The sequence below is a fragment of the Xanthomonas sp. DAR 80977 genome, assembly GCF_041240605.1.
Classification (GTDB): domain Bacteria; phylum Pseudomonadota; class Gammaproteobacteria; order Xanthomonadales; family Xanthomonadaceae; genus Xanthomonas_A; species Xanthomonas_A bundabergensis.
The window spans coordinates 3,191,422-3,417,217 of the sequence record NZ_CP162487.1 but is presented as its reverse complement, the minus strand read 5'-3'; the positions used below and the strand labels follow the sequence as shown (position 1 = coordinate 3,417,217).

193 protein-coding genes, 5 tRNA genes and 1 pseudogene (2 of these 199 running past the window's edge) are annotated in these 225,796 nt (G+C 69.7%); 108 read left to right on the top strand and 91 right to left on the bottom strand.

Translation table 11 applies throughout. From position 1 onward, the window contains the following. Positions 1-782, bottom strand: partial view of an Ldh family oxidoreductase gene (locus AB3X10_RS14455; protein WP_369981837.1) — the 5' portion only. The gene continues 244 nt to the left of window position 1, outside the view; 782 of the gene's 1,026 nt are visible here — the first part of the coding sequence; its start codon is at positions 780-782; its stop codon lies beyond the left edge, outside the window. A 454-nt stretch (positions 783-1,236) separates the two neighbouring features. On the opposite strand from AB3X10_RS14455, the gene AB3X10_RS14450 reads away from it, so the two are divergent. From AB3X10_RS14450 to AB3X10_RS14440, 3 genes are read left to right on the top strand one after another with little or no spacing between them, the layout of a single operon-like run. Next, positions 1,237-6,465 (top strand): RHS repeat protein, encoded by a 5,229-nt coding sequence (locus AB3X10_RS14450; protein ID WP_369975828.1) that lies wholly within the window; start codon positions 1,237-1,239, stop codon positions 6,463-6,465. Then, positions 6,462-7,415, top strand: coding sequence for an RHS repeat-associated core domain-containing protein (locus AB3X10_RS14445; protein ID WP_369975826.1), 954 nt, complete (start codon positions 6,462-6,464; stop codon positions 7,413-7,415). Before AB3X10_RS14450 ends, AB3X10_RS14445 begins: the two co-directional genes overlap by 4 nt. After that, positions 7,412-7,846 (top strand): hypothetical protein, encoded by a 435-nt coding sequence (locus AB3X10_RS14440; protein WP_369975825.1) that lies wholly within the window; start codon positions 7,412-7,414, stop codon positions 7,844-7,846. Before AB3X10_RS14445 ends, AB3X10_RS14440 begins: the two co-directional genes overlap by 4 nt. A 538-nt stretch (positions 7,847-8,384) precedes the next feature. Here the strand turns inward: AB3X10_RS14440 and AB3X10_RS14435 are convergent. Continuing rightward, a pseudogene (locus AB3X10_RS14435) lies at positions 8,385-8,657 on the bottom strand (molecular chaperone HtpG); the annotation flags it as partial. Between the two features lie 139 nt (positions 8,658-8,796). Here AB3X10_RS14435 and AB3X10_RS14430 point away from each other — a divergent pair. The 4 genes from AB3X10_RS14430 to AB3X10_RS14415 all read left to right on the top strand — a co-directional run bounded on the left by AB3X10_RS14430 (position 8,797) and on the right by AB3X10_RS14415 (position 11,460). Next, positions 8,797-9,078, top strand: coding sequence for a hypothetical protein (locus AB3X10_RS14430; protein ID WP_369975823.1), 282 nt, complete (start codon positions 8,797-8,799; stop codon positions 9,076-9,078). Positions 9,079-9,091: 13 nt separating this feature from the next. After that, a complete protein-coding gene (locus AB3X10_RS14425) occupies positions 9,092-9,877 on the top strand; it encodes an RHS repeat domain-containing protein (protein ID WP_369975822.1) in 786 nt (261 codons plus the stop codon). A 155-nt stretch (positions 9,878-10,032) separates the two neighbouring features. After that, a complete protein-coding gene (locus tag AB3X10_RS14420; RefSeq protein ID WP_369975820.1) occupies positions 10,033-10,527 on the top strand; it encodes a hypothetical protein in 495 nt (164 codons plus the stop codon). A 429-nt stretch (positions 10,528-10,956) separates the two neighbouring features. After that, positions 10,957-11,460 carry a hypothetical protein gene (locus AB3X10_RS14415; protein WP_369975819.1) on the top strand — a complete coding sequence of 168 codons (504 nt, stop codon included), beginning with the start codon at positions 10,957-10,959 and terminating at the stop codon, positions 11,458-11,460. Between the two features lie 68 nt (positions 11,461-11,528). On the opposite strand, the gene htpG is transcribed toward AB3X10_RS14415, so the two are convergent. Continuing rightward, complete coding sequence (gene htpG / locus AB3X10_RS14410; protein ID WP_369975817.1) at positions 11,529-13,433, bottom strand: molecular chaperone HtpG; 1,905 nt, start codon at positions 13,431-13,433, stop codon at positions 11,529-11,531. A gap of 213 nt (positions 13,434-13,646) precedes the next feature. Between htpG and rsmD the strand changes: the two genes are divergently transcribed. The 3 genes from rsmD to AB3X10_RS14395 are packed head-to-tail and all read left to right on the top strand — an operon-like array spanning position 13,647 to position 15,286. Continuing rightward, positions 13,647-14,252: a 16S rRNA (guanine(966)-N(2))-methyltransferase RsmD gene (gene rsmD, locus AB3X10_RS14405; protein ID WP_369975816.1), complete on the top strand. Its 606-nt coding sequence runs from the start codon at positions 13,647-13,649 to the stop codon at positions 14,250-14,252. Further along, positions 14,249-14,755: a pantetheine-phosphate adenylyltransferase gene (gene coaD, locus AB3X10_RS14400; protein WP_263109809.1), complete on the top strand. Its 507-nt coding sequence runs from the start codon at positions 14,249-14,251 to the stop codon at positions 14,753-14,755. Before rsmD ends, coaD begins: the two co-directional genes overlap by 4 nt. Positions 14,756-14,791: 36 nt before the next feature. Then, on the top strand, positions 14,792-15,286 hold the full coding sequence (locus AB3X10_RS14395) for a hypothetical protein (protein ID WP_369975814.1): 495 nt from the start codon (positions 14,792-14,794) through the stop codon (positions 15,284-15,286). A gap of 119 nt (positions 15,287-15,405) precedes the next feature. Here the strand turns inward: AB3X10_RS14395 and AB3X10_RS14390 are convergent, their stop codons facing one another. Next, positions 15,406-16,377, bottom strand: a complete 972-nt coding sequence (locus tag AB3X10_RS14390) for an SDR family oxidoreductase (RefSeq protein ID WP_369981835.1) — start codon at positions 16,375-16,377, stop codon at positions 15,406-15,408. Between the two features lie 313 nt (positions 16,378-16,690). Between AB3X10_RS14390 and AB3X10_RS14385 the strand changes: the two genes are divergently transcribed. The 4 genes from AB3X10_RS14385 to AB3X10_RS14370 all read left to right on the top strand — a co-directional run bounded on the left by AB3X10_RS14385 (position 16,691) and on the right by AB3X10_RS14370 (position 21,495). Further along, positions 16,691-16,975: a YfhL family 4Fe-4S dicluster ferredoxin gene (locus tag AB3X10_RS14385; protein WP_369975813.1), complete on the top strand. Its 285-nt coding sequence runs from the start codon at positions 16,691-16,693 to the stop codon at positions 16,973-16,975. Beyond that, positions 16,972-18,717, top strand: coding sequence for a gamma-glutamyltransferase (ggt, locus tag AB3X10_RS14380; RefSeq protein WP_369975812.1), 1,746 nt, complete (start codon positions 16,972-16,974; stop codon positions 18,715-18,717). Before AB3X10_RS14385 ends, ggt begins: the two co-directional genes overlap by 4 nt. Before the next feature lie 53 nt (positions 18,718-18,770). Beyond that, on the top strand, positions 18,771-19,661 hold the full coding sequence (locus tag AB3X10_RS14375) for an MBL fold metallo-hydrolase (RefSeq protein ID WP_369975810.1): 891 nt from the start codon (positions 18,771-18,773) through the stop codon (positions 19,659-19,661). Between the two features lie 103 nt (positions 19,662-19,764). After that, the gene (locus AB3X10_RS14370) at positions 19,765-21,495 is read left to right on the top strand and encodes a glycoside hydrolase family 9 protein (protein ID WP_369975809.1); all 1,731 of its coding nucleotides are present in this window, start codon (positions 19,765-19,767) and stop codon (positions 21,493-21,495) included. 152 nt (positions 21,496-21,647) lie between these two features. Here AB3X10_RS14370 and AB3X10_RS14365 read toward each other — a convergent pair whose 3' ends face one another. Next, positions 21,648-22,103 (bottom strand): hypothetical protein, encoded by a 456-nt coding sequence (locus AB3X10_RS14365; RefSeq protein ID WP_369975807.1) that lies wholly within the window; start codon positions 22,101-22,103, stop codon positions 21,648-21,650. Between the two features lie 164 nt (positions 22,104-22,267). On the opposite strand from AB3X10_RS14365, the gene AB3X10_RS14360 reads away from it, so the two are divergent. Beyond that, complete coding sequence (locus AB3X10_RS14360; protein WP_369975806.1) at positions 22,268-23,353, top strand: hypothetical protein; 1,086 nt, start codon at positions 22,268-22,270, stop codon at positions 23,351-23,353. 180 nt (positions 23,354-23,533) lie between these two features. Here AB3X10_RS14360 and AB3X10_RS14355 read toward each other — a convergent pair whose 3' ends face one another. Both AB3X10_RS14355 and upp read right to left on the bottom strand, forming a co-directional pair. After that, positions 23,534-23,944 (bottom strand): LuxR C-terminal-related transcriptional regulator, encoded by a 411-nt coding sequence (locus AB3X10_RS14355; RefSeq protein WP_369975804.1) that lies wholly within the window; start codon positions 23,942-23,944, stop codon positions 23,534-23,536. 329 nt (positions 23,945-24,273) lie between these two features. Continuing rightward, a complete protein-coding gene (gene upp, locus AB3X10_RS14350) occupies positions 24,274-24,906 on the bottom strand; it encodes a uracil phosphoribosyltransferase (RefSeq protein ID WP_369975802.1) in 633 nt (210 codons plus the stop codon). A gap of 158 nt (positions 24,907-25,064) precedes the next feature. Here upp and AB3X10_RS14345 point away from each other — a divergent pair, with 158 nt between their 5' ends. Together AB3X10_RS14345 and AB3X10_RS14340 are read left to right on the top strand one after the other, a co-directional pair. Then, a complete protein-coding gene (locus AB3X10_RS14345; RefSeq protein WP_369975801.1) occupies positions 25,065-27,587 on the top strand; it encodes a TonB-dependent receptor in 2,523 nt (840 codons plus the stop codon). Then, a complete protein-coding gene (locus AB3X10_RS14340; protein WP_369975799.1) occupies positions 27,587-28,747 on the top strand; it encodes a phytase in 1,161 nt (386 codons plus the stop codon). The genes AB3X10_RS14345 and AB3X10_RS14340 overlap by 1 nt, the downstream gene beginning before the upstream one ends. A 98-nt stretch (positions 28,748-28,845) precedes the next feature. Here AB3X10_RS14340 and AB3X10_RS14335 read toward each other — a convergent pair whose 3' ends face one another. The 3 genes from AB3X10_RS14335 to AB3X10_RS14325 all read right to left on the bottom strand — a co-directional run bounded on the left by AB3X10_RS14335 (position 28,846) and on the right by AB3X10_RS14325 (position 32,915). Then, positions 28,846-30,327 carry a PepSY domain-containing protein gene (locus AB3X10_RS14335; RefSeq protein ID WP_369975798.1) on the bottom strand — a complete coding sequence of 494 codons (1,482 nt, stop codon included), beginning with the start codon at positions 30,325-30,327 and terminating at the stop codon, positions 28,846-28,848. Continuing rightward, positions 30,314-32,488 carry a TonB-dependent receptor gene (locus AB3X10_RS14330; RefSeq protein WP_369975797.1) on the bottom strand — a complete coding sequence of 725 codons (2,175 nt, stop codon included), beginning with the start codon at positions 32,486-32,488 and terminating at the stop codon, positions 30,314-30,316. Before AB3X10_RS14330 ends, AB3X10_RS14335 begins: the two co-directional genes overlap by 14 nt. A gap of 73 nt (positions 32,489-32,561) precedes the next feature. Then, positions 32,562-32,915 carry a DUF3088 family protein gene (locus AB3X10_RS14325; protein WP_369975796.1) on the bottom strand — a complete coding sequence of 118 codons (354 nt, stop codon included), beginning with the start codon at positions 32,913-32,915 and terminating at the stop codon, positions 32,562-32,564. A 99-nt stretch (positions 32,916-33,014) separates the two neighbouring features. Between AB3X10_RS14325 and ftrA the strand changes: the two genes are divergently transcribed. After that, complete coding sequence (gene ftrA / locus AB3X10_RS14320; protein WP_369981833.1) at positions 33,015-34,001, top strand: transcriptional regulator FtrA; 987 nt, start codon at positions 33,015-33,017, stop codon at positions 33,999-34,001. A 190-nt stretch (positions 34,002-34,191) separates the two neighbouring features. Here ftrA and dmeF read toward each other — a convergent pair whose 3' ends face one another. Then, on the bottom strand, positions 34,192-35,178 hold the full coding sequence (dmeF, locus tag AB3X10_RS14315; RefSeq protein ID WP_369975794.1) for a CDF family Co(II)/Ni(II) efflux transporter DmeF: 987 nt from the start codon (positions 35,176-35,178) through the stop codon (positions 34,192-34,194). Between the two features lie 63 nt (positions 35,179-35,241). Here dmeF and AB3X10_RS14310 point away from each other — a divergent pair, with 63 nt between their 5' ends. Further along, entirely contained in the window at positions 35,242-35,520 is a 279-nt protein-coding gene (locus AB3X10_RS14310; protein ID WP_369975792.1) for a metal/formaldehyde-sensitive transcriptional repressor, read from the top strand. 154 nt (positions 35,521-35,674) lie between these two features. Here the strand turns inward: AB3X10_RS14310 and AB3X10_RS14305 are convergent, their stop codons facing one another. Together AB3X10_RS14305 and AB3X10_RS14300 are read right to left on the bottom strand one after the other, a co-directional pair. Then, positions 35,675-35,974, bottom strand: coding sequence for a hypothetical protein (locus AB3X10_RS14305; RefSeq protein ID WP_369975791.1), 300 nt, complete (start codon positions 35,972-35,974; stop codon positions 35,675-35,677). Between the two features lie 13 nt (positions 35,975-35,987). Further along, complete coding sequence (locus AB3X10_RS14300; protein WP_369975790.1) at positions 35,988-37,484, bottom strand: aminotransferase class III-fold pyridoxal phosphate-dependent enzyme; 1,497 nt, start codon at positions 37,482-37,484, stop codon at positions 35,988-35,990. A gap of 128 nt (positions 37,485-37,612) precedes the next feature. On the opposite strand from AB3X10_RS14300, the gene AB3X10_RS14295 reads away from it, so the two are divergent. The 6 genes from AB3X10_RS14295 to secF all read left to right on the top strand — a co-directional run bounded on the left by AB3X10_RS14295 (position 37,613) and on the right by secF (position 44,070). Next, a complete protein-coding gene (locus AB3X10_RS14295; protein WP_369975789.1) occupies positions 37,613-38,044 on the top strand; it encodes an Lrp/AsnC family transcriptional regulator in 432 nt (143 codons plus the stop codon). Between the two features lie 140 nt (positions 38,045-38,184). Then, entirely contained in the window at positions 38,185-39,237 is a 1,053-nt protein-coding gene (queA, locus tag AB3X10_RS14290) for a tRNA preQ1(34) S-adenosylmethionine ribosyltransferase-isomerase QueA (RefSeq protein WP_369975788.1), read from the top strand. 76 nt (positions 39,238-39,313) lie between these two features. Next, a complete protein-coding gene (gene tgt / locus AB3X10_RS14285) occupies positions 39,314-40,459 on the top strand; it encodes a tRNA guanosine(34) transglycosylase Tgt (RefSeq protein WP_369975787.1) in 1,146 nt (381 codons plus the stop codon). Positions 40,460-40,746: 287 nt separating this feature from the next. Then, positions 40,747-41,091 carry a preprotein translocase subunit YajC gene (gene yajC / locus AB3X10_RS14280; RefSeq protein WP_145700623.1) on the top strand — a complete coding sequence of 115 codons (345 nt, stop codon included), beginning with the start codon at positions 40,747-40,749 and terminating at the stop codon, positions 41,089-41,091. 56 nt (positions 41,092-41,147) lie between these two features. Then, entirely contained in the window at positions 41,148-42,992 is a 1,845-nt protein-coding gene (gene secD / locus AB3X10_RS14275; RefSeq protein ID WP_369975786.1) for a protein translocase subunit SecD, read from the top strand. A gap of 112 nt (positions 42,993-43,104) precedes the next feature. Beyond that, on the top strand, positions 43,105-44,070 hold the full coding sequence (secF, locus tag AB3X10_RS14270) for a protein translocase subunit SecF (protein WP_369975785.1): 966 nt from the start codon (positions 43,105-43,107) through the stop codon (positions 44,068-44,070). Between the two features lie 170 nt (positions 44,071-44,240). On the opposite strand, the gene AB3X10_RS14265 is transcribed toward secF, so the two are convergent. Continuing rightward, positions 44,241-45,068 (bottom strand): inositol monophosphatase family protein, encoded by an 828-nt coding sequence (locus tag AB3X10_RS14265; RefSeq protein WP_145700618.1) that lies wholly within the window; start codon positions 45,066-45,068, stop codon positions 44,241-44,243. Between the two features lie 116 nt (positions 45,069-45,184). Between AB3X10_RS14265 and AB3X10_RS14260 the strand changes: the two genes are divergently transcribed. From AB3X10_RS14260 to AB3X10_RS14250, 3 genes are all read left to right on the top strand, one after another. After that, the gene (locus AB3X10_RS14260; protein WP_369975783.1) at positions 45,185-45,943 is read left to right on the top strand and encodes an RNA methyltransferase; all 759 of its coding nucleotides are present in this window, start codon (positions 45,185-45,187) and stop codon (positions 45,941-45,943) included. A 233-nt stretch (positions 45,944-46,176) separates the two neighbouring features. Next, complete coding sequence (locus AB3X10_RS14255; RefSeq protein ID WP_369975782.1) at positions 46,177-47,067, top strand: phosphate/phosphite/phosphonate ABC transporter substrate-binding protein; 891 nt, start codon at positions 46,177-46,179, stop codon at positions 47,065-47,067. After that, positions 47,064-49,202: a putative bifunctional diguanylate cyclase/phosphodiesterase gene (locus AB3X10_RS14250; protein WP_369975781.1), complete on the top strand. Its 2,139-nt coding sequence runs from the start codon at positions 47,064-47,066 to the stop codon at positions 49,200-49,202. Before AB3X10_RS14255 ends, AB3X10_RS14250 begins: the two co-directional genes overlap by 4 nt. 168 nt (positions 49,203-49,370) lie before the next feature. Here the strand turns inward: AB3X10_RS14250 and AB3X10_RS14245 are convergent, their stop codons facing one another. Continuing rightward, the gene (locus tag AB3X10_RS14245; protein WP_369975780.1) at positions 49,371-50,399 is read right to left on the bottom strand and encodes a glycoside hydrolase family 43 protein; all 1,029 of its coding nucleotides are present in this window, start codon (positions 50,397-50,399) and stop codon (positions 49,371-49,373) included. Between the two features lie 221 nt (positions 50,400-50,620). After that, positions 50,621-51,652 (bottom strand): EF-P beta-lysylation protein EpmB, encoded by a 1,032-nt coding sequence (gene epmB / locus AB3X10_RS14240; RefSeq protein ID WP_369975779.1) that lies wholly within the window; start codon positions 51,650-51,652, stop codon positions 50,621-50,623. A 101-nt stretch (positions 51,653-51,753) separates the two neighbouring features. On the opposite strand from epmB, the gene efp reads away from it, so the two are divergent. The 6 genes from efp (at position 51,754) to AB3X10_RS14210 (ending at position 56,715) form a co-directional block, all read left to right on the top strand. Further along, positions 51,754-52,320 carry an elongation factor P gene (efp, locus tag AB3X10_RS14235; protein WP_179563921.1) on the top strand — a complete coding sequence of 189 codons (567 nt, stop codon included), beginning with the start codon at positions 51,754-51,756 and terminating at the stop codon, positions 52,318-52,320. Between the two features lie 123 nt (positions 52,321-52,443). Next, positions 52,444-53,097 (top strand): TMEM175 family protein, encoded by a 654-nt coding sequence (locus AB3X10_RS14230; protein ID WP_369975778.1) that lies wholly within the window; start codon positions 52,444-52,446, stop codon positions 53,095-53,097. Positions 53,098-53,122: 25 nt separating this feature from the next. Further along, positions 53,123-54,457 (top strand): TRZ/ATZ family hydrolase, encoded by a 1,335-nt coding sequence (locus tag AB3X10_RS14225; protein WP_369975777.1) that lies wholly within the window; start codon positions 53,123-53,125, stop codon positions 54,455-54,457. Between the two features lie 52 nt (positions 54,458-54,509). Then, positions 54,510-55,229: a bifunctional 2-polyprenyl-6-hydroxyphenol methylase/3-demethylubiquinol 3-O-methyltransferase UbiG gene (gene ubiG, locus AB3X10_RS14220; RefSeq protein WP_369975775.1), complete on the top strand. Its 720-nt coding sequence runs from the start codon at positions 54,510-54,512 to the stop codon at positions 55,227-55,229. Positions 55,230-55,278: 49 nt separating this feature from the next. Then, positions 55,279-55,992 (top strand): phosphoglycolate phosphatase, encoded by a 714-nt coding sequence (locus AB3X10_RS14215; RefSeq protein ID WP_369975774.1) that lies wholly within the window; start codon positions 55,279-55,281, stop codon positions 55,990-55,992. A gap of 21 nt (positions 55,993-56,013) precedes the next feature. Next, the gene (locus tag AB3X10_RS14210; RefSeq protein ID WP_369975772.1) at positions 56,014-56,715 is read left to right on the top strand and encodes a squalene/phytoene synthase family protein; all 702 of its coding nucleotides are present in this window, start codon (positions 56,014-56,016) and stop codon (positions 56,713-56,715) included. Between the two features lie 145 nt (positions 56,716-56,860). On the opposite strand, the gene AB3X10_RS14205 is transcribed toward AB3X10_RS14210, so the two are convergent. The 4 genes from AB3X10_RS14205 to eat form a co-directional block, all read right to left on the bottom strand. After that, positions 56,861-58,042, bottom strand: a complete 1,182-nt coding sequence (locus tag AB3X10_RS14205) for a putative acyl-CoA thioester hydrolase (protein ID WP_369975771.1) — start codon at positions 58,040-58,042, stop codon at positions 56,861-56,863. Between the two features lie 527 nt (positions 58,043-58,569). After that, the gene (gene eutC / locus AB3X10_RS14200; RefSeq protein ID WP_369975770.1) at positions 58,570-59,397 is read right to left on the bottom strand and encodes an ethanolamine ammonia-lyase subunit EutC; all 828 of its coding nucleotides are present in this window, start codon (positions 59,395-59,397) and stop codon (positions 58,570-58,572) included. An 11-nt stretch (positions 59,398-59,408) separates the two neighbouring features. After that, complete coding sequence (locus tag AB3X10_RS14195) at positions 59,409-60,803, bottom strand: ethanolamine ammonia-lyase subunit EutB (RefSeq protein ID WP_369975769.1); 1,395 nt, start codon at positions 60,801-60,803, stop codon at positions 59,409-59,411. 49 nt (positions 60,804-60,852) lie between these two features. Then, entirely contained in the window at positions 60,853-62,229 is a 1,377-nt protein-coding gene (gene eat / locus AB3X10_RS14190; protein ID WP_369975768.1) for an ethanolamine permease, read from the bottom strand. A gap of 491 nt (positions 62,230-62,720) precedes the next feature. Between eat and AB3X10_RS14185 the strand changes: the two genes are divergently transcribed. Beyond that, entirely contained in the window at positions 62,721-64,409 is a 1,689-nt protein-coding gene (locus AB3X10_RS14185) for a diguanylate cyclase (RefSeq protein ID WP_369975766.1), read from the top strand. Further along, positions 64,406-65,362 (top strand): hypothetical protein, encoded by a 957-nt coding sequence (locus tag AB3X10_RS14180; protein WP_369975765.1) that lies wholly within the window; start codon positions 64,406-64,408, stop codon positions 65,360-65,362. Before AB3X10_RS14185 ends, AB3X10_RS14180 begins: the two co-directional genes overlap by 4 nt. Before the next feature lie 457 nt (positions 65,363-65,819). Here AB3X10_RS14180 and AB3X10_RS14175 read toward each other — a convergent pair whose 3' ends face one another. The 4 genes from AB3X10_RS14175 to yidD all read right to left on the bottom strand — a co-directional run bounded on the left by AB3X10_RS14175 (position 65,820) and on the right by yidD (position 69,521). Beyond that, entirely contained in the window at positions 65,820-66,749 is a 930-nt protein-coding gene (locus AB3X10_RS14175; protein ID WP_369975763.1) for an IS110 family transposase, read from the bottom strand. Between the two features lie 292 nt (positions 66,750-67,041). Next, positions 67,042-67,902, bottom strand: coding sequence for a M23 family metallopeptidase (locus AB3X10_RS14170; RefSeq protein WP_369975761.1), 861 nt, complete (start codon positions 67,900-67,902; stop codon positions 67,042-67,044). Then, positions 67,902-69,242: a dihydroorotase gene (locus AB3X10_RS14165; protein WP_369975760.1), complete on the bottom strand. Its 1,341-nt coding sequence runs from the start codon at positions 69,240-69,242 to the stop codon at positions 67,902-67,904. The genes AB3X10_RS14170 and AB3X10_RS14165 overlap by 1 nt, the downstream gene beginning before the upstream one ends. Further along, positions 69,243-69,521 (bottom strand): membrane protein insertion efficiency factor YidD, encoded by a 279-nt coding sequence (yidD, locus tag AB3X10_RS14160; RefSeq protein ID WP_186451390.1) that lies wholly within the window; start codon positions 69,519-69,521, stop codon positions 69,243-69,245. Positions 69,522-69,630: 109 nt separating this feature from the next. Here yidD and dksA point away from each other — a divergent pair, with 109 nt between their 5' ends. Then, positions 69,631-70,689, top strand: a complete 1,059-nt coding sequence (gene dksA, locus AB3X10_RS14155) for an RNA polymerase-binding protein DksA (RefSeq protein WP_369975759.1) — start codon at positions 69,631-69,633, stop codon at positions 70,687-70,689. Positions 70,690-70,897: 208 nt separating this feature from the next. On the opposite strand, the gene AB3X10_RS14150 is transcribed toward dksA, so the two are convergent. The 10 genes from AB3X10_RS14150 to AB3X10_RS14105 form a co-directional block, all read right to left on the bottom strand. Then, on the bottom strand, positions 70,898-71,554 hold the full coding sequence (locus AB3X10_RS14150) for a secreted signal peptide protein (RefSeq protein ID WP_369975758.1): 657 nt from the start codon (positions 71,552-71,554) through the stop codon (positions 70,898-70,900). Positions 71,555-71,624: 70 nt separating this feature from the next. Beyond that, positions 71,625-72,446 (bottom strand): hypothetical protein, encoded by an 822-nt coding sequence (locus AB3X10_RS14145; RefSeq protein WP_369975756.1) that lies wholly within the window; start codon positions 72,444-72,446, stop codon positions 71,625-71,627. A 26-nt stretch (positions 72,447-72,472) separates the two neighbouring features. Next, positions 72,473-72,784 carry a hypothetical protein gene (locus AB3X10_RS14140; RefSeq protein ID WP_369975754.1) on the bottom strand — a complete coding sequence of 104 codons (312 nt, stop codon included), beginning with the start codon at positions 72,782-72,784 and terminating at the stop codon, positions 72,473-72,475. A gap of 52 nt (positions 72,785-72,836) precedes the next feature. Beyond that, positions 72,837-73,223, bottom strand: a complete 387-nt coding sequence (locus AB3X10_RS14135) for a hypothetical protein (RefSeq protein ID WP_369975753.1) — start codon at positions 73,221-73,223, stop codon at positions 72,837-72,839. A gap of 72 nt (positions 73,224-73,295) precedes the next feature. Continuing rightward, entirely contained in the window at positions 73,296-74,132 is an 837-nt protein-coding gene (locus AB3X10_RS14130; protein ID WP_369975751.1) for a hypothetical protein, read from the bottom strand. 108 nt (positions 74,133-74,240) lie between these two features. Further along, positions 74,241-75,920: a PQQ-binding-like beta-propeller repeat protein gene (locus AB3X10_RS14125; protein WP_369975749.1), complete on the bottom strand. Its 1,680-nt coding sequence runs from the start codon at positions 75,918-75,920 to the stop codon at positions 74,241-74,243. 31 nt (positions 75,921-75,951) lie between these two features. After that, positions 75,952-76,851, bottom strand: a complete 900-nt coding sequence (locus AB3X10_RS14120; protein ID WP_369975747.1) for an alpha/beta hydrolase family protein — start codon at positions 76,849-76,851, stop codon at positions 75,952-75,954. A 24-nt stretch (positions 76,852-76,875) separates the two neighbouring features. Further along, positions 76,876-77,427: a hypothetical protein gene (locus AB3X10_RS14115; protein WP_369975745.1), complete on the bottom strand. Its 552-nt coding sequence runs from the start codon at positions 77,425-77,427 to the stop codon at positions 76,876-76,878. Between the two features lie 91 nt (positions 77,428-77,518). After that, the gene (locus AB3X10_RS14110; protein ID WP_369975744.1) at positions 77,519-79,714 is read right to left on the bottom strand and encodes a peptidase domain-containing ABC transporter; all 2,196 of its coding nucleotides are present in this window, start codon (positions 79,712-79,714) and stop codon (positions 77,519-77,521) included. Continuing rightward, the gene (locus tag AB3X10_RS14105; protein ID WP_369975743.1) at positions 79,711-80,985 is read right to left on the bottom strand and encodes an HlyD family efflux transporter periplasmic adaptor subunit; all 1,275 of its coding nucleotides are present in this window, start codon (positions 80,983-80,985) and stop codon (positions 79,711-79,713) included. The genes AB3X10_RS14110 and AB3X10_RS14105 overlap by 4 nt, the downstream gene beginning before the upstream one ends. Positions 80,986-81,603: 618 nt before the next feature. Between AB3X10_RS14105 and AB3X10_RS14100 the strand changes: the two genes are divergently transcribed. Further along, a complete protein-coding gene (locus tag AB3X10_RS14100) occupies positions 81,604-82,725 on the top strand; it encodes an alpha/beta hydrolase (RefSeq protein ID WP_369975742.1) in 1,122 nt (373 codons plus the stop codon). 20 nt (positions 82,726-82,745) lie between these two features. On the opposite strand, the gene AB3X10_RS14095 is transcribed toward AB3X10_RS14100, so the two are convergent. The 3 genes from AB3X10_RS14095 to cysS all read right to left on the bottom strand — a co-directional run bounded on the left by AB3X10_RS14095 (position 82,746) and on the right by cysS (position 86,014). Continuing rightward, a complete protein-coding gene (locus AB3X10_RS14095) occupies positions 82,746-83,993 on the bottom strand; it encodes an MFS transporter (RefSeq protein ID WP_369975740.1) in 1,248 nt (415 codons plus the stop codon). Then, positions 83,990-84,427 carry a SufE family protein gene (locus AB3X10_RS14090; RefSeq protein WP_369975738.1) on the bottom strand — a complete coding sequence of 146 codons (438 nt, stop codon included), beginning with the start codon at positions 84,425-84,427 and terminating at the stop codon, positions 83,990-83,992. Before AB3X10_RS14090 ends, AB3X10_RS14095 begins: the two co-directional genes overlap by 4 nt. A gap of 177 nt (positions 84,428-84,604) precedes the next feature. Then, positions 84,605-86,014, bottom strand: a complete 1,410-nt coding sequence (gene cysS / locus AB3X10_RS14085) for a cysteine--tRNA ligase (RefSeq protein WP_369975737.1) — start codon at positions 86,012-86,014, stop codon at positions 84,605-84,607. A 124-nt stretch (positions 86,015-86,138) separates the two neighbouring features. On the opposite strand from cysS, the gene AB3X10_RS14080 reads away from it, so the two are divergent. The 14 genes from AB3X10_RS14080 (at position 86,139) to AB3X10_RS14015 (ending at position 99,456) form a co-directional block, all read left to right on the top strand. After that, positions 86,139-86,675 (top strand): hypothetical protein, encoded by a 537-nt coding sequence (locus AB3X10_RS14080; protein ID WP_369981831.1) that lies wholly within the window; start codon positions 86,139-86,141, stop codon positions 86,673-86,675. Positions 86,676-86,987: 312 nt separating this feature from the next. Beyond that, positions 86,988-88,007: an N-acetylornithine carbamoyltransferase gene (locus tag AB3X10_RS14075; RefSeq protein ID WP_369975736.1), complete on the top strand. Its 1,020-nt coding sequence runs from the start codon at positions 86,988-86,990 to the stop codon at positions 88,005-88,007. A 73-nt stretch (positions 88,008-88,080) separates the two neighbouring features. Then, complete coding sequence (locus tag AB3X10_RS14070) at positions 88,081-89,322, top strand: argininosuccinate synthase (protein ID WP_369975734.1); 1,242 nt, start codon at positions 88,081-88,083, stop codon at positions 89,320-89,322. A 271-nt stretch (positions 89,323-89,593) separates the two neighbouring features. Then, complete coding sequence (locus AB3X10_RS14065; RefSeq protein ID WP_369975732.1) at positions 89,594-90,046, top strand: GNAT family N-acetyltransferase; 453 nt, start codon at positions 89,594-89,596, stop codon at positions 90,044-90,046. Positions 90,047-90,052: 6 nt separating this feature from the next. Beyond that, complete coding sequence (locus AB3X10_RS14060) at positions 90,053-91,150, top strand: acetylornithine deacetylase (protein WP_369975731.1); 1,098 nt, start codon at positions 90,053-90,055, stop codon at positions 91,148-91,150. 59 nt (positions 91,151-91,209) lie between these two features. Further along, on the top strand, positions 91,210-92,526 hold the full coding sequence (locus tag AB3X10_RS14055) for an acetylglutamate kinase (RefSeq protein ID WP_369975730.1): 1,317 nt from the start codon (positions 91,210-91,212) through the stop codon (positions 92,524-92,526). A gap of 5 nt (positions 92,527-92,531) precedes the next feature. Continuing rightward, a complete protein-coding gene (locus AB3X10_RS14050; protein ID WP_369975729.1) occupies positions 92,532-93,143 on the top strand; it encodes a GNAT family N-acetyltransferase in 612 nt (203 codons plus the stop codon). After that, positions 93,140-94,123 carry an N-acetyl-gamma-glutamyl-phosphate reductase gene (argC, locus tag AB3X10_RS14045; RefSeq protein ID WP_369975728.1) on the top strand — a complete coding sequence of 328 codons (984 nt, stop codon included), beginning with the start codon at positions 93,140-93,142 and terminating at the stop codon, positions 94,121-94,123. The genes AB3X10_RS14050 and argC overlap by 4 nt, the downstream gene beginning before the upstream one ends. Before the next feature lie 87 nt (positions 94,124-94,210). Continuing rightward, positions 94,211-95,506: an argininosuccinate lyase gene (gene argH, locus AB3X10_RS14040; RefSeq protein WP_369975726.1), complete on the top strand. Its 1,296-nt coding sequence runs from the start codon at positions 94,211-94,213 to the stop codon at positions 95,504-95,506. 1 nt (position 95,507) lies between these two features. Further along, positions 95,508-95,885, top strand: coding sequence for a cupin domain-containing protein (locus AB3X10_RS14035; RefSeq protein ID WP_369975724.1), 378 nt, complete (start codon positions 95,508-95,510; stop codon positions 95,883-95,885). Further along, a complete protein-coding gene (locus AB3X10_RS14030; RefSeq protein WP_369975722.1) occupies positions 95,882-96,142 on the top strand; it encodes a YciI family protein in 261 nt (86 codons plus the stop codon). Before AB3X10_RS14035 ends, AB3X10_RS14030 begins: the two co-directional genes overlap by 4 nt. A 9-nt stretch (positions 96,143-96,151) precedes the next feature. After that, complete coding sequence (proB, locus tag AB3X10_RS14025; protein ID WP_369975721.1) at positions 96,152-97,312, top strand: glutamate 5-kinase; 1,161 nt, start codon at positions 96,152-96,154, stop codon at positions 97,310-97,312. A gap of 112 nt (positions 97,313-97,424) precedes the next feature. After that, positions 97,425-98,669: a glutamate-5-semialdehyde dehydrogenase gene (locus AB3X10_RS14020; RefSeq protein WP_369975719.1), complete on the top strand. Its 1,245-nt coding sequence runs from the start codon at positions 97,425-97,427 to the stop codon at positions 98,667-98,669. Between the two features lies 1 nt (position 98,670). Next, on the top strand, positions 98,671-99,456 hold the full coding sequence (locus AB3X10_RS14015; RefSeq protein WP_369975717.1) for a hypothetical protein: 786 nt from the start codon (positions 98,671-98,673) through the stop codon (positions 99,454-99,456). A 37-nt stretch (positions 99,457-99,493) separates the two neighbouring features. Here the strand turns inward: AB3X10_RS14015 and AB3X10_RS14010 are convergent, their stop codons facing one another. Then, entirely contained in the window at positions 99,494-101,902 is a 2,409-nt protein-coding gene (locus AB3X10_RS14010) for a glycosyl hydrolase family 95 catalytic domain-containing protein (protein WP_369975715.1), read from the bottom strand. A 319-nt stretch (positions 101,903-102,221) separates the two neighbouring features. On the opposite strand from AB3X10_RS14010, the gene AB3X10_RS14005 reads away from it, so the two are divergent. Continuing rightward, positions 102,222-104,138 (top strand): CocE/NonD family hydrolase, encoded by a 1,917-nt coding sequence (locus tag AB3X10_RS14005; RefSeq protein ID WP_369975714.1) that lies wholly within the window; start codon positions 102,222-102,224, stop codon positions 104,136-104,138. 76 nt (positions 104,139-104,214) lie between these two features. On the opposite strand, the gene AB3X10_RS14000 is transcribed toward AB3X10_RS14005, so the two are convergent. The 5 genes from AB3X10_RS14000 to AB3X10_RS13980 form a co-directional block, all read right to left on the bottom strand. Next, positions 104,215-104,565 carry a hypothetical protein gene (locus AB3X10_RS14000; protein WP_369975712.1) on the bottom strand — a complete coding sequence of 117 codons (351 nt, stop codon included), beginning with the start codon at positions 104,563-104,565 and terminating at the stop codon, positions 104,215-104,217. Positions 104,566-104,858: 293 nt separating this feature from the next. Next, positions 104,859-104,935 (bottom strand) — tRNA-Pro (locus AB3X10_RS13995). Positions 104,936-104,995: 60 nt separating this feature from the next. Then, on the bottom strand, positions 104,996-105,103 hold the full coding sequence (gene cydX, locus AB3X10_RS13990; RefSeq protein WP_369975711.1) for a cytochrome bd-I oxidase subunit CydX: 108 nt from the start codon (positions 105,101-105,103) through the stop codon (positions 104,996-104,998). A gap of 34 nt (positions 105,104-105,137) precedes the next feature. Beyond that, on the bottom strand, positions 105,138-106,289 hold the full coding sequence (gene cydB / locus AB3X10_RS13985) for a cytochrome d ubiquinol oxidase subunit II (RefSeq protein WP_369975709.1): 1,152 nt from the start codon (positions 106,287-106,289) through the stop codon (positions 105,138-105,140). 19 nt (positions 106,290-106,308) lie between these two features. Beyond that, entirely contained in the window at positions 106,309-107,898 is a 1,590-nt protein-coding gene (locus AB3X10_RS13980) for a cytochrome ubiquinol oxidase subunit I (RefSeq protein WP_369975707.1), read from the bottom strand. A 201-nt stretch (positions 107,899-108,099) separates the two neighbouring features. Here AB3X10_RS13980 and cydD point away from each other — a divergent pair, with 201 nt between their 5' ends. Together cydD and cydC are read left to right on the top strand one after the other, a co-directional pair. Beyond that, positions 108,100-110,013 (top strand): thiol reductant ABC exporter subunit CydD, encoded by a 1,914-nt coding sequence (gene cydD, locus AB3X10_RS13975; RefSeq protein ID WP_369975705.1) that lies wholly within the window; start codon positions 108,100-108,102, stop codon positions 110,011-110,013. Beyond that, positions 110,010-111,686 carry a thiol reductant ABC exporter subunit CydC gene (cydC, locus tag AB3X10_RS13970; protein WP_369975704.1) on the top strand — a complete coding sequence of 559 codons (1,677 nt, stop codon included), beginning with the start codon at positions 110,010-110,012 and terminating at the stop codon, positions 111,684-111,686. The genes cydD and cydC overlap by 4 nt, the downstream gene beginning before the upstream one ends. Before the next feature lie 528 nt (positions 111,687-112,214). On the opposite strand, the gene metX is transcribed toward cydC, so the two are convergent. From metX to ccmA, 10 genes are all read right to left on the bottom strand, one after another. Then, on the bottom strand, positions 112,215-113,327 hold the full coding sequence (gene metX, locus AB3X10_RS13965) for a homoserine O-acetyltransferase MetX (protein WP_369975703.1): 1,113 nt from the start codon (positions 113,325-113,327) through the stop codon (positions 112,215-112,217). A gap of 200 nt (positions 113,328-113,527) precedes the next feature. Beyond that, a complete protein-coding gene (locus AB3X10_RS13960; protein WP_420018510.1) occupies positions 113,528-114,607 on the bottom strand; it encodes a tetratricopeptide repeat protein in 1,080 nt (359 codons plus the stop codon). Positions 114,608-114,611: 4 nt separating this feature from the next. Next, a complete protein-coding gene (locus AB3X10_RS13955) occupies positions 114,612-115,061 on the bottom strand; it encodes a cytochrome c-type biogenesis protein (protein WP_369975700.1) in 450 nt (149 codons plus the stop codon). Beyond that, positions 115,058-115,660 carry a DsbE family thiol:disulfide interchange protein gene (locus AB3X10_RS13950; RefSeq protein ID WP_369975698.1) on the bottom strand — a complete coding sequence of 201 codons (603 nt, stop codon included), beginning with the start codon at positions 115,658-115,660 and terminating at the stop codon, positions 115,058-115,060. The genes AB3X10_RS13955 and AB3X10_RS13950 overlap by 4 nt, the downstream gene beginning before the upstream one ends. Further along, on the bottom strand, positions 115,660-117,594 hold the full coding sequence (locus AB3X10_RS13945) for a heme lyase CcmF/NrfE family subunit (RefSeq protein ID WP_369975696.1): 1,935 nt from the start codon (positions 117,592-117,594) through the stop codon (positions 115,660-115,662). Before AB3X10_RS13945 ends, AB3X10_RS13950 begins: the two co-directional genes overlap by 1 nt. 123 nt (positions 117,595-117,717) lie before the next feature. Next, positions 117,718-118,170, bottom strand: coding sequence for a cytochrome c maturation protein CcmE (gene ccmE / locus AB3X10_RS13940; RefSeq protein WP_369975694.1), 453 nt, complete (start codon positions 118,168-118,170; stop codon positions 117,718-117,720). Beyond that, on the bottom strand, positions 118,167-118,340 hold the full coding sequence (locus tag AB3X10_RS13935; protein WP_145700508.1) for a heme exporter protein CcmD: 174 nt from the start codon (positions 118,338-118,340) through the stop codon (positions 118,167-118,169). Before AB3X10_RS13935 ends, ccmE begins: the two co-directional genes overlap by 4 nt. Further along, positions 118,337-119,086, bottom strand: a complete 750-nt coding sequence (gene ccmC, locus AB3X10_RS13930; RefSeq protein ID WP_145700504.1) for a heme ABC transporter permease CcmC — start codon at positions 119,084-119,086, stop codon at positions 118,337-118,339. Before ccmC ends, AB3X10_RS13935 begins: the two co-directional genes overlap by 4 nt. A gap of 105 nt (positions 119,087-119,191) precedes the next feature. Continuing rightward, a complete protein-coding gene (gene ccmB / locus AB3X10_RS13925) occupies positions 119,192-119,887 on the bottom strand; it encodes a heme exporter protein CcmB (RefSeq protein ID WP_206228506.1) in 696 nt (231 codons plus the stop codon). After that, positions 119,884-120,531 (bottom strand): heme ABC exporter ATP-binding protein CcmA, encoded by a 648-nt coding sequence (gene ccmA, locus AB3X10_RS13920; protein ID WP_047324868.1) that lies wholly within the window; start codon positions 120,529-120,531, stop codon positions 119,884-119,886. The genes ccmB and ccmA overlap by 4 nt, the downstream gene beginning before the upstream one ends. A gap of 222 nt (positions 120,532-120,753) precedes the next feature. Between ccmA and AB3X10_RS13915 the strand changes: the two genes are divergently transcribed. The 3 genes from AB3X10_RS13915 (at position 120,754) to AB3X10_RS13905 (ending at position 123,406) form a co-directional block, all read left to right on the top strand. Then, positions 120,754-121,902, top strand: coding sequence for a pyridoxal phosphate-dependent aminotransferase (locus AB3X10_RS13915; protein ID WP_369975692.1), 1,149 nt, complete (start codon positions 120,754-120,756; stop codon positions 121,900-121,902). A 145-nt stretch (positions 121,903-122,047) separates the two neighbouring features. Continuing rightward, entirely contained in the window at positions 122,048-122,878 is an 831-nt protein-coding gene (locus AB3X10_RS13910) for an amidohydrolase (RefSeq protein WP_369975690.1), read from the top strand. Between the two features lie 90 nt (positions 122,879-122,968). Beyond that, positions 122,969-123,406, top strand: coding sequence for a hypothetical protein (locus AB3X10_RS13905; protein WP_179563979.1), 438 nt, complete (start codon positions 122,969-122,971; stop codon positions 123,404-123,406). Between the two features lie 82 nt (positions 123,407-123,488). Here the strand turns inward: AB3X10_RS13905 and AB3X10_RS13900 are convergent, their stop codons facing one another. After that, complete coding sequence (locus AB3X10_RS13900; protein WP_369975689.1) at positions 123,489-124,181, bottom strand: hypothetical protein; 693 nt, start codon at positions 124,179-124,181, stop codon at positions 123,489-123,491. Positions 124,182-124,371: 190 nt separating this feature from the next. On the opposite strand from AB3X10_RS13900, the gene AB3X10_RS13895 reads away from it, so the two are divergent. Next, on the top strand, positions 124,372-124,998 hold the full coding sequence (locus tag AB3X10_RS13895) for a hypothetical protein (protein WP_369981829.1): 627 nt from the start codon (positions 124,372-124,374) through the stop codon (positions 124,996-124,998). A 369-nt stretch (positions 124,999-125,367) separates the two neighbouring features. On the opposite strand, the gene AB3X10_RS13890 is transcribed toward AB3X10_RS13895, so the two are convergent. From AB3X10_RS13890 to AB3X10_RS13880, 3 genes are read right to left on the bottom strand one after another with little or no spacing between them, the layout of a single operon-like run. Then, positions 125,368-126,927: a pseudouridine synthase gene (locus AB3X10_RS13890; RefSeq protein WP_369975688.1), complete on the bottom strand. Its 1,560-nt coding sequence runs from the start codon at positions 126,925-126,927 to the stop codon at positions 125,368-125,370. Beyond that, positions 126,920-127,936 carry an SMC-Scp complex subunit ScpB gene (gene scpB / locus AB3X10_RS13885; protein WP_369975686.1) on the bottom strand — a complete coding sequence of 339 codons (1,017 nt, stop codon included), beginning with the start codon at positions 127,934-127,936 and terminating at the stop codon, positions 126,920-126,922. The genes AB3X10_RS13890 and scpB overlap by 8 nt, the downstream gene beginning before the upstream one ends. A gap of 22 nt (positions 127,937-127,958) precedes the next feature. Next, a complete protein-coding gene (locus tag AB3X10_RS13880) occupies positions 127,959-128,897 on the bottom strand; it encodes a segregation and condensation protein A (RefSeq protein WP_369975684.1) in 939 nt (312 codons plus the stop codon). A 362-nt stretch (positions 128,898-129,259) separates the two neighbouring features. Between AB3X10_RS13880 and AB3X10_RS13875 the strand changes: the two genes are divergently transcribed. From AB3X10_RS13875 to AB3X10_RS13825, 11 genes are all read left to right on the top strand, one after another. Next, entirely contained in the window at positions 129,260-129,559 is a 300-nt protein-coding gene (locus AB3X10_RS13875) for a YciI family protein (protein ID WP_369975682.1), read from the top strand. Continuing rightward, entirely contained in the window at positions 129,556-129,855 is a 300-nt protein-coding gene (locus AB3X10_RS13870) for a BolA family protein (protein WP_369975680.1), read from the top strand. Before AB3X10_RS13875 ends, AB3X10_RS13870 begins: the two co-directional genes overlap by 4 nt. A gap of 248 nt (positions 129,856-130,103) precedes the next feature. Next, a complete protein-coding gene (locus AB3X10_RS13865) occupies positions 130,104-131,120 on the top strand; it encodes a LacI family DNA-binding transcriptional regulator (protein ID WP_369975679.1) in 1,017 nt (338 codons plus the stop codon). Between the two features lie 117 nt (positions 131,121-131,237). Continuing rightward, positions 131,238-134,201, top strand: a complete 2,964-nt coding sequence (locus AB3X10_RS13860; RefSeq protein ID WP_369975677.1) for a TonB-dependent receptor — start codon at positions 131,238-131,240, stop codon at positions 134,199-134,201. 95 nt (positions 134,202-134,296) lie between these two features. After that, a complete protein-coding gene (locus AB3X10_RS13855; protein WP_369975675.1) occupies positions 134,297-134,515 on the top strand; it encodes a hypothetical protein in 219 nt (72 codons plus the stop codon). 20 nt (positions 134,516-134,535) lie between these two features. Further along, the gene (locus AB3X10_RS13850) at positions 134,536-137,511 is read left to right on the top strand and encodes a TonB-dependent receptor (protein ID WP_369975673.1); all 2,976 of its coding nucleotides are present in this window, start codon (positions 134,536-134,538) and stop codon (positions 137,509-137,511) included. Positions 137,512-137,616: 105 nt separating this feature from the next. Further along, on the top strand, positions 137,617-139,239 hold the full coding sequence (locus AB3X10_RS13845; RefSeq protein WP_369975671.1) for a glucoamylase family protein: 1,623 nt from the start codon (positions 137,617-137,619) through the stop codon (positions 139,237-139,239). Further along, complete coding sequence (locus AB3X10_RS13840) at positions 139,236-140,543, top strand: sugar ABC transporter substrate-binding protein (RefSeq protein WP_369975669.1); 1,308 nt, start codon at positions 139,236-139,238, stop codon at positions 140,541-140,543. Before AB3X10_RS13845 ends, AB3X10_RS13840 begins: the two co-directional genes overlap by 4 nt. Further along, positions 140,540-141,421, top strand: coding sequence for a carbohydrate ABC transporter permease (locus AB3X10_RS13835; protein WP_369975668.1), 882 nt, complete (start codon positions 140,540-140,542; stop codon positions 141,419-141,421). Before AB3X10_RS13840 ends, AB3X10_RS13835 begins: the two co-directional genes overlap by 4 nt. Further along, the gene (locus AB3X10_RS13830; protein ID WP_145700468.1) at positions 141,418-142,254 is read left to right on the top strand and encodes a carbohydrate ABC transporter permease; all 837 of its coding nucleotides are present in this window, start codon (positions 141,418-141,420) and stop codon (positions 142,252-142,254) included. The genes AB3X10_RS13835 and AB3X10_RS13830 overlap by 4 nt, the downstream gene beginning before the upstream one ends. A gap of 446 nt (positions 142,255-142,700) precedes the next feature. After that, on the top strand, positions 142,701-145,826 hold the full coding sequence (locus tag AB3X10_RS13825) for a discoidin domain-containing protein (RefSeq protein WP_369975666.1): 3,126 nt from the start codon (positions 142,701-142,703) through the stop codon (positions 145,824-145,826). A 138-nt stretch (positions 145,827-145,964) separates the two neighbouring features. Here AB3X10_RS13825 and AB3X10_RS13820 read toward each other — a convergent pair whose 3' ends face one another. The 5 genes from AB3X10_RS13820 to zwf all read right to left on the bottom strand — a co-directional run bounded on the left by AB3X10_RS13820 (position 145,965) and on the right by zwf (position 151,952). Beyond that, positions 145,965-146,621 (bottom strand): bifunctional 4-hydroxy-2-oxoglutarate aldolase/2-dehydro-3-deoxy-phosphogluconate aldolase, encoded by a 657-nt coding sequence (locus AB3X10_RS13820; protein ID WP_369975665.1) that lies wholly within the window; start codon positions 146,619-146,621, stop codon positions 145,965-145,967. A gap of 100 nt (positions 146,622-146,721) precedes the next feature. Beyond that, positions 146,722-148,638: a phosphogluconate dehydratase gene (gene edd / locus AB3X10_RS13815; protein WP_369975664.1), complete on the bottom strand. Its 1,917-nt coding sequence runs from the start codon at positions 148,636-148,638 to the stop codon at positions 146,722-146,724. 130 nt (positions 148,639-148,768) lie between these two features. Further along, positions 148,769-149,488: a 6-phosphogluconolactonase gene (locus AB3X10_RS13810; RefSeq protein ID WP_369975662.1), complete on the bottom strand. Its 720-nt coding sequence runs from the start codon at positions 149,486-149,488 to the stop codon at positions 148,769-148,771. Beyond that, a complete protein-coding gene (gene glk / locus AB3X10_RS13805) occupies positions 149,485-150,492 on the bottom strand; it encodes a glucokinase (RefSeq protein ID WP_369975661.1) in 1,008 nt (335 codons plus the stop codon). Before glk ends, AB3X10_RS13810 begins: the two co-directional genes overlap by 4 nt. Beyond that, complete coding sequence (gene zwf, locus AB3X10_RS13800) at positions 150,489-151,952, bottom strand: glucose-6-phosphate dehydrogenase (protein ID WP_369975659.1); 1,464 nt, start codon at positions 151,950-151,952, stop codon at positions 150,489-150,491. Before zwf ends, glk begins: the two co-directional genes overlap by 4 nt. Before the next feature lie 411 nt (positions 151,953-152,363). Between zwf and AB3X10_RS13795 the strand changes: the two genes are divergently transcribed. Next, complete coding sequence (locus AB3X10_RS13795; RefSeq protein WP_369975658.1) at positions 152,364-153,452, top strand: ABC transporter ATP-binding protein; 1,089 nt, start codon at positions 152,364-152,366, stop codon at positions 153,450-153,452. Positions 153,453-153,552: 100 nt separating this feature from the next. Here the strand turns inward: AB3X10_RS13795 and AB3X10_RS13790 are convergent, their stop codons facing one another. Next, positions 153,553-154,425 carry a YgfZ/GcvT domain-containing protein gene (locus AB3X10_RS13790; RefSeq protein WP_369975657.1) on the bottom strand — a complete coding sequence of 291 codons (873 nt, stop codon included), beginning with the start codon at positions 154,423-154,425 and terminating at the stop codon, positions 153,553-153,555. A 38-nt stretch (positions 154,426-154,463) separates the two neighbouring features. On the opposite strand from AB3X10_RS13790, the gene AB3X10_RS13785 reads away from it, so the two are divergent. The 9 genes from AB3X10_RS13785 to lolD all read left to right on the top strand — a co-directional run bounded on the left by AB3X10_RS13785 (position 154,464) and on the right by lolD (position 160,986). Beyond that, positions 154,464-154,634, top strand: a complete 171-nt coding sequence (locus tag AB3X10_RS13785) for a DUF1674 domain-containing protein (RefSeq protein WP_369975656.1) — start codon at positions 154,464-154,466, stop codon at positions 154,632-154,634. A 60-nt stretch (positions 154,635-154,694) separates the two neighbouring features. Beyond that, entirely contained in the window at positions 154,695-155,087 is a 393-nt protein-coding gene (gene sdhC / locus AB3X10_RS13780; RefSeq protein WP_369975655.1) for a succinate dehydrogenase, cytochrome b556 subunit, read from the top strand. Next, a complete protein-coding gene (gene sdhD, locus AB3X10_RS13775; RefSeq protein ID WP_369975653.1) occupies positions 155,084-155,470 on the top strand; it encodes a succinate dehydrogenase, hydrophobic membrane anchor protein in 387 nt (128 codons plus the stop codon). The genes sdhC and sdhD overlap by 4 nt, the downstream gene beginning before the upstream one ends. A 29-nt stretch (positions 155,471-155,499) precedes the next feature. Beyond that, positions 155,500-157,290 (top strand): succinate dehydrogenase flavoprotein subunit, encoded by a 1,791-nt coding sequence (gene sdhA, locus AB3X10_RS13770; RefSeq protein WP_369975652.1) that lies wholly within the window; start codon positions 155,500-155,502, stop codon positions 157,288-157,290. A gap of 111 nt (positions 157,291-157,401) precedes the next feature. Then, entirely contained in the window at positions 157,402-158,184 is a 783-nt protein-coding gene (locus tag AB3X10_RS13765) for a succinate dehydrogenase iron-sulfur subunit (RefSeq protein WP_369975650.1), read from the top strand. 131 nt (positions 158,185-158,315) lie between these two features. Next, complete coding sequence (locus AB3X10_RS13760) at positions 158,316-158,564, top strand: succinate dehydrogenase assembly factor 2 (protein WP_191824597.1); 249 nt, start codon at positions 158,316-158,318, stop codon at positions 158,562-158,564. Next, positions 158,515-158,970 (top strand): hypothetical protein, encoded by a 456-nt coding sequence (locus tag AB3X10_RS13755; RefSeq protein WP_369975649.1) that lies wholly within the window; start codon positions 158,515-158,517, stop codon positions 158,968-158,970. Before AB3X10_RS13760 ends, AB3X10_RS13755 begins: the two co-directional genes overlap by 50 nt. A gap of 23 nt (positions 158,971-158,993) precedes the next feature. Further along, on the top strand, positions 158,994-160,238 hold the full coding sequence (locus AB3X10_RS13750) for a lipoprotein-releasing ABC transporter permease subunit (RefSeq protein ID WP_369975647.1): 1,245 nt from the start codon (positions 158,994-158,996) through the stop codon (positions 160,236-160,238). A gap of 37 nt (positions 160,239-160,275) precedes the next feature. Further along, positions 160,276-160,986 carry a lipoprotein-releasing ABC transporter ATP-binding protein LolD gene (gene lolD / locus AB3X10_RS13745; RefSeq protein WP_369975646.1) on the top strand — a complete coding sequence of 237 codons (711 nt, stop codon included), beginning with the start codon at positions 160,276-160,278 and terminating at the stop codon, positions 160,984-160,986. Between the two features lie 559 nt (positions 160,987-161,545). Here lolD and AB3X10_RS13740 read toward each other — a convergent pair. Together AB3X10_RS13740 and AB3X10_RS13735 are read right to left on the bottom strand one after the other, a co-directional pair. After that, a complete protein-coding gene (locus tag AB3X10_RS13740; protein ID WP_369975644.1) occupies positions 161,546-162,610 on the bottom strand; it encodes an SDR family oxidoreductase in 1,065 nt (354 codons plus the stop codon). 136 nt (positions 162,611-162,746) lie between these two features. Then, complete coding sequence (locus AB3X10_RS13735) at positions 162,747-163,355, bottom strand: TetR/AcrR family transcriptional regulator (protein WP_369975642.1); 609 nt, start codon at positions 163,353-163,355, stop codon at positions 162,747-162,749. Between the two features lie 214 nt (positions 163,356-163,569). On the opposite strand from AB3X10_RS13735, the gene AB3X10_RS13730 reads away from it, so the two are divergent. The 8 genes from AB3X10_RS13730 to lpxK all read left to right on the top strand — a co-directional run bounded on the left by AB3X10_RS13730 (position 163,570) and on the right by lpxK (position 175,068). Next, entirely contained in the window at positions 163,570-165,246 is a 1,677-nt protein-coding gene (locus tag AB3X10_RS13730; RefSeq protein ID WP_369975640.1) for an FUSC family protein, read from the top strand. Continuing rightward, a complete protein-coding gene (locus tag AB3X10_RS13725) occupies positions 165,236-166,708 on the top strand; it encodes an aldehyde dehydrogenase family protein (protein WP_369975639.1) in 1,473 nt (490 codons plus the stop codon). Before AB3X10_RS13730 ends, AB3X10_RS13725 begins: the two co-directional genes overlap by 11 nt. Before the next feature lie 63 nt (positions 166,709-166,771). Further along, the gene (locus tag AB3X10_RS13720) at positions 166,772-168,238 is read left to right on the top strand and encodes a carotenoid oxygenase family protein (protein WP_369975637.1); all 1,467 of its coding nucleotides are present in this window, start codon (positions 166,772-166,774) and stop codon (positions 168,236-168,238) included. 618 nt (positions 168,239-168,856) lie between these two features. Further along, positions 168,857-171,292 carry a DNA internalization-related competence protein ComEC/Rec2 gene (locus AB3X10_RS13715; RefSeq protein ID WP_369981827.1) on the top strand — a complete coding sequence of 812 codons (2,436 nt, stop codon included), beginning with the start codon at positions 168,857-168,859 and terminating at the stop codon, positions 171,290-171,292. Then, on the top strand, positions 171,186-171,863 hold the full coding sequence (locus tag AB3X10_RS13710; protein WP_369981825.1) for a MotA/TolQ/ExbB proton channel family protein: 678 nt from the start codon (positions 171,186-171,188) through the stop codon (positions 171,861-171,863). Before AB3X10_RS13715 ends, AB3X10_RS13710 begins: the two co-directional genes overlap by 107 nt. Positions 171,864-171,866: 3 nt before the next feature. Continuing rightward, positions 171,867-172,289 (top strand): ExbD/TolR family protein, encoded by a 423-nt coding sequence (locus tag AB3X10_RS13705; RefSeq protein ID WP_369975636.1) that lies wholly within the window; start codon positions 171,867-171,869, stop codon positions 172,287-172,289. Beyond that, positions 172,286-174,034, top strand: a complete 1,749-nt coding sequence (gene msbA, locus AB3X10_RS13700) for a lipid A export permease/ATP-binding protein MsbA (protein WP_369975635.1) — start codon at positions 172,286-172,288, stop codon at positions 174,032-174,034. Before AB3X10_RS13705 ends, msbA begins: the two co-directional genes overlap by 4 nt. Then, positions 174,034-175,068 carry a tetraacyldisaccharide 4'-kinase gene (lpxK, locus tag AB3X10_RS13695; RefSeq protein ID WP_369975633.1) on the top strand — a complete coding sequence of 345 codons (1,035 nt, stop codon included), beginning with the start codon at positions 174,034-174,036 and terminating at the stop codon, positions 175,066-175,068. The genes msbA and lpxK overlap by 1 nt, the downstream gene beginning before the upstream one ends. Before the next feature lie 477 nt (positions 175,069-175,545). Here the strand turns inward: lpxK and AB3X10_RS13690 are convergent, their stop codons facing one another. Then, positions 175,546-177,750, bottom strand: coding sequence for a TonB-dependent siderophore receptor (locus AB3X10_RS13690; RefSeq protein ID WP_369975631.1), 2,205 nt, complete (start codon positions 177,748-177,750; stop codon positions 175,546-175,548). 194 nt (positions 177,751-177,944) lie between these two features. On the opposite strand from AB3X10_RS13690, the gene kdsB reads away from it, so the two are divergent. From kdsB to AB3X10_RS13660, 6 genes are all read left to right on the top strand, one after another. Beyond that, positions 177,945-178,718, top strand: a complete 774-nt coding sequence (gene kdsB, locus AB3X10_RS13685) for a 3-deoxy-manno-octulosonate cytidylyltransferase (protein ID WP_369975629.1) — start codon at positions 177,945-177,947, stop codon at positions 178,716-178,718. Beyond that, positions 178,715-179,203, top strand: a complete 489-nt coding sequence (locus AB3X10_RS13680; protein ID WP_369975627.1) for a low molecular weight protein-tyrosine-phosphatase — start codon at positions 178,715-178,717, stop codon at positions 179,201-179,203. Before kdsB ends, AB3X10_RS13680 begins: the two co-directional genes overlap by 4 nt. Beyond that, a complete protein-coding gene (locus AB3X10_RS13675; protein WP_369975626.1) occupies positions 179,200-180,621 on the top strand; it encodes a hypothetical protein in 1,422 nt (473 codons plus the stop codon). Before AB3X10_RS13680 ends, AB3X10_RS13675 begins: the two co-directional genes overlap by 4 nt. Continuing rightward, on the top strand, positions 180,618-182,477 hold the full coding sequence (gene uvrC / locus AB3X10_RS13670) for an excinuclease ABC subunit UvrC (protein WP_369975625.1): 1,860 nt from the start codon (positions 180,618-180,620) through the stop codon (positions 182,475-182,477). The genes AB3X10_RS13675 and uvrC overlap by 4 nt, the downstream gene beginning before the upstream one ends. Before the next feature lie 9 nt (positions 182,478-182,486). Beyond that, a complete protein-coding gene (gene pgsA / locus AB3X10_RS13665; RefSeq protein ID WP_003472804.1) occupies positions 182,487-183,122 on the top strand; it encodes a CDP-diacylglycerol--glycerol-3-phosphate 3-phosphatidyltransferase in 636 nt (211 codons plus the stop codon). A 36-nt stretch (positions 183,123-183,158) separates the two neighbouring features. Beyond that, a tRNA-Gly gene (locus AB3X10_RS13660) sits at positions 183,159-183,234 on the top strand. Positions 183,235-183,700: 466 nt separating this feature from the next. Here AB3X10_RS13660 and AB3X10_RS13655 read toward each other — a convergent pair. The 3 genes from AB3X10_RS13655 to AB3X10_RS13645 form a co-directional block, all read right to left on the bottom strand. Then, on the bottom strand, positions 183,701-186,766 hold the full coding sequence (locus AB3X10_RS13655) for an efflux RND transporter permease subunit (protein WP_369975623.1): 3,066 nt from the start codon (positions 186,764-186,766) through the stop codon (positions 183,701-183,703). Continuing rightward, entirely contained in the window at positions 186,763-187,869 is a 1,107-nt protein-coding gene (locus tag AB3X10_RS13650; RefSeq protein ID WP_369975622.1) for an efflux RND transporter periplasmic adaptor subunit, read from the bottom strand. The genes AB3X10_RS13655 and AB3X10_RS13650 overlap by 4 nt, the downstream gene beginning before the upstream one ends. A 74-nt stretch (positions 187,870-187,943) precedes the next feature. Further along, positions 187,944-188,561: a TetR/AcrR family transcriptional regulator gene (locus AB3X10_RS13645; RefSeq protein WP_228319551.1), complete on the bottom strand. Its 618-nt coding sequence runs from the start codon at positions 188,559-188,561 to the stop codon at positions 187,944-187,946. An 86-nt stretch (positions 188,562-188,647) separates the two neighbouring features. Here AB3X10_RS13645 and AB3X10_RS13640 point away from each other — a divergent pair, with 86 nt between their 5' ends. From AB3X10_RS13640 to AB3X10_RS13630, 3 genes are all read left to right on the top strand, one after another. Next, positions 188,648-190,111, top strand: coding sequence for an efflux transporter outer membrane subunit (locus AB3X10_RS13640; RefSeq protein ID WP_369981823.1), 1,464 nt, complete (start codon positions 188,648-188,650; stop codon positions 190,109-190,111). A 5-nt stretch (positions 190,112-190,116) separates the two neighbouring features. Then, positions 190,117-190,719, top strand: coding sequence for an STY0301 family protein (locus tag AB3X10_RS13635; protein WP_369975621.1), 603 nt, complete (start codon positions 190,117-190,119; stop codon positions 190,717-190,719). A 222-nt stretch (positions 190,720-190,941) separates the two neighbouring features. After that, complete coding sequence (locus tag AB3X10_RS13630) at positions 190,942-192,000, top strand: AraC family transcriptional regulator ligand-binding domain-containing protein (protein ID WP_369975620.1); 1,059 nt, start codon at positions 190,942-190,944, stop codon at positions 191,998-192,000. 63 nt (positions 192,001-192,063) lie between these two features. Here the strand turns inward: AB3X10_RS13630 and AB3X10_RS13625 are convergent, their stop codons facing one another. Together AB3X10_RS13625 and AB3X10_RS13620 are read right to left on the bottom strand one after the other, a co-directional pair. After that, the gene (locus tag AB3X10_RS13625; protein WP_369975619.1) at positions 192,064-192,954 is read right to left on the bottom strand and encodes an SDR family NAD(P)-dependent oxidoreductase; all 891 of its coding nucleotides are present in this window, start codon (positions 192,952-192,954) and stop codon (positions 192,064-192,066) included. After that, positions 192,947-194,368, bottom strand: coding sequence for a flavin-containing monooxygenase (locus AB3X10_RS13620; RefSeq protein ID WP_369975617.1), 1,422 nt, complete (start codon positions 194,366-194,368; stop codon positions 192,947-192,949). The genes AB3X10_RS13625 and AB3X10_RS13620 overlap by 8 nt, the downstream gene beginning before the upstream one ends. 187 nt (positions 194,369-194,555) lie before the next feature. Between AB3X10_RS13620 and AB3X10_RS13615 the strand changes: the two genes are divergently transcribed. From AB3X10_RS13615 to AB3X10_RS13605, 3 genes are all read left to right on the top strand, one after another. Continuing rightward, positions 194,556-195,119, top strand: a complete 564-nt coding sequence (locus AB3X10_RS13615; RefSeq protein ID WP_369975616.1) for a hypothetical protein — start codon at positions 194,556-194,558, stop codon at positions 195,117-195,119. Beyond that, positions 195,116-195,940, top strand: a complete 825-nt coding sequence (locus AB3X10_RS13610) for a glycosyl hydrolase family 18 protein (protein ID WP_369975615.1) — start codon at positions 195,116-195,118, stop codon at positions 195,938-195,940. The genes AB3X10_RS13615 and AB3X10_RS13610 overlap by 4 nt, the downstream gene beginning before the upstream one ends. A gap of 423 nt (positions 195,941-196,363) precedes the next feature. After that, positions 196,364-197,791, top strand: a complete 1,428-nt coding sequence (locus AB3X10_RS13605; RefSeq protein ID WP_369975614.1) for a hypothetical protein — start codon at positions 196,364-196,366, stop codon at positions 197,789-197,791. A 191-nt stretch (positions 197,792-197,982) separates the two neighbouring features. Here AB3X10_RS13605 and AB3X10_RS13600 read toward each other — a convergent pair whose 3' ends face one another. The 5 genes from AB3X10_RS13600 to AB3X10_RS13580 form a co-directional block, all read right to left on the bottom strand. Next, on the bottom strand, positions 197,983-199,218 hold the full coding sequence (locus tag AB3X10_RS13600) for a hypothetical protein (RefSeq protein WP_369975612.1): 1,236 nt from the start codon (positions 199,216-199,218) through the stop codon (positions 197,983-197,985). 252 nt (positions 199,219-199,470) lie between these two features. Beyond that, positions 199,471-199,544: transfer RNA gene (locus tag AB3X10_RS13595), tRNA-Cys, on the bottom strand. 80 nt (positions 199,545-199,624) lie between these two features. Next, a tRNA-Gly gene (locus AB3X10_RS13590) sits at positions 199,625-199,700 on the bottom strand. Positions 199,701-199,993: 293 nt separating this feature from the next. Continuing rightward, positions 199,994-201,031, bottom strand: a complete 1,038-nt coding sequence (locus tag AB3X10_RS13585; protein WP_369975610.1) for a 4Fe-4S dicluster domain-containing protein — start codon at positions 201,029-201,031, stop codon at positions 199,994-199,996. Between the two features lie 104 nt (positions 201,032-201,135). Next, positions 201,136-201,453, bottom strand: coding sequence for a hypothetical protein (locus AB3X10_RS13580; RefSeq protein ID WP_369975609.1), 318 nt, complete (start codon positions 201,451-201,453; stop codon positions 201,136-201,138). A gap of 226 nt (positions 201,454-201,679) precedes the next feature. On the opposite strand from AB3X10_RS13580, the gene AB3X10_RS13575 reads away from it, so the two are divergent. The 3 genes from AB3X10_RS13575 to AB3X10_RS13565 all read left to right on the top strand — a co-directional run bounded on the left by AB3X10_RS13575 (position 201,680) and on the right by AB3X10_RS13565 (position 203,816). Further along, on the top strand, positions 201,680-202,114 hold the full coding sequence (locus AB3X10_RS13575; RefSeq protein WP_369975607.1) for a group III truncated hemoglobin: 435 nt from the start codon (positions 201,680-201,682) through the stop codon (positions 202,112-202,114). Positions 202,115-202,159: 45 nt separating this feature from the next. Next, positions 202,160-203,566 carry an oxygen-independent coproporphyrinogen III oxidase gene (gene hemN, locus AB3X10_RS13570; RefSeq protein ID WP_369975606.1) on the top strand — a complete coding sequence of 469 codons (1,407 nt, stop codon included), beginning with the start codon at positions 202,160-202,162 and terminating at the stop codon, positions 203,564-203,566. 163 nt (positions 203,567-203,729) lie between these two features. Continuing rightward, positions 203,730-203,816: transfer RNA gene (locus tag AB3X10_RS13565), tRNA-Leu, on the top strand. Between the two features lie 167 nt (positions 203,817-203,983). On the opposite strand, the gene AB3X10_RS13560 is transcribed toward AB3X10_RS13565, so the two are convergent. The 4 genes from AB3X10_RS13560 to AB3X10_RS13545 form a co-directional block, all read right to left on the bottom strand. After that, the gene (locus AB3X10_RS13560; RefSeq protein ID WP_369975605.1) at positions 203,984-206,029 is read right to left on the bottom strand and encodes an alpha/beta fold hydrolase; all 2,046 of its coding nucleotides are present in this window, start codon (positions 206,027-206,029) and stop codon (positions 203,984-203,986) included. A gap of 196 nt (positions 206,030-206,225) precedes the next feature. Further along, on the bottom strand, positions 206,226-208,406 hold the full coding sequence (locus tag AB3X10_RS13555) for a TonB-dependent siderophore receptor (RefSeq protein WP_369975603.1): 2,181 nt from the start codon (positions 208,404-208,406) through the stop codon (positions 206,226-206,228). A 305-nt stretch (positions 208,407-208,711) separates the two neighbouring features. Next, positions 208,712-209,689, bottom strand: coding sequence for a LysR family transcriptional regulator (locus AB3X10_RS13550; protein WP_369975602.1), 978 nt, complete (start codon positions 209,687-209,689; stop codon positions 208,712-208,714). A 202-nt stretch (positions 209,690-209,891) separates the two neighbouring features. Further along, positions 209,892-210,926: a zinc-dependent alcohol dehydrogenase family protein gene (locus AB3X10_RS13545; RefSeq protein ID WP_369975601.1), complete on the bottom strand. Its 1,035-nt coding sequence runs from the start codon at positions 210,924-210,926 to the stop codon at positions 209,892-209,894. Between the two features lie 119 nt (positions 210,927-211,045). On the opposite strand from AB3X10_RS13545, the gene AB3X10_RS13540 reads away from it, so the two are divergent. From AB3X10_RS13540 to AB3X10_RS13530, 3 genes are all read left to right on the top strand, one after another. Next, positions 211,046-211,978, top strand: coding sequence for a LysR family transcriptional regulator (locus AB3X10_RS13540; protein WP_369975600.1), 933 nt, complete (start codon positions 211,046-211,048; stop codon positions 211,976-211,978). 299 nt (positions 211,979-212,277) lie between these two features. Next, entirely contained in the window at positions 212,278-212,970 is a 693-nt protein-coding gene (locus tag AB3X10_RS13535) for an MtnX-like HAD-IB family phosphatase (protein WP_369975599.1), read from the top strand. Positions 212,971-213,119: 149 nt separating this feature from the next. Beyond that, complete coding sequence (locus tag AB3X10_RS13530) at positions 213,120-214,475, top strand: aspartate aminotransferase family protein (protein ID WP_369981821.1); 1,356 nt, start codon at positions 213,120-213,122, stop codon at positions 214,473-214,475. A 61-nt stretch (positions 214,476-214,536) separates the two neighbouring features. Here the strand turns inward: AB3X10_RS13530 and AB3X10_RS13525 are convergent, their stop codons facing one another. Both AB3X10_RS13525 and AB3X10_RS13520 read right to left on the bottom strand, forming a co-directional pair. Beyond that, a complete protein-coding gene (locus tag AB3X10_RS13525; protein WP_369975598.1) occupies positions 214,537-215,772 on the bottom strand; it encodes a beta-ketoacyl-[acyl-carrier-protein] synthase family protein in 1,236 nt (411 codons plus the stop codon). Positions 215,773-215,778: 6 nt separating this feature from the next. Next, complete coding sequence (locus AB3X10_RS13520) at positions 215,779-216,054, bottom strand: acyl carrier protein (protein ID WP_369975597.1); 276 nt, start codon at positions 216,052-216,054, stop codon at positions 215,779-215,781. Positions 216,055-216,167: 113 nt separating this feature from the next. Between AB3X10_RS13520 and AB3X10_RS13515 the strand changes: the two genes are divergently transcribed. Both AB3X10_RS13515 and AB3X10_RS13510 read left to right on the top strand, forming a co-directional pair. Next, positions 216,168-217,238 (top strand): GNAT family N-acetyltransferase, encoded by a 1,071-nt coding sequence (locus tag AB3X10_RS13515; protein ID WP_369975596.1) that lies wholly within the window; start codon positions 216,168-216,170, stop codon positions 217,236-217,238. A gap of 1 nt (position 217,239) precedes the next feature. Next, entirely contained in the window at positions 217,240-218,121 is an 882-nt protein-coding gene (locus AB3X10_RS13510; protein ID WP_369975594.1) for a hypothetical protein, read from the top strand. Between the two features lie 113 nt (positions 218,122-218,234). Here AB3X10_RS13510 and AB3X10_RS13505 read toward each other — a convergent pair whose 3' ends face one another. The 9 genes from AB3X10_RS13505 to AB3X10_RS13465 form a co-directional block, all read right to left on the bottom strand. Further along, on the bottom strand, positions 218,235-219,440 hold the full coding sequence (locus tag AB3X10_RS13505) for a DegT/DnrJ/EryC1/StrS family aminotransferase (RefSeq protein ID WP_369975593.1): 1,206 nt from the start codon (positions 219,438-219,440) through the stop codon (positions 218,235-218,237). Beyond that, positions 219,430-219,828: a DMT family transporter gene (locus AB3X10_RS13500; protein ID WP_369975591.1), complete on the bottom strand. Its 399-nt coding sequence runs from the start codon at positions 219,826-219,828 to the stop codon at positions 219,430-219,432. Before AB3X10_RS13500 ends, AB3X10_RS13505 begins: the two co-directional genes overlap by 11 nt. Further along, entirely contained in the window at positions 219,825-220,187 is a 363-nt protein-coding gene (locus tag AB3X10_RS13495; RefSeq protein ID WP_369975589.1) for an EamA family transporter, read from the bottom strand. The genes AB3X10_RS13500 and AB3X10_RS13495 overlap by 4 nt, the downstream gene beginning before the upstream one ends. Then, complete coding sequence (locus AB3X10_RS13490) at positions 220,187-221,014, bottom strand: alpha/beta hydrolase (RefSeq protein ID WP_369975588.1); 828 nt, start codon at positions 221,012-221,014, stop codon at positions 220,187-220,189. The genes AB3X10_RS13495 and AB3X10_RS13490 overlap by 1 nt, the downstream gene beginning before the upstream one ends. Before the next feature lie 67 nt (positions 221,015-221,081). After that, complete coding sequence (locus AB3X10_RS13485; RefSeq protein ID WP_369975587.1) at positions 221,082-221,981, bottom strand: HlyD family efflux transporter periplasmic adaptor subunit; 900 nt, start codon at positions 221,979-221,981, stop codon at positions 221,082-221,084. Continuing rightward, positions 221,978-222,745: an ABC transporter ATP-binding protein gene (locus AB3X10_RS13480; RefSeq protein WP_369975586.1), complete on the bottom strand. Its 768-nt coding sequence runs from the start codon at positions 222,743-222,745 to the stop codon at positions 221,978-221,980. The genes AB3X10_RS13485 and AB3X10_RS13480 overlap by 4 nt, the downstream gene beginning before the upstream one ends. Further along, positions 222,742-223,875 carry an ABC transporter permease gene (locus tag AB3X10_RS13475; protein ID WP_369975585.1) on the bottom strand — a complete coding sequence of 378 codons (1,134 nt, stop codon included), beginning with the start codon at positions 223,873-223,875 and terminating at the stop codon, positions 222,742-222,744. Before AB3X10_RS13475 ends, AB3X10_RS13480 begins: the two co-directional genes overlap by 4 nt. Next, positions 223,875-225,311, bottom strand: coding sequence for a TolC family protein (locus AB3X10_RS13470; RefSeq protein ID WP_369975584.1), 1,437 nt, complete (start codon positions 225,309-225,311; stop codon positions 223,875-223,877). Before AB3X10_RS13470 ends, AB3X10_RS13475 begins: the two co-directional genes overlap by 1 nt. Continuing rightward, positions 225,308-225,796: the 3' end of a sensor histidine kinase gene (locus tag AB3X10_RS13465; RefSeq protein ID WP_369975583.1), read on the bottom strand. It continues 924 nt past the right edge of the window; 489 of the gene's 1,413 nt are visible here — the last part of the coding sequence; the start codon falls outside the window, past its right edge — the gene reads right to left on this strand; it ends in the stop codon at positions 225,308-225,310. The genes AB3X10_RS13470 and AB3X10_RS13465 overlap by 4 nt, the downstream gene beginning before the upstream one ends.

Below are 225,796 nucleotides of genomic sequence, written 5' to 3'. Positions count from 1 at the left end.
TGCGCCAGCGATTCGGCGCTGGTGAGATCGCCGATCAGCGGCCCGGCGATCAGTTCGATCATCGCCGACAGTGCCGATCCCTTGTGTCCGCCGAAGGTCAGCATCGCGCCACCGCCGCCGGCGACCACGTTCGGATCGGTGGTCGGCCTGCCTTCGGCGTCCACCCCCCAGCCTTCGGGAATCGGCAGGCCGGCGCGGCGGTGCAATTCGATCTCGCCGCGCGCCACCGCGCTCGTGGCGAAATCGAACACGAAGGGAAGCGCGTCCACGCGCGGCCAGCCGAACGCGAGCGGGTTGGTTCCCAGCAAGGGCGTATGGCCGCCGGCCGGCGTGACCCAGGCATGGCTGGGATTGCAGATCAGCGCGACCAGCCCGGCCTCGGTGATGCGCTCGACTTCCGGCCACAGCGCGGAGAAATGCACGCAATGGTTGATCGCCAGCGCCGCCAGCCCATTGCCGCGCGCTTTCTCGATCAGCGACGGCAGGCCCCGCTCGAACGCCAGCAGCGAGAAGCCGCCGCGTGCATCGACGCGGACGATGCCGGGCGCCTGATCGTGCACGACCGGCTCGGCATCGCCCACGACCTTGCCGTTGCGCAGCGTCGCCACACAGCCCAGGGTCCGGTACAGCCCATGCGACGCGCAGCCGTCGCGTTCGCCCGCGACGATCGTGGCGGTGAGGGTTCGCACATGCGCCTGGCCGAAGCCGGCATGGCGCAGGATGCGTTCGACCAGCACGGTGGCCTGGTCCAGGGACAGTGCGACGGTATCGCTGGCGTTCATCGAAAAAGCGCGGGCGGGGGTGAACCGGATTCTCGCCCGCGCCACGCTTCGTGAAAACCCTCGGATTGCCAACCGGCAGCGAGCGGCTTGACCTGCGTTCCAGTCAGGCGTCGCGCCACGCAACGCCTGCACACTCGGGTGACGTCGTAATGAATCGGCTGTGCGCGAATTGCGTAACGGCCAAACTGGTGGTGTCGAATTTTCAGGAGACGGCACCGCTCGTCGGGCACCGGAGAATTTCCTTGACAGCTATCCCTGAATTAGCTCGATAATTCGACGAGGCCGGGATCCGGCCGGCAGGGGGATTTTCCGTTCAACTCATTGCCTCGTGCCTTGGCGCGATGGGTTCTTGTTGCGCTTTTTTGCGATTTTCGTTGTCGCGATACTCGCCGTCGGCAGCCTCGCGATCGTTCAGGGAATTCGGCCCGCAACGGGCTGAAAGGGAAGAGGCGAGATGTTCAGAGTGCGGCCGGTGATCGGCATGGTGCTGGTGTGCCTGGGTGCGCGTGCGCACGCGGCGGACGACTTGGCGCCTTACGAGGAATACGAGAAGAAGATCAAGGCCGCGCAGGTCGTCGGCCCGCTGAAGGGCGACATCTTCGGCGAGAACATCAGCCTGTACGATCGCAGCGTCAGCTTCCGCGCCACCGATGTGGACGTGCCAGGCAACAACGCGCTGCCGGTGGCGGTCGGACGCGAGTTCAAGGTCATGAACAGGCGCCAGGAGTATGTCGCCAAGGGATTCGGCGACTGGGAAATCGACACGCCGCGCGTGTACGGCGAGTTCCTGGCGGAGAAGGGGTGGGTGACGACCAGCGCTTCGCCTGCTGCGCGGTGCTCGGTTCCGGCCAGACCCGATGCTGCGATGACGGTCAATGGGATCACCTATCCCGGCATTGCCGACGACGTCTGGCACGGCTACTACCTGCATGTTCCCGGTGCCGGCGAGCAGGAGCTGCTGGTCGACAACCAGACCAAGACCCCGCGCCCCACCGACGGCGTCACCCGTCCCTGGATCACCAAGGAAGGCTGGCGCCTGGGCTGTCTGGCCAGCGTCAGCAACTATGCAGGCGAGGGATTTCTCGCCATCTCGCCGTCGGGCGTGAAGTACTACTTCGACTATGCCGTCGCCATCACTATCAAACCCTACAGAGTGTCTATTCAAGGGACAGGTAACCTGGCGGCGCGCACGCGCATCGCACTGATGGCCAGCCGTGTCGAGGACCGTTTCGGCAATTGGGTCACCTATAGCTACACGGGCGACAAGCTGTCCTCGATCCAATCCAGCGACGGACGCGCGATCACGCTGACCTACAACGGCGATCTGATCAGCAGCATCCAGGCCAACGGCCAGACCTGGAGCTATGGCTACGAACTCAGCACCGCCTACCCGACGCCACAGGGCGGCTATCGCCTGAAGACCGTCACCCAGCCCGACGGCTCGCAATGGACCTACAGCATCGCCAGCGGCAGCATGTTGCCGACGCGCGAACCGCCGGCCGGCGGCGGTGCCAGCAATTGCGTTTCCGAACCGGATGCGATGAACGGCGCTGTGTCGCTGCAGGTCACCCATCCCTCGGGTGCCACCGGCCTGTTCGCGTTTGGCTACCAACGCCAATATCGCAACCATACCCCGATCCATCCCTGCGACTATGCCGGGCAGACGCCGACACCCTACGTCCCGAGTTATTTCGACAACTACGTGCTTGCCTCGAAGACCGTCACCGGCCCTGGCCTGGCGCAACAAGTCTGGAGCTATGCGGCCGATACCCCCGCGACCAAGTTCTACACCTCGGGCCAAGCCACCGATCCATGCCCGACGTGCGTTCCGAGCAAGACGGTGAAGGTGACCAATCCCGACGGCACCGCAACGGCCTACGAATTCGGCTTCATGTACGGCCTCAACGACGGCCGCCTGCTGAGTACCGCCGCGCTGGACGCCAACGGCAACACGGTGTCCAAGACCAGCAATACCTACTTCGCCGATGGCGACGTCGCCGCGCAGCCGTTCCCGGCGGAAATGGGCCAATCCCTGCTCGGCATTCCCAATCCGCTGACCAATGTGCTGCGCCCGCTGCGCAGCAAGACCGTGGTGCAGGACAGCGTCTCCTATACCTGGACCGCGAATGGCTTCGATGCCTTTGCACGTACGCTCAGCGTCACCCGCGCCAGCCCCTGGCACTCGCGCACGGATGCGGCCGAGTACTACGACGACCTGGGCAAGTGGATCGTCGGCCAGAGCGCCAAGAGCACCAATACCAATACCGGCCTGGTGGAGTCGCAGACCAGCTACGACGCCAACGCGATGCCGTCGCAGCGCTGGTCGTTCGGCAAGCTGCGCCTGACCCTGGGCTACAACAGCGACGGCACGCTGGCAACGGTGAAGGACGGCAACAACAACACGACCACCGTCTCCAACTGGAAGCGTGGCGTGCCGCAGTCGATCCGCTACGCCGACGGCAGCACCGAGTCGGCCACGGTCAACGACAGCGGCTGGATCACCGCGACCACCGACGAGAACGGCTACACCACCAGCTATGGCTACGACGCCATGGGCCGGCTGGCGAGCATCGCCTATCCGGCCAGCGACAACGTGGCCTGGAACACCACCACGCAGGCGTTCGAGCAGGTCAACGGCAGCGAGTACGGGCTGGATGCCGGCCATTGGCGGCAGACCGTGGCCACCGGCAACGGACGCAAGCTGACCTACTTCGATGCGCTGTGGCGCCCGGTGCTCACGCGCGAGTTCGATACCGGCAACGAGGCCGGTACCCAGCGTTTCCAGAAATTCGCCTACGATTACGACGGCCGCACCACCTTCAGTTCCTACCCGGGAACCAGCGATACGCTCAGCACCGGCACCTGGAGCGAGTACGACGCGCTGGGCCGTGCGACCTCGGTGTCGCAGGACAGCGAGCTGGGCCTGCTGACCACGCGCACCGAGTACTTGAGCGGCGTCCGCACCCTTGTGACCAACCCGCGTGGCCAACAGACCACGACGGGCTTCCAGGTGTTCGATCAGCCGGACTACAGCAAGCCGGTGTCGATCATGCATCCGGAAGGCGCCGTTACCGAGATTCCGCATGACGTGTTCGGTAAGGCATTGGCGATCCATCGCCGCAACAGCGATAGCTCGCTGGCGGTGACCCGCAGCTACGTCTATGACGGCTACCAGCAGTTGTGCAAGACCGTGGAGCCGGAGACCGGCGCCACGGTGATGGACTACGACGCGGCCGGCAACCTGGCCTGGTCGGCCAGCGGGCAGAGCTACACCTCGACCTCGGCCTGCAACACCGCCGACGTCGCCGCCGGCGCCAAGGTCGGCAGGAGCTATGACGCGCGCAACCGCCTGGCCACGCTGGCGTTCCCCGATGGTGTCGGCAACCAGTCCTTCGTCTACACCGCCGATGGCCTGCCGGCCCAGGTCACCACCAACAACAGCAACGGCGGCGATGCCGTCGTCAATGCGTATACCTACAACAAGCGCCGCCTGTTGCAGGGCGAGAGCATGACCCAGCCGGGATCCAGCGCGCTGAGCATCGGCTACGCCTACACCGCCAATGGCCATCCGGCCGGCGTCACCTATCCCTCGGGGCTGGCGCTGAACTACGCGCCCAACGCGCTGGGCCAGGCCACCCAGGCCAATGGCTATGCGCTGGGCGTGAGCTACTACCCGAACGGGGCGATCAAGCAATTCACCTACGGCAACGGCATCGTGCACACGATGGCGCAGAACGCGCGCCAGCTGCCGGCGCGCAGCTCCGACAGCGGCGCCAGCAATCCGCTGGACCTGGGCTACACCTACGACGCCAACGGCAACGTCGGCGGCATCACCGACTACGCCCGCGGCCGGCAGACCCGCAGCATGAGCTACGACGGGCTGGACCGCCTGTCCACCACGCAATCGGCGATGTTCGGCGGCGACAACCTGGCGCGTTACAGCTACAACGTGCTCGACGACCTGACCGCGGTCAAGGTCGGCGGCAGCCGCGACTACAGCTATTTCTACAATTCCAACCGGCAGTTGCTGAGCGTGAACAACAGCTCCGACAGCTCGGCGGTGATCGGGTTGAGCTACGACGCCCAGGGCAACCTGTCCAACAAGAACGGCGTCCACTACCTGTTCGACAAGGGCAACCGCCTGCGCGAGGTCACCGGCGTGGAGACCTACCGCTACGACGCGCAGGGCCGCCGGGTACTGGCCAACAGCCCGAGCCTGGGCAACATCGTCTCGCTGTACGGGCAGGACGGCGTGCTGCGCTACCAGCGCGACGAGCGCGTCGGCAAGATCTCCGAGTACGTGTACCTGGGCGGCAGCCTGCTGGCCAAGGTCAGCAACCTGCCGACGCTGGCCTCGCCCAGCGTGACCGTCCCCGACTACAGCAGTTCCGGCAGCTACACCGTGCAGTGGTCCACGGTGGCCTCGGCCAACCGCTACGAACTGCAGGAGCAGGCCAACGGCGGCAGCTGGACTGCACTGTACTCCGGCACCGCGACCAGCCAGGCGGTCTCCGGCAAGGCGGCGGGCAGCTACGCCTATCGCGCCCGCGCCTGCCTGGGCAGCTACTGCGGCGCATGGAGCGCCACCGGCACGGCCGTGGTGCAGTTCGCGCCCAGCGATGCGCCCAGCATCAGCGTGCCCGGCACCGGCGTGGTCGGCAACTACACCATCAGCTGGGGCACGGTCACCGGCGCGGCCACCTACTCGCTGGAAGAGAGCGCCAACGGCGGCAGCTGGAGCGTGTCCTACAGCGGCGGCGCGCAGAGCAATGCCTACAGTGGCAAGGCAGCGGGCAGCTACGCCTACCGCGTGCGCGGCTGCAATCCGGCTGGGTGCGGACCGTACTCAGGCACCGGGACGGTGCAGGCGGTGTATGCCCCGGGTTCGGCGCCGTCGTTGAGTGCGCCGGCGACCAACACCAGCGGCAGCTACACGCTCAGCTGGAGCACGGTGGCCACCTCCAGCAGCTACACCCTCGAAGAAAGCAGCAACGGCGGCAGCAGCTGGAGCGGGATCGCCTCGGTGGGCGGAACCAGTGCAGGCGTCAGCGGCCGAGGTGCTGGCACCTATCTGTACCGGGTCAAGGCGTGCAATGCGGCCGGATGCGGTAGCTACTCCAGCAACGCCTCCACGCAAGTGATCTTCGCCCCGAGCGGCGCGCCCAGCCTGAGCGCTCCGGCCAGCGCCGGCGTCAACGGCTACACGGTGAGCTGGAGCGGCGTGGCCACCGCCAGCAGCTACACGCTGGAAGAGAGCGCCAATGGCGGCGGCTGGACGGCGACCCAAAACGCCAGTGCCACCAGCCAGGCCTTCTCCGGCAAGGGCAACGGCAGCTATGCCTACCGGGCCAAGGCCTGCAACGTCGCCGGCTGCGGGCCGTATTCCAACACCCAGACCACGGTGGTGGATACCTCGCCCCCGGCGACGCCAGCGTTCAACGCACCCAGCTATCGCTACGTCAGCGGTGGCACCGGGAGGTACTACCTCGACTGGACCGCCAGGGCACGCGCGACACGTTACGAGGTGACCGGCGCGGTCAGCTACTCCGGCCCCAACACCATCGTCACGTTGAACAAGACCGGCAGTGGCAACAGCGTCCAGGTCCGCGCCTGCAACGAGAACGGCTGCTCGGCCTGGTCCGCCGCCTTCACCCCGCCGCTCGAGGGAGGGCCGAACCAATGAGCATCGGACACGAAATGAAAGGAAGCGCCAAGCTCTTGACCAAACTGTTGTGGCTGCTGGCCCTCGCGCTGCCGCTTCACGCTGCTGCCGAAACGGTGGAGTATTTCCACACCGACGCCCTGGGCACCCCGATCGCGGTAACTGACGCCACCGGCAACCTGATCGAGACCAGCGAGTACGAGCCATACGGCAAGCTGCTCAACCGCCCGGTGACCGATGGACCTGGGTTCACTGGCCACGTGCAGGATGCGGCGACCGGGCTGACGTACATGCAGCAGCGGTACTATGATCCGCTGGTCGGGCGGTTCTTGTCTGCAGATCCAGTGTCAGCGAGCCCTAAAGCAGGGAGTAACATGAATCGCTATTGGTACTCTAATAACAATCCATATCGATTCAATGATCCGGATGGGCGATATGTTTGTTCGGGAAGCGATTCGGATTGTCAGGCAGTCAAGTCGGCACTGAGGGACGCGCGTTCTATGACGCAGAGCGCGATAAAAGTTGGCGAGAACAAAGCTGCACTTAATTCTGTTTTGAAATTTCTCGGAAAAGATGGTGTTAATAATGGAGTGACAATAAAATTTGTTAGTGGATATGGGATGGGAAATACTTTGTCGCAGGGTGGAAAAACAACAATAGCCATTGACAGGGAGGGGATAAATAGTCGGGCTGATAGACGTGGAATCTCTCAGAGTGCTGCTTTGACGGCAACGCTATTCCATGAAGGTCAACACGGGATCGACTGGAAGCGTGAAGGTATGCCTAAGACAAGCCACCAGGAAAATGCAGGAGAACTTCGTGCGGCGAGAACCGAGGCTAATGCGTGGGAATTAATGAAAACTGATTCTTGGTGGGGTACTTGGACAAATCTCGGCGGTTATAACGAAGGTGCGATAAAGAATGAGGCTGATGCGGCTACCAATCTTTGGTGTGGAGGTGTATGCAAATGAAAAAAATGATTAGATACACCATTGGTTTTGGATGCATTTCTGCTTTCATGGTTACAGCAGGATTGGCTCTTGCCGAAGAGGTGGGTGCGAAAGATGTAACAATTTGTTCAATAATTTATTCCAAGGATGAGGTTAATCATAAGCGCGTTCGTGTTGATGCATATGCTTTGACAGACATGCACATGACTATGCTTTACGATAGTAACTCTGGGGGAAGGGGGGTTTCGCTCTTTGTGCCAGAAAAGATGAGAAAAGATCCAGAAGTTGTTGAGCTTGTCGATAGTAGTTTTGGGCCTGAGGCTTTTGATGGAAATTATCAGGTATGGGCAACATTTACAGGGGAGGTAACTGTTAACAAGGGGGCAAGGCCGGAGATTGTGTTCATTCTGGAGGATATTTCGGACGTGAAAAAAAAACCCAAAGAGCACTGATGCGTAGTTCTAATGCATAGTTGCCAAGCAGGCTTTATAAGATATAGTGCAATGATAACTATGCCTATTAGGTGGGTGCTCGCAACATTGCCGGTTGTGGGCCGTACTCCAACACGCAGCGACAGTGGTTGGGGGGCACTCCCTCGTTCATTGGTATCGCTATATCAAACCTCGTCGTCCGTACTAGACCTGGACGAGCAGCAAATGCGCGCGTAATGCTATATGAGATCGCTGACGCGGTGAGCCGCTCCGAGCTTCAAATCACTTTGGGTAACACCAACGGAGTCAATACAGTGCAGGTAAGCTGCTGCGAGGAGAACGGCTGCTCGGTCTGGCCGAGACTTCAGTCTGTATCTGTAGTGGATCGCCGCCACATCTGATCCAGTAATGCCTCTGTTGGCCACTATGGTTAGGCGCGCTACGGTGAAGTACTGAGTATTGGCATCTGCTCTTGTCGCCGCGGCCTTCTTTCACAGGCGGCCCCCACCCACGGAAAAGGGCCCGCAGGCCCTTTTTGTTTGGCAGCGGAATAGGATGCTTACGCCGACAACTCCAACAACAGCTTGTTGAGCCGACGCACGTACGCCGCCGGATCCTTCAGACTGTCGCCCGCAGCCAGCGCGGCCTGGTCGAACAGCACCCGCGCCAGGTCGCCGAAGCGGTCGCCGTCGGCTTCCGCGTCCAGTTTCTCGATCAGCGGGTGCGCGGGGTTGAACTCGAACACCGGCTTGCTCTCCGGCAACTTCTGTCCGCTGGCTTCCAGGATCTGTCGCATCTGCAGGCCCAGGTCGCCCTGGCCGAAGCAGGCCAACGGTAGCAGCTGGGCCGCGCTGTACTCGGGCACCGCGACCAGCTAGGCCTTCTCCGGCAAGGGCAACGGCAGCTATGCCTACCGAGCAAAGGCCTGCAATGTGGCCGGATGCGGGCCGTACTCCAACACCCAGACCACGGTGGTGGATACCTCGCCACCGGCGACGCCAGCGTTCAACGCACCCAGCTATCGCTATGTCAGCGGTGGCACCGGGAGGTACTACCTCGACTGGACCGCCAGGGCACGCGCGACACGTTATGAGGTGACCGGCGCGGTCAGCTACTCCGGCCCCAACACCATCGTCACGTTGAACAAGACCGGCAGTGGCAACAGCGTCCAGGTCCGCGCCTGCAACGAGAACGGCTGCTCGGCCTGGTCCGCCGCCTTCACCCCGCCGCTCGAGGGAGGGCCGAACCAATGAGCATGGATACGAAATGAAAGGAAGCGCCAAGCTCTTGACCAAACTGTTGTGGCTGTTGGCCCTCGCGGTGCCGCTCCACGCGGCGGCCGAAACGGTGGAGTATTTCCACACCGATGCCCTGGGCACCCAGATCGCGGTAACTGACGCCACCGGCAACCTGATCGAGACCAGCGAGTACGAGCCATACGGCAAGCTGCTCAACCGCCCGGTGACCGATGGACCTGGGTTCACCGGCCATGTGCAGGATGCGGCCACCGGGCTGACGTACATGCAGCAGCGGTACTATGATCCAGTGATCGGGCGATTTTTGAGTGTTGATCCTGTTGCGGCGAATGCGAACACTGTCGCGAACTTTAATCGATACAAATATGCCACTAACAACCCATACAAGTTTATGGATCCAGATGGAAGGTCGGATGTAAATTATTTCTATGGGGGGAACTTTATGGGGGTTGGGGAGGATCCGCTTTACTCCGCAGCCGAAAGATTCGATATCCCTGGCTTCACTACAGTTATGGGGCATTCTTGGGATAGGGGCTATAGAGATGACGGGGTTGCGATAAAGGGGCCGGAAGTAAGCTATAATTCTCTAAGAAATGACATGGCTCAAAATTATAAAAAGGGTGAGTATATATTCTTGGCGGTTGTCATTTGGGATTTGGATCTGTGCCTAGAGCTTTGGCTCGAGATTTTAATACAAAGGTGCTTGCGGGTAATGGTTATGTCAGGAGGGGTGAGAATAAGGGGGGGATATAACTTACACTGTGAATTCCAAGAAGGATGGCACGGGTTACAGTAGATATTTCGAAGTTTTTAATAAAGATGGAAGTTCAGGGGGCGAATTAGTTCAGTCACCCAAAAAAGTGACGGAACAGTTTCATTTGCTGCAATGGACGCGCCTACTGGATCTCATATTAGACCAATATCAGAGATAAAGCCTAGGGATAATAATCCATGAACAAAACTATGAATTTTATAGCTGGGACTTTTCTCGCGACTCAGTTGATTGCTTGTAATCAGTTTAATTCAAGTGGGGTGACTGAGTCCGACGTTAAGAAGTATGTGAAAATAGAGCAAAAAATTGACAATCGAGATATGAAGGATAGGTATTCTGATCTTGATAGGAAGTCGGTTGTTGATGTTGATAGCTTCGCTGTGCAAAAAGCTTTGGCCGGAGATGGGTCGATAGCTAGAATGATTGGTCAAGAATTTTCTGAATTAAATAGGGCTGATGAATCAAGGTATTGGTATCAAATTGCCGCAGAGAATGGTGACGCTATCGCTATGCAAAATCTTTCGATAGCTTTAAGGGCGTCGGACTGTGTCAGAGCAAATTTCTGGTTAAGAAAGGCGCTGGCGGATACAAAGGTTAAAAAAATTTACCGAGAGGCCTGGGGAAGAGACCTGGAGCACGAGACGAACGTGTGCGCGCGACGTGCTTCCTCTTGATGTAATCCCCCTGTTTGTCGAGGCGAGGACGCATTTATAGGTGGCGATGTCCGGTGTTGGCTACGTCAAGTTTCAGTGATGGGTCTCTTTCGACGTCACAGGGTTTTTTTAGTGACGGGTCGATAGAAAAAAAAGGGCCCGTAGGCCCTTTTGGCTTTGTCGCAATGCTGCCTCACGCTGTGCTGTTTATCGCGGTGGGCGGCTTTGTCAACTGTTACGCCGACAACTCCAACAGCAACTTGTTGAGCCGACGCACATACGCAGCCTATGCCCCGGGTTCGGCGCCGTCGCTCAGCACCCCGGCGACCAACACCAGCGGCAGGGCAATCCGCGTCAACCTGTAAATCCACAGAATGTTAGAAATTTTGGAAATATACCTAAGGGTGAGCAGGGAACCGGTAGCTATATTTTCTATAGAGAGAAAAAATAATGGATTCCGCAATTGGAGGGAAGGCTGAATTAAGCCTGAAAATGGCTGGTGATTCTTTAAGTAAAATGCTGGTTGGCTCTTATTTTGATTGTTTTAGCGTGAGCAGCATTCCGGTCTCTTTAAAGTTCATCAATGACAATGTATTTCCAGGAAAATCTTTATATGTTGATGTTGATTTTTCATGCGATGCTGTGATGGGTTGTGATAGTTGTAAGGCAATAGATGATTCGGTGGAAGGGTTTTTTACAAGAAGGGCGAAATTCTTGGCTGATTTATATTCATGTATAGGCAGGGAGGTGGCGGATATCCATTTGGAGGTTGATGGCTCCTTGGCTATCTCCATCGGTGGTTCAGTTATTACTATGCAATTAGCGCAAGAGGAGAAGGGTCAAGAAGATTCGGTTTGGAAGGTGGAAATGGAGATGCCCGTTGGCCATCTTATGTCGACAGTGAATTCTGTTATGTGCGTGCCAAAAGCTGATGGAGTTAGTTTTCTATCCTAGAGACGGTCACCATAAAAAAGCCGGCAGGGCGCCGGCTTCGTTCTTGCACATGCTCGGCCTGACAAGGCTTACGCAGACAACTCCAACAACAGCTTGTTGAGCCGCCGCACATAGGCGGCCGGATCCTTCAGGCTGTCGCCCGCGGCCAATGCAGCCTGGTCGAACAGCACCCGCGCCAGGTCGCCGAAGCGGTCGCCGTCGGCTTCCGCGTCCAGCTTCTCGATCAGCGGGTGCGCCGGGTTGAACTCGAACACCGGCTTGCTCTCCGGCAGCTTCTGTCCGCTGGCTTCCAGGATCTGCCGCATCTGCAGGCCCAGGTCGCCCTGGCCGATGGCCAGGATCGCCGGCGAGTCGGTCAGGCGGTGCGACACGCGCACTTCCGACACGTCCTCGCCCAGCGCCTGCTGGATGCGCTCGACCAGGCCCTGCTTGGCCTTGGCCGCTTCTTCCATGGCCTGCTTCTCTTCGTCGCTGTCGAGCTTGCCCAGGTCCAGGTCGCCGCGCGCCACGTCGACGAAGGACTTGCCGTCGAACTCGGTGAGGTAGCTCATCAGCCACTCGTCGATGCGGTCGGTGAGCAGCAGCACCTCGATGCCCTTCTTGCGGAACACTTCCAGGTGCGGGCTGTCCTTGATCTGCGCGTAGCTCTCGCCGGTCAGGTAGTACAGCTTGTCCTGGCCTTCCTTCATCCGCGCCACGTAGTCGGCCAGCGCCACGCTCTGCTCGGCGTCGCCGCTGTGGGTGGAGGCGAAGCGCAGCAGGCCGGCGATCTTCTCGCGGTTGGCGAAATCCTCGGCCGGGCCTTCCTTCAGCACCTGGCCGAAGTGCTTCCACACGTCCTTGTAGCGCTCGGGGTCGTCCTTGGCCAGCTTCTCCAGCATGTCCAGCGCACGCTTGGTCAGCGCCGACTTCATCGAGTCGATCACCGGGCCGGATTGCAGGATCTCGCGCGACACGTTCAGCGGCAGGTCGCTGGAATCGACGATGCCCTTGACGAAGCGCAGGTACAGCGGCAGGAACTGCTCGGCCTGGTCCATGATGAAGACGCGCTGCACGTACAGCTTGAGCCCGCGCGAGGCGTCGCGCTGGTACAGGTCGAACGGCGCGCGCCCGGGCACGTACAGCAGCGAGGTGTACTCGAGCTTGCCCTCGACCTTGTTGTGGCTCCACGCCACCGGGTTCTCGTGGTCGTGCGCGATGTGCTTGTACAGCTCCTGGTATTCGGCGTCCTTGATCTCGGTGCGCGGCCGCGTCCACAGCGCGCTGGCGCGGTTGACGGTTTCCCATTCGGGGGTTTCCGGCTTGTCCTTGTCCTCGCCGTGGTGTTCCTTGGGCAGCTCGATCGGCAGGGCGATGTGGTCGGAATACTTGCGCACGATGCCGCGCAGCTTCCAGCCGTCGGCGAAGCCGTCTTCGCCTTCCTTCAGCTGCAGCACGATGCGGGTGCCGCGCTCGGGCTTGTCGATGGTGGCGACCTCGAACTCGCCTTCGCCGCGCGAGGACCAGTGCACGCCCTCGCTGGCCGGCAGCCCGGCGCGGCGGCTGTACACGTCGACCTGGTCGGCGACGATGAAGGCGCTGTAGAAGCCCACGCCGAACTGGCCGATCAGGTGCGAATCCTTCTTCTGGTCGCCGGACAGGTGCTTGAGGAAGTCGGAGGTGCCGGACTTGGCGATGGTGCCCAGGTGCGAGACGATCTCCTCGCGGCTCATGCCGATGCCGTTGTCGTCGATGGTGACGGTGCCGGCGTCCTTGTCGAAGCCGATGCGGATGCGCAGCTGCGCATCGCCGTCCAGCAGCTCCGGCTTGACCAGCGCCTCGAAGCGCAGTTTGTCGGCCGCGTCGGAGGCATTGGAGATCAGTTCGCGCAGGAAGATTTCTTTATTGGAATACAGCGAGTGGATCATCAGCTGCAGCAGCTGCTTGACCTCGGTCTGAAAGCCCAGGGTTTCTTTTTGGGTTTCCACGCTCATCGGTGCTTGCTCCATGGGTGATGGCTGGCCGCGCGGAGGAGGGCGCGACTCTGCCAGCGGACATGGTGGCGGGCAGGCCCGGCTTCAAGCGCGGGCGGCGCAGGCGGCGGCCCCGGCGCTGGTCTATCATCCTGGCCCCCGTTCCGTACCGCCGCCGTCGATGCCGAGCCCGCACCCGTTTCCTGCCGATGCCTTGCCCTGGCGGGGCCGCCGATGAGCCGCGCCGGCGCGGGCCAGGTGCGCATCATCGGCGGGCGCTGGCGCAACACGCGGCTGCCGGTGCCGGACCTGCCGGGCCTGCGCCCGACCTCCGACCGGGTCCGCGAGACACTGTTCAACTGGCTGCTGCCGGCGCTGCCCGGCGCGCGCGTGCTGGACCTGTTCGCCGGCAGCGGCGCGCTCGGCCTGGAGGCGGTGTCGCGCGGCGCGGCCTCGGCCTGCCTGGTCGAGCGCGACCCGGCGCTGGCCGCCGCGCTGCGCGCCAGCGTCGCCAGGCTGCAGGCGCAGGCGCAGATCCAGGTGGTGCAGGACGACGCGCTGCGCTGGCTGCAGGCGCCGGGCAGCGACGCCCCGGCCGACATCGCCTTCGTCGATCCGCCGTTCGCCGACGGGCTGTGGGATGCGGTGCTGCAGCGGCTGCCGGCGCGGCTGGCCGCCGACGCCTGGCTGTACGTGGAGTCGCCGGCCGGGCAGGCGCCGGCGCTGCCGGCGCCGTGGGCGCTGTACCGCGAGGGCGGCACGCGCGAGGTCCGCGCTGCCCTGTACCGGCGCACCGCTGCTACACTTCCCGGCGACCTTCACGCGGTATCCAACGCATGACCGTGGCCCACAGCCGCATCGCCGTCTACCCCGGGACCTTCGATCCGATCACCAACGGTCACATCGACCTGGTCAACCGGGCCGCGCCGCTGTTCGAACAGGTGGTGGTGGGCGTGGCGCAGAGCCCGTCCAAGGGGCCGACGCTGCCGCTGGAGCTGCGCGTGAACCTGGCCCGCGAGGCGCTGGCCGGGCACCGCAACGTGGACGTGATCGGCTTCGATACGCTGCTGGCGCATTTCGTGCGCTCGGTCGGCGGCGGGGTGCTGCTGCGCGGCCTGCGCGCGGTGTCGGATTTCGAATACGAGTTCCAGATGGCGAGCATGAACCGGCATCTGATCCCGGAGGTGGAGACGCTGTTCCTCACCCCGGCCGAGCAACACAGTTTCATTTCGTCGTCGCTGGTGCGCGAGATCGCGCGGCTGGGCGGGGACGTGTCCGGCTTCGTGCCGCCGTCGGTGGTGCAGGCGCTGGTCCAGGCCCGCCAGGCCGCGGCGCAGCGCTGAGCCGTCCGCCATTCACAGACAACAAGGGAGCCATCCATGAAGAACACCGTACGCGTGCTGCTGATCGCCTCGCTGGCACTGGGCTTCACCGCCTGCAAGAAGGAAGAGGCCGCCGCGCCGGCCGCCGATGCGCAGGTGGCGCTGACCGCGCCGTCCAAGGACGACGATGCCGGCTGGAAGAAGTACCTGCAGGAAGTGGCGATCCAGAACATGGGCAACATCACCAACAGCCCGTTCCTGTACTACCTGCCGCCGGAGTCGGATGCGGACTTCCAGGCCAAGTACGAGCGCCAGGTCGAGAGCGCCACCACCGCCATCGGCCGCGGCATCCAGCCGGGCAACATGCTGGCGTTCGGCTCCTCGGCCTCGGCCAAGATGGCCGACCTGATCGCCGCCGCCTTCGCCAAGGTCGAGCCGAACACGATGAAGGGCGTGCGCGTGGTCTACATCGGCGCCGCCGCCGACAATGCCCGCGTGCAGACCGTGGTGCAGCCTACCGGCGCCGAGTACATCTTCGTCGAAGCGAAGTGATGCAGCGCCGGCGCGCCCGCCCGGGCGCGCCGGCCACGCGGCCCGCCAGGCGTTCGGCGCGGCGGGCCGCCCAGGGCGGCGGCCATCTGCGGCCGCCACCCGCTGCGGCTGAGGCAAGCTCAGTCGCCTGCGCTAGCGCCGAACGCCTGGCGATGCCTGCCGACCCACTCTCCGATCGTCGCAGGACGAAATCCCTGCAGTGCCGGCTGTGCCTGGAACGGCGCGGCCAGGATCGCATCGGCCTGGCCCGGGTGCGTGGCGAAGAAGCGGAACTTGGACGCTACCTGCCGGCCGCTTCCCGCGCCCAGCGCCGCATCGACCTCGCGCTCGAACGCCTCCAGCGGCTGCGCGCGGTACACGATGCGCCGCCCGAGCGCGGCCGACAGCCGCGCGGCGAATTCCTCGCCGACCACGCTCTCCGGCCCGGCGATGCGGTGCCTGCCGCCGTCGACGCCGCGCTCGAGCAGGGTCAGCGCCGCCTCGGCGCAGTCCTCGGCCGAGGTCCAGGCGATCGCCTGTGTCGCGGCGATCGGCGGCGCGAACACGCCATGGTCGACGATGTCCGCGCGCGCCGACGGCTTCAGCAGATTGTCCAGGTACAGCGTCGGCCAGACGCTGGCGAACGGCAGCCCTGTGCGCTGCGCCAAGTCCTCGAGCTGCGCATTGGCGACGAAGCTCGGCTCGGTGCACGGGGCGGGCAGACGCGCGCTCGCCAGTTTCAGGACGAACGAGCGCAGCCGGCACGCGGTGATCGCCGCCAGCGCATGTCCGGCCTGGGCCAGCATCGCCGGTTCCGGTCCGGTGGGAATCTGCAGCACGGCATGGGCGATGCCCGCGCTGGCGGCGCGCAGCGAGGCCGGATCGCGCAGGTCGCCCTCGGCAAGCTCGACGCCGAGGGCGGCCAGCGCCTGCGCGCGGCGGCGGTCGCGGACCAGCGCCCTGACCTGGAAGCCGCGGCGCAGCGCGGCATGGACGACGGCAGCGCCTTGCACGCCGTTGCCGAGATAGACGAGCAGCGAGCGGGAGGGATGCAGGGATGACATGGAACGGCTCCTGGGATGGCGGATCCGCCGGAGCTGCAGGGTCGGCATGCTCACGGACAGACCCCGGGCATGGACGAAACGCGGGGACTGTCGGGGGATCTCGCGCGGCGCGCGGACCAGAGCTTCCCCAGACAGACAGGGAAGGGCTTGGGCCTACCGAGACCAAGCCAGCCATTTTCGACGGCGCGACTGTAGGCGCCGCGAGGCGCAGGTGTCAACGCCGCAGGCATGCGTCGCGAGGCCAGCGCCGACCGCCGCCGCGCGCCAGGGCGACGCTGCGTTCCGCGCGCTCGCCGCGCCCTTCGCGGGGGCGCGCGGCCCGATCCGGTAAGATGCGCGGGTTAGTGCCGAATCCAGCGAAATGTCCCTCAAGATCAACGAGCTCTGCGTCAACTGCGACGTCTGCGAGCCGGCCTGCCCGAACCAGGCCATCGCGATGGGCGAGACGATCTACGTGATCGACCCGGCCCGCTGCACCGAATGCGTCGGCCATTTCGACGAGCCGCAGTGCGTGGTGGTGTGCCCGGTCGAATGCATCGACCCGGATCCGGCGATCCCGGAAAGCCACGACCAGTTGCTGGCCAAGCTGCTGCGACTGCAGCGCGATCATCCCGAGTTGTACCCACAGGAGCCTCCCGCCGCATGAGAACCCTCGTCCGCCGTGTCCTGCTGCTCGCCCTGGTCCTGACGCCGCCGGCGTGGGCCGAGGCGCCGACCGCGACCGCTGCCGCGCATCCGCCCGGCGCCGCCGTCGCCAGCGGCCATCGCCTGGCCACCGAGGCCGGCCTGCAGATCCTGCGCGAGGGCGGCAACGCGTTCGATGCGGCGGTGGCGGTGTCCTCGACGCTGTCGGTGGTCGAGCCGATCAGCTCCGGCCTGGGCGGCGGCGGGTTCTTCCTGCTGCACGACGCCAGGACCGGCAAGGACGTGATGCTGGACGCGCGCGAAGTCGCGCCGGAAGCGGCCAGCGCCGACAAGTTCCTGGACGCCAAGGGGGCGCTGGACCGCGACCGCTCGGTCAACGGCCCGTGGTCGGCCGGCATTCCCGGCCTGCCGGCGGCGCTGGTGGAACTGGCGACCAAGCACGGCCGGCTGCCGCTGCAGCAGTCGCTGGCGCCGGCGATCCGCATCGCCCGCGACGGCTTCCCGGTGTACCGGCGCATGGCCGAGGGCTACCAGTCGCGGCGCAAGGTGATGGAGCGCTATCCCGGCACCCGCGAGGTATATCTGCGCAACGGCAAGCCGATCGCCGAAGGCGACCTGTTCAAGCAGCCGGAACTGGCCAACACCCTGCAGCTGCTGGCGGCGAAAGGTTTCGACGGCTTCTACCGCGGCGCCACCGCCAAGAAGCTGCTGGCCGGGGTCAAGCAGGCCGGCGGCCACTGGACCGCCGAGGAACTGGCCGGCTACACGGTCAAGCAGCGCACGCCGATCCAGTTCGAGTACAAGGGCTGGACCGTCACCACCGCGCCGCCGCCGTCCTCCGGCGGCATCGCCCTGGCCAGCATGCTGCAGATCCTGGAAGGCTACGACCTGAAGACGATGGACCCGGTGCACCGTACCCACCTGGTGGTGGAGGCGATGCGCCGCGCCTACCGCGACCGCACCTTCTTCCTGGGCGATCCGGACTTCACCGCGGTGCCGCAGCGGGTGCTGCTGAGCAAGGACTACGCGCTCGGCCTGCGTTCGACCATCAACCCGGAGAAGGCCACCCCCAGCGACCTGCTGTCGGGCCAGCCGACGCCGCTGGAAGACGACGAGACCACCCATTTCTCGATCATCGACGGCGAGGGCAACCGGGTCGGCGCGACCCAGACCGTGAACCTGCTGTTCGGCTCCGGGCTGATCCCCAAGGGCACCGGCGTGCTGCTCAACGACGAGATGGACGACTTCGCGCTCAAGCCGGGCACGCCCAACGCGTTCGGGGTGATGGGCTACGCGGCGAACGCGCCCAAGCCGGGCAAGCGCCCGCTCAGCTCGATGTCGCCGACCTTCATGGAGAACGCCGACAAGGCGATCGTGCTCGGCACCCCGGGCGGCAGCCGCATCATCACCATGGTGCTGCTCGGCATCCTCGGCTACGACGACGGCCTCAGCGCGCAGCAGGTCGCGGCGCTGCCGCGCTACCACCACCAGTGGCTGCCGGACGTGATCGAGGCCGAGACCGGCACCTTCGACGCGGCCACGGTGCAGGGCCTGCAGGCGATGGGCCACGTGCTCGAGTTGCCGGGCGACAGCGCCGAAGGCGGGCGCGGTTCCAGCCACGTGTGGGGCAACCTGCAGACGGTGGAGTGGGACAAGCGCAACAACGTGCTCAGCGGCGGCAGCGACCCGCGCAACGAGGTCGGCAGCGCCGAGGTCCTGCAACTGGCCGCACCGGCGCGCTGAGCCGCACGCGCCCGCTGTTGCGAATCCCGAATCCCCAATCCCGAATCCCGGCAATGAAGCTCTGGTCCATCCAAGGCAATTCGCAGAAGCTCGACGGCGGCGCGATGTTCGGCAACGCGCCCAAGGCGATGTGGCAGCAGTGGGCCGCGCCCGACGACGGCAACCGCATCGCGCTGGCCTGCCGCGCGCTGCTGGCGCGCCCGCTGGCCGGCAAGACGGTGCTGTTCGAGACCGGCATCGGCGCGTTCTTCGCGCCGGCGCTGCGCGAGCGCTACGGGGTGCAGGAACAGCGCCACGTGCTGCTGGATTCGCTGCAGGCGGCCGGCGTCGCGCATACCGACATCGACGTGGTGGTGCTGAGCCACCTGCACTTCGACCACGCCGGCGGGCTGCTGGCGCCGTGGCGCGAGGGCGCCGCGCCGGAGCTGCTGTTCCCGAACGCGCGCTTCCTGGTCGGCGCCGCGCACTGGCAGCGCGCGCTGCAGCCGCATTCGCGCGACCGCGCCAGCTTCATTCCCGAGTTGCCCGGCCTGCTCGAGGCCAGCGGCCGCCTGGAGCTGGTCGAGGGCGACCATTCGCGCACGCTGGGCGAGGCGGTGCGCTTCCGTTTCAGCGAGGGGCATACGCCGGGGCTGATGCTGGCCGAGATCGTCGGCGCGCGGCAGGCCGATGGCCAGGCGCACGGCGGCGTCGCCTTCTGCGCCGACCTGATCCCCGGGCGCTCCTGGGTGCATGTGCCGATCACGATGGGCTACGACCGCAACGCCGAGCTGCTGATCGACGAGAAGCGCGCGTTCCTGGAGGACGCGCTGGCGCGCAACGTGCACCTGTTCTTCACCCACGATCCGGACTGCGCGCTGGCGCAGCTGGCGCGCGATGGCAAGGGCCGTTTCGTCACCACCCACGAGCTGCCGGCATTGCAGGCGCGGTCGCTGGCGGGCTAGGGTCCATGCCGACAGGCGCCACGCGCCGCGGCATCCCGGCTGGCGGCTGAAAGCCCGCCGCGCGGCGCTTGCAGCCGTCATCGCGGCCGGCCAGTATCGGCGCATGAACCTGCCCATCGCCTTGCGTTGCCTGCTTCTCGCCTGCCTGGTCGTCGGTGGCTGCGCCTCGCGTTCCGAGGATGCCGCCATGTCGCCGATCCGGCTCAACCAGGTCGGCTACCTGCCGGCCGCCAGCAAGCTCGCGGTGGTGCCCGATGGCCATGGCGAGGCGTTCGCGGTCGAGCATGCCGACTCCGGCAAGGTGGTGCTGCGCGGCACGCTGGGCCCGGCCAAGACCTGGGCGCCGGCGCAGCAGACGGTGCGCATCGCCGACTTTTCCGCATTGCGCGAACCGGGCCGCTATCGCCTGCGCGTGGACGGGCTGCCGCCGTCGGACAGCTTCGCCATCGCCGCCGATGCCTACGACGCAGTGGCGCGCGCAGCGCTGAAGGCCTACTACTTCAACCGCGCCAGCACCGCGTTGCCAGGCGAATACGCCGGCCGCCACGCGCGCGCGGAAGGGCATCCGGATACGCATGTGCTGGTGCACGCCTCGGCGGCCTCGCCCGGGCGCCCGACCGGCACGGCGATCTCCGCACCGAAGGGCTGGTACGACGCCGGCGACTACAACAAGTACGTGGTCAATTCCGGCATCACCGTGTACACGCTGCTGGCCGCCTACGAGCAGTTCCCTGCCTATTTCGCCGCGCACAAGGAAGGCATCCCGGACAGCGGCGGCGGCGTGCCGGACATCCTGCGCGAGGTCGACTGGAACCTGCAGTGGCTGCTGGCGATGCAGGACCCGGGCGACGGCGGCGTGTACCACAAGCTGACCAACCTGGAATTCGGCGGCATGCAGATGCCCGACCAGGCGCGCGCGCCGCGCTACGTGGTGCAGAAGAGCACCGCGGCCACGCTCGACTTCGCCGCGGTGATGGCCCAGGCCAGCCGCATCTACGCCCCGTTCGACGACCGCTTCGGCGGCGTGTCCAAGCGCATGCTGCAGGCCTCGCGCCGCGCCTGGGCCTGGGCGCAGGCGCATCCCGACGTGGTCTACCGGCAGCCGGCGGACGTGCATACCGGCGGCTACGACGACGACAAGCTCGACGACGAGTTCGCCTGGGCGGCGACCGAGCTGTACCTGGCCAGCGGCGACGACGCGTTCTACGACGCGGCGATGGCGCGCAACGTGCCGGCGAGCGTGCCGAACTGGGGCTCGGTCGGCGGGCTGGCGTGGATGTCGCTGGCGCAGCACCGCGCGCGGCTGACCGCGCACGCCGACCAGGCGCGCATCGCGCGCGAGATCGACGGCGTGGCCACGCACCTGCTGCACGCCTGGCAGGGGTCGGCGTGGAAGGTGGCGATGGCCCCGGCCGACTTCCACTGGGGCAGCAACAGCACCGCGCTGAACCAGGCGATGCTGCTGCTGCAGGCCTATCAGCTGGAGCGCAAGCCCGAGTACCTGCAGGCCGCGCAGTCGCAACTGGACTACGTGCTCGGGCGCAATCCGCTGGGCATGTCGTTCGTGACCGGCATCGGCGCGCGCTCGCCGCTGCACATCCACCATCGCATCTCCATCGCCGACGGCGTCGCCCTGCCGGTGCCGGGCCTGCTGGTCGGCGGCCCGCAGCCGGGCCAGCAGGACGCCCGGGAGTGCAAGCACGCCTACGCCTCGTCGCTGCCGGCGCTGTCCTACCTGGACCAGGAGTGCAGCTACGCCAGCAACGAGGTGGCGATCAACTGGAACGCGCCGCTGGTGTACGTGAGCGCAGCGCTGCAGAACCTGCAGCGCTGAGCCGCGGCACGGCGCGCGGAGGCCGCCGCGTCGCGCCGTCGATTGCGGCGCCGCGCTGCGCGACGGACCGCACGCCTGATCGCGACGCGGCATCCGCGTCCAGGCCGTCCAGGTCGTCCAGAAGCCGCATGCATTGACTCCTGGCGTGCCGCTCAGTACTCGGTGAGGACCGGCCGGCCCAGGTTGTCGACGCCCACGCCCGGGGTCAGGTCGGCGAGCGCGTAGACCTCGCTGGGCTGCAATTGCTGCAGCAGCAGTTGATAGGCCGCCGGCAGCGAGTTCGTCCAGTACGCCGTCTGCCCGAAAACGATGCACGGCGCGCCCGGCTGCTGGTCCTTGCCGGTCAGTCGCATCACCTCCGCGACGTCGTCGGCCGCGAACGGCGTGCCGTCGGCGCCGAACAACGACAGGTGCACGCCGATCAGGATGCCGTTGTTGTTGACCGCCACCCCGATGCACGAAGTGAAGGGGGTGAACTGCAGCAGCGTGCCGGTGGTGGGGCCGGCCTCCAGCGAAACCGAGGCGAACTGGCGCTCGGCGATCTGTTGCGGGCTGCTCGCCTGCTCGAACTGGTAGGGCATGTCGTGCTCCTGTGCAATGGCGGCCATTCGCCGTCTCGGCAAGCTTGGCTGCGCCGGCGTGCGCGATAAATTCTTCCGAATGCGTAGCGCGTCGGCAACGGCGCAGCGCTACGCATTCGGTGCAATTCAAACCGCTTGCCGCCGATGCCAGCGTGGCCGCGATGCAATCCGCATCGCGCAGGGACATCGCCATGACACAGTGGAATTCGCAGTTCACGCAGATGGTGCGCAGGAGCCATCCCGGCTACTGGGGCAACTGGGGCCTGAGTCCGGACATCGCGCCCGGCGCCGTCGGCATCGTCGATCCGCAGAACGGCAGCTTCCGCCGCATCGCCGCGGCCTTGCCCGGCCTGGGCGAGGCGCAGTTGCGTCGGCAGCCGCTCGGCAGTGACTGGAGCATGATGAGCAGCGACGTGCGGCAGACGCGCGTGGCCGCGCAACTGGACGGTTCGGTCACCGATCCGGAGACCGGGCTCAAGGTCACCGCGGGCACCAAGGTCACCTGGAGCTTCGGGCGGCAGGGCTCGATGGTGTCGCAGTGCGCGCTGGAGGAAACGGTCGGGCTCAACGATCCGACCGCGCTGCTGACCCATCACCTGGAGTGGCTGCTGGCGCGCGCGCACGAGGCAGGCATGCAGCAGGGCCGCGGCATCGCCCAGGGATTCGGGGTGATCACCGACGTGCTGTACGCGCGCAGCGGGGTCAACGTGGCGTCGCAGTCGGCCGACAACAGCTTCTCCATCACCGGCAACGCCGGCGCGGTGGAGAAGATGCTGGGCCAGGTGCGCGGCCGCGGCTCGTTCGTCTCCACCAGCGCGCAGCGCAGCGTGGACCTGCACCTGTGGCCCAGCGAGGCCGGCACGCTGGCCGAGACGCCGGCGCCGCTCGCCTTCGCGTTCGCCTCGTTCGGCGAGCGCTTGCCGATGCCGAACTGGATCACCCATCTGGGCGCTTTCACCCTGATCCTGCGCAACAACCATGGCGGCACCTACATCGTCGATGCGCATCTGCAGTTCGACACGCCGCGCGGTGCGCAGCAGCGGCGGGTGACGGTCAGCGGCGGGCTGACCTCCACCATCGGCGACATCCCGCTGGATGCGAGCAACCTGCGCCTGGAGCTGGGGTTCCGCGGCATCCGCTCCACCGACCGCCGCCACTTCCATTGGCAGCGGCCGCTCGGCCAGTGGCTCAACGGCGTGCGCACCATCGATCTGTTCGGCGTGTGGCCCGGGCAGACGCGTGCGGTGGACGTGGAGGGCAGGGTCGAGGCGCGTTGATCGGCGACGGACGCGCCGGCTTCGGCGCGTCCGTTTCCTGCGCCTGCGCCTGTGCGCGGTGCCGGTCGTGCATGTCCGCGCATCCGCGTCCTGGCGCGGATCGCGTCCCGGCACGGTCGCATGCGCGACGCGCACGGCCCCGTGCATGCCCGATGCCATCGGCGCTGCCGCCAGTGCCGCTCATGCCTTGCCGTCGTTGTCTTCGGCCAGGCGCATCAGCGCCGCCATGTCGTGCACGTAGAGCGTGCGCATCGCGTTCTGGCGATGCTTTTCCACCGTGCGATGGCTGATCTGCAGCCGCCGCGCGATCTGCTTGCTGGTCTGGCCGCGGCAGAGTTCGCGCACGATCTCGCATTCGCGCGGCCGCAGCGTCTCCCACGCGCCGTCGCTCGCGTCGGCCGCCGCCGCCGGGCGCATGCGCAGCGCATGCGCGACCAGCTGCGCGGTGTGGTGGAAGCCGAGCTTGCTGCAGATATTGGCGCGGTGCTTGCGCACGGTCGATTCGCCGATCGCCAGCACGCGCGCGATCTGCCGGCAGCGCAGGCGCCGGCCGATCAGGTTCAGGACCTGGGTTTCCCTGCAGGTGAGCATCGCGCGCCTCCATCCCGGTGGCGCCCCTGCGATGGGGCGCTAAAGGGATGAACGCGCGCGTTGTCGCGCTGTGAGCTTGCGGTCTGTCGAGACGATTGGCGGCGGACACGACACTCCGCGGAGTGCGCGTGGATGCATCCGGGATGGCGCCATCGCTCGGGCGTTGCTGGACGCCGTCTTGCTTGCCTTTTTGGCCCCGCACACATTCAAGTGCGGCCGCGCTTATCCGATCGCGCGTGATCTGACCTGGCCACCAGTCGGCGCCGCGCCGCGGCAGTCGATGCCTGCCGGCGTCCGACGCGGCCTACTGCAGGATCGACGCCATGCCCTCAACCCACCCGGGTGCCGAAGATGCGGTCGCCGGCGTCGCCGAGGCCGGGCAGGATGTAGCCCTTGTCGTTGAGATGGTCGTCGATCGCGGCGGTGTAGACCTCCACGTCCGGATGCGCCGCTTCCAGCGCGCGCAGGCCTTCCGGCGCGGCGACCAGGAAGATGCCCTTGATCCGCTGCGCGCCGGCGCGCTTGAGCATGTCCACGGTGGCGATCAGGGTGCCGCCGGTGGCCAGCATCGGGTCCAGGATCAGCGCGTCGCGTTCCTCCAGGCGGCCGGTGAGGCGCTCGAAGTAGGGCACCGGCTGCAGCGTCTCCTCGTCGCGCTGCAGGCCGACCACGCTGACCCGCGCCGCCGGGATCAGCGCCAGCACGCCGGGCAGCATGCCCAGTCCCGCGCGCAGGATCGGCACCAGGGTGATCTTGGCCCCGGCGATGCGCTGCACCTGGGTGGGGCCGGCCCAGCCGTCCATCGTATGCGTCTCCGTCTCCAGGTCGGCGGTGGCCTCGTAGCCGAGCAGGGTGCCCAGCTCGGTGACCAGTTCGCGGAAGCCCTTGGTGCTCAGCGCGGCATCGCGCAGCAGGCCGATCTTGTGCTGTACCAGGGGATGGCGGACTTCGACGATCTTCATGGGCGCACTCGCGACGGGGGTGCGCACAGTGTGCCGCAGCCGGCTCGGCGGCCGCCAGCGCCCGAATCGGCGCCGCCGTGTCACTAGCACGCAACGTGTCGGAAATATGTTGTTTCCCAATTCTTAACGTTGAATGGGGATACGCGTCAGTGCATACCGTGCCTACCAAGACTCCGCTGTTCGTGGCGATCGCCTTCGGCCTGGGCGCCGCCTGGGCCGCCTGCGGCGCGCAGGCGGCCGACGCCGCCGACGCGGCGACCGACCTGGACCGCATCGAGGTCCGCCCGCAGCTCGAGGCGCAGGCCCGGGCGGTGGACCTCAAGCGCAGCGCCGATGCGATCCTGGACGCGGTCTCGGCCGACGAGGTCGGCGACTATCCGGACCAGAACGTGGCCGAGTCGCTGCAGCGCCTGCCCGGGGTCAGCGTCACCCGCGACCAGGGCGAGGGCCGCTTCGTGGTGGTGCGCGGGCTGGACGCCGCGCTCAACAGCGTCAGCATCGACGGCATCGCCATCGGCACCCCGGAGAGCGACAACCGCGCCGCGCCGATGGACGTGATTCCGTCCGAATCCACCGAGCGGCTGAAGGTGGTCAAGTCGCCGACCCCGGACATGCCCGGCGATGCGATCGGCGGCGCGATCCTGGTGGAGTCGGCCTCGGCGTTCGACCGCGACGGCCGCAGCATCCGCGCCAAGCTCGAGGCCAACCACCAGCAGCTCAGCGACAAGACCAGCCCCAAGGCCTCGTTCAACTACAGCGACCTGTTCGCCGACGATACGTTCGGCGTCGCGCTGGGCCTGAACTACCAGGACCGCGAGTTCGAGTCCGACAACACCGAAGGCGAGTACGACGCGATCGACAACGGCGACCTGGTCATGGTCGAGCAGCAGCGCCGCAAGTACCACATCGACCGCAAGCGCATCGGCGCCAATCTCAACCTGGACTGGCATCCGGACCAGGACAACCGCTATTACCTGCGCACGCTGTTCAGCAGCTTCAAGGATGCGGAGACCCGGCAGAACACGGTGATCTCCTTCGACGCCGACGACATCCAGGCCAACGGCGACGGCACCTACTCGGCGCCGGTGGACAAGCTGTCCAAGCGGGTGCGCTACCGCACCAAGCAGCAGGACACGCTGGCGGCGAGCTTCGGTGGCGAGAACAACCTGGGCGGCGCGGTGCTGGACTACCAGGCCGGCTATACCAAGACCCGCGAGCGGGTGAACGACGAGAAGGAGGCGCGCTTCAAGTACGACGGCGACGATCTCGACGCGACCATCGACCAGAACGGGCGCCTGCCCACCATCGGCCTGTCCGGCGACGACTGGGTCTCCAACGGCAACTACGCGTTCGACAAGTTCGTGCTCTCGCCCGGCCGCACCGACGACGACGAATACAGCGCCAGGATCAACGTGCGCTTCGACGCCGACGACGCCAGCTACAAGTTCGGCCTGCTCGGGCGCTGGCGCGACCGCGACGTCGACAAGAACGAGCGCGAACTGTCCGAGGGGCCCGGCATCGACCTGGCCGACTGGACCGTGGCGCCGCCGGAGCACCGCCACAACAGCCTGGGCGAGGCGCTGAGTTCGGCGGCGCTGCGCCGCTACTGGGCGCGCAACGGCAGCCAGTACAGCGCCGACGACGGCGATGCCGGCAGCAACGCGGTCGGCGCGCTGTCGGAGGACTATGTCGCCAGGGAGGACGTGCTGGCCGCCTATGCAATGGGCAGCTGGGACATCGGCGCGTTGCGCGTGATCGCCGGCGTGCGGGTGGAGAACACCCAGTTCAAGGCCAGCGGCTACCAGGTCGACGTCGGCGACGACGGCGAGTCGTTCGCGGCCAGCGCGCTGCAGGCCAGCAGCAGCTACACCAACGTGTTGCCGGGCCTGCACCTGCGCTGGAACGGCGGCGACGACTGGTCGCTGCGCGCGGCGCTGAACAAGACCGTGTCGCGGCCCGGCTTCGGCCAGGTCGCGCCGCACGCCACGGTCAACAACGACGACGAGGAAGTGGAACTGGGCAATCCGAACCTGGATCCCTACGAGTCGACCAACCTCGACCTGTCCTTCGAGCGCTACCTGGGCAAGACCGGCATCGTCTCGCTGGGCCTGTTCCACAAGTCGATCGACGGCTACATCGTCGATACGGTGATCGACAACGACCCGGCCTACGCCGGCTACGACGTCGGCATGGCGATCAACGGCAAGCGCGCCAAGGTCTACGGCGCCGAGTTCAACTGGCAGCAGCAGTTCGCGTTCCTGCCCGAAGGCTGGAACGGCCTGCTCGGCGGGGTCAGCGGCACCTGGCTGCACAGCGAGTTCGACCCGGGCCTGGAGGATCGCCAGGGCGAGGACTTCACCCTGCCGCGCGCCTCGAAGAACGTCTACACCGCCTTCCTCGGCTACGAAAAGGACGGTTTCTCCACCCGGCTCTCGGCGGTGTACCGCAGCGCCTACCTCGACGAACTGGGCAAGGCCCGCGACTACGATATCTTCGTGGCGCCCAACACCCAGCTCGACTTCAGCCTCGACTACCAGGTCACCGACACCGTGCAGCTGTACTTCGATGCCTCCAACCTGCTCGACAAGCCGCTGGAACGCTACCAGGGCACGCGTGCGCATACCCAGCAATACGAGGAATACGGCCGTACCTTCGCCGTCGGCGTGCGGGTGAAGCTGTGATGCGCGCGCATTCGGCGCTGCGCTTGGGGGCGCTGGCGCTGGCCTGCGGGCTGGCCGTCGCCTGTTCCAATGTGCCGTCGGCGCCCACAGCGACCGTCGCCAAGCCGGCGACCGCCGACCGCGAACCGGACGAAGGCGCGCACCACGAGCCGCTGCTGAGCGATGCCAAGCTGGCGCACGTCGTGGTCGCCGAAGCCTTCCTCACCGCGTCCACCCCGGCCGACAATCTCGATTCGCCGGCCAGCTGGACCACGCCGCAGGGCCAGCGCTGGGTCATCACCACCGCCAAGAAGCGCGGCGCGCTGGTGGTGTTCGATGGCGACAGCGGGCAGCGCCTGCGCAGCGTCGGCGGCCAGGGCACCGCACTCGGGCAGATGGACCGGCCCAACGGCATCGCCGTGGTCGGCGACCTGGCGCTGGTGGTCGAACGCGACAACCATCGCGTGCAGGCCTTCGCGCTGCCGGATTTCGCCCCGGTCGCGGTGTTCGGCGCGAACGAGCTGAAGAAACCCTACGGACTGTGGGCGCAGCCGAAGGACGGCGGCATCGAGGTCATCGTCAGCGACAACTACATGCTCGGCGCCGACGAGGAAACCGTGCCGCCGCTGGCCGAGCTGGGACAGCGGTTCCGCCGCTACCAGCTGCGCCGCGACGGCAAGGCCTGGAGCGCGACGCTGACCCAGACCTTCGGCGACACCAGCGCGGCCGGTGCGATCCGCATCGCCGAATCGGTGTACGCCGATCCGGCGCACGACCGCCTGCTGCTGGCCGAGGAAGACGTGGCCAGCGGCACCCGCCTGCGCGAATACGGCCTGGCCGACGGCAAGTACCGCGACCGCGACGTCGGCGCGGACCTGTACAAGGCGCAGGCCGAGGGCATCGCCTTGCTGAGCTGCGCCGACGGCAGCGGCTACTGGATCGGTACCGACCAGTTCAAGGACCGCAGCCTGTTCCATGTGTTCGACCGGCAGACCCTGGCGCACGTCGGCGCCTTCGCCGGCAAGGTCACCGCCAACACCGACGGCGTATGGCTGGACCAGCGCGGCGACGCGCGCTTCCCGCAGGGCGTGTTCTACGCCCTGCACGACGACCAGGCGGTGGCCGCGTTCGACTGGCGCGACATCGCGCGCAGCCTGCGCCTGAAGACCTGCGCGCAGTGAGTCGCACCGCGAGCGGCGGCGCGCGGTGTCCGCCGCTCGCCACGCGCGGGCGGTTGCGCGTCGCCGCGTCGCCGCGTCGCGGAGATGCATACGGCAGGCTAGGGCACGGCGCTGCGCGGCCAACTGGTTCGCAGGCGCCTGAAACCGAGCACGATGCCGGTCATCGAAAATGCCAGCCCGAGCAGCAGCGGCAGCACCTGCAGGACGCGTCGCAGGGTGGGGTGCTCGACCAGCCCGGGGAACCGGGTGGTGTGCAGCGCGAAGTACACCCAGTCGTAAGCCCTGCGGCTGGTGTCCAGTTGCAGCAGCGGGCGACCGCTTGCCGCGTCGATGTACAGATCGGCGCCGGTCGGCGCCGAAAGCCCGTAGCGCAATGCATCCGCTGGAATCGCGTCCGCGGCGCGGTACAGCGCGTCGTTGCGTGCCGCGGGCGATCGCCGTGCGGCCTGCGGCCAGGCGCGCTGCACGGCTGCATCGATCAACCCGGGCGGCAGCGCGCTGCGCAGGCCATTGCCGGCAGAGCCGTCCAGCACCTCCACGCGCGAAGCCGAGCCCGTCCTCGCCACCGCCACTGGATGGCCGCCGACGACGTTGAACGCAAGCTCGGTCGACCCCTGCAGCGTTCGCAATGCCGTGGCCGGTACCGGCTGCAACGCGCGCTGCAGCGACGTTCCTGCGTAACGCTCGACGGCCGCCGGGTCGGGGATGCCGCGCGAGAACAGCCGGCCGTGGTCCATCGACAGCCACCCGCTGAAAATCCAGGTCAACACGAACAGCGCGGCGGCCAGCCCGAGGCCGTGGTGCCAGCGCCACCAGCCCTTGAACGGCGACCAGCCGGGGCGCCGCATCGCCACGCGCTGGTAGCTCCGGTAGAGGCCGAGGTAGGTGCCCGCGCTGGCCCCGGCCAGTGCGCCGAGGGCCAGGCACCAGACCGTCCAGTCCCAGGCGGCGAAACGCTGCCGCAGCACGGTGAAATACAGCCAGTGCGGGACCGAACCGACCCAGTTCCAGGCCCGTTCCCAGGCCAGCGTGCGCTGCACGATTTCGCCGGTGCGCACCGAGACGTACAACTGCGTACGCGGGGCATCGGCGATGGCGACGCGATAGAACGGTCGCCATGCATCGAACTTCTGGTGCACCACCCATTGGTCGTAGTCGAACGCTGCGCTCACCCGGTCCGCCGCCGTACCGGCGAAGCGCGCAGCCACCGCCCCGGCGGTCGGCGCGTCGAGCGGGCCGGCCAGCTTGCCGCTGGTCGCATCGACCGCCACCTGGGTGCGCCCGCGCCCCACCACATAGCGCGCATGACCGGCCACCGCGATCAGCCGCAGCTCGGTGCCGCCGCCTGCCGCCTGCAGGGCGGCGGCCGGATCGACCCGCACCTGCGCCAGCCGCGGAACCTCGCTGCGCGCCAGGCGGGCCTGCTCCGGCAACGACGGAAACGGCACGAACACCATGACCAGGCCGCTGCCGAACCAGACCGCGAATGCCAGGCAGAACGCCACGCCGGTCCAGCGATGGAACCAGGACAGCCAGCGCAGCATGGCGCGCCAGCGATCGGAGGCGCTAGAAGCGGGCATGCAGGCTGAGCTCGTAGCTGCGCGGCTCGCCCAGGATCACCTGGCCCGGATAGTAGATGTCGGCCCACTGCACGTAGTCCTTGTCGGACAGGTTCTCGACATGCAGGCTGAGCGAGACCGACGCGCTGAGATCGTAGGTCAGGTAGGCGTTGCCGAGCACATACGGGTCCAGCCTGAGCGTGTTGGCGGTGTTTCCGTAGCGCTTGCCGACGCGGCGCACCCCGAGCCCGGCCTCCAGCGGCAGCCCGGCGATGCCACGCACGCTGGTCCAGGCATTGAACACGCTCTGCGGCACGTTCGTCGGGCGATTGCCCGAGGCATCCAGTCCGGTGTTGCTGTCGATGAAATCCCGGTACTTCGCATCGGTGTAGGCGTAGTTGGCGTTGAGGCTCCACTGCGAGGTCAGCTGTGCGTCGCCGCTCAACTCGATGCCGCGCGAGGTCTGCGCGCCGACGTTGCTCAGCACGTCCTGTTGGGTCAGCGCCAGGATGTTCTCGCGCCGGATGGCGTAGGCGGCCAGGGTGCCGCTGAACCGGTGGTCAGCGGTCGCCGCCTTGACCCCGGCCTCGATCTGGCGCGAGCGGCTGAGGCCGAAATTCTCGCCGGCGTTGACGATGAAGATGTTCGATCCGACCGGATCGGTGCCGGTGCTGAAGGAAAGATAGGGGGTGATGCCGGGCGTCGCCTCGTAGACCAGGCCGATACGCGCGTTGGTCGGCCGGTAGGTGCGCGAGAAGCTGGTCGCCGCGATGTAGCTGCCGTCCGCCGCGTAGTTCTTGCGATCCAGGTCCAGCTGCTCGTGGCGCCCGCCGGTGACCAGCTTGAACCGGTCGCTCAGGTCCAGCGCGTCTTCGAAGAACACCGCGACGTTGCGCCATTGCGTCGGGCTGCGGCGGCGCACGATGTCGCCGAAACTCCCGCTCGGTCCGTGCGAATAGGGATCGACGCTGTCGCCGTCGGGGAAGCCGCGGTCGCGCACGAAATCCAGGTCGCTGTAGTCGACGCCGACCACGAAGCGGTTGCCGAACCGGCCGAGCGGGCGGTCGACGGTGAGGCTGGTCTGGTTGCCCCAGAGCCGTTGCTCGTGGAACACGAAGAAGCGGTCGCGGTCGATGCGCGAGGTGGCGGTGTCGTAGGTGTAGCTCTCGGCGTTGATCCAGCGCCGCGACGCGCGGAAGTAGTAGCTCAGGTTCTGCAGCGTGATTCCCTCGCCCAGCGTCCATTTCAGCAAGGCCTGCGGCCACACCTGGTGCGCGGCGATGTCGGCGTCGGCCACGTTGTAGTTGTTGCCGCGCATCGCGCGGTCCACGACGTAGCCGTTGGGCGCGGCGAGCAGTCCGCGGATCGGATCCTTGGCGCTGGCGGCCGGCACCAGCGGGGTGCCGAAGTAGGTGGTCGGGTTGTCGTTGGCGTAGTCGATGGACAGCTGCGCGCTGAAGTCGTCGCGTGGGCGCCATAGCAGCGAGAACGTGGCATTCAGCGCGCTCGAGTTCGCGCCATGCACGTAGCCGTCGGAGGACAGCCGGCTGATGTCGAACCGGTACGCCAGCGTGTCGCTGAGTCCGCCGCCCGCGCCGACGCCTGCCTCCCTGCCGCCGAACCGCGAGATGCCGGCCATCAGTTCGTACTGGGTCGGGCCGAAGGTGGGGGCCTTGTTGGTGACATTGACCGCGCCTCCCACCGCGCCCTGGCCGTAGATCACCGATGCCGGACCCTTGAGCACCTCCACGCTCTGCAGGTTGAAGGTGTTCTGCGGCCGGTTGGTCATGTTCGACGGCCCCAGATACAGGCCGTTGTGAAGGATGGTGATCTGCCCGTCGGTGAAGCCGCGCATCGAGAACGTGGCCGGGTTGCCGGGCGAACCGCCGGTGTTGACTCCCGGCAGGCTTTCGGCGGCCTTCTCGACGGTCTGCAGGCCGTGCGCTTCCATGGCCGCGGCGTTGACCGAGTCCAGCGATGCCGGCGTCTGCCGCGCCGACAGGTTCAGGCGGCTGCCGGTCGGGGTGAACTGTTCCAGCGACCGCACCCTGCCGCTGACCACCAGCGCGTCGAGCGTCTTGGCCTCCTGTTCCGCGGGCGCGGTGGTGGTGGAATCCTGGGCGGCCGCCGTCGACGGGACGCCGGCGGCGATGGCCAGGGCGATGAGGGTCGGTCTGCTCATGATGCGCTCCAGGAAGGATGCGGAGGGGACGTGCGCACGCGAGCGTGCGACGACGCGCGCAGGGTCTGCATGGCTAGCGCTGGCTGGGCAGCCCGCCGCGTGCCGACAGGTAGCGGCGAATGGCGTCGGGCTGGTCGTTGAAGCGCAGGCGCCCGTGCAGCGCGAAGGCCACCCCATGCGTGTCGGAGTCGCCAGCCAGCACCAGCACCGGTAGCGACTGGTGCGCCTCGCCGAGCAAGGCCACCACCGCCGAGCGTGGGCGCTCGAAGGCGATGCGCTGCACGTCGAGCCACGCCAGCACCTGGGGATAAAGCGCCAGCACTCCCTCGATCGCGATCCCGTCGCCGCAGTAGAACGGCCCCTGGCCGTCGACGTGGAAGCCGGGAGCGGCGAGGAACAGCGTGTCGCGGGTCGGGCAGATGTTCATTGCGGTCCTGAGCCGGTGGTGAGGCAAGCGCGTGAAGATGATGTTGCGATGCAAAAACCTGCCTTGAAAGTGGCGTGAATGCCATATATCGTCAAGATCATGCCAAAGCCTGCATCGCGCCGTCCGGTCCCGCATGCGCCGCTCGTCGTGGTGCTGGCCTACGACCAACTGGGGTTGTTCGAATTCGGCATCGCGACCGAGATCTTCGGCTTGCCGCGCCCGGAGGTGGGACCCAACTGGTACCGCTTCGCCGTCGCGGCGGCGGAGCCCGGCGATCTGCGTGCGCTCGGCGTGCGCTCGCTGCGCGTCGATGGCGGGCTGGAGCTGCTGCAGCAGGCGCATACGATCATCGTGCCCAGCTGGCGCGGGCCCGATGCCGCCGCCGCGCCGGCCCTGCTCCGCGCACTGCAGCAAGCCAAGCGCCGCGGCGCGCGCATGGTGTCGATCTGCGCCGGCGCCTTCGTCCTGGCCCAGGCGGGGCTGCTGGCCGGGCGCAGGGCGACGACGCACTGGCGCCACGCGGCGGCGCTGGCGGCGCAGTATCCGCAGGTGTCGGTGGACCCCGCGGTGTTGTACACGGACGACGGCGACATCCTCACCTCTGCCGGCAGCGCGGCCGGCATCGATTTGTGCCTGCACATCGTGCGCCGCGATTTCGGACCGGCCATCGCCAACCAGGTCGCGCGCCGCCTGGTGATGCCGGCGCACCGCGACGGTGGCCAGGCGCAGTTCATCGAGCGGCCGGTGCCGGTGCCCAGGGAAAGTTCGCGCCTGGGGACGCTGCTGGAAGGCGTGACCCGCAACCTCGCCGGCGCGCATACGGTCGCCTCGATGGCCGCCGACGCCGGCATGAGCGTGCGGACCTTCCTGCGCCGGTTCCAGGCCACCACCGGCCAATCGCCCGGCGAGTGGCTGGCGGGCGCACGCGTGGCGCGTGCCAAGGAGATGCTGGAGCGCTCGGCCATCCCGGTGGAGGAGATCGCCACCCTGTGCGGATTCGGTTCTTCGGAGACGCTGCGGCATCACTTCCGCAGGCGGCTCTCGCTGACCCCGACGCGCTACCGCAAGCTGTTCGGAGCCGTGTGACGCGGCGCGCCGGGCGCAGGGCGGCGCTGCGCCCGGCCTGCGCGTGCGGCGGATGCCCGGGGCCGGCGCTCGCCGTTTTCGCGGCAGGCCGGCGCTGGCTTGGCGCAGCCAGGGGCGTCCGCGGACCGGCGCCAGTGCGCACAGCGTCGCAGCGGCGAGCGTGCGCCGCGATGCGGCCTGCGCAGTGCCGTCAGGCCGTCGGCGCAGCGCCGGCGACGTGAATTTCCACCGTGATGTGCGCCAGTTCCTCGTGCACGCCGAGCGCGCTGCGGACATCGTCGGCCGCCACGTCCGCCGCGGTCACCAGGCTGATGACGCAGGCGTACTTGTCGCCCCCGACCCGCCACACGTGGAGATCGCTGATCGCTGCCTCGAACGGCAGCGCGTCGATGACGTCGCGGATTTCCGCCACCACAGGCGCGTCCATCTCCGCGTCCAGCAGCACCTTGCCGGTGCTGCGCAGCAGCCCCCACGCCCACACCGTCACCAGCACGGCGCCGACGATGCCCATGACCGGATCCATCCACCTCGCTCCCCACAGCATCCCCACCAGCAGCGCCACGATCGCCAGGACCGAGGTGGCCGCATCCGCCACCACATGCAGGTAGGCGGCGCGCAGATTCAGATCCTTGTGGCCATGGCCATGCGCATGCTGATGGTCATGTGCGTGTCCATGTCCATGATGGTGGTCGTGCCCATGCCCGTGATGCGCATGGTCATGGGAGTCGCGTAGCCACCAGGCGCAGATCAGGTTGACCAGCAAGCCGATGAAGGCGATGACGATCGCCTCCTGGTAATGGATCGGCGTCGGCGAAAACAGGCGTTCGACCGACTGGAACGCCATCAAGCCGGCGACGCCCAGCAGCAGGACGGCGCTCGTGTAGCCGCCCAGCACCTCCACCTTCCACGTTCCGAACGCGAACCGGGCGTTGTCGGCGTGACGGCGGGCGAAGGCGTAGGCGAACAGCGCCAGGCCCAGCGCCAATGCGTGCGAACTCATGTGCCAGCCGTCGGCGAGCAGGGCCATGGAATTGAGCGTCCAGCCGCCGACGATCTCCACCACCATCATGATCGCGGTGAGGACGACCGCCCTCCTGGTGCTGCGCTCGGCAAGCGGATTGCCGCCGGCGAAGGCATGTGAATGAGCGCGTTGCGCCGCAGTGGCCGAAATCGACATGGAGGAAGTCGCCTGAGATAAGATACCCCCCTATGGTATAAAAATTACCCCGGAGGGGTATACATGGCGCACCTCAACGACAACAAGCCCAAGCTCCTCGCCCGCGTGCGGCGCCTGCGCGGGCAGGTGGAAGCGCTGGAGAAGGCGTTGAGCCAAGCGGAGGAGGTGGACTGCACGGCGCTGCTGACCCAGGTCGCCGCCGTCCGCGGGGCGTCGCAAGGCCTGATGATCGAGCTGCTGGCCGACCACCTCAAGCACCATGTGGCCAGGCCCGAACAGATCGACGAACGGGAGCTGGCGGTCGCGGATGTCGCCGTCATCCTCAAGAGCTATCTGAAGTAGCGCGCTCCGCCCAACCGGCCGCCATGCCAGGCCGCGCGGCCCGGCACGGTGTCCAGGCGCGCACGGCAACCGTCCGCGCCGCGGCCGTGTGGCCGGCGCAGGTTCGTTGCAGGGGCAGTGCGGCGACCGTGCATGCGAGCACGGCGGCGGCGCTTCACCGCGCCAGGCGGTAGAGCACGAACGCGGCCAGCGCCAGCAGCGCCCAGCACGCCAGGCCCAGCGCCATCACCGCATCGTCGCTGGCGACCAGGCTGCCGCTGGCATTGCGATAGACCAGCGGATGGCCGCGGTGGCGCGTGCCGGACCGGCGCGGCGGCCGGTCGCGGCGGGCCTCGGCGCGAATCCGGCCCAGCGACAGCACCGGCAGCAACAGCCGGCCGCTCCAGTAGCCGAACAGCTCCAGCAGCAGTTCGAACAGCGGCCGGGCGATCGCCTCGGCCAAGGCCTGCAGCATGCGCCGGCCGGCCTCAGGCGGCCGCGGCCTGCGCCAGTCGCGGGCCCTCGCGCAGCGCGCGGCCGATCAGCCCGACCAGCAGGTCCAGTTCCTCGCCATCCATGCCGAAATGCGGGGTGAAACGCAGCGAGTTCTCGCCGCCGTGGATCACGTTGACCCCGTGCTGGCGCAGCCATTCCTCGGTGGAGCCGGCGCCGTAGCACTTGAACTGCGGCGCCAGCGCGCAGGAGAACAGCAAGCCGGTGCCCTGCACCTGGGTGATCAGCCCGCCGAGTTCGGCCTTGAGCTTCTCCAGCTTCTGCACCGCCTCGGCGCCGCGCGCGCGGATGTTGGCGCGCACCTGCGGGGTCAGCTGCGCCAGCGTGGCGCTGGCCACGTCCAGCGCGCGCGGGTTGCTGGTCATGGTGTTGCCGTAGGTGCCCTTGCGGTACAGCTGCGCTGCGTGCTCGGTCACCGCCAGCACCGACAGCGGGAACTGCGCGGCGTTGAGCGCCTTGGAATAGGTTTCCATGTCCGGCGGATCGAGCTGCTCGAAGCCGGGATAGTCCACCACCGACAGCACGCCGTGGGCGCGCAGTCCGGCCTGGATCGAATCGACCAGCAGCAGGCTGCCGTGGGCGCGGGTCAGTTCGCGCGCGGCGGCGTAGAACGCCGGCGGCAGCGCGCGGCCCGGATCGCCTTCGCCCATCACCGGCTCCAGGAACACCGCCTCGACGAACCAGCCGTTGTGCTCGGCATCGGCGAACGCGCGGCGCAGCGCGTCCACGTCGTAGGGCGCGATCGCGATCACCGAGTCCTCGCCGCGATAGCTGGCCAGGTGCTGCACGTAGGCCTTGCGGCTGGAATCGGAATACAGCCCCGGCCGGTCGGTGCGGCCGTGGAAGCTGCCCTTGACCACGATGCGCTTGATCTTCGCGCCGGCATGGCGCGCGCCCGGGTCGGTCTGCAGCTTGGCGTTGATGTCGGCGATGCGCGCGGCCAGGCCCACCGCTTCGGAACCGGAGTTGAGGCACATGAACTTGCTGTAAGGACAGCCGCCGCGCTGCTGGCCGATCTCGGCGCGCAGCGCGCGGTCGAAGCGCAGCTGCGACAGGCTCGGGGTCATCACGTTGGCCATCGCCTGCGGCCGTGCCATCGCCTCCAGCACCGGGTCCGGGGTGTGGCCGAAGCCGAGCATGCCGTAGCCGCCGGCGTCGTACAGCACCGCGCCCTTCAGCGTGACCACCCACGGCCCGCGCGCGGCCAGCGCCACGTACGGGGTCACCGCGTCGTCGGCGTAGAAATTGACGAAGCCGGCCTGCAGCGTGCGGATCTGCTCGCTCTCGTCCAGTTCCAGCAGGTCGGCGAACTCCGGCGCCAGGCGCGCGTATTCGGCCGCGGCGGCGGCGATCGCGGCGCCCAGCTGCGGATGCGAGGCGGCCAGGCGTTCGATGCCGGCATCGTCCAGGCCGGCGGTCAGGCGTTCGCCGGCATGGGCGCGCAGCGGGGCGAGGGGGCCGAGTACGGTCATGCGGGATCTCCTGGAGGCGGGTCGTTCATCGATAGACCTTCTATTATCGGGACCGGATCGTCGGTTGGCAGAGTTGATTTGTGCAGGAAATCGGATAATTTCGTCGATTCGACGAAATTTGGCCGCGCATGAAGATCACCTCCTCCGACGAACGCCTGCTCTCGCTGCTGCGCGAGGACGCCCGCGCCTCCACCGCGCAGATCGCCCGCAAGCTCGGCCTGTCGCGCACCACCGTGCAGAGCCGGATCGAGCGGCTGGAGCGCGAGGGCGTGATCTGCGGCTACACCGTGCGCACCCGCGACGATTTCGAGCAGGGCCACCTGCGCGCGCACATCCTGATCACCGTGCTGCCGAAGAAGATGACCTCGGTGGTCAAGGCGCTGCGCGAGATCGACGAGATCCGCGTGCTGCACTCGGTCAGCGGCTCCTACGACCTGATCGCGCTGGGCGTGGTGCCCGGCGTCAACGACATGGACGTGCTGACCGACCGCATCGGCGCGGTCGACGGGGTGGAGCGCACGACCTCGTCGATCATCTTGTCGACGAAGTTCGAGCGGTGAACGGCGGGGATTCGGCATTCGGGATTGGGGATTCGCAAAAGCGCGGCGCCTGGCTCCGCTTTTACCGAATCCCCACTCCCGAATCCCCAATCCCGGCCCTCCAGCTACAATGCCCGGCCATAGTTCACGACCCGCCGGCCTTGAAGAAGTCCGATTTCCGCTACGAGTTGCCCGAGGAACTGATCGCGCAGGCGCCGCTGGCCGAACGTTCCGCCAGCCGCCTGCTGTTGGTGCCGCCGGCACCGTCAGCGTTCGCCGACCGCCAGGTGCGCGATCTGCCGCAACTGCTGCAGCCGGGCGACCTGCTGGTGTTCAACGACACCCGGGTGATCCCGGCGCGCCTGTTCGGGCAAAAGAGCAGCGGCGGCCGTGTCGAGATCCTGATCGAGCGCCTGCTCGGCGGCCAGCGCGCACGCGCGCAGCTGGGCGTGAGCAAGTCGCCCAAGGCCGGCGCGCGCATCGCCCTGGATGCCGGCGGCGAGGCCGAGGTGCTGGACCGCGACGGCGAGTTCTACGTGCTCGAGTTCCACGTGCCCGACACGCTGGAATCGTGGCTGCAGCAGGCCGGGCGGCTGCCGTTGCCGCCGTACATCCGCCGCGAGCCGGGGCTGGACGACCGCGAGCGCTACCAGACCGTGTTCGCGCGCCAGTCCGGCGCGGTGGCCGCGCCCACCGCCGGGCTGCATTTCGATGCGCCGTTGCTGGAGGCGCTGCAGGCGCGCGGCATCGGCTTCGGCCACGTCACCCTGCACGTGGGCGCGGGCACCTTCCAGCCGGTGCGGGTGGAGGCGCTGGACCAGCACGTGATGCACCGCGAATGGCTCAACGTCGGCGCCAGCCTGGTCGAGCAGGTGCGGCGCACGCGCGCCGCCGGCGGCCGCGTGATCGCGGTCGGGACCACGGTGGTGCGCGCGCTGGAAAGCGCCTCCAGGGAGGGCGAGCTGCATCCCTTCGCCGGCGAGACGCAGATCTTCATCCTGCCCGGCTACCGCATCCGCAGCGTCGATGCGATGGTCACCAACTTCCACCTGCCGGAAAGCACGCTGCTGATGATGGTCTCGGCCTTCGCCGGCCGCGAGCGCATCTTCGCCGCCTATCGGCACGCGATCGAGCAGCGCTACCGCTTCTTCAGCTACGGCGATGCGATGCTGTTGTGGGGCGGTGATTCGGGATTGGGGATTGGGGATTCGTAGCAATCCTCTCCGTCACCGCCAGCGCGCTTTGCCAATCCCGAATCCCGAATCCCGAATCCCGAATCCCGGCCTTTTAATGTCCCGATTGCAGTTCCAGCTCGACACCACCGACGGCGCCGCGCGCCGCGGCCGCCTGACCTTTCCGCGCGGCACGGTGGAAACCCCCGCGTTCATGCCGGTCGGCACCTACGGCTCGGTCAAGGGCGTGCTGCCCGAGCAGATCCGCGCGCTGGGCGCGCAGATCATCCTCGGCAACACCTTCCACCTGTACCTGCGGCCGGGCCTGGACGTGATCGGCGATCACGGCGGCCTGCACGGCTTCGCCCGCTGGGACGGGCCGATCCTGACCGACTCCGGCGGCTTCCAGGTGTTCTCGCTGGCGCACCGGCGCAAGATCAGCGAGCAGGGCGTGACCTTCGCCTCGCCGACCGACGGCGCCAAGGTGTTCCTGGGGCCGGAGGAGAGCATGCGCATCCAGAAGGTGCTCGACTCGGACATCGTGATGATCTTCGACGAGTGCACCCCGTATCCGGCCACCGAGGACGTGGCGCGGCGCTCGATGGAGCTGAGCCTGCGCTGGGCGCAACGCTCGCGCGACGCGCACGACGGCCTGGGCAACGACGCGGCGCTGTTCGGCATCGTCCAGGGCGGCGTGCACGCGGAGCTGCGCACGCGCTCGATCGAGGGCCTGCAGGCGATCGGCTTCGACGGCTACGCGATCGGCGGGCTGGCGGTGGGCGAGCCGGAGCACGAGCGCAACGCGATGCTCGAGCACCTGCATCCGCGCCTGCCGGCCGACCGCCCGCGCTACCTGATGGGGGTGGGGCGGCCGGAGGACCTGGTCGAGGGCGTGGCCCGCGGCGTGGACATGTTCGACTGCGTGATGCCGACCCGCAACGCGCGCAACGGCCACTATTTCACCTCGTTCGGCACCGTGCGCATCCGCAACGCCCGCTACGAGCGCGACCTGGACCCGATCGAGCCCGGCTGCGGCTGCCACGCCTGCAGCGGCGGCTACACCCGTTCCTACCTGCGCCACCTGGACCGCTGCAACGAGATGCTGGCGCCGATGCTGGGCACCCTGCACAACCTCTGGTACTACCAGAAACTGATGGCCGACATGCGCGCGGCGATCGCCGCCGGCAGCTTCGCCCAGTTCCGCCGGTCCTTCTATGCGGCGCGCGGAGCGGAAGCGACCCCGCTCCCGTCGGAGCAAGGATGAAGCCCCTCTCCCCCCGGGAGAGGGGTTGGGGTGAGGGGACGGTGCGAAGCCTCGCGGGCATTGAAAGCACACGAGGCTGGGCCCGTCCCCTCATCCGCCGCTGCGCGGCACCTTTCCCCGAGAAGGGGCCATGGTCCCGGTGGGGGAAGGGAGGGCGCCGCCGCGGCCGTTCCGGGGGGGGGCAGGGGAGATCGTGGCATAATCGGCGGCTGCTTGCCGCCTCCAGGCGACAGAACAGCGGTCCGTGCCCCAACGGCGACGGGCTGCCCAAACCATAGGACACACCGATGAACCCGCTCGATTTCCTGATTCCCGTGGCCCAGGCGCAGACCGCCGGCGCCGCTCCCGCCGCCGGTGGCGGCATGCAGATGTTCCTGCTGCCGATCATCCTGATCGCGGTGATGTATTTCGTGATGATCCGCCCGCAGATGAAGCGGCAGAAGGAGCACAAGTCGATGCTGGACAAGCTCGGCCGCGGCGACGAGGTCATCACCTCCGGCGGCGTGGCCGGCGTGGTCACCGACATCGGCGACAACTTCATCACCGTGGAAATCGCCGACAACGTGCGCATCCGCGTGCAGAAGGGCGCCATCGGCAACGTGCTGCCCAAGGGCACGCTGAAGTCCGCCTGATCCATTTCTCTTACTGCTAGGCGCGGCGCCGGCGTGGCGTCGTGCGGGGTCCTGCAATGCTCGAGTTTCCGCGCTGGAAGTACTTCCTCATCCTGATCGTGCTGGCGTTCAGTGCGTTGTACGCGCTGCCCAACGTCTACCAGAAGGACCCTTCGGTACAGATCACCGCCAGCCGCGGCGGCCAGCTCGACGAGGCCCTGCGCGAGCGGGTCAGCGCCGAGCTGAAGGCGGCCGGGATCACCCCCAAGTCGGTGGCCAAGGAAGGCGATAGCCTGATGGTGCGCCTGCCGAGCCTGCAGGCGCAGACCCGCGCCAACGACATCCTGCGCCAGCAGGTCGGCGAGAACTACACGGTGGCGCTGAACCTGGCCTCGACCGTGCCGCAGTGGCTGTCGGCGATCGGCGGCAAGCCGATGGTGCTGGGCCTGGACCTGGTCGGCGGCGTGCACTTCGCGCTGCAGGTGGACCAGAAGGCGGCGCTGGAGAAGCGCCTGGACGCCTTCGCCGAGGACATCCGCACCACGCTGCGCGACAACCGCATCGCCTACCGCCTGGTCGAGCGCCGTCCCGACAACAGCATCCAGGTCGGCCTGGGCGAAGGCGCCAACGCCGACGCCGCGCGTGCCGCGCTGGCCAAGGCGCAGCCGACGCTGAGCTATGCCGTGTCCGCGCAGACCATCACGGTCAGCATCCCCGACGCCGAGCTCAAGCAGATCGCCGCCGGCGCCATCGAGCAGAACCTGACCACGCTGCGCAACCGCGTCAACCAGCTCGGCGTGGCCGAGCCGATCATCCAGCGCCAGGGCGAGGACCGCATCGTGGTCGAGCTGCCGGGCGTGCAGGACACCGCCGAGGCCAAGCGCATGATCGGCGCCACCGCCACGCTGGAGTTCCGCGGCGTGGTCGAGGGCAATGCCGAGGACGCTGTGCGCACCGGCAACATCCCGCCGGAGGCCAAGGTGTACCGCCTGCGCGACAGCGGCGCCCCGGTGCTGCTGAACAAGCGCGTGCTGGTGTCCGGCGACCAGATGGTGAACGCCACCGTCAGCAACGACCAGAACGGCCTGCCGGCGGTGGCGGTCACGCTCAACAACGTCGCCGGCCAGCGCATGTTCGACTACACCAGCGCCAACACCGGCAAGCTGATGTCGGTGGTCTACATCGAGCGCATCCCGACCGTGAGCATGGTCGACGGCAAGGAAGTGCGCAGCGTGCGGGTCAAGGAAGAGGCGCTGGCGCCGACCCGCATCGCCGGCGTGTTCGGCAAGAACTTCCAGACCACCGGCCTGGAGAAGGTCGAGGCCGAGAACCTGGCCAAGCTGCTGCGCGCCGGCTCGCTGGCCGCGCCGATGGACTTCGTCGAGGAATACGTGATCGGCCCGAGCCTGGGCGCGGAGAACGTCGAGCGCGGCGTCACCGCGGTGATCTACGCGTTCCTGTTCACCCTGGTGTTCTTCGGCGTGTACTACCGCATGTTCGGCGCGATCACCTCGGTGGCGCTGCTGATGAACCTGCTGATCGTGGTCTCGGTGATGTCGCTGTTCGGCGCCACCATGACCTTGCCCGGCTTCGCCGGCCTGGCCTTGTCGGTGGGCCTGTCGGTGGACGCCAACGTGCTGATCAACGAGCGTATCCGCGAGGAGCTGCGGCTGGGCGTGCCGCCGAAATCGGCGATCGCCGCCGGCTACGAGAAGGCGGGCGGCACCATCCTCGACGCCAACCTCACCGGCCTGATCGTCGGCGTGGCGCTGTATGCGTTCGGTACCGGTCCGCTGAAGGGCTTCGCGCTGACCATGATCATCGGCATCTTCGCCTCGATGTTCACCGCGATCACCGTCTCGCGCGCGCTGGCCACGCTGATCTACAGCCGCCGCAAGAAGCTCAAGTCCGTCGCTATCTGATGCGAGTCCCTCGCAAGCGCCCGCACACCCATGCGCGGGGCAAGAACTGCGAGTCCTTCGCAAGAGCCCGCCCATCCGTGGGCGGGGTCCAAATTATGAAGAGCAGGTCTCCATGAAAATTTTCCCGCTTCATCTGATCCCGAACGACACCAAGATCGACTTCATGCGCTGGCGGCGTCCGACCCTGGTGCTGATGCTGGTGCTGGCGGTGGCCTCGCTCGGGGTGATCTTCGCCAAGGGCTTCAACTACGCGCTGGAGTTCACCGGCGGTGCGCTGGTGCAGACCAGCTTCCAGAAGCCGGTGGACATCGACCATGTGCGCGAGCAGCTGGCCACGGCCGGCTTCGAGAACGCGCAGGTGCAGAACGTCGGCAGCGGCAACGAGATCGTGATCCGCCTGCAGCCGCAGGGCGAGCACAACAACGAGGACGTGACCAAGAACCTCGCCGAGCAGGTGCGCAAGGCGGTGACCACCGCCGACAACCCGGCCACGGTGAAGCCGGGCGAGTTCGTCGGCCCGCAGGTCGGCAAGGACCTGGCGCTGAACGGCGTCTACGCGACCGTGTTCATGCTGGTCGGCTTCCTGATCTACATCGCGTTCCGCTTCGAGTGGAAGTTCGCGGTGGTGGCCAGCCTGACCGCGCTGTTCGACCTGCTGGTGACGGTGGCCTACGTCTCGCTCACCGGCCGCGAGTTCGACCTGACCGTGCTGGCCGGCATGCTGTCGGTGATGGGCTTTGCGATCAACGACATCATCGTGGTGTTCGACCGCGTGCGCGAGAACTTCCGCAGCCTGCGCGTGGAGCCGCTGGAAGTGCTGAACCGCTCGATCAACCAGACCCTGTCGCGCACGGTGATCACCGCGGTGATGTTCTTCCTGTCGGCGCTGGCGCTGTACCTGTACGGCGGCAACTCGATGGAAGGCCTGGCGCTGACCCACATGATCGGCGCGGTCATCGTGGTGATCTCCTCGGTGATCGTGGCGGTGCCGCTGCTGTCGATCGGCCCGTTCCAGGTCTCCAAGCAGGACCTGCTGCCCAAGTCCAAGGATGTGGAGGCGCTGGCGCGCAGGCCCTGAGGGACTGGGATTGGGGATTGGGGATTGGGGATTCGCAAAAGCGGGTTCCCGGTTCCGCAACAAAAAAGCCGCGCAGATGCGCGGCTTTTTTGTTTGGGGAAGAGGGGGAGGTCGGCGATGGGGTGCCGCTCTTGCGAATCCCCAATCCCGACTCCCCAATCCCGGCCCCATCAGAACTTCGCGTCGAACTCCGCCGCATACCCCGTATTGACGATCAGCTTCTGCAGCGCCTCGCTGACCTTGATGTTGCCGGCCACGATCTGGAACTGCGGGGCGCCGCGGTCGTCGATGCGGCCCGGGGTGGCGCCCTTGAAGTCGGTGATGCGGCCGCCGGCCTCGCGCACCAGCAGTACGCCGGCGGCGATGTCCCAGGCCTTCACGCCCGCCTCGAAGTAGGCGTCGGTGCGGCCGCAGGCCACGTAGGCCAGGTCCAGGGCGGCCGAGCCGGTGCGGCGGATGTCCTCGGCCTGCACCATCAGCGCGTCCACGCACTTGAGCTGGGCGCTGGTGCGCTTGCGCTCGCGCGGGGCGAAGCCGGTGTTGACCATCGCCCCGTTCAGTTCCTTGCGCTCGCTGACGCGGATGCGGCGGTCGTTGAGCACCGCGCCGTTGCCGCGGCTGGCGGTGAACAGCTCGTTGCGCAGCGGATCGAAGATCACCGCGTCGATCGGCTCGCCGTTCTCGACCAGGGCGATCGACACGCAGTAGTGCGGGAAGCCGCGCAGGTAGTTGCTGGTGCCGTCGAGCGGGTCGATCACCCACATGTAGCGGCCGCCGCCCTGCACGCCGCCTTCCTCGCCCATCACCCCGTAGTCGGGATAGGCGCGGCGCAGTTCCTTGACGATCACCTTCTCCGCGTCGGCATCGACTTCGCTGGCGTAGTCCATGCGGTCCTTCTGCACCACGTTCAGCGCTTCCAGCCGGTTGATATGGCGCAACAGCACATTGCCGGCGAGGCGGGCGGCCTTGACCATGACGGTGACGGCGGGTTTTTGCATGGCAACGGCTCCCGAGCGGGCGGAGAAGGATCTGGCGGAGGAAAAGAACAGTCCGGCGCGAAGGCCGGCCGCACAGTTTACCATCTACGCCCCGTTCGCTCCGCATCTTTCCTGCCATGACCGTTTCCTCCCGCATCCGCTTCGTCCTGGTCGGTACCCAGCACCCCGGCAACATCGGGGCGGCGGCGCGGGCGATGAAGACCATGGGCCAGGCGCGGCTGGTGCTGGTGGCGCCGGAGCGCGCGCTCGACGAGGACGGCTACCGGCGCTCGGCCGGCGCCGAGGACGTGCTGCAGCAGGCGCCGGTGCTGGCGACCCTGGCCGAGGCGGTGGCCGACTGCCAGCTTGTGCTCGGCTGCACCGCGCGCAGCCGGCGGGTGTCGCTGGAGGAGCTGCTGCCGGCCGACGGCGCGCAGCGGCTGGTCGCCGCCGCCGCGGAGCAGGCCGAGGTGGCGCTGGTGTTCGGCCGCGAACGCACCGGCCTGACCAACGAGGAACTGCAGCTGTGCCATGCGGCGGTGCACATCCCCTCCGATCCGGCGTTCAGTTCGCTCAACCTGGCCGCGGCGGTGCAGGTGCTGGCCTACGAACTGCGCCTGGCGCAGCTGCGCGGCACGGAACCGGCGCCCGCGCCGGAACCCGGCTTCCGCGAGGCCGCGGCCAGCCATGCGCAACTGGAAGGCCTGTTCGGGCAGTTGGCCGATACCCTGGACGACATCGATTTCCACAAGGGCCGCGCGCCGGATTCGGCGATGCGCAAGCTGCGCCGGCTGTTCCTGCGCAACGCGCTGACCGAACAGGAAGTGCGGCTGCTGCGCGGCATCCTGTCCGATGCGCAGCGCATGGCGCGGCTGGCGGGACAGGCGCGCAGTTAGCTTCGTGACGCAGGACCGGGACTCGGCAAGGCAGAGTTCCGAATCATCGGCGGCGGCTCGCTCGTCGTGGCACACGGGACGTTTCTTTCCTTGCCGCGCCATGCCCGCTACGAATCCCCAATCCCAAATCCCCAATCCCCGCGTCGACAGCTGTCGCCGGCTGACGCTTTCGGCTAGGCTTATGGCTCAATATTGGGGAATGCGGTTTGCGAATTTCGCGGTGGCGTGTCGTCATGGTGTGGCTGGCGCTGGCGATCTGCTGGCCCGCGGTTGTGCACGCACGCCCGTCGGTGCTGGTGCTCGGCCGCATCAGCGACAACCCCAAGGCCCACTACGAACAGCTGAAGCCGTTGCTGGACTACGTGGTGCCGCGCATGCGCGATGTCGGCATCACCTCCGGGCAGATCCTGATGGCGCGCGACAGCCAGCAGATGAGCAGCTACCTGCGCCGCGGCCGCGTCGACTGGGTCACCGAGACCGCGGCCACCGCGATGGCGCTGCAGCAGCGCGGCGGGGTGCGGCCGCTGTTGCTGACCGAGCGCAGCGGCGTGCGCGAGTACCACACCGTGTTCTTCGTGCGCCGCGACGGCCCGCTGCATACCCTGCACGACCTGCAGGGCCGCACCCTGGCATTGCAGAGCACCTTGTCCACCAGCGCCTACCTGGTGCCGATGATGACCCTGTTCGAGCACGACCTGCGTCCGGAGATCCTGCTCTCGCCGAAGGACCAGGCCTCGGCGAACACGGTCGGCTACGTGTTCGCGCGCTCGGAACTCAACATCGCCTCCTACGTGCACAAGCACCTGGTGGACTGCGGCGCGTTGAGCAATCTTGACTGGGACGACGACCGCCGCGTGCCGCCGGCGTTCCGCCGCGATTTCCGGGTGATCTACCGCAGCGAGCCGTTCCCGCGCGCGGTGGAGATGGTGCGCAGCGACCTGGCGCCGCCGGTGGAGGCGCGCCTGCGCGAGGTACTGCTGGAGGCCGCCGACGACCCGCAGGGCCGCGCCGCGCTGCGCAAGTTCTTCGGCACCTCCGGCTTCTATCCGCTGGATCCGGCCTCGCAGAAGCGGCTGGACCAGCTGCGTGCCGGCGTTGCGCGGGTCAAGCTGGAAGTCGAATGAAGACGCTGCGTTTCGGACTGCAGGCCAGGTTCCTGCTGGCGATGGGCGTTGCCGCGTTGCTGATCATGGCGATCCTGGCGCTGATGCTGGAGCGGCAGGCGGCGATGCAGAACGAGGTGCGCACGCTCAGCGGCAACGTGATCCATGGCCTGTTCGACCGCAGCATGCGCACCCGCGGCGAGACCCTGGCGCGGCAGCTGTCCGATTCGCTGGCCAATCCGGTGTACTACTCGGACCTGGACGCGATCGGCACCCAGGTGCGCGCGGCGCTGGGCTACGTGGCGGTGGCCTACGTGCTGGTGTACGACGCGGACGGGCGCCTGATCCACGACGGCAGCGACGATCTGCCAGGCTACGGCCAGCGCATGCGCGGCCCGATGGCCGATGCGGCGATCAAGGCCAACGGCCTGCTGGCGCAGGAATCCGACGAGATCCTGGACGTGTCGATGCCGATCATGATCGGCGACCAGCGCGTGGGCGGGGTGCGCGTGGGCATGTCCTGGACGCGGGCGCTGGTCTACGAGCGCAAGGCCGGCGAGAACCTGGCCCAGCGCCTGGACGCGCTGGGCAAGCGCCACCTGGGCTGGCTGTTGCTGCTGCTGGCGGCGCTGGGCTTGACCGCGGTGATGGTGGCGATCTACGTGCAGCGCACGCTGGTGGCGCCGATCCGCTGGCTGGCCGCGGCCGCGCGCCAGATCGAGGCCGGCGACTACGTGGTGGAGCGCCGCGACAGCGGCCGCCGCGACGAGGTCAGCGAACTGCTGCGCGCGTTCGGGCGCATGAGCGAGGCGATCGCGCGCCACGACCGCGACGTGCGCCACATGGCCTATACCGACGCCTTGACCGGGCTGACCAACCGGCTCGCGTTCCGCGAAGCGCTGGACCACCGCATGCTGTCCGCGCGCGCCTCGCACCGGCGCCTGGCGCTGCTGTTCGCCGACATCGACGACTTCAAGCGGATCAACGACACCCTCGGCCACGAGGCCGGCGACGAGGCGCTGCTGCAGTTCGCGCGGCGCATCCAGCTGGCGGTGGACCAGCTGGGCGGGCACGACGCGTTGCTGGCGCGCTTCGGCGGCGACGAGTTCGTGATCCTGGTCGAGGACGAGCACGTGGTGCAGGTCGCCACCGGCCTGGCCGAGCGCCTGGTGCAGGAGCTGCGCGAGCCGCTGCGGATCCAGGACCGCGAGGTGTTCATGGGCACCTCGATCGGCATCACCGTGTATCCCGGCGATGCCGAGGACGCCTCGGCGCTGCTGAAGAACGGCGACATCGCGATGTACCAGGCCAAGCTGGCCGGCAAGAACTGCCACCGCTTCTACAGCCGCGCGATGGACTACGCGGTGGAGCGGCGCGTGCACATGGAGCACGAGTTGCGCGGCGCCTGGGACCGCGGCGAACTGAAGCTGGTGTACCAGCCGATCTTCCGCACCCTGGACCGGCGCATGGTCGGCGTGGAAGTGCTGCTGCGCTGGCAGCACCCGGCGCTGGGCACGATCTCGCCGACGGTGTTCATCGACGTGGCCGAGCAGAGCGGGCTGATCGAGAGCATCGGCCCCAAGGTGCTGCGCGCCGCCTGCCACGAGGCCACGCAGTGGCAGCGCTTCGACGGCAGCCGCGACCTGTTCGTGTCGGTCAACGTGTCGCCGCGGCAGCTGCGCAGCGGCGACCTGCCGGAAATCGTCGCCGACTGCCTGCGCGAATCCGGGCTGCCGGCGGCGCAGCTGCACCTGGAGCTGACCGAGACCGCGGTGATCGGCGACGAGCTGCAGGCGGCCAGCATGCTGGCGCGGCTGCACCGCACCGGGGTCAAGGTCTGGCTGGACGATTTCGGTACCGGCTTCTCCGGCCTGAGCCACCTGCGCCAGGTGCCGGTGGACGGGGTCAAGATCGACAAGAGCTTCGTCGCCGACCTGCAGCGCGACCCCGACGACCTGGCGCTGACCACCGCGATCATCGCCATGGCGCATTCGCTGGGCATCACCGTGGTCGCCGAGGGCATCGAGCAGGAAGTGCAGTTCGAGCTGCTGCGCGAGCGCGGCTGCGAACTGGGGCAGGGCTTCTGGCTCAGCCACCCGCTCAGCGCCAGCGAATTCCGCCAGTTGCTGGCCAACGAGGGCGCGCCGCGCGGCTAGGCGGGGCGTCGATGCGCGGGGTTGCACTTGTTTTTGTAGGAGCGGCTTCAGCCGCGACAGGCGTTACCGGTAACGCCTGTCGCGGCTGAAGCCGCTCCTACACAAAGGCAGATCGGCGGTGGCAGGGCCGGAGTATGTCTGACGGCCCGATCAGTCGCCGCTCCAGCCTCACCGCGCCATATCGGGAACCGACACCCCGGCCTCGGTCTGCCGCACCGGTCGCATCGTTCCGTCCGGGTTGTAATGCAGGTATTCGACCGTCACCGCGCGCCGGCCGATGGCGCCGTTCAAGTCGCCGATCGCCAGGGTCGCGTTGTGCAGGAACAGGTACCAGTGGCCCTTGAACTCGACGATGCCCGGGTGGATGGTGAAGCTGTACTTGCCCGAGCCGGTCAGTTCGCCGCGATAGGTCCACGGCCCAGTGATGGCCGGCGCGGTCGCGTAGGACACGTGCTCGTCGCGTTGCGTGGCGCGGTCCAGCGAGGCGTAGCTCAGGTAGTACAGGTCGCCGCGCTTGTGCAGCCAGGGACCTTCCTCGAAATGCGGCGGGGTGATCTCGCGGATCGGGCCGTCGAGTTCGATCATGTTCGGCTTGAGCCTGGCCAGGTAGCACTGGCGATTGCCCCAGGCGATCCAGGTGCTGCCGTCGGCGTCGGTCAGCACGGTCGGGTCGATGTCTTCCCAGCTGTGCGTGCCCTTGGGCGTCATCTCGTTGCTGATCAGGGCCGAGCCGCGGGCGTCCACGAACGGACCGGTCGGCGTGTCCGCGACCGCGACCGCGATCGCCTTGCCCGGATGCGTGGCATCGTGCTCCACCGCGGCGTAGAAGTAGAACTTGCCGTTCTTCGCGATGGCCTGCGAGGCCCACGCATCCTGCTTGGCCCACTTGAAATCGCTGACGTGCATGATCGGCGCGTGCGCGGTCCAGGTCTTCATGTCCTTGGTCGAATACACCAGCCACTCGCGCATGGTGAACATCTCGTCGCGCTGCGCCTCGTCGTGGCCGACGTACAGATACAGCGTGTCGCCGACCACCAGCGGCGCGGGGTCGGCGGTGAACCGGTCGCGGACGATCGGGTTGGAGCCGGCGGCCGCTGGCGGCTCAGCCGCGAACGTTGCGGTGGCGGCCGCGGCAAGCAGCGCCATGAGTCCGAGACGGCATTGCCGGCGGCGCCAGGTCTTGGTCAAGGCATGCATCGAGGTCTCCCTTTGGTAGCGCTAGCATTGCGGTGCAGACTAGCTGAAGAGCCGGGATTGGGGATTGGGGATTGGGGATTGGGGATTCGGAAAAGCGAGTCCCGGTGCGCGATGTACTAAAAGGGCGCAAATGGCGTCTTTGGCGAAGCGCCGGCGAATGGGGGGGCATCCCGCCTTTCGCTTTTCCGAATCCCCAATCCCCAATCCCGAATCCCAGCTCTTCAGAGCGCGCGCTTGCCGGTGTCGCCAGGGATCTCGCGCACCAGCTTCGGCACCAGATAGCCGGACAGCCGCGCGGCCAGGGCCTGGTGCAGCGCGCGCGCGGTGGCGTCGTCCACTTCGAAATGGGCCACGCCCTCGACCCGGTCCAGCTGGTGCAGGTAATACGGCAGCACGCCGGCGGCGAAGCTGCGCTCGCTCAGCGCGGCCAGCGCCTCGACGCTGTCGTTGACCCCGCGCAGCAGCACCGCCTGGTTCAGCAGCTGCGCGCCGGCGCCGCGCAGCTGCGCCAGCGCGGCGTCCACCCCGGCGTCGAATTCGTTGGCGTGGTTGGCGTGGATCACGAACGCCAGCGGCCACGGCAGGCCGCGCAGCCAGGCCAGCAGCGGCGCGTCGACGCGCTCGGGCAGCACCACCGGCAGGCGGCTGTGGATGCGCAGGCGCTTGAGCTGCGGGATCGCCGCCAGCGCATCGGTCAGTTCGGCCAGCTTGGGCGTGGCCAGCGACAGCGGGTCGCCGCCGGACAGGATCACCTCGTCGATGTCCGGGTCGGCGGCGATCGCCGCCACCGCCTCGCGCCAGCCGTCGCGCGCCGCGGTTTCCTCGGCATACGGGAAGTGGCGGCGGAAGCAGTAGCGGCAGTGCACCGCGCAGCTGCCGGTGGCCACCAGCAGCGCGCGGCCGCGGTATTTCTGGATCACCCCGTCGGCCTTCTTGGCCGCCGCATCGCCGACCGCGTCCAGCGCGAAGCCCGGTACCCGGCGCAGTTCGGCGTCGATGGGCAGCACCTGGCGCAGCAGCGGGTCGTGCGGGTCGCCGTGGCGCATGCGCGCCACGAAGCCGTGCGGCACGCGCAGCGCGAACTGCGTCGCAGCCTGTTCGGAGACGCCGAGCGCCTGCGGGTCCAGCCCGAGCAGCGCCAGCAACTCTCGCGGGTCGCGCACCGCATCGCGCCACAGCTGCTGCCAGCGCGGCGGGGCCAGAACGGCGGGGGACGGGGACGGCTGCATCGGGCGGGGGGCTGCGGTTATCATATGCGGTCATAAAACGAGTGCCCGCCGGTTGCGGCGGGGCTTTCCATTCTATCCGGCCGGCCGCCGAACGCGGCGGGTTTGCCTTACCCGAGGAGTTTCAGATGGCCAGCTACGGCATGAACGACGTCAAGACCGGGATGAAGATCCTGGTCAACAACGAACCCGCGATCATCACCGAGACCGAATACGTGAAGCCGGGCAAGGGCCAGGCCTTTACCCGCATCAAGTACCGCTTCATCAAGTCCGGGCGCGTGGTCGAAATGACCATGAAGGCGACCGACAGCGTGGAAGCGGCCGACGTGGTCGACACCAACATGCAGTACCTGTACACCGACGGCGAATACTGGCATTTCATGCAGCAGGAAACCTTCGAGCAGGTGCAGGCCGACAAGGTCGGCGTCGGCGACGCCGCCAAGTGGATCAAGGGCGAGGAGGATTGCGTGGTGACGCTGTGGAACGGCACCCCGATCCAGGTCACCCCGCCGAACTTCGTCGAACTGAAGATCGTCGAGACCGACCCCGGCGTGCGCGGCGACACCTCCGGCGGCGGCGGCAAGCCGGCCACGCTGGAAACCGGCGCGGTGGTGCGGGTGCCGCTGTTCGTCGGCCAGGACGAAATCATCAAGGTCGATACGCGCTCGGGCGAGTACTTCTCGCGCGTCAAGTAAGCCGACGCGCCCGCGGCCGCAGCCGGCCGCGGGCGTGCCCGCGCGCTGGCGTGCGGCGGCCAGGCATCGCAATGCCGGATCGCCGCGGGGCGGTGCCGGCCGACCCCGCTTCCAGGAATTTCCGTGACGACCAGCCACGCCGACAGCGCCGACAGCAGATACCCGCACGACCGGGTCGTGTTCTTCAGCGACGCGGTGTTCGCCATCGCCATCACCCTGCTGGCGGTGGAGATCAAGGTGCCGGGGCATGCCGAGGTCGAGGCCGCCGGCGGCATCCTGGCCGCGCTGCACCGGATGTTGCCGCTGTTCATCGGGTTCGCGGTGAGCTTCCTGGTAACCGCGCTGTTCTGGAAGTCGCACCTGCAGCTGTGCCGGCATATCCGCCAGTTCGACGACCGGCTGATCTGGCTCAACGTGCTGCAGTTGCTGCTGATCGGCCTGCTGCCGTTTTCCACCGCGCTGTATTCGGACTACTTCGGCAGCCACGAGGCGTTCGCGGTGTATTGCGCGCATCTGGCCGCGATCGGCCTGGCCGCCTACCTGCTGCATGCCTACGCGGTGCGCAAGGAAGGCCTGGCGCAGCGGCTGGGCGCGCTGCAGGCGCGGGCGATGACGCTGCGCGTGGCGGTCGCGCCGGTGGTGTTCGCGCTGTGCATTCCGCTGGCGATGGTCGCACCCATGCTGGGGCGATTGGGTTTCGTGGCGGTGTTCGTGCTGCAGTGGGTGGTGATGCGCGTGTACCGGCGCCGCATCGGCCAGGCCCAGGCGGCAACCTGATCCTTCCTTTTCCAGAGCGCTTGCGATGACCTCCATTCCCGAATCCTGCGACCTGCTGATCGAAGCCGGCTACGTGGTCCCGATCGAGCCGCACGCGGTGGTGCTGGAGGACCACGCGGTGGCGGTGCGCGGCAGCGAGATCGTCGCGGTGCTGCCGCGCGCCGAGGCGCAGGCGCGCTTCGCCGCCGCGCGCACGGTGTCGCGCCCGGACGCGGCGCTGCTGCCGGGCCTGGTCAACGCGCACACCCACAACCCGATGACCCTGCTGCGCGGCATCGCCGACGACCTGCCGCTGATGGTGTGGCTGCAGCAGCACATCTGGCCGGTGGAGACCGCGGTGATCGGCCCGGAGTTCGTCGCCGACGGCACCGCGCTGGCGATCGCCGAGATGCTGCGCGGCGGCACCACCTGCGCCAACGAGAACTACTTCTTCTCCGACGTGCAGGCCGCGGTGTACAAGCAGCACGGCTTCCGCGCGCGGGTCGGCACGGTGATCATCGATTTCCCGACCGCCTGGGCCAAGACCTCCGACGAGTACTTCGAACGCGCCTGCGAGGTGCACGACCAGTGGCGCGACGATCCGCTGATCGGCATCGCCTTCGCCCCGCATGCGCCTTACACGGTCAACGACGCCAACTTCGAGCGCGTGCGCATGCTGTCCGACCAGCTCGACGTGCCGGTGCACCTGCACACCCACGAGACCGCGCAGGAGATCGCCGACTCGCTCAAGCAGTACGGCCAGCGCCCGCTGGCGCGGCTGGACCGGCTCGGCCTGGTCAACGACCGCCTGATCGCGGTGCACATGACCCAGCTCACCGACGCGGAGATCCACCTGTGCGCCGAGCGCGGGGTCAGCGTGGTGCATTGCCCCGAATCCAACCTCAAGCTCGCCTCCGGGTTCTGCCCGGCCTGCGCCTTGCAGCGCGCGGGCGTGAACCTGGCGATCGGCACCGACGGCTGCGCCAGCAACAACGACCTGGACATGTTCAGCGAGAACCGCACCGCGGCGATCCTGGCCAAGGCGGTGGCCAACGACGCCACCGCGCTGGACGCGGCCAGCACGCTGCGCGCGGCCACCCTGGGCGGCGCGCGCGCGCTGGGCTTCGGCGAGAAGATCGGCTCGATCGAGGTCGGCAAGCAGGCCGACCTGATCTGCGTGGACCTGTCGGCGCTGGAGACCCAGCCGCTGCACAACGTGCTGTCGCAGCTGGTCTACGCGGCCGGCCGGCAGCAGGTCAGCGACGTGTGGATCGCCGGCCAGCGCAAGCTCGAGCAGCGCATGCTGGTGGACATGGACGCCGACGCGCTGGTCGCCAACGCGCGGCAGTGGCGCGAGCGCATCCGCAGCGTGCACGCCTGATCCGCTTCACTGCCGTGCCGCGATCCGCGCGCGGCCCAACCGAGATGCCGCCATGACCGCTTCCGCTCCCAATCCAACCGCCAACTTCGATCAGGCCGAACTGGACAAGTTCGGCGCGCTGGCCACCCGCTGGTGGGACGCCGACGGCCCGCAGAAACCGCTGCACGCGCTGAACCCGGTGCGCCTGCGCTACGTCGCCGAGCGCGTGCCGCTGCGCGGCGCCAGCGTGCTCGACGTGGGCTGCGGCGGCGGCCTGCTCAGCGAGGCGCTGGCCAAGGAGGGCGCGCAGGTCACCGCGATCGACCTGTCGCCGGAGCTGGTCAAGGTGGCGCGGCTGCACCAGTTCGAATCCGGCGTGGAGGTCGACTACCGCGTGCAGTCGGTCGAGGACCTGGCCGCCGAGCGCCCGGGCAGCTTCGACGCGATCACCTGCATGGAGATGCTCGAACACGTGCCCGATCCGGCGGCGATCGTGCGCGCCTGCGCGACCCTGCTCAAGCCCGGCGGCCAGCTGTTCCTGTCCACCCTCAACCGCACCCCGGCCGCGTTCGCGCTGGCCATCGTCGGCGCCGAATACGTGGCGCGGCTGCTGCCCACCGGCACCCACCGCTACCAGGACTTCATCAAGCCGGCCGAGCTGGCGGCCTGGCTGCGCCAGGCCGAGCTGCAGCTGCACGACGTCAGCGGCATGCTGTACGAGCCGTGGCGCAACCGCGCGCGGCTGTCCACGCGCACCGAGGTGAATTACCTGGCGTGTGCGGTGAAGCCGTGATTCGGGATTGGGGATTGGGGATTGGCAACAGCGGGCGCGCGTGCGCGTGATGGGCTTCGCCCAGCCGCCGCAGGCCGGGGCATCCCGGAATTTCCCGCGCGCGGTGCTGTTCGACCTGGACGGCACGCTGCTGGACAGTGCGCCGGATCTGCTGGCCGCGGCCAATGCGCTGCGCGCCGAGCATGGCGCCGACCCGCTGAGCCTGGAGCAGCTGCGTCCGGTGGTGTCCAAGGGCTCGCGGGCGATGCTGGGCGTGGCGTTTCCCGAGCTGCCGGGCGCTGCGCGCGATGCGCTGATTCCCGATTTCCTGCGCCATTACGAAACGCTGATCGGCCGGCATTCGCAGCCGTTCGACGGTATCGCCGCCTTGCTGCAGCGGCTGGAGGACGCCGGCTGCGTGTGGGGCATCGTCACCAACAAGCCCGAATACCTGGCGCGGCTGATCCTGCCGCAGCTGGGCTGGGAACGGCGCTGCGCGGTGCTGATCGGCGGCGATACCCTGGCCGAGCGCAAGCCGCACCCGCTGCCGCTGCAGGTGGCCGCGCAGCGCATCGACGTGCCGCCGGCGCAGGTCGCCTACGTCGGCGACGACGAACGCGACATCCTCGCCGCGCGCGCCGCCGGCATGGCCTCGGTGGCGGTGCTGTGGGGCTATCGCCTGGACGGCGAGGACCCGCTGGCCTGGCGCGCCGATGCGCTGGTCGCCGCGCCGGCCGACCTGCTCGATGCGCACGCCTGGCCCGGCGCGGCGCAGCGTCCCTGACCTTCCGGAATTCCCGATCGCATGAGCAGCACCTCCGCCCTGGATGCCTTCCTCGACAAATGGCGTAGCCGCTGGCCGGAATGGGCGGTGGCCGAGACCTTCGTGCCGGCGCCGCAGCGCACGCGCACCGTGGCCTGGTTCGCGCTGCTGCAGGAATTCGACGACATCCTCAACATCGCCGGCGATCCGCTGCCGGCCGACGCCAAGCTGGCGTGGTGGGGCGAGGAATTGCGCAGCTGGGCCGGACAACGCTCGCGGCATCCGCTGGGACGGGTGCTGGAGCCGGTCGCCGCGCCGTGGGCGCAGCTGGCCGAGGCCTTGCCGGGGCTGCTCGCCTCGCGCGCGGCCGCGGCCGATCCGGCGCATGCCTACGAGCGCCTGGAGGCGTTCGCGCTGGCCGCGGCGCAGGTCGAATGCGCCGTGTTCGAGGGCCAGCGCGACGCGGCGGCGGCGCTGGCCACGCAGGTGCTGGCGCAGCGCCTGGCCGACGCCGGCATCGCCGCGGTGCCGCTGTCGCTGCGCGGCGGCGACGAGGCGCAGGCGCAGCAGCGCTGGGCGCAGGCCTTGCTGCAACGCTGGCCGCGGCGCGTGCACGGGCCGCGGCCGCGGCGCATCGTGTCGGCGCTGGCGCGTGCGCGGATCGCGCAGCAGGCCCGCGCCGTGCGCAAGCCGCCGAGCGCGATGGCCACGCTGTGGCGCGCCTGGTGGGCCGGCCTGGGCTGAGCGCCGGACCCATCCGCAGCGCCGCTCCTGCGCGCGCCCGGGGCCATGGCATCGCGGGTGCCGACGCAGGTGCGTTTCCCGCCGGCTTGCTGGTGCCGTGCCCGCGCGCAAGCGGCGCGATGCGCTCCTGGAGCGGCGGCGCGCCCTAGTCGGCGCTGCCGGCGCCGCTGTTGGCGTATTCGTAGAAGCGGTTGGCCGACTGGGTGCAGCCGCTGCTGCAGTACGGCCGGCCGACCGTGGACGCGTTCCATGGCGCGCTCTTGCGGATGTGCGCGCCCAGGCTGGACTCGCGGATCACCACCTTGCCGTTGGGCGAGCTGCCGTTGACGTAGTTGGACAGGCTGCCGACGCTCTCGTCCCAGGCGCGGCCCAGGTACACCGTGTTCGCCGACGGGCCGCCGACCGCGTCGAAGGTGCTGGCCACGGCCAGGAAGCCGTAGCCGCTGCCGGGGCGGGTGCTGGGGGCGAAGATCACCCCGCCGTTGCCGGCGCCGCGGCGCGCGGCGGTGTAGCGGATCGTGCTGCCGGAGAACACGGCCACGCCGGAGCCGAAGATGAAGTCGGTGTCGCCCTCGATGCTGCCGCCCTTGAAGAACGCCCGGATCACCGTGTTGGCGCTGCCGGCGCTGACCAGCAAGGTGTCCTGGTTGCCGGTGAGCGCCACGTTCTCCAGCACCGCCTTGTCGCCGCGCAGCGCCAGCGCCACCGCCGACTGGTTGCTGCTGGCGTAGGTGTCCTCGACGTAGCTGTTGACGATGGCCAGGTTGCGCGCCTGGAACTGCGCAGCGCGCACGGTGACGGTGCCGCTGTCGGAGGTGCCGATCGTAGTGCTGGAGGCGTTGCTGGCGCAGGGATGGGTGGCGCTGCCGCTCGGTTTCGGCGTCGGGTTGGCGTTGCCGAAGCTGATGGTGGTGGCGGCCGGCGCGCTGCCCAGGCCGAACAGGGTGATCGGCGGCGCCGCCGCGGGCACGCACACCACTTCCTTGTAGGTGCCGGGCTTGACGCTGATGTAGCGGCGCATGCTGCCGCCGGCCGCGACCGCGGCATCGACCGCGGCCTGCACGCTGCGGTAGCGGGTGGAGCCGTCGGCGGCGACCGCGTAGTCGGCGGTGAGCAGGGCGACGCCGGCGCTGGGATTCCAGTTGTCGGTCGTCAGTGCACCGATGCTGCCAGCCTGGGCCAGGTGCTTGGCGATGGTCTGGTTGGCCGCCTCCGCACTGGTCAGCTGCGGCCGGGAGGCGGTACCGGTCAGCGCCCAGGCGGTGGCGATGACGCCGCCGGCCAGGGCGAGGGTGGCGGGAATCTGGAACCAGCGCGATGCGGTCATGGCATGTGCTCTCTCTCGGTTGTGGTGGGCCCTGCGCCACGGCTGCACGGCGTCGTCGACGGTCGATTGATACCGGTGTCATCCGGTGGCCGCAGGGTGGCGATCGGTGGCCATGGCGTGGCCGGCGCGAATGCTAGGCGCGCCGGGACGCGTTGCCGTTCGATGCCGCAGCCAAATGCCGGTTGTGGCGGAGCGATCACGTTTTGCAGGGAAGGCGGGCGTTGGCGCCTTCGTCGGCGGCGTGGCTCGCGTGATCGGTTGCAGTGCCTGGCCGGAACCGCATCCCAGGTCAGTCCGCGGTGTCGCGCGCCGCCCGCGCGGGCTGCTGCGTTGCGCCACGGCGCTGCGCGACGCCTGACACGGTGTCAGGCATTTTCCGGATGATGGCGCTGACGTCGGCAGCGCCGATGCGTGCGCGTTGCCGAAGCGGGCCGCAGCAGCGCCGACGCTGGCCTAGGCCGCCGCTTGCGCCAGCACCGACGCGCCTGCGCCGCTGCGGCCCGCCGCGCGGACGGGCAGGACCCAGCTCACTCCGGGATCAGGAAATTGCCCAGCGGCTTGCGCGCTGTGTCGTCTGCGGCCGCCAGCGCGGGCGTGTCGGCCTGGTCCTTCAGCTGCACGCCGGACAGTTGCCGCCGGCATGCCTCGCGCATCAGGTAGCCCAGCTTGTGCGCGGCCTGCGCATAGCTCAGGCCGGCCTCGCGCACATTGGAGATGCAGTTGCGGCAGGCGTCGTTGAGGCCCACGCGCGGGGCGTAGGTGAAGTACAGGCCGAGGCTGTCCGGCGAACTGAGGCCGGGGCGCTCGCCGATCAGCACCACGCTCATCCTCGCGTCCAGCAGTTCGCCGATCTCGTCGCCGATCGCCACGCGGCCCTGTTCGACCAGCGCCACCGGCGCCAGGGTCCAGCCCTCGGCTGCGGCCAGCGCGTCGATGCGTTCCAGCATCGGCGTGGCGTGGCGGTGCACCGCCAGCGCCGACAGGCCGTCGGCCACCACCAAGGCCAGGTCGTAGCCACGGCGCTGCAGCGCGACGTGGCCGCGCAGTTCGCCGGCGGCGTCCTCGCTCAGCCGGCGGCCCAGGTCGGGGCGCTGCAGGTAGAGGTGACGGTCGGCCGCGGCGCTGCGCAGGGCGAGGTGCACGCGACCGCGTGCGTCCAGCGCCGTGGCCAGCGGCGCCGGATCGAAGCGCAGGTGCACCGCGTCGCGCGCCTGCGCATGCGCGAACTGGAAATCCAGCTGCGCCGCGGTCGGCAGGCTGGTCCCGGTGCGGCCCAGAGCGATGCGCGCCGGGGTCAGCCGGCGCAGCGCGGCCCAGGGATCGGCGCGGGAGGAGCGTTCGCTGTCGTCGTGCATATGCGGCGCGCTCAGCCCAGTTGCGCCAGCGCGCGCCGGAACGCGGCCGGCGGCTCGTGGCCGAGGCGGAAGCGGCCGTTGTCCAGGCGCAGGATGTCCAGCCGCTCCAGCCAGGCCTCGAACTCCGGCGCCGGGCGCAGGCCCAGCGCCTGGCGCGCGTACAGCGCATCGTGGAACGAGGTGGTCTGGTAGTTGAGCATCACGTCGTCGGAGCCGGGGATGCCCATGATGAAGTTGATCCCGGCGGTGCCGAGCAGGGTCAGCAGCACGTCCATGTCGTCCTGGTCGGCCTCGGCATGGTTGGTGTAGCAGATGTCGCAGCCCATCGGCACGCCGAGCAGCTTGCCGCAGAAGTGGTCCTCCAGCCCGGCGCGGATGATCTGCTTGCCGTCGTACAGGTACTCGGGGCCGATGAAGCCGACCACGGTGTTGACCAGCAGCGGCTTGAAGCGGCGCGCCACCGCGTAGGCGCGCACCTCGCAGGTCTGCTGGTCCACGCCGTGGTGCGCGTCGGCCGACAGCGCGCTGCCCTGGCCGGTCTCGAAATACATCACGTTGTCGCCGACGCTGCCGCGCCCGAGGCTCAGTCCGGCCTCGTAGCCTTCCTGCAGCAGCGCCAGGTCGATGCCGAAGCTGGCGTTGGCCTTCTGCGTGCCGGCGATGGACTGGAACACCAGGTCCAGCGGCACGCCGCGTTCGATCGCCTCGATCGAGGTGGTGACGTGGGTCAGCACGCAGGCCTGGGTCGGGATCTGGTAGCCGGCGATCACCGCGTCGAGCATCTTCAGCAGTTCGCAGATGGTCTGGGTGTTGTCGCTGGCCGGGTTGATCCCGATCACCGCATCGCCGTTGGCGTACAGCAGCCCGTCGAGCACGCTGGCGGCGATGCCGGCCAGGTCGTCGGTGGGGTGGTTGGGCTGCAGGCGGGTGGACAGCCGCCCGCGCAATCCGAGCGTGTTGCGGAACGCGGTGACCACGCGGATCTTCTGCGCCACCAGCACCAGGTCCTGGATGCGCATCAGCTTGGACACCGCCGCCGCCATTTCCGGGGTCAGCCCCGGCGCCAGCGCCGCCAGTGCGACGTCGTCGGCCGCCTCGCCCAGCAGCCAGTCGCGGAAGCCGCCGACGGTGAGGTGCGCCACCGGCGCGAACGCGGCGGCGTCGTGGCTGTCCACGATCAGCCGGGTCACCTCGTCGTCCTCGTAGGGGATCACCGCCTCGTCGAGGAAGTGCCGCAGCGGCAGGTCGGCCAGCGCCATCTGCGCCGCCACCCGCTGCGGCTCGCTGTCCGCGGCCAGCCCGGCCAGGCGGTCGCCCGAACGCGCCGGCGTGGCCTTGGCCAGCAGGTCCTTGAGGTCGTCGAAGCGCCAGGTCTGGCCGCCGACGCTGTGTGCGAAACCGCTCATGCCGGGTCCTCCCGCCGGCGCCTGCGCGGCGCCGGCGCCGTGTCGTCGATCATGCCTCGCCGCCGGCCTCGGCGGCGACAATGCCGCCGTTGCCGCGCAGGCTCAGCGCGCAGCAGCCCGCGCCGAGCAGCATCAGGCCCAGGAACAGCAGCGCCAGCAGCGCGTTGAACCACACCATCGCCGCCAGGCACACCACCGCCAGCAGCAGCGCCAGCGCCGGCACCAGCGGATAGCCCGGCGCGCGGTAGCTGCGCGGCAGTTGCGGCTCGGCGCGGCGCAGCTTGAACAGGCTGAGCATGCTCATGATGTACATGACGATCGCGCCGAACACCGACATGGTGATCATCGCCGCGGTCAGCGACATGCCCTGCACCTGCACCAGCCCGTCGCTGTAGATCGCCGCCACGCCGACCACGCCGCCGGCCAGGATCGCCCGGTGCGGGGTGCGGAAGCGCGACAGCCTGGCCAGGCCGTGCGGCAGGAAGCCGGCGCGCGCCAGCGCGAAGAACTGCCGCGAATAGCCGAGGATGATGCCGTGGAAGCTGGCCACCAGGCCGAACAGGCCGATCCACACCAGCATGTGCAGCCAGGTCGAGTTATGCCCGACCACCGCCTTCATCGCCTGCGGCAGCGGATCGTTGATGTTGGACAGGGTGCGCCAGTCGCCGACGCCGCCGGCCATGATCATCACCCCGAACGCCAGCGTCACCAGGGTCAGGATGCCGGCGATGTAGGCGCGCGGGATGGTGCGCCTGGGGTCCTTGGCCTCCTCGGCGGCCATCGCCGCGCCCTCGATCGCCAGGAAGAACCAGATCGCGAACGGGATCGCGGCGAAGATGCCGCCGATCGCCGCCACGCTGAACGTGTCCGACCCGGCCCAGCCGCCGCGCACGAAGTTGGCCACGCTGAAGCCCGGCGCGACCACGCCCATGAACACCAGCAGCTCGATCACCGCCAGCACGGTGACGATCAGTTCGAAGGTGGCGGCGATGCCGACGCCGAGGATGTTCAAGGTCATGAAGATGGCATAGGCGCCGACCGCGGCCAGGCGCGGGTCCAGGGTCGGGAACTGCACGTTGAGGTAGGCGCCGATCGCCATCGCGATCGCCGGCGGCGCGAACACGAACTCGATCAGGGTGGCGATGCCGGCGATCATCCCGCCGGCGGTGCCGAACGCGCGCAGGCTGTAGGCGAACGGGCCGCCGGCGTTGGGGATGGCGGTGGTCAGCTCGGTGAAGCTGAAGATGAAACAGGTGTACATCACCGCCACCAGAATGGTGGTGACCAGGAAGCCGAGGGTGCCGGCGGCGCCCCAGCCATAGCTCCAGCCGAAGTATTCGCCGGAGATCACCAGGCCCACGGCGATGCCCCACAGGTGCAGGGTGCCGAGGGTGGGTTTGAGCTTGTCGATCGTCATTGCGCACATCTCCTGGACGGGGGGAGGGAGAGCGAACGCCGCGGTGGGACCCGCGGGGACTGCGATTGCGCATTGCGCGCCGTTGCCGGCGCCGGGCCGGCGGCGTAGGCCGGTCGCTTCACGGTTATACCGCAAAGCAGCATGGCGGCGCGGGTCCGGGCCGCGGCCGCATTTGGATACGATCGGCGGCGACGGCTGCGCTATCCTTCTGCATGGATTTCAGGGGGCCGTCGGTCCGGTGGGGACGGGCCACGCCGTGCCTGGCGCGGACGCGACGAGGAAGATCGAGAGTGGATTCATGCCGATGAGCGAGCAGGTGACGATGCCGCAGCGGGCGCGCCCAGGCACGGCCCGTCGGCGTGCCGTCGCGTCCGGCGCCCGGGACGTTGCGCGCGACGCCGGCCAGCGGCCGGCCGGCCGCGGCGCCAGGCACCAGCGCGTGCGCGCCGGGTGCGTCGATGCGGCCCGTTTCCCTCGCGCCGACAGGCCCTGATCGACGCATGCCGCGCCTGTGCCGCTGGTCCCGTTGGCTGGTGCTGTTGCCGTGTCTGTGCGTGGCCGCGGCCGCGACCGCGCAGGGCGTGCACCTGCAGCGCCTGGCGGCCGATCCGCCCGCCGCGGAGGTGATGGCGGGCGCGCACTCGGCGCAACTGCAGGACGACCCGCACGGCAGTTCCCTATACGAGCCGCTGAAGACGCCGACCTGGTGGCGGGTGCGCGCCGATCGCGCGATCGCGGCCGACGGCGATCCGCAGCTGGTGCTGCAGGCGCCGTACCTGACCCGGGTGGAAGCCTGGGTGCCCGGCCAGGCCGCGCCGACCCGGCACGCGCTGTACGGCGCCGACGCCGACCTGCGCTATTCGACCCGCGCGCTGGTGATCGCCTTGCCGCACGGCCTGCCGCAGGGCGCCTCGGTGTGGCTGCGGGTGCACGCGCCGGCGGCGATTCCGATGCCGGTGGCGATCGCGCCGCTGGCGCAGGTGCACCGCGACGATCTGCACTATGTGGGCTGGCGCGCCTTCATCATCGGCTCGACCGCGGTGCTGGCGATCCTGGCCATCGCGCTGTGGGCGCGCCTGCGCGAGCCGGTCTACGGCTACTTCACCGCCAACGTGATGTGCGTGCTGCTGTACCTGCTGGGCATCGGCGGCGAGGCGCGGGTGGTGCCGGGCCTGGACGTGCTGTTCGCCTCCTCGCCGGCGCCGATGCGGATCGTGGCGGCGCTCGGCGGCTTCTTCATCATCAACTTCCAGCGCCGGCAGCTGGAAATGCACCGGCAGCTGCCGCGGCTGGACCGGGTGCTGCAGGCCTGCGCCACGTTCCTGCTGTGCATCGCCGCGGCCTGCCTGGTGTCGACGGCGTCCTGGCTGAGCCTGCTGGGCAACCTCGCGCTGATCCTTGGCGCCATGTTGCTGCTGCCGTGCTCGCTGCTGCTCGCCCTGCGCGGGCAGCGCTACGCCTGGCACCTGCTGGCGTCGTGGGCGCCGCTGCTGACCTTCTGCGTGTTGCGCTGCCTGGAACTGAGCGGATGGCTGCGCCTGGACCAGGCCACGCCCTGGGTGGCGCACGGCATGAGCCTGGCGCTGGCCAGTTCCTGCCTGCTGGTGACGATCGGCCTGGCCGAGCAGATGCTGGAGCTGCGCCGCGACCGCGACCGGGTGAGCCGGCTGGCGACGGTGGACGGCCTCACTGGCATGCTGACCCGCGCGGCGCTGCAGCAGCGCCTGGCGCAGGCGCTGCTGGATGCCGCCGCCGCCGCGCAACCGCTGGCCGTGGCCTATATCGACATCGACCACTTCAAGCGCATCAACGACGTGCATGGCCATGCCGCCGGCGACGACTGCCTGCGCTGGGTCGCCGCGTGCGCCCGTGCGCGCCTGCGCAGCACCGACACCCTCGGCCGCCAGGGCGGCGACGAGATGCTGTTGCTGATGCCGGGGGCGACCCTGTCCGCGGCGCAGCGCGTGGCCGAGGACATCCGCCGGCATTTGCACGAACACCCGCTGCAGCATGGCGGGCAGACCCTGTCATGCACGTTGAGCGTGGGCGTGGCCCAATGGCAGCCGGGCGAGAGCATCGAGTCGCTGCTGCAGCGCGCCGACGCCGCGCTCTACGCCAGCAAGGCCGCCGGCCGCAACCGGGTCAGCGTATCGCCGATCACGTCCACCCACGAGGAGTCCCTGCCATGACCGCAAGCCCCGCCGTCTCCGCGCTCGATCCCGCGCAACTGCGTGTCGCCGACATCCTGCTGCAACTGGGCCGCGGTCCGGTCTCGGAACTGATCGCCTGGTGCGGCGACAGCATCTACAGCCATGCGGCGATCGTGGCCGACCAGGGCGACCTCATCGAGGCCGCGGCCAGCGGCGTGCGCCGCTATCCGCTGCAGCAGCGGCTGGCCGATACCGCCGACTACCTGCTGATCGACGCCTATCGCCCGCTCAGCTACGCCGGCGTCGCGCTCGAGGATGCCGATCGCGCCAGCGTGCTGGCCAAGGCGCAGTCGCTGCTCGGCGTGCCGTATCCGCTCGACAGCCTGGCCACGCTGGGCCTGCTGGTGGCGATCCGCGGCAAGTGGCCGCAGCACTGGCTGGCGCGGATCGTGGTGCGCGAGGCGCTGGACCACCTGGTCAACGACAACCCCTCGCACATGGTGTGCAGCGAGGTGGTATATCGCGCCCTGGCCGAATGCGACGCGCAGCCGAGCGGCCGGCTGGCGCCGCAGATCGTGCTGAGCGGACCGACCCACCTGCCGTTCCCGGACCTGGACTGGAAGGCGCTGTGGGAGGAGGTCTGGCAGTTGCTGCATCCCAAGCGGCAGCAAGCGCTCGGCGACGTGGCGCAGCGCCTGGCCGCGGTGGAAGGGGCACCGGCGAGCATGGTGGCGGCGTCGCTGACCACGGTCGGCGACGACGAGCTGGCCTTGCGCGCCAACGCGGTCCGCGCCGGGCTGGGCCTGGACCCGCTGCCGGTGACCACGCAGGCGCTGGACGACGGCTCGCTGCTGGTGGAGGCCGCGGACGACGCCACGCCGACGCCGCTGCCGCACCCCAACCCCAAGTTGGTGATGCCGCTGGACCTGGCCAACAGCCCCTCGCACGTGGTGCTGGGCCGGCTGCTGCAGGCGGAGGACGCGCCGGTGTAGCGCCAGGCGGCGATGCAGGAGCTGCGTCGGCCGCGACAGTGCTTCAGCGGACAGTGTCGGTCGCGGCTGAAGCCGCTCATACAAGGTGTGCGGGCATTTGCGGCGTGCACTGTAGGAGTGGCTTCAGCCGCGACCATGTCCGAAGCCGGAAGGTTCACCGCTGCGCCGCCCGTGACTGAAGCTGTTTCTACAGAAAGGGGCGAACGTCCTTCGACATTCGTGGGAGCGACTTTTGTGGGAGCGACTTCAGTCGCGACGGGCTCTACCGGTAAAGCCCGTCGCGGCTGAAGCCGCTCCTACAAAAAAGTACAAACGGTTACTTGGTGCGCTCCAGCACCAACAGCGGATCGATCCTTACATCGAACCGCGCAAGACGAACGCCTCGGTTGCGGAGTTGACGAACGCGCCGCCGCGCGCCGCAGCGGGTGAACTGCCAGCTTGTTGTAGGAGTCAACTGTCATGCAGAAGCGATCGCAGGGGGGCTGTAAGGTGCCTGATCGCGTGCGATGGCGTTGAGCCATCGCAGGTACTTGTGCATGCACGCGACGATGGCGACCTTGGCGGGTTTGCCTGCGCTGGTCAGGCGTGCGTAGGTGTGTGACAGCGGCGAGCCTGCACGGATCGCGGCCCAGGTGGCCATGTACAGCACCCGCCGCACGTCGGCGCGTCCGCCCTGGATGCGGCGTTGGCCGTGCCAGCGGCCGCTGTCTCGATTGAACGGCGCCAGCCCGACCAAGGCGGCGATCTTGCGCGGTGGCACGCTGCCCAGTTCGGGAAGCCGGGCCGCCAGGGTGGCGCGCAGGATCGGGCCAAGCCCAGGCACGGTCGGCAAGCGTGAACAGGCCGCACCGACCTGGGCGATTTGCCGGGAGATCTCCTTGATGCGCTGTTGCAGCAGCGCGATCACCTCGAGCCACTGGCCACGCACCGCCTCGCAGGTCACGTGCTCCATGCACCGGCGCTGCGCATCGCGCTGGGCGACCAGGGTGCTGCGCAGGTGAAGCAGTTCGCGCAGCGCTTGCACTGGCGCAGGCAGCACGGCAGTGGGCTGACCGGGGAGGCATTGGGCCGCCACGGCCAGCAACCGCGCATCCAGGGCGTCGGTCTTGGCCTTGAGCCCCAACGCGTGCGCCAGCGCCCGGGGGCGCTGGGCAGACAGCCGGAGCACGGGCAGGCCAGCCTGTGACAGCACTTGCAGGACCGCCCGTTCGTAGCCGCCGCTGGCTTCCAGCACGATCCGCTCGCATCCCAGCGAGGCCAGCCGCAGGGCCAGGCGGGCCTGCCCCTCGGGCGTATTGGCCTGGGTCCAGTCCAGCCCGTCCGGCAAGACATGAATGGCCAGTTCGGCCTTGGCGACATCAATCCCGACAAAGCGTTGCAGCGACATGGACGTTCTCCGCAGTAGACTCAGGGACGAGAGATCTCCTGCCGATGCCCATGCTTGTCGGTTCGAGCTCACGGCTCAGGCAACTGTTCGGGCTTGTGGGGCAGGAGAAACGGAGTGCGGCGGCCCTGACTCCTACCCGTGCTTGCGACGCACTGCGACTTAGCGGCCTGCCGCACTCCGCTCTCACCTCAACGATAGACCCGTAGAAGACACAAGCGACTTCAGTCGCGACGGGCCTTACCGGTAAAGCCTGTCGCGGCTGAAGCCGCTCCTACAAAAAAAGCACAAGCGGTTACTTCGTGCGCTCCAGCACCAACAGCGGATCGATCCTTACATCAAACCAGTTCATCCCCCAGTGCAGATGCGGACCGGTGGCGCGCCCGGTGGCGCCGACCGCGCCGAGCACCTGGCCCTGGGCGAGGCGGTCGCCGACCTTCACGTCGATCCGCGACAGGTGCAGGAAATTCGAGCTGACCCCGTAGCCGTGGTCGAGCAGCACGGTGCCGCCGGTCAGGTACAGGTCCGGCGCGGCGAAGGTGACCACGCCCGCCGCGGGCGCCTTGACCGGGGTGCCGGTGGGCACGGCGATGTCCATGCCGGAGTGGCCGGCGCCGGGTTGCCCGTTGTACACGCGGGCATTGCCGAAGCGGCCGCTGATGCGGCCCTGCACTGGCCAGATGAAGGGTGCGGCGAAATCGGTGCGGTCGTCGTCGCGGTCGCGCGCAGCGACGACCTGCGCCTGTTCGCGCTTGATCCGCTCGGCGATCGCCGGCGGCGGGTTGACCGTCTTCGGCGGCACGCCGTTGACGCGCTCCAGCGGCCAGTCGCGCGGGGTCACCGCGATGTCGATGGTGTCGCTGCCGCCGTCGGCGCGCTGCACCAGCAGCCGCAGCGGGCCGCGTTCGTCGCGGCCGATGCCGAACACCACGCTGCCGTAGCCGCTGACCCGCAGCGTGCGCCCGGCGTACTGCACGCGGCTGCCGGGCGGCACCTTGCCGATCACCAGCGCGCCCTGCGAGGCGCTGGCAGGGAACACGCTGCGCGTGTCGGCGCTGGCGGCGGAGCCGGTCTGCGCCTGCAGCGACGGCATCGCCAGCGCCGACGCCAGCAGGCCGAGCGCCAGCGCGGCGCCCGGCAACACGGCGCGCCGCATCAGCGGTCGAACGCCAGGCGCTGCCCGTTCGGGCTGCCGACCAGGCGGGTGCCGTCCCAGGCCAGCACGCCGTTGACCCAGGTCGCGGCGATCTTCGAGCGGAAGCTGCGGCCCTCGAACGGCGACCAGCCGCACTTGGACAGGATGTCCTCGCGGCGCACGGTGAAGGGCGTGTCGTCGATCAGCACCAGGTCGGCGTGGTAGCCCTCGCGCAGGAAGCCGCGCTGCTGCACGTCGAACAGCAGCGCCGGCGCATGCGCGAACTTGTGCACCACCTGGGCCACGCTGAGCCGGCCCTCGTGGACCAGCTCCAGCGCCGCGACCAGCGCGTACTGCACCAGCGGCAGGCCCGACGGCGCCTGCGCGTACGGCTTGCTCTTCTCTTCCCAGGTGTGCGGCGCATGGTCGGTGGCGAGCACGTCGATCACGTCCTCGGCCAGCGCGCGGATCAGCGCCTCGCGGTCGCTGGCGTCCTTGATCGCCGGGTTGCACTTGATCAGGTTGCCCAGCGTGGCGTAGTCGGCACGGTCGAAGCGCAGGAAGTGGATGCAGGTCTCGGCGGTGATGCGCTTGCCCTGGATCGGGCCGGGCGCGAACAGCGCCAGTTCGTCGGCGGTGGAGATGTGCAGCACGTGCAGGCGGGTGCCGTGCTTGCGCGCCAGCGACACCGCCAGCTGCGAGGACTTCAGGCAGGCCTCGCGCGAGCGGATGTCCGGATGCATGTCCGGGGTCAGCGCCTCGCCGTACTTCTGCTTGAACGCGGCCAGGGTGGCGTCGATGGTCGGGGTGTCTTCGCAGTGGGTGATGATCGGGGTCGGCGCGTCGCGGAAGATCGCGTCCAGGGTCTGCGGATTGTCGACCAGCATGTTGCCGGTGGAGGCGCCCATGAACACCTTGATCCCCGGCGCGGTCTTCGGGTCCAGGGTCTGGATCGCGGCCAGGTTGTCGTTGCTGGCGCCCAGGTAGAAGCCGTAGTTGCCCCAGGCGCGGCCGCCGGCGGCATCGTACTTGGCCTGCAGCGCGGCCGCGTCCAGGGTCGGCGGGTTGGTGTTGGGCATGTCCATGAAGCTGGTCAGGCCGCCGGCCACCGCGGCCGCCGATTCGCTGGCGATGTCGCCCTTGTGGGTCAGGCCGGGTTCGCGGAAGTGCACCTGGTCGTCGATCATGCCGGGCAGCAGCCAACGCCCGGCGGCATCGACCACGGTCTCGCCGTCGCGGGCGGCCAGTTGCGGGGCGATGGCGGCGATGCGGCCGTCGGCGATGCGCAGATCGCCCTGGGTTTCGTGGCCTTCGTTGACTAGGCGGGCGTTGACGATGAGCGTGGAGGAGGACGAGGACATTCAGTGTTTTCCTGGGCAGCGGCAGGCCGGCGGCGCCGCGGGATCGGGCACCGGGTCGAACCCGCCGGGATGGAAGGGGTGGCAGCGGCCGACGCGGCGGGCGGCCATCCAGCCCCCGCGCAGCGCGCCGTAGCGGGCGATGGCGGTGACCGCATAGGCCGAGCAACTGGGCACGAAACGGCAGCGCGGACCCAGCAGGGGGCTGATGAAGCGCTGGTACAGGCGCAGCAAGGCGATGAGAGCGCGGGCGATCACCCGGCCATGATATGCCAGTTGCATCGCGGGCTGCCGTTCACCGGCGTATACGCGGTGTGGTTGCCGCTGGGGGTAGGGTAGGCTATAAAGGCCCGCTTTCCCGGGCCCCGGGGAAACCAAGGAAGAGCGATTCGTGGCTGCTAAAAAACCTGCAAAGAAGGCCGTCAAGGCCGCCAAGAAGCCCGTCCAGCCCGTTGCCAAGAAAGCGACGGCGTCCGCTGCTGCCAAGCCGCTGAAGAAGCCGGCGGCCAAGCCCGCGCCGGCGAAGAAGGCCCCGGCCAAGGCGGCGGCGAGCAAGCCGGCGCCCAAGCCGGCCGCCGCCGCGCCCGCCAAGAAGGCCCCAGCCAAGCCGGCCGCCAAGCCAGCGAAAGCCGCCGCCAAGCCCAGCGCCGCCCCCGTCGCCAAGCAGGCCGCGCCGGCAACCAAGCCGAAATCGGCCACCGCTCCGGTCGCCCCGGCGGTGTCCAAATCCGTACCGAAGCCGGCTGCCAAGCCGGCGCCGGCCAAGTCTGTCCCGGCCAAGGCCGCCACGCCCGCCGCAGCACCGGTGTCCAAGCCGGTTGCCGCCAAGCCCGCCGCGCCCTCGGCCCCGCCACATAAGAATCCCGTGTCCGTTTCGAAATCCTCCGCGAAAACCCCCACCAAATCCGAATCCACCCCCAAGCCGCCGGTCGCCAAACCCACCGGCAAGGTCGCCGTCGCGGTGACCGCCAAGTCCAATACGCCGGCCAAGCCGGCCAAGTACAAGGTGGTCGAGTACAAGACCGACGAGGCCACCGGCCGCCCGATCCTGCCCAAGGGCTACAAGCCGGCGTCCGACGAGGAGTACATGAGCACGCTGCAGCAGGAGTACTTCCGCCAGCGCCTGCTCAACTGGCGTGCCGACCTGGTCGAGGAGTCCAAGCAGACCATCGAGAACCTGCGCGACGAAGTCCGCGACATCGGCGACGAGGCCGAGCGCGCCACCCGCGAGACCGAGAACTCGCTGGAACTGCGTACCCGCGACCGCTACCGCAAGCTGATCGGCAAGATCGACAGCACGCTCAAGCGCCTGGATGCCGGCGACTACGGCTACTGCGTGGATACGGGCGAGGAAATCGGCCTGGAGCGCCTGGAGGCGCGCCTGACCGCCGAGCGCACCATCGATGCGCAGGAGCGCTGGGAACACCTGCAGAAGCAGCAGGGCGACTGATCCGCCACGCGCGGCACTGCAGCCCAAGACGAAGAGCCCCGCCATGTGCGGGGCTTTTTCGTTGCGCGCCGGATGGCGCCGCTGCGGCACTGCGCCGCAGGGGGCGATCCGGCCAGGCCCCGCGGTGCCTGGCGTGCGCTGCCGCACAGGCGCGCGCACGCTTGGCGACGGGGCGGCCGACGCGCCCGCTCAGCCGCGCCGGCAGCATTCAGCGCACACCGCCGACCAGGCCGCTGCCCGCGTCCTTGCTCAGGCGCAGCGCAGGCAGGGCGAACGCGTCCAGGTCCTGCTTGTTGTCGGCGATGTCCAGGCCGACGATGCGCGAGGTGTCCGGATCGACGTTCAGGCCGATCGGCATGGCGGCGAACTGCACGTAGTCGCGGCTGGCGTTCCATTGCGGCTGGCCGCCGATCCGCTTGAGCACGCTGCCGGCGTCGGCGGCAGGCGCCAGCAGCTGGAACGGGAAGGGGGCCTTGGGATTGGCGAAGGCGACGATGTTGACCACCTTGCCGTTGCGGAAACGCAGGCCGAGCTGGCTGTAGTCGAGCCTGTCGGCGGCAAGCGGCTTGCGCGCCAGCTGGGCGTTGAACCCGCGGGGATAGAGGTAGACGGCGCTGGACGTGTCCGGGTGCGCGTCGTCGCTGCGCAGCGCGTCCGGCTGGCCGAGCGCCGCCTGCACCTGCTGCTTGCTCATGCCCAGTTCGACCGGGCCGATGCGCCGGCATGGCGCGGGCAGGGCGGCCGCGTCGCTGGAGCTGGCGAACGCCTGGTGCAGCGCGCTGGTGCAGGTCGCGGCCTCGGCGCCGGCCGCCAGGACCGTGCCCAAGGCGAGCAGGCCGAGGAGCGAAAGGGATCGGGGTGTCATGAGGGATCTCCGTAGCGTGTCGTGGTGAACGAGGCCGGGATGCGCATCCCGGCCTCGCCGCTTGCTTGAATTAGTTGCCGTGCCAGCCTTCGCGGTGGCCGTAGGCCGTGACGAAGGCATTCTGCTGGGCGCTGGTCAACGATCCCCACTGATCGGACGGATTCAGGCCCGAATTGGTGGTGATGGTGGTGATCATCTCCGAGGTCGGGTTCTCGCTCGGCGGCGACCAGGTGCTGATGATCTGGCTGAGCGTGGCGGTGCCGCCGTTGTTGTCGTTGATGCGGTTCATGTTGGCCACCGCGGCGTCGAGCCCTGCCTGGGGATTGGAGAAGATCGCGAAACCGCGATCGTTGCCGAGCGAGCCGTGGTCGTCGGCGAAGGTGCCCGAGCGGATGTCGAGCGGATTGTTGTCGCGGTTCGGATGGGTGCCGGTGATCTGCTGGGTGGAACCGTCCGCTGCGGTGTAGGTCACCGTGGTGCCGCTGGCCGATGCGGACGTGGCCGGCTTGGCGTCGCTGCCGGCGCCACCGTCGCCCTCGCCACCGTCGCCGCTGTCGCCATCGCCGCCGTCACCATCGCCATCACCGTCGCCGTCGCCACCATCGCCCTCGCCACCGTCGCCTTCCCCGCCTTCGCCGCCTTCGCCTCCCTCACCGCCCTCGCCACCTTCACCACCTTCGCCCCCCTCACCACCTTCGCCGCCTTCGGCTTCGATCGGCGCGTCGAACTCGGCGGCCGTCTGCATCGCCACCGCCTTGTGCATCGCCGCGTGGTGGTGGGGGTGATGGGCCTTGGCCTTGGCGTGGTGCGCCTTCTTGTGCGCCTTGGCATGGTGGATCGAGCTGGACAGCGGATGCGCGCCGAGCGACGCGCGTGTGCCGCCGGCGACCATATCGATTTCGATGATATCGAGCGTTCTCATGTTGATCCTTTGACATGTTTGCGGGGAAACGGCCGTCCTCGCTTCGGCTGATCCGGCCGCACGGCCCATGGCCGCCCGCCCGGATCGATCCTGCCGCGCGCACTGCGCGCCAACACACGATGCGCGCAGAGGTGCGCGCTCGGCGATGTTTCCTCGGCATTGCGCAAATGCTCCAACGCCGAGGGATGCTTCATGTGGGTGGACATGGCGATGCGCCCCAATGCAGTGGAGAACATCGCCATGCCGATCGTTGCCTGCGGTCGCAGGCCGGCGCGACACGGCAGCCGGCACTGGTCGCTGCGTGCCATGGGCGCTCCTGCAATTCTTCTTTCCGCGGGCGATGAACGGCGTGCCGAAAGATCACATCTGGCGTTGCGCCGCCGTACCCTCTCCGGAGCAGACCAGCTTCAACTGCAGCTGGCGGACCGTCCAATGCGAAGGCGTGTCGATCGTCCCGGTCGCGTGCACCTGGTAGGCGGGACAGTCCGCATCTTCCTCGGGATTGTCCTTGATGTCGCAGCTGCCCTCGATCAGGAAAGTGCGGGCTCCCTTCGTTTCGCTGCGGGTGAATTTCAGCCGCGGACACTCGCCGAACGTTCGCGACAGGACGATGTCGTTCTTCAGCACATGGGCGAGCGCCTGTTCCGCTTCGTTTCCGGGAGCGGCTTGCATCGCCTGCAACGATCCTTGCACGGCGATGGCGAGAAACGACGCGATGAAAAGGCGCGACAGCCAGGGGGACTTCATGGGGATCTCCGATAGGCGGTTGTCTCCCGGGCCGCAGTGGCTGCGGCCCGGAAGAGGCGAGTGGGCTTGGAGTTACTTGAAGACGCTGATATGCACGTGCGTCGTGTCGCCGCTCTCTCGGCTGGCGGACGTCCAGTCCGCGGTGGGACTGGACCTGATGAAATTGCCGGCAGGGCCTTCCACGTAGCTGACATTGGGATCGTTCATCGCGGCATTCTCCAGCGCCTGCGCGTTCTCGAAGCCGGTGCCGCTGGTTCCGACATGCACGTCGTTGATGATGTTGATGTCGACGGCGTTGCCGGTGTAGTGGGCGGAATTGGGGTTGTGGCTGCCGTTGGTGGTCGCGGAGATGTCGATGCTGCTGACACCATCGTCGCTGTCGAGCACGGAGTTCAGCGTCGAGGCCATCTTGGAGGTGACGGGATTGTCGCTGCTCGAACCGTCTTGCGTGTTCTGGTAGGTGATCGAGACCGTCCTGCCATCGGGCGTCGCATGGCTGCTGCCTATGTTGGTGTCGGCAGGTCCGTTTCCGTCCGCATCGTCGCCGTCGTCGTAACCGCCCTCGCCACCATCGCCCTCACCACCTTCGCCACCTTCGCCACCCTCACCGCCTTCGCCACCTTCGCCTCCCTCACCACCTTCGCCGCCTTCGCCGCCTTCGCCTCCCTCACCGCCTTCTCCGCCTTCACCACCTTCGGCTTCGATCGGTGCCTCGAACTCGGCGACCGTCTGCATGGCCGCCGCCTTGTGCATCGCCGCGTGCTGGTGGTGATGGGCCTTGGCCTTGGCGTGGTGCACCTTCCTGTGCGCCTTGGCGTGGTGGATCGAGGTCGACAACGGGTGCGCGCCCAGCGACGCGCGCGTACCGCCGGCGACCAGATCGATTTCGATGATATCGAGCGTTCTCATGTTGATCCTTGGGACATGCTTGCGGGGAAACGGCCGTCCTCGCTTCGGCTGATCCGGGCGCACGGCGCCTGGCCGTGCGCCCGGATCGGTGCTGCCGCGCGTGGCGTGCTACGGCAATGCCGAGAGCGCGTGGTCCGTCGCGCCTGCCTCCGCGCTTTCCTCCGCGTCGCGCAAACGCTCGAACGCGTAGAGATGGTTCATGTAGGTGGAGACGAAGATGCGGTTGCCGTCCGCCGAGACCGCCACGCCGTTGGTGACCGCGTCCGGGAGTTGCAGCATGCCCTTGGTCTCGAGCGTGTCGATGTCGATCTCCACGACGCGGCCGCCGTTGCTGCCGACGATGACGCGATTGCCGACGCGCCTGGGCGAGGCGTAGACCCGCGAGCGCAGGTTGATCTTCTTGAGCAGTTGCATCGTGTCCACGTCGATGACGTACAGGTGCCGGTCGCCGGAGCCGCAGAACAGCTTGTTGCCGGCGAACAGCGGCGTGGTGTAGCAGATTTCATCGGTCTGCCATTCGCCGCGCTTCTCGCCCGTGGCCACGTCGAGGATGTAGATCGACTTGTCGAAGGAGGCGAAGGCGGTCAGCCGCCGCCGCTCGTCCACGGCGGGCGCGTATTTCACCGAGCGCCGCGTCGCAAAGCGCCAGACGATGCGCCCGCTCCTGGCGTCGAGCGCGAGCGTCTCGTGGTCCGCGCTTCCCCAGATCACCAGGTCGCCGCCTTCCCAGTAGCCCGCCGAGCCGTGCTGCAGCTTGCCGACCTGGTGTTCCCAGACCTTCTCGCCGGTGCGCATGTCGTAGGCGCCGAGGCTGCCCTGCGCCCACGGCCGCACGTACTCGACGCCGACGTACACCAGGTTGTGCCGCGGCACCAGCAGCGGCGAGGCGCCGATCCAGTCGCCGTCCGGATGCGTCCAGATCTCCTCGCCGGTCTGCGCGTCCAGGCAGTAGAGGGTGCCGTTGTAGGCGCCGAAGTACAGGCGCCCGTCGTGGTAGGCCGGACACGACCAGATGCCTTTCTTGGTATAGGCCGCGCCGCTTACCGGGTATTCCCACAGCAGGCCGCCGGTCGCGGCGGAGAAGGCCTGCATCTTGGCCGCGTCGCAGCCGCGGAAGAGGGTGTCGCCGACCAGCAGCGGCGCCGATTTGGGCACCACGTGGTAGGCGAAGCCGCCCGGCGTCGCCGTTCGCCACAGTTCGCGGTAGCGCTGCGTGGGGTGCGGAACGCTGTGGTCCGCGGGAAGGTCGAAGTCCTTCAGGGTGAACAGCGTCTGCACCGCGATCCCGTGCGTCTTGCGCCACTGCATGCCGGCCCTGGACAGGAAATCGACCACCACGAACACCTCGCGCAGCGTGTGCCCGGCCATGGCGATGACCGCGCGCGCCTTTTCGGCGCTGTTGCCGGAGTTGAGCGAGTCGTCGACCAGGACGATCGGCAGGTCCAGCACCTCGCCTTCGATCGCGTTGCCCAGTCCGGTGGTCTTGCGGTCCTTGCGGATGATGAAGCCGTTGACCGGGCCGCGCTCTTTCGGCGCGGTCAGCAGCAGCGCGGTCAGCAGCGGAATCGCCGCCGTCTCCAGGCCGCCGAGCTGGAACGCCTCGCGCATGGCGTTGCGTTCCCAGAAGGCGTGGGCGATCTGCTCGAGCGCCTCGCGCTGCATGAACACCCGGCGCAGGTCGAACAGCCAGGTATACGCGCCGCCTTTCTTGGTGATGAGCGGGATGTGCTCGGCGCTGGTGTGCAGGCCGATGGCCTGGATGGTGTCGCGGATCGATTGCATGGTCATCGTGGGTCCTGCGCGGAGGGTCGATGGAAGGTCACGGGGACGCGGCGGCGTCCAGCGTCTTGAGGTAGGCATCGAGCGGCGGTCCCCAGATCGCCGAGCCGCGGCGGCCGAAGAACAGGTGATGCCCGTCGTCGCCGTAGGCGGGGGCGGCGACCAGCTCGGCACGGCCGCCGGCCTGCACGAAGGCGCGGTGCATCGCGGCGGCCAGGGCCGGATCGAAGAAGCTGTCGTTGGCCGTGTAGATCCACAGCATCGGCGTGCGCGCGGTCGTGCCGAAACGGCCTGCCGCGCCGACCAGCTGCTGCGGCTGGCAGTTGCTGTTCGGGCGGTCGTGGTAGTGGCCGCCGCGGCCGCCGGCCATGTTGACGAACGCCGCCACGTTCGGATGCGGCAGGCTGTCGTAGGCCAGCGTGCCCCAGCCGCCGGCGGACTGGCCGACCACGATGGCGCCGGTCGCGCCGTAGGCGGGCAGGGCGGTGAGGTAATCCACGATCGTCTTGAGCTGGCGCGCGGTCTCCATCCCGGCCGCGGCGTAGTCGGCGTGGTCGCAGCCGGCGTAGCCCTCGGTCCAGGGGCCGCCGGTCGCGCCGTAGCCCAGGCGCAGCACCAGCGCGACGGCGTAGTGCCGGCGCAGGAACCATTGCGCCGATTCGCCGCTGCAGGTCTCCAGCGTCATGCTTGGCCGCTCCGACGCCTTCGCCGGCGAGCCGTGCGCGATCACCGCCACGCGCGGGCGCGCCACGCCCGCGGGGCGGCACAGGCGCCCTTGCAGCGTCCATTGCTGTCCGCTGGCATCGGCGATGGGGATCTGCAGCGGTTCGCCCAGGTCGGCGCGCAGACGGCCGCCTTCCGCGGCCGCCGCCGCGAACGGCGCCACGGCGCAGGCCATCAGCGTCGCCGCGAGTGCGCTGCGCAGCATGGAGATGGGCATCGACGCGTCCTTTGGCCTGCGCGGCTAGCGGCGCACGCGGCGCATGTGGAAGGCGAGGGTCGAACACAGCGTCGGGCAGTCGCGGGCCGGGGCGCGCGAGGCGCGGACGATGGAGCCGTCGAACAGCACCAGCCGGCCGGGCCGCGGGCGGATCGAAATGCATTCGCGCGCCGCGTCGTAGAACACGGTCTCGCCGGCCCAGCCGTCCTTCCATTCGACGCTGGTGTAGAGCAGGGCCACGCGCTCCTGGTCGGACGGCTTGGCGTAGTGGTGCGCGGCGCCGTCCTGGCCGTGGGTGTGGCCGGTGACGTAGGCGCGGACCAGGCCGTAGTCGGGGGCCAGTTCCTGCTGGATGTGCTTCCACACGTCGTTGAGCGGCTCCAGTCCTGGCGTGGCGTTCAGCACGTCGTCGTGGATGGCCCGGTCCTGGGCGTTGCGGCTGCCGCACAGGTGGATGTGCCAGGACGGCTGCGCGTCGCCGAGCAGGCCCGGGTACAGGCCGTAGGCCCAGCCGCCGCGACCGCTGCTCAGCTCCGGCAGGTGCTGCACCTCGACGAAATTGTTGACGACCTTCATGGATGACGCTTCGGACACTGACACGGTGGTGACCTCACGAGTGGAAAGAACCGGGACGGGACCTTGCAACGGGATATCGACGGCGTGCGCGCTAGGTGGTGGCCGCGACCGGGGCCGCATGCCCGGACGGCTGGCGCAGGCGGACCGCGCCTTCGCACAGTTCGATGACGCGATCGGCATGCGCGATCGTCTCGGGCCGGTGGGCGATGACGATTCGGGTGATGTTCAGCGCCTTGATCGCCTGGTTGAGCTGGCGCTCCAGCGCGACGTCGAGATGGCTGGTGGCCTCGTCCAGCACCAGGATCTGCGGACGCCGGTACAGCGCGCGCGCCAGGAACAGGCGCTGCTGCTGTCCGCCGGAGAGCGAGGAGCCCATGTCGCCGACCAGGCTGTGATAGCCCATCGGCATGGCGACGATGTCCTCGTGCACGCCGGCCAGGCGCGCCGCGTCCTCGATGTCCTGCGGCGTGGCGAGCGCATCGAACAGGCTGATGTTCTCGGCGATCGAGCCGGTGAACAGATGGTCGTCCTGCATCACGCTGCCGGTCATGGCCCGGTAGCGCGACTTGCCGAGCCGGCGCAGGTCCATGCCACCGATCTCGACCGTGCCCTGCTGCGGATCGAGCAGGCCGAGCAGCACCCGGATCAGGGTGCTCTTGCCGCAGCCCGACGGACCGACGATGGCGACCGATTCGCCGGGCCGCACCTCGAAGCTGCACTCGCGCAGGATCCACGGCTCGCCGTCGGCATAGCGGAAGCCGACCTTGTTGAACGCCACGCCCGGTTCGGGCAGCGGGCCGGCGTGCTCGCTGGCGGCATGCGCTTCCGGCGCGGTCAGCACGATGTCGGCCAGGCGCTCGGCCTGCAGGCGCAGCATGCGCAGTTCGATCGCGTAGTCGATCAGGCTGGCGACGCGGCCGCTGAACTGGTCGCCGTAGGCGACGAACGCGGTCAGCATGCCGACGGTGAACTGGCCCTTCAGTCCCAGCCACGCGCCCAGCCACAGCACGCCCAGCCGTTGCGCGCCGGTGGCCAGGCCCTGCAGCGCGGTGAACAGCATGTCCAGGCGCTGCACGGCGATCGAGGTGTTGAGCGTGTCGGCCGCCGCATTGAGGTAGCGCGCGGTCTGCTCGGCTTCCTGGTTGTGCAGGCGGATCGTCTGCACGCCGCGCACCGCCTCCAGGAAGCGGCTGTGCTGCTTGGCGGTCACCGTGATCTGGCTGAGGTTGGCTTCGCGGTAGATGCGGAAATACAGCAGGCGCAGGCCCGCATACAGCGCCACCGCGCCCAGCACGATGGCCGACAGCAGCGGGCTGTAGACGAACAGCACGACCAGGGTGATGCTGGCCATCAGGCCGTCGAGCAGGATCTCGACGAAGCGCGTGGTCAGGGTCTGCTGGATCGTGTCGATCGCGCCGAAGCGCGACACGATGTCGCCGAGATGGCGCGCGCCGAAGTACGACTGCGGCAGGCGCATCAGGTGCTGGAACACGTTGCCGGTCCAGCCCAGGTTGAAGTGGGTGCTGAGCCACATCACGGTCCAGCTGCGCAACGCCGACACCAGCGTCTCCAGCACGATCAGCAGGGCGAAGCTCAGCCCGAGGAAGGTCAGCAGGTCGTGGTCGCCGTCGGCGATCACCTGGTCCACCACCAGTTGCATGAACAGCGGCGCGAGCAGGGCGAACAGTTCCAGCACCAGCGCCAGGCCGAAGATCTGCGCCAGCCCGCGGCCCAGGCCGCGGATCGAGCCGGCGAGCGCGCGCAGCGAAACCGGCGGCGCCTCGCGCTGGCGCTGGAAGCTCGGGCCCTTCGAGAATTCGATGGCCACGCCGGTGAAGTGCCGGGCGACCTCGGCCAGCGCGAGGGTGCGCACGCCCACCGCCGGGTCGTGCAGGATCGCCTTGTGCTTGCGCACTTCGCGCAGGACCACGAAATGGTCCATGTCCCAGTGCAGCACGCACGGCGTCTGCAACTGGCCGAGTTCTTCCATGTCCAGGCGCAGCGGCCGGCATTGCAGTCCCAGCGCATGCGCGACCTCGAGCAGGCGCCGCGCGGTCATGCCCTTCAGCGACAGGGTGAAGCGCCGGCGCAGCGCCGCCAGGTCGGTGTGGTGGCCGTGGTAGCCGGCGATCATCGCCAGGCAGGCGAGTCCGCACTCGGCCGCCTCCGATTGCAGCACGTTCGGCAGGCCGCGCGAACGCCAGAACCGCAGCGGCTGCGTGTCGTCGGCGCGTCCGGCATGCGTGCCGGCGGCGTCCGCGCCGTGATCGTCGCGCCCGCCGCTCACGAACCGCTGCTCCAGCGATGCCCCATGCCATACAGCGGTTCGAAGATCCATTCGAAGATGCGGCGCCGGTCCAGCAGCATGTCCGCTTCTAGCGCCATGCCCGGACGCAACGGCTCCTGCTGGCCGTAGGCTTCGACGTGCTGGCTGGCCAGGTCCACGCGCGCCAGGTACAGCGGATCGGTCGATGGCGGCGCGCCGCCGCCGAGCAGCAGGGTCACCTCGCCGGGCATCAGCGCGCTGCGCGAGACGCTGCGCACCACGCCATGGTGCAGGCCGAATTTCTGGTACGGGAAGGCCTGGTAGTGCAGGGTGACGTCCACGCCCGGATGCACGAAGCCGACCGCCTGGCTGGGCACCAGGATCTGCGCCTGCAGGGTCGAGCCGTCGGGCACGATGGCCAGCAGCGGTTGCCCGAGCGAGACCGACGCGCCGGGCTTGACCAGCAGCGACGACACCACGCCGCTGGCCGGTGCGCGCAGTTCGCTGGCGCGGGTCGCCTCGTTCTGCGCCAGCGCCTGTTCGACCTGCGCCAGTTGCCGGCGCAGTTCGTTGAGCTTGGCCGAGACCGCCAAGGGCAGCTGGGTCAACTGGTCGTCGAGCGCGCTCAATTGCTGCCGCGTGCTGGCGCGCTGCTGCTGCAGCGAGCGCAACTGCGATTCGTCGGCCAGCAGCGCCGATTGTTCCTGCTCGACCTGCAGCGCGGGGATGTAGCCGCCCGCCACCAGTCCCGACCACTTGTTCACCAGGTCCTGGACCAGCGCCATCTGCTTCTTCTCGATCGCCATCTGCGCATCGATCTGCGTCAGCTGGTCCTTCAGCAGGGTTTGCTGGGTGCGGTTGTCCTCGGCCTGCCTGTCGCGCAGGGTGAGCGCGTCGCCGATGTCCTGGCGCAGGCTGCCGGCCTGCCGTTGCAACTGCGCGCTGACCCCGGCCGCGGTATTGCCCAGCGCCTTGCTGGTGTGTTCGCCGGACAGCGACACCAGGATCTGCCCGGCGACGACGCGATCGCCTTCCGCGGCGGCGACATGCTCGACCACGCCGACCGTGTTGGCGGTCAGGCTGATCAGGCCGGCGCGCGGGACCAGCAGGCCGGTGACGTGAACGCGCTGCGTGTAGTGTCCGCCGAACAGCCAGGCCAGGATCGATGCGCCGACCAGCAGCGCGGCAAGCGTCCATGCCTGGGTGGAAACCGGAGTGGCCAGCCGCACCGTCCCTAGCCATGCCTGGCTGGGTGCGTCCAGCACCTCGCTGCGAAAAAGCGAACCTTCCATTTCAGTTCTTTCCGTATGAACTTCGCACGGGAAAACGTGGGCAGGCGGCGAACCTGGCGTTCCGTCAACGACCCTGCCGCTGGTCCGGGCGCAACGGTTCCAGGCATGGCTTTCGCGAACCTTTCCGCATCGCGGCGATGCAATCCGGTCGTGGCGCGCGTCTGCGCCGCGTGCTGCGAGCGAGTGAGACGGCGTGCGTATTTCACCCGCGCAGCGCCAGCAAATCGGCGCCGCCGCAACGCAGGCGGGCCTGCGCAGGCGGCGCGGCACGCCTTGTAGACAAATGCGCGTCGGCCGCATGCGGCGAAGCACGCGCACGCCGAAAAGGGCAAGGTTGCGCCGCCGCGCGCGCCGCGCATGCCGGACCGTCGACGCGGTTAAATGCGGCTGTCATGGCGCCGCCGCAGACTGGACATGTGGCGGACGGCCACGCCGCCGCCGCTTGCCGATGCCTTCCAATCGTCTTTCCCGCACGCCGCCGCGCGTGCCTGTCGTGGTCGTGCAGGGTTCCGCAGCGTGGCACCGCACCGATCGCGAGGACGAGGGCGATACGACAGGCGCGCCGGGCAGGCAGTCGCGCGTGCGGCGCTGTCCGCGGCAGGCGACGGAGCGGCACGCATGAGGCGTGGATCCGGGGCTGGCGCGGCGCGACCGCGCACGCTACGCGCCGGCGTGTGGCGCTACGCGCGCTGGCCGCTGCTGGTGGTGCTGGTGCTGCTGGCGGTGGTGGCGCTGGGGCCGCGGGTCAGCCCGACGCTGCCGCAGGTCGCGTTGCCGACCGTGCCGCAGGATCCTCTGGCGCTGCAGGCCTGGCTGGACGCGCGCGAACGTGCGACTCCCGGCCTGCGTGCGGACAACCAGGCGCGCATCGTCTGGGCCGATCCGGCGCATCCGGGACGCCGCGACTGCGCCATGGTCTACCTGCACGGCTTCACCGCCAGCCAGGGCGAGGGCGCGCCTACCCATGCGCGCCTGGCGCGCAGCTTTGGCTGCAACCTGTACCTGCCGCGCTTGCCGGGGCACGGGCTGGTCGCCGCCGACGCCTTGCGCGGCATCGACGCGCCGCGCCTGCTCGGCGGTGCGGCCGAGGCGCTGGCGGTGGCGCGGGTGCTGGGCCGGCGGGTGGTGGTGATCGGCAATTCGATGGGCGGCGCGCTGGCGCTGCAGACCGTGGCCGCGCACCCGCAGCAGGTGCAGGCGCTGGTGCTATGGTCGCCGCTGGTGCGCGAGCACGGCGAGCAACTGCAGCCGATGCTGTGGCCGTGGGGCGCGCAACTGCTGCAGTGGTCGCGCAACGGCGGCGACCCGGTCATGCGTTACCCGGTCGACAGCGGCTACTGGGCCGACGCCACCCATGTCGACGGCTACCGCGCGCTGGCCGCGCTGACCCGCGGCGGCATGCGGCCGGCGACCTATGCGCGGATCCGCGTGCCGGTGTTCCTCGGCTACTACTATCGCGACCCGCAGCATCAGGACGCGACCGTGTCGGTGGCGGCGATGCAGGCGATGTTCGCGCAGCTGGGCACGCCGCCGGCATTGCGCCAGGCGGTGGATTTCCCCGATGCCGGCAATCACGTGCTCGCGTCGCCGATCCGCTCCAGGGCGGTGCCGGCGGTGTTCGCGGCGACCTGCCGGTTCCTGGCCGGCAAGGGCGGGCTGGCGCAGCCGGCGAACCTGCCCGGTTGCGCTGCGGCGTGGGCCGCCGACGAGCGCCTGGATGCCGCCGCCGGCGCGCGCTGAGCGGCGCCGCCAGCGCAGCGTCACTGCAGCTCGCGCAGGTCCAGCTTGCGCAGCTTCGGCGCTTTCCAGGCGGTGGTCGCGACCACGCCGAGGGTCACGCAGCCGCCGATCACCACCGCCGGCACCAGGCCGACCAGCCGCGCCATGACGCCGTCGTAGAACGCGCCCAGCTCGTTCGACGAGCCGATGAAGATGCCGCTGATCGAGGACACCCGGCCGCGCATCGCGTCCGGCGTGGCCAGCTGCAGGATGGTCGAGCGCACGATCACCGACACGCCGTCGCACATGCCGTAGACCAGCAGGATCGCCGCCGACAGCCAGAAATGCCGCGACAGGCCGAAGGCGATCGTGCACAGGCCGAAGCCGGTCACCGCCAGCAGCAGCGCGCGGCCGGCGTTGCGCTGCAGCGGGCGCCGCGCCAGCCACAGCCCGACCAGGACCGAGCCCAGCGCCGGCGCGCCGCGCAGGATGCCCAGGCCTTCGGGGCCGTAGTGCAGGATGTCGTGGATGAAGGCCGGCAGCATCGACACCGCGCCGCCGAGCAGCACCGAGAACATGTCCAGCGCCATCGCGCCGAGCATGATCTGGTTGGAGAACACGAACTGCGCGCCCTCGGCGATGCTGCGGAAGATCGGCGCGCGCGGGCCGTCGTTGATCGGCTCGGCGACGCGCAGCAGGAACAGCGACAGCATCGCCACGCAGGCCACCGCCATCGCCACGGCGTAGGACAGGCCCTTGCCGCCCCAGCCGACCAGCACCCCGCCCAGCGCCGGGCCGATCACCATGCCGGTCTGGAACACCACGCTGCCGATGCTGGCGCCGCGCGCATAGGCCTCGCGCGGCAGCGCGCGCGCGAACAGCGCGTTGTACACCGGCGACAGGAACGCGCGCGCCGCGCCGGTCAGCGCGATCGCCGCGTAGATCGGCCACACCCCATGCACCGGCAGCCAGCCGTGGGTCAGCGCGGTCAGCACGCCTGCGGTCGCGACCAGGCCCAGGCTGGCGAGCATGCCCAGGCGGCGGCGCGGCAGGTGGTCGACCAGGTAGCCGGCGAACGGCGCGATGCAGAAGAACGGCAGGATCTCGGCCAGCCCGATCAGCCCCAGCGAGAACGGATTGCGGGTGATCTCGTAGATGTGCCAGCCGACCGTGACCGCGACGATCTGGTAGGACAGCATCGCGCAGATGCGGTAGGCCAGCACCAGCGCGAAGCCGGGGTGCGCCAGCAGCGTGCGCAGGCTCTGTGCGGGAGGGAGCGGGGCGCTCATGCCTGCGCGCGCGCGCTGTCCTGGATGAACGCCAGGATCGCGGCCAGGCCGTTGCTGCGGGTCGGCGACAGGTGCTTGCCCAGGCCGATCGCGGCGACGAAGTCCGGCGCGGTGGCCAGGATCTGTTCGGCACTGCGCCCGGAGTAGACCCGCAGCGCCAGGTAGATCAGCCCGGAGACGATCGCCGAGTCGCTGATCGCGTGGAACACCAGGCGCTGCGCATCGCCCTCGGGCACGATCCACACCATCGACTGGCAGCCGTGCAGGCGGTGCTCCTCGGTCTTCCACGCCTCGGGGAACGCGGGCAGCTTGCGGCCCAGGTCGATCAGGTACTGGTAGCGCTCGGACCAGTCGCCGAAGAAGCCGAATTCCTCGGCGATGGCGGCCTGTGCGTCGGCGGGCGTGGGTTCGAGCGGGAAATCGGTATCGGTCATCGCAAATCCAAGATCAATCGGTAAAGCCCCTCTCCCCCCGGGAGAGGGGTTGGGGTGAGGGTCCGGGCGCAGCCTCGCGCGAAATCGACGCCAGTCGCTGCGCCCGTCCCCTCATCCGGCGCTGCGCGCCACCTTCCCCCGAAAAGGGGGCCATGGTCCCAGTGGGAGAAGGAACGCTCAGCCGCGCTTCCAGCGCACGCCTTGCGCGGTGTCTTCCAGCACCACGCCTTCCTCGGCCAGCTGCCGGCGGATCGCGTCGGCGCGGGCGAAGTCGCGGCCCTGCTTGGCGGCGCTGCGTTCGTCGATCAGCGCCTGGATGCGCGCATCGTCGCCGTCGTCGGCGCCGCGGTTGAACCAGGCCGACGGCGCCTGCCGCAGCAGGCCCAGCGCCAGGCCGGCGCCGAGCAGGTCGGACTTGGCCTGCCGCAGTTGCGCCTCCAGCGCGGCGTCGCGCGGGGCATCGGCGCCAGCGGCCGGGGCCAGCAGCTGCCGCGCGACCGTCGCGATCCGCGCCACTTCGGCCAGCGCCTGCGGCGTGTTGAGGTCGTCGTCCAGCGCCTCCTCGATCGCCTGCGGGATCGCCGCGGTGGCCTGCACCGCGTCCAGCGCGCGCAGCGTGCCGTACAGCCGGTCCAGGGTGCGCACCGACTGCTCGATCAGCGCATCGGACCAGTCCAGCGGCTGCCGGTAGTGCGCGCTCAGCAAGGCATATCGCAGCGCCTCCGGCGGATGCCGGGCGATCAGGTCGTGCACGGTCTCGATGTTGCCCAGCGACTTGCTCATCTTCGCGCCGCTGAAGTTGAGCATGCCGTTGTGCAGCCAGAAGCGGGCGAAGGTGGCGCCGCCGTGTGCGCATTCGCTCTGCGCGATCTCGTTCTCGTGGTGCGGGAACTGCAGGTCCACGCCGCCGGCGTGGATGTCGATGGTCGGCCCCAGGTGGGCGGCGGCCATCGCCGAGCATTCGATGTGCCAGCCGGGGCGGCCGCGGCCCCACGGCGAGTCCCAGCCCGGCAGCTCGTCGCTGGACGGCTTCCACAGCACGAAGTCGCCGGCATCGCGCTTGTACGGGGCCACCTCGACGCGGGCGCCGGCCAGCATCTCCTCCGGGTCGCGCCGCGACAGCTTGCCGTAGCCGGCGAAGCTGGCCACCGCGAACAGCACGTGGCCCTCGGCCGCATAGGCGTGGCCGCCCTCGATCAGCCGCTCGATCATCGCCACGATCTGCGGGATGTGCGCGGTGGCCTCCGGCTCCAGGTCCGGCGGGGTCACGCCCAGCGCGGCCATGTCCTGCCGGTAGATGGCGGCGAAGCGGTCGGTGATGGTGGCGATCGGCACGCCCTGCGCCTGCGCGGCGGCGTTGATCTTGTCGTCCACGTCGGTGATGTTGCGCGCGTAGCGCAGCGCGCCGTAGCGGCGCCGCAGCAGCGCGGCCAGCACGTCGAACACCACCGGGCCGCGCGCGTTGCCGATATGCGCATAGTTGTAGACGGTGGGGCCGCACACGTACAGGGTGGGGCCGGCGACCGGGTCGAGGGGTTCGAAGGCGTCGACCCGGCGGGTCAGGTTGTTGTGCAGGCGCAGGCTCATCGGCATCGGGCGTGGGGAAGCCGGTCGATTCTACCGGCAGCGGCCCCGCGCGTGGGCTTGCGTTCAGCCCGACGCAAGCTGCCATGCCTACACTGCTCGTTCTGTCCTTCGAAGCCTGGTGCCGATGCGTCCGAACCTGTTGTTGCCGCTGGCCGGCCTGTTCGCATGCGTCGCCGTGCCGGCCTGGGCCCAGGACAACGAGGCGCGCAACCGCGTGGTGGTGATCGAGAACGTCAAGCTCGACTACGCGCAGGTGCTGAACGTGGAGCCGGTGTACCAGACCCTGCGCGCCACCCGCACCGAGCAGCAATGCGACCCGGTGCAGGCCCCGGCGCAGGCGCCGGCCCCCGCGCCGGCCAAGCCGGAGGACGACAGCCGCCTGAACCGGCTGATGGACTCGGTCAAGGACATCTTCAGCCGCCGCCACGAGGATCCGCCCGCGCCGGCCGCCGCCGCGCCGGCGCCGCCGTCGAGCGGGCGCAACTGCCGCACCGTCGAGGTCGGCCGCGAGTTCCGCCGGCCGATCGCCTACGACGTGGACTACGTCTACAAGGGCACCAAGTACCGCTCGCGGCTGCCGGAGGACCCGGGCAACCGGCTGCGCATCCGCGTGTCTGTGGCGCCGTACGTGCCCGACGCGGTCGTGGTGCCGCCGCGATGAGCCGCTCGCGCGCTTGCGCCTGCGGCGTGCGCGTGCGAGGATGCGCGCCGATGAAAGCGAACCTGCCCCAGCACGATCTCAGCGCCGCGCGCATGGCCTCGGGCATGACGTCGCGCGCGCGCCGACCGGAATCCCACATCCTGGCTGGGTAACCGGAGCGCTGTGCCGTTCGTTCTGAAAACCCAGCCCGAGGCTGGGTTTTTTCGTTTTCATACCCTGGAAAGGTTTCACCCGTAAAGAACTACCGAGCAACCACCGCGCGTCCCGCGCACGCCACCGCCGCGGTGGCTCCACGCAGCAAAGGATGGATCGATGTCTCTGAAGCACTTCTTGAACACCCAGGACTGGAGCCGGGCCGAGCTGGATGCGCTGTTGACCCAGGCCGCGCTGTTCAAGCGCAACAAGCTGGGCAGCGAGCTGAAGGGCAAGTCGATCGCGCTGGTGTTCTTCAACCCGTCCATGCGCACCCGCACCAGCTTCGAGCTGGGCGCGTTCCAGCTGGGCGGGCATGCGGTGGTGCTGCAGCCGGGCAAGGACGCGTGGCCGATCGAGTTCGACCTGGGCACGGTGATGGACGGCGACACCGAGGAGCACATCGCCGAGGTGGCGCGGGTGCTGGGCCGCTACGTCGACCTGATCGGGGTACGCGCGTTCCCGAAGTTCGTGGACTGGTCCAAGGACCGCGAGGACCTGGTGCTGAAGAGCTTCGCCAGGTACTCGCCGGTGCCGGTGATCAACATGGAGACCATCACCCACCCGTGCCAGGAGCTGGCGCATGCGCTGGCGCTGCAGGAACACTTCGGCACCCAGGACCTGCGCGGCAAGAAGTACGTGCTGACCTGGACCTACCACCCCAAGCCGCTGAACACCGCGGTGGCCAATTCGGCGCTGACCATCGCCACCCGCCTGGGGATGGACGTGACCCTGCTGTGCCCGACCCCGGACTACGTGCTGGACCAGCGCTACATGGACTGGGCGGCGCAGAACGTGGCCGAGAGCGGCGGTTCGCTGCAGGTCAGCCACGACATCGACAGCGCCTACGCCGGCGCCGACGTGGTCTACGCCAAGAGCTGGGGCGCGCTTCCGTTCTTCGGCAACTGGGGCCCGGAGAAGCCGATCCGCGACCAGTACCAGCACTTCATCGTCGACGAGCGCAAGATGGCGCTGACCAACAACGGCGTGTTCTCGCACTGCCTGCCGCTGCGCCGCAACGTCAAGGCCACCGACGCGGTGATGGATTCGCCGAACTGCATCGCCATCGACGAGGCCGAGAACCGGCTGCATGTGCAGAAGGCGATCATGGCGGCCCTGGTGGGCCGCCGGGATTCGTGATTCGGGATTGGGGATTCGCAACGGCGACCTCCCTTCCCGCTCTTAATTAGTCAACCGCAGAGAGATTCCCCCCATGTCGCAGCAGACCGCTTCCACCAATCCCGAATCCCCACTCCCGACTCCCGGCGGTAAGGACATCGTCCTCGCGTTCTCCGGCGGCCTGGACACCAGCTTCTGCATTCCCTATCTGCAGGAGAAGGGCTACGCCGTGCACACCGTGTTCGCCGATACCGGCGGCGTGGACGACGAGGAGCGCGACTTCATCGAGAAGCGCGCCGCCGAGCTGGGCGCGGCCAGCCACGTCACCGTAGACGGCGGCCCGGCGATCTGGAGCGGCTTCGTCAAGCCGTTCGTGTGGGCCGGCGAGGGCTACCAGGGCCAGTACCCGCTGCTGGTGTCCGACCGCTATCTGATCGTCGATGCCGCGCTCAAGCGCGCCGACGAGCTGGGCACCAAGGTCATCGCGCACGGCTGCACCGGCATGGGCAACGACCAGGTGCGCTTCGACCTGGCGGTCAAGGCGCTGGGCGACTACGAGATCGTGGCGCCGATCCGCGAGATCCAGAAGGAACACACCCAGACCCGCGCCTACGAGCAGAAGTACCTGGAGGAGCGCGGCTTCGGCGTGCGCGCCAAGCAGAAGGCGTACACGATCAACGAGAACCTGCTGGGCGTGACCATGTCCGGCGGCGAGATCGACCGCTGGGAAGCGCCGGGCGAGGGCACCCGCGGCTGGTGCGCGCCGCGCAGCGCGTGGCCGACCGAGCCGCTGACGGTGACGCTGAAGTTCGAGCACGGCGAAGCGGTGGCGGTGGACGGCAAGCCGCTGGAAGGCGCCAAGCTGCTGGCCAAGCTCAACAAGCTGTTCGCCCCGTACGGCGTGGGCCGCGGCATGTACACCGGCGACACCGTGATCGGGCTCAAGGGCCGCATCGTGTTCGAGGCGCCGGGGTTGATCTCGCTGCTGGCCGCGCACCGCGCGCTGGAGGACGCGGTGCTGACCAAGCAGCAGAACCGCTTCAAGCCGGACGTGGCGCGCAAGTGGGTGGAGCTGGTCTACGAAGGCTTCTACCACGACCCGCTGAAGACCGACCTGGAGGCGTTCCTGGATTCCTCGCAGGCCAAGGTCAACGGCGAAGTGACGCTGGAGACCCGCGGCGGCCGTGTCGATGCGGTGGCGGTGAAGTCGCCGCACCTGCTCAACGCCAAGGGCGCGACCTACGCGCAGTCGGCGGACTGGGGCGTGGCCGAGGCGGAGGGCTTCATCAAGCTGTTCGGGATGAGCTCGACGCTGTACGCGCAGGTCAATCGCTGAGGATAAAACCCACCTCCACTGGGAGCGGAGCGAGAGCCCCTCTCCCGTCGGGAGAGGGGTTGGGGTGAGCCGCAGGAAACCTTCGGGACCGATCATGACGAACGCGCCGCCACGCGCCGGTCATGGTGAACCACGGCAGCGGCCATTCCCATCGTTCTCCCTCCGGGCGCGTGGCGACGCGTTCGTCCTGGTCGCTTCTCGAGGTCTCTCGAGGCGCCCCTCATCCGCCCCTTCGGGGCACCTTCTCCCGACGGGAGAAGGAATTGTCGTGATGGAACCCATGCACGAATTGCGTATCAGCACCGACAAGCAGGAACTGGATCTGCCGCTGATCCATCGCTTCCTCAGCGAACAGGCCTATTGGTGCCTGGGCATCCCGCTGGACACGGTGCGGCGGGCGATCGCCGGCGCGCTGTGCTTCGGCGGCTACGTCGAGGGCGCAGGCCAGGTGGCGTTCGCACGGGTGATCACCGATGGCGCGACCTTCGCCTACCTGGCCGACGTGTTCGTGCTGGATGCGTACCGCGGCCGCGGCTACAGCAAGCAATTGATGGCGGCGATCATGGCCCATCCGCAGCTGCAGGGCCTGCGCCGCTTCATGCTCGCCACCTCCGACGCGCATGCGCTGTACGCCCAGTACGGCTTCGCCGCGCCGACACGCCCGCAGTCGCTGATGGAAATCGCCCACCACGACCTCTACCGCACCAGCACCACGGCTGCCTGACCCGCCATGACCGACCTGCTCCAATCCACCCTCGCGCATCTGCAGACCCTGGTGTCCTTCGACACCCGCAATCCGCCGCGCGCGATCACCACCGGCGGCATCTTCGACTACCTGCGCGCGCAGTTGCCCGGGTTCCAGGTCGAGGTGATCGACCACGGCGCCGGGGCGGTCAGCCTGTACGCGGTGCGCGGCACGCCGAAGTACCTGTTCAACGTGCACCTGGACACGGTGCCGGACTCGCCGCACTGGAGCGCCGACCCGCACCGCATGCGCCGCACCGACGACCGCGTGATCGGCCTGGGCGTGTGCGACATCAAGGGCGCGGCCGCGGCGCTGGTCGCGGCGGCCAATGCCGGCGACGGCGATGCCGCGTTCCTGTTCTCCAGCGACGAGGAAGCCAACGACCCGCGCTGCATCGCCGCGTTCCTGGCCCGCGGCATCGCCTACGAGGCGGTGCTGGTGGCCGAGCCGACGATGAGCGAGGCGGTGCTGGCGCATCGCGGCATCAGTTCGGTGCTGATGCGCTTCGCCGGCCGCGCCGGGCATGCCTCGGGCAAGCAGGATCCCTCGGCCAGCGCCTTGCACCAGGCGATGCGCTGGGGCGGCAAGGCCCTGGACCACGTCGAGTCGCTGGCGCATGCGCGCTTCGGCGGCCTGACCGGCCTGCGCTTCAACATCGGCCGGGTCGAGGGCGGCATCAAGGCGAACATGATCGCGCCGGCGGCCGAGCTGCGCTTCGGCTTCCGGCCGCTGCCGTCGATGGACGTGGACGCGCTGCTGGCGACCTTCGCCGGCTTCGCCGACCCGGCCGCCGCGCACTTCGAGGAGACCTTCCGCGGGCCGAGCCTGCCCTCGGGCGACATCGCGCTCGCCGAGGACCGGCGCCTGGCCGCGCGCGACGTGGCCGACGCGCTGGAGCTGCCGATCGGCAACGCGGTGGACTTCTGGACCGAGGCCTCGCTGTTCTCGGCCGGCGGCTACACCGCGCTGGTCTACGGCCCGGGCGACATTGCCCAGGCGCACACCGCCGACGAGTTCGTGACGCTGCAGCAGCTGCAGCGCTACGCGACCTCGGTGGACCGCATCATCAACGGCGTGCGCTGAGCACGCGCCGCCGGGGCCACGGCCCTTCCATCCCGGATCACGGAACCGCCATCACCGCCATGCACGCCAACAAGCAAACCCGCCAGACCATCGTCCGCCTGCTCTCGAGCATGGCCAGCGCCAAGGAGATCAGCCAGTACCTCAAGCGCTTTTCGCAGCTGGACGCCAAGCGCTTCGCCGTGGTCAAGGTCGGCGGCGCGGTGCTGCGCGACGACCTGGAGGCGCTGACCTCGTCGCTGTCGTTCCTGCAGGAGGTCGGCCTGACCCCGATCGTGCTGCACGGCGCCGGCCCGCAGCTGGACGCGGAGCTGTCGGCCGCGGGCATCGAGAAGCAGACCGTCAACGGCCTGCGGGTGACCTCGCCGGAAGCGCTGGCGATCGTGCGCAAGGTGTTCCAGGCCTCCAACCTCAAGCTGGTGGAGGCGCTGCAGCAGAACGGCGCGCGCGCCACCTCGATCACCGGCGGCGTGTTCGAGGCGCAGTACCTGGACCGCGACACCTACGGCCTGGTCGGCGAGGTCAAGGCGGTGAACCTGGCGCCGATCGAGGCCAGCCTGCAGGCCGGCTCGATCCCGGTGATCACCAGCCTGGGCGAGACCCCGAGCGGGCAGATCCTCAACATCAACGCCGACTTCGCCGCCAACGAACTGGTGCAGGAGCTGCAGCCGTACAAGATCATCTTCCTCACCGGCACCGGCGGGCTGCTCGACGAGGACGGCAAGGTGATCGACTCGATCAACCTGTCCACCGAGTACGCGCACCTGATGCAGCAGCCGTGGATCAACGGCGGCATGCGGGTCAAGATCGAACAGATCAAGGATCTGCTGGACCGGCTGCCGCTGGAGTCGTCGGTGTCGATCACGCGCCCGGCCGACCTGGCCAAGGAACTGTTCACCCACAAGGGCTCGGGCACGCTGGTGCGGCGCGGCGAGAAGGTGCTGCGCGCCACGGCGTGGAGCGAGCTGGACCTGCCGCGGCTGCAGACGCTGATCGAGTCCAGCTTCGGCCGCACCCTGGTGCCGGACTATTTCGACAGCACCCGGCTGCTGCGCGCCTACGTCAGCGAGAACTACCGCGCCGCGGTGATCCTGACCGACGAGGATGGCTACACCTACCTGGACAAGTTCGCGGTGCTCGACGACGCGCAGGGCGAAGGCCTGGGCCGCGCGGTGTGGAACGTGATGCGCGAGGAGACCCCGCAGCTGTTCTGGCGCTCGCGCCACAACAACCAGGTCAACATCTTCTACTACGCCGAATCCGACGGCTGCTTCAAGCAGGAGAAGTGGAAGGTGTTCTGGTACGGGCTGGAGAACTTCGAGCAGATCCAGCACTGCGTGGCGCATTGCGCCACCCGCACGCCGACCTTGCTGGGCTGATCGCGATGAGCATGGACCTGCTGCCTGCGCTGTGGCGCCAGGTGCCGAGCCTGCAGGGCCGGCATGCGTCGCTGGAACCGTTGCGGGCAGCGCACGCCGACGCGTTGCGCACGGCCTTGCACGGCAGCGGCCTGGAGCGGCTGTGGTACACCAGCGTGCCGGCTGCGGACAAGGTCGACGGCTACGTGGCCGCCGCGCTGGACGTGCAGGCGCAGGGCCGCGTGCTGCCGTTCGCGGTGCGCGATGCGGCCGGCGAAGTCGTCGGCAGCACGCGCTTCTACGGGCTGGACGCCGAGGTGCCGACGCTGCTGATCGGCTATACCTGGTACGCGCCGCGGGTGCAGCGCAGCGGGGTCAACACCGAGGTCAAGCTGATGCTGCTGCAGTACGCGTTCGAGACCCTGCAGTGCATCAGCGTCGGCTTCGAGACCAGCTGGTTCAACCACACCTCGCGCGCGGCCATCGCCCGGCTCGGCGCCAAGCAGGACGGCGTGCTGCGCAACCACAAGCGCCACGCCGACGGCACGCCGCGCGACACCGTGGTGTTCTCCATCATCGATACGGAATGGGCCGGGGTGAAACGCCACCTGCAGTTCCGCCTGGACTCGCATACATGACTTCCAAGACCTATGGCGTCGGCATCGTCGGCGCGCGCGGCCATACCGGCGCCGAACTGATCAAGCTGGTCGCCGCGCATCCGCAACTGCAGCTGGCGTTCGTCTCCTCGCGCGAGCTGGCCGGCCAGCGCGTGGCCGAGCACAGCGAGGCCTACCAGGGCGAGCTGCGCTACGAGAACCTGGACGCCGACGCGGTCGCGGCCAAGCGCGCCGACGCGGTGGTGCTGGCGCTGCCCAACGGCAAGGCCGCGCCCTACGTGGCCGCGCTGGACGCGGCGGCGGCCGAACCGGCCGCGCTCGATCCGGTCGTGGTCGATCTGTCGGCCGACTACCGCTTCGACCCCGGCTGGTACTACGGCCTGCCGGAACTGACCCGCGCGCGCTACGCCGGGCAGAAGCGGATCAGCAATCCCGGCTGCTACGCCACCGCGATGCAGCTGGCGATCGCGCCGTTGCTCGACCAGCTGGCCGGCCCGCCGCAGTGCTTCGGCGTGTCCGGCTATTCCGGCGCCGGCACCACGCCGTCGGACAAGAACAACCCCGAGCTGCTGCGCGACAACCTGATGCCGTACGCGCTGACCGACCACATGCACGAGCGCGAAGTGTCCGCGCAGCTGGGCGTGCCGGTGGAGTTCATGCCGCACGTGGCGCCGCATTTCCGCGGCATCACCATGACCGTGAACCTGTGGCTGCAGCAGCCGCTGGCGCTGGATGCGATCCAGCGCCGCTACCGCGAGCGCTACGCCGGCGAGCCGCTGATCGAGGTGCTCGACGAGGCGCCGTGGGTCAGCCGCATCGCCGGCAGGCACGGCGTGCAGATCGGCGGCTTCACCCTGGCCCCGGGCAACAAGCGCCTGGTGGTGGTGGCGACCCTGGACAACCTGCTCAAGGGCGCGGCGACGCAGGCGATGCAGAATCTCAATCTGGCGCTGGGGCTGGACGAGCTGACCTCGATCCCGCCGATGGACGCGCCGCAGTAGGACGCCCACGTCGGCGCCGCATCTGTCACGGATGCAGCGCGCCGCTTTCCGAATCCCCATTCCCCAATCCCCATTCCCGGCTTCCCAATGACCAACCTCCTCTGGCAAAAACCCGGCGTCGCCGTCGACGCCAAGATCCAGGCCTTCCTGGCCGGCGACGACGTGATCCTGGACCGCGAGTTCTTCCTGCACGACATCGCCGCCAGCGGCGCGCACGCCGAAGGCCTGCAGCGCATCGGCATCCTTTCGGCCGACGAGCTGGCCGGGCTGCAGCGCGAGCTGGCGATCCTGGCCGAGGATTTCCGCAGCGGCGGGTTCGTGCTCGACGAGCGCTTCGAGGACGGGCATTCGGCGATCGAGGCGCGGCTGACCGAGCGCCTGGGCGATGCCGGCCGCAAGATCCACACCGGGCGCAGCCGCAACGACCAGATCCTGGTCGCCACCCGGCTGTGGCTGAAGGAACGGCTGGCGCAGCTGGCGCAGCTGAGCCGCGAGATCGCCAAGGTCGCGCTGGACCGCGCGCAGGCCGAGCAGGCGCTGCCGCTGCCGGGCTACACCCATATCCAGCGCGCCGTGGTGTCCTCGGCCGGGATGTGGTGGGCCGGCTGGGCCGAGGCCTTCATCGACGATGCGATCCGCGCCAACGACACGCTGCGCCTGATCGACGCCAACCCGCTTGGCACCGCCGCCGGCTACGGCGTCAACCTCAAGCTCGACCGCGAGCACACCACCGCCGCGCTCGGCTTCGCGCGCATGCAGGTCAGCCCGATCTACGCGCAGCTGTCGCGCGGCAAGTTCGAGATGGCCGCGCTGGAAGCGCTGGGCAGCGCGACCCTGGACCTGCGCCGGCTGGCCTGGGACCTGTCGCTGTTCACCAGCGGCGAATTCGGCTTCGTCGCCTTGCCGGCGCAGTACACCACCGGCAGCTCGATCATGCCCAACAAGCGCAACCCGGACGTGATCGAACTGATGCGCGCCACCCACGCCAGCGTGGCCGCCGCGCGCACCGAGATCGAGCAGCTGCTGTCGCTGCCGTCCGGCTACCACCGCGACCTGCAGAGCAGCAAGGGCGCGATCTTCCACGGCTTCGGCCGCGGCCTGGCCGCGCTGGAACTGCTGCCGGCGCTGCTGGCCAACCTGGAGTGGCGGCAGGACAGGCTGCGCGCGGCGATCGACTCGGGCATGTACGCCACCGACGTCGCGGTCGAGGCGGCGCTGGCCGGGGTGCCGTTCCGCGAGGCCTACCAGGCCGCCGCCGCGGCGTCGGACAGCGCAGGGCAGGGGCGCACGCCGGAAGGCAGCCTGGCCGCGCGGGTCTCGCCCGGCGCCGCCGCCGATCTGCGTCTGGCGGAATTGCAATCGCGCTGGGACGCGCTGGCCTGAGATGGACGTCGTCGACACCGCCACTGCCGAACACTACCTATGGGGCAGCGGTTGCGACGGCTGGCATCTGCTGCGCGGCGGCGACCTGGGCGTGATCGAAGAGCGCATGCCGCCCGGCAGCGTCGAGCAACGCCACCTGCATCGTCGCGCGCGGCAATTCTTCTACGTGCTGGCCGGGCAGGCGGTACTGGAACTGGACGGGCGCCAGCACAGGTTGGACGTCGGTCAGGGGTTGCACGTGCCGCCCGGCTGCGCGCACCAGATGCGCAACGAGTCGGCCGCGGACCTGCGTTTTCTGCTGGTGTCGGCGCCGCATAGCCATGGCGACCGCGAACTGGCACCACCTGCTTCGATGGACACACGGGAGGACGACCGATGAACACGTTGTACCTGGTGATGGCGATGCGCAAGCCTGACTTTCCTGCCGCGGTGGTCGAGCCGCATCGCGCCTTCCTGGCGCAGCTGCGCGCCGAGGACCTGCTGGAACTCGCCGGCGGCTTCGCCGACGGCAGCGGCGGCGCCTATCTGCTGAAGAACGTCGCCAGCCTGGAGGCGGCGCGTGCGCTGGTGGCGCAGGATCCGTTGGTGCTGCAGGACGCCTCCGAACTCACCGTGTACGCGTGGCAGGCCCACTGAGCTGATGCCATGAACGACCCGACCCGCCCGCCTGTGTCGCCCTTCGCCGAACAGCGCCTGCCGCCGTGGCGGCGTGCGGTGCTGAAGGTCGGCAGCAGCCTGCTCGCCGCCGATGGCGGCGGCGGGCTGTCGCCGCGCTACGCGCTGGGGCTGGCGCAGTTCGTCTCGGCCAACCTGGCGGCCGGGCGCGAACTGGTGATCGTGTCGTCCGGCGCGGTCGCGGCCGGACGCGCGATCCTGCCGCGGGCCGCCGAGGCCGGCGCGGCGATCGCCGCGCGGCAGGCATTGGCCGCGCTCGGCCAGGCGCAACTGATCGCACTGTGGCAGCGCTTCTTCGAGCGCCCGGTGGCGCAGGTGCTGCTGACCCACGACGACCTGCGCAACCGCCGCCGCTACCTCAACGCGCGCGCCACCCTGGGCGAACTGCTGCGATTGGGCGCGCTGCCGGTGGTCAACGAGAACGACACCGTGTCGGTGGACGAACTCAAGCTCGGCGACAACGACAACCTGGCCGCGATCGTCGCCGCGCTGGTCGATGCCGATGCGCTGTTCATCGCCACCGACATCGACGGCCTGTACACCGCCGACCCGCGCAGCGACCCGCGCGCGCAGCCGCTGGACGAGGTGGCCGAGCTGACCGCGGCGGTGCTGGCGATGGCCGGCGGCAGCGGCAGCAGCGTCGGCACCGGCGGCATGCGCACCAAGCTGGAGGCCGCGGCCAAGGCCGGCGCCGCCGGCATCGAGACCTACCTGTTCAACGGCCGCAGCGCCGAGGTGGTGCGCGGCCTGGCCCAGGACCGCCTGCGCGGCACCCGCATCCATCCGGCGCGCACCCGCATCGCCGCGCGCAAGTACTGGCTGCGCCACGTCCCGGTCGAACCCGGCGCGATCCTGGTCGATGCCGGCGCCGCCGCCGCGCTGGCCGACCGCGGCGCCTCGCTGCTGCCCGGCGGCGTGGCCGGCGCCGAAGGCGACTTCCGCCGCGGCGACATGGTCGAGGTGCGCCTGCGCGACGCCGCCGGCGAGCGCTGCCTGGCGCGTGGCGTCAGCCAGTACTCGGCCGCCGACGTGCGCCGCATCGCCCGCTGCCATTCGCGCGACATCGAATCGATCCTGGGGTACAACTATGGCGAGAACGTGATCCATCGCGACGATCTGGTGCTGGTGTAGCCGGGATTGGGGATTCGAAATTGGGGATGCGTTTCGATCCTGCGTGGTTCCCGGCGACCGATGCCCTGTTTTTGCGAATCCCCAATCCCCAATCACAAATCCCGGCTTTCCAATGACCATCAAAACCCAAGCCCTGCAATGCCGCGACGCCGCGCAGGCGCTGGCGCAGCTGTCGTCCGCGGCCAAGCAGGCCTTGCTGGAGGCGATGGCGGCGGCGCTGGAGGCGGATGCGGAGGCGATCCTCGCCGCCAATGCGCGCGACCTGGAGGCGGCGCGGGCCAAGGACGTCGGCAGCGCCATGCTCGACCGGCTGGCGCTGGACGGCAAGCGCCTGGCCGGCGTCGCCGCGGCCTTGCGCGAGGTGGCGGCGCTGCCCGATCCGGTCGGCCAGGTCACCCGCGACGACGTGCGTCCGAACGGCATCCGCGTGCAGAAGGTGCGGGTGCCGCTGGGCGTGGTGGCGATGATCTACGAAGCGCGCCCGAACGTCACCGCCGATGCCGCGGCGCTGTGCATCAAGGCCGGCAACGGGGTGATCCTGCGCGGCGGCTCGGAGGCGATCCATTCCAACACCGCCATCGCCGCTTCGTTGCGGCGCGCGCTGCGCGAGGCCGGGCTCGGCGAGGACGCCTTGACCCTGGTCGAGGACCTGCGCCGCGAGACCATGCTGGAACTGCTGCAGCTCAACGACATCGTCGACCTGGCGATCCCGCGCGGCGGCGAGGGCCTGATCCGCTTCGTCGCCGAGCACGCGCGGGTGCCGGTGATCAAGCACTACAAGGGCGTGTGCCATCTGTTCGTGGACGCCTCGGCGGACCTGGAGCTGGCGGTGAAGCTGCTGGTGGACGGCAAGACCACGCGCCCGGCCGCCTGCAATTCGCTGGAGACGCTGCTGGTGCACGCCGACGTCGCCGCGCGCTTCCTGCCGCTGGCGGCGCAGGCGCTGCAGCAGCGCGGGGTGCGCCTGCGCGGCGACGACGCCACTCGCGAATTGCTGCCGGACATCGACGCGGCCAGCGACGCCGACTACGCCGCCGAATTCCTCGACCTGATCCTGGCGATCCGCGTGGTGCCGGACCTGGACGCGGCGATCGCGCACATCCGCCACTACGGTTCGGACCATACCGAGGTCATCGCCACCGCCGATGCGGCCAACGCCGAGGCGTTCGTGCAGGCGCTGCGCGCGGCGGTGGTGATGGTCAACGCCTCCTCGCGCTTCTCCGACGGCGGCGAACTGGGCCTGGGCGCGGAGATCGGCATCTCCACCACGCGCCTGCACGCCTACGGCCCGATGGGCCTGGAAGCGCTGACCGTGGAGCGCTTCGTGGTGCGTGGCGAGGGGCAGGTGCGGCACTGAGATGCAGCCACGCCATGCTGGCCTGGGCACCTTGTCGCTGCTTTCCGTTGCCGCGCTGGCCGGTGTGGTCGGCGATGCCGGACACGAGCTTGCGCACACTGTGGTCGCGATGTTCACGCCAGGCGTAAGCTTGCAGCAGATCTCGACCATCGGTCTCAGCAGCGTCGGCACCTCACCCTGGATTGCCTTGGCTGGCCCGGCGTTCAATCTGTGCGCCGCGCTCACGCTGTTGCTGGCGCGCAGCGCTGGCCTGCCGCCGTCGTGGCGTTATGTCGCCTGGGTGGTCGGCACCTTTAATCTGTTCAATGCGGTGGCCTATCTGGTCTATTCGGCGCTGCTGGGCAGCGGCGACTGGGCGACGGTGTTTGCCGGCGTTGCCCATCCTGCGGCATGGCGGATCCCATTGGGCATTGCCGGCGTGCTCGGCTACTGGGCCGCCATCCGCATGGCCGCATCGGGGTTGGCAACGCTGTGCGCCGATGGCGTGCTGTCTGCCGATGAAGCCACGCGTGCCTGCCGCGTGTCCTATCTCGGCTTCGGCGCGTTGCTCACACTCGGCGCGCTGTTCAACCCGATCAGCTGGACGCTGGTGTTCAGTTCCGGCGTGGCGACTGGATTCCTGGCCATGGCAGGCATGCTGGCGCTGCCCGCATCGCTGCCCGCATCGCTGCCTGTGGCGCTGGCCGAACGCGGTGCGCTGCGGCTCGGCATGGCGTGGCGTATCGCTGGCGCGTTGGCGAGCCTGTGGTTCGTCGCCGTGATGGGACCCGGCATCCGGCTGGGCTGACCGGGCGGCATGCCGTACGCCGTCATCTGCGAATGTCTCAGAGCACGCGCATGGTTGCGCCATGCGCCAGCTCCACCATGCGCCGCGTGCCGTTGAACGTCAGTTCGGTGCGCGTGCCGCCGACGCTGCGCAGCGCGATCCGCGTGGCCTTGCCGGCGCGCCATTCCAGGTCCACCACGAAGCCGCCGCGCGCGCCGATGCCGCTGATCCGGCCGCGTTCGGCCCAGGCCTTGGGCAGCGCCGGCAACAGCGCGATATGCCCGGGCCGCGAGTACAGCAGCATCTCCAGCATCGCGGTGGGCGTGCCGAAGTTGGCGTCGATCTGGAACACGCCGCCCAGCGTGGGATCGCCGTGCTGGCTGAGGTCGTAGATGTCGAAGAAGTTCGGCGCGGTGCCGTTGCTGTGCACGATCGACGGCTTGAGGTTGGTCGCGACCAGGGCATAGGCGCGCTCGGCCTCGCCCAGCCGCGCCCAGCACAGCGCGCGCCAGGCGCAGGCCCAGCCGAAGCTGTGCATGCCGCGCGCCTCCAGCAGCTTGCGTGCCGCGGCGACCTGCTCGGACGGCGCCAGGTCCGGATGCAGGCGATGGCCGGGATACAGCCCCATCAGTGGCGACAGGTGGCGGTGGTGCGCCTCGCCCAGGTCGTCGGGCGACATCCATTCCTGCAACTGGCCGCTGCGCGGGCTGATCTGCGGCAGGTACAGGCGCTGCTGCAGCCCGGCGATGGTCGCCGCATACGCCGCATCGCGTTCGAGCAGCGCACTGGCCTGGCGGTATTGGCCGAACAGGTTCCAGGCCAGTTCCTGCGCATAGGCGATGCCGCGCGCGTCCTCCGGGCCGTGCTCGGGCGACCAGTCGTGGTCGTCGACCAGGCGCGTGTGCGGGCGCCCATCGGGGCCGGGGACCTCCAGCGCGATCAGCCGCGCCTGCCAGAATTCGCAGGCGCCCTTGAGCAGCGGGTAGATCCGCGCCAGGTAGGCGCGGTCCTGGGTGTATTCGTAGTGCTGCCACAGGCTGTCGCACAGCCAGGCGTTGCCGCCCGGGTGCCAGGACCAGCCGCTGCCGCCGAACGGGTTGGTCGAGAACGCCACGGCCCAGCCGGCGACCTTGCCGGAGGTGTTGCGGAAGCGGTTGCGCGGGTCGTTGAAGTGCGCCTGGGTGATCTGCGTCCACGCCGGCAGCTGCGCCAGGCAGTAGCGGGCGAGCGCGTCGAAGCACGGACTCAGCCCGGCCGCGTCGGTCAGCCAGTAGTTCATCTGCAGATTGACGTCGCTGTGGTAATCGCTCATCCACGGCGGATCGTTGTTCTCCAGCCACAGCCCCTGCAGGTTGATCGGCAGCGCATCGCGCGAGGCGGCGATGGTCAGGTAGCGGCCGAACTGCAGGTACAGCGCTTCCAGTTCCGGATCGGGCGTGTCCGCGGCGGCGCGCGCCTGCAGCCGCTGCCATAGATCGAGCTTGCGCTGCGCCGCGCTGGAGCGGCCCAGCTCCACCTGCATGCGGTCGAACAGGGCGCGGTGGTCGGCCACGTGGGTGTACAGCAAGGTCTCGGGTGCGAGCGCCGCCGCCGCGGCGCAGCGCTGCCGGGCCAGGGCCTGCGGATCCAGCTGCGGATCGCGGTAGTTCCTGGCCAGGTCGGGCACGTAGTTGCTGCCGCCGCACACGATGATGCGCAGCGCGCTGCAGTCGCGGAAGTGCAGCGTGTCGCCGCGCAGCTCCACGCTGCCGTCGGCGGCGACCAGTTGCACGCTCGCGCCGTGGCGCAGGCCATTGGCCAAGGTGCCGGAGAAGCCCAGCTGTCCGCCGGCATCGCCTTGCACCGGCGCGGCGTGCGCGCTGACCAGCTGCAGCCGGCCGTTGTGGCGGCCGCCGCCGCGTTGCTCCAGCTGGATCACGATGGCATCGTCGGGATGGCTGGCGAACACGGTGCGGGTGAATTGGGCGGCGCCCAGCGCGTAGCGCACGCGCATGCAGCCGTTGCTCAGGTCCAGTTCGCGTGCGTAGTCGCGCAGCTGCGCCGGCGCGTGTCCGTCCAGCTCCAGATACAGCTTGGCCAGCATCACGAAGCTGCCGAAGCTGTCCTTGTCGTAGGGAAACTGGCCCTGCGCGTCGAGCACATCGTTGCGGCCGCCGGTCCACAGGCTGGCGTCGGACAGGTACAGGACGTCGCGCTCGGGCGCGCCGCCGACCAGCGCGCCCAGCCGGCCGTTGCCGATCGGCAGGCCTTGCCGCAGCAGGTCGGCCTCGCTGGCCGGGCTGGCGTAGCGCATCCGCAGCGCCTGCGCCGGCGGCAGCAGCGGCGAGCTGGACGGGCGCAGCGGCGCGGCGAGCGCGCGGCCGAAGGCCGGCAGGCCCAGCAGCGGCAGCATGGCGGCCAGGGCGCCGCCCTGCCTGAGGAATGCGCGGCGCGCCGCATTGCCAAGCGCGTGCTCGGAGTCGCTCATCGTGTCGGGTCTCGCAGGCGCCCCGCGCGTGGCTGCGGCGATGGGCAGAAGCATCGTTGTACCTGCCGTGCGCGCTGCAGGGAAGCCATTGCGGGCGGTTTCCGGTGCGCTTGCGCGGATGGCGTCGCGCATGTCCGCAACCGCCCGCGGCGCTGGCGGCAGCCTGGCCGGTCTGGCGGCGGATGCCGCCATGCGCGCGTCCTGGCGCGCACGCGTCGCGACCGCGGGTGGACACGCGCGACCGCCTGCGGCGCGTGCCGACACTTCCGTACGGGCCGCGGTTGCGCCTACAGTCGGGGTCTCACTGTCCGGAGGTTCCATGCGTCCCATCGCCGCCCGCTTGCTCGTCACCGTTGTCGCCGCCGCGCTGGCCGCCGCCGCCCAGGCGCAGACCGCGCCGATGACTCCCGACATCACCGGCAAGGCCTTCGTCGCGCCGACCGAGGCCAACGACTACGTCAAGCGCGAGGTGATGATCCCGATGCGCGACGGGGTCAAGCTGCACACGGTGATCGTGCTGCCAAAGGGCGCGCAGCATGCGCCGATGCTGCTGACGCGCACGCCCTACGACGCCAGCGGCCGCGCCAGCCGGCTGGCCTCGCCGCACATGCGCGACCTGTTGCCGCAGGGCGACGAGGTGTTCGTCGACGGCGGCTACATCCGCGTGTTCCAGGACATCCGCGGCAAGTACGGCTCCGAGGGCGACTACGTGATGACCCGGCCGCTGCGCGGGCCGCTCAACGGCAGCAAGGTCGACCACGCCACCGACGCCTGGGACACCATCGACTGGCTGGTCAAGAACGTGCACGAGTCCAACGGCAGGGTCGGCATGATCGGCTCGTCCTACGAGGGCTTCACCGTGGTCATGGCGCTGACCGACCCGCACCCGGCGCTGAAGGTGGCCGCCCCGGAAAGCCCGATGATCGACGGCTGGATGGGCGACGACTGGCTCAACTACGGCGCCTTCCGCCAGGTCAACTTCGACTACTTCACCGGCCAGCTGACCCAGCGCGGCAAGGGCGTGGGCATCCCGCGCCACGGCTACGACGACTACAGCAATTTCCTGCGCGCCGGCTCGGCCGGCGACTACGCCAAGGCCGCCGGCGTGGACCAGCTGCCGTGGTGGCGCAAGCTCACCGAACACCCGGCCTACGACAGCTTCTGGCAGCAGCAGGCGCTGGACAAGGTGATGGCGCGCACCCCGCTGAAGGTGCCGACGATGTGGCTGCAGGGCCTGTGGGACCAGGAGGACATGTGGGGCGCGATCCACAGCTACCAGGCGATGGAGCCGCGCGACGCCGGCAACGACAGGAACTACCTGGTGATGGGGCCGTGGCGGCACAGCCAGGTCAACTACGACGGCTCGGCGCTGGGCGCGCTGAAGTTCGACGGCGACACCGCGCTGCAGTTCCGCCGCGACGTGCTCAAGCCGTTCTTCGACCAGTACCTGGTCGATGGCGCGGCCAAGGCCGACACGCCGCCGGTGTTCATCTACAACACCGGCGAGAACCACTGGGATCGCCTGCAGGCCTGGCCGCGCAGCTGCGCGCAGGGCTGCGCGGCACGCAGCAGGCCGCTGTACCTGGCTGCCGGCGGCAAGCTGTCGTTCGACGCGCCGGTGGCCGGGCAGGGCGACTACGAGGAATACGTGTCCGACCCGGCCAAGCCGGTGCCGTTCGTGCCGCGCCCGGTCGACTTCGGCGACCGCGACATGTGGACCACCTGGCTGGTGCACGACCAGCGCTTCGTCGACGGCCGCCCGGACGTGCTGACCTTCGTCAGCGAGCCGCTGGCCGCGCCGCTCAGCATCGCCGGCGTGCCCGAAGTGAACCTGCAGGCCTCCACCAGCGGCAGCGACAGCGACTGGGTGGTGAAGCTGATCGACGTCTACCCGGACGAAATGGCTTCCGAGCCGAAGCTGGGCGGCTACGAACTGGCGGTGTCGATGGCGATCTTCCGCGGCCGCTACCGCGAGAGCTTCGAAACGCCCAGGCCGATCGCGCCGAACCAGCCGCTGGCGTACACGTTCGGCCTGCCCACCGCCAACCACACCTTCCAGCGCGGCCACCGGGTGATGGTGCAGGTGCAGTCCAGCCTGTTCCCGCTATACGACCGCAACCCGCAGACCTACGTGCCCAACATCTACTTCGCCAAGCCGGGCGACTACCAGAAGGCGACGCAGCGCATCTGGCACACGCCGCAGCAGGCGAGCTACATCAGTCTGCCGGTGCGCTGAGCGGGTAGAACGCCGCGCTCGGCGGATGTGCCCAGGAACCACGCCCCCATGGCGTCAGGTCGCCCTGATGAGGGGGCTAATTTCTGGTTTCTACTAGAGAGAGTGTGCAAGTCTCGCCGGGTGCCGCTTGGTAGTATTCGAAGCGTGAGAGCGTTCTGCCCGCGCTCTGGGCTGCAAGAATGTTCGCATAGGCGGCCTTGCCGAAGTCATCGCCAAGGTTGAGATAGACGATATCGAACTTGCATTTCACGGAAAGATTGTCTTTGACGCTGAAGTAGGCCGTGTTGCTCTGAACGCCAAGGCGGTCTACGAGTTTGTCGGTTTCGGTAACCGCGGCTGCCGGTGAGCAGTACAACGCAATGAGTAAAGCGACGATGCCTGCTTTCGATATCATGGCGCTCTGGCGCAATTGCGTTGCGTAGTTCATTTCGAATTGTGTCCGGTTGTGTTGATGGCGAGGACCGAGATTGTCAGTCGGCTTCTTGTCCTCCGGCGATTCGCTCTGTGGGAGCTTACGTTGCCCTTGGCTTGGATAGCCGGTGCCATTCCCCTCGCTGGTCTGTCGAATCGCCGGCCAGATAGGCAAAGGCTGCTTCGCCCCGGATGCGTGTGTAGTCAAAATGCGAGCCGCGGGCTGACCGGAGGGGAAGGTGGAGGGCGGTCAGAACACAAAAAAACCCGGAAAACGTTGGTTTTCCAGGCTTCTTGTGACCGTGAAACTGGTCGGGGAGACAGGATTCGAACCTGCGACCTCTACGTCCCGAACGTAGCGCTCTACCAGACTGAGCTACACCCCGAAGGAGCCGCACATGATACGGGGGTCACCCGCATTCGGCAAGATCCTTTGCGAAAAAATTTCAGTCGGCGTCCGGAGCGGCGCCTTCGCGGGCCTCGAACCACATGCCGTTGAGGATGGCGGCGGTGGAGGCCAGGCCGACCCCGAGAATCCAGGCGAAATACCACATGGTGCAATCTCCTATGCGAGCGGGTTGAACGCGCTCAGTACGCGTTGGGGTTGTCGTCCATCGACGCGGCGGTGACCTTGCCCTTCAGCACCCGGTACACCCAGGTGGTGTAGGCGAGGATGATCGGCAGGAACAGCGCGGTGGCCAGCAGCATGATCCACAGGGTCAGGCGGCTGCTGGAGGCGTCCCACACGGTCAGGCTGGAGCCGGGCTGGCTGGAGGAGGGCAGCAGGAACGGGAAGATCGCAAAGCCGACGGTGAGGATGATGCCGGCGATGGCGCTGCCCGAGGCGATGAACGCCAGCCCGCCGCGGCGCCTGTGCAGCAACAGCGCGCTGAGCAGCAGGCCGAGCAGGCCGGCCAGCGGCGCCAGCGCGGTCAGCGGCATCGCCTGGTAGTTGTGCATCCAGCCGCCGACCTCGCCCAGCACCGCGGTCTTCAGCAGCGGGTTGGTGGCGCCGTCGGTGACCGCTTGCGAGGTCACCGCGTAGCCGGGCAGGCCCAGCGCCACCCATACGCCGCCGGCGGCGAACAGCGCGCAGGCCACCAGCGCCGCCACGCTGCCGTAGCGGGCCGCGCGCTCGGCCACCGGGCCGTCGGTCTTCAGCACCAGCATCGCCGCGCCGTGCGCCACCAGCATGCTCACGCTGAGCAGGCCGGCGAGCAGGGCGAACGGCATCAGCAGGCCGAAGAACGTGCCGGTGTAGAACACCCGCAGCGTGTCGTCGAAGTGGAACGGCACGCCGAGCACCACGTTGCCCACCGCCACGCCCATGATCAGCGCCGGGATGAAGCCGCCGACGAACAGCGCCCAGTCCCAGCCGTTGCGCCAGCGCTGGCTGGGCAGCTTGCCGCGGAACTTGAACCCGACCGGGCGCAGGATCAGCGCGAACAGGATCACGAACATGGCCAGGTAGAAGCCGGAGAAGCTGACCGCGTACAGCGGCGGCCAGGCGGCGAAGATCGCGCCGCCGCCGAGCACCAGCCAGACCTGGTTGCCTTCCCAGACCGGGCCGATGGTGTTGACCACCAGCCGGCGTTCGGCGTCGTTCTTGGCCACGAACGGCAGCAGCGCGCCGACGCCCAGGTCGAAACCGTCCATCACCGCGAAGCCGATCAGCAGGATGCCGAGCAGCAGCCACCAGATCACGCGCAGCGTGGTGTAGTCCAATGCAATGAAGTCCATCGTCATTCTCCTGCCGGGATCAGAGTTGACCGGCGGCCGCGGTGGCGGCAAGGGGCGCGGCGGGGCGCGGGGTCGGCTGCAGCAGCGCGGGCAGATCGTCCGGGCCCTTGCGGATCGCCTTGAGCATCAGCTTGATCTCGATGACCAGCAGCACGGTATAGATCGCCACGAAGCCGGCCAGGGTGATCAGGATCTCGTGCAGGGCCAGGCCGGAGGCGGCGTAGAAGGTGGGCAGCACCCCTTCCACCGCCCACGGCTGGCGGCCGTACTCGGCGACGAACCAGCCGCATTCGATCGCGATCCACGGCGCCGGCAGGGTCCACAGCGCCAGCTTCAGGAACCAGCGCTTGTGCTCGAAGTTGTGCTTGCACGAGAACCACATCGCGGCGATGAAGAAGGCGATCAGGTAGAAGCCCAGGCCGGCCATGACCCGGAACGTCCAGAACAGCGGCAGCACGCGCGGCACCGTGTCCAGCGCGGCCTTGGAGATCTCCTCCGGCGTGGCGTTGAGGATGTCGTCGCGGTAGCGCTTGAGCAGCAGGCCGTGGCCCAGGTCCTGCCAGTGGCGGTCGAACACCTCGCGCGCCTGCACGTCGTTGCGGTCGGCCTTGAGCCGCTGCAGCGCGCCGTAGGCGATCTGGCCGCCGCGGATGCGGTGCTCGGCGCGCCCGACCAGTTCCAGGATGCCGGGAATCGGCGTGTTCAGCGAGCGCGTGGCGACCAGCCCCATCAGGTACGGCACCTTGATCGCGTAGTCGTTCTTGCCGGTGGCCTGGTTGGGGATGCCGAAGGCGGTGAAGTCGGCCGGGGCCTGCTCGGTCTCCCACATCGCCTCGATCGCGGCCAGCTTCATCTTCTGGTGTTCGTTGGCGGCGTAGCCGCTCTCGTCGCCGAGCACCACCACCGACAGCGAGGAGGCCAGGCCGAACGCGGCGGCCACCGCGAACGAGCGCCGCGCGATGTCGCGGTGTGTGCCACGCAGCAGGAACAGCGCGCTGATCGACATCACGAACACCGCGCCGGTCACGTAGCCGGCGCTGACCGTGTGCACGAACTTGGCCTGCGCCACCGGGTTGAACACCACCGCCATGAAGTCGACCACTTCCATGCGCATGGTGTCCGGGTTGAACACTGCGCCGGTCGGGTTCTGCATCCAGCCGTTGGCGATCAGGATCCACACCGCCGACAGGTTGGTGCCCAGCGCCATCAGCCAGGTCACCATCAGGTGCTTGACCGGCGAGAGCTTGTTCCAGCCGAAGAAGAACAGGCCGATGAAGGTGGCTTCCAGGAAGAACGCCATCAGCCCCTCGATCGCCAGCGGCGCGCCGAAGATGTCGCCGACGTAGTGGCTGTAGTACGACCAGTTCATGCCGAACTGGAACTCCATCACGATGCCGGTGGCCACGCCCATCGCGAAGTTGATGCCGAACAGCACGCCCCAGAACAGCGCCATGCGCCGCCAGACCTCCTTGCGGGTCATGACGTACACGCTCTCCATGATCGCGATCATGAAGGACAGGCCGAGGGTGAGCGGAACGAACAGGAAGTGGTACATGGCGGTCATGGCGAATTGCAGCCGCGACAGCTCTACGACAGTGGTGTCGATCATGGCTGTGCTACCTCGTGGAAAATGTGCATCTGGGTGGCCGAGTGGCGGTAGGTTGAGGGCGATGTTCCGCTTCCGCCGCGCGCTTGGCCTTGATCCAGATCAATGTCTGCGCCGGTCCGCGCCGGCATCGTGGCGGCACGCGGCGGTTCCGACCGGGATGCCGACTTACAATGGCGGCCCGTTCGCCGCGCCGAGCCCGTTTTGACCGATCCCGCCGAGCCGTCCGCCGCACCGCCTGCCGAGTCGCCGCACCTGCGGCAGCAACGCGTGCGCTGGCTGGCGTCGCTGGGCGCGGCGGCGCGCGGGCGGCAGCGGCTGGCCGCGGCGGCGATCGGCCTGTCCGGCGCGCTGCTGATCGTGCAGGCCGGCGCCATCGCCTGGCTGCTGCAGGCCCTGCTGGTCGAGCATCGCGAGCTGCGGCAGGCGCTGCCGGCCTTGGCGCTGCTGGCGCTGATGCTGGTCGTGCGCGCGCTGCTCGGCGCCTGCGCGCAGGGCGCGGCTGGCGACGTCGCCGATGCGGCGAAGGCCGAGCTGCGCCGGCGCGTGTACCGGCGCCTGCTGCAGCGTGGCCCGCTGTGGCTGCGCGGGCAGCGCAACGGCGAACTGGGCGAATTGCTGCTCGCGCACGGCGATGCGCTGGACGGCTACTACGCCGGCTACCAGCCGGCGCGGCTGGAAGTGAGCGTGGTGCCGTTGCTGATCCTGCTCGCGGTGGGCTGGAGCGACTGGGTGGTGGGCCTGCTGCTGCTGTGCACCGCGCCGCTGGTGCCGATCTTCATGATGCTGGTGGGCTGGGGCGCGGAAGCGGCCGGGCGTCGCCAGCTGCGCGAGCTGGCGCGCATGGGCGGGCATTTCGCCGACCGGCTCAAGGGCCTGGGCCTGCTGCGCCTGTACGGCCGCGGCGAGGACGAACTGCGCGGCATCGCCGCCGCCGCCGAGGGCGTGCGCGAACGCACCCTGAAAGTGCTGCGCATCGCCTTCCTGTCCTCCACCGTGCTCGAGTTCTTCGCCTCGGTCAGCGTGGCGATGGTGGCGATGTACCTGGGCCTGAGCTACCTGGGCATGATCGCGCTGCACGCCACGGTGCCGACCCTGGGCGTGGGCGTGTTCTGCCTGCTGCTGGCGCCGGAGTTCTACGCGCCGCTGCGGCGCCTGGCCGCGCATTACCACGACCGCGCCAATGCGCTGGCCGCCGCCGCCGAGGTGGAGCGCCTGCTCGGCGAGCTGCCGGATGCGGCGGCATCGGTGTCACTGCCTGGGGCGTCGCCCGCTACGGCCGCGGCGTCCGCGTCGCCGCCTGCGCCGTTGCGGCCGGCGTCGCCTGCGCTGACGGCGTCCTCGCTGCCGGCAGCGCCCGGTGAGCCAAGAGTGCCTGCGGCGTCCGCGGTGTCTGCAACGCCCGCGATGCTCGAAGTGCCAGCAGTGCCTGCAATGCCCGCGGCGATGGCGACGCCAGCGGCTCCTGAGCAGACGCTGCTTCGCGCCGAGAGCCTGACGCTGCGCCCGCAGGGCGCGCGCTGCGACGCGTTGCGCGATCTGTCCTTCAGCCTGCGGCCCGGCCAGCGCCTGGCCCTGGTCGGGCCCAGCGGCAGCGGCAAGAGCACGCTGCTGGAAGCGTTGGCCGGCTGGCTGCCGCCGCGCGCCGGCAGCCTGCAGCTGCGGCCCGGATTGCGCGTCGCCTATGCCGGGCAGCGCCCGTACCTGTTCCACGGCAGCATCGCCGACAACCTGCGCCTGGCCGCCCCGCAGGCCAGCGCCGCGCAGCTGCAGGCCGCGGCCGAGGCGGCGCAGGTCATGCGCTTCGCCGCGCGCCTGCCGCTGGGCCTGGACACGCCGATCGGCGAACGCGGCTTCGGCCTGTCCGGCGGCGAGGCGCGGCGCATCGGCCTGGCGCGCTTGCTGCTGCGCGATCCGCAACTGCTGCTGCTCGACGAACCCACCGCCTTCCTCGATCCGGACACCGAGGCCGAGCTGCTGCGCACGCTGGCCGCCTTCAGCCAGGGCCGCAGCGTGATCGTCGCCACCCACAGCGAGGCGGCGATGCGCTGGGCCGACAGCCTGCTGCGGCTGCCGGCGCGCAGCGCGGCGGACGCCGCGACCGGAGCCGCCTCATGAGCGGGCCGGCGCGCGACGACCTGCGCAGCGTGTTCGGCCGCCACGCCGGCCGCCTGCTGCTGACCGCGTTGCTGCTGTTGTGCACGATGCTGGCCGGGGTCGGCCTGCTCGGCCTGTCCGGCGGCTTCCTGACCGCCGCGGCGCTGGCCGGCGTAGCTGGCATGGGCAGCGGCTTCAACTTCTTCTCGCCCTCGGCCGGCATCCGCGCGCTGACCTTCGCCCGCATCGCCTCGCGCTACGGCGAGAAGCTGGTCGGCCACGACGCCACCTTGCGCATCGCCCGCGACCTGCGCGTGTGGTTCTTCCGCCGCGCGCTGCCGCTGGCGCCGGCCAGGCTCGGCGCCAGCCGCACCGGCGAACTGCTGGCGCGCCTGATGTCCGACATCGGCGAGGTCGACGGGCTGGTGGTGCGCGCATTGGGGCCGCTGGCCGCCTTGCTCGGCATCGGCGTGGCCGGCGTGGCCGCGGCCGCGGCGATCTACTGGCCGGCGGCGCTGGTGTTGGCGGCGCTGGCGCTGGCGATCGGCGCCGGCGTGCCGTGGGTGGTCGCGCGCGGCGGCCGCGTGCGCGAGCAGCGCCGCGCGCAGCAGCGCGAGACGCTGCGCACGCTGGCCTACGAAGGCCTGGAAGGCGCCGCCGACCTGGCCGCGCTGGACGCGCAGGCCGCCTGGATCGCGCGCGTGGACGCCAGCGCGCAGGACCTGCGCGCGCAGGACCGTCGCCAGCGGCAGCGCCTGATCGGCGGCAATGCGCTGCACGCGCTGTGTGCCGCGCTTGGGCTGCTGGCGATGCTGTGGCTGGCGCTGGGTGCGGCGCGCGCCGGGCTGATCGGCGCCGAACAGGCGGCCGGGCTGATCTTCCTGGCCGTGGCCCTGCTCGAAGTCTGGGCCGGCGCCGGGCTGGCCTGGCAGGCGCTGCAGTCCGGCCGCGTTGCCGCGCAGCGGCTGCAGGCAATTGCCGGGCAGAGCGCGCCCGTGGCCGACGGCGCGCAGCCGCAGCCGGTCCCCGCCGCCGGCGAGGTGCGCTTCGACGGCGTGGTCTTCGCCTGGCCCGGCGAGACCCGGCATGTGCTCGATGGCATCGACCTGCGCATCGCGCCGGGCGAGCGCGTGGCCATCTGTGGCGACAGCGGCAGCGGCAAGACCACCTTGTCGGCGCTGTTGCTGCGGCTGTGGGATCCGCAGCAGGGCAGCGTCCGTTTCGCCGGCGTGGACCTGCGCGACCTGGCCCAGGCGCAGTGGCACCAACGCATCGCCTGGTTGCCGCAGGGCGCGCCGGTGTTCGCCGGCAGCGTGCGCGACAACCTGCGCCTGGGCGCGGCCGACGCCGACGACGCCACCCTGCAGCGCGCGCTGGCCGACGTGCGCCTGGACGCCTGGCTGCACGAGGTCGGCGGCCTGGACGCCTGGCTGGGCGAGAACGGCGCCACCATGTCCGCCGGCCAGGCGCGGCGCCTGGCCCTGGCCCGCGCGCTGCTGCGCAACGCCCCGCTGCTGGTGCTGGACGAACCCACCGAAGGCCTGGACGTGGACACCGCGCAGGCCCTGCTGCGCGACCTGAGCCAGGCGCTGGGCCAGCGCAGCCTGCTGCTGATCAGCCACGACGCGCTGCCCGAAGGCGTGGTGCATACGCGCTATCGGCTGCAGCAGGGGCGGCTGCAGGCCGAAGCGTAGCAGTGGGCTGCGCGGCGCCAAGATAGCCATCGACGAGCGCGCGTCCTGAGCTGCGATCGACCATGACGCGCCGCGTGGAGTGGCAGCAACCGGATGCAGTCGGGACTGAAGTCCCTCCCACAAGGAACGCGCGCGGCGCCTGCATGTCGGGGCTGAAGCCCCTCCTAAAAAAGCATTCGACGCCTGCGCGTCCAGCAGAATCCCCGTAGGAGCGGCTTCAGCCGCGACGAGCGCAGCGGCGAAGCATCCGCCAGCGCCTACATGGGCTGAAGACCCTCCTAAAAAAGCATCCGACGCCTGCGCGTCCAGCAGAATCCCTGTAGGAGCGGCTTCAGCCGCGACGAACGCAGCGGCGAAGCATCCGCCAGCGCCTGCATGTCGGAGCTGAAGCCCCTCCTGCAAAAGCATCCGACGCCTGCGCGTCCAGCAGTATCCCTGTGGAGCGACTTCAGTCGCGACGAACGCAGCGGTGAAACATCCGCCTGCGCGCACGACGAAGCAGCCCGCTCCGCACCACGAAGCGACCGCCTACAGCGCGTCCAGGAACCCCTTCACCGCCGGCCCGAAGCGCGCGAAATCGACCAGGAACGCGTCGTGTCCCTGCGGCGAGTCCAGGCCCAGGAACTGCGCGTCGGCGCCGCCGGCGCGCAGGCCGTCGGCGATCTGCTGTTGTTGCTGCACCGGGAACAGGATGTCGGTGTTGGCGCCGATCGCCAGCGCGCGCTCGACGCGGATCGTGGCCAGCCCGGCCAGCACGTCGCCGCCGGCGTATTCGGCCAGGTCGAACCAGTCCATCGAGCGGCTCAGGTACAGGTAGCAGTTCGGATCGAAGCGGCGCACGAAGCGCCGCGCGTGGCCTTCCAGGTAGCTTTCGACCTGGAATTCCAGGCCGAACGGATCGTCGTCGGCCTGGTCCGAATCCAGCCGCACGCGGCCGAAGCGGCCGTCCCATTCCAGCGCCGAGCGGTAGGTGATGACGCCCAGCTTGCGCGCCATGCGCATGCCCGATTCCGGATACGTGGCCTCGTCGTAGTCGCCGCCGTTCCAGTTCGGATCCAGGCGGATCGCCTCGCGCTGCAGCGAGCGGATCGCGATCGAGAACGGCAAGGCCTGCGCGCTGCCGGAGATGTTGATGTGGCTGCGCGCCAGCCCGGGATGGCGGCGCAGCAGCGCCAGCGCGGTCATGCCGCCCATCGAGTTGCCGATCAGGCACGCCAGCCGGTCGATGCCCAGCGCACGCACCACGTGCGCGGCGGCGTCGGCCACGTCCTCGATCGACAGTTCCGGGAAGCGCAGGCGATACGGTCGCGCGTTGTCCGGATCCGGCGAGGCCGGCCCGGTCGAGCCCTTGCAGCTGCCCAGCGAATTCACGCAGATCACGAACCAGCGCTGCGTGTCGATCGGCTTGCCGGCGCCGAGCATCGCCTCCCACCAGCCGGGGCTGGGATCGTCGGCATGCGCGGCGGCATGCGCGTCCGGCGACAGCCCGGTGACGATCAGGATCGCATTGCCGCGGTCCGCCGCCAGCGTGCCCCAGGTCTCGTAGGCGACGCGCGCATCGCGCAGCTGGCCGCCGCGCTTCATCGGGAACGGCGAGGGCAGGGCGAGGAAGCGGCTGCCGGCAGGAATGAATTCGGTCATGCGCCGATTCTAGCGGTGCGGCGGCGGATGCGGCGTGCGTGCGCGTGCCCGGCGAAGGAGACGCGTAGACGAAGCCAGCAACGAGCGGCGCCCCTGTAGGAGCGGCTTCAGCCGCGACAGGCATTTTCCGCAACCGACATGTTCCTGGCGCCCGTGTCGCGGCTGAAGCCGCTACTACAGGAGAACCCGAGCGCGCCGCGTCATGGCGTCCCGATCACCAACTCCACCGGCGTCGCCGCCGGCAGCGTCACCGTCACCGGCGCCGATTCCAGGTCGCCTTCCTGGCGCAGCGCGTTGCCGCTGTTGGAGAGGCGCGCCAGGACCTGCACCTGCCTGAGCTGCGACAGCTTCTGCGTCGGCATCGGGCTGTCGGCGTCGCTGAGGGTCACGCGCAGCGGCAGCGATTGCAGCGGGTGCTTCTGCACCGCAACCGGCATCGGCGGGCCGCCGGGCACGCGCGCGATCACGAACACGCTGGCGTCGCCGCGCAGGCGCACGCGCGCGGCGAATTGCGGATCCAGCGCGACCGTGACGGTGAGCGCGGCGGCGGAGGCGGGCGCCGCCTGCGCGCCGGTCGCCGTCGCGCCCGGGCCGCTCGCCGTTGCTGTCGCCGTCGCGGGCGTGGCGGCCGGCGCCGGCAGCGCCGGCAAACCGGCATCGGCGCGCGCCGCGTCGATCTGCGGGCGCAGCGCGGCGGCGGTGGCCGCATCCACGCGCGGCAGCAGCGCTTCCCAGGTCGCGGCGGCCTCGGCGTGCTGGCCGCGCTGGCGCTGCGCGATGCCCAGGAACCAGGCGGCACGCTCGCCGTTCGGCTCGACCTGCAAGGCATGCCGCAGCCAGGCGATGCCCTGGTCGTCGAACTGCCGCTGCGGCGCGGCCAGCGCGCGCGCTTCGGCGGCCTGCACCAGCAACTGCGGCTCGTCCGGCGCCAGCTGCACCGCGCGCGCGAACGCCGCCGCGGCCTCGGTGGGGCGGCCCAGCGACATCTGCGAACGCGCCAGCAGCGCCCAGCCGTCGGCGCGGGTGGGATCCTTGGCCAGCGCCGCCTGCAGCTGCGCCACGCCGTCCTCGAGATTGCGCGGCGCCTCGCGGTTCTGCGCCAGCAGCGCACGCGGCGTGCCGACCAGCGCGTACAGCGCGGCGGCGGCCACGCCCAGCGCCAGCACCGCCACGACCAGCAGCGCGCTACCGCCGCGCTGGCGCCGCAACGGCCACAGCATCGCGCCGAACAGCAGCGCTGCCAGCCCCGCGGCCAGTGCATGCATGCCCCAGCTCAGCATCGCCTCACCATTCCTGTTCGTCCTGCGCCGGCGGCGCAGCGTCGGCCGGCGCGCGGCGGCGCACGATCCGGACCAGGACCAGCGCGCCGGCGCCGAGCAGCGCCAGCGGGCCGAACCACAGCAGCCAGGTGCGCGATTCCACCTGCGGCCGGTACAGCACGAACTCGCCGTAGCGGTCGACCAGGAAGCGCTTGATCTCCGCGTCCGAATGCCCCTGCTGCATCAGTTGCAGCACTTCGCGGCGCAGGTCCAGCGCGATCTGCGCATGCGAGTCGGCCAGCGACTGGTTCTGGCACTGCACGCAGCGCAGTTCGGCGGTCAGCGCATGGAAACGCGCCTCCTCGGCCGCCGAGCGATAGGCCGGCGGGGTCGGGTCGGCCACCGGCTGCGCGCCCAGCGGGCCGGCGCATGCCAGCAGCAGGAGCAGCAGCGGCGCGCGCCAGCGACGCATCACGGTGCGGCCCGGCCCTGTCTGGCGGTCGGCGCATCGCGTTCGGCCTGCAGCAGTGCCGGCAGCAATTCGTCCTGCACGATCTGGTCGGTCAACGCGCCGGAATGCTTCCAGCGCACCACGCCGCGCGCATCGACCAGGAAGGTTTCCGGCGCCGCGGCCACGCCCCAGTCGATCGCGGTGCGGCCGTCCGGATCGAACAGCACCACGAAGAACGGGTTGCCCAGCTGTTCCAGCCAGTGCAGCGCGTCTTCGCGGGTGTCCTTCCAGTCGTAGCCGATCACCCGCACGCGCTTGGTCAGCGCGAAGCGGGTCAGCACCGGGTGTTCCTCGCGGCAGGTGGCGCACCAGCTGCCCCACACGTTGAGCACGTACGGCGCGCCGCGCAGCTCGGCGCTGCGCACGCGGATCGACGCGTCGTGCAGCACCGGCAGCTCGAACGCCGGCGCCGGCTTGCCGATCAGCGCCGACGGCAGCGCATCGCGATCGGCCACCCCGGACCGCTGCACCGCATAGAACATCAGCGCCAGCAGGCCGAGGAAGAACAGCGTGCCGAGCACGATGGCGGGCAGCGGCAGGCGGCGGGGAGCGGGGGCGGACATCAGGCTTTCTCCGGGGAACGACGGAAGCGCCGGTCGCCGGCGGTGACGAAGCCGCCCAGCGCCATCAGCGCCGCGCCCAGCCAGATCCAGCGAACGAACGGTTTGACATGCAGGCGCATCGCCCAGGCGTTGCCGCCCAGCGGTTCGCCCAGGGCGATATAGACGTCGCCGAACAGGCCGGGGTGGATGCCGGCCTCGCTCAGGCTCTGGCCGCCGCTGGCATAGACGCGCTTTTCGGGATGCAGCAGCGCCAGCGGGCGGTCGTCGCGCAGCACCTGCACGTGCGCGCGGTCGGACACGTAGTTGGGGCCGCGGGTCTGCTGCAGGCTCTGGAACTCGAACCGGTAGCGGCCCATCTGCAGGCTCTGCCCCGGCGCCAGCGCCACTTCGCGCTGCTGGTCCAGCGCCTCGACCAGCAGCGCGCCGGTCAGGAACACCGCGATGCCGGCGTGGGCCAGGGTCATGCCCAGCATCTCGGCGGTGAAGCGGCTGCCCTTGAGCTGCACGCGGCTCCACACGAAACGCGCGGTGCCGAGCAGCACCCAGGCCGCGCCGGCCACGCCGGCGGCGGTCTTCCACGGTCCCTGCGGGGCCAGGAAGAAGCCGAGCACGCCGGCCAGCAGGGCAAGGCCCGCCCATGGCGCCAGCAGCGCCAGCGGCCGCGACGGCTGTTCGCGCTGCCAGCGGGTCAGCGGCCCGAACGGCAGCAGCGCCACCAGCGGCGCCATCAGCACCACGAACAGGGTGCCGAAGTAGGGCGGGCCGACCGACAGCTTGCCCAGTCCGAGTGCGTCGGCCAGCAGCGGATACAGCGTGCCCAGCAGCACCATCGCGCAGGCGCAGGTCAGCAGCAGGTTGTTGGCCAGCAGCAGGGTCTCGCGCGAGGACGCGGCGAAGCGTTGGCGTTCGTCGCCGGCGCTGGCGCCGATGCGGCCGCCGCGCAGCGCGTACAGCAGCAGCGCGCCGCCGCAGACCAGGCTCAGGAACACCAGGATGAACAGGCCGCGGCCGGGATCGGCGGCGAACGAGTGCACGCTGGTCAGCACGCCCGAGCGCACCAGGAAGGTGCCCAGCAGCGACAGCGAGAACGCGGCGATCGCCAGCAGCAGCGTCCATGCGGCGAAGCTGCCGCGCTTCTCGGTCACCGCCTGCGAATGCAGCAGCGCCGCGCCGGCCAGCCACGGCATGAAGCTGGCGTTCTCCACCGGATCCCAGAACCACCAGCCGCCCCAGCCCAGCTCGTAGTACGCCCACCAGCTGCCCAGGGCGATGCCGATGGTCAGGAAGCCCCAGGCCACGTTGGTCCACGGCCGCGTCCAGCGCAGCCAGCGCGCGTCGACCTGGCCGTCGAGCAGCGCGGCGATGGCGAACGCGAACGGCACCGCGAAGCCGACGTAGCCGGCGTACAGCAGCGGCGGGTGGATCACCAGGCCCGGGTCCTGCAGCAGCGGGTTGAGGTCGCGGCCTTCCAGCGGCGCCGGCAGCAGCCGCGCGAACGGGTTGGAGGTGAACAGCAGGAACGCCAGGAAGCCCAGGCTGACCAGCGCCAGCGTGCCGATCACCCGCGCCATCACCGGCGCCGGCAGGCTGCGCGAGCACAGCGCCACCGCGCCGGTCCACAGCGCCAGGATCAGCGTCCACAGCAGCAGCGAGCCTTCGTGCGCGCCCCACACCGCCGAGTAGCGGTACATCAGCGGCAGCAGCGAGTTGGAGTTCTCGGCCACGTAGGCCACCGAGAAATCCTGCACCAGGAACGCATGGGTCAGCACCACGAAGGCGCCGGCGACCAGCGCCAGCTGCGCGAACGCCGCCGGCCGCGCCACCGCCATCCAGCGCGCGTCGCCGCGCTGCGCGCCGGCCAGCGGCAGCACCGCCTGCAGCAGCGCGGCGAGCAGCGCCAGGATCAGCAGGATCTGGCCGAGTTCAGGCAGCATGGGGTGTGCGCCGGGACGCGGGACCCGGGACTCGGGACCCGGAAAAGCCAACGCTCAGGCCACGCGCAGTCTTGCTGTTACGAGTCCCGGGTCCCGAGTCCCGAGTCCCGCAAAACGCTCCGGTCACCGCGCCGCCTCCGCCACATCGTGCTTGCGGTGCGCACTGCCCATCTTCTCTTCCAGTTCCTTGGGCATGTAGGTCTCGTCGTGCTTGGCCAGCACGTCCTCGGCCACGAACACGCCGTCGCGCATGCGCCCGGTGGCCACCACCGCCTGGCCCTCGCGGAACAGGTCGGGCAGGATCCGGTCGTAGCTGACGGTCAGCTGCGCGTCGCCGTCGGTGACCCGGAACCGCGCCAGCAGCGAGCCGGGCGCGCGCTGGAACGAGCCTTTCTCGACCATGCCGCCGAGCCGGAAGCGCGCGTGCTCGCCGGTCTTGCCGGCCAGCACTTCGGCCGGGGTGTACAGGTAGGCGGTATTGCGCTGCAGGGCCATCGCCACCAACGTGGTGGTCAGGCCCGCGGCCAGCACCAGCACCATCAACAGCAGCAGGCGGCGCTTGCGCTGCGGGGTCATCGGCTCAGGTCCAGCGCGGCCGGGTCGGCCTTGGGCTGGCGCTTGCGCTGCGCGCGCAAGCGCGCCGCGCGCAGGGCGCCGCGCAGCTGCAGCCGCGCCAGCACGAAGTCGGCCAGCAGCACGCCGGCGAACACCGCATAGGCGCCGACCACGTAGGGCAGGTAGTTCATGCGCGCGTCTCCGCCAGTTTCGCCACCCAGTCCTTGCCGGCCTCGCGGCGCAGGTTGTCGGCGCGCGCGCGCGCCAGCAGCGAGCCGGCGAACCAGAACTTGGTCGCCGCCACCATCAGCCACAGCGGCGGCAGCATGCTCGGGTCCATGCTCGACTGGCCGAACAGGCGGATGGTCTGGCCCTGGTGCAGCGAGTTCCACCACACCACCGAATAGCGGATCACCGGCAGCAGCACCACGCCGACGATGGCCAGCAGCCCGGCCGCGCGCGCGGCGTTGCGGCGGTCCTCGATCGCCAGGTACAGGCCCATCACCCCGATGTACAGGAACAGCAGGATCAGTTCGGTGGTCAGGCGCGGGTCCCAGTCCCACCACGCGCCCCACATCGGCTTGCCCCAGATGCTGCCGGTCAGCAGGGTGATCACGGTGAAGGCGGCGCCGATCGGCGCACAGGCCATCGCCAGCACCTCGCACAGCTTGATCCGCCACACCTGCGCGATCGCCGCGTACAGCGCCATCAGCCCGAACACGAACAGGCTCATCCAGGCGCTGGGCACGTGGATGTAGAGGATGCGGAAGGCGTCGCTCTGCAGGCGGTCGGCCGGCACCACGAACAGCGCCTGCCAGATCCCCAGCCCGCCCAGCAGCAGCGCGGCCAGGTAGCACCACGGCGTCCAGCGCGCGGCGAAGCGGTCGAAGGCGGGGGGCGAGCCGAGTTGGTGGAACCAGCGGACGACGGAGGACATGCGGTCGATTCTAGCGGGCGGGAGGCTTGCTTCGGTGCGGCGACAGCGGTGCAACAATAGACCAGATGGTACGGCGCGCGCCGCGCGGACGCTGCGCCAACACGCTCAGCTCAACGAGATCCGGATCGCCGCCGCCGCCGCCAGCGGCGCCAGCACCAGACCCAGCACCAGCCCGGCCGCCAGCAGCAGCAGGCCGCCGCCGGGGTCCAGGCCCTGCGCCGCCGCGGCCACGCTGCCGGCGCCGAACACCAGCACCGGCACGTACAGCGGCAGCGCCAGCAGCGCGACCAGGATCCCGGCGCGCTTCATGCTCACCGTCAGCGCCGCCACCACCGCGCCGATCAGGCTCAGCAGCGGCGTGCCCAGCGCCAACGATGCCAGCAGCACCGGCATGCGGTCATGCGGCAGGTGCAGCAATTCGCCCAGCAGCGGGGTGGCCACGATCAGCGGCAGCGCGGTGGTCAGCCAGTGCAGCAGCACCCGCACCAGCACCAGCCAGGCCAGCGGCACCGGCGCCAGCAGCCACTGTTCCAGCGAGCCGTCCTCGGCGTCGCCGCGGAACAGGCTGTCCAGCGCGAGCAGTCCGGCCAGCAGCGCCGCCAGCCACAGCGCGGCGCCGGCGACCTCGCCGAGCAGGCGCGGCTGGTTGCCCAGCGCCAGCGCGAACAGGGCCACGATCAGCAGCGCGAACAGCGCCGGCTGCAGCGCGTCGCCGCGGCGCCGCCACAGCAGGCGCAGGTCGCGCAGCAGCAGCGCCCGGGTGGCCTGCCACAGCGAGGGAACCGGCGCGGCCAGGCTCATGCGGCCACCCCGCTCAGGCTCAGCATGCGCGTGCGCACCGGCGGCGCGGCGTAGGCGCCATGGGTGGTGACCAGCGCCGCGCCGCCGCTGCGCAGGTGCGCGGCGATCATCCGGTTGACCAGGGTGATGCCGTCCAGGTCGAGGTTGGCGTAGGGCTCGTCGAGCAGCCACAGCGGCGCCGGCGACAGCCACACCCGGGCCAGCGCCAGGCGCTTCTTCTGCCCGGCCGACAGCTGCCGCACCAGGGTGTCCTCGTAGCCGGCCAGGCCGACGATGGCCAGCGCGCTGCCCGGCATCTGCTTGGCGCGGCGGCCCTGCAGGCCGCACAGGTAGTGCAGGTTCTCCAGCGTGCTCAGGTCCGCCTTCAGCGCGCCCAGGTGACCCAGGTAGGCCATGTAGCGCGCGCGGTCGCCGCGGCGCACCGGACGGCCGTCGATCTCGATGCGCCCGGCCTCGGCGCGCAGCAGCCCGACCAGCACCCGCAGCAGGGTGGTCTTGCCGGCGCCATTGTCGCCCTGCACCAGCAGCGCCTCGCCCGCGTCCAGGTGGAAATCCAGCGGACCGAACACGGCGGCGTCGTCGCGGGCGAAGGTGAGCCCGTGCGCGGCCAGCAGCGGCGGCGGGGAATGCAGCGGATCGGTCATCGGCGAAGGGCCGCAGCGGGACGGGCGCGGCGGCAGGCGGTGGCGGCGGGAGCCGCGCATTGTATCGGCATGCGGCGCTCCGGCGCGGGCGCCGCGGCGGCGGCTGCATGCCGGCGGCGGCGCCGCGCGCCATGCGGGGAACGCTGTTTTGCATGCCGCCGCCGCATCGCCGGCAGGCGGCTTTGCGTACACTCGGCGCTTTCCCGTTTCCGTAGCCGACGCATGCTCCCGCAGACCAAGCTGCCCAAGGTGGGCACCACCATCTTCACCGTGATGTCGCAATTGGCCGCCGAGCACGGCGCGGTCAACCTGGGCCAGGGCTTTCCCGACTTCGCCGCGCCGGCGCGGCTGATCGACACGCTCGCCCAGGCGATGCGCGACGGCCACAACCAGTACCCGCCGATGACCGGGGTGCCGGTGCTGCGCCAGGCGATCGCCGGCAAGGCGCTGCGCTGCTACGGCGCGCAGGTCGACCCGGACACCGAGGTCACCGTGACCAGCGGCGCCACCGAGGCGCTGTTCAACGCCATCCACGCGGTGGTGCGGCCGGGCGAGGAGGTGATCGTGCTGGATCCGGCCTACGACAGCTACGAGCCGGCGATCGACCTGGCCGGCGCGCGCGCGGTGCACGTGCCGCTGGACCCGCAGACCTTCGCGGTGGACTGGGAGCGGGTGCGCGCGGCGATCACCCCGCGCACGCGGCTGCTGATCCTCAACAGCCCGCACAACCCGTCCGGGGCGATGCTCGGCGCCGACGACCTGCAGGCGGTCGCCGACCTGCTGCGCGGCAGCGACATCTTCCTGATCTCCGACGAGGTCTACGAGCACATCGTGTTCGACGGCCGCCGCCACGAATCGGTGCTGCGCTGGCCGGAGCTGCGCGAGCGCGCCTTCGTCGTCTCCAGCTTCGGCAAGACCTACCACTGCACCGGCTGGAAGATCGGCTACGCGATCGCGCCGCCGGCGCTCAGCGCCGAATTCCGCAAGGTGCACCAGTACAACACCTTCACCAGCTTCGGCCCGGCACAGTACGCCTTCGCCGCGATGATCCGCGACGAACCCGAGCACGACGAACAGCTCGGCGCGTTCTACCAGGCCAAGCGCGACCGCTTCCGCGAACAATTGCTGACCACCCGGCTCGCCCCGCTGCCGGTGCCGGGCGGCTACTTCCAGCTGGTCGACTACTCGGCGGTCAGCGACTTGCCCGACACCGAATTCGTGAAGTGGCTGACCATCGAGAAGGGCGTGGCCGCGATCCCGCTGTCGCCGTTCTACCAGACCCCGCCGCCCGGCCAGCGCCTGGCGCGGCTGTGCTTCGCCAAGAACGAAGCGACACTGGATGCGGCGATCGAGCGGCTGCAGCGGCTCTGATGAGCCGCCGGGATTGGGGAGTCGGGATTGGGGATTCGTAGAAGCGAAGAACCGCCCGCGGAAACCTGGCTGCCTCAATCCAGATCAAGACCCGAACCCCGCTTTTGCCAATCCCCAATCCCGACTCCCCAATCCCGGCCCCACCATGACCGACCTGCGCATCTCCCTCGTCCAAGGCGACACCCGCTGGCACGATCCGGCCGGCAATCGCGCGCACTACGCCGAGCTGCTGGCGCCGCTGGCCGGCGCCACCGATCTGGTGATCCTGCCGGAAACGTTCACTAGCGGTTTCTCCAACGAGGCGCTGGACCAGGCCGAGGGCATGGACGGGCCGACCGTGGCCTGGATCCGCGAGCAGGCGGCGCGGCTGGGCGCGGCGGTGACCGGCAGCGCGCAGTTGCGGGTCATCGGCGAGGACGGCGCGGCCAAGGTCTTCAACCGCCTGCTGTGGGCCACGCCCGACGGCGAGCTGCGGCACTACGACAAGCGCCACCTGTTCCGCTACGCCAACGAGCACCAGCGCTACGCCGCCGGGCGCGAGCGGCTGTGCGTGGAGTGGAAGGGCTGGCGGATCAATCCGCAGGTCTGCTACGACCTGCGCTTCCCGGTGTTCTGCCGCAACCGCTACGACGTCGAGCGCCCCGGCGAGCTGGATTTCGACCTGCAGCTCTTCGTCGCCAACTGGCCGTCGGCGCGCGCCTACCCGTGGCGCACCCTGCTGCGCGCGCGCGCGATCGAGAACCTGTGCTTCGTGGCCGCGGTCAACCGGGTGGGCGAGGACGGCAACGGCCTGCACTATGCCGGCGACAGCGCGGTCATCGACTTCCTCGGCCAGCCGCAGCTGGAGATCCGCGAGCGCGAGCAGGTGGCCACCACCACGATCTCGGCGGCGGCGCTGGCCGCGCACCGCGCGCGCTTCCCGGCGATGCTCGACGCCGACGCCTTCAGCCTGGGCGCGCCCAACGCCGATCGCTGAACGGCGCCATGCCGGGCCGCGTGCGCTGACGCCGTCTTGCAGGGCGCGCTGCTAGGCTCGGCCCGGTTTCCCATCCACTGGAGCGTCGCCATGTACAACAAACTGTTGACCACCGCCGCGCTGCTCGCCGGCATCGCCTTCATGCCGCAGGCGCATGCCGCCGGCAACATCGATTGCCAGCTGCGCTTCAACCTCTCGGGCTGGTCGGTGTTCTACAAGACCGCCACCGGCACCGGCACCATCACCTGCGACAACGGCTCCAAGATCCCGGTCAAGATCAGCGCCAAGGGCGGCGGCCTGAGCGTGGGCAAGTCGAAGATCGTCGACGGCCGCGGCCGCTTCACCGGCGCCTATACGCTCAACGACCTGTTCGGCACCTACGCGACCGCCGAGGCGCATGCCGGCGCGGCCAAGTCCTCCGACGCGCAGGTGATGACCAAGGGCGATATCTCGCTGGCCCTGGCCGGCACCGGCAAGGGCTGGGACCTGGGCGTGGCGGTGGGCGGCTTCACCATCGAGCGGCGCTGAGCCGCGCGGCGCCGTCCGCGATCGCGACGGCGCCGAGGCGCCGCGGTCTTCGCGAAGAAGGCCGCAGCGCCGACAGCCCGGCTTACTGCTGGGCGAACACCCAGGCCAGCTGGCCGCGCACCGGTTCCCTGGTGGCCAGGGCCTGCCTGTACAGCGTACGTGCCGCCCAGCACGCGTCCTCGTCGCTGGCCTGCGCCATCTGCGGCAGCACCTTCACCAGGCGCTGCTGCTGGTCGGAGGGCAGGGCGGTGATCAGGCTGGTCATCGCCGCTTCGACATCGGCCGGCGCCACCGTCTGCGGCGGCGTATTGCTCAGCTGCGCATCGGTGGCCTTGAGCGACACGTCGAACCATTGATCGATCTGCGCCGGCGGCAGCGTCTCCAGCCCCTGCAGCATCGCCGCGCTCATCGCCTGCGCATCGTTCGGGTTGCCGCCGCGGGCCAGCAGCGCGCACTTGGGCACGTCCACCTTCTCGCTGACCGCGGCGAGGATCTCCAGGCGCTGTTCCAGGGTGGCGTGGTCCAGGCGGGCGATGCCCTTCTGCGCCAGTTCGAAGCCGGCCTGCTGCGCCTTCGCCTTGTCGCCCTGCTTGAGCAGCGCCACATAGCGCGGGTCGTTGACCAGCTTGCGCAGCATGCGGTCGAACGGCGCGTGCAGCGGCGAACTCTTGGGGTAGGGGTTCTGCGCGGCGGCGACTTCTTCCTGCACCTTCTTGCAGGCGCCGAGGCTCAGCACGGCGGCGATCAACAGGGGCAGCAGCATCTTCCGTGACATGGATTATCCTGATCGGTAGAGGCGCGGCCGGGGAAGTCGGCCGCAAGGGCGGCTAGGATATCGGCTTGGCGCGCGTTGCGCATCGGTGTCGTGGAGAGTGCGGTCGGTCGGGCGGAAACGGCGCAGACGCGCGCGCGTCGCGACGCGGATTCCGGCACGGGACCAAGGTGGAGCTGGGAGGAGCAATTCGATGCGCAGAATCGTATTCGCTGCTGCACTCATGACGTCCTTGTGGATGCGCGGCGCAACGGCCGCCGAGCCGAGCGCGCCGGCGTGCGAGATCGACAGGCCGACGCTGCTGGCGCTGGACCAGCAACACTTCGATCAGGACGTGGGCAATGGCGGCGGCGGTTGGCGCGCCGTCGCGGCGCGTCCGGGTTGCGAGGTGGCCGCCGCCGACCTGATCCGCGACTACCGGAAGGCGCATCCCGGCGACGCCAGCATTCTCTACTGGCACGAGGGGCAACTGCGTGCGTTCGCCGGCGATTACCCGGCCGCGATGGCGCTGATGCAGGCGTCCAAGAAGCCCGCGCAGCAGGATCCCGCCGGCTGGAATCCTTACGTGGATGCGACGATGGCCTTCCTCGCCCACGACAGGAAGGGGCTGGCCGCGGCGCAGCAGGCGCTGCAGGCGGTGCCGCCGTCGCCGGAGCTGCCGCCGTTGAAGGACGGTTTCATCGAACTGCCGATGCAGGATGGGCAGATGCTGAAGATGCGCTGGCCGCCGAATGCCGACGTGGTCGAAGGGCTGGCGCGCTGCATGGAAAAATCCTACGCGGTGGCGTACAGCCAGCAATGCCGGGCGGGCACGCCGTAGCCGGCAGGGCCGGAGCATGGCGCGCTTCGTCGGTACCGGCCGCCATCGCGATCCTCGAGGCCGATGGCCTGGACGCTGCGGGCGGCTCGGCGATGGCCGACGCGCTGAATCTGCGCGCGCATTTCGCTGGCGCATTGCGGTGAGCGATCGGCGCAGCGACGCTGTGGCCGCCTGATCGCCCGCCTGATGCATTGCCGCTCCGGCGTGCATCGCCTCGATCGGCATCGCCGCACGTCACGCTGGCGTCGTCGGCAGCCACCGCGTGTCCAGCACCTGCCGCCTGCCACAGCTGCATCAGCAAAAAGGGCGCCCGCAGGCGCCCTTCGTCTCGGTTGCGCGACCGGCACCGAGGTGCCGGCCGCATCGCGCTCAGCCGCCGCCGCGCGGGCCGCGGTTGCCGCCGCCGGGGCGGCCGCCGCCACCCGGACGCCCGCCGCCGGGGCGATTGCCGGCCGGGCGACCGCCCGGGCCGCCCGGACCGCGCTTCTGCCCGTCGGCGCGCGGGCCGGCCGGACGCGCCGAGCGCGGCGCGGCGCCGTAGGGGCTGAAACCGGGGTTGGCGTGGTCGGACGGGAAGCTCGGCGCATTGCCCGGATGCCCGTACGGATGCGCCTTGCGCTGGCCTTGTCCCTGACCCTGGCCGCGGCCCTGGCCTGCGCCCTGGCCGGCACCGGCGCCGGCGGGGCGCGGCTTGCCGTAGGGGCGGCCCTGACCCTGGCCCGGGCCGCCCCGCGAGGCGGGGCCGGCATTGCGGTGGCCGGTCGGGCCGGTGCTGACGCCATCGGGCACGTACCAGGTGCGGAACGCGGCGGGGTTGCCGTCCGGCAGCGGCTTGGGGCCCTTCGGGCTGCGCTGCTTGAACGGCTTCTGCGCCTGCTTGGCCGCCATCTCGCCGCTGACGGTCAGCCCGCCGTGCGGCTTCTTGCCGCCGCGGCCGCGGCCGCGGTCCTCGCGGAAGTTGTCGAAGCGGCGCAGCTCGCGGCCTTCGTCGGCGACGTTGTGGCCGTTGACGTAGGCGTTGCCGCCGCGGCCGACCTGCACGGTGGCCTTGGCCGCCTTGCGCTGGCCGATCACCGGCTGCAGGGTCAGCGCCGACGGCGTGCCTTCTTCCAGCTTCAGCTCGGCGCGCAGCGCCTCGACCTTGTCCTGCGCCAGTTCCAGCGACTGCCCGCGCAGCAGTTCGCGCGGCAGGCCCACCTTGCCGTAGCGGGTGCGCTTGAGGCGGCTGACCTGGCAGCCCTGCGATTCCCACAGCCGGCGCACTTCGCGGTTGCGGCCTTCCTTGACCACCACGCGGAACCAGTCGTGCGAATCGGTGCCGCCGATGCGTTCGATCTCGTCGAACTTGGCGCCGCCGTCCTCCAGCAGCACGCCGCGCGAGAGGCGCTCGACCATGCTGTCGGGCACCTTGTCCTCGCCTTCCGGGGCGCGCACGCGCACCACGTACTCGCGCTCGATCTCGTAGGACGGATGCATCATCGCGTTGGCCATCTCGCCATCGGTGGTCAGCAGCAGCAGGCCGGTGGTGTTGATGTCCAGGCGGCCGATCGCGATCCAGCGTGCGCCCTTCAGCGCCGGCAGCGCCTCGAAGATGGTCGGGCGGCCTTCGGGATCCTCGCGCGTGGTCACTTCGCCTTCGGGCTTGTTGTAGATCAGCACGCGCGCCGGCTCGGTCAGCGCGCTGGCGACGAAGCTGCGGCCGTCCAGCTCGATCCTGTCGCCGCTCTTGACCGACATGCCGGTCTGCGCGACCTCGCCGTTGACCTTGACCAGGCCGTCGGCGATGCGCTGCTCCAGCGCGCGGCGCGATCCCAGGCCGGCCTGTGCCAGCACCTTGTGCAGGCGTTCTTCCAGTTTCGGCTGCTCGCCGGCGGCATCGCGCTTGAGCGAGAGCTTGTTCAACGACAGCTTGCGGGAGGTGTCACTCATTTACTTGGCTCCGGCCAGCGCGGGCTGCGTCGGCCTGTGGTTCGGAATCGGCATCGTCAACAGCCACGGTCGTCGTCGCGACGGCGTTGTCTTCGGCTTCGTTCGCATCCGCCGCGCGCTTGCCCGGCGCGGCTTCGGGTTCGCCCGTCGGGGCGGTGTCGCTGGCCGAGGCCGCCGCCGCGGTGGCGGCGTCTGCATCGGTTTCGGTTTCGTTGTCGGTATCGGTAGGGCTGTCCGCGGCGGCAGTGGCGTCCGCAGCGGCGGTCCCGGTCGCGGTGTCGGCCTGTGCTTCGTCCAGGTCGGCTGCGGTATCGTCGTCGTCGGCGGCGGCGGCGGCGGCGGCGGCGTCGCTCGCCGCGGCGGGCGACGCTTGGTCCGCGTCGGCCGGGGCGGCATCGGCGTCCGCCGCGTCCGCGCCGGCCTGGGCGATGTCGCCGACCGGCAGCGTGTCGCGGTCCAGCTGCAGCTGCGGTTCCAGTTCGCCGATGTCCTTCAGTTCCGACAGCGGCGGCAGTTCGTCCAGGCGCTTGAGCCCGAAATAGTCGAGGAAGCCTTTGGTGGTGCCGAACAGCGCTGGCTTGCCGGGCACGTCGCGGTGGCCGACCACGCGGATCCACTCGCGCTCTTCCAGCGCCTGGATGATGTTGCTGCTCACCGCCACGCCGCGCACCTGTTCGATCTCGCCGCGGGTGATCGGCTGGCGGTAGGCGATCAGCGCCAGGGTCTCCAGCGTGGCGCGGGTGTAGCGGGTCTTGCGTTCGGTCCACAGCCGCGCCACCCACGGGTGCACCTCGCTGCTGACCTGGTAGCGGAAGCCCGACGCCACTTCCACCAGTTCCACGCCGCGCCCGGCGCAGGCCTCGCGCAACCGCTCCAGCGCGCGCTCGATGCTGCCCGGCGGCGCCGGCTCGTCCTCGGGGAACAGGCCGTGCAGCTGGGCCAGCGGCAGCGGTTGGTTGGCGGCGAGCAGGGCGGCCTCGACGATGCGGTTGATCAGCGCTTGATCCATGCGTGGGTGGGTCTTCGTGGACTCAGGTAGGGTCGTTGGCGGCGTCGGTATCGTCGAACTCGCTGTTGAACTGCAGCGGTTCGTTGGTGTTGCCCAGCGCCAGCGACTTGACGTAGATCGGCGCCAGCGGCAGCCGTTCGCCATTGCGCACGACGTGCTCCATCGGCTCCTGGACGATGTCCAGCAGCTGTTCCTTGGCCAGTTCCAGCAAGGCCAGGAAGGTGACCAGCACGCCGAGCTTGCCTTCCTCGGCGTTGAACAGCGACTCGAACCGGTAGAACCGGCCGTCGTCCAGGCGGCTCAGCACATCGCCCATCCGCTGCCGCACGCTCAGCGCCTCGCGCTTGATCGCGTGGCCGCTGAACAGTTCGGCGCGCTTGAGCACGTCGTACAGCGCCAGCAACATCTCCTTCAGTTCCACCGGCGGCGGCAGCTTCACCGCGGCGCGGTCCGGCACGTGCGCCTGCACCGGCGTGGTGTCGCGGTCCTGCCGCGGCAGCGCGTCGATGTCCTCGGCGGCCTGCTTGAAGCGCTCGTACTCCTGCAAGCGGCGTACCAGCTCGGCGCGCGGGTCGGCTTCCTCGCCTTCCTGCGCCGGCGGCCGCGGCAGCAGCATCCGCGACTTGATCTCGGCCAGGATCGCGGCCATCACCAGGTATTCGGCCGCCAGTTCGAAGCGCAGCTCCTGCATCACGTTGATGTAGTCCACGTACTGCCGGGTGATCTCGGCGACGGGGATGTCCAGGATGTCCAGGTTCTGCCGGCGGATCAGGTACAGCAGCAGGTCGAGCGGGCCTTCGAACGCATCCAGGATCACTTCCAGCGCATCCGGCGGGATGTACAGGTCCTGCGGGATCTGCAGCACCGGTTGCCCATGCACCACCGCCAGCGGCATTTCCTGCTGCTGTGGCGCGGTCGACTGGATTGGCGGGTTCGCGTCGAGCGCGAGTTCGGAGGTCATCGGTTGGACATCAGGTGTTGCGGTAGCGAAGGGCCGGGCAGGGGCGATCCGGCTCGGCTCCCTGCCTGCAGGACTGCGGTTCACGTCGGGCCATCCCCGCAACGCGATCCGCACTTCGACAGGACACAAGGCGTACGCCGCACGAGTCGCGGCGACGGGACAGCTTGAGGAGGACGTCTGCGCGGGCGGTGTCAGGCAGCGAATCGGTCGTCGGAAGGGGCTGGGGCGCCAATCACCGACGGGCCGCTGCATCCGGCCGCGTGCAATGGAACCAAGGGTAATGCGCCAGCCGGGTCGGTGTCCAGCGCCGTGGCGCTAGAATTGTGCGGGGTTCATATGCGAAGCGAAGGGCAGGTGGCGGGATGTGGTACGTGATCGAGGGATACGACGGCGCCGATGCGTTGCCGCGGCGGGCGGCGGCGCGGCCGGCGCACCTGGCCCGGCTGGTGGCGTTGCAGGAGGAGGGGCGCCTGCTGCTGGCCGGCCCGTGCCCGGCGATCGACGCCGAGGATCCGGGTCCGGCCGGTTTCAGCGGCAGCCTGGTGGTGGCCGCGTTCGACGCGCTGGCGCAGGCCCAGGCCTGGGCGCAGGCCGATCCGTACGTGGCCGCGGGGGTGTATGCGCGGGTCGAGGTGCGGCCGTTTCGGAAGACCCTGCCGTGAGCGGGCCTGCCGTGAGCGAGACCGCCGCGAGCCGGGTCGAGCGCATCCGTGCCGCGCTGCAGGCCGCGTTCGCGCCGCACGCGCTGCAGGTCGAGGACGACAGCCACCGCCATGCCGGCCATGCCGGCGCGCGCGACGGGCGCGGCCATTTCAATGTCCGCATCGTCAGCGCCGCCTTCGCCGGCATGGCGCCGCTGGCCCGGCACCGCGCGGTCTACGCCGCGCTCGGGGCGATGATGCAGAGCGACATCCATGCGCTGTCGATCCAGGCCGAGACGCCGCGCGACGCCGGCTGAGCGCGGCACCCGCACAGCGGCGCAGGCGCTGCGGGCGTCGCCGCGCAGGCGCCGCGGCGGGCGAAAAAGCCGGAATCTGCATGGCAATTATGTTGCGTCGCGGCATGATTCCGGCGATTTCGCATTCGATCAAGTGATTGAATTTAAAGTGTTTTATTGAAAAAATAACAAAAGGCTTCTGCCTCGCCCTGAAAACGATTACAGTCCGCGCCAGTTTCTCAATAGTCTCGGCCGCGGAGGGCGGCACGATGGCGAAGAGCGCGGTCACCATCAAAGATGTCGCACGCGAGGCGCGGGTATCCGTGGCCACGGTGTCGCGTGCGCTCAACGGCCACGAGAACGTCGCCGAGCCGGTGCGCAAGCTGGTGCTGGAGGTGGCCGAGCGGCTGCGCTACAGCCCGCACGCGGCCGCGCGCAGCCTCAGCAGCCGCCGCACCCAGACCCTGGGCGTGGTGCTGCCGGACCTGTACGGCGAATTCTTCTCCGAGCTGATCCGCGGCATCGACGGCGCCGCGCGCGCGCGCCGCCAGCACCTGCTGGTGTCCAGCTACCACGGCGATCCGGAAGAGCAGGGCCGCGCGCTGCGCGCGATGCGCGGGCGCGTGGACGGCCTGCTGGTGCTGTCGCCGTACGCCGAGCGTCCCGGCTTCCTCACCGACAACCTGCCGCAGGCGCTGCCGACGGTGCTGATCAACACCTACCTGCCGGGCGCCGAGTATCCGGTGCTGAGCATCGACGACCATGCCGGCGCGGTGGCGATGACCGAGCACCTGCTGGCGATGGGCCATCGCCGCATCGCCTTCGTCGGCGGCCCGGAACTGAACTTCGATGCGCGCGAACGCCTGCGCGGCTTCCGCGACGCCATCGCCGCGCACCCGGGCGCGGCCGGACAGGAGTTTCCCGGGCAGTTCGACGAAGCCTCGGGGCATCGCGCGGGGCAGGCGATGCTGCAGGCCGGCCCGCTGCCCGACGCGGTGTTCGCCGCCAACGACATGACCGCGCTCGGCTGCCTGTACGCGTTCGCGCAGGCCGGCGTGCGCGTGCCCGACGACATCGCCCTGGCCGGCTTCGACGACATCCCGCTGGCGCGCTTCGTTCACCCCTCTCTCACCACCATGCAGGTGAGTATCGCCGGCCTCGGCGAGCAGGCGATGCGGCGCCTGCTGCAGTTGATCGATCAACCCGGGAACGACGCGGGGCTTCGGCAGACGCTGACGCCGCTGCTCGTCGTGCGCGATTCCAGCCGCAATGTCATGAAGAAATAGGAGGAGCCACCTCGCCGTCGCCGCTGTCGCATGCCGTTTTCGACGCTGCACTTGCTGCACTTTTTTCCTTGTTTACGCAGTCGCTACAACAACTAAGAACCAACCTGGAGGGTTTTCATGCATCAACGTACTCAGACCGCGGCTAGGCCTGCGCGCAAGCTTCTCACCTGTGCGCTGGCCAGTTGCCTGCTGCTGAGCGCTGCGCCCGCGTTCGCGCAGAGCACCGCCGCCACGATCCGCGGGCAGGTCGCGCTGGATTCGGCGCAGGCGGCACAGGCGCAGGTCACGGCCACCAACCTGGCGACCGGTCTGTCGCGCACCGTGCAGGTCAGCAACGGCAGCTATGCGGTCGGCGGCCTGCCGCCGGGCTCGTACCGCATCGACCTGACCGCCAATGGCCAGACCACCACCCAGAACGTCACCGTGCAGGTCGGCCAGACCGCGACGCTGAACCTCGGCGGCGCGCAGCCCGCCAGCGCCAGTGGCGAAGGCGCCACCACGCTCGATGCGGTGCAGGTCACCGCGCCGCCGGTGCTGGTGGAGACGCGCACCTCCGAGAACGCCACCTATATCTCCAACGTGCAGATCGAGAAGCTGCCGCAGGCCACGCGCAACTTCCTGGAACTGGCCGACAGCGTGCCGAGCGTGCAGTTCCAGCGCGACGCCAAGGGCAACACCACGGTGCGCTCCGGCGCGACCTCGGCCAACGGCACCAACGTCTACATCGACGGCATCAGCCAGAAGAACTACGTGCTGACCGGCGGCGTCAGCGGCCAGGATTCCAGCCGCGGCAATCCGTTCCCGCAGTCGGCGATCGGCGAGTACAAGGTCATCACCTCCAACTACAAGGCCGAGTTCGACCAGGTCAGCAGCGCGGCGATCGTCGCCTCGACCAAGTCCGGCGGCAACGATTTCCACGGCAGTTTCTTCTGGGACACCACCAACGACGACTGGCGCGCCGAGAGCCCGCTGGAACGCGAGGCCGGCAAGCGCGACGACTTTTCCGAGACCCAGTACGGCGCGACCTTCAGCGGCCCGATCCTGCAGGACCGCGCGCACTTCTTCGTGGCCTACGAGGCCAAGGAATACACCACGCCCAACACGGTGATCCCCGGCGGCATCTATGCCGATCGCGTCGATCAGCTGCCTAGCCAACTGCAGCCGCTGGTCGCCACCTACAGCACCCCGTTCAAGGAAGACCTGTATTTCGGCAAGATCGACTGGACCATCGGCGACAACAGCCTGTTCGAACTGAGCGGCAAGTACCGCAAGGAAGACGAGCTGTCGGACATCGGCGACACCACCACCTATCAGCACGGGAGTACCAACGGCCAGGAAGAGAAGCGCGCCAACCTGCGCTGGCAGTACACCGGCGCCGCGTTCCTCAACGACCTCAACCTGAGCTACGAGAGCGCGTACTGGACCCAGGATCCGCTGACCAACGGCAGCGGCTACGTGCTGTCGTACGTGCCGCAGGCCGGCAACGAGACCACCATCCTCACCGCCGGCGCCGGCAGCAGCTACCAGAACAAGGGCCAGGAAGGCTGGACCCTGCAGGACGACCTGACCTTGAACAGCATGGACTGGCACGGCAGCCATACCGTCAAGATGGGCTTCAAGTACAAGGACATCGAACTGGATTCGACCCAGATCAATCCGGCCAATCCGCAGTACTACTACAACATCCTGACCGATACCGACACGCCGTACCGGGTGCGCTGGGGCGATACCAGCGGCGGTTCGGTGGTGTCCAAGAACAAGCAGTACGGCATCTACCTGCAGGACGACTGGGAGGTCAACGAGCACCTGACGCTGAACCTCGGCGTGCGCTACGACTACGAGAAGACCCCGTCGTTCCTCGACTTCGTCACCCCGGCCGACGTCGCCAGCGCGCTGCAGAACTGGAGCAACCTGGACAACGCCAACTACGACATCTCCAACTACATCAGCAACGGCCACAACCGCAAGGCGTTCAAGGACGCGTGGCAGCCGCGGCTGGGCTTCTCCTACGACCTGTTCGGCGACCAGGCGCACGTGATCTACGGCGGCGCCGGCCGCGCCTACGACCGCAACATCTTCGACTACCTGGCGCTGGAGCAGCTCAACAACAGCTTCAAGTCGTACAGCTACTACTTCAGCAGCGACAACAATGCCTGCCTGGGCGCCCCGTGCCTGCCCTGGAACGACAGCTACGCGACCCAGGCCGGCCTGGACGGCCTGGCCTCGGCCAACACCGGTGGCGGCGGCCGCGAGATCTACCTGATCGACAACAACATCAAGGTGCCGTACTCCGACCAGTTCAGCCTGGGCATGCGCAACATGGTGCACCTGTGGGGCAACGACTGGTACACCGACGTGACCCTGAGCCGGATCGTGAGCAAGGACGGCTTCGTGTTCCTGCGCGGCAACCGCCGTGCCGACGGTTCGTTCTTCCTGCCGGGCACCACCTCCGGCGTGCCGACCGATTCGCCGAACGGCTACAGCGCGATCGTGCTGGGCACCAACGGCCTGGAAACGCGCAACAACCAGCTGGCGCTGAAGCTGGACAAGCCCTACGACAAGGAATCGGGCTGGGGCCTGACCGTGGCCTACACCTTCTCCGACGCCAAGGAAAACCGCCAGTACGGCGAGCACTACGCGCTGGACCAGGCGTCGATGGCCGGCTACGGCTGGCGCGAGGCCGGCGGTATCCCGAAGAACCGCCTGGTGGTGACCGGCATCTACGAGCTGCCGTACGCCATCACCCTGTCGGGCAAGCTGTCGCTGGCCAGCCAGACCCCGCGCTACGGCACCAACTGCCTGGCCGGCAACGACCAGTGCTATATCATCCAGTACAAGCCGGATTCCACGCTGGGCTACAAGGAATTCAGCCTGGCGGCGAACAAGGAATGGGATACCGGCGCGGGCATCAAGTTCAACGTGCGCGCCGACGTCATCAACCTGTTCAACTGGACCAACTATGCGGACTACAACACCGACACCGGTACCTACGACGACCTCAACACGGCGTACGGCACCGCGAACGGGGTGTTGGCGTCGCCGATGCGCACGTTCAAGCTGTCGTTCGGCCTGAACTGGTAAATGCTGTGGCCGCGGCTCCCGAACCGGTTCGGGAGCCGCGGCGGTTGCAGGGCATGTTTTCGGAGTGGCTGTAAGCGATTGCCGGGACGCGCACGATGTCGAAACAGCGCGTCCGCGTCCGCGCGGTCCTGCCGCAGCGCGAGGAGGCGCTGCTCGGGCCGAGCGCGACGTTGCGGCAGGTCGTAGGCGATCGCAGCGTCAAATGTGGGAAAGGCATGGGCCGCGCAACGTCGTCGCTGCCCGTGTCTGCGGACATCTTGTTGGACTTCTTGCTCACATTCGGCCAATTCGCCATTCCTGCAACCAGAACATGAAGAACCCACGGGAGGGTTTCATGAAACACCACATCCAATCGACGTGCCGGCCGCAACGCAGCGTACTCGCCTGCGCCCTGGCCGGCTGTTTGCTGCTCGCCGCCGCACCGGCGTTCGCGCAGAGCACCGCGGCCACCATCCGCGGCCAGGTGACGGTCGATGCCGCACCGGCCGGCAGCGCGAAGGTGACCGCGACCAACGTGGCCACCGGCTTCAGCCGCAGCGTCCAGACCGGCGCGTCGGGCAGCTATTCGGTGGCGGGCCTGCCGCCGGGCACCTACCGCGTCGACGTGCAGTCCGGCGACAGCACCAGCAGCCAGACCGTCACCGTGCAGGTCGGCCAGGCGGCGACGCTGAATCTCGGCGTCGGCGGCGCGGCCGCCAGCGCCGGCGGCAATGCCACCACCCTGGACACCGTGCAGGTCACCGCACCGCTGGCGGTGGAGACCAAGACCTCCGAGGTGGCCACCTACGTCACCACGCGCCAGATCGAGGCCTTGCCGCAGAGCTCGCGCAACTTCCTGGCCTTCGCCGACACCGTGCCCGGCATGGTGTTCGAGACCAGCCCCAGCGACGGTTCGACCAAGCTGCAGTCCGGCGCGCAGAGCGCGAACAACATCAACGTGTTCATCGACGGCGTCGGCCAGAAGAACTACGTGCTGGCCGGCGGCATCACCGGGCAGGACTCCAGTCGCGGCAATCCGTTCCCGCAGCTGGCGATCGGCGAATACAAGGTCATCACCTCCAACTACAAGGCCGAGTACGACCAGCTGAGCAGCGCGGCGGTGTCGGCGGTGACCCGCTCCGGCGGCAACGATTTCCACGGCAGCTTCTTCTGGGACTACAGCAATTCCGATTGGCGCGCCGCGCGCGAGAGCGAGAAGGCGCAGGGCAGCAAGGACCGTTCCAAGGACGAGCAGTACGGGTTCTCGTTCGGCGGCCCGATCGTCAAGGACGTGGCGCACTTCTTCGTGACCTACGAGGGCAAGGACTACTCCGCGCCGCAAGACGTGTATCCGGGCCAGGGCTATACCGTGGCCGAACTGCCGGCGTCGGTGCAGCCGTCGGTGCGCAACAGCAGCGTGCCGTTCCACGAGGACCTGTACTTCGGCAAGATCGACTGGTCGGTCGACGACAACAACCTGCTGGAACTCACCGCCAAGCGCCGCGAGGAAACCGGCCTGGGCAACGTCGGCGCGCAGAACACCGAGTCCTATGCCACCGACAGCAAGGTGGACGAGACCCGGATCGACCTGCGCTGGCAGCTGACCATGGGCGACTGGCTCAACGACGCGCACCTGACCTACGAGAAGGCGTTCTGGTCGCTGGAGCCGAAGAACTTCGGCGACGGCTACGTGCTGACCGACGGCGCGGGCAACACCGGCAACGTGATCCTGGCCACCGGCGCAGGTTCGGGCGGCTACCAGCACAAGGGCCAGAAGGGCCACTCGTTCCAGGACGACCTGACCTTCTCCGGCTGGGAAGGCCACACCCTGAAGATGGGCGTGAAGTACAAGCAGGTCGAACTGAGCACGCTCGAGCAGCAGCCCTACAACCCGCAGTACTACTACGACATCAACGACAGCACCACGGTGCCGTACTACATCAGCTTCGCCTCCGGCCTCACCGGCACCAGCCAGGGGGCGCTGACCTCCAAGAACAAGCAGTTCGGCATCTACTTCCAGGACGACTGGGAGGCCACCGAGCGGCTGACCCTGAACCTGGGCCTGCGCTGGGACTACGAGAAGACGCCGGGCTACCTGAACTACGTGACCGATCCGGACGTGGTGGCGGCGATCTACGGCCAGGACCCGAACGCGCCGGCCGGCCAGACCTATGCGCAGACGCTGGCGCTGGGCGGGATCGACATCTCCAACTACATCAGCGACGGCAGCAACCGGCACGCGTTCAAGGATGCGTGGCAGCCGCGCCTGGGCTTCTCCTACGACCTGTCCGGCGACCAGAAGCACGTGGTGTTCGGCGGCGCCGGGCGTTCCTACGACCGCAACCTGTTCGACTACCTGGCGCTGGAGCAGACCAAGGCCACCTACGGCAGCTACGGCTATTCGGTCAACACCGCCGCGCATCCCTGCACGGTCGGCGTCAACAATTGCCTGGAGTGGGACGATTCGCTGCTGCAGCAGTCCACGCTCGACGGGCTGGTGGCGAACAACTCGGCGGCCGGCCGCGAGGTCGATCTGCTGGCCAACAACCTGAAGGTGCCGTATTCGGACCAGTTCAGCCTCGGCATCCGCGACACCTTCCAGATGCTGGGCCACGACTGGAACAGTTCGGTGACCTTGCAGCGCATCGTGTCCAAGGACGGCCTGGTGTTCCTGCTCGGCAACCGCCGCCCGGACGGCAGCTTCTTCGAGGCGGGCACCATTTCCGGCTCGCCGTGGGACTACGGCGTGCCCGGCTACGGTTCGCTGATCCTGGGCATGAACGGCCTGGAGACGCGCAACAACTCGCTGCTGCTGAGCCTGGAGAAGCCGTACACCTCCGAATCGCCGTGGAGCGTGAACTTCGCCTACACCTACAGCAACGCCAAGGAGAACCGGCAGTTCGGCGAGCACTATGCGCTGGACTACCCGACGCTGTCGGACTACGGCTGGTTCACCTCCGGCGGCGTCGCGCGGCACCGCCTGGTGATCAGCGGCGTCGCCGACGGCCCGTGGGACACCACGTTCTCCGGCAAGCTGACCCTGTCCACGCCGGAGTACTACTACACCACCTATTGCCCGTCGGACGGGCAGTGCCGCATCCGCCAGTTCCACCCCGACACCACGCTGGGCATCAAGCAGCTGGACCTGGCCGCGCAGAAGGTGTGGGACACCGGGTCCAGCGTGAAGCTGAAGATGCGCCTGGATGTGCTGAACGTCTTCAACTGGAAGAACTACGACTCGTACAGCGTCAATTGGGACACCGGCACCTTCACCGGCTACGACCAGTACGCGACCCGTACCGCAAAGCTGTCGCTGGGCCTGGACTGGTAGGCGCTTTGCCGCGGCCGCCCTGGAATGTCAGGGTGGTCGCGGCGATGCGGGAAATAGGATAATTTCGCACATGCATGTAAACGATTTCACAGGGGTGTCGAAAGCATGAAACTGGGTAGCCTCGCACGCTTACCATTGGTCCTGCTGCTGGCGACGGCGACGTTGCTGGCATCCTGCAAGAAAACCGAGGAGCCGGCCGTTGCGGACAAGAAGCCGGTCAAAGTGATCCTCATCGAAGCCGAGCTCCCCCCCAAATTGCTCAAGCCCGAGTTGCCGCCCCTGTTCGACGATATCGAACGGCGCACCTTCCAGTTCTTCTGGGACACCACCAACGAGCAGAACGGCATGGCGGTGGACCGCTACCCGTCGCGTCCGTTCGCCAGCATCGCCTCCATCGGCTTTGCGCTCACCGTCTATCCGATCGGCTACGAGAACGGCTGGATCAGCCGCGAGCAGGCGGTGCAGCGCACCCTGACCACGCTGCGCTTCCTGCGCGACGTGCCGGTCGGCCCGCAGCGCACCGGCCGCGCCGGCTACAAGGGCTTCTACTACCACTTCCTGGACATGCAGAAAGGCCTGCGCTACGACCAGTGGGTGGAGCTGTCGACCGTGGACACCGCGCTGCTGATGATGGGCGTGCTGTTCGCGCAGTCCTACTACGAAGGCAACACCGCCGACGAGCAGGAGATCCGCCAGATCGCCGACACGCTGTACCGCCGCGTGGACTGGAAGTGGATGCAGCAGCGCAAGCCGTTGATCACCATGGGCTGGTATCCCGAGCGCGGCTTCATCCAGCACGACTGGATGGGCTACAACGAAGGCATGATGGTCTACCTGCTGGCGCTGGGCTCGCCGACCCATGCGGTGGAGCCGGACGCCTGGCAGGAATGGACGCGCACCTACAACAAGGACTGGGGCGTGTACTACGGCCAGGAATACCTGGCGTTCGGCCCCTTGTTCGCGCACCAGTACAACCATGTCTGGATCGACTTCCGCGACATCCAGGACCAGTACATGCGCGAACACGGCATCGACTACTTCCTCAACAGCCGCCGCGCCACGCTCGCCCAGCGCGAGTACGCCATCGACAACCCGATGAAGTGGAAGGAATACGGCGAGAACGTGTGGGGCCTGACCGCCAGCGACGGCCCGCAGAACACCACCCAGGACTACCGCGGCGAACAGCGCCAGTTCTTCCACTACCGCACCCGCGGCGCCGGCCTGTTCGAGGCCTTCGACGACGGCACCATCGCGCCGACCGCGGCGGTGTCCTCGATCGTGTTCGCGCCGGAAGTGGTGATCCCGGCGACCCAGGAGATGCACAAGCGCTTCGGCGACTACATCTATTCCAGCTACGGCTTCCTGGATTCGTTCAATCCCAGCTTCAACTACGATATCCCGCTCAAGACCGGGCGCATGCTGCCCAACCGCGGCTGGGTCGCCGGCGACTACATCGGCATCGACCAGGGCGCGATCGTGACGATGATCGCCAACTACCGCAACGAGTTCGTCTGGAACGTGATGAAGAAGAACAAGTACCTGCGCACCGGCCTGGAGCGCGCCGGCTTCAGCGGCGGCTGGCTGACCCCGGAAGGCGAGACGCAACCGGTGCCGAAGAAGGACGAGCAGGCCGCCACGGCGCGCGCGCTCGGCATCGCCGAGTCGCGTGCCGCGTCCGCCGAGGCGCAGCAAAATCCCGCGCAGCGCCAACCGCAGAATCCGGAATGAGCGCATTGCCGATCGGCCGTTGGGTGTCGCTGGGCCTGCTGGTGCTGGCCGTGTGCGGTTGCGCGCGCACACCGCAGGGCGAGGTGGTGCGGTTCTGGGCGATGGGCCGCGAGGCCGAGGTGGTGGCCGAGCTGATCCCGGAGTTCGAGAAGGAGAACCCCGGCATCCACGTGGACATCCAGAACATCCCGTGGACCGCCGCGCACGAGAAGCTGCTGACCGCGTTCGCCGCCGACGGGCTGCCGGACGTGTGCCAGCTCGGCAACACCTGGATCCCCGAGTTCGCCGCGCTGGACACCTTGCAGCCGCTGCAGCCCTACGTCGACCGCTCCAAGGTGGTCGATCCCAAGGACTACTTCGCCGGCATATGGGACACCAGCGTCATCGACGGCCAGCTGTACGGGGTGCCGTGGTACGTGGACACGCGCCTGCTGTTCTACCGCAAGGACATGCTGAAAGAAGCCGGCGTGGACAAGCTGCCGCAGACCTGGGCCGAGTGGGAGCAGGCCATGGCCGCGGTGAAGCAGCATGTCGGGCCGAAGCGCTACGCGATCCTGATGCCGATCAACGAATTCGAGCAGCAGCTGTCGCTGGGCCTGCAGCTGGACGATCCGCTGCTGCGCGACCACAACAACTACGGCAATTTCCGCAGCCCCGGCTTCCGCAAGGCGCTGGGCTTCTACGCCAACATGTTCGAGCAGGGCTGGGCGCCGAAGATGTCCGAGACCCAGATCTCCAACGTGTGGGACGAGTTCTTCAACGGCTTCTACGCGTTCTACATCTCCGGGCCGTGGAACATCCGCGAGTTCCGCAAGCTGGAGCCGGCGGCGCTGAAAGGGCAGTGGGGCACGATGCCGCTGCCGGGTCCCGACGGCCCGGGCGCCGGCATCGCCGGCGGCACCAGCCTGGTGATCTTCCGCAAGTCGCAGCAGAAGGACGCGGCGTGGAAGCTGATCGAGTTCCTGTCGCGGCCGCAGACCCAGGCGCGCTTCCATGCGCTGATCGGCGACATGCCGCCGCGGCGCAGCACCTGGGAATATCCGTCGCTGGCCAACGATCCGCTGGCGCATGCGTTCCGCGACCAGCTGGAGCGGGTCAAGCCGGCGCCGAAGGTGCTGGAATGGGAGCGCATCGTGCAGGAGATGCGGCTGGTCACCGAGCGCGTGGTGCGCGGCGGCGAAAGCCAGGAGAAGGCGGTGCAGGACCTGGACAAGCGCGTGGACGAGATCCTGGAGAAGCGGCGCTGGATCTACCAGCAGCAGCATCCGCAGGCGGCGCCGGCCGCTGCGGGAGCGGCGCCATGAAGCGCGGTTCCCTGGTCGGCTGGCTGTTCGCCGGGCCGGCGCTGATCGTGATCGGCGTGTTCTTCGGCCTGCCGGTGCTGTCGGCGCTGGCGCTGAGCGTCACCGACTTCGACCTGTACGCGCTGGCCGACAGCAACCACCTGCGCTTCGTCGGCTTCGGCAACTACATCGAGTTGCTGCAGACGCAGATGTTCTGGAAGTCGCTGTGGAACACCACCTACTTCGTCATCGTCGGCGTGCCGCTGTCGATCGGCGCCTCGCTGGGCGCGGCGCTGCTGCTCAACGCGCCGGTGGCGCGGTTCAAGGCGCTGTTCCGCACTGCCTTGTTCGCGCCGGTGGTGACCACGCTGGTGGCGGTGGCGGTGATCTGGCGCTACCTGTTCCACACCAGCTACGGCCTGGTCAACTACGGCCTGAGCCACCTGGGCATCGGCCCGATCGACTGGCTCGGCGACCCGCACTGGGCGATGCCGACGATCATGCTGTTCGCGGTGTGGAAGAACTTCGGCTACAACATGGTGATCTTCCTGGCCGGCCTGCAGGGCATCCCGCAGGACCTGTACGAAGCGGCGCGCATCGACGGCGCGTCGAAGTGGCGGCAGTTCCTGCACATCACCCTGCCGATGCTGGGGCCGGTGCTGCTGGTGGTCGGGGTGATCACCGTGTCCGGCTACTTCCAGCTGTTCGCCGAACCCTACGTGATGACCCGTGGCGACCCGCTGCAAAGCACGGTCAGCGTGCTGTACTTCATGTTCGAGGAAGGCTTCAAGTGGTGGAACCTCGGCCGCGCGTCGGCGGTGGCGTTCCTGCTGTTCCTGATCATCCTGGGAGTGACCTCCGTGATGCTGCGCTTCGGCCGCAAGAAGGACCTGGTATGAGCCGCGAAATCGGTGCGTCGCGCTGGAACGCGGTGCTGGTCAACGGCGGGCTGCTGGTGCTGGCGCTGGTCAGCCTGGCGCCGCTGCTGTGGATGCTGTCGGTGTCGTTCATGCCGGCCGGGCAGGCCAGCCGCTTCCCGCCGCCGCTGCTGCCGACCGGCCCGACCCTGGCCAACTACGGCGAGCTGTTCTCGCGCACCGGCATGGCGCGCAACTTCGCCAACAGCCTGCTGGTGTCGTGCGCGATCACGCTCGGCTCGCTGCTGGTCAACACCATGGCCGGCTATGCGTTCGCCAAGCTGCGCTTCGTCGGCAAGGAGCGGATCTTCCAGGTCCTGCTGGCGGCGCTGGTGATCCCGGCGCAGGTGGCGATGCTGCCGCTGTTCCTGCTGATGAAGCAGCTGCACCTGGTCAACAACTTCGGCGGGGTGGTGGTGCCGGCGCTGGCGACGGTGTTCGGCATCTTCCTGGTGCGGCAGTACGCGCGCTCGATCCCGGACGAACTGCTGGAGGCGGCGCGCATCGACGGCGCCGGCGAGCTGCGCATCTTCTTCCAGATCGTGCTGCCGATGCTCAAGCCGGTGCTGGTGACGCTGACCATCTTCACCTTCATGGCCGCGTGGAACGACTTCATGTGGCCGCTGATCGTGCTGACCGACCAGGAGCACTACACCTTGCCGGTGGCGCTGGCGGCGCTGTCGCGCGAGCACATCATGGACGTGGAGATGATGATGGCCGGCGCGGTGGTGACGGTGATCCCGGTGCTGGCGCTGTTCCTGGCGCTGCAGCGCTACTACATCCAGGGCCTGTTGCTGGGAAGCGTGAAGGGGTGAGGGAACGCGTTTGCGAGCCACTGGCTCGCGCATTCCCGAACGCCCGGCCATGGATGGCCGGGCCGGACGTTCTGGAGTGCGAGTGTCACGCCACGGATGGCAGCGGTTCTGCCGATCATGAAGCGCCACTGGCGCGCGTTGCGCCGAACGCCTGGCCATGGATGGCCAGGCCGGGTTGTCCGGAGCCGATCAGTTGCGCCAGGGATGGCATGGGAAAGATGCGAGTGCGGCGACGCGTTTGCGAGCCATTGGCTCGCGCGTTCCCGAACGCTTGGCATCGCTCCGCGCCAGGTCATGGGCGATGATTGGGGATGTACCTGTAGGAGGGGCTTCAGCCCCGACGCCTTGCCGGTAACGCGTCGGGGTTGAACCCCTCCTGCAAAAAAGCCAACGACACAACGGGGACGAGGTCTATGACGGGAGCGGCGATGACGAGCAGACGGTGGATGACGGCCATCCTGGGCCTGGCGGCGGCACAGGCCTTCGCCGCGGCGCCGACCGCGCCGGTGCCGCTGGACGGCTTCAACAACCTGGACAACTGGCAGATCGTCGTCTCCAACCAGGTCACCGCCTCGACCCGGCTGGTGCAGGCCGCCAGCGGCGGCCGCGCCAAGGCGATCTGCCTGGACTACGACTTCAACGGCGTCTCCGGCTACGCCGGCATCCGCCGCGCGATCCCGATCGAGTATCCGGACAACTACCAGCTCTCGTTCCAGCTGCGCGGCGATTCGCCGAGCAACGACCTGCAGTTCAAGCTGGTCGACGCCAGCGGCGACAACGTGTGGTGGGTCAACCGCCCGCGCTACGAATTCCCCAAGCAATGGAGCACGGTCAGCTTCAAGAAGCGGCAGATCGACAAGGCCTGGGGGCCGAGCCCGGACAAGGAACTCAAGCGCAGCGCGCAGGTCGAGTTCACCATCTACAACCAGGTCGGCGGCAAGGGCACGGTGTGCTTCGACCAGCTGGCGCTGACCCCGCTGCCGCCGCAGGACACCTCGCCGCTGGCGGTGAAGGTCAGTGCCGACACCGCGCCGGCGCTGGAGCAGCGCATCGCCGACGGCAAGGCGGACACCGTGTGGTACAGCGGCAACGCCAAGACCCAGACGATCATGCTCGACCTGGGCAAGGTGCGCGAGTTCGGCGGCGCCAAGCTGCAGTGGGCGCCGGGCGTGTACGCCTCGCGCTACAAGGTGCAGGGCTCGGCCGACGGCCGCAGCTGGCGCGAGCTGCGCACCGTCACCGCCGGCAACGGCGGCACCGACTGGTTGCCGATGCCCGAGACCGAGGCGCGCTACGTGCGCATCGACCTGGAGGATGGCCCCAGCTTCCGCTACGGCATCGCCGACATCGCGCTGCAGCCGCTGGCCTTCGCCGCGACCCCGAACGACTTCGTCAAGTCGGTGGCCGCCGATTCCACCCGCGGCTGGTTCCCGCGCGGGTTCAGCGGCGAGCAGCCATACTGGACCATCGTCGGCCTGGACGGCGGCCGCGAGCAGGGCCTGGTCGGCGAGGACGGCGCGATCGAAGTGGGCAAGGGCGGCTTCAGCATCGAGCCGTTCCTGCTGCTGGACGGCAAGCGCCTGAGCTGGGCCGACGTGAAGACCGCACAGAGCCTGCAGGACGACTACCTGCCGATCCCCAGCGTGGACTGGAGCCACGACAACGCCGGCCTGCGCATCACCGCCTTCGTGCAGGGCACGCCGGAGCAGGCGCAGCTGGTGGCGCGCTACCGGCTCAGCAACCCGAGCAAGAAGCCGCACGACTACACCCTGGCGCTGGCGGTGCGGCCGTTCCAGGTGAACCCGCCCAGCCAGTTCCTCAACACCGTCGGCGGGGTCAGCCCGATCCATCTGCTGGCGTTCGACGGCGCCCAGGTGCAGGTCAACGGCGAGCCGCGCGTGTTCGCGGTGCAGAAGCCCGACGCGGCCTATGCCACCGCGTTCGACGCCGGCATCGACATCGAGCGCCTGGCCGCCGACAGCGCCGCGCTGCCGCAGCAGGCGGCCGATGCCGACGGCCTGGCCTCGGGCGCGCTGCTGTACCGCGGGCGCCTGGCGCCGGGCGAAGTGCGCGAGGTGGCCCTGGTGATCCCGCAGACCGGCGCGCAGGCGCTGCCGTCCGGGTTCGATGCGGCGCGCGCGCAGCAACTGGTGGCCGAGCAGTGGCGCGAGAAGCTGGACCGGGTGCAGCTGCACGTGCCGGCCGAGGGCAAGGCGCTGGCCGACACCTTGCGCACCGCGCTGGCGCACATGCTGATCTCGCGGATCGGGCCGCGCCTGCAGCCGGGCACGCGCTCGTATTCGCGCAGCTGGATCCGCGACGGCGCGATGATCTCCGAAGGCCTGCTGCGCCTGGGCCGCGCCGACGTGGCGCGCGAGTACCTGGACTGGTACGCGCCGTACCAGTTCGCCAACGGCATGGTGCCGTGCTGCGTGGACGACCGCGGCAGCGACCCGGTGCCGGAGAACGACAGCCACGGCGAGCTGATCTTCGGCGTCGCCGACTACTACCGCTACAGCGGCGACCGCGCGTTCCTGGAGAAGATGTGGCCGCACGTGCTGGCCGCGTACGAGTACATGGAACAGCTGCGGCTGAGCGAGCGCACCGAAGACAACCGCGCGCGCAATCCGGCGTTCTACGGGATGATGCCGGTGTCGATCAGCCACGAAGGCTATTCGGCCAAGCCGATGCATTCGTACTGGGACAACTTCTGGGCGCTGCGCGGCTACAAGGACGCGGTGGCGATCGCCGCCGAGCTGGGCCGGGTCGACGATGCGGCGCGCTTCGCCGCCGCGCGCGACGAATTCCGCCAGGACCTGTACGCCTCGCTGCAGACCGCCACCCAGCAGCACCACATCGATTTCCTGCCGGGCTCGGCGGAGCTGGGCGATTTCGATCCCACCTCCACGACGATCGCGCTGGCGCCGGGCGGCGAGCAGGGACGGCTGCCGCCGCAACTGCTGGGCAACACCTTCGAGCGCTACTGGGGCGAGTTCGCCAGCCGCCGCGACGGCAAGCGCGAGTGGAAGGACTACACGCCGTACGAATGGCGCAACGTCGCCGCGTTCGTGCGCCTGGGCTGGCGCGAGCGCGCCTGGGACGCGACCCAGTTCTTCTTCAAGGATCGCGCGCCGCAGCCCTGGAACCAGTGGGCCGAGGTGGTGTCGCGCACGCCGCGCAAGCCGTTCTTCGTCGGCGACCTGCCGCATGCCTGGGTGGCGTCGGACTTCGTGCGCTCGGTGCTGGACATGTTCGCCTACGCGCGCGACATCGACGACAGCCTGGTGCTGGCGGCCGGCGTGCCGACCGCATGGTTCGACGGCAAGGGCGTCGCGATCCAGGACCTGCGCACCCCGCAGGGCGAGCTGAGCTACCAGCTGCGCCGGCAGAAGAACCGGCTGACCCTGGGCATCCGCGGCGGCCTGCGCGTGCCCAGCGGCGGCCTGGTACTGCCGTGGCCGTATCCGGGCGAACCCGGCCGCACCCTGGTCAACGGCGAAGCGGCGCAGTGGGAAAACGGCGAACTGCGGATCCGGTCGTTGCCGGCGGATGTGCAGATCGAGGTGCGGTGAGGCTGGGATTCGGGATTGGGGATTCGGGATTCGTAAAAGCAAAAGCAAAAGCAAAAAAGCGCCGGCATGCCGGCGCTTTTTTTGTTTGTTTCCCGATCGCGGGGAACCGGGCTTTAGCGAATCCCGAATCCCGAATCCCTACTCGCGAATCCCGCGAACGATCGCCGCCGCCTTCGCCGCGCTCTCGCGCACCTTGTCCCACTCGCCGTTGGCCAGCCAGTCCTTCGGCACCATCCACGAGCCGCCGATGCAGACCACGTTCGGCTGCGCCAGGTACTCGGCGGCGGTGTTCTCGCCGATGCCGCCGGTGGGGCACAGCTTCAGGTCCGCCAGCGGGCCGGCCAGGCCCTTGAGCATGGCCAGGCCGCCGACCGCAGAGGCCGGGAACAGCTTGCACACGCGGAAGCCGCGCGCCATCAGCGCCAGCAGTTCGGTCGGGGTGGCCGCGCCCGGCACCACCGGCAACGGCGCGCGCGCCAGCGCGTCGGCCAGCGCCGGCGGCGTGCCCGGGGTGACGATGAAATCGGCGCCGGCGTCGATCGACTGCTGCAGCTGGGTCTCGCTGAGCACGGTGCCGGCGCCGATCTTGATGTCCGGCAGCTCGCGCTTGAGCATCGCCAGCGCTTCCATCGCCACCGGCGTGCGCAGGGTCAGCTCGATCGCCGGCAGCCCGCCTTCGAGCAGCGCGGCGGACACGCGGCGCGCCTCGTCCAGGCTGTGGACGGTGACGACCGGCAGGATGCCGGCGGCGCGCAGCAGGGTTTCGGCGGTGGTCTGGTGTTCGGCAATCGTCATGACGGTCTCGTGTTCGCGATGATGGCGGAGGCGCCGGCCGCATCCGGCCGGCGCAGGGGAGGCGAGGGCGGGTGCGGCACCGGTCGCGCCGCAGGCGGGGTTATGCGTCCTTTTCCTCGTGCGGCGCGGCGGCGGCTTGGCTGCCGCGGCCCAGGTCGTACTCGGCGTCGTAGTTCCAGTCGTCGCCGTCGGCGGCCGGCGGGCCGCAGGAGATCGAGATCGCACCCTGGTCGGCGGGACCGACCACGCGGCGGTTGATCGCGAACAGGTTGCGGCCGATGTCGTGCGCGGCCGGCGCGGTGTTCGGCGCCAGCGTGCGCGTCGCCCATTCGGCCGCATCGACCAGCACTTCCAGGGTGCCGGCCTCGCCGTCCAGGCGCACGATGTCGCCTTCGCGCACGCGCGCGATCGGGCCGCCGCGCGCCGCTTCCGGGGTCACGTGGATCGCCGCCGGGAACTTGCCCGAGGCGCCGGACAGGCGCCCGTCGGTGACCAGCGCCACGCGCCGGCCCTGGTTCTGCAGCAGGCCCAGCAACGGCGCCAGCGAGTGCAGTTCCGGCATGCCGTTGGCGCGCGGGCCCTGGTAGCGCAGCACCACCACGAAGTCGTGCGGCAGCACGCCGGCGGCGTGCAGCTTGTTCAAGGCCTGCGGCGCGTCGATCACCACCGCCGGCGCCTCGATGGTGCGGAACTCCGGCTTCACCGCCGACAGCTTGATCAGCGAGCGGCCGATATTGCCGCGCAGCAGGCGCAGCCCGCCCTGCGCCTCGAACGGGTTGGAGGCCGGGCGCACCACCGCCTCGTCGGCGCTCTTGGCCGGGCTCGGCACATAGGCCAGCGCGCCGTTCTGCACGCACGGCTCGTCGCCGTAGGCGCGCATGCCGCCGGGCACGATGGTGGTCAGGTCGTCGTGCATCAGGCCCGCGTCCATCAGTTCGCGGAACACGAAGCCCACGCCGCCGGCCGCGGCGAAATGGTTCACGTCGGCCTCGCCGTTGGGATACACGCGGGTCAGCAGCGGCACGATCTGCGACAGCTCGTCCAGGTCGTCCCAGGTCAGCACGATGCCGGCCGCGCGCGCCACCGCCACCCAGTGGATGGTGTGGTTGGTGGAGCCGCCGGTGGCCATCAGCGCGACCACCGCGTTGACGATCGCGCGCTCGTCGATCAGCCGGCCGAACGGGCGGAAATCGCTGCCCAGCGCGGTGATCCGCAGCGCACGCTCGGTGGCGTGCTGGGTCAGTGCATCGCGCAGCGGCGTGCCGGGATTGACGAACGAGGCGCCGGGCAGCTGCACGCCCATCGCTTCCAGCAGCACCTGGTTGGAATTGGCGGTGCCGTAGAAGGTGCAGGTGCCGGGCGCGTGGTAGGACGCCGATTCGGCGGCCAGCAGTTCCTCGCGGGTGGCCTGGCCGGCGGCGTAGCGCTCGCGCACCTCGGCCTTCTGCTTGTTGGGGATGCCCGGGGTCATCGGCCCGGCCGGCACGAACACCGCCGGCAGGTGGCCGAAGGCCAGCGCGCCGATCAGCAGGCCGGGCACGATCTTGTCGCACACGCCCAGGTAGATGGTGGTGTCGAACATGTCGTGGCTGAGCCCGATCGCGGTGGCCTGGGCGATCACGTCGCGCGAGAACAGCGACAGTTCCATGCCCGGCCGGCCCTGGGTCACGCCGTCGCACATCGCCGGCACGCCGCCGGCGACCTGCGCGGTGGCGCCCAGCGCGCGCGCGGTGCTGCGGATGATCTCGGGGTAATGCTCGAACGGCTGGTGCGCCGACAGCATGTCGTTGTAGGCGGTGACGATGCCCAGGTTCGGGGTGATCCCGCCTTCCAGCCGGCTCTTGTCGGTCGGGCCGCAGGCGGCGAAGCCGTGCGCCAGGTTGCCGCAGCTCAGGCGGCTGCGGAACGGGCCGTCGCGCAGCGCGGCGTCGATGCCGGCCAGGTAGGCGCGCCGCGACGGCGCACTGCGCTCGCGGATGCGTTCGGTGATCGCGTGGATTTTCGGATGCAGGCTCATTGGCTGAAGTGGCTATGAAGTGTGGGGGTGTAGTCGGGACCGGGGACTCGGGACTCGGGACTCGAAAGAGCGGGAATGCGGCAGCGCTGGGCTGTTCCGAATCCCGAATCCCGAATCCCCACTCCCGGCCTCACTCACACCAATGCACGCGCAAGCGCGCACCGGGCGTATCGAAGGCGACGCGGATCGGGAATTCGTGCGGGTCGCTGCCGGCCAGGGCGCGGTTGAGCACGTCCAGCTTCTGCTTGCCGCGCAGCAGCAGCATGCGCTGGCCGATCGGCGCCAGGCCGGCCGGGGTCAGGGTGATGCGCAGCGGCCAGGTGTTGGCGCCGGGGCAGCCGGTGGCGTCGAGTGCGGCGTAGGGCAGCGGATTGCCCAGCGCCTTGCCCAGGTCGGTGGCGCCGGGGAACAGCGAGGCGGTGTGGCCGTCGCCGCCCATGCCCAGCACCGCCATGCACGCGGCCGGCGCGTGCTGCGCATGCAGGTTGGCGGCGTGCACGCAGTCCTGCAGCGGCTTGCCGACCCGCACCAGCGGCTCGAAGCGCGCGCCTTCGGCACGCTCCAGGAAGCTCTGCCGGACCAGGTAGGCATTGCTGTCGCTGTCCTGCGGCGACAGCCAGCGTTCGTCGACCAGGCCCACTTCCAGCTTCGACCAGTCCAGCGGCAGCTCGGCCAGCGCCTGATATACCGGCGCCGGGGTGGTGCCGCCGGACAGCAGCAGGCGCGCGCCGCCGCGCCGCTCGATGTCCACGCGCAGCGCCTCGCCGATCTCGGCCGCCGCCGCATCGATCCATTCGTCGGGATCGTCGTAGCGGATCAGGGTGATGCGATCGGACAACGTGGGGCTCATGCAACGACTCCTGGGGATTGCCGTTCGGCATCGACCGCGTAGGCGGCGGCGCCGAGCAGACCGGGACGTGGGTGGATCACCGCCAGCGACGGTACCCGCGCCATGATCGACGAAAAGCGGCCCTTGTGCTCGAAGCGCTGGCGGAAGCCGGAGTGCTGCAGCGCGTCGAGCATCTTCGGCACCAGGCCGCCGGTCAGGAACACGCCGTCCCAGGCGCCCTGCACCAGCACCAGGTCGCCGGCGATGGCGCCGAACACCGCGCAGAACACGTCGATGGTGCGCATCGCGCGGTAGTCGCCCTGCGCGGCACGGGCGGTGATGTCCTCCGGCTGCAGCGGGCCGGGGTTGTCGCCGGCGATCTCGCTGAGCGCGCGATGGATGTTGACCAGGCCGGGGCCGCAGATCAGGCGTTCGTTGGAGACGCGGCCGAACTGCTGCGACAGCAGCTCGAGGATGCGGATCTCCTCGGGCGTGCCCGGCGGGAAGCTGACGTGGCCGCCCTCGGTCTCCAGCGGGAAGCAGCGGCCGCCGCGGGTCAGCAGGCCGCCGACGCCCAGGCCGGTGCCGGGGCCGATCACCGCGTAGTTGCGCGGCGTGGCCACCGGCGCCGGCTGCCACGCCGCGCCGCCGACCTGGACCACGTCCTGCGGCTGCAGCAGGCTGATCGCCATCGCCTGCGCGGCGAAGTCGTTGATCAGGTGCAGCTCGTCGAAGCCGAGCATGGCGCAGGTGCGCGAGCGCGAGATCACCCACGGGTGGTTGGTGATCCGCGCCTCGTCGCCGTCCACCCGCCCGGCCACGGCGAACACGCCGCTGCGCGCGTCCACGCCGGTCTGCTGCAGGTAGTGGCGCGCCGCGTCGCCCAGCGACGGGAACTCCACCACCGCGTAGGTCTGGGTGCTGTCGTCGAGCAACGGCGTGGACGCGTCCAGGTCGGCGAGCGCGAAGCGTGCGTTGGTGCCGCCGATGTCGGCGACCAGCACCGGCCGCAGCGGCGCGCTCATGGCGTGTCCCGCTGCACGGCGCTGGCGTCGTCGGCGGACACGTAGCGTTCGGCTTCCTGCGGCCCCCAGCTGCCGGCCGGGTAGGGCAGCAGCGGCAGTTGCGCCTGCGCCCAGGCGTCGCTGACGCTGTCGATCCAGGCCCAGGCTGCGCGCACTTCGTCGTCGCGCACGAACAGCGCGTGGTTGCCGTTGAGCGCATCCAGCATCAGCCGCTCGTAGGCGATGCGGCGGTGCAGGCCGGTCGGCACCGACAGCTCCAGTTCCAGCGGCTGCAGTTCCAGCGCGCCCCATTCCGGGCCGGCCAGGCTGCTCATCAGGCCCAGTTCGATGTTCTCCTGCGGCTGCAGCTGGAAGGTCAGCCGGTTCGGCGCCACGTGCTGCGCGTCGGGCCGCTCGAACAGCCAGTGGGTGACCGGCTTGAGCGTGACCACGATGCGCGTGGTGCGCTCGGCCAGGCGCTTGCCGGTGCACAGCCGGAACGGCACCCCGGCCCAGCGCCAGTTGTCGATGTAGGCGGTGACGCCGACGAAGGTTTCCACGTCGCTGCCTTCCGGCGGCTGGTAGGCCTGCGCCTGCTGGCCGTTGATGGTGCCGGCGGTGTAGCGCCCGCGCACGCTGTCGCGCGCGGCGTGCGCGGCGTGCAGCGGACGCAGCGCGCGCAGCACCTTGACCTTCTCGTCGCGGATGCGGTCCGCTTCCAGCGAGGCCGGCGGCTCCATCGCCACCAGGCACAGCAGCTGCAGGATATGGCTCTGGACCATGTCGCGCAGCGCGCCGGAACGCGCGTAGTAGGCGTCGCGGCCGTCCACGCCTTCGCTCTCGGCGACCAGGATCTCCACCGATTCGATGTAGTTGCGGTTCCACACCGCTTCCAGCAGGGTGTTGCCGAAGCGCAGCGCGATCAGGTTCTGCACCGCCGCCTTGCCCAGGTAGTGGTCCAGGCGGAACACCCGGTCCTCGTCGATCAGCGCGCCGATCGCCTGCAGGATCTCGCGCGCGCTGGCCGAGTCGTGGCCGATCGGCTTCTCCAGCATCAGCCGGTTCGGCGCGGCCAGCGCGCCGCCCAGGGCCAGGCCCTGGCAGGTGCTGATGTACAGCCCCGGCGGGATCGCCAGGTAGCTGACGCACTTGCGCGAGGCCAGCTCGCGCACCGCGTCGGCCACCGACTCCGCATTGCGCAGGTCCACCGAGCGGTAGTCGGTGCGGTCCAGCAGCGACTGGATGACCGCCTCGCTGACCTGCGGCATCGCCGCCTGCAGCCGCGGCTTGAGGATCTCGTGGAACTTGGCGGTGTCGTGCGGCGACAGCGCCAGCGCGCGGATGCGGAAGTCGTCCGGCAGGAAGCCGTCGTCGAGCATGCGCAGCAGCGACGGGAACAGGTAGCGCTGGGCCAGATCGCCGGTGGCGCCAAACAGCAGGAAGGTATCGTGCATCGACCGGTTTTCGGTTTCGGGTGACATTTCGTCGATCACCTGGGGGCTAGTAGTGACGTGGCGTTGGTAAACGAGCGGCGGGACCGGCCTGTATCCGTCCTGCAGCGCGCGCGGGGGCATAGCGAGTGTCGACCGCCAAGCGGGACCGCACGATCCGGAAGATGAATACGACTGCCAGACCTCTGAGCATACCTGTCTAATGCCTCAAGCATCAGGTCGGCGCTCGGCGCCCGCCGGGACGGCGGTGGCTGGCGGATCGCATCGCAGGCCCTCCCAGGCGTCGATGTTGCCCCATGAAAACGGTTACATGGCAGAATACCGCATTGCGCTCCCATTGTTGCCTGTGTCGCTGGCACGATGCGAACCGCATTCGTATGCACTGCCTTCGGGAGGGACCGGCGGCAGCCCGTCCCTCCTGCCGGAATCGGATAGCGCAACATGGCGAAAGTACAACTGGACAACATCCGCAAGGTCTACGACAACGGCCAGGTCGCCGTGCACGGGGCCAGCTTCGAAGTGGCCGACGGCGAACTGATGGTGCTGGTCGGGCCGTCGGGCTGCGGCAAGTCCACCCTGCTGCGGATGATCGCGGGGCTGGAGGAGATCAGCGGCGGCGAGTTGCGCATCGGCGAGCGCGTGGTCAACGACGTGGCGCCGAAGGACCGCGACATCGCGATGGTGTTCCAGAGCTACGCGCTGTATCCGCACATGACCGTGGCCGAGAACCTGGCGTTCGGGCTGAAGCTGCGCGGCGAGAGCAAGGAGGTCATCGCGCGCCGCGTCGCCGCCGCCGCCGAGACGCTGGGCCTGACCCCGATGCTGGACAAGCTGCCGCGGGCGATGTCCGGCGGCCAGCGCCAGCGCGTGGCGCTGGGCCGCGCGCTGGTGCGCGAGCCGGCGGTGTTCCTGCTCGACGAGCCGCTGTCCAACCTGGATGCCAAGCTGCGCCACTCGGTGCGCACCGAGATCGCGCAGCTGCACCGCAAGCTCGGCACCACGATGATCTACGTGACCCACGACCAGGTCGAGGCGATGACCCTGGGCCAGCGCATCGTGGTGCTCAAGGACGGGTTGATCCAGCAGATCGACACGCCGATGGCGCTGTACGACCGCCCGGCCAACCTGTTCGTGGCCGGCTTCCTTGGCAGCCCGGCGATGAACGTCCTGCAGGGGCAACTGGTCGAGAACGACGGCCTGCAGCTGCAGATGGCCGACGGCGGCCGCGTGCCGCTGCACGGCGCCCACGTCGCGCCGCAGTGGCTGGGCCGGCCGATCGCGATCGGCGTGCGCCCGGAGCACCTGCAGCCCAGCGAGGACGGGCAGGGCGGGTTCGAGGCGACGGTCGAGGTGATCGAGCCGGTCGGCAACGAGATCTTCGTCAACCTCAGCCACGGCAGCCAGCCGCTGGTGATGCGGGTGGCGCCGCGCGCGCTGCCGGGCCTGGGCGAACGCCTGCGCGTGGCGGTGCGCGGCGAGGCGCTGCATTTCTTCGATCCGGAGAGCGGCGAGCGCCTGTCGGCCGCCTGAGCCTTGCCGCGAACGGCGCTGGCCGTTCGCGCGATCGAACGCGGCGCCGCCCCGGCGCGGTGCCGGCAGGGGCGGGGCCGTTACGCGGCGCTGCCCGCGCTCAGCGCGCCAGGCCGGCCTGCAGCGGCTGCCATTGCGCGCGATGCGCACCGATGCTCAGATCGGTCGGCGGCACGTCCTCCAGCGGCAGCACCGCCAGCGCCAGCGTGCCGGCGACGCTGACCACGCTGCCCAGCGCCTGCCCGTCGCGCAGCACCTGCGCGCCGACCTCGGCCGCGCCGTCCACCGCCAGCAACTGCAGCGCGCGCTTGGCCTTGCCCAGGAAATGGGTGCGGGCGACGATCTCCTGGCCCGGGTAGCAGCCCTTCTTCACGCTGAACGCATGCAGCCGGTCCAGCGCCAGCTGCTGCGGGGTCCATTGTTCGCGCTGGCTGGCCTCGAGCCGGGCCAGGCCCAGGCGCAGGTCGGCCTGCCGCCAGGCGGCGGCGAGGGCCGGGTCCGCCGCGAGGTGCGTGGCCTGCGCGGCGGGCACAAGCAGCAGCGTGCGCGGCAGGCCGTCGCCGCCCATGTCCAGTTCGATCGCGCCATCGTCGCGCTCGGCCAGTGCCGCGCCTTGCGCCTGCGCGGGCGCGGCCAGGCGCGCGCAGGCGAGCAGGTCCTCGCGTGCGGCGATGCGCGCCTTGCGCCGGAACACGAACCGGTTCAGCGCCGTGGCCAGGTCCGCGGCGCCGCCGTCGGGCAGCAGCAACAGCAGCTCGTCGTCGGCGCGGCGCAGCAGCGCGAACAGCGCGAGCACGCGGCCTTTCGCGCTCAGCCAGGCGTTCCATTGCCAGTGGCCGTTGCGCAGCGCCTGCACGTCGTTGGCGAACTGCGCCTGGGCGAAAGCGACCGCATCCACGCCGCTCAAGCCCACGTATTGCAGGTCTGGCAGCGCGGAAAAACCGTCGGAAGTGAGATTCAGGTTGTCAGGCACGAGGGGGAGGACTAAAATTACGCTGTTGTGAGACCCGCATGATAGGCCAACCAACCCCCACACCCGAGCCCGATCCCGAAACGCAGCGACCCGCCGAGGAGAACACTCCGGAAGCGGCGCCTGCGCAGCGGGAAATCGGCGGTCGCGGCGGCCTCGAGCCGACGCGCTACGGCGACTGGGAGAAAAACGGACGCTGCATCGATTTTTGAGCAGCTTTGAGCCAACGCGGCCTTAAGCACGCCGCCCAGCCGAGACAACGAGCCCAGCGAATGGCTACGCGCGAACGTCCCCTGTCCCCTCATCTGCAGGTCTATCGCTGGCAGATCCAGATGGCCACCTCGATCCTGCATCGAGCCACCGGCATCATTTTGTCGGTCGGTGCCCTGGTCATCGCCGCCGCGCTGCTGGTGCTGATGCTCGGCCCGGCCTCCTGGAACTGCTTCCGCGACATGGCCGGCGCCTGGTACGGCCAACTGTTCCTGTTCGCCTGGAGCTGGGCCTTCGCCTACCACCTGTGCAATGGCCTGCGCCACATCGTGCAGGACTTCGGCCATGGCTTCAGCATTCCCGCCTTCGTGCGCAGCAGCTGGCTGTCGGTGATCGGCAGCCTGGTCATCGTCGCGCTGATCTGGGCCTACGTGCTGACCGGAGCCGCCGCATGAGCCGCTATCGCACCCCGTTGAAGAACGTGCGCGGCCTGGGTGCCGCCAAGTCCGGCACCGAGCACTTCGTGCTGCAGCGGCTCACCGCCACCGCGCTGGTCGGCCTGACCATCTGGTTCCTGGTGTTCGTGCTGAGCCTGCTCGGCGCCGACTACGTCAGCGCCACCGAGGCGGTGGCCAAGCCATGGAACGCGGTGCTGCTGGTCGGCTTCCTGGTCGCGATGTTCTGGCATGCGCAGATCGGCCTGCAGGTGATCCTCGAAGACTACGTGCACAACTCGTTGCTGGCCCTGGCGCTGCAGACCACGGTGAAGTTCGTCGCCGTGCTCGGTGCGATCGTCGGTGTATTCGCGGTCGCCCGCATCGCGCTGGGCAGCGCCTGATCGGCGCCCGGAACAGGAATTCAAATTAGATGTCCGCTTACAAGATCACCGAACACAAGTACGACATGGTCGTGGTCGGCGCCGGCGGCGCCGGCCTGCGCGCCACCTTCGGCCTGGCCGCCAAGGGCCTGCAGACGGTCTGCCTGACCAAGGTCTTCCCGACCCGTTCGCACACCGTGGCCGCGCAGGGCGGCATTTCCGCCGCGCTCGGCAACATGGGCGAGGACGACTGGCGCTACCACTTCTACGACACCATCAAGGGCTCGGACTGGCTGGGCGACCAGGACGCGATCGAGTACATGTGCCGCGAGGCGATCCCGGCGATCATCGAGCTGGAGCACTACGGCGTGCCGTTCAGCCGCACCGAGGACGGCAAGATCTACCAGCGTCCGTTCGGCGGCATGACCACCAAGTACGGCGAAGGCCCGTCCGCGCAGCGCACCTGCGCCGCCGCCGACCGTACCGGCCACGCCATGCTGCACACGCTGTACCAGCAGTCGCTGGCGCACAACGCGCGCTTCATGATCGAGTACTTCGCGCTCGACCTGATCTTCGACGAGGAAGGGGTGTGCCGCGGCGTGCTCGCGCTGGACATGGCCGAAGGCTCGCTGCACCTGTTCCGCGCCCACGGCGTGGTGCTGGCCACCGGCGGCTACGGCCGCGCCTACTTCAGCGCCACCTCCGCGCATACCTGCACCGGCGACGGCGGCGGCCTGGTGATGCGCGCCGGCCTGCCGATGCAGGACATGGAGTTCGTGCAGTTCCATCCCACCGGCATCTACGGCGCCGGCTGCCTGATCACCGAAGGCGTGCGCGGCGAAGGCGGCATCCTGCGCAACAGCAACGGCGAGCGCTTCATGGAGCGCTACGCGCCGCACTACAAGGACCTGGCCTCGCGCGACGTGGTGTCGCGTTCGATGACCATCGAGATCCGCGAAGGCCGCGGCGTCGGCGAGCACAAGGACCACATCCTGCTCGACCTGACCCACCTCGGCCCGGAAGTGATCAACGAGAAGCTGCCCGGCATCGCCGAGAGCGCGCACATCTTCGCCGGCGTGGACGTGGCCAAGCAGCCGATCCCGGTGATCCCGACCGTGCACTACAACATGGGCGGCATCCCCACCAACTACCACGGCGAAGTGGTGCGCAAGGACGGCGACAACCCCGATTCGGTGGTGCCCGGCCTGTACGCGATCGGCGAAGCGGCCTGCGTGTCGGTGCACGGCGCCAACCGCCTGGGCTCCAACTCGCTGCTGGACCTGGTGGTGTTCGGCCGCGCGGTCGCCAACCGCTGCGCCGAGACCATCAAGACCGGCGCGCCGCACAAGACCCTGGCCAGCGATTCCTGCGACAAGGCGCTGGGCCTGCTCGACAAGCTGCGCAATTCCAACGGCGGCACCCCGACCTCGGTGATCCGCGACAAGATGCAGCGCACCATGCAGTCCGACGCGGCGGTGTTCCGCACCAGCAAGACGCTGAAGGAAGGCGTGGACAAGATGGCCGAGATCTACGCCACCTTCGAGGACGTGAAGGTCTCCGACCGTTCGCTGGTGTGGAATTCGGACCTGATCGAGACCTACGAGCTGAACAACCTGCTGCTCAACGCGGTGGCGACGATCAACTCGGCCGAACAGCGCAAGGAAAGCCGCGGCGCGCATGCGCACGAGGATTTCCCGGACCGCGACGACGTCAACTGGCAGAAGCACACGCTGGTCACCGTCGACGACAAGGGCCAGTGCAGCTTCGACTACCGCCCGGTGCACATGTACACGCTCAGCAAGGACGTTGACGTGGTGCCGCCGAAACCGCGCGTCTACTGACCAAAGCCGGGAAACGGGAATAGGGAATGGGGAATCGAAAAAAGCGCCTGCGCTCTTCGCCCCTGCTTCCCATTCCCCAATCCCCAATCCCCATTCCCGGATTTTAAAGCCATGGCAGAGTTCACCCTCCCCAAGAATTCCAAGATCGGCAAGGGCAAGCACTTCCCCGCCAAGGGCGCGAAGAACGCACGCACCTTCAAGGTCTACCGTTGGAATCCGGACGACGACAGCAACCCGCGCACCGACACCTACGAGGTGGACCTGGACGCGTGCGGCCCGATGGTCCTGGACGCGCTGATCAAGATCAAGAACGAGATCGATCCGACCCTGACCTTCCGCCGCTCCTGCCGCGAAGGCATCTGCGGTTCGTGCGCGATGAACATCGACGGCACCAACACGCTGGCCTGCACCAAGGCGATCGCCGACTGCGGCAAGGCCGAAGTGCCGATCTATCCGCTGCCGCACATGAGCGTGATCAAGGACCTGGTGCCGGACCTGACCCACTTCTACGCGCAGTACGCGTCGATCAAGCCGTGGATCCGCACCCAGACCCCGCCGCCGCCGGACCGCGAGCGGTTGCAGTCGCCGGAAGACCGCAAGAAGCTCGACGGTCTGTACGAATGCATCCTGTGCGCGTGCTGCTCGACCAGCTGCCCGAGCTACTGGTGGAACGGCGAGCGCTACCTGGGCCCGGCGATCCTGCTGCAGGCCTACCGCTGGATCATCGATTCGCGCGACGAGGACACCGGTGCGCGCCTGGACGATCTGGAAGATCCGTTCAAGCTGTACCGCTGCCACACCATCATGAACTGCGCGCGGACCTGCCCGAAGGGGCTGAACCCGGCGCTGGCGATCGCCGAGATCAAGAAGCTGATGATGGCGCGCCGCGCCTGACCGGCTAGCGTTTCACTACGGACGGCAGGCCCGTCCGACCGCGCGGCACCGGCTCTCGGGTTTGGTGCCGCGCGCGTTTCCGGCGGTCGCCGCAGCAGGCGCCCGCCCACCAAGACAGAGGGTGCGATGCGATGGACGAAGCCACCGAACTGAAGAAGCTGCGCTGGCGCTGCCGGCGCGGCATGCGCGAGCTGGACCAGCTGTTCGGGCGCTACCTGGACCGGCGCTGGGCGCAGGCGTCCGAGGCCGAGCGCGGGGTTTTCCTATACCTGCTCGATTGCGAGGACGATAAGTTGTGGCGCTGGTTCATGGGCTACGAGGCCTGTCCCGATGCACGCGCCGCCGACCTCATCGCCACCATCCGCGCCATGCCGGCTTGAGTGGCGCCCCTCGCGCTGGCTGCTGGCGGCGCTGGCGCTGCTGAGCGTGCTGGCGCCGCTGTCGATCCTGGGCTCGGACATGCCGCGCCCCTGGGCCTGGCCGGCGGCGGCGCTGGCCGCGCTGTACGCGGCGCTGCTGCTGCGCCGCGAAGCCCGCCGCCCACCACGTACGCTGCTGATCCCGCCGCAGGCCAGTGCGGCGGCGAGCGTGGACGGGCAGCCGCTGGCGGCGCTGCAGGTGGACTGGCGCGGGCCGCTGGCCTTCGTGCGCTGGCGCGACGCGCATGGCGGGGTGGGGCGCCTGGCTTGGTGGCCGGATACGCTGCCGGCGCCGGCACGACGTGAACTGCGTCTGGCCGCTCAGGCCCGTGCCGCTTCGTCTGCGCCGCCGCAGATGGCACCATAGCGCTCCCTGGACGGTGGCTGCGCATGTTCAAACCCTTACCCGTGGCCATCGGCCTGCGCTATCTGCGCGCCAAGCGCCGCAACAACTTCATCTCCTTCATCTCGATGGCCTCGATCCTCGGCATCGCCCTGGGCGTGACCGTGCTGATCACCACGCTGGCGGTGATGAGCGGTTTCCAGAAGGAGATCCGCGACCGCCTGCTGCAGATGGCCGCGCATGCCACGGTCAGCGCGCAGGGCGCGCCGATGCAGGACTGGCAGCATGCGGTGGACGTGGCCACGCGCGATCCGCGCGTGGCCGGCGCCGCGCCGTACGTGGAGGAAGAAGCGCTGCTCACCGGGCAGCGCAACCAGCCGGCGATCGTGCGCGGCATCCTGCCCGGCGAGGAGGCCAAGGTCTCGGTGCTGGCGCAGAAGATGAAGCAGGGCTCGATCGACAGCCTCACGCCCGGCTCCTACAACATCCTGCTCGGCCAGGAACTGGCGCTGTGGCTGGGCGTGGGCGTCGGCGACAAGGTGGTGGTGATGCTCGGCGAACCGCAGGCCAGCCCGATGGGCATGGTGCCGCGCTACAAGCGCTTCACCGTCAGCGGCATCTTCGAGGCCGGCTACAACGAGATCGACCGCGGCCTGGCGGTGACCAGCATGCCGGACATGCAGCGCGTGCTGCGCATGGGCGACGGCGTCACCGGCGTGCGCCTGAAGCTGCACAACATGGACCTGGCCTGGGACGTGGCGCGCGACCTGGCGCTGAACCTGCACGGCCCGTACATGGTCAGCGACTGGACCCGCGAGAACGCCAACCTGTACCAGTCGCTGAAGATGGAGAAGACGGTGATGGGCATCCTGCTGTCGCTGATCATCGCGATGGGCGCGTTCAACCTGGTGTCCTCGCAGGTGATGCTGGTCACCGACAAGCAGGCCGACATCGCCATCCTGCGCACGCTGGGGCTGAGCCCGGGCGGGGTGATGCAGGTGTTCATGGTGCAGGGCACCCTGATCGGCGTGATCGGCACCGTGGCCGGGGTGATCGGCGGCATCGTGCTGACCCTGAACCTGGAGCGGATCCTGGCCGGCATCGAGGCCGTGTTCAACATCAAGCTGCTGCAGGAGGACGTGTACTACATCACCGGCCTGCCGACCGACATGCAGCCGCACGACGTGGTGGTGATCACCATCGTCGCGCTGCTGATGAGCTTCCTGGCCACGCTGTATCCGGCCTGGCGCGCGGCGCGCACGCAACCGGCGGAGGCGCTGCGTTATGAGTGAGGGCCGAGAGTCGGGATTGGGGATTGGGGATTCGGATATGCAAAAGCCACAGCGAGTGGAGGCGGCGATCCGGGCCGAAGGCCTGGGCAAGACCTACGCCGAGGGCAAGATGCGCACGCCGGTGTTCGACGGGCTGGACCTGGCGGTGGCGCCGGGCGAGACCGTGGCCATCGTCGGCGCGTCCGGCGCCGGCAAGAGCACCCTGCTGCACCTGCTCGGCGGCCTCGACGTGCCCACCGAAGGCGAGGTGTACGTGGCCGGGCAACGCATGTCGGCGCTGTCGGACGCGGCGCGCGGCCAGCTGCGCAACCGCTCGCTGGGCTTCGTCTACCAGTTCCATCACCTGCTGCCGGAATTCACCGCGCTGGAGAACGTGATGATGCCGGTGCTGCTTGGCGGCGCGGCGGTGAAGGACGCAGACGCGCGCGCGCGCGCGCTGCTGGAATCGGTGGGCCTGGGCCATCGCCTGGAGCACAAGCCCGGCGAACTGTCCGGCGGCGAGCGCCAGCGCGCGGCGGTGGCGCGCGCGCTGGTCAACCGCCCGGCCTGCGTGCTCGGCGACGAGCCGACCGGCAACCTCGACGACAAGACCGCGGCCAACGTGTTCGCGCTGATGCTGGAACTCAACCGCGCGCACGGCACCAGCCTGGCCCTGGTCACCCACGACCGCGGCCTGGCGCGCAAGCTCGACCGCGTGCTGGAACTGCACCAGGGCAAGCTGCGCGAACTGGCGCCTGCCGACGTGTAGCAGGGCGTGTGCCGGCTCGGAACGCGCGTCGGTATGGCCGCGACCGGTCGGTCACGATCGATGCATCCCGGGAGCATGGCGGTTCGGCTGTCTGTCGCGGCTGAAGCCGCTCCTACAGGGGCTTGCAGCCGACCGGCCGGGTGCACTGTGGGAGCGACTTCAGTCCCGACTGTTTCCGAAGCCGGATGGCTGGATGGCTCCGCTCGTCGCGACTGAAGTCGCTCCCACAGTAGCTGCGGCCTATGTGCCGGGTGCACCTGTAGGAGCGGCTTCAGCCGCGACGAGCGGAACCGGGAATGTACCGGTTTCGGCACTCGGTCAGCGCTGAAGGCCTGACCGCAGCGCACTCAACGCGTCGGCCGCGAGTTCCTTGTGGGAGCGCTTGAGCTGCAACGAGCGCAGTCCGGCACCACGCCGGTTTCGGCGATCGGTCGCGGCTGAAGCCCCCTCCTGCAGTGCTTCCACCAAACTCGCGGCAGGTTTCCGTGCAGGAGCGGCCCTCCCGCACCGTCGATCTCGCGCCGCAGCGATGGCGCCCGCCGAGCCGAGACCGCGTTCCTCAGGGAATCACCCGCTGCGCGCGCAGCCTGGCGAACAGCTCCAGGAACGAGGCACGGCTGTCGTAGTAGCCGAGGAAGCCCAGGTCGCGGCTCTTGGTCATGTCGTTGACGCACTCGATCTCGCGGCCGAGGTCGGCGTCGGTATGCCACCACGACGCCAGCTGGTCCACGTCCGCCTGCACCAGCCCATGGCGCTCGGCGATCTCGCGCCACAGCGCCGGCGCGGTGTCCTGCAGGCGCGGCTGCAGCGGCATCGGCGTCTGCGGGTACGGTGCCGGCTCCAGGCCGAAGAACGCGGCGATCTCGCCCCACATCCAGCGCCAGCGGAACACGTCGCCGTTGACCGTGTTGAACGCCTGGTCGCGCGCGGCCGGGCTGGTCGCGGCCCAGGCCAACTGGCGGCCGAGCAGGCCGGCGTCGGTAAGGTCGGTGAGGCTGTCCCACTGCGCGCGCGAACCGGGGAACACGAACGGCTGCCCGCTGTGCTTGCACAGCGTCGCGTACACCGCCAGGGTCACGCCCATGTTCATCGCGTTGCTGCCGTTGGCCTGGCCGATCATGGTGTGCGAGCGGTGCACGCTCCAGCCGAAGCCATGGCGCGCGGCGGCGTCGAACAGCAGGTCTTCCAGCGTGTAGTAGAAATTCTCGCCAGGCTGGCGCGGCTCGCTCTCGCGGAACGGCGTCTCCGCCTTGCCGCTGCCGTAGTGCTCGAACGAGCCCAGGTAGTGCTTGGTGCCGGTGACCAGCGCCATGTGCTGCAGCGCCGTGCTGTCCAGGCCCTCGCACAGGTGGCGCAGCATCGCGCCGTTGGCGGCGACGTTTTCCTTCTCGGTGTCGCGCCGGGTCCAGGTGCAGAAGAACACGTGGGTGATCGGCAGGCCGCGCAACGCGGCCACGGTCGCGTCGCGGTCGAGCAGGTCGGCCGCGACCGCAATCACGCCTTCCTGCGCGAGCGGACGGCGCGCCAGGCCATACACGGTCCAGCCTTCGGCAACGAGAACCCTGGCCAGGTTGTAGCCGGAGATGCCGGTGACCCCGACCACCAGTGCGGTGCCCTTGTGCATGCGCGGATTTCCTTGCGACGTAAACCGTGCACGCTAGCCGCAGGCCGATGAACATGCAGCGAAGCTCCCGGATGGCATGTCGCGTCCGCGAAGAGCGAAGTGCGTTCGCGCTGCGCCGATGCGGCGCAGGGGCAGGTCACGCCGGCGCGGGCAGATACGCAGGCAGGAACGCGTCGATGGCGCTCAGCACCGCGGCCTGTTTGCTCGCGGCGTCGGGCGCCGGGTCCAGCCCCCACAGCTGCCGCTCCAGCATTCCCGCCTCGCACAGCGACTTGAAGTAGAGGCCGGTCTGGCGCAGCGCGGCGCGGCGCAGCAGCCCGCGCTCCATCAGGCTTTCCAGCACGGCGCAGAGCGAGAGCAGGGTCCGCTTGGGGCCGTGCTCGTAGAAGATGCGGCTCAACTGCGGCTGACGTCCGGCCTCGCCGATGATCAGCCGATTGAGCGCGATCACATCCGGCCGCATGACCAGATCCAGGTAGGCCGTGCCCAGGTGCAGCAGGCTCTGGCGCAGATCGCTGTCCTGCCCGGACGCCTCCAGGGCGGCGAGGCCGCCGCGGCCGGCTTCCACCACGAAGGCCTCGAACAAGGCGTCCTTGCTCGCGAAGTACCCATACAGGGTGACCTTGGAGGCGCCGGCCTCCGCCGCGATCGCTTCCATGGTCACCGCGCCGAAGCCGCGTTCGATGAACAGCTTGCCGGCGGCGTTGGCGAAGCTCAGGCGGCGGGCCTCGGTTTTCTTGCGCATCGTGCAGCGGGTCTCGTCGGTATCCGGAAGGGAGGCGGTCGGCGCGTTCGGCGGACGGGGCGCATCCCCGACAAGATAGCCGATAACTGAACGACATCGTAAAGAAATGTTGACGCGGCCCGCGATCGGCCTTTAACTGAACGTATTAGTTCAGTTATCGCACAGGCCCGTGACCGCCCCGATCCTTTCTTCGCCACGCATGCCTGCTCTAGGCATGGACGGCTCCATCGCCTGGGCGTTGCGCATGACGGTGGCGGCGCTGCTGGCGCTCGCGCTCGCCGCAAGCCTGGACATCCGCCATCCGTGGTGGGCGGCGATGACGGTCTGGCTGGTCGCCCAGCCCACCCGCGGCCTGCTGCTGGAACGCGGCGTGGCCCGGCTCGCCGGCACCGCGCTCGGCGCCATTGCCGGCGCCTGGATCCTGCATGCGTTCGCTGCCGACCCCGTGTCGCTGCTGGTGGCGATCGCGCTGTGGCTGGCGCTGTGCGCGGGCGTCGGCAGCCTGTTCCGCCATTTCCGCAACTACGGCCTGGTCCTGGCCGGCTATACCGCGGCGATCGTGGCGCTGTTCGGCTTCGACGATGGCGCGTTCGACGCGGGGCTGGCGCTGGACCGCGTGGCCTGCACGGTGCTCGGCATCGCCTGCGTCGGCCTGGCGTCGCTGCCCGGCATGACGGTGGCGCGCGGCGCGCGCGCGGCAACGCGCCTGGATGCGGTCGTGCGGCGGTGCCTGTGCAGGGTGGAGACGCATCTGCGCGGCGCCGAAGCGGCGCCGGCCGGCCCGGCGATCGCCGCGATCCAGGCGCTGGATCGGGCCGTGGACAGCGACGTGGCCGGCTCCCTCGGCGGGCGCGGCGTCGCGTTGCGGGCGCGGCGCGTCGCCGGGTTGTTGCTGGAACTGATCGCATTGACGCTGCGTCCGGCTGCGTCCGCTTGCATCCTGCCGGCCATGCCGAAGCATGCCGACGCTCGGCTGGCGATGCTGGCCGGGCACGCGCTGGCGGCCGGGCAGCCGGCGCTGGCGCAGGTGCTCCACGAGCTGCGACAGGCGCTGCGTGCGCCCGCTACTGCGTTCCTTGGCGAGTTTTTACAGGATGTCGATCTTGCCGCGATGCTGCGCGCGTCTTTGCGTCCGGTGCTCGCGCTGGCCATCGCCGCCGCGCTGTGGTGGGGCACGGGCTGGCAGACCGGCGCGATGATGGCGATGACCGCGGCGCTGTTCGCCTCGCTTTTCTCCAGCAACGACCAGGGCAACCAGGCGCTGCTCCAGGTGCTGGTCGGCTCGCTGCTGGGTGCGGTCGCCGGCGTCGGTGCGCGCCTGCTGGTACTGCCGCAGGCCGGCGGCGTGTTGCCGGTCCTGTTGTGCATCGCGCCGTTCCTGCTGCTGGGCGCCTGGCTGATGCGGCGGCCGGCCACGGCCAAGATGGCGATCGACCTGACCCTGACCTTCCTGCTCACCGCCCAGCCCGGCGCGCCGCCGGTGCCTGCCGCGGTGGCGCTGCAGCAGGCGGCGGCGATCGTCGCCGGAGTGCTGGTGGCGGTGGCGACGTTCTGGCTGATCCTGCCGGCAACGCCCGCGGCGCGCTGGCGCCGGCTGCGCCGGCGCATCGCGCGCCTCGGCCTGCGCCTGCAGCGGGCGCCCGATGGCGCGGCGGCGGCCCGCGCGCATCGCCGCCTGCGCGCCGCACGGGTGCAACTGCTGCTGGCCTGCTCCGGCCCGTGCGCAGCGCAGGCCGAAGCGCTGCATGGCCTTGCGCGGTCGCGTCGGGCCCTGAGCGGCCGCACGCGCGCCGAACCCGCCAGACCGCTTCCCACGACCGGCAACGACGCGGCGGCATCGCATGCCGAACGCGTGCCGACTTCCACCAAGGACAAGCTCCATGCGCCATAGCCCATACCCGAACGACTTCACCGGGCAATACATCGCCGGCCAGTGGCGCCCCGGCAGCGCCGGCACCGTGCTGCAGGACCGCAACCCCTACGACCAGTCGCTGCTGACCGAGATCGCCAATGCGTCCCGCGCCGACCTCGACGCGGCCTACCGTTCCGCCGAGGCGGTGCAGCGCGACTGGGCGCGCGCCTTGCCCGGCGAGCGCGCCGCGGTGTTCCTGCGCGCCGCCGAGATCATCGAGCGGCGCCGTGCCGAGATCGTCGACTGGCTCATCGCCGAATCCGGCAGCACGCGGCTGAAGGCGGAAATGGAGTGGGGTGCGCTGCGCGCCGACGCGCTGGCCGCGGCGACCATGCCCAGCCGCGTGGCCGGGCGCATCCTGCCGGTGGACATCGCCGGCAAGGAGAGCCGCGTGTACCGCAGCCCGCTCGGCGTGGTCGGCGTGATCAGCCCGTGGAACTGGCCGCTGCACCTGTCCAGCCGCTCGGTCGCCCCAGCGCTGGCGCTGGGCAACGGGGTGGTGCTGAAGCCGGCCGAGGACACGCCGGTGACCGGCGGCCTGTTGCTGGCGCGCATCTACGAAGAAGCGGGGCTGCCGCCGGGCCTGTTCAACGTCGTCGTCGGCCAGGTCGGCGAGATCGGCGATGCCTTCACCCTGCATCCCATTCCCAGGTTCATCTCCTTCACCGGTTCCACCCGGGTCGGCCGGCGCATCGGCGAACTGGCCGTGAGCGGGCCGCGGCTCAAGCGCGTCGGCCTGGAGCTGGGCGGCAATGCGCCGTGCGTGGTGCTGGACGATGCCGACCTGGAGCGGGCGGTGACCGGGGCGATCGTCGGCCGCTTCCTGCACCAGGGGCAGATCTGCATGAGCAGCAACCGCATCATCGTGCAGGCGCCGCTGTACGACCGGTTCGTGGAGGCCTTCGTCGAACGCGCGCGCGGTCTGAAGGTGGGCGATCCCAACCTGGCCGACACCGTGATCGGCCCGCTGATCAACGCCCGCCAGCTGCAGGCCGCGACCGAGCGCCTGGCCGCCGCGCAGGCCGCGGGCCAGCGCCAGGTGCTGGGCGGCGCGCCGATCGGCCAGGTGCTGCCGCCGCAGGTGTTCGTCGACGTCGCCAACGATTCGGCGCTGGCGCAGACCGAGCAGTTCTGCCCGATCGCGCCGCTGATCCGCGCCGCCGACGAGGAGGACGCGCTGCGCATGGCCAACGCCACCGAATTCGGCCTGTCCAGCGCGGTGTTCACCGGCGATGAAGCGCGCGGCCTGCGCTTTGCGCTGCGGATCGAGGCCGGCATGACCCACATCAACGACATCAGCCCGAACGACGACCCCTCGGCCATGTTCGGCGGCGAGAAGAACAGCGGCATCGGCCGCTTCAACAGCGACTGGATCATCGAAGAGTTCACCACCGACCACTGGATCAGCGTGCAGCACGAAGCGTACGCCGCGCCGTTCTGACCCCTGCGCCGGCACTCCCGCCGGCGCACCTCGCCAGGCCTTACCGAGCAAAGGACAAAACCCATGAGCATGCTGTTTCCGGAAATCCCCGAATTCACCGGGCTGTACGCGCCGAGCCGCGTCGAAGCCGATGTGCTCGACCTGGAGATCGACGGCGAGGTGCCGGCCGCGATCGACGGCGTCTTCTTCCAGGTCTCGCCCGATTCCCAGTACCCGCCGATGCTGGGCAAGGACATCTTCTTCAACGGCGACGGCCTGGTCAGCGCGTTCCGCTTCGAGCGTGGCCGGGTCAGCCTGCGTCGCCGCTACGTGCACACCGAGCGCCTGCTGGCGCAGCGCCGCGAGGGGCGCTCGCTCAACGGCGTCTATCGCAACGTGCACACCAACGATGCGCTGGCCGCCGCCGACAACACCACCGCCAATACCACCGTGCTGTTCCATGGCGGCGTGCTGCTGGCGATGAAGGAGGACGCGCTGCCCTATGCGCTGGATCCGCACACGCTGCAGACCCGCGGGGTGTGGGACTTCGGCGGGCAGATCCGCTCGGCCACGTTCACCGCGCATCCCAAGCTCGATCCGGACAACGGCGACCTGCTGTGCTTCGCCTACGAAGCCAAGGGCGACGGCACGCCGGACATCGCCTATTTCGAGCTCGATGCCGCGGGCAAGCTCAAGCGGGAAGTGTGGTTCAAGGCGCCGTACGCGGCGATGATCCACGACTTCGCAGTCACCGAGCACCACGTGGTGTTCCCGATCATCCCGTTGACCGTGGACGTGGAGCGGATGCGCCAGGGCGGCCAGCATTTCCAATGGCAGCCCGATCTGCCGCAGCTGTTCGGCGTGCTGCCGCGCGGCGGCGGCGCCGAGGACGTGCGCTGGTTCACCGGGCCGAGGGACGGCTTCCAGGGCCACACCCTCAATGCCTACGAGCAGGGAAACCGGCTGTACCTGGACATGCCGGTGACCTCGGGCAACGTCTTCTACTTCTTCCCGCAGGCCGACGGCTCGGTGCCGTCGCCGGAAACGCTGCGCTCGCAGCTGATGCGCTGGACCTTCGACCTCGATGCCGCAGGCGGCGCGATCGAGCCGGTGGCGCTGACCGAGTTTCCGTGCGAGTTCCCGCGCTGCGACGGGCGCTACAGCGGCAAGCCGTACCGGCATGGCTTCGTGCTGGCCTTCGATCCGGCCCTGCCGTTCGACGCCACGCTCGGCGCGCCGCCGTTCCAGTTCTTCAACCAGCTGGCGCATGTGGATGTCGTGGCCGGCACCAGCGAGGCCTGGTTCCCGGGCGATGCGCAGTGCTTCCAGGAGCCGGTCTTCGTGCCGCGCACGCAGGACGCGCCCGAAGGCGACGGCTACGTGATCGCGTTGCTGAACCACCTGCACGGCGGGAATACGGAACTGGTGGTGCTCGATGCGCTGCGCATGGCCGCTGGCCCGGTGGCGCGGATCAAGCTGCCGTTGCGGATGCGCATGTCGCTGCATGGGAACTGGACGCCGGCCAAGGCGTTGGCGACAGCGCAGGCGTGATCGCTGCGCTGGTCTGAGCGCAGCGCGGCCGCGCGTGCTGCGTTGCCGATCGTGTCGGGTTTGGGACGTGCCTGCATGCGTCGCCTGCCAGGTCGGCCGCGTTTGCGTGCGGCTGGCGATGGGGCGTGTGGTGAGTGGCGTCAACGACGCTTGCATGCTTGCACGCCTGCGCGATTGCGCCGCGACGGTCCTCGTGCGGCCACTTCGTCGCCACCCTGGGCGTTCCGGCCTGCCTCACTGCGGCAGTGGTGTGCGTCGCTTTGTCCGCAGCGTCGTGGCCGCGCAGGGGATGCTGGCCAGCTGCCGATGGACGCAGCAGCCGCGGCGAATTCCTACCCGCTGCCCGGGGCTTGGCCGATAGCGGCCGTTCGATCGGTGCGCGAGGCTGGCGCTGCGGTTTTCGTCGCGCTGGTTGCAGCCAGGCGCGCATCCGGCCGCCGCGTGTCCATCTGCGTCTTGTCCCCGCCAAGGAGTGGCGATCGTATGCAGCAGTGTCCCGCCTCTGCGAGTGGCCATGAGCGTGTGGTGCCGGCGTCCGCGCCGACGTCGGCGCCATGGCACGGCATTGCGGTGGCACCGTTCGGCATCGCCGTGGCCGCCAGCCTCGCCGCCGGCGTGATGGCGACGCTGTGGCTGCCGCGGCTGGCGCCCTGGCCGCTGTCGCTGGCGTTGCTGCTCGGCGGCAGCGCGCTATACCTTGGCATGCCGCGCTGGCGCTGGTTGGGCGCCTTCGCCGTGGGCTGCGGGTGGCTGGGGCTGGTCGCCGGCATGGTGCTGGCGCGGCAATTGCCCGCCGACTGGGAAAAGCGCGTGGCGACGCTGAGCGGGCAGGTGGTGGAGCTTCCGCAGGCCGAGCCACGCCGCACCCGCTTCCTGTTCCGGGTGGACGCCGATGCCGCGCAGCCGGCGCCGTTGCGCGGGCGCCTGCTGCAACTGGCCTGGTACGACGATTTCGGCGCGCATGCGCCAGGCCCGCGCACGGCGCTGCATGCCGGCGCGCGCTGGCGCCTGAGCGTGCGCCTGCGCGCGCCGCGCGGGCTCAGCAATCCTGGCGGCTTCGACGCCGAGGCGTATGCGCTGGCGCAGCGGATCAGCGCCAGCGGCTACGTGACCGCGCCAGGCGGGGCCGCCGAACTGGCGCCGGGGCGCGGCGTCGATACCTGGCGCGAGCGCCTGTCGGCGCGCATCGCGGCGGCGGTGCCGAACGCGTCGGCGCGCTACGTGCAGGCGCTGGCGCTCGGCGACACGCGCACGCTCGACGATCGCGACTGGCGCATCCTGCGCGCCGCCGGTCTGACCCACCTGATCGCCATCTCCGGTTTCCATGTCGGCCTGGTCGCCGGCGCGTTCGCCTTGCTCGGCGGCGGCCTGTGGCGGCTGTGGCCGCGGCTGGGACGGCATTGGCCGCGGCGCCAGGCCGCCGCGCTGCTGGCGGTGCTCGGCGCAGGCGGCTATACCGTGCTGTCGGGCATGGCGCTGCCGACCGTGCGCACCGCGCTGATGATCGCGGTGGTCGTGGCCGCGCGGCTGTGGCGGCGCCCGGTGCGGGTGGTCGATGCGCTGGCGCTGGCGGCGATCGTCATGCTCGCCTTCGATCCACTGGCGGTGCTGTCGGCCGGCTTCTGGCTGAGCTTCCTCGGCGTGGCCTGGCTGGCCTGGTGCATGCCGGCCGCCGGCAGCGGCTGGCGCGGCAAGCTGCGCGAATTCCTGTCGGCGCAGGGCGTGGCCACGCTGGGCCTGTTGCCGCTGAGCACGATGTTGTTCGGCCAGGCCTCGGCCGCCGGCCCGTTCGCCAACCTGTTGGCGATCCCGTGGTGGAGCCTGGTGGTGGTGCCGCTGGCGCTGCTCGGCAGCGCGCTGGATGCGGTCCACGCGGGCGCCGGGATCTGGGCATGGCGGGCCGCGGCGGCGTGCTTCGACCTGACCTGGCCGCTGTTCGCCGCGCTGGGCGAGAGCCGCTTCGCGCTGTGGTGGTTGCCGGAGGCGCGCGACTGGGCGCTGCCGCTGGCGTTGCTCGGTGCGTTCTGGCTGCTGCTGCCGCGCGCAGTGCCGGGCAAGCCGCTGGCGGCGCTGCTGTGGCTGCCGCTGTTCTGGCCGCCGCTGGAGCGGCCGGCGCCGGGCGAGGTGGAACTGGTGATGATCGACGTCGGCCAGGGACTGTCGGTGCTGGTGCGCACCGCGCGCCACCAGCTGTTGTACGACGCCGGCCCGGCGATCGAGGACGGCTACGACGCCGGCGAGCGTGCGGTGGTGCCGGCGCTGCACGCGCTCGGCGTGGCGCGGCTGGACCGGACCGTGATCAGCCATGGCGACAACGACCATGCCGGCGGCTTCGAGGCGGTGCGCGCGGCGCTGCCGGTCGGCCTGGCCGCGGCGCCGGCCGGCGCCCCGGTGCGGGTGGACCGGCCGTGCCTGGCCGGCACCGCCTGGGAGTGGGACGGGGTGCGCTTCCGCTTCCTGCATCCCACGCCCGGGTTTCCCTACCTGGACAACGAGTCGAGCTGCGTGCTGCGGGTGGAAAGCGCGCATGGCGCGATGCTGCTGACCGGCGACATCGGCGAGGTGGTCGAGAGCCGCCTGCTGCGCCAGGCGCCGCAGGACCTGCGCGCCGAGGTGGTGCTGGCGCCGCATCACGGCAGCGCGCATTCCTCGCAGGCGGCCTTCGTCGCCGCCACCGGCGCGCGGCTGGTCCTGATCTCGGCCGGCGAGGGCAACCGCTTCGGCCATCCGCGGCCGGCGGTGGTCGCGCGCTGGCAGGCGTCCGGCGCCGAGGTCGCGACCACCCCGCAAGGCGGCGCGCTGCGCGTGTGGCTGGGCCGCGCCGGCCTGCAGCTGCGCGAACGGCGGCCGTGGCGGGCGCGGCTGTGGGATGCCGCGGAGCGGGTGCGGGCGGCTGCTATCCTATCGGCCAGTGAACGAACGGCCGAACGTGCCGGAGGGTTGCGACGTGTGGGAACTGGTCAAGGCCGGTGGCTGGCCGATGGTGCCATTGCTGCTGTTGGGCGTGGTCGCGCTGGCGATCGTCCTGGAGCGGTTCTGGAGCCTGCGCCGTAACGAAGTGCTGCCGCCGGGGCTGGGCCAGGAAGTGCGCAACTGGGCCACGCGCGGCAAGCTCGACCCGACCCACATCGAGTCGCTGCGGCGCAATTCGCCGCTGGGCGAGCTGCTCGCCGCCGGGCTGGACGTGCGCAACCGGCCGCGTGAGATCGTCCGCGAACGCATCGAGGACACCGGCCGCCACGTCGTGCATCGCATGGAGCGGTTCCTGAACGCGTTGGGCACGGTGGCCTCGGCCGGGCCGCTGCTCGGCCTGCTCGGCACCGTGGTCGGCATGATCCAGATGTTCCTGGGCATCCTCGACCACGGCGTCGGCGACGTGAACCAGCTCGCCGGCGGTATCGGCAAGGCGCTGGTGTGCACCGCCACCGGCATGATCATCGCGGTGCCGGCGCTGGTGTTCCACCGCTACTTCAAGGGCCGCATCGCCGGCTACATCATCGAGATGGAGCGCGAAGCCACCGCCCTGAGCGACGTCCTCGACGGCCATGGCCGCGCCGGCGCGCCGACCCCGGCCGCGCCACGCCCGGCCTCGCGCAGCGGTTCCGCTGCGCCGGCCAAGGGTTGACCGGTGCGGATCCGCGACGACCGCGCCCAGGACGAGCCGCATATCGACCTGGTGCCCCTGATCGACGTCATCCTGGTCCTGATCATCTTCTTCGTGGTGACCACCACCTTCGACGCCCGTTCCACGCTGCAGTTGCAGCTGCCCAACGCCAGCGACCAGCACAATCCGGCGCCGCCGCGCGCGCTGAGCGTGCTGGTCAACGCCGACGGGCACTACTTCATCAACGACCAGGAAGTGCTGCGTACCGACGTGGAGTCGGTCAAGCGCAGCATCGCCCAGGTCGCCGGCGACGACCGCGAGCAGCCGGTGCTGCTGCGCGCCGATGCGCGCACCCCGTACCAGGCCGTGGTCACCGCGCAGGACGCGCTGGGCCAGCTCGGCTTCCGCCGCATCGCCATCGCCACCGCGCCGGAAGTCAAGCAGTGAGCGCCAAGTCGGCACCGGTCTGGCCGATCTACCGTCGGCTGCTCGGATATACCCACGCCTACTGGGCGATGCTGAGCGCGGCAGTGGTGGCGATGGTGATCGAGGCCACCGCCGGCTATTTCTTCACCCGGCTGATGGATCCGCTGGTCAACCGCGGCTTCGTCAATCCCGAGCCGCGCATGGCGGTGCTGCTGCCGATGGCGATCCTGGGCCTGTTCCTGATGCGCAGCGTCGCCACCTTCGTCGGCGACTACTGCATGGCGCGCACCGGCCGCAGCGTGGTGCGCGACCTGCGCGAGCAGGTGCTGGCCAAGTACCTGCACCTGCCGTCCTCGCATTTCGACGTCGAGGCCACGCCGGTGATGGTCAGCCGGCTCAACTTCGATACCGAGCAGGTCACCCAGGCCGCCTCCGACGCGCTGAAGACGCTGGTGGCCGACACCCTGACCATCATCGGCATGCTGGTGGTGATGCTGCAGATGAGCGTCAAGGTGACCCTGGCGTTGCTGGTGGTGGCGCCGCTGATCGGGGTCATCGTGTCCTACGTCGGCAAGCGCTACCGCAAGATCAGCCGCGGCATCCAGGACGGCATGGGCTCGATGGCGCAGCGCGCCGAACAGTCGCTGGGCGCGCAGCAGGAAGTGAAGGTGCACGGTACCCAGGCCCTGGAGATCAGCCACTACGCGGCGCTGGCCAACCGCATGCTGGGCCTGAACATGAAGGTCGAGACCACCCGCGCGCTGGCCTCGAGCATGGTCCAGTTCCTGGCCGCGGTGGCGCTGGCGGCGATCGTCTGGGTCGCCACCCGCGAGGCGCTGGCCGGGCGCCTCAACGCCGGCCAGTTCATGGCGCTGATGACCTCGATGATGGCGATCATCCCGTCGCTGCGCCGCTTGACCAGCGTGCAGACCTCGATCTCGCGCGGCGTGGCCGCCGCCGAGCGGCTGTTCTCGATCCTGGATACGCCGGAGGAGCGCGACACCGGCACCGTGTCGGTACAGCGCGTGCGCGGCGAGCTGGCGTTCGACAAGGTGATGCTGCGCTACCGCCAGGACAGCGGCCTGGCCCTGGACGACATCAGTTTCAGCGCCGGGCCGGGCACGGTCACCGCCATCGTCGGCCGCTCCGGCAGCGGCAAGACCAGCCTGGTGCGGCTGGTGCCGCGCTTCTACGAACCCAGCGGCGGCCGCATCACCCTGGACGGGGTGCCGCTGCACGACTACCGCCTGCACGACCTGCGCCGGCAGATCGCGCTGGTCGGGCAGCGGGTGATGCTGTTCGACGACACCATCGCCGCCAACATCGCCTACGGCACGCAGGCCAGCGACGCGCAGATCCGCGCCGCCGCCGAGGCGGCCAACGCCTGGGAGTTCATCGAGCGCCTGCCGCTGCAGTTGCGCACGCCGGTGGGCGAGAACGGCGCGCTGCTGTCCGGCGGCCAGCGCCAGCGCCTGGCCATCGCCCGCGCGATCCTGCGCGACGCGCCGATCCTGATCCTGGACGAGGCCACCGCCGCGCTGGACAACGAATCCGAGCGCCTGGTGCAGGACGCGCTGCACCGGCTGATGCCCGAGCGCACCACCCTGGTGATCGCGCACCGCCTGTCCACCATCGAACACGCCGACCAGGTGCTGGTGATGGACCACGGCCGCATCGTCGAGCGCGGCACCCACCACGCGCTGCTCGCCCAGGGCGGGCTGTACGCCCATCTGCACAGCATGCAGTTCCGCGAAAGGCAGCCCTGATGAGCGGTCGCGGGCCACACACGCCTGGCTACTGGTATGGCCAGGGCACGCCGCCGCTGTACGCGCAGCTGCTGACGCCGCTGTACGCGGCGGCGATCGGCCTGCGCCGCGCGCTGTACCGGCGCGGCTGGCGCAAGCGCCACAGCATCGCGGTGCCGGTGGTGGTGGTCGGCAACCTCACCGCCGGCGGCACCGGCAAGACCCCGTTGACCATCGCCCTGGTGCGCCAGCTGCAGGACGCGGGCTGGAAGCCCGGCGTCGCCACTCGCGGCTACGGCCGCAGCCAGGACCAGGTGGCGCGCTGGATCGAGCCCGGCACCACGCCGGAGCTGGGCGGCGACGAGCCGGTGCTGATCGCGCACAAGACCGGCGCGCCGGTGCGGGTGGACCGCGACCGCGTCGCCGCCGCGCGTGCGCTGCTGCAGGCCGGCTGCGACATCGTGGTCTGCGACGACGGCCTGCAGCACTACCGGCTGCAACGCGACATCGAGATCGAAGTGGTCGACGGCCATCGCCGCTACGGCAACGGCCGCCTGCTGCCGGCCGGGCCGTTGCGCGAGCCGGTGGCGCGCGGCCGCGAATGCGATTTCCGGGTCATCAACCTGGGCCAGGCCAGCGACGCCGGCGAGGTCCAGGCCGGGTTCGGCGAGTGGGCGATGCGCCTGCGCATCGACAGCGCGCAGCCGCTGCAGGGCGGCCGCGCGCGCCCCTTGCGCAGCTTCGCCGGGCAGCGCGTGCACGCCGTCGCCGGCATCGCCCATCCGCAGCGGTTCTTCGACATGCTGCGCGCGCACGGCATCGGCGTGGTGCCGCACGCGTTTCCCGACCATCACCGCTACCGCGCCGCCGACCTGTCGTTCGGCAGCGAGTTGCCGGTGCTGATGACCGAGAAGGACGCGGTCAAGTGCGCGGCGCTGGTCAACGACTGGTGCTTCAGCGTGCCGCTGGTGGCCGAGTTGCCGGCCGCGTTCTGGATCGGCCTGCTCGACCGGCTGGACAAGCTGCGCGGGCGCAGCGGCGACGCCGTCGAATAGCGGTGATTGCTGCGCTCATGCGCAGCCAGCGAAGACCGAGAGTGGCGATGCAGGGGGCCAGGCCCTGTTGCATGCGGCCAGCTCGACGGCCGCGGCGGTCCGGGTTGCGCCCGGCCCGATCGCGATTGCATCTCGACCGGGGCCGCAGCTCGCGGTGTCGCGATGCGCTGCATGTGCGGCCCCGATCGCGCGCAGCAACGGACCATCTGCAGGTGTGTACGCAGCTGGATCCTCGTCACCTTCGCGATCGCTGCCACGCGCAGGCCGCTGACGCGGCGGTCCATACGAGGCTCAGATCGCACGTCCTGCCTGCAGCGACGCTTGCTGGTCGCTTCCATGCCGCGGTCGGCCTCGTTGTGACCACCTCGAACATGCCGCCGACGCCGAAGCGCCAACGCTTGGCTGCGTGCGGCGGCCGCCATCGCCGTTCGGCAAGGCGGACATCGCCGCATCGCGACGTCCGCCGGCCAGGCCACCTCAGAACCTGTAGTTCAGCGACAGCGAGGTATTGCGCGGCGCACCGTAATAGCCCTGCGCCCAGTACAGGCTGTTGATGTACTTGCGGTCGGTGACGTTGTAGACGTTGAGCGTGGCGCTGAACTGCGGGGTGAAGTCGTAGTGCGCCATCAGCCCGAGCAGCGCATAGCTGTCCTGGCGGGTGAAGATCTCGTTGCCGCTGGTGTCCAGCGCCTGCTGGTCGCGGTAGATGTCGCCCTGCCAGGTCAGCGTCGCGCCCAGTTTCAGCGCCTCCCACCGCGGCACCGTGTAGGTGGTGGCGAGCTTGAAGGTGCGGCGCGGCACGTAGGTGCGCACGTTGTTGCCGGCGTCGTCCTTGATGCTCAGCTGGGTGTAGCCGGCGTTGAGCTGCCAGTGCTCGCCGAGCCGGCCGGCGAGGTCGACCTCGTAGCCGGTGGAGGTGGCGTCCACCGGCTTGTAGGTCTGCAGCGTGCCGACGTAGGTGTCGGCTTCGGCGGTGTTGTCCTGCTTGGCGCGGAACAGCGCGAACGAGGCGTTGACCCGTTGCTGCAGCCACTGGCCCTTGATGCCCAGTTCGGCATTGCTGCCGGTGATCGGGTCCAGCACCTGCAGGTTGCGGTCCAGCTCGGTCTGCGGATTGAAGATCTCCGCATAGCTGGCATACAGCGCGTAGTCCGGATCGAAGTTGTAGACCGCGCCGACGAACGGGGTGGTCTTGCTGTCGTCGTAGACGTGCTGCACGCCGTAGTTGGCGCCGCTGCTCTCGATCCGCGTGTGGTTGACGCCGGTGATCAGCTTCAGCGCATCGCTCAGGTTCCAGTGCGCGGTGGCGTAGGCGCTGCGGCGGATCATCTCGAACTCGGCGCCGGTCGGCGCGGTGGTGAACGCCGGCAGCGCGATGGCGCCGGTCCAGTTCTCCAGGCTGGGCAGCGCGAACCAGGCGCTGCTGTCGCTGGAATCCGGATAGGTGGAGACCTGCGAGACGTCGATGCCGGCCCACTTCACGCCCGCCACCAGTTCGTGTTCGCGTCCGCCCAGGACGAACGGGCCGCTGGCGTAGAGGTCGGCGTACTTCTGCGTCTCGTGGCTGAGGTAGCGCGAGGGATAGGAGTACAGCCCCAGCCCGGTGGCGCGGCCGGGCGTGCCGTAGGCGTAGAACAGGTTGCCGTCCGACTCCAGCTTGCGGTAGTTCAGCGCGGCCTTGAGCTGCCAGCCGCCGCCCAGCGCCTGCTGCAGTTCCACGAACGCGCGCTTGTCGGTGCTGTTCCAGTACGACCAGTCGGCCGAGGTGCTGGTCGAGCGCGCGTAGTCGGTGGCGCTGCCGTCGCTGTAGTACAGCGGCAAGGCGCCCCACATGCCGCCGTGCGGTTCGTTCTTCTGGTAGCTGGCGCCGACGCTGAGCAAGGTGCTGTCGCTCAGGTCGGCCTCGACGATGCCGTAGACGCTGCGCTTCTTCAGCGAGTAGCGGTCCAGATAGCTGTCGCCGTCCTGGCCGGCGGCGACGATGCGCCCGCGCAGGCGGCCGCTGCGGTCGAGTTTGCCGGACAGGTCGGCGTCCACGCGCCGCGTGTCCCAGCTGCCGGCGGTGACGCCGACGCTGCCCTGCAGTTCCTCGGTCGGGCGCTTGCGCACGAAGTTGACCGTCGCCGACGGGTTGCCGGTCGAGGACAGCAGGCCGTTGGCGCCGCGCAGCACCTCCACGCGCTCGTACATCGCCGTGTCCAGGTCGCCCTCGGCGCCGCCGTTGGTGAATGGCAGGCCCAGCCCGTCGACCTGGAAATTGGTGATGTCGAAGCCGCGCGCGCTGTAATAGGTGCGGTCGGTCTCGATCTTCTCGACGTTGACGCCGGTGGCCAACGCCAGCACCGCGTTGGCGCTGTCCAGGCCGAAGTCGTCCATCTGCTCGCGGCCGATCGTGCTCACCGACTGCGGCGTCTGCAACGGGCTCAACACCAGGCCGGTGCCGGTGGCGCTGGCCGGCGGGGTATAGCCGTCGCTGCGCTGCGCGACCACCTGCAGCTTGTCCAGCAGCGTCGGCGCGGTGTCGCCGGCCGTGGCCGCATCGGCCGTGGTCGCATCCGCATCCGCGGCGCTGGCCGCCAGCGGCGCCAGCAGGGCGGCGAGCGCCAGGCACAGCGCCTGGCGGCGGACGGGAATGCGGGCCGGCGCTGCGGCAGACCATGCGGAACGGGCAGGAAGGTTCATCGGGCGGGATCTATAGAATGGTGGGGAAGGCGCAATGCCACGCGGCCGGCAGTGCGCGGCATCGGATGGATGACCGCGCCCGCCAGCGCGGCAGCGAATACGAACTATTCTCAATAGACGACGGAGAAAGATCAACGCATGTTTCGGTTTCGTGAATTCCAGCGTTCAGCTACCGCCTTGCGCGCGAGCGCCGCATGAGCGCGCCGCCGCCCTTCGTGGTCGCCATCCCGGCGCGCTACGCCGCCTCGCGACTGCCCGGCAAGCCGCTGCGCGCGCTCGGCGGCGAGCCGCTGGTACGGCACGTGGCGCGGCGCGCGCTCGGCGCCGGCGCGCAGCAGGTGTGGGTGGCCGCGGACGACCCGCGCATCGCCGCAGCGGTGGCCGACCTGGACGGCGTGCATGTGGCGCTGACCTCGGCGGCGCACGCCTCCGGCACCGATCGCCTGGCCGAATGCGCCGACATCGCCGGCTGGGACGACGCCACCCTGGTGGTCAACCTGCAGGGCGACGAGCCGTTCGCGCCGGCCACCGGGATCGTGGCGGTGGCGCAGGCGCTGGCCGCCAGCGGCGCGGAGATGGCGACGCTGGGCACGCCGGTCGAATCGGCCGAGAGCCTGTTCGACCCGAACGTGGTCAAGCTGGTGCGCAGCGCGCAGGGCGATGCGCTGTATTTCAGCCGCGCGCCGATCCCTTGGCACCGCGATGCGTTCGCCGCCTCGCGCGAGCAACTGCCGCCGGGTCCGTGGCTGCGCCACATCGGCATCTACGCCTACCGCGCCGGCTTCCTGCGCCGTTTCGCGGCGATGCCGCCGGGAGGCCTGGAACAGGTGGAGGCGCTGGAGCAGCTGCGGGTGCTGGAAGCCGGCTTCCGCATCGCGGTGGCGCTGTCGCCGGCGCCGTTCCCGCCCGGGGTGGACACGCCCGAGGACCTGGCCCGCGCCGAGGCGCACCTGCGGAGCCTGGCATGAAGCTGCTGGTGGTGTGCCTGGGCAACATCTGCCGCTCGCCGATGGGCGAAGGCGCGCTGCGCCATCACCTGCAGCGCTCGCCGCTGGCCGCGCGGGTGCAGGTGGACTCGGCCGGGACCGGCGCCTGGCACAGCGGCGAGCCGCCGGACCGGCGCGCCATCGCCTGTGCCCGCGGCCATGGCGTGGACATCGCCGGGCTGCGCGCGCGGCAGCTGCAGGCCGCCGACTTCGCCGAGTTCGACTGGATCCTGTGCGCCGACGCGGCCAACCTGCGCGACGTGCGCCAGCGCGCGCCGGCCGCGGCGCGGGAGCGGGTGGCGCTGTGGCTGCCCTGGGCCGGCCTGGACGCGCGCCGCGAGATTCCCGACCCCTACACCGGCGGCAGCGCGCAGTTCGAGGAGGTCTGGCAACTGGTGGACGCCGCCGCCGCGGGCAGCGTGGCGCGACTGTCCGCCGACGGCGGCTCCGGCATAATCGGCCGATGAACTCGATCGCCGCCCTGGAACTGCCGCAGCCCGGCACCTGGCTCAACGCCGCGCCGACCACGCTGCGCGAGCAGCAGGGCCGGGCGCTGGTGCTGGCCTTCGTCAATGCCGCCTCGGTGTGGTGCGCGCAGCGCCTCGGCGAACTGGCGCAGTGGCAGGCGCGCAATCCGGGGCGCCTGCAGCTGATCGTGGTGCAGGTGCCGCGTTTCGACAGCGAGCGCGAACCGCAGCGGGCGCTCAAGCTGCTGCGCAGCCAGGGCGTGTCGGCGCCGATCCTGCTCGACGCCGACTGGGCCGCCTGGCAGCGCTTCGAGGTGCAGGCATGGCCGACCCTGGTGCTGCTCGATGCCGGCGGCTACGAGCGCGAGCGCCTGGTCGGGACCGGCGGCGCCGACCTGGAAAAGGCGCTCAACGCATTGTGCGCCGGGCAGTCGCTGCCCTTGGACGAGGAATTGCGCGAGCCGCGCGAGACCCAGCCCGAGCCGCGCCTGAGCCTGCGCTTCCCGGTCGGCCTGGCGGTCGCCGAGGATCGCCTGTACATCGCCGACAGCGGCCACCACCGCATTCTCGAATGCACCACCGGCGGCCGCGTGCTGCGCCAGTTCGGGCTGGGCACCGCCGATTTCATCGACGGCAGCATCGGCGAGGCGGCGTTCCACCGGCCGCGCGGGTTGGCGCTGGAGCGCGGCGTGCTGTACGTCGCCGACACCGGCAACCACGCGCTGCGCCGGATCAACCTGCTCAGCGGCCAGGTCGACACCCTGTGCGGCAACGGCCGTGCCGGCGAACCGGTCGAAGGGCCGGTGCAGCACGCGCAGCAGGCGCCGCTGAACCACCCGCAGGACGTGGTGGTGGCCGACAACCAGGTGCACATCGCAATGGCCGGCGACAACCGCATCTGGAGCTACGAACTCGGCAACCGCAGCCTGCGCTGGCGCGCCGGCGCCGGCGTGCTGGAGCTGCGCGACGGCAGCGGCCACCTGGCCGCGTTCGCGCAGCCGTGCAGCCTGGCCGCGGTGCAGCAGGCGCTGTACGTGTGCGATGCGCTGGGGTCGGCGGTGCGCTCGCTGCAATTGCGCGGCGACCTGGTGCAGACCCTGCTCGGCGGGCAGGGGCCGTGGGACTTCGGCAACGAGGACGGCCCGCGCAGCCGCGCGCGCCTGCAGTTCCCGCAGGCGATCGCGCTGAGCCCGGACGCGCCGCTGCTGTGGATCGCCGACAGCGGCAACGGCAGCCTGCGCAGCCTGCGCCTTGGCGGTGGCGAACTGTCGACCACGGCCTTGCCGCGGCGCCTGCACGGCCCGGCCGGGCTGGCGGTGACCGCGGGCGCGGTGTGGATCGCCGAGACCGATGCCCATGCCGTGCTGCGCTACGACATCGCCAGCGGCGAACTGAGCGACGTGCCGATCAGCGAATGACCGCATCTGCACTGCCCCCGTTCGACGGCAAGGCCTTCGCCGCCAACCTCAGTACCGCGCCCGGCGTCTACCGCATGTACGCGGCCGACGACACCTTGCTCTACGTCGGCAAGGCCGGCGCGCTGCGCAAGCGCGTGTCCAGCTATTTCAGCGCCTCGCCGAAGAACGCGCGGACCATGGCGATGCTGGCCCAGGTCGCGCGCATGGACGTGACCGTGACCCGCAGCGAAGGCGAGGCGCTGCTGCTGGAGAACCAGCTGATCAAGTCGCTGGCGCCGCGCTACAACGTGTCCCTGCGCGACGACAAGAGCTATCCCTACGTGCTGCTGACCCGCGAGGAGTGGCCGCGGATCGCGCTGCACCGTGGCCCGCGCGCGCTGCCCGGGCGCTACTTCGGCCCGTATCCGGGCGTCACCGCGGTGCGCGAGACGCTGAACCTGATGCACAAGCTGTTCAAGCTGCGCAGCTGCGAGGACAGCGTGTTCCGCAACCGCTCGCGGCCGTGCCTGCAATACCAGATCGGCCGTTGCAGCGCGCCGTGCGTGGCGCTGGTGGAGGCCGACGAATACGCCGAGTCGGTGCGCCGCGCGACGATGTTCCTGGACGGCCGCAGCGACCAGCTCGGCGACGAACTGGTGCAGGCGATGCAGGCCGCCAGCGAGCAGCTGGAATTCGAGCGCGCCGCGCGCCTGCGCGACCTGCTCGGCTCGCTGCGCAGCATGCAGAGCCGGCAGTACGTGGACGGCCGCGCCGCCGACCTGGACGTGCTCGCCTGCGCGATGCAGGGCGCCAACGCCTGCGTGCTGCTGCTGGCGTTCCGCGACGGCCGCAATCTCGGCACCCGCGCGTTCTTCCCCAAGACCAACGGCGAGGACAGCGCCGCCGAGGTGCTCGGCGCGTTCGTGTCGCAGTACTACGCCGAACAGCCGCCGCCGCGCGAGGTGCTGCTGGACCGCGAGATCGCCGACGCGGAGATGATCGAGGCGGCGCTGAGTTCGGCCGCCGAGCGCAAGGTGCAGCTGCGCTGGAACGTGCGCGGCGAGCGCGCCGGCTACCTGGAGCTGGCCAGCCGCAACGCGCAGGCCACGCTGGCCACCGAACTGACCAGCCGCAACGCGCAGCACGCGCGCAGCGAGGCGCTGCGCGAGATGCTGGGGCTGGCCGAGCCGGTCAGGCGCGCGGAGTGCTTCGACATCAGCCACACCATGGGCGAGGCCACCGTGGCCTCGTGCGTGGTGTTCGACGCCAGCGGCCCGGTGCGCAGCCAGTACCGGCGCTACAACATCAGCGGCATCGAGCCGGGCGACGACTACGCGGCGATGCGCCAGGCGATCGAGCGCCGCTTCCGCCGCGCGGCGGAGGGCGAGGGCAAGGGCGATGCGGTGCTCCCCGACGTGCTGCTGATCGACGGCGGCGCCGGCCAGCTGGCGCAGGCCAACGCCGCGCTCGCCGACCTGGGCGTGGAGGGCATCCTGGTGATCGGCGTGGCCAAGGGCGCCGAGCGCCGCGCCGGCCACGAGACGCTGGTGATGCCGGACGGGCGCGAGCTGCGTCCCGGCGCGGCCTCGCCGGCGCTGCAGTTCATTCAGCAGGTGCGTGACGAGGCGCACCGTTTCGCGATCACCGGCCACCGCGGGCGGCGGCAGAAGGCGCGCATGACCAGCAAGCTGGAGGACATCCCCGGCATCGGTCCGCGCCGCCGCGCCAGCCTGTTGAAGCATTTCGGCGGACTGGCCGGGCTCAAGGCCGCCGGCGAAGCGGAGATCGCGCGCGTGGAAGGCATCAACGACGCGCTGGCCGCACGAATCTACGCTAACCTGCACGGGCTGCCGGTGCCCGATCCGGCAGGCGAGTAGAGCAGCGCAATGAAGTTGACCATCCCCACCTGGCTGACGCTGCTGCGGATCGTGATGATTCCGGTGCTGGTGCTGGTGTTCTACCTTCCCTACACGTGGACGAACTTCGCCTCGGCGGCGATCTTCGGCCTGGCCGCGTTCACCGACTGGCTGGACGGCTGGGTGGCGCGGCGCTACCACCAGTATTCGGCGTTCGGCGCGTTCCTGGACCCGGTGGCCGACAAGCTGATGGTCGCGGTGGCGCTGTTCCTGATCGTGCAGGGCCACCCGACGCCGTGGATGGCGTTCTGGGCGGCGGTGATCGTGGGCCGCGAGATCGCGGTGTCGGCGCTGCGCGAGTGGATGGCCGAGATCGGCCAGCGCGCCAAGGTGCGGGTGGCGATGATCGGCAAGGTCAAGACCACCGCGCAGATGGTCGCGCTGCTGTGCCTGCTGTATTCGGTGATGCCCGACGGCTCGCCGCCGGAGAGCGTGTGGATGGGGCTGTTCATCTTCCATATTGGCGACTGGACGCTGGCGATCGCCTCGATCCTGACTCTGCTGTCCGGCATCCAATACCTGCATGCGGCCTGGCCGAGCCTGCGCGCCGACGAGCGCGCGGCGGTGGCGGACAAGAATGCGAAAAAAATCGAAGGCAACGGTTGACAGCCTGCCGGTTCCCGGTAGAATTCGCGGCCTCAAGCGGGAATAGCTCAGTTGGTAGAGCGCAACCTTGCCAAGGTTGAGGTCGCGAGTTCGAGTCTCGTTTCCCGCTCCAACGCTTGATTTTCGGACTTCCCATGAAGTCTTCGCTTCCTGATCCCACAGTGGTCTGTGCCTGTGGAGCATCCAGCGAAGTTCGCTGAAAGCCACCCCCACACACGCATTCTTCGGTACATCGATTCGTACTGGAATCCGGGTGCCGGGTTGGCCGGTTCTAGCCGTGCCGCTCCCATCGACGTCGCTCCTTCTTTCCACATTGCGAAGGAGAGTTCGATGGCGTTGACGGGCGCCGCCGCACGGCTGGCCAAGGCGACGGGCAAGGGGCCGCCTCTCGACGATGTGCACATACATCCGGTCTCGGTTGCGCGCCGACACGCGGCGTGCGCTGCAGAAGGCGCGGCCGCCGCGCGCGACGAAGCTCGCCGCGGCGGCGCACCCGGTGCCGCACGGCATGCCGGTCACCGGGACAACGTTGCAGGTGGACGCGGCAGTTGCTTGTCGGGAGATCGGCAGGCCCCCGCTCAGCGAGCCGGCTCCGGCCTGATCCGGAACCAGATGGAATACATGGCCGGCAGGAACACCAGGGTCAGGATCGTCCCGGCGAAGGTGCCGCCGATCAGCGTGTAGGCGAGGGTGCCCCAGAACACCGAATGGGTCAGCGGGATGAACGCCAGGATCGCGGCCAGCGCCGTCAGGATCACCGGCCGCGCCCGCTGCACGGTGGCTTCGACGACCGCATCGAACGGGCTCAGTCCTTCCTGTTCGTTGTGGTGGATCTGCCCGATCAGGATCAGCGTGTTGCGCATCAGGATGCCCGACAGCGCGATCAGGCCGACCAGGGCGTTGATGCCGAAGGGCTGCTGGAAGACGAGCAGCGTCGGCGCGACGCCGATCAGGCCGAGCGGACTGGTGGCGAACACCATGACCATGGCCGCGATCGAACGCACCTGCAGGATGATGATGAGCAGGGTGAGCGCGATCATGATCGGGAACAGCGGCAGCATCGCCTTGGTGGCCTTGCCGGATTCTTCGATCGAACCCGCCTGTTCGATCCGGTAGCCGGAAGGAAGCGTGTCGATGATCGGCTGCAGCTGGTCCATGACGGCGGTGGAAACGTCCGGCGGCTGCAGCCCTTCGGCGATGTCGCCGCGGACCGTGATGGTCGGCGTGCGATCGCGGCGCCGCAGGATGGGATCCTCCATGCGCACGTCGACGCTGCCGACCTGCGACAGCGGAATGCGCTGTCCTGCCGCGCCGACCAGGGTGAAGCCGGCGATCTTCGCGGGATCGAAGCGGATCTCGCCGGCCGCGCGACCCAGCACCTGCACCGAACGGATGTCCTCGCGCACCTCGGTCAGCGGCACGCCGCTCAGCAGGAACTGCAGCTGCGACGCCACCGAGCTGGAGGTCAGGCCCACCGCCTGGAGCCGGTCCTGGTCGAGGGTGAAGCGCAGGGTGGGGACGCGCGGCCCCCAGTCCGTGTTGACCGTGCGCATCATCGGGCTGGCATGCATGACGCCGGCCACGTCGTCTGCGATCCTGCGCAGCGTGTCCGGGTCGGGTCCCATGACCCGGTAGGCCACCGGAAACGGCGACGGCGGGCCGAACACGATCTGGGTGGCGCGCACCTGTGCCTCGGGCACCAGGCCGTCGGCCACGGCCCGGCGCAGCCTGAACTTGAGCGCTTCGCGCTGCTTGTCGTCGCCCGCGAGCACCACGATCTTGGCGAACGACGGATCGGGCAGTTCGGGCGCCATCGCCAGGAAGAAGCGTGGCGCGCCCTGGCCGATGTACGCGGTCACGATCCGCGCCTCCTTCTGCCTGGCCAGCCAGGCTTCGACCTTCGCCGTCGCCGCGCTGGTCTGCGCGATCGAGGTGCCGTAGGGCATCTGCACCTCGACCAGCACCTCCGGCCGGTCGGAGGTCGGGAAGAACTGCTTGTTGACCAGCCCCATGCCGACGATGGACAGCGCGAACAGCCCCACCACCGCGCCGGCGACCAGCCATTTGCGCGCGATGACGCGCCCGAGCACCCGCCGGAAGCGGTTGTAGTGGCGGGTGTCGTAGATGGCCGCGTGGCCGCCCTCGACCTGCTTGATGTCAGGCAGCAGTTTCACGCCGAGGTAGGGGGTGAACGCCACCGCGACGACCCAGGACGCGATCAGGGCGATGCCGACGATCCAGAACATGTTGCTGGTGTACTCGCCGGCCGTGGAGCGCGCGAATCCGTTGGGCATGAAGCCGATGGCGGTGACCAGCGTGCCGGACAGCATGGGCGCCGCCGTGTGGCTCCAGGCATAGGCCGAGGCGGCGACGCGGCTGTAGCCTTCCTCCATCTTCACCACCATCATCTCGATGGCGATGATGGCGTCGTCCACCAGCAGGCCCAGCGCCAGGATCAGCGAGCCGAGGGTGATGCGGTCGAAGTTCTTGCCGCTCGCGGCCATGACCACGAACACCGCCGCCAGCGTCAGCGGCACCGCCGCCGCGACCACGATGCCGACGCGCCAGCCCATGCTCACGAAGCACACCACCATCACCACGAGCAGGGCGACGAAGAACTTGACCATGAACTCGTCGACCGCCGAGCTGATGTTGACGGCCTGGTCGGTCACCTTGCTCAGCGTCATGCCCAGGGGCAGCCCCGCGTTGACCTTGGCGACTTCCGCCTCCAGCGCCTTGCCCAGGTCCAGGCCGTTCCAGTCGTCGCGCATCACCACGCCCAGCAGCAGCGCCGGTTCGCCGTTGTTGCGCACCAGGAAGGTGGCGGGATCCTCGTAGCCGCGCTCCACGGTCGCCACGTCCGACAGCTTCAGCGTGCGTCCCTGCGCGACGATCGGCGTGCGCCGGATCTTCTCCAGGCTGTCGAACGCGCCATCGACGCGCAGGAAGACCTGCGGCCCCCTGGTCTCGATGGAGCCGGCGGGGGTCAGCACGTTCTGGCCGTTGAGCGCGGCGAAGATGTCCTGCGGCGCGACGCCCAGCGTGGCCAGGCGGTCGTGGGAGAACGCGACGAAGATGCGCTCGGGTTGCTCGCCGATGATGTTGACCTTCTTCACGCCCGGAACGTGCAGCAGTTGCTGGCGCAGCGCCTCGGCGTCGCGCACCAGCAGCCGCTGCGGTTCGCCCTTGGCCTTGAGCGCGAACAGCGCGAAGGTCACGTCCGCATATTCGTCGTTGACCATGGGGCCGATGACCCCGGCCGGCAGTTTCTTGGCCTCGTCGCCGAGCTTCTTGCGGGCCTGATAGAACTCTTCCTGGACCTGCGCAGGCGGGGTGCTGTCGCGCAGGGAAATCATCGTGAACGCCAGGCCGGGGCGCGTGTAGGTTTCCGTGCGGTCGTACCAGCGCAGTTCCTGCATGCGCTTTTCCAGCGGTTCGGCGACCTGGTCCTGCATCTCCTGCGCGGTTGCGCCCGGCCACGCGGTGACCACCGTCATCTGCTTGATCGTGAACGGAGGATCTTCCGCGCGGCCGAGCTGGAAGAACGCCAGAACGCCGGCGACGGAGATCAGGAAGATCAGGAACAGCGTGATCGAACGCTCGCGTACTGCGAGCGCCGACAGGTTGAAACGCCCCTCGCTCATGGCCGCGCTCCGCCGGCCAGCGCCTGGCCCTGGCCGATCGGCCTGACGATCTGGCCTTCGCGAAGCAGATGCGCGCCCAGCGAGACCACCTGGTCGCCGATCTTGAGATTGCCCTTCACCTGCGCCACGTCGTCGCTCAGGCCGAGCACCTGGACGGAACGCCAGACGGCTTTTGCCGGCTTGCCCTCGACGGTCCACACGCCCGGGCCCTTGCCCGGATCGAACACGGCGCCGATCGGCACCTGCAGCGAAGCGGTGGAGTCCGTGTCGGGCGGAATCTCGACGGTGACGGTGGCGCCCAGCGGTGCCCGGGCCAAGGCGCCTTCGAGCACGTACCTCGCCTCGTAGGTGCGGGTGGCCCGGTCGGCCGCATCGGACAGCTGGCGCAAGGTCGCCGGCATGGCGGCCTGGCGATCGCCGTACAGCCTGGCCTGGGCCGACGAGCCCGCGGCCGGCCGCAGCGTCTCGGGCAGTTGCACGATGGCTTCGCGCTGGCCGGCCCGCGCCAGGCGCACCACCGGTTGCCCGGCGCCGACCACTTGCCCCGGCTCGGCCAGCGTCTCCACGACCACGCCATCGGCGTCGGCAAGCAGGACGGCATAGCTCGATGCGTTCCTGGCGACGTCGGCTTGCGCCTCGGCCGCCTTGAGTTGCGCCCGCGCCGCGTCGGCCGAGGCCTTGATCTGATCGTAGGCGGACGCAGAAACCGCCCCTTCGGCGACCAGGCCGCGGTAGCGCGCCTCATCGTCGGCGGTCTGCGCGGCGCGCGCGCGCGCGGCGGCTACGGTTTCCTGCTGCGCCCGCGCCTGCAGGCCCAGGTCGATCGGGTCCATGCGCATGAGCGCTTGGCCGCGCCTGACGCTCTGCCCGGTATCGACGAGGCGCTCCAGCACCTTGCCCGGCACGCGAAAGGCCAGATCGCTCTGGACCCGGGCGGCGACGACCCCGGTGAACGAGCGCGGCGCGGCGCCGCCGCCCTGGACGGCGCCGATCCTGACCAGTGGCGCCTCCGTGCGCGGGTCGGAGGTGTGTGTGTCGCCGCATGCCGCCAGGGAAAGCGGCAAGAGGCAAAGGGCATAGGGGACGAGCTGGCGCCGAAGCATGGGAACCCTTCCTGACGGGATAGGGTGCCCATTCTATTCTTGTGACCAATTTAGTCAATAGTCACATGCAAAGTTCACGGCGACAGGCTGCGCAAGATCAGGTTGGACAACTGGGTCGTCGCCTCGGCGGCGTTGTCCAGGTTGTGCTGCAGCAACAGCGGATTGATGAACGGGCGCATGACCAGGTAGATGGCGCTGGCGGTCTCGTCCAGCGGGGTCTTGCGCTCGAATTCACCGGCTTCGCGGCCGTCGCGCACGATCTGCAGGACGAGCGCCTTGATGTGCTCTTCGTAGGCGCGCGCGGAGGGCCAGGATTCGGCGGCCGAGGTTCTGGCGATGTCGTAGAGCTTGCGGTCGTCGAAAAACAGCTCGCTGCCAGCCTCCACCAATGCCTTGAACACGCGCCGCAGGCGCTCGGGCGCGGAAGCGACGCCGACGACCGCCTGGTCGACGGCGGCCATGATCGCGCTGAGCCGATTGGAGCAGATGACCTCGCCGATCGCCTGCTTGGAGTCGAAGAACTTGTAGATGTACGCCTTGGAAAAACCGATCGCTTTCGCCAGGTCGGAGACGGTCGTCTTCTCGTAACCGTAAAGGCCGAAGTATTCGGTCGCCGCCTCGACGATCTGGTCTCGCACATCATGATCCGAAGGCCCCCTGAGCTGGGGCGCGGGAGAAGGTGTCTTGGTCATCGCCGCAGCTTAGCGCGCAGGGTGTGGATTGACAACGAGTGACCATTTTGTACTATGGTCACATCGAATGGCCTTCCAGGATCATCATGCTGCCCCGTCGCTCTCTTGTTCTTTCGCTGCTTTGCGCCAGCGTGATGGCCGGCTGTGCGGTCGGCCCCGACTACCGCCGTCCCGACGCGCCGCTCCCCAGCCACTACATCGGGCAAGCGCAGCCTGGGCAAGGCGAGAGCCCGCCGGCGGCCGAACTGACGGCATGGTGGCAAGGCTTCGACGATCCGCTGCTGACGCGCCTGGTGTCCTTGGCGCTGGAGCAGAACCTGGACCTGGCGCAGGCGGGCGCCCGCGTCGCCCAGGCACGCGCCGGGCTCGGTGCGGCCAACGCGGCCCTGCTCCCCTCGGGAGCGGTCAGCGCTTCGGCCGCCCGCGCTCGCCAGTCGCTGGAGACCCCGCTGGGCCAGGTGCTCGCCAGCACGCCCGGATACGATCGCTGGGGGAATGCCTACGAGGCCGACCTCGAGGCGGGCTGGGAAGTGGATGTGTTCGGCGGACTGCGGCGTGGCCGGCAGGCGGCGCTGGCCGACTACCAGGCCTCGCAAGCCGGCGCCATGGCGACGCGGTTGGCCGTGGCCGCACAGACGGCGGACATCTACATCGCCATCCGCGGGTTGCAGGCCCGCCTGGACATCGCCCAGCGGCAGGTCAAGACCCAGCAGGACCTGCTGGCGAAAGTCCAGCTGCTGTACGGCAAGGGCCTGGCCGCCGAGTATCAGCTGCGGCAGACCGAAGGGGCGCTGGCACGGGTGCAGGCGACCGTTCCGGTGCTGCAGATGGGCCTGGACGCCGCCATGAACGCGCTCGACGTGGTGCTGGGCGTCCCGCCGGGGACGCATCGGGCCGACCTCGAAGCCGTCGCACCGATTCCGGCGACGCCGCGGATCGCGGCGATGGGTTCCCCGGCCGAGCTGTTGCAGCGACGCCCCGACCTCATCGTTGCGGAACGGCGGCTTGCGGCGACCAACGCCAGGATCGGCGAGGCGATCGCCGAGTACTACCCCAAGTTCTCGCTGAGCGGGATGCTGGGAAGCGCCACGGCGGTCTCCAGCGGCAACCTGTTCACCAGTGGCGCGAGCCAATCGGCAGGCATTCTGGGATTGCGCTGGCGTCTTTTCGACTTCGGCCGCATCAACGCGCAGATCGGGCTCGCGAAGGGCCAGGATGCCGAGGCATTGGCGGCGTACCGCCAGGCCGTGCTGCGTGCGACCGAGGACGTCGAAACCGCCTTCTCGGCACTGCTCAACCGTGGGCAGCAGGCCGCCAGCTTGACGCAGGGGGAGGCCGCGCTGTCCCGCGCCAGGGCGTCCTCGTTCGCGGCGTATCAACGTGGCGCCGCCAGCCTGATCGACGTGCTGCAGGCCGACGATTCTCTCCTGCAGGCGTCCGATGCGAGGGCGCAGGCGCAGACCGAATCGGCGCGCGCGGCCGTGGCTGCATTCAAGGCGCTGGGCGGCGGCTGGGAACCGGTGGCGCCCGCAGCGATGGCGACGCGCTGATCCAGATGCGAGCAGGCAACGCGGCGTGCGTCGGCCTGGCGGAGTGCGAGACCGGTATCCTGTCGCGGTCGTATCCGCCCGGGCGCCTGTCGCCACGTTCTGTTCCTGCCCGCCGAGCCATTGCATCGAGGGGAATCCGCATGTTTCCGAAGCGCGTTTCAGCAACTGCGCGGTGGTGGTTCTTCCTGGCCTGTCTGTCTTTCGGCATGCCGGCCTTGGCCAAGGAGACGTTGCGGTGTCCGCAGACGCTGCGCGTCTCCGGCGCCGTGCTGCAGAGTCCGGATCTGCCGGAGGGCGCCGGGATGGCCTTCGAGGGCGGGCAGCCGCTGCCGTTCTTCTCCATGGGCGTGTTCTCGGGACATCCGCGCGAGCTGGCTTCGCTGGTGCCGGACAGCGACAGCGAGGAGCCGGCCTCCGGGGTCGCGCGGTCCGTCTGGAGATTCGAGCGCCCGGATCCGCACGGAACCTATGCGGTCTGCGAGTACGGCGCCGCCGGCAAGGTGCAGATCTACAAGCGCATCAGCGACGCGGCGAGATCCTGCACGGCCACCGCACGCAACGACAGCGTCAGGCACGTGATCGTGGACGCGGCATTCGAATGCGAATGACCCGCGCGTGGCGGGCCGGCACTGCCGTGCGCCGTTGCCCGGACGCCGGTCGCCGCGTGCCGGTCAGCCGCCGCGCCTGGTCCTGGGCGCTGGCCATGGACCGCCGAGACGAGCGTTCTGCGCCGGACATGCCGCGAGTCGGCGGCACGCTACTCTAGGACGCGCACCGGCGGTTCGGTTCCGGCCGGTCGCAGCATGACGTCCTCTTCGGTGCAAAGAACGATGGCATTCCCGCATCCCGCTGCTGCGTCCAAGAAGCGCTTCGCCCTGTCCGAATCGCATCGGACCGCCAACATCGTTCCCAATGCGGTGCGGTCCATGCTGGGCCTGGTCGAGGATCGCGCGCTGCCGCCGGAGCGGTTGTGCAGGGGACTCGGGTTCACCTACCAGGACCTGCACGACCGCGACCTGCTGCTGTCCTATCACCAGGTCCGCTCGCTGATCCTGCGGGCCAGGGCCTTGCTCGGCGACGCCTCCATGGGACTGGCTGCCGGCATGCGGCAAACCCCGGTGTCCTGGGGACTGGCGGGGCTCGCCATGCTGACCTGCGAGACCTTCGGCGAGGCCATCGGCTATGGCCTTGCGCACCAGAACGAAGCGGGCGCGATGATGCACCACCGCTTCGAGCAGCAGGGACGCGAGGTCGCGATCGAGCTCATGCCGCACGTGTTCGACCTGGAGATCGAGCCGTACCTGATCGAGGAAGCGTTCGCCAGCGCGCTCAATGTCAGTCGCTGCATGGTCGGCCCCGAGATCAGGCCGCGCTGCGTGGAGTTCGCCTTCGCCAAGCCGGCGCAGGCGCCAGCGTATGCGCGCTTCTTCCGTTGCCCGGTGCGCTTCGACACCGGCAGGAACAGGATGAGCCTGGACGCGAAGTGGCTGGCGACGCGGCTGCCCGGCTACGACCGCATCACCTGCGGGCTGCTGCGGCAGCAGCTCAACACGCTGATCCAGCGCTCCGCCGCACGCAACGACCTGATCGAGTCCATCGCCATGCGCCTGCGCGCCGGCGCCGAGGCGCCGCCGCGCCAGCCCGAACTGGCACGGCAGGCCAACCTCAGCGAGCGCACCCTGCGGCGCCGGCTGGGCGCGCAATCGGTGGGTTACCGCGCGTTGCGCGACGCCGCGCTGTACGAACGCGCGCAGGACCTGCTGAAGAACTCCGGCATGCGCGTTGCCGACGTGGCGCAGGCGGTGGGCTATGCCGACGCGCGGACCTTCCGGCGGGCGTTCCAGCGCTGGTCGGGTACTTCTCCGAAGGCATTTCGCAACGGCGGTTGAGCGCGTGGCCGCCGTGTCCAAGCGCAGTGCGCGGCACGCGCCGCGCGTCCGGCCCGGTCGCGTTCACGTGCGGTGGCTGGCGTCGGACACCAGTTCCCACTCGCCCTCGCGCTGGCGTACCAGGCCGCGCTGCACCAGCGAGGCCAGGTAGCGCTGGTGCCCGCGTTCGGCGCTGCGCCTGAACCACGGCAACGCGCGCACCAGCAGGTTGGGCAACAGCATGGCCAGGCGCACGCTCCACGACTCGCTGCTGCGCACGAAGCGTTCCAGGCATGGCGCGTCCAGGCAGCGCAGCACCTGCAGCGCCACCGCGTCGGGTGTCTGCGGCGGGTCCATGAATTGCAGCTTGTTGCCGCCGTGGATGGCCTCGCGCATCAGCATGGGCGTCTCGGTGGCGGAAGGATTCACGATCGAGAACCGCACCCCCAGCCGCGCGCCATCCAGCCCCAGGCACAGCATGGCGCCGCGCAGGCCGAACTTGCTGGCCGAGTACACGGTGGATTCGGGCAGCGGGAACATCCCGCCCAGCGACACGATGCTCACCACCCGCCCGTCGCCGGCGCAGTGCAGCAACGGCAGCAGGCTGTGGGTGAGCAGCAGCGGCGCCATCAGGTTGAGGTCCAGCTCGCCGCGGATCGAATCCTGGCTGCGCTGCTCGAACGGCGTGGTGCCGACGATGCCGGCGTTGTTGACCAGCAGGTCCAGCCGGCCGCAGTGCGTGTGCACGCGCTGCACCAGCGCTTGCCGCGCGGCGGGATCGGTCAGGTCGGCCAGGTGCGGCGTGGCCATCGGCCCCAGGGCGCGCACGGCGCGCTCCAGGGCGTCGGCGTCGATGTCCACCAACAGGCAGCGCACGCCGCGCTGGATCAGCCGCGCGGCGATCGCCCGGCCCAACCCGCCGGCGCCGCCGGTGACCAGCGCGTTCCAGCCCGCGAGATCGGCGCGATCAGCCATGCGCCACCTCGCCGTTGCGGCAGGCGCCTGCGGGCGTGGCGCCGCCATGCCCTGGCCGCGTCCTGAGATGGTCGTACATGCGCTCGCTCAGCTCGCCCCAGCCCATGCGCCGGCGCAGCTTGCGCAGATAGGCCTTGAACGCATGCGCCTCGATGTAGACGGCATGGCGTTGCGACTGCACGAACTGGATGCCGCCGGAGAGGTCGGGCGTGTCGCTGCGGATGATCTCGTCGAAGCGGCGGGCGCTCTCGGGAGCGGTGCGTTGCGCCTTCAGGTACGAGGCGATCATGTGCGCCTGGGTGTCGAACAGTTTGTAGGCGCTGGAGTTGGTCTCCAGGTAGCCGATGCCGAACAGGTTGCGGTGGGTGCGGTTGAACATCGACAGGTACATCTGCGGCCGTCCGCCGCTCCAGGCGAAGTACTGCGTCGCATACGGGCAGCTCCATTTGTAGCCGGTGGCGCACAGCACCAGGTCGATCTCTTCCTGCGAGCCGTCCTTGAACAGCACGTGCCGGCCCTGCAGCCGTTCGATGTCGGGCTTCACCGCGATGTTGCCGTGCTGCAGGTGGTGCAGCAATTGTGCGTTGAGCAGCGGGTGGCTCTCGAACAGCTTGTGGTCGGGCCTGGGCAGGCCGAGGCGGGTGAGGTCGCCGTTGATGAAGCGCAGCAGGCCGCCGAAAATGGGGCGGGCGAGCCACAGCGGCAGGTGCGGGCCGGTTTCCGCGATCTGGTCGACCGGCACGCCCATCAGGTGCTTGGGGATGAAGTGGTAGCCGCGGCGCACGCTGATGAAGGCACGCTGCGCGTGGATGGCGGCGTCGCAGGCGATGTCGGCCCCCGAATTGCCGGCGCCCAGCACCAGTACGCGCAGGCCGTGGAACTCGTCGCCGTGCTTGTAGCTGACCGAATGGCGTACCTCGCCGTCGAACTGGCCGGCCAGCTGCGGCATGTTCGGATCCCAGTTCACGCCGCTGGCGCAGACCACGGCGCCGTAGATCCTGCATAAGCCGTCGGCCAGCTGCACCACCCAGCGCGCGTCGCTGTCCTTGTGGATCTGCAGTACCGCCGTGCCGAACTGGATCCTGTCGCGCAGGCCGAAGCTGTCGGCAAAGCCGTGCAGGTAGGCCAGGATCTGCCGGTGCGACGGATAGTCCGGATAGTCGCGCGGCATCGGATGGCCGATGAAGGCCGACAGGTCGCGCGAGGAAATGAAGTGGGTGGAGGCGTAGATCGGCGAACCGGGGTTGCGGGTGTCCCACAGGCCGCCCAGGTCGCTGTGGCGTTCGAACTGATCGTAGTCCAGGCCCTGCGCCTTGAGCGCGCGCGCCGCGCTCAGCCCGCCGGGCCCGGCGCCGATGATGCAGGTGGCGTCGGAGCGGTCGATCGCCTGGGTCGAGTGCGAGCTTGTCTGCATGTGCGGTGTTTCTTGTGCGGATGCCACGCGGCATGCGGCGAATGTAGGCAGCCGGGCGGCTGCGGCAGCGGACAGTTTCGGCCAGGAAGGTGGCTGAATCGGCCGCTGCTTCTGCGCTGGCGCGGTGTCTGTTCCGGTGGACGCCAAGGGGCGGGCGGGAGCAGGCCGACTGCGCGTGCGATGGTTCTTGCGACATTCCAGCGAGCACGGCGATGGGCCGTACCGCTGCCTGTTCACGCCGTGGCGGACGCTGCAGCGCCAGGGCGGGCGCGTGCGCGTCGGCCGCGGCAGCGTTCCGATCCGGGCGTGGCTGGACGGCAAGCCGGTTGGCGCCGCCGAGGCGGGCCAGGCGCTGACCCTGCCGTTGCCATCCGGCGCCGGCGAGCGCGGCTTGGCGGTGTCGCTGCAGGTCCGCGCCGGCGAACGCTTCGGCCTGCAGGGCCTGGCGACCGTGGGCGACCGACGTTGGCGGCAGCGGCGCACGCGGGCGCCGGCGCGGCGACTGGGATGCCTGTTCCGAAGCCGCGCAGTGTCGACCGCGTGCGCGACGAGCTGCTGTAGGTTCGGCCGGGGGCGTCGCATCGCGCGCAGACCGGCGGCAGGGCAGGCGGGTGGCAGCCGCAGCGGCCGGGCGTGGGCAGGAGCCGCGGAGGCATCGGCCGACGCGGTCGCGGCGCCGATCGCATGTGCGGATGCCGGCGCCCTCGACGCACTACGCACCCTCACCTCGCCACTGCAGGAGCAGCCATGAACTTCGAGATCGCGACCTGGTACGACACGTGGAACGGCACCGGCGCCGACAATCTAGCGCAAGGCAAGGTGCCGCTGGGCTATGCCAGCCGCTACAACCTGGCCTTCGGCGAATTCGTCCAGACCGGCAACGGCTACACGCTTGACCTCAATGCGCAGTACGCGGCGCAGAACCTCGCCCAGCTCAAGGCGCAGGCGCCGGCCGCGCTGGTCTATGCCGGGCTGGGCGACACCGGCCTGGCGGCGACGGTGGCGGACAACCGCGACAACGCCAATCGCTCCACCGCCAACATCGTGGCCTATCTGCAGCAGCAAGGGCTCAACGGCATCAGCATCGACGCCGAAGGCGACGGCATGCCCTCGGTGGTGGAACTGCTGTCGCAGCTCGGCCCGAGCTTCAAGGCGGCCGGACTCGGCATCGCGGTGTCGGTGCCGTGGCCGGGCGACGGTCCCGCCGGGCTCTACGGCGATGGCGCGGTGGCCGCGTTCAACCAGTACGTCGATGCCACCGAACTGCAGGACTATTCGTCGCTGGGCACGCCGCAGGATGCACAGGTATGGATCCAGGCCGGAGTGCGCGCCGACATCCTGATGGGCGGGGTGGCGACCGAGAACGGCGGCGTGCAGACCTCGCTCGAAGACACTGCCGCCTGGACCAGCTATGCGCTGCAGAACGGCTTGCGCGGCATGTTCAGCTGGAGGCTCGACAACGACCACGGGCAGGACGGCCAGGAAGAGGACGTGGACCCGACCTTCACCGGGGCGAAGACCATCTACGACACCGTCCATCCGTCGTCCGGCGGGGCGCACCCGGCGGATTAGCGCGCCTTTCCTTCCGCGTTCGCAAGGTGTTGCAGCGACCGCGGTGCGACGGGCCTTGCCGACTGCGCCCGTCGCCACCGCTGGCCGAGCCCAATCGGCGTCTCTTGCGAAAAGCGACAACCCCGCAGCGATACGTTCCTGTCGCTGCCAGCGCAACGCACCGCAGACGCAAGGCGCATGCGTGGCGATGCGCTGCGTCCGTGCGGCCACGCGTGCAGACGCACACGAAACGCATGCGCCGCTGGATATACTCCAGTGGCGCAGCCTGCACGGCGCACAGCGTCGTCTGGCGCGCGCACGGCGCAACCGGCCTTGCAGCGATGCGCGAGCGATGGGCTGGGGGCGAAGGCGGGCGCGAGCTGCTGCAACGCCGCCGCCCACCGCGACGACCAGAGCCCCAGGACGAGAAAGAAGAATCGGCAAGTGAGCACCCGTCGCGACGCATACGCGGACCAGATCCGCTACCTGGCCGAGTTGGGGTCGCGCGCCTCCGGCACCGAGGCCCACAACGCGTTGATCGACCGGGTGGCGATGCAACTGGCCGAGCTCGGCCTCGAGGTGAAGCGCGACCCGCACACCTTCGAACGCTGGGACGTCGATCGGGACGCGCTGGCGCTGCAGGTGGGCGCGCGCCGCATCGCGATCGCGTCGGCGTGGCCTTATTCCGGCGAGACATCGCGCGACGGAATCACCGCGCCGCTGATCCTGCTGCGCGGGCGGCGCAAGCGCTGGCGAGCGGCCGCCGGCAAGATCGCGGTGATCGAAGTGCCGCATGTCGCCGCGCCGGCGTCGCTGCTGATCGACGCCTGGGACGGACCGCTGCCCTTCGACCGGGTCGCCAATCCGATCATCAGTTCCGAACTCGCCGGCACCGATCTGGCCAAGGCAAAGCAAGCGGGGGTGCTTGGCGTGATCGCGGTCTGGCGAGGCCTGGCGGATGCGGCGGCTGCCGATCAGTACCTGCCGTTCACCCGCGGCCATCAGGGCCTGCCGGCCGTCTGGGTTCCCGAAAGCGAACGCGTCCAGTTGCTCGCCGCCGCCGCACGCGGCGAGCAGGCCACGCTGATCCTGGCCGCGAACAGGACCGCGAATGCGCGCATGGACACGGTCTGGGCCGTGTCGCCGGGAACCGGTCCTCGCGCCAACGAGTCGGTGCTGGTGGTCACCCACAGCGACGGCGGCAACGCGGTCGAGGAGAACGGCCACATCGGACTGCTCGCGCTGGCACGCGACGCGGTCGCGGCGCCGCATGCGCGCAGCATCGTGTTCGTGTACACGGCCGGCCACCTGCGCATGCCCGCCGTGACCGCACATGGCCAGGCCACCAGCGCCTGGCTCCAGGCCCATCCCGAGCTGTGGGCCGGCGCATCCGGCGGTTATACCGCGGCGGCCGGCCTGGCCATCGAACACCTGGGCGCGAAGCGCTTCCACGTGGATCCCAGCACTGGCCGCTACGCGCCCGACGGTACGCTCGAACCCGAATTGCTCTACGCCACGACGCCCGAACTCGCCCGGCTCACCCGCAGGTTGTGGAGCGGCGCCTCGGCCGGTGCGGCGACCCCGGTCAAGCCGGGCGCGTTGCTGCACTTCGGCGAAGGCGAACCGCTGTTCCAGCGCGCAATTCCCGCTGTCGCGCTGGTCACCGGTCCCGAATACCTGCTCGCGGAATGCGTGGGCGACCTCGTCGACATCGATGTCCTGATCCGCCAGGTCGACAGCTTCCGTCGCCTGCTTGAGCGCCTTGCCGGCGACATCGACCGGGATCGCTTCGGCAAGGTCGTGCTGCCCAGCAAATGGAACAAGGCGTTGGCCGCGATCCGCATCGGCCTGTTTCTGCTGCGCCGCCGCTGAGCTCACGTCGGTGGCGCTGCAGAACCGACGCGATTCGATCCAGCGCTGTCGTTCGATGGATGCCATCCGCGCCGACGATGTCACGTGTGGGAGCGACTTCGGTCGTGACGGGCATTCCCCTTGAACCCATCGCGACCGATGGCCCCAAGGCTGCCGGCAGCCCTCTCGCAGCCCCTTGTGTGGCCGCCGCGTCAGGGCGTCGCCGTGACCTCGCGGAAACCCGCCCGTCCGCAGGCCGCATCGTAGGCATAGTCCGCCGCGGCGAGCACGTGGCGGCCGCTGTTGATATGCGCAGGCGGCGTCTTCAGCGGCCCGCGCCATTGCACGCTGTCCGGTGTTGCCGGCGCGTTGCCGCCGACGGTGAATCGGTAACTGAAGACCGGCTGGCCGGCGGGGCCGATGTCGAGCGTCATCGGCGTCTGTGCGGGGACCACCAGCGCGGTGGCCGCCGTGGCGCCGGCGGCGTTGCCGGATGCCGCGGACGCTGACTTCGCCGCGGTACCGAGCTTCTGCTGCAACTTGGCGGGGACCGGCGGCTGCGCGGTCGGGGTCAGCATCATGTAGCCGATGCCGGTATCCGGCAGCAACTTGCCGCACACCTGGTAGTCGCTGCCGCTATCGGGGAAGCGCGCGCATGCGTTCGGCGCCTGCCAGTCGCCGTTGACGGTGGCGCTCGCCGCGGTGCGCTGCAGCGGGATCAGCGCAAAGCCGTTCAGCGCCTGCTCGCTGACGCCAAGGGTGATGCCCGACGCGCTGACGATGTAGCCCGGGCTCATGCTGCCGGCGCGCATCTGCGCGAGGTTGAGGAACGGATTGCGCGCCGCCGGGACACCGCGGTCGTAGCCCACGCCCATCATGCCGAAGCCGGGCGAGATCGTCTGGCAGTTGCGCAGCATCTGCTTGCCGCCGCTGCCCAGGGCGAGGCTGCCGTTGTAGGCCGGACAGTTGTCCGGCACCTGGCCCAGCGCTGCCGCCGAGGTGGTCGCGACGACGTCGCAGGTGCATTGCGCGGCCAGCACTTCGATCGAGTCGATGCGCGCCGCCGCACTCTTGCCGTCGGCGGAGACGCCGAGTCGCATCGGCACCTGCACGTACTTGCCGGGGTGGTACTTGCTGTCGCTGGAATAGAAGATGTAGCCGGGCGTGGTCGAGGCGTCCCAGGCCTGCTGGATCGCCGCGCTGAGCGGCACCACCACGCCGGTGGAGCCGGTATCCACTTCCAGCACCTGGCCGGCGGCGGCAGCGGCATTCGCCGAGGTCGCGGCGGTGCCGACCTGCACCCGCACCTGGTAGGCGTACTTCGGCATGTTGCCGGACACCAGCGGCAAGTTCAGCGTCTGCGTCTGCAGCCGGCAGGATTGCGCCTGCGCGGCGCTGGTTGCGGCCAGGCACAGCAGCGCGCCGCTCCAGCGTGTCCATCGATTCATGGCGATGCCTCGGTGTGGATGTCGTTGCGATGCTAGAACCGGCGACGGCGCAGATGGCGCCGATGGGTTGCCGCACGCGCGCCATCGCGCACTTGTCTACGTCGGCGGGCGAGTCGCTGTGGTGGAGATTCCAGTCCCGCCGGCGCCACAACGCTGCCGATCCGGCGCGGCCGCGGCGAGCGGGGCGGCACGCCGCCGCCCATACGCAAACGCCCGGCAGATGGTGGATCTGCCGGGCGTCGGAATCGCAGATGGAGGCCTGGGTCGGAATTGAACCGGCGTACGCGGATTTGCAGTCCGCTGCATAACCACTCTGCCACCAGGCCGGTGGACTGAATTCTAGCCGAAACCGTGGGAAACGGTGTCCGACAAAACAAAGCCCCGCTGACGGGGCTCTGTCTGAATCTGGAGCGGGAAACGAGACTCGAACTCGCGACCTCAACCTTGGCAAGGTTGCGCTCTACCAACTGAGCTATTCCCGCTTGGGAGCCAGCCATTCTACAGGCCTCTCACGGCTTGCGCCAGCCTCCCGGCAAAAAAATCCTGCGGTGCCGGTCGCGGACGCAAAACGCACGGCAATGGGCATGCGCATGGCATCGGCAGCGGCGGCTTTCTGCGCCCATTCGCAGAGCGTCGTCACCAGGATCCTTTGCTTTGCCGCACACGCATGCCGACGGGAACAGTGAAGCCCCTCTCCCATCGGGAGAGGGGTTGGGGTGAGGGTACGGTACGCAGTGAGCGCCCTCGCCGGTGTCGCGCCAGCGGTCCGCGCCGCTCAGCCGGCGGCGAGCAGCGCCGCCAGCAGCGCCGCCAGCAGCAGGACGGCGCCGGCCAGCAACCGCGGCCGCAGCCGGCGCCGCGGCTGGCGCTCGATCGCGTTGGCGCCGGCCCAGCGCAGCAGGCCGTGGGCGAAGCCGTGGCGATCCATGCTGCGGTCGCAGGCGTCCACGCAGGCGCCGCAGGCGGTGCAGGCATCGTGCGCGCCGTTGCGCAGGTCGATGCGCGCCGGGCAGGCGTCGACGCAGGCGCCGCAGTCCACGCAGTCGCCGAGTTGCTGGTCGGTGAACTTGGGCAGGGTGCCGGCGTAGGCGGCCAGTGCGTCGCCACGCTGGCCGCCCTGGCCGGCGCGGCGGGCGATGCTGGCGCGCAACGCGTAGTCGCGGGCGGTGCCGGCGTCGAGCAGGCGGCGCCCGCGCTGGGCCACGCTGCCCTGGCCGCAGGCGCGCGTGCCGCGCGGCTCGCCGCGCATCGCGTCGTAGCCGATCAGCGGCGTGTCGCGGTCGCACAGCAGCGGCTGCAGCCGCGCATAGGGGCACAGGTAGCGGCACACCTGGCTGCGCAGGAAAGCGGCGTTGCCCCAGGTGGCCAGGGCGTAGAACAGCACCCAGAAGGTTTCCCAGCCGCTCCAGGCGAACGGCCGCAGCCGCGTCACCAGGTCGGCGATCGGCGCGAAGTAGCCGACGAAGCTGATCCCGGTCCACAGCGCCAGCGCCGCCCAGACCACGTGGCGCGCGGCCGCCGGCCAGGCCGCGAAGCGGCGTTCCAGCCAGGCGAAGGCATGGCTCCACACCGTCTGCGGGCAGGCGAAGCCGCACCACACGCGTCCGGCCAGCGTGGTCGTCACCGCCAAGGCGGCGGCCGCGGCCAGCAGCGCCAGCAGCAGCCAGCCGGCGTCGTGCGGCCACAGGGTGCAGCCGAACAGGTCCAGGCGCCGCGCGGGCAGGTCGGCGAGCACCGCCTGGCGGCCATCCCAGCGCAGCCACGGCAGCAGGTAGAACGCGGCGAACAGCAACCACAGGACGCCGCGGCGCACGCGTGCGTAGCGACTGTGCGGCGGCGCCGCCGGGGCGGAGCGGGCGGGGTCCGCGCCCGGCGCGATCGTGCGCGAGGCAATGGCGCGGGGCAGGGGCGTTCGCGTCACGGCAAGGGCTCGTCGTCGGCGCCGTCGTCGGCGCGCGCCGGCGGCCGCAGCAGGAAGCCGGTCAGCACGCTGGAGCTCAGCGTCGCCAGCCAGAACATGAAGAAGCCCAGCGTGTAGCCGAGTTCGCGGCTCAGCTGGCGGCCGGGGAAGCTGATGTCGCGCAGCGCCAGCGGATCGACCACGGCGAAGAACAGCACGCTCATCGCGCCGGCGACCAGGAAGCTGGGCCACAGGATCACGCCCAGCCGCTGCACCAGCGGCGGCGCCGCGGCGGGATCGAGCGGATCGAGCAGGGGATCGTCGCTGGGCGTCATGACGGGCGGGCTCCATCGCTGAGGAATGAGGTGCGGCATGCGCCGGGTGGTGGCGCGCGGACTGGCGGCGCCTGCATGCAGCCGCGCCGCCGCTCCCCCGTCGGCGTCGGCGCAGGCGCATGCCGCCCGGGCAGACTAGGCAGCGCGACGCGTGGCGACATTGATCCTGATCAAGGCCGCGCCCGGGCGGGTGCGGATACTGGCGCCATCGAGCAGGAGCACCGCCATGCATGACGACATCGCCGCCTTGCCGTTGCCCGGGCCGGAGCTGTGCAGCGAAGACGAAGTGACCGCGCTGGTGGCCGCGTTCTACCGCCGCGTGCGCGCCGACGCCGACCTGGCCGCGGTGTTCGCCGCGCACATCGAGGACTGGGACGGGCACCTGCTGCAGCTGAGCGACTTCTGGTCGGCGATGCTGCGCGGCACGCGGCGCTTCCGCGGCGCGCCGATGCCCAAGCACATGGCCATGCGCGAGCTCAGCGACGTGCTGTTCCAGCGCTGGCTGGGGCTGTTCCGCGCCACCACCGCCGAACTGGACAATGCGCCGATGCGGCTGCTGGCCGACGACATCGCCGCGCGCATCGCCGACACCTTCTGGCGCCGCCACCAGATGAGCTGGCGGCCGTTCGAGCCGGCGCTGCCGCTGTCGCACGCCGATTGATCCAGGTCAAGGCGGCCCGCCGCCGTGCCGCGCATGCTGGCCGCCATGGACATCCTGACCGCTCCCGATCCCGCCGCCGCCTGGACCTTCGACGCCGAACTGCTGCGCCGCTACGACCGTCCCGGCCCGCGCTACACCTCGTATCCGACCGCGCCGCATTTCCAGGCCGGGTTCGGCCCGGCGCAGCTGTTCGCGGCGGTGCAGGCCGGCGATCCGACGCGGCCGCTGTCGCTGTACGTGCACGTGCCGTTCTGCCGCAATCCGTGTTTCTACTGCGGCTGCAACCGGGTCATCACCCGCGACGTCGGCAAGGGCCGCGCCTACGTGCAGCGCGTGTTGCGCGAGGCGGCGATGATGGCCGCCTGCTTCGAGGCCGAGCGCGAGGTGGTGCAGCTGCACCTGGGCGGCGGCACGCCGAATTTCCTGGCGCCGGAACTGCTCGGCGAGCTGCTGCAGGGCCTGCGCGGGCTGTTCCGCTTCAGCGAGGCGCCGGACCGCGACATCTCCATCGAGCTGGATCCGCGCACGGTGACGCCGCAGGACATCGCCGCGCTGGCCGCGCTGGGCTTCAACCGCGCCAGCCTGGGCATCCAGGATTTCGACCCGCTGGTGCAGCAGGCGATCAATCGCCGCCAGGGCGTGGCCGAGACGCTGGACATCCTGCGCGCCTGCCGCGTGCACGGCATGCGTTCGGTCAACGTGGACCTGATCTACGGCCTGCCGCGGCAGACCCTGGCCGGCTTCGAGCGCACCCTGCACACGGTGATCGCGGCGCGCCCGGACCGCCTGGCGGTGTACGGCTATGCGCACATGCCGCACCTGTTCAAGGCGCAGCGGCGCATCGCCGATGCGGACCTGCCCGACGCCGAGCAGAAGCTCGCGTTGCTCGGCCTGGCGGTGCGCACGCTGTCGGCCGCCGGCTACCAGTACATCGGCATGGACCATTTCGCGCTGCCGCACGAAGACCTGGCGCGCGCGCAGCGCCAGGGCGGGCTGCACCGCAACTTCATGGGCTACACCACGCATGCCGACACCGACCTGCTCGGCCTGGGCGTCAGCGCGATCAGCCGCATCGGCGCCAGCTACAGCCAGAACCAGCGCGAGCTGCCGGCCTGGGAAGCGGCGGTGGACGCCGGCGACAGCCCGGTGCTGCGCGGCCTGCAGCTCAGCGCCGACGATGCGCTGCGCGCGGAGCTGATCCAGCAGCTGATGTGCCAGGGCCGCGCCGACGTCGCCGCGCTGGCGCAGCGCCACGGCATCGACTTCGCCAGCTATTTCCACGACGAGCTGCAGGCGCTGGCGCCGCTGTGCGCCGACGGCCTGGCCGACTACCGCGACGGCACGATCCAGGCCACCGCGCGCGGGCGCCCGCTGCTGCGCCTGATCGCGATGTGCTTCGACCGCTACCTGCGCCAGCCGGCGCAGCCCGCACGCTACTCGCGGGCGATCTGAGCGCCGCCCGCGGACAGGTTCACCGCTTGCCGAATGGCATCCCCGGTTCCGTCGTGGCGGAGGCGCCGGGGCTCTTTCGGCCGATGCGGGCCGTATCGCAAAGCCGCGCCGCCTGCGCCGCGGTTCACAAGCGCCATGCAATCAGGCACGCTAGCGGCACCAGGCCCGGATGGCGAAACTGGTAGACGCATCGGACTTAAAATCCGCCGGGGGCGACCCCATGCCGGTTCGATTCCGGCTCCGGGCACCATGGCGTCGTTGACGCTGGGAATGGGGAATTGGAGAGTCGGGAATGGGGAAGGGCGGGTCGGCTTCCGGCGCATTTCCCTGGCTGCATGCTTGCCACGCCGAGGCTGTGGCGCGTGCGCCGACGCGGCGCAGCGTCGCTGGCTGCGCCGATCTGCACGAAGCAAAACCTCATTGTTCCGGCGCCGTCGCGGCATCGCCGGCGCCGTCGCGCGCGGCACCGGCGGCAAGTTGCGTGTCCAGCCAGCGCGCCACCTGTTGCAACAGGTCGCGTTGCAGGTCGCGTTCTTCCGGCCAGTGCGTGCTGCGCGGGTAGGTCACCATCCGCACCGGCGTGCCGTTGCTGCGCAGCGCCTGGTACAGCATCTGCCCCTGCGCCAGCGGCACGCGCTGGTCCTGTTCGCCGTGCAGGATCAGCACCGGCATGCGCACGCGCTCGGCATAGCGCAGCGGCGAGCGCTCGTCCAGCACGCTGCGCGCGGACAGCGCGTCGCGGCCGAAATAGCCGGGCAGGAAATCGTGCACGTCGGTGGTCAGCGCCATGCTGTACAGGTCGGTGACGCCGGCGCCGACGATGGCGGTGCGGAAGCGCCGCTGCGGGTCGTGGCTCGCCGCCCACGCCGCCAGGTAGCCGCCGTAGCTCCAGCCGCCGATGGCCACGCGCGCCGGGTCGGCGATGCGCTGGGCCACGATCGCGTCCAGGCCGTCGAGCACGTCCTGGTAGTCGCCGCCGCCCCAGTCGTTGTTGGCGGCCTCGGTGAAGGCCGCGCCCTGGCCTTCGGAGCCGCGCGGATTCGGCAGCAGCACGGCGTAGCCGCGCGAGGCCAGCAGCTGCGCCCAGTCGTGCCAGGAGCCGAGCCAGCCGGACCACCAGGCCCAGGCCGGCCCGCCGTGGATCTGCAGCAGCGTCGGCAGCGGCGTGCCCGGTTTCCAGCCCGGCGGCAGCACCAGCACGCCGTCGATGCGGCGGCCGTCGCGCGAGCTGCGCCAGCTCAGTTCGCGCAGCGTGCCCAGCGCCCACTGCCGCACCTGCGGATTGCTGTCGGTCAGGGCGCGGCTGCGGCCATCGCGCAGCAGCCAGATCTCGGCCGGTGCGCTCGGCGTTTCGCCGAGGAAGGCCACGCGGCCGTCGCCGGCGAGGGTGAACGCGGCCCATGCCGCATGCACGCCGGCCAGCGTGCGCGCCTTGCCGCTGCCGGCGTCGACCTGCAGGAATTCGGCGCGCAGCCCGCGCTGGCCTTCGACCACGATGCGCGCGTCGTCGCGCCACTCCGCGTGCCACAGCGTGCCGGCCCAGTCCGGCGCCAGGCGCACCTGGCGATCGTCGGCCAGGCGGTGCGCGAGCAGGGTCGAGGTCATCTTGCCCTGGCCCAGCGCCGCGTACAGCAGCTGGCTGCCGTCGGGCGACCAGCGCGGCGGCTGCGCGCCGACCGAGCCGGCGACCACGCGCAGCAGGCGGCCGTCGTCGGCGGCGACCAGCACCAGCCGCGAGCGGTTCCAGTAGCCGTTGAGGCCTGGCGCGTCGGCCACGCGCAGTGCCAGCCGGGTGCCGTCCGGCGACCAGGCCAGCTGCGAGACCTGCAGGCCGGGCGCGGTCAGCGCGCGCGGCGCGCCGTCGGGCAGGTCGCGGACCCAGACCCGGTCGAAGGCGAGGTCGTGGTCCACCTGTTGCGCATCGTCCTTGCGCTGCAGGCGCGCCTTGCGCTCGGCGGACGGCGGATCGGTGGCGATCCAGGCCAGGCGCCTGCCGTCCGGCGACCAGGCGAAGGCGCTGACCGGACCGGCGGCCGCGGTCAGCTGTTGCGGCGCGCCGCCAGCGCGGGCGATGCGCCAGACCTGCATGCTCGGCGCGTCGGCGTCTGCGTCTGCGTCTGCGTCTGCGTTGGGGTTGGCGTTGGCATGCGCCGCCGCTTCGCCGGGAGCGCAGGCGGGGCGCGGGTCCCGGGTCTTGCCGCGATCGGACAGGAAGCCGATCCAGGCGCCGTCGGGCGACCAGCGCGGAGACGTTTCGCCGGCCGCGGAGCTTCCCGCATCGGTCAAGGCATGCGCCGATGCGGCGCCGGCGGCGGTGTCCACCAGCCACAGCCGCGACAGCGGCGGCTTGCCGTGGTCGCGCGGCGTCTTCAGCACGTAGGCGACCTGGCGGCCATCGGCGGCGATCTGCGGATCGTCCAGGTGGCGCAGGTCGACGATGTCGTCGGCGCTGATCGGACGCAAGGCCGCTGCCGGAACGGCAGCGCTGCATGCCGACAGCAGCAGGACGGCGCACAACCGCCATGGCAGCGACGATGGCGGCAACGATCGGGTCATCACAGGCTGTCTCTCTTGGAAGGCGCCGCCGTAGCATGCACGGCGGCAGGTGCGGGGCCGGCGTCGGTCCCGCGGGGATGGCAAGCCAGGCGCGGGGGCCGGCTCAAAAGTCGATCTTGACATTGGCCGCGTAGGTGCGCGGCGCGCCGATCGCGAACTCGTAGTAGCCGCCCTGCCAGTAGGCGCGGTCGAACAGGTTCTGCACCTCGGCGCGGAAGGTGACAGGGCGCCCGCCGATCCGGGTCTGGTAGCCGGCACCGGCGTTGACCACCGCATAGCCCTTCGCGTACACGGTGGTCTGCTGCGCGGTGTTGTTGTAGATCGCGGTGCGTCCGAACCACTTCAGGTCCGAATGCAGCGCCAGGCCGTCGATGCCGGGCACCTGGTAGTCGGCGTCCAGCGTCGCGGTCAGCCTGGCGGTGCCTTCCAGTTGCTTGTCCACCAGCCAGGCGGTGCTGGTCTGCTGGTAGTAGGCGTCGAGCAGCAGCAGCGATGCGCCGAGCCCCAGCCGCTCGCTCGCCTGCACGCGGCCTTCCAGCTCCAGGCCGTCGTAGCGCAGGTTGCCGTTTTGCACGTAGACGTTGTCGGCATTGGCGTATTCGGCGCCGCGGTCGATCCGGAACAGCGCCGCCGCGGCCTGCCAGCGCGGCTTCTCGATCTTGTAGCCGAGTTCGTACTGGGTGCTCTGCAGCGGATCCAGCTGCGCGCCGGCATTGGCGAAGGTGTTGCCGACGCTGCCGCCTTGTTCCAGCGACTTCACGTAGCTGGCATACAGCGTGGAATCGGCGCCGGGCTTGAACAGCAGCGCCACGGTCGGCGTCCACACCGGCTTCTTGTAGATGCTGGTGACCACGCCGGTGCCCCAGGCGTGGCTGGTCTGGGTGTAGTCGGTGAAGCGCGCGCCGAGCAGCAGCGACCAGTGCGGCGAGAAGGTCAGGGTATCGCTGGCGAAGCCGGCCAGTTGCTTGACGTCCGAGTAGCGGAACAGCGCCAGGTTGTCGGAGGTGGGATTCCATGGGAAGCGCACCGGCACCGACAGGTAGCCCGAGCCGATCACGTCCCAGGAACTCAGGTTGCCGTTGCCCAGGCTCTCCTGCATTTCCTGCCAGGCCGCGCCGACCACCACGCGGTGGCCGATCGCGCCGGTGGCGAAGCCGCCTTCGAGCAGCGCCTGCGCGTACTTGAAGGTCCACAGGTCCAGGCCGTTGAACACCCAGTCGTCGTAGTAGCCGTCGGCGCCGTCCAGCTCGAAGTATTCCTGGCGCAGCCGGTAGTCGTTCTTCAGGTAGCCCAGCGACAGCGACGCCTTCCAGTCCTGGGAAATCTCCCAGGCCAGGCCGGTGGAGAGCATCGTGAACTTGTCGTGGTTGAGCGTGGCCGGCGAGGAGTAGTTGGTGTTGCCGCTGATGCCGTCGGGCAGGTACTTGAGCGGGTAGCTCCAGGGATAGAAGTAGGGCGTGGGCGCGTCGATCTGGCGGTCCTGGTACAGCAGGTCGGCGGTCCAGGTCACCGCCGGGGTGAGCTTGCCGACCAGCGACAGCGCGAACGCATTGCGGTCGATGTGGCCGCCGGAATAGAAGTCGCCGGCTTCGTGCACGGCATTCATGCGGTAGCCGAAATCCTTGTCCTGGCCGAGCCAGCCGCCCAGGTCCACATGCTCGCTGACGATGCTGTCGGAGCGGTAGCCGACGTCGACGCTGGCGATGCGCTCGCCATCGGCGGGGGGCTTCTTGGTGATGTAGTTGACGATGCCGCCGGGCTGGCCGAAGCCGTACATGAAGCCGCTGGCGCCCTTGAGCAACTGCACCTGTTCCATCGCCTCCAGCGGCAGGTTGACGCCGAACAGCGCGGTCGGCTGGCCGTTGACCTTCATGCTGTCCTCGAAACTCAGCGGCAGGCCGCGCACGATCAGCCGCGAGGCCCAGCCGTTGTAGTCGCTGCCGGCGCTGCGGCTGACGCTGGCGTCGCGCGAGAACACGTCCATCAGCGATTTGGCCTGGCGCGCTTCCAGTTGCTCCGCGTCCACCGTGCTGACCGAGAACGGCGTGTCCAGGTCGGAGGCGTCGCCCAGCGCGCCGTTCTGCACCCGTTCCTTCTGTTTCTTGGCGGTGACCTCGACGCTGTTGAGATCGGTCACCTGGGTGCCGTCGCTGTCCGCGGCGAGCGCATGCGGCGCCAGCAAGGCCAGCGCCAGGGCGATGGAGAGGCGGCTGGACACCGCGACGCCGCGATGCGCGCGGCGCGGCAGGGAATGGGAAACGGCGCGGACGGGTGTGGCGGTCATGGCGGTGGAGCCTCGCGAAAGTGGCTGGGCAAACGCCTCCACGCCGAGTCCGACGATCGCCGGCACACCGATGCGCGCGCTGCGATGGCGCGGTGACGGGCGATGACGGCGATCCGGCGAGCGGAGGCAAAGGCGGCGGCCGGGCAGGAGGGTTCCTGCGCCAGCGTCGCAAGGCGGGCCTGTCCCCGGCCGGAAAGCGCATCCCCACTTTCTCTGCCCTGCTGTCCTCCTATGTAGCGCGGCGCCGCGCCTGCGGCAATGCAGCATTTCTAGCGAATCCAATAGCTGGGCTGATAGGACGGCGTTCAGCGCTGGGGCAGGGCCTCCAGCACGCGCTGCTGGGTGCGGCGCATGGTGGCGAGCAGCCACGCGCTGAAGCGCGCGGCCGAGCTGCCTTCCCTGGCCGGCAGCAACGACATCAGCCGATAGTGCGCGCTGGGCACCGGCGGCCGATCCAGCGCCGGCACCAGCAGGCCGGAACCGAGCAACCGCTGGATGCCGATCGAGCGCGCCATCGCCAGGCCATCGCCGTAGATCGCCGCCTGGTAGGCCAGGTAGGCCAGGTTGAAATGGCGTTCGGCGGTGACCCGCCAACGCGGTTGCTCCGCCACGTGGTCCAGCCACTCGCGCCATTCGGCGCCGGCCAGTTCGCCTTCCAGCCAGACCGCGTCGTCGTGCATCAGCAGCACGTCGCACGGGTCCGCAGGCCGCGCGTCCAGCCGCTGGCGCGTCGCCGGCGAGCACACCGGGAAGATCGTCTCGGCGAATTCGGCCAGCTGGCACAGGCCGGGGATCGGCGCATGCGAATAGCCAATCACCACGTCCACGCGCTGTTCTTCCATCCAGTACGCATGCGGCGCCACCATCTCCGCGCGCACATGCAGCTCGATGCCCTGGCATTCGCGGTAGAAGTCCGGCAGGTGCGGCATCAGCCATTCGATCGCCAGCGACGGCGGGCACACCACGACCAGGGCGCCGCCCTGCGAACGGGCGATGCGCGAAAGGGCGTCGTTGAGGCCGGCCGAGGCGCCGTTGACCGCGCCGAGCAGGGTCATGCCGGACGGGGTCAGCGCGATCCTGCGCTGGCTGCGCCGGAACAGTTCGGTGCCCAGCCGCGCTTCCAGCCGCAGCACGCGCTGGCTGACCGCGCCCTGGGTGACGTTCAGCGCCGCCGCCGCGCCGGTGATGCTGCCATGCCGGGCCGCGGCCCGGAACACCCACAGGTCCGACAGCAACTGCGCGTCCAGGCGGAACGCGTCCTGCTCGGCGCAGGACGACAGCATGGCGTCTTTCATTGATAGGCCCCCGGTACCGCCGATGAGCCCCCCCTTGATGCGAATCTAGCCTTGCCCCTGGCCGGATGTGTGTCAAGGCTGCAATGCGGCCACTGCCGCCGGGGTGGATGATGCGCAATCGATTCGCTGTCGCTGACCGGATAGCCCTCGTGGCAGTGCGCGGCGGCCGCCCCGATTCGCGACTCGGACGCTACGCGTTGACCTTGATGACCAGCTTTCCGAATGGCCCGTGTTTGAGGTGCTTGAACGCTGCCTGCGCTTCGGCGAACGAAAACACCTGGTCGATCACCGGCTTGATGCGGTGCCGGTCGATGGCCTGATTCATTTCCTCGAATGCGCGCCGGTGTCCAACAGAAACACCTCGCAAGGTGGCGCGCCGGAGCATCAGCGGAATGGCCGGCATGCGCAGCTCGGTGTCGTCCAGGAAGCCCATCTGCAGGATATGCCCGGACCCGGCCAGGGCTTCGACGGACTGGCGCAGATTGTCCCCGCCCATCAGTTCCAGCACCTGATCAACGCCATGGCCATCCGTCAGTTCGAGCGCTGCTTGCGCCCAGGCCGGAATGCGGCTGGTGTTGATGCCGGCCCAAGCGCCAAGCGTTTTTGCACGGGCCAGCTTGTCGTCGCTGCGTGAGGTCACGATCACGCGCGCTCGCAGTGCATGGGCGAACTGCAGGCCGAACAACGACACGCCGCCGGTGCCCTGAACCAGCACCGTCTGTCCCTTGCGCAGGCGTCCTGCTTCCACCAGCGCGAACCATGCGGTGAGGGCTGCGACGGGCAGGGTGGAGGCCTCTTCATTCGACAAGGACAACGGCGCCGCTACCGCCGCCTCCTCGGGAAGCACGACATATTCTGCAAGCATGCCCGGCAGCGGGCCGCCCAGGGACAAGCCGTGCTCGAGCATCGCCCGCGGCGGCTTGCCATCGAGCCACTGCGTCCAGAAATTCCCCATGACCCGGTCGCCGATCCTGAAACGGCTTGTCTTCGAACCCAGCTCGACCACTTCCCCGGCCATGTCGGAAACCGGGACGAATGGCATTCGCGGCCGCTCCGGCAACAGTCCGCCGTTGACCACCAGCGTGTCCCGGTAGTTCAGCGAGACCGCCGCGACCTTGACCAGAAGTTCATCGGGGCCAGGGCGCGGTAACGGCCGCTGCGCCAGTTCCAGGTTTTCCATCCCAAAGGTCGGCAATTGCCAGGCCTTCATGAATTCGGCCGCCATCTTCATTCTCCTGTGCACGTCGTCCAATCGCGACGGCCCAGCTTATCGGCGAGGAAAACGTGCTGGTTGCGAATAATTTCGCGTAGATTGGCCACTTAAATTCTTCAATTGGCGCCAGCATGACGAGTTACAGCGCATCCCGCCTGCAAGGCATCACCGTCTTTGTCCAGGCAGTGGAGGCCGGCAGTTTCACCGCGGCCGCGAAGAGAATCGGTCTTTCCAAATCGGCAGTGGGCAAGGGCGTGGCGACACTGGAGGAGCGATTGGGCGTGCGCCTGCTCGACCGAACCACACGTCGGCTTGCGCTGACTGCGGCGGGTGCCGACTTCCATCAAAGCTGCCTGCGCGTGCTCGCCGAACTGGACGAGGCCGAGTCGCGGGCCGCCTCGCGCCGCAGAGAGGTGTCGGGAACCCTGCGCATCAGCCTGCCGGTGACGTTCGGGAGACGCTGGGTCATGCCCGTGCTGCGCGACCTCGTTCGGCAGCACCCGAAGCTCGCGCTGGACGTTGCGTTTTCGGACCGCGCAGTCGATCTGCTGGAAGAGAACGTCGATCTGGTGGTGCGCTTGGGAGAGCCAGGCAACAGCGGCTCTCTTTCGGCGCGCTACCTTGGGCTTCAAAGAACAGTCACCTGCGGCTCGCCTGCCTACTTCGCAGAAAACGGACATCCGACATCCGTCGGCGATCTTGCACGTCACGACTGCATCACTTTCGGACGAGGTGGCGACATGGTGCCGTGGCAACTGCTGGATGGCGAGGGACGTGCGGTGAACGTCAAGATCAAGGGGCGTCACACCATTAGCGATGGAGACGCGTTGCGCGCGGCTGTGCTCGATGGCATGGGCATCGGTCAGCTTCCTACCTGGCTGGTGGCCGATGAACTGAGGAGCGGCGCCCTCCAGACGGTTTTCGCTTCGCGAGGGGTCGAAGGTTCTCCGATCCACGCGCTGTGGCCGGCAACGCGGAACTTGGCGCCCAAGATCAGGGCGGTCGTCGATGAACTCGTGCGGGCGTTCATGCCCGTCCCGCCCTGGGACAAGAATTTGGCCTGAATCGGGCGCAAAGAGTCCGATCTGCAGAGCGCCATTCGGCATTGCAGGGCGGCAGCGACAGCAGCCGACCGGGGCTCCCGCCACCGGCGGATGTGTGCCGAGGCCGCAATGCGGCGTCTTCTGCCGCATCGGTCAGGCGCAGGCCCGGTGTCCGCCGGGATCGCAGGGTGGTTCGCCGCCGCCGCATGCCGGAGGGCCCGCCGTCCGGCTGCGCGCTGCCGATCGGCGCTGTCGGCATACGGAAAGGAGCACGAAAGACAGCCCGCCTAGGCTCTGCCCGAATTAGCCGGAGAGCCGCCTTGCGCGCCCAGTGGAAGATTCTTTGCGATTTCGACGGTACCGTGTCGCTGCAGGACGTGACCGATACCTTGCTCGAGCGTCTCGGCCGCCCCGGCTGGCGCGCGTTGGAAGACGATTGGGTGGCCGGGCGGATCGGTGCGCGCGAGTGCATGAGCGGCCAGGTGGCGCTGCTCGACGGCGATGTGGACGCGCTGCACCGGGTGCTCGACGAGGTCCGCATCGATCCGGCGTTCGTGCGTTTCGTCGATCTGGCGCGCGATCTGGGCATGCCGCTGAGCATCGTCAGCGACGGCCTGGACTACCCGATCGCGCGGATCCTGGCGCGGCACGGCCTGCACCAGCTGCCGATCGTCGCCAACCGCCTGCTGCGCACCGACGCCGGGCAATGGCGCATGGCCTCGCCGCACGCGCAGCCGGACTGCGCCAGCGGCACCTGCAAGTGCGCGGTCATGGCGCAGCAGGAACCGGCGCGCTCCACCTTGCTGATCGGCGACGGCCGCTCCGACTTCTGCGTGGCCGGCAAGGCGGATCTGGTCTTCGCCAAGGACGGCCTGTTGCGCCATTGCCGCGCCAGCGGCATCACCCACCGCGCGATCGGCGGGTTCGACGACGCCATCGCCCTGCTGCACGAACTCGCCGCGCCGGCGCCGGCCGTCGCGCGCCTCCCACTTCCCGTTCCCCAACGAGCCTGATCCCCATGAATCGGAATGTTCCGCTCCCCACCGCGCTTGCGCCGCTGCACGGCGATCTCGACCTCGGCATGCCCGACGCCGCCGCGCCCGACCCGGACGCGCTGCTGCGCACCGGCCCGGCCTACCACGCCGCGCTCGGCGACGCGCAGATGCTGGCCGACGAGGCCGAGTACTGCTCGTTCGGCGACACCGTGCACTACAGCGAGCCGCCGCGGATCTTCGCGCACTGCGACGGCAGCTACCTGTACGACACCGAGGACGTGCCGTACCTGGACCTGCAGATGTGGTACTCGGCGGTCAACTTCGGCTACGCCAATCCGCGCCTGAACGGCGCGCTGAAGCGGCAGATCGACACGCTGCCGCAGGTGGCCAGCCAGTACCTGCACCCGACCAAGATCGAACTGGCCAAGACCATCGCGGTGGATGCCGAACGCAAGTGGGGCCGCAAGGGCCGGGTGCACTTCAACGTCGGCGGCGCGCAGTCGGTGGAGGATTCGCTGAAGCTGGTGCGCAACGCCAGCGGCGGCAAGAGCCTGATGTTTGCCTTCGAAGGCGGCTACCACGGCCGCACCCTGGGCGCCTCGGCGATCACCTCCTCGTATCGCTACCGGCGCCGCTTCGGCCATTTCGACCGTGCCCAGTTCATCGAATTCCCGTACCACTTCCGCGGCCCCAAGGGCATTTCCAAGGAAGAGTACGGCGAGCAGTGCGTGGCCAAGTTCGAGCGCCTGTTCGAGACCGAATACAACGGCGTGTGGGATCCCAAGGCCGGGCAGTGCGAGTACGCCGCGTTCTACGTCGAGCCGATCCAGGGCACCGGCGGCTACGTGATCCCGCCGCCGAACTTCTTCACCGGCCTGAAGAAGGTGCTCGACAAGTACGGCATCCTGCTGGTGGTGGACGAGATCCAGATGGGCTTCTTCCGCACCGGCAAGCTGTGGGCGATCGAGCATTTCGGGGTGACCCCGGACGTGCTGGTGTTCGGCAAGGCGCTGACCAACGGGCTCAACCCGCTGGCCGGGATCTGGGCGCGCGAGGAGCTGATCAACCCGACCGTGTTCCCGCCGGGTTCGACCCATTCCACCTTCGCCTCCAATCCGCTCGGCACCGCGGTGGGCCTGGAGACGATGCGCATGCTGGCCGAGACCGACTACGAGAGCATGGTCATGGCCAAGGGCGCGCACTTCCTCGACGGCCTGCGCGACCTGCAGACGCGCCATCCGGAAATCGGCGACGTCGACGGCCTGGGCCTGGCGCTGCGCGCGGAGATCTGCCAGGCGGACGGCTTCACTCCGAACCGCAAGCTGCTCGACACGATGGTGGACATGGGCCTGGAGGGCGAGCTGCGCCACAACGGCAAGCGCATCGGCCTGGTGCTGGACGTGGGCGGCTACTACAAGAACGTGATCACGCTGGCGCCGTCGCTGCACATCAGCCACGAGGAGATCGATCTGGGCCTGTCGCTGCTGGACCAGTTGCTGACCCGCGCCAAGCGGGTGGCATGAGATGGCGGGAGACAGCGCGTCGGCGCCGCGTTGCCTCCCGTTCTTCGTCGCGACGGGCGCTTCAGCCCGCCGCGCGCAACGCCAGCACCGCGTTGAGGCCGCCGAAGGCGAAGGAATTGCTCAGCACCGCGCGCACTTGCCGCGCGCGGGCCTGGTTGGGCACGTAGTCCAGGTCGCAGTCCGGATCCGGATCCAGGAAGTTCGCGGTCGGCGGCACCGTCTGTTCGCGCAGCGCGCCGATCGCCGCGACCAGTTCCAGCGCGCCGGCGGCGCCGAGCGCATGGCCGTGCACCGCCTTGGTCGAGCTCACCGCCAGCGCATCGGCGTGGTCGCCGAACACCTGGCGGATCGCCTGCGTCTCGCCGCGGTCGTTGGCGAGGGTGCCGGTGCCGTGGGCGTTGATGTAGTCGATCTGCCGGGGCTCCAGGCCGGCGTCGTGCAGCGCCAGGCGCATCGCTGCGGCGGCGCCGTCGACGCTGGGCGCGACGATGTCGTGCGCATCGGCGCCCAGGCCGAAACCGGCCAGTTCGGCCAGCGGCCGCGCGCCGCGCGCGGCGGCGTGCGCGGCGCTTTCCAGCACGAACACGCCGGCGCCTTCGCCCAGCACCAGGCCGCTGCGTTGCGCGCAGAACGGCCGGCAGGTGTCGTCGCTGACCACCCGCATCGCTTCCCAGGCGCGGATCAGCGGCAGGCTCAGGCAGGCCTCGCTGCCGCCGCTGATGGCGACGTCGGCCAGGCCGTGGCGGATCAGCAGCGCCGCCTGCGCCAGCGCGTGGTTGGCCGAGGCGCAGGCGCTGGACACGGCGAAGGCCGGGCCGCGCAGGCCGAAGGCGATGCTGATCTGGCTGACCGGGGCGTTGTTCATGCTGCGCACGATGGTCAGCGGGTGCAGGCGCTCGGCCTGCTCGCGGTACAGCCGCCGCGACTGTTCGTCGCGGCTGAGTTCGGCGCCGACGCCGGTGCCGAGCACCACCGCGCCGCGAGCGCCGCCTGCGCCGTGCAGGTCCAGTCCGGATTGGGCCACCGCCTCGTAGGCCGCGACCAGCGCCATCTGGGTCATGCGGTCGAGCTGGCCGGGCGCGATGCCGCCCAGCTGTGCCGCCTGCGGCGCGAAGCCGGGCAGCGCGGCGGCCAGGCGCATCTTCAGCGTGGCCTGCGGATCGGGCGAGGCCAGCGCGGCGATGCCGCTACGCCCCTCGCGCATGCCGCGCCACAGGGCATCGGCACCCAGGCCGAGCGCGCTGACCGCGCCCATCCCGGTGACGACGACGCGATGTCCCTGCGCCGAGCGGTCCATGGCCGCTCAGTGCGCCGCGGCCAGCGTCGCGGCGGCGGCCTTGGCGGCCAGTGCCTGGTGCACCGCGTCGGCCAGCTTGCCCAGCGAGCCGTCGTCCAGGTTCGGATCGCGCTGCGGGAAGGTGATGTCGAAGTGCTCCTCGATGTCGAACAGGATTTCGATCGCCTCGAGCGAATCCACGCCCAGGTCCTGCAGTTTGGTATCCGCGGTCAGGCCGGCGGGATCGATCTCGCCGTGCTTGGCGACGATGCTGTGGATCTGTGTCTCGATAGACGGGGTCATGGCAGTCCTCCGCGAAATGAATGGCCACCGTGCGGCGCATGCCGCCGGTGGAAGGCACGCCGCGGCCCACGGCTGCGGCGTCCATCCTCCACGCTAGCCGGTCAATCTTGCAGATGCCTTTCGTAAGCCAACTCGAACCGCAGGCGTTGCAGCAGCAGTTCCTCGCGCACCCGCCGCAGGCCTTCCAGGCGCGTGCCCTGGAGCACGGCGTGCCGGCCTTCGAGGCCGAGTTCGACCTGCTGACCACCGCCGACCCGGCGCTGCGCGCGCGCGTCGCCCGCTGGCCGCTGCAGCGGCTGTGGCGGCGCCTGCTGCGCCCGCGCACCAGCTTCGTCGGCAGCACCGTCAGCGAATACGCCTGGCTGCCGCGCGCGGCCGACCCGGCGCAGTTGCCCGCGCAGTGGCGGGCGCAGCTGGGGCGCAAGCGCGCGCTGCTGATCGTCAAGGACATCCCGCAGCGCTCGCCGCTGCTCGATGCCACCGACAACGCCTGGGCGCATGTGTTCCTCGAAGCCTGCGAACGCAGCGGCTACGTGCTGCTGCGCGGGCAGGCGCTGGCCTGGGTGCCGATCGATTTCGCCTCCACCGACGACTACCTGGCGCGGCTGTCGCGCGGCCGCCGCCGCAACATCCGCCGCAAGCTGCGCTCGCGCGCCGACCTGGAGATCCAGGCGCTGCCGACCGGCGCCGCCTTCGCCGACCCGGCCTTGCGCGCGCACTGCTATGCGCTGTACCTGCAGGTCTATGCGCAGAGCGAGGTGCATTTCGACCTGCTGACCGAAGCGTTCTTCGACGCGCTGCTGACCGATGCCGATGCCGGCGGCCTGGTGTTCACCTATCGCCACCAGGGCCGGCTGATCGGCTGGAACCTGTGCTACGTGCACGACGGGCGGCTGCTGGACAAGTACATCGGCCTGCACTATCCGGATGCGCGCGAGCACAACCTGTACGCGCTGAGCTGGATGCACAACCTGGACTACGCCTGCCGGCATGGCCTGCGCGCCTACGTCGCCGGCTGGACCGACCCGGAAGTGAAGGCGCAGCTCGGCGCCAGCTTCACCTACACCTGGCATGCGGTGTACCCGCGCAATCCGCTGCTGCGCATCGCGCTGCGGCGGCTGCGGCCGCTGTTCGAAGCCGACGACGTCGGCACTGCCGACCCCGATGCCGACCTGGCGGAATGAGATGAGCGCACCGGTACTGCTGGATCTGGATGGCTCGCTCGGCACCGTGCCGGGCGCGCTGCACCTGCCGCTGCAGGCGTGGTGCGACGGGCTGCGCTTCGCCTGTTCGCTGCGCCGGCTGCGGCGCTTCGGCGCCGCGCTCGACGGCGTGCTGCCGGCGCGGCATGGCACCGTGCTGCTGGGCAGCGGCGATTTCCACCACCTGAGCCTGCCGCTGATCGTGCGACAGGCGCAGCGCGCGCCCGCGCCGCTGCGGGTGGTGGTGTTCGACAACCACCCGGACAACATGCGCTTCCCGTTCGCCGTGCATTGCGGCTCGTGGGTGTGGCGGGTGGCGGCGCTGCCGCAGGTGGCGCGGGTGGAGGTGGTCGGCATCACCTCGGGCGACGTCGGTGCCGCGCATGCCTGGGAAAACCATCTGCGGCCGCTGTACCGCGGCAAGCTGCGCTACTGGTGCAGCGGCGTGGACGTCGGCTGGGCGCGGCGCCTGGGGCTGGGCCGGGCGGTACGCGGCTTCGGCTCGAGCATGGAGATGATCGACGCCTTCCTGCAGCACCTGCGCAGCACGCCGATGCCGACCTACCTGTCGCTGGACAAGGACGTGCTGGATCCGGACGAGGTGCGCACCAACTGGGACCAGGGCGAACTGCGCGTGCCGCACCTGCTCACCGCCATCGCCTACCTGCACGGGCAACTGCTCGGCAGCGACATCACCGGCGAGGTGTCGGTGGCGCAGTATCCGCAGTGGTGGAAGCGGCGCCTGGCGGCACTGGATGCGCAGCCGGCGCCGTCGCCGCAATCGCTGTCGGACTGGCAGGCGCGGCAGCACCAGGTGAACCTGCGGTTGCTGCAGGCGCTGGCCGAGGCCGGGCTGCGGCGCTAGCGCATGCCCGTGCAGGAGCGGCTTCAGCCGCGACAGGATCTATCGGTAAAGCCGGTCGCGGCTGGAGCCGCTCCTACAGGGGTGTGCAAGGTGCGTCATTGAGTGCGAGCGGATCAGCCCATCCGCTCCGCACACACCTGCCGCAGCACCGCGACGATCGCCTCGAACCCGTCCTCGTCCAGCCATGGGCTGTTGCTGATGCTCAGGCAGCGCGCGGCGAAGTCGCGCGCATTGGGCATCGGCGCGGCGTCGACGAGGCCGTGCAGGTAGGCGTAGTCGGGCAGGGCGTGCACGAACAGCAGGCCGACGCCGAGGCCGCGCGGCCACAGCTGCGCCAGCGCGCGCTCGCGCGCGGCCGCATCCGGCAGCAGCACCAGCAGCGCCGGCCAGCTGCCCTGCGCGCCGGCGCTGTCGGCGATCACCCGCAGCCCGGCGATCGCGGCCAGGCGTGCGGCGCGGCGCTGGCCCTGCGCGCGCGCCTGCGCCAGGAACGCCGGCCAGCGCGCGCTGGCGCGCACGCCGACCGCTTCGCGCCAGGCGCCGACCGCATGCTGCGGGATCGCCGCGTCGAAGTGGTCGCCGGCCGCGGCCACGCGGTCGCCGCGGCGCAGGGCGCGGCGCAGCGGCGCGCCGTAGGCCCAGCGCAAGGCGCGCGGCCGGTACAGCGCGGCGTAGCCGAGCAACTGCAGGCTGCGCCGCAGTTCCCAGCGCCAGTCCGGCTGGCCCAGGCGCGCCGCGGTCGCGGCCAGGCTGCGCCGCAACGGCGCATGTGGCGACATCAGCAGGCCGCCTTCGTACAGGGTCGGGCCCTTGCCCACCGCCAGGCTGCAGAAGCCGATGTCGCCGCCCAGGCCGGCGGCGCGGCCGTCGCCATGCACGCCGCCCAGCGCCTGCGCGGCGTCCTCGATCAGCATCGCGCCGCAGGCCGCGGCGGCCTCGCGCAGCGGGGCCAGGTCGGTCAGGCGGCCGCCCAGGTGGGTGGCGACGATCGCCAGGGTGTCGCTGCCGCAGCGCTGCGCCAGCTGCGCCGGGTCGGGTTCGATCGAATCGGGCAGCAGATCGCACAGCACCAGCTGCAGACCGCAATGGGCCACCGCCAGCGCCACCAGCGGGCAGGTGTAGGCGGCCACCAGCACCTGCCGGCGGCGGCTGCAGCTGGCCAGGGTGCGCAGCGCGATGACCAGCGCGGCGGTGCCGGAGCAGGTCAGCAGCGCGTCGGGCAGGCCGAGCTGCGCGGCCAGCCGCTGCGGCGTGCGCGCCGGCCACAGGTCGCGCCAGTGCAGCGGCAGGCCGGCGGTGGGCGGGACCTCAGTGCGCATCGGCCGGCGCGGCGCGCTCGCCGAGCGCGAGACAGACGATGCCGGCCACGATCAGCACCGCACCCAGTGCCTGCAGCACGCCGATGGTTTCGCCGAACCACCACGCCGACAGCAGCAGCACGCTGACCACCTCCAGGTGCGAGGCGGCGAAGGCCGGCCCGATCGGCGCGTGCTCGAGCAGTTTCATCCAGGTGAAGAACGCGCCGACATAGCCCAGCAGCGCGGCGTACAGCCAGGGGCTGGCGAGCAGGCGCAGCACCCAGGCCCACTCGGCCTGCGGCGGGAACGCATGCGCGCCGCCGAGCTTGAAGCCGAACTGGGCCAGGGTGTCGAAGCCCAGCAGCAGGGCGAAGCCGAACGCATAGCGCTGCAGCGACGGGCGGCTCATGTGCCCAGCCCGACCACGGCCACGCCGGCGCTGACCAGGCAGATCCCGGCCACCTGCATGCGCCCCAGCCGCTCGCCGAACAGCCAGCGCCCGGCGAGCATGATCGCCACGATGTTGATCGAGCCCAGCAGCACGCCGCGGCCCAGCGGCACCAGCGACAGGAACGCGGTCCAGGCCAGGAACTCGAACGCGTAGCAGGCCATGCCAAGCCACAGCCACGGCTGCCGCGCCGTGCGCCGCCAGCGCGCCGCGCCGGTCGCCAGCGGGTCGCTGGCGACGTGCTTGAAGGCCAGCTGGCCGACCGTGTCCAGCGCCACCGTCGCCAGCCACACGCCGATCACGGGCGCCTGCAGCGCCATCAGGCCGCCTGGCGCGGCGCGGCGGCCTGCGCGGCAAAGAACTGCGCCAGCCGCGCGCCGAGCACGCGGCGTTCGCGGTCCAGGGTGATCATGTGGTAGCTGTCGTGCAGCAGCAGCAGTTCCACCGGCCCGGACACGCCGGCCACCACCAGCTGCGCATTGCGCAGATGCGCGATGTCGTCCTCGGCCGCATGCGCGACCAGGCACGGCGCGGTCACCTTGGCCAGGTTGCGGCGCACCCGCCGCGACAGCAGGTGCATCTCGGCCAGCGCGTGCCAGGGATTGCCGGGCAGGCCGGCGGCGCTGCTGTCGCCGCCGAGCATCGCGCCGCTGACCTGCGCGCGGATGCGCTCGTCGCGCAGGCCGTACGGCGGTTCCTCCAGGAACATGCGGCGGCGGCCGATGCCCAGGCGCTTGAACCACGGCAGCAGGAACGCCAGCCGCGCGCGGCGGGGGATGTTCCAGCCGTCGTAGCGGAAGGTGGCGCCGAGCACGCCGACGCCGTCGATCCACTGCGGCCGTTCTTCGGCCAGCTGCAGCGCCAGCAGCGCGCCCATCGACAGGCCGGCCACGAACAGCTTGTCCACCTGCGGGCGCATCCGCGCCGCGGCCTGCTCGACGCTGGCGCTCCAGTCGCGCCAGCCGGTGGCGAGCAGGTCGTCCTCGTCGCCGCAATGCCCGGCCAGCTGCACGCCGTGCACGCTGAAGCCCTCGCGGTTCAGCGATTTGCCGAGCAGGCGCATCTCGCTGGGGGTGCCGGTCAGGCCGTGGATCAGCAGCACGCCGTGGCGGCCGCCCGGGAAGTGAAATTCGGCGGATTGGATCATGGCGGCACGACGTCGGCAGCGAAGGAACGCGCGCAGCGTGGCGGGTAGGCGTTTCAGCAGCCTTTCGTTAGCGTTGCGCGGTGGCCGGGTTGCGGAAGCGCACCAGCACGCGCTGGCCCAGGCGCAGCGTCGATGGCTGCCGGAACGCCAGCACGCAGGCCACGCTGCGGTCGTTGCCGGCGCCGTCGGCGTCGTCGTGCAGCTGCGCCGGGCCGAACGCCGGCGCCAGCCAGCGCACCACCGCCGTGCCCAGTGCGGTCTGGCGGCCGTCGTCGCTGATCACCTCGGCCTGCATGCCCGGCGCGATCGCCGCGGCGTAGCTTTCGTTGAGTTCGGCGCGGACCAGGCGCGGCGCGTCCGGCAGCAGGGTCAGCAGCGGCGTGGCGCCGCCGTCGCTGCGCGCGCCGACCGCGGCGGCCAGCTGCAGCACGCGGCCGTCGACCGGCGCGTACAGCCGGTACTGGTCGCGCTGCAGTTGCGCCTGGTGCACCTGTTCGGCGGCCAGCGCGGCGTCGCTGCGCGCGGCCTGCAGCGCGTCGGCCAGGGTCTGGCTGGCGTCGCCGGCATCGTCGGCGCTCTGGCCGTCGCCGGCGCCGATCCGCGCCGCCTCGGCCAGCCGCCGCTGGCGCTGCTGCGCATGCGCCAGCCGCTGCTGCAGCTGGCCCACGTGCGCGCTCGCCGCCTGCGCACGGGTCTGCGCGATCTGCAGCTCCAGCGCCGCGGCGCGGTCGTCGGCGGCGATCAGCAGCGCGCCGCGGCGCACCGCGTCGCCTTCGTGCACCGCCACCCGCTGCAGCGTCGCGGCCACCGGCAGGCCCAGCCGCAGCAGGCCGCCTTCCACGTCGATGCGCCCGCGCGCCACCGCCAGGTAGGCCGGCGCCGCGCTGGGCGCGGGCGCGGCCTGCGGCGGGCGCGCGCAGGCGACCAGCAGCAGGCTCAGCAGGACAGCGGCGGGGAACGCTTTCATGGTGCGGACATCCGGGGCGAAGAGGGGGGCGAGGGCGGCGGCGCCAGGCGGCGGTCGTCGAGGATGCGGCCGTCCTCCATCGACAGCACGCGGTCGGCATGGCGGATCAGGCGCGGGTCGTGGCTGACGCACAGCACCATGGTGTTGTGCGTCCGCGCGATGCGGTGCAGCAGATCGATCACGGTCTGGCCGTTGCCGGCGTCCAGCGCGCTGGTCGGCTCGTCGGCGAACAGCAGCGCCGGGTGCTTGGCCAGCGCGCGCGCGATCGCCACGCGCTGCTTCTCGCCGCCGGACAGCTCGGCCGGGCGCAGCTGCTGGCGGTGGGCGATGCCGACCTCGGCCAGCGCCGCTTCGGCGCGCGCGCGCACCTCGGCCGCGGCCAGGCCCATGTACTGCAGCGGCAGCCGCACCTGGTCCAGCGCGCTCAGCGCCGGGAACAGGTTGAAGCCCTGGAAGATGAAGCCGGTGTGGCGCAGGCGGAAGCGCTCCAGCGCGGTCGCGTCGAGCGCGCCCAGGTCCTCGCCCAGCGCCTGCACGCGGCCGCGGTCGGCGCGCTGCAGGCCGCTGAGGATCGACAGCAGCGTGCTCTTGCCGCAGCCGGACGGCCCGGAGATCAGGGTCAGCTCGCCGGGCCACACCTGCAGCGCGACGTCGCGCAACACCTCGGTGCGCAGCTTGCCGGAGACGAAGCTCTTGCACAGGCCGCTGCCGTGCAGCGTGGCGACGGAGGGTTGCAGCACGGCGGGGTCGGCGGCCCGGTTCATCGCAGCAGCAGCGCCGGATCGGCGCGGCGCAGTCCGCGCAGCGCGGCCAGCGCCGACAGCAGGGTCAGCAGCATCACCGCGACCACGCAGGCCGCCCAGCCGCTGCCGTCGAAGGCCACCGGCACGTCGTGCGCGCGGGCCAGCGCGACCAGCGCCGCGCCGAGCGCGCTGGCGCCGAGCAGGCCCAGCGCGCCGACCCAGGCCGCCTGTTCCAGCACCACCCAGCGCAGCGCGCGCATGCTCACGCCCAGGGCGTTGAGCGTGGCGTACTCGCGCGCCGCGCCCAGCACCGTGGCCAGCAGGGTCTGGCTGGTGATCGCCACGCCGACCAGCAGCACGATGCCGCCGAGGAACAGCACGCCGGAGCCGGCGCCGGTGTCGAACATCCAGAACAGGATGCTGCGGCGGGCGAACTGCGCCGCGCTCCAGGCCGCGATGCGCGCCGGCGCGGCATGGCCGGCGAGGCCGCGCGCCACCGCGTCGGCATCGGCGCCGGGCCGCAGCCGCGCGACCATGTAGGTCGGCCAGTCCGGGTGCACGGCGTCGGTGTTCAGCGCGCGCGCGGTCTCCAGCGAGGCCAGCACGTTGACCCCGCCCAGCGCGCGCAGGCCGCGGCCGACCCCGATCACCCGCACCCGGTGGCCGTTGATGCGCGCGCTGCGGCCAATGCCGACGCCGAGCTTGTCCAGCTCGGCGCGGTCCACCACCACCGTGTCCGGTTCGCGCAGCGCCGCGCGCAGCGCCGGGTCCAGCAGCCGCGCGAACATCAGCCCGTCGGCGCGGGTGTCGATGCCGGAGACGTAGATCGACACCGCGCCGGTGGCGTCGGGGCCGCGCCAGTCGCCGTCGAACCACAGGAACGGTTCGACCTGCAGCACGCGCGGGTCCAGGTACAGCGCAGTAGCCGCATCCGGATCGATCGGGCGGCCCTGGTCCACGCTCTGCGTGCCGGGATAGCCCAGCCACAGGTCGGCGTCGGAGCCGGACACGTAGACGCTGGCGCTGCCGAAGATGCCCAGCACCAGCGCGGTCTGCAGCAGCAGCAACAGGCTGGCGAAACCGACCGAGACCACCACCGGCAGGAAGCGCCGCCATTCGTGGCGCAGGGTCTGGCGGGCCAGCGCGACCATCAGGGCGCCGCGCCTGCGCTGCCCGCGGCGCTGGTACTGGCCTGCGTTTGCGCGCTGCCCAGTGCGGTCTGCAACGCGATGTAGTCGAGGTCGCGCTGGCGCTGCGTCTCCAGCAGCTCCAGCGCGGCCTGGTCGCGCGCGGCCTGCTGCGTGGCGACCTCCAGATCGCTGCCCAGGCCCAGCCGGCGCCGCGCCTGCGCCGCGTCGGCGGCCTGCTGCAGCGCCTGCAAGGCCTGCTGCTGCGCCAGTTCGCGCTGGCGCTGCTGTTCCAGCGCGGTCAGCGCGTTCTGCACTTCGGCCACCGCCTCCAGCACGCATTGGCGGTAGGCCAGCGTCGCCGCCTGCAGCAGTTCGCCGCGGGCCTGCGCCGTGGCCTGGCGCAGCCCCCAGTCGAACAGCGGGATGTCGATCACTGGCCCTAACGAGGCGATGCCGTGCGGGGTGGCGGTGCGGCGATGCGAGAGCAGGTTGGTGGACCAGTGGATCGCGCCGCCCAGGCCGATGCTGGGGTAGCGGTCGGCGCGGGCGATGCCCAGTTCGCCGGCGGCGCCGAGCACCTCGGCCTCGCGCGCGGCGATGTCCGGGCGCCGCCGCAGCAGGTCGGCGGGCACCGCGTCGATCGCGCCGATCCGCAATCCCGGCGCCGTGGCGCCGGGGACGGCCGGCGCGGTCGCCGCGTCGCGCCAGGCCGGGTCCGGCGTGCTGCGCGCCAGCAGCACCGCCAGCCGTTGCGCGGCGGCGGCGCCGGCGCTGCGCGGTTCGCCCAGTGCGGCCTGCGCCTGCGCTTGCGCGGCCTGCGCCTGCGCCGCCGCCGCCGGCGGCGCCAGGCGCAGCCCGACCAGCGCCACGCTCAGCGTCGCCTGCCGCTGGCGTGCCTGCGCGATGCGTTGCAGCAGCTGTTCGGCCTGTTGCGCATGGCGCAGCTCGGTCCAGTTGCGCGCCACCTCGGCGACGGTGGCGGTGCGGACCTGTTCCAGGTTCGCCTGCGCGGTCTGCAGGTCGCCGCGGCTGATGCGGCGGGTGGCGTCGCCGCGCCCGAACAGCGGCAGCTCCCACTCCGCGTCGAAGCCGGCGACCAGGAACGAGGCGCTGGCGTCGGGATCGATCGGATCCTCGGTGCGCGCATGCAGCTGCGGCATCAGGGTGGCGTCGGCGACGCCGTCCATGCGCCGCGCGGCGCGCAGCCTGGCCAAGGCCTGGGCGACGTCGAGGTCGTCGCGCAGCGCCTGCGCGACCAGCGCGTCCAGTTGCGGGTCGTGGAAGTCCTGCCACCAGGCGCTGCCGGCCGGGCGCGGCGAGGCCGCGGCCGGCAGCGCGCTCCACTGCGGCGGCAGCGGTTGCGCCAGGTCGGGCAACGGCGTGCTGACGCAGCCGGCCAGCGCCGCCGCGCTCAGCCCTGCAAGCCCGGCCAGCCGGAATGCGCGGCGCCGGCTCATGCGGGCGGCGCCGCGTCGGCAGGAAGGTCCAGTTCCACGCGCAGGCCGCCCAGCGCCGAGCGCTGGTAGCGCAGGGCGGCGTGGTGGCGCGCGGCGATGCTGGCGACGATCGCCAGGCCCAGGCCGGTGCCGCCCTCGGGCGCGTCCGGGGCGCGGAAGAAGCGTTCGCCCAGCCGCGGCAGCAAGGCCTCGTCCACCCCGGGGCCGGCATCGTCGACCGCCAGCCGCAGGTGCCGCGGCTGCCGCCGCAGGCTCACCGTGACCATGCTGCCGGTGGCATGCTTGAAGGCGTTGTCGAGCAGGTTGTCGAGCAGTTCGCGCAGCGACCAGGCATCGGCGGCGATCCAGGCCGGGCTGTCGTCATCGTCGTCGTAGCCCAGGTCGACGCCGGCCTGCAGCGCGTCGGGGATGCGCTCGGCCAGCGCCTGCGGCAGCCACGCGGCCAGGTCCATCGGCAGCAGCGGGCGGATGCTCTCGCGCGGCGC

Bases quoted from the DNA above. Each gene is read 5' to 3' on its own strand.
- AB3X10_RS14450 (WP_369975828.1), top strand. From the start codon at position 1,237: ATGTTCAGAGTGCGGCCGGTGATCGGCATGGTGCTGGTGTGCCTGGGT.
- AB3X10_RS14445 (WP_369975826.1), top strand. From the start codon at position 6,462: ATGAGCATCGGACACGAAATGAAAGGAAGCGCCAAGCTCTTGACCAAA.
- AB3X10_RS14440 (WP_369975825.1), top strand. From the start codon at position 7,412: ATGAAAAAAATGATTAGATACACCATTGGTTTTGGATGCATTTCTGCT.
- AB3X10_RS14425 (WP_369975822.1), top strand. From the start codon at position 9,092: ATGAAAGGAAGCGCCAAGCTCTTGACCAAACTGTTGTGGCTGTTGGCC.
- AB3X10_RS14420 (WP_369975820.1), top strand. From the start codon at position 10,033: ATGAACAAAACTATGAATTTTATAGCTGGGACTTTTCTCGCGACTCAG.
- AB3X10_RS14415 (WP_369975819.1), top strand. From the start codon at position 10,957: ATGGATTCCGCAATTGGAGGGAAGGCTGAATTAAGCCTGAAAATGGCT.
- htpG (WP_369975817.1), bottom strand. From the start codon at position 13,433: ATGAGCGTGGAAACCCAAAAAGAAACCCTGGGCTTTCAGACCGAGGTC.
- rsmD (WP_369975816.1), top strand. From the start codon at position 13,647: ATGAGCCGCGCCGGCGCGGGCCAGGTGCGCATCATCGGCGGGCGCTGG.
- coaD (WP_263109809.1), top strand. From the start codon at position 14,249: ATGACCGTGGCCCACAGCCGCATCGCCGTCTACCCCGGGACCTTCGAT.
- AB3X10_RS14395 (WP_369975814.1), top strand. From the start codon at position 14,792: ATGAAGAACACCGTACGCGTGCTGCTGATCGCCTCGCTGGCACTGGGC.
- AB3X10_RS14390 (WP_369981835.1), bottom strand. From the start codon at position 16,377: ATGCCGACCCTGCAGCTCCGGCGGATCCGCCATCCCAGGAGCCGTTCC.
- AB3X10_RS14385 (WP_369975813.1), top strand. From the start codon at position 16,691: ATGTCCCTCAAGATCAACGAGCTCTGCGTCAACTGCGACGTCTGCGAG.
- ggt (WP_369975812.1), top strand. From the start codon at position 16,972: ATGAGAACCCTCGTCCGCCGTGTCCTGCTGCTCGCCCTGGTCCTGACG.
- AB3X10_RS14375 (WP_369975810.1), top strand. From the start codon at position 18,771: ATGAAGCTCTGGTCCATCCAAGGCAATTCGCAGAAGCTCGACGGCGGC.
- AB3X10_RS14370 (WP_369975809.1), top strand. From the start codon at position 19,765: ATGAACCTGCCCATCGCCTTGCGTTGCCTGCTTCTCGCCTGCCTGGTC.
- AB3X10_RS14365 (WP_369975807.1), bottom strand. From the start codon at position 22,103: ATGGCCGCCATTGCACAGGAGCACGACATGCCCTACCAGTTCGAGCAG.
- AB3X10_RS14360 (WP_369975806.1), top strand. From the start codon at position 22,268: ATGACACAGTGGAATTCGCAGTTCACGCAGATGGTGCGCAGGAGCCAT.
- AB3X10_RS14355 (WP_369975804.1), bottom strand. From the start codon at position 23,944: ATGCTCACCTGCAGGGAAACCCAGGTCCTGAACCTGATCGGCCGGCGC.
- upp (WP_369975802.1), bottom strand. From the start codon at position 24,906: ATGAAGATCGTCGAAGTCCGCCATCCCCTGGTACAGCACAAGATCGGC.
- AB3X10_RS14340 (WP_369975799.1), top strand. From the start codon at position 27,587: ATGCGCGCGCATTCGGCGCTGCGCTTGGGGGCGCTGGCGCTGGCCTGC.
- AB3X10_RS14335 (WP_369975798.1), bottom strand. From the start codon at position 30,327: ATGCCCGCTTCTAGCGCCTCCGATCGCTGGCGCGCCATGCTGCGCTGG.
- AB3X10_RS14330 (WP_369975797.1), bottom strand. From the start codon at position 32,488: ATGAGCAGACCGACCCTCATCGCCCTGGCCATCGCCGCCGGCGTCCCG.
- AB3X10_RS14325 (WP_369975796.1), bottom strand. From the start codon at position 32,915: ATGAACATCTGCCCGACCCGCGACACGCTGTTCCTCGCCGCTCCCGGC.
- ftrA (WP_369981833.1), top strand. From the start codon at position 33,015: ATGCCAAAGCCTGCATCGCGCCGTCCGGTCCCGCATGCGCCGCTCGTC.
- dmeF (WP_369975794.1), bottom strand. From the start codon at position 35,178: ATGTCGATTTCGGCCACTGCGGCGCAACGCGCTCATTCACATGCCTTC.
- AB3X10_RS14310 (WP_369975792.1), top strand. From the start codon at position 35,242: ATGGCGCACCTCAACGACAACAAGCCCAAGCTCCTCGCCCGCGTGCGG.
- AB3X10_RS14305 (WP_369975791.1), bottom strand. From the start codon at position 35,974: ATGCTGCAGGCCTTGGCCGAGGCGATCGCCCGGCCGCTGTTCGAACTG.
- AB3X10_RS14300 (WP_369975790.1), bottom strand. From the start codon at position 37,484: ATGACCGTACTCGGCCCCCTCGCCCCGCTGCGCGCCCATGCCGGCGAA.
- AB3X10_RS14295 (WP_369975789.1), top strand. From the start codon at position 37,613: ATGAAGATCACCTCCTCCGACGAACGCCTGCTCTCGCTGCTGCGCGAG.
- tgt (WP_369975787.1), top strand. From the start codon at position 39,314: ATGTCCCGATTGCAGTTCCAGCTCGACACCACCGACGGCGCCGCGCGC.
- yajC (WP_145700623.1), top strand. From the start codon at position 40,747: ATGAACCCGCTCGATTTCCTGATTCCCGTGGCCCAGGCGCAGACCGCC.
- secD (WP_369975786.1), top strand. From the start codon at position 41,148: ATGCTCGAGTTTCCGCGCTGGAAGTACTTCCTCATCCTGATCGTGCTG.
- secF (WP_369975785.1), top strand. From the start codon at position 43,105: ATGAAAATTTTCCCGCTTCATCTGATCCCGAACGACACCAAGATCGAC.
- AB3X10_RS14265 (WP_145700618.1), bottom strand. From the start codon at position 45,068: ATGCAAAAACCCGCCGTCACCGTCATGGTCAAGGCCGCCCGCCTCGCC.
- AB3X10_RS14260 (WP_369975783.1), top strand. From the start codon at position 45,185: ATGACCGTTTCCTCCCGCATCCGCTTCGTCCTGGTCGGTACCCAGCAC.
- AB3X10_RS14255 (WP_369975782.1), top strand. From the start codon at position 46,177: ATGGTGTGGCTGGCGCTGGCGATCTGCTGGCCCGCGGTTGTGCACGCA.
- AB3X10_RS14250 (WP_369975781.1), top strand. From the start codon at position 47,064: ATGAAGACGCTGCGTTTCGGACTGCAGGCCAGGTTCCTGCTGGCGATG.
- AB3X10_RS14245 (WP_369975780.1), bottom strand. From the start codon at position 50,399: ATGCATGCCTTGACCAAGACCTGGCGCCGCCGGCAATGCCGTCTCGGA.
- epmB (WP_369975779.1), bottom strand. From the start codon at position 51,652: ATGATAACCGCAGCCCCCCGCCCGATGCAGCCGTCCCCGTCCCCCGCC.
- efp (WP_179563921.1), top strand. From the start codon at position 51,754: ATGGCCAGCTACGGCATGAACGACGTCAAGACCGGGATGAAGATCCTG.
- AB3X10_RS14225 (WP_369975777.1), top strand. From the start codon at position 53,123: ATGACCTCCATTCCCGAATCCTGCGACCTGCTGATCGAAGCCGGCTAC.
- ubiG (WP_369975775.1), top strand. From the start codon at position 54,510: ATGACCGCTTCCGCTCCCAATCCAACCGCCAACTTCGATCAGGCCGAA.
- AB3X10_RS14215 (WP_369975774.1), top strand. From the start codon at position 55,279: ATGGGCTTCGCCCAGCCGCCGCAGGCCGGGGCATCCCGGAATTTCCCG.
- AB3X10_RS14210 (WP_369975772.1), top strand. From the start codon at position 56,014: ATGAGCAGCACCTCCGCCCTGGATGCCTTCCTCGACAAATGGCGTAGC.
- AB3X10_RS14205 (WP_369975771.1), bottom strand. From the start codon at position 58,042: ATGACCGCATCGCGCTGGTTCCAGATTCCCGCCACCCTCGCCCTGGCC.
- eutC (WP_369975770.1), bottom strand. From the start codon at position 59,397: ATGCACGACGACAGCGAACGCTCCTCCCGCGCCGATCCCTGGGCCGCG.
- AB3X10_RS14195 (WP_369975769.1), bottom strand. From the start codon at position 60,803: ATGAGCGGTTTCGCACACAGCGTCGGCGGCCAGACCTGGCGCTTCGAC.
- eat (WP_369975768.1), bottom strand. From the start codon at position 62,229: ATGTGCGCAATGACGATCGACAAGCTCAAACCCACCCTCGGCACCCTG.
- AB3X10_RS14185 (WP_369975766.1), top strand. From the start codon at position 62,721: ATGCCGCGCCTGTGCCGCTGGTCCCGTTGGCTGGTGCTGTTGCCGTGT.
- AB3X10_RS14180 (WP_369975765.1), top strand. From the start codon at position 64,406: ATGACCGCAAGCCCCGCCGTCTCCGCGCTCGATCCCGCGCAACTGCGT.
- AB3X10_RS14175 (WP_369975763.1), bottom strand. From the start codon at position 66,749: ATGTCGCTGCAACGCTTTGTCGGGATTGATGTCGCCAAGGCCGAACTG.
- AB3X10_RS14170 (WP_369975761.1), bottom strand. From the start codon at position 67,902: ATGCGGCGCGCCGTGTTGCCGGGCGCCGCGCTGGCGCTCGGCCTGCTG.
- AB3X10_RS14165 (WP_369975760.1), bottom strand. From the start codon at position 69,242: ATGTCCTCGTCCTCCTCCACGCTCATCGTCAACGCCCGCCTAGTCAAC.
- yidD (WP_186451390.1), bottom strand. From the start codon at position 69,521: ATGCAACTGGCATATCATGGCCGGGTGATCGCCCGCGCTCTCATCGCC.
- AB3X10_RS14150 (WP_369975758.1), bottom strand. From the start codon at position 71,554: ATGACACCCCGATCCCTTTCGCTCCTCGGCCTGCTCGCCTTGGGCACG.
- AB3X10_RS14145 (WP_369975756.1), bottom strand. From the start codon at position 72,446: ATGGTCGCCGGCGGCACACGCGCGTCGCTCGGCGCGCATCCGCTGTCC.
- AB3X10_RS14140 (WP_369975754.1), bottom strand. From the start codon at position 72,784: ATGGCACGCAGCGACCAGTGCCGGCTGCCGTGTCGCGCCGGCCTGCGA.
- AB3X10_RS14135 (WP_369975753.1), bottom strand. From the start codon at position 73,223: ATGAAGTCCCCCTGGCTGTCGCGCCTTTTCATCGCGTCGTTTCTCGCC.
- AB3X10_RS14130 (WP_369975751.1), bottom strand. From the start codon at position 74,132: ATGAGAACGCTCGATATCATCGAAATCGATCTGGTCGCCGGCGGTACG.
- AB3X10_RS14125 (WP_369975749.1), bottom strand. From the start codon at position 75,920: ATGACCATGCAATCGATCCGCGACACCATCCAGGCCATCGGCCTGCAC.
- AB3X10_RS14120 (WP_369975747.1), bottom strand. From the start codon at position 76,851: ATGCCCATCTCCATGCTGCGCAGCGCACTCGCGGCGACGCTGATGGCC.
- AB3X10_RS14115 (WP_369975745.1), bottom strand. From the start codon at position 77,427: ATGAAGGTCGTCAACAATTTCGTCGAGGTGCAGCACCTGCCGGAGCTG.
- AB3X10_RS14105 (WP_369975743.1), bottom strand. From the start codon at position 80,985: ATGGAAGGTTCGCTTTTTCGCAGCGAGGTGCTGGACGCACCCAGCCAG.
- AB3X10_RS14100 (WP_369975742.1), top strand. From the start codon at position 81,604: ATGAGGCGTGGATCCGGGGCTGGCGCGGCGCGACCGCGCACGCTACGC.
- AB3X10_RS14095 (WP_369975740.1), bottom strand. From the start codon at position 83,993: ATGAGCGCCCCGCTCCCTCCCGCACAGAGCCTGCGCACGCTGCTGGCG.
- AB3X10_RS14090 (WP_369975738.1), bottom strand. From the start codon at position 84,427: ATGACCGATACCGATTTCCCGCTCGAACCCACGCCCGCCGACGCACAG.
- cysS (WP_369975737.1), bottom strand. From the start codon at position 86,014: ATGAGCCTGCGCCTGCACAACAACCTGACCCGCCGGGTCGACGCCTTC.
- AB3X10_RS14080 (WP_369981831.1), top strand. From the start codon at position 86,139: ATGCGTCCGAACCTGTTGTTGCCGCTGGCCGGCCTGTTCGCATGCGTC.
- AB3X10_RS14075 (WP_369975736.1), top strand. From the start codon at position 86,988: ATGTCTCTGAAGCACTTCTTGAACACCCAGGACTGGAGCCGGGCCGAG.
- AB3X10_RS14070 (WP_369975734.1), top strand. From the start codon at position 88,081: ATGTCGCAGCAGACCGCTTCCACCAATCCCGAATCCCCACTCCCGACT.
- AB3X10_RS14065 (WP_369975732.1), top strand. From the start codon at position 89,594: ATGGAACCCATGCACGAATTGCGTATCAGCACCGACAAGCAGGAACTG.
- AB3X10_RS14060 (WP_369975731.1), top strand. From the start codon at position 90,053: ATGACCGACCTGCTCCAATCCACCCTCGCGCATCTGCAGACCCTGGTG.
- AB3X10_RS14055 (WP_369975730.1), top strand. From the start codon at position 91,210: ATGCACGCCAACAAGCAAACCCGCCAGACCATCGTCCGCCTGCTCTCG.
- AB3X10_RS14050 (WP_369975729.1), top strand. From the start codon at position 92,532: ATGAGCATGGACCTGCTGCCTGCGCTGTGGCGCCAGGTGCCGAGCCTG.
- argC (WP_369975728.1), top strand. From the start codon at position 93,140: ATGACTTCCAAGACCTATGGCGTCGGCATCGTCGGCGCGCGCGGCCAT.
- argH (WP_369975726.1), top strand. From the start codon at position 94,211: ATGACCAACCTCCTCTGGCAAAAACCCGGCGTCGCCGTCGACGCCAAG.
- AB3X10_RS14035 (WP_369975724.1), top strand. From the start codon at position 95,508: ATGGACGTCGTCGACACCGCCACTGCCGAACACTACCTATGGGGCAGC.
- AB3X10_RS14030 (WP_369975722.1), top strand. From the start codon at position 95,882: ATGAACACGTTGTACCTGGTGATGGCGATGCGCAAGCCTGACTTTCCT.
- proB (WP_369975721.1), top strand. From the start codon at position 96,152: ATGAACGACCCGACCCGCCCGCCTGTGTCGCCCTTCGCCGAACAGCGC.
- AB3X10_RS14020 (WP_369975719.1), top strand. From the start codon at position 97,425: ATGACCATCAAAACCCAAGCCCTGCAATGCCGCGACGCCGCGCAGGCG.
- AB3X10_RS14015 (WP_369975717.1), top strand. From the start codon at position 98,671: ATGCAGCCACGCCATGCTGGCCTGGGCACCTTGTCGCTGCTTTCCGTT.
- AB3X10_RS14010 (WP_369975715.1), bottom strand. From the start codon at position 101,902: ATGAGCGACTCCGAGCACGCGCTTGGCAATGCGGCGCGCCGCGCATTC.
- AB3X10_RS14005 (WP_369975714.1), top strand. From the start codon at position 102,222: ATGCGTCCCATCGCCGCCCGCTTGCTCGTCACCGTTGTCGCCGCCGCG.
- AB3X10_RS14000 (WP_369975712.1), bottom strand. From the start codon at position 104,565: ATGAACTACGCAACGCAATTGCGCCAGAGCGCCATGATATCGAAAGCA.
- cydX (WP_369975711.1), bottom strand. From the start codon at position 105,103: ATGTGGTATTTCGCCTGGATTCTCGGGGTCGGCCTGGCCTCCACCGCC.
- cydB (WP_369975709.1), bottom strand. From the start codon at position 106,289: ATGGACTTCATTGCATTGGACTACACCACGCTGCGCGTGATCTGGTGG.
- AB3X10_RS13980 (WP_369975707.1), bottom strand. From the start codon at position 107,898: ATGATCGACACCACTGTCGTAGAGCTGTCGCGGCTGCAATTCGCCATG.
- cydC (WP_369975704.1), top strand. From the start codon at position 110,010: ATGAGCGGGCCGGCGCGCGACGACCTGCGCAGCGTGTTCGGCCGCCAC.
- metX (WP_369975703.1), bottom strand. From the start codon at position 113,327: ATGACCGAATTCATTCCTGCCGGCAGCCGCTTCCTCGCCCTGCCCTCG.
- AB3X10_RS13960 (WP_420018510.1), bottom strand. From the start codon at position 114,607: ATGCTGAGCTGGGGCATGCATGCACTGGCCGCGGGGCTGGCAGCGCTG.
- AB3X10_RS13950 (WP_369975698.1), bottom strand. From the start codon at position 115,660: ATGTCCGCCCCCGCTCCCCGCCGCCTGCCGCTGCCCGCCATCGTGCTC.
- AB3X10_RS13945 (WP_369975696.1), bottom strand. From the start codon at position 117,594: ATGCTGCCTGAACTCGGCCAGATCCTGCTGATCCTGGCGCTGCTCGCC.
- ccmE (WP_369975694.1), bottom strand. From the start codon at position 118,170: ATGACCCCGCAGCGCAAGCGCCGCCTGCTGCTGTTGATGGTGCTGGTG.
- AB3X10_RS13935 (WP_145700508.1), bottom strand. From the start codon at position 118,340: ATGAACTACCTGCCCTACGTGGTCGGCGCCTATGCGGTGTTCGCCGGC.
- ccmC (WP_145700504.1), bottom strand. From the start codon at position 119,086: ATGTCCTCCGTCGTCCGCTGGTTCCACCAACTCGGCTCGCCCCCCGCC.
- ccmB (WP_206228506.1), bottom strand. From the start codon at position 119,887: ATGAGCCTGGCCGCGCCGGTTCCCTCGCTGTGGCAGGCCACCCGGGCG.
- ccmA (WP_047324868.1), bottom strand. From the start codon at position 120,531: ATGACCGATCCGCTGCATTCCCCGCCGCCGCTGCTGGCCGCGCACGGG.
- AB3X10_RS13915 (WP_369975692.1), top strand. From the start codon at position 120,754: ATGCTCCCGCAGACCAAGCTGCCCAAGGTGGGCACCACCATCTTCACC.
- AB3X10_RS13910 (WP_369975690.1), top strand. From the start codon at position 122,048: ATGACCGACCTGCGCATCTCCCTCGTCCAAGGCGACACCCGCTGGCAC.
- AB3X10_RS13905 (WP_179563979.1), top strand. From the start codon at position 122,969: ATGTACAACAAACTGTTGACCACCGCCGCGCTGCTCGCCGGCATCGCC.
- AB3X10_RS13900 (WP_369975689.1), bottom strand. From the start codon at position 124,181: ATGTCACGGAAGATGCTGCTGCCCCTGTTGATCGCCGCCGTGCTGAGC.
- AB3X10_RS13895 (WP_369981829.1), top strand. From the start codon at position 124,372: ATGCGCAGAATCGTATTCGCTGCTGCACTCATGACGTCCTTGTGGATG.
- AB3X10_RS13890 (WP_369975688.1), bottom strand. From the start codon at position 126,927: ATGAGTGACACCTCCCGCAAGCTGTCGTTGAACAAGCTCTCGCTCAAG.
- scpB (WP_369975686.1), bottom strand. From the start codon at position 127,936: ATGGATCAAGCGCTGATCAACCGCATCGTCGAGGCCGCCCTGCTCGCC.
- AB3X10_RS13880 (WP_369975684.1), bottom strand. From the start codon at position 128,897: ATGACCTCCGAACTCGCGCTCGACGCGAACCCGCCAATCCAGTCGACC.
- AB3X10_RS13875 (WP_369975682.1), top strand. From the start codon at position 129,260: ATGTGGTACGTGATCGAGGGATACGACGGCGCCGATGCGTTGCCGCGG.
- AB3X10_RS13865 (WP_369975679.1), top strand. From the start codon at position 130,104: ATGGCGAAGAGCGCGGTCACCATCAAAGATGTCGCACGCGAGGCGCGG.
- AB3X10_RS13860 (WP_369975677.1), top strand. From the start codon at position 131,238: ATGCATCAACGTACTCAGACCGCGGCTAGGCCTGCGCGCAAGCTTCTC.
- AB3X10_RS13855 (WP_369975675.1), top strand. From the start codon at position 134,297: ATGTCGAAACAGCGCGTCCGCGTCCGCGCGGTCCTGCCGCAGCGCGAG.
- AB3X10_RS13850 (WP_369975673.1), top strand. From the start codon at position 134,536: ATGAAACACCACATCCAATCGACGTGCCGGCCGCAACGCAGCGTACTC.
- AB3X10_RS13845 (WP_369975671.1), top strand. From the start codon at position 137,617: ATGAAACTGGGTAGCCTCGCACGCTTACCATTGGTCCTGCTGCTGGCG.
- AB3X10_RS13840 (WP_369975669.1), top strand. From the start codon at position 139,236: ATGAGCGCATTGCCGATCGGCCGTTGGGTGTCGCTGGGCCTGCTGGTG.
- AB3X10_RS13835 (WP_369975668.1), top strand. From the start codon at position 140,540: ATGAAGCGCGGTTCCCTGGTCGGCTGGCTGTTCGCCGGGCCGGCGCTG.
- AB3X10_RS13830 (WP_145700468.1), top strand. From the start codon at position 141,418: ATGAGCCGCGAAATCGGTGCGTCGCGCTGGAACGCGGTGCTGGTCAAC.
- AB3X10_RS13825 (WP_369975666.1), top strand. From the start codon at position 142,701: ATGACGGCCATCCTGGGCCTGGCGGCGGCACAGGCCTTCGCCGCGGCG.
- AB3X10_RS13820 (WP_369975665.1), bottom strand. From the start codon at position 146,621: ATGACGATTGCCGAACACCAGACCACCGCCGAAACCCTGCTGCGCGCC.
- edd (WP_369975664.1), bottom strand. From the start codon at position 148,638: ATGAGCCTGCATCCGAAAATCCACGCGATCACCGAACGCATCCGCGAG.
- AB3X10_RS13810 (WP_369975662.1), bottom strand. From the start codon at position 149,488: ATGAGCCCCACGTTGTCCGATCGCATCACCCTGATCCGCTACGACGAT.
- glk (WP_369975661.1), bottom strand. From the start codon at position 150,492: ATGAGCGCGCCGCTGCGGCCGGTGCTGGTCGCCGACATCGGCGGCACC.
- zwf (WP_369975659.1), bottom strand. From the start codon at position 151,952: ATGTCACCCGAAACCGAAAACCGGTCGATGCACGATACCTTCCTGCTG.
- AB3X10_RS13795 (WP_369975658.1), top strand. From the start codon at position 152,364: ATGGCGAAAGTACAACTGGACAACATCCGCAAGGTCTACGACAACGGC.
- AB3X10_RS13785 (WP_369975656.1), top strand. From the start codon at position 154,464: ATGATAGGCCAACCAACCCCCACACCCGAGCCCGATCCCGAAACGCAG.
- sdhC (WP_369975655.1), top strand. From the start codon at position 154,695: ATGGCTACGCGCGAACGTCCCCTGTCCCCTCATCTGCAGGTCTATCGC.
- sdhD (WP_369975653.1), top strand. From the start codon at position 155,084: ATGAGCCGCTATCGCACCCCGTTGAAGAACGTGCGCGGCCTGGGTGCC.
- sdhA (WP_369975652.1), top strand. From the start codon at position 155,500: ATGTCCGCTTACAAGATCACCGAACACAAGTACGACATGGTCGTGGTC.
- AB3X10_RS13765 (WP_369975650.1), top strand. From the start codon at position 157,402: ATGGCAGAGTTCACCCTCCCCAAGAATTCCAAGATCGGCAAGGGCAAG.
- AB3X10_RS13760 (WP_191824597.1), top strand. From the start codon at position 158,316: ATGGACGAAGCCACCGAACTGAAGAAGCTGCGCTGGCGCTGCCGGCGC.
- AB3X10_RS13755 (WP_369975649.1), top strand. From the start codon at position 158,515: ATGCACGCGCCGCCGACCTCATCGCCACCATCCGCGCCATGCCGGCTT.
- AB3X10_RS13750 (WP_369975647.1), top strand. From the start codon at position 158,994: ATGTTCAAACCCTTACCCGTGGCCATCGGCCTGCGCTATCTGCGCGCC.
- lolD (WP_369975646.1), top strand. From the start codon at position 160,276: ATGCAAAAGCCACAGCGAGTGGAGGCGGCGATCCGGGCCGAAGGCCTG.
- AB3X10_RS13740 (WP_369975644.1), bottom strand. From the start codon at position 162,610: ATGCACAAGGGCACCGCACTGGTGGTCGGGGTCACCGGCATCTCCGGC.
- AB3X10_RS13735 (WP_369975642.1), bottom strand. From the start codon at position 163,355: ATGCGCAAGAAAACCGAGGCCCGCCGCCTGAGCTTCGCCAACGCCGCC.
- AB3X10_RS13730 (WP_369975640.1), top strand. From the start codon at position 163,570: ATGGACGGCTCCATCGCCTGGGCGTTGCGCATGACGGTGGCGGCGCTG.
- AB3X10_RS13725 (WP_369975639.1), top strand. From the start codon at position 165,236: ATGCGCCATAGCCCATACCCGAACGACTTCACCGGGCAATACATCGCC.
- AB3X10_RS13720 (WP_369975637.1), top strand. From the start codon at position 166,772: ATGAGCATGCTGTTTCCGGAAATCCCCGAATTCACCGGGCTGTACGCG.
- AB3X10_RS13715 (WP_369981827.1), top strand. From the start codon at position 168,857: ATGGCGACGCTGTGGCTGCCGCGGCTGGCGCCCTGGCCGCTGTCGCTG.
- lpxK (WP_369975633.1), top strand. From the start codon at position 174,034: ATGAGCGGTCGCGGGCCACACACGCCTGGCTACTGGTATGGCCAGGGC.
- AB3X10_RS13690 (WP_369975631.1), bottom strand. From the start codon at position 177,750: ATGAACCTTCCTGCCCGTTCCGCATGGTCTGCCGCAGCGCCGGCCCGC.
- kdsB (WP_369975629.1), top strand. From the start codon at position 177,945: ATGAGCGCGCCGCCGCCCTTCGTGGTCGCCATCCCGGCGCGCTACGCC.
- AB3X10_RS13680 (WP_369975627.1), top strand. From the start codon at position 178,715: ATGAAGCTGCTGGTGGTGTGCCTGGGCAACATCTGCCGCTCGCCGATG.
- AB3X10_RS13675 (WP_369975626.1), top strand. From the start codon at position 179,200: ATGAACTCGATCGCCGCCCTGGAACTGCCGCAGCCCGGCACCTGGCTC.
- uvrC (WP_369975625.1), top strand. From the start codon at position 180,618: ATGACCGCATCTGCACTGCCCCCGTTCGACGGCAAGGCCTTCGCCGCC.
- pgsA (WP_003472804.1), top strand. From the start codon at position 182,487: ATGAAGTTGACCATCCCCACCTGGCTGACGCTGCTGCGGATCGTGATG.
- AB3X10_RS13655 (WP_369975623.1), bottom strand. From the start codon at position 186,766: ATGAGCGAGGGGCGTTTCAACCTGTCGGCGCTCGCAGTACGCGAGCGT.
- AB3X10_RS13650 (WP_369975622.1), bottom strand. From the start codon at position 187,869: ATGCTTCGGCGCCAGCTCGTCCCCTATGCCCTTTGCCTCTTGCCGCTT.
- AB3X10_RS13645 (WP_228319551.1), bottom strand. From the start codon at position 188,561: ATGACCAAGACACCTTCTCCCGCGCCCCAGCTCAGGGGGCCTTCGGAT.
- AB3X10_RS13640 (WP_369981823.1), top strand. From the start codon at position 188,648: ATGCTGCCCCGTCGCTCTCTTGTTCTTTCGCTGCTTTGCGCCAGCGTG.
- AB3X10_RS13635 (WP_369975621.1), top strand. From the start codon at position 190,117: ATGCGAGCAGGCAACGCGGCGTGCGTCGGCCTGGCGGAGTGCGAGACC.
- AB3X10_RS13630 (WP_369975620.1), top strand. From the start codon at position 190,942: ATGGCATTCCCGCATCCCGCTGCTGCGTCCAAGAAGCGCTTCGCCCTG.
- AB3X10_RS13625 (WP_369975619.1), bottom strand. From the start codon at position 192,954: ATGGCTGATCGCGCCGATCTCGCGGGCTGGAACGCGCTGGTCACCGGC.
- AB3X10_RS13620 (WP_369975617.1), bottom strand. From the start codon at position 194,368: ATGCAGACAAGCTCGCACTCGACCCAGGCGATCGACCGCTCCGACGCC.
- AB3X10_RS13610 (WP_369975615.1), top strand. From the start codon at position 195,116: ATGAACTTCGAGATCGCGACCTGGTACGACACGTGGAACGGCACCGGC.
- AB3X10_RS13600 (WP_369975612.1), bottom strand. From the start codon at position 199,218: ATGAATCGATGGACACGCTGGAGCGGCGCGCTGCTGTGCCTGGCCGCA.
- AB3X10_RS13580 (WP_369975609.1), bottom strand. From the start codon at position 201,453: ATGACGCCCAGCGACGATCCCCTGCTCGATCCGCTCGATCCCGCCGCG.
- AB3X10_RS13575 (WP_369975607.1), top strand. From the start codon at position 201,680: ATGCATGACGACATCGCCGCCTTGCCGTTGCCCGGGCCGGAGCTGTGC.
- hemN (WP_369975606.1), top strand. From the start codon at position 202,160: ATGGACATCCTGACCGCTCCCGATCCCGCCGCCGCCTGGACCTTCGAC.
- AB3X10_RS13555 (WP_369975603.1), bottom strand. From the start codon at position 208,406: ATGACCGCCACACCCGTCCGCGCCGTTTCCCATTCCCTGCCGCGCCGC.
- AB3X10_RS13550 (WP_369975602.1), bottom strand. From the start codon at position 209,689: ATGCTGTCGTCCTGCGCCGAGCAGGACGCGTTCCGCCTGGACGCGCAG.
- AB3X10_RS13545 (WP_369975601.1), bottom strand. From the start codon at position 210,926: ATGGCGGCCGAATTCATGAAGGCCTGGCAATTGCCGACCTTTGGGATG.
- AB3X10_RS13540 (WP_369975600.1), top strand. From the start codon at position 211,046: ATGACGAGTTACAGCGCATCCCGCCTGCAAGGCATCACCGTCTTTGTC.
- AB3X10_RS13530 (WP_369981821.1), top strand. From the start codon at position 213,120: ATGCTGGCCGACGAGGCCGAGTACTGCTCGTTCGGCGACACCGTGCAC.
- AB3X10_RS13525 (WP_369975598.1), bottom strand. From the start codon at position 215,772: ATGGACCGCTCGGCGCAGGGACATCGCGTCGTCGTCACCGGGATGGGC.
- AB3X10_RS13520 (WP_369975597.1), bottom strand. From the start codon at position 216,054: ATGACCCCGTCTATCGAGACACAGATCCACAGCATCGTCGCCAAGCAC.
- AB3X10_RS13515 (WP_369975596.1), top strand. From the start codon at position 216,168: ATGCCTTTCGTAAGCCAACTCGAACCGCAGGCGTTGCAGCAGCAGTTC.
- AB3X10_RS13510 (WP_369975594.1), top strand. From the start codon at position 217,240: ATGAGCGCACCGGTACTGCTGGATCTGGATGGCTCGCTCGGCACCGTG.
- AB3X10_RS13505 (WP_369975593.1), bottom strand. From the start codon at position 219,440: ATGCGCACTGAGGTCCCGCCCACCGCCGGCCTGCCGCTGCACTGGCGC.
- AB3X10_RS13500 (WP_369975591.1), bottom strand. From the start codon at position 219,828: ATGAGCCGCCCGTCGCTGCAGCGCTATGCGTTCGGCTTCGCCCTGCTG.
- AB3X10_RS13495 (WP_369975589.1), bottom strand. From the start codon at position 220,187: ATGGCGCTGCAGGCGCCCGTGATCGGCGTGTGGCTGGCGACGGTGGCG.
- AB3X10_RS13490 (WP_369975588.1), bottom strand. From the start codon at position 221,014: ATGATCCAATCCGCCGAATTTCACTTCCCGGGCGGCCGCCACGGCGTG.
- AB3X10_RS13485 (WP_369975587.1), bottom strand. From the start codon at position 221,981: ATGAAAGCGTTCCCCGCCGCTGTCCTGCTGAGCCTGCTGCTGGTCGCC.
- AB3X10_RS13480 (WP_369975586.1), bottom strand. From the start codon at position 222,745: ATGAACCGGGCCGCCGACCCCGCCGTGCTGCAACCCTCCGTCGCCACG.
- AB3X10_RS13475 (WP_369975585.1), bottom strand. From the start codon at position 223,875: ATGGTCGCGCTGGCCCGCCAGACCCTGCGCCACGAATGGCGGCGCTTC.
- AB3X10_RS13470 (WP_369975584.1), bottom strand. From the start codon at position 225,311: ATGAGCCGGCGCCGCGCATTCCGGCTGGCCGGGCTTGCAGGGCTGAGC.